Origin of the sequence: Microbacterium sp. As-52 (assembly GCF_049949185.1) — a bacterium.
In the GTDB taxonomy this organism is placed as follows: Bacteria; Actinomycetota; Actinomycetes; order Actinomycetales; family Microbacteriaceae; genus Microbacterium; species Microbacterium maritypicum_A.
On the sequence record NZ_CP188171.1, the window covers coordinates 225741 to 456426 of the forward strand.

215 protein-coding genes, 4 tRNA genes and 2 rRNA genes (2 of these 221 only partly in view) are annotated in these 230686 nt (G+C 67.5%); 63 read left to right on the forward strand and 158 right to left on the reverse strand.

Annotated elements, in window-relative coordinates:
• From ACLFA2_RS01110 to ACLFA2_RS01130, 5 genes are all read left to right on the forward strand, one after another.
• Positions 1-1631, forward strand: the 3' end of a protein-coding gene (locus ACLFA2_RS01110) for a helicase-related protein (RefSeq protein WP_366236798.1). 1951 nt of this gene lie to the left of the window's left edge; 1631 of the gene's 3582 nt are visible here — the last part of the coding sequence; its start codon lies beyond the left edge, outside the window; the stop codon is at positions 1629-1631.
• Positions 1632-1677: 46 nt separating this feature from the next.
• A complete protein-coding gene (locus ACLFA2_RS01115; RefSeq protein ID WP_366236799.1) occupies positions 1678-4473 on the forward strand; it encodes a DUF1156 domain-containing protein in 2796 nt (931 codons plus the stop codon).
• A 3-nt stretch (positions 4474-4476) separates the two neighbouring features.
• Positions 4477-7902 (forward strand): DUF499 domain-containing protein, encoded by a 3426-nt coding sequence (locus ACLFA2_RS01120; RefSeq protein ID WP_366236800.1) that lies wholly within the window; start codon positions 4477-4479, stop codon positions 7900-7902.
• 12 nt (positions 7903-7914) lie between these two features.
• Complete coding sequence (locus ACLFA2_RS01125) at positions 7915-9186, forward strand: HEPN domain-containing protein (protein WP_366236801.1); 1272 nt, start codon at positions 7915-7917, stop codon at positions 9184-9186.
• A gap of 73 nt (positions 9187-9259) precedes the next feature.
• The gene (locus tag ACLFA2_RS01130; RefSeq protein ID WP_426621897.1) at positions 9260-9748 is read left to right on the forward strand and encodes a hypothetical protein; all 489 of its coding nucleotides are present in this window, start codon (positions 9260-9262) and stop codon (positions 9746-9748) included.
• Positions 9749-9807: 59 nt separating this feature from the next.
• Here ACLFA2_RS01130 and ACLFA2_RS01135 read toward each other — a convergent pair whose 3' ends face one another.
• The gene (locus tag ACLFA2_RS01135) at positions 9808-10899 is read right to left on the reverse strand and encodes a hypothetical protein (RefSeq protein WP_366236803.1); all 1092 of its coding nucleotides are present in this window, start codon (positions 10897-10899) and stop codon (positions 9808-9810) included.
• Positions 10900-11132: 233 nt separating this feature from the next.
• Between ACLFA2_RS01135 and ACLFA2_RS01140 the strand changes: the two genes are divergently transcribed.
• The gene (locus tag ACLFA2_RS01140) at positions 11133-11993 is read left to right on the forward strand and encodes a GIY-YIG nuclease family protein (RefSeq protein WP_366236927.1); all 861 of its coding nucleotides are present in this window, start codon (positions 11133-11135) and stop codon (positions 11991-11993) included.
• A gap of 255 nt (positions 11994-12248) precedes the next feature.
• Positions 12249-13049 carry a hypothetical protein gene (locus ACLFA2_RS01145; RefSeq protein WP_366236804.1) on the forward strand — a complete coding sequence of 267 codons (801 nt, stop codon included), beginning with the start codon at positions 12249-12251 and terminating at the stop codon, positions 13047-13049.
• Here ACLFA2_RS01145 and ACLFA2_RS01150 read toward each other — a convergent pair.
• From ACLFA2_RS01150 to ACLFA2_RS01165, 4 genes are all read right to left on the reverse strand, one after another.
• Positions 12964-13836 carry a hypothetical protein gene (locus ACLFA2_RS01150; protein ID WP_426621898.1) on the reverse strand — a complete coding sequence of 291 codons (873 nt, stop codon included), beginning with the start codon at positions 13834-13836 and terminating at the stop codon, positions 12964-12966. The two genes, ACLFA2_RS01145 and ACLFA2_RS01150, sit on opposite strands and share 86 nt — an antisense overlap.
• Positions 13833-14447, reverse strand: a complete 615-nt coding sequence (locus tag ACLFA2_RS01155) for a ComEA family DNA-binding protein (RefSeq protein ID WP_347125678.1) — start codon at positions 14445-14447, stop codon at positions 13833-13835. Before ACLFA2_RS01155 ends, ACLFA2_RS01150 begins: the two co-directional genes overlap by 4 nt.
• Before the next feature lie 112 nt (positions 14448-14559).
• Positions 14560-17136, reverse strand: a complete 2577-nt coding sequence (leuS, locus tag ACLFA2_RS01160; RefSeq protein WP_426622455.1) for a leucine--tRNA ligase — start codon at positions 17134-17136, stop codon at positions 14560-14562.
• Positions 17137-17170: 34 nt separating this feature from the next.
• Positions 17171-18496, reverse strand: a complete 1326-nt coding sequence (locus ACLFA2_RS01165; protein WP_426621899.1) for an anthranilate synthase component I family protein — start codon at positions 18494-18496, stop codon at positions 17171-17173.
• 41 nt (positions 18497-18537) lie between these two features.
• On the opposite strand from ACLFA2_RS01165, the gene ACLFA2_RS01170 reads away from it, so the two are divergent.
• From ACLFA2_RS01170 to ACLFA2_RS01180, 3 genes are read left to right on the forward strand one after another with little or no spacing between them, the layout of a single operon-like run.
• Positions 18538-19209: a DedA family protein gene (locus ACLFA2_RS01170; RefSeq protein ID WP_029260200.1), complete on the forward strand. Its 672-nt coding sequence runs from the start codon at positions 18538-18540 to the stop codon at positions 19207-19209.
• A gap of 4 nt (positions 19210-19213) precedes the next feature.
• A complete protein-coding gene (locus ACLFA2_RS01175) occupies positions 19214-20239 on the forward strand; it encodes an App1 family protein (RefSeq protein WP_029260199.1) in 1026 nt (341 codons plus the stop codon).
• A gap of 1 nt (position 20240) precedes the next feature.
• The gene (locus ACLFA2_RS01180) at positions 20241-21104 is read left to right on the forward strand and encodes a 3-methyladenine DNA glycosylase (protein WP_426621900.1); all 864 of its coding nucleotides are present in this window, start codon (positions 20241-20243) and stop codon (positions 21102-21104) included.
• A 3-nt stretch (positions 21105-21107) separates the two neighbouring features.
• On the opposite strand, the gene ACLFA2_RS01185 is transcribed toward ACLFA2_RS01180, so the two are convergent.
• Genes ACLFA2_RS01185 through ACLFA2_RS01200 form a run of 4 tightly spaced genes read right to left on the reverse strand, consistent with a single transcriptional unit; the run spans position 21108 to position 24337 of the window.
• Positions 21108-22316 carry a glycoside hydrolase family 3 N-terminal domain-containing protein gene (locus tag ACLFA2_RS01185; protein ID WP_426621901.1) on the reverse strand — a complete coding sequence of 403 codons (1209 nt, stop codon included), beginning with the start codon at positions 22314-22316 and terminating at the stop codon, positions 21108-21110.
• A 20-nt stretch (positions 22317-22336) separates the two neighbouring features.
• Positions 22337-22993: an NAD(P)H-binding protein gene (locus ACLFA2_RS01190; RefSeq protein ID WP_021198545.1), complete on the reverse strand. Its 657-nt coding sequence runs from the start codon at positions 22991-22993 to the stop codon at positions 22337-22339.
• A gap of 28 nt (positions 22994-23021) precedes the next feature.
• Positions 23022-23549, reverse strand: coding sequence for a hypothetical protein (locus ACLFA2_RS01195; protein WP_021198544.1), 528 nt, complete (start codon positions 23547-23549; stop codon positions 23022-23024).
• The gene (locus ACLFA2_RS01200) at positions 23546-24337 is read right to left on the reverse strand and encodes a hypothetical protein (protein WP_167253939.1); all 792 of its coding nucleotides are present in this window, start codon (positions 24335-24337) and stop codon (positions 23546-23548) included. Before ACLFA2_RS01200 ends, ACLFA2_RS01195 begins: the two co-directional genes overlap by 4 nt.
• Positions 24338-24475: 138 nt before the next feature.
• Between ACLFA2_RS01200 and ACLFA2_RS01205 the strand changes: the two genes are divergently transcribed.
• Positions 24476-25498, forward strand: coding sequence for a DUF2804 domain-containing protein (locus tag ACLFA2_RS01205; RefSeq protein ID WP_426621902.1), 1023 nt, complete (start codon positions 24476-24478; stop codon positions 25496-25498).
• Here ACLFA2_RS01205 and ACLFA2_RS01210 read toward each other — a convergent pair.
• Complete coding sequence (locus ACLFA2_RS01210; RefSeq protein WP_426621903.1) at positions 25485-26555, reverse strand: NAD(P)-binding domain-containing protein; 1071 nt, start codon at positions 26553-26555, stop codon at positions 25485-25487. The two genes, ACLFA2_RS01205 and ACLFA2_RS01210, sit on opposite strands and share 14 nt — an antisense overlap.
• Positions 26556-26701: 146 nt before the next feature.
• Here ACLFA2_RS01210 and ACLFA2_RS01215 point away from each other — a divergent pair.
• The 6 genes from ACLFA2_RS01215 to ACLFA2_RS01240 all read left to right on the forward strand — a co-directional run bounded on the left by ACLFA2_RS01215 (position 26702) and on the right by ACLFA2_RS01240 (position 29735).
• Positions 26702-26774 (forward strand) — tRNA-Ala (locus ACLFA2_RS01215).
• Between the two features lie 64 nt (positions 26775-26838).
• Entirely contained in the window at positions 26839-27459 is a 621-nt protein-coding gene (locus ACLFA2_RS01220) for a hypothetical protein (RefSeq protein WP_426621904.1), read from the forward strand.
• A gap of 106 nt (positions 27460-27565) precedes the next feature.
• Positions 27566-27763 (forward strand): hypothetical protein, encoded by a 198-nt coding sequence (locus tag ACLFA2_RS01225; RefSeq protein ID WP_029264977.1) that lies wholly within the window; start codon positions 27566-27568, stop codon positions 27761-27763.
• Positions 27764-27828: 65 nt separating this feature from the next.
• On the forward strand, positions 27829-28302 hold the full coding sequence (locus tag ACLFA2_RS01230) for a DUF6153 family protein (protein ID WP_167253933.1): 474 nt from the start codon (positions 27829-27831) through the stop codon (positions 28300-28302).
• 106 nt (positions 28303-28408) lie between these two features.
• Entirely contained in the window at positions 28409-29014 is a 606-nt protein-coding gene (locus ACLFA2_RS01235; protein ID WP_029260183.1) for a DUF305 domain-containing protein, read from the forward strand.
• A gap of 70 nt (positions 29015-29084) precedes the next feature.
• Positions 29085-29735, forward strand: coding sequence for a CueP family metal-binding protein (locus ACLFA2_RS01240; RefSeq protein WP_167253929.1), 651 nt, complete (start codon positions 29085-29087; stop codon positions 29733-29735).
• 106 nt (positions 29736-29841) lie between these two features.
• Here the strand turns inward: ACLFA2_RS01240 and ACLFA2_RS01245 are convergent, their stop codons facing one another.
• From ACLFA2_RS01245 to ACLFA2_RS01280, 8 genes are all read right to left on the reverse strand, one after another.
• A complete protein-coding gene (locus ACLFA2_RS01245) occupies positions 29842-30126 on the reverse strand; it encodes a hypothetical protein (RefSeq protein WP_021198535.1) in 285 nt (94 codons plus the stop codon).
• A 105-nt stretch (positions 30127-30231) separates the two neighbouring features.
• The gene (locus ACLFA2_RS01250) at positions 30232-31239 is read right to left on the reverse strand and encodes an Lrp/AsnC family transcriptional regulator (protein ID WP_021198534.1); all 1008 of its coding nucleotides are present in this window, start codon (positions 31237-31239) and stop codon (positions 30232-30234) included.
• Positions 31240-31262: 23 nt separating this feature from the next.
• Positions 31263-32162 (reverse strand): alpha/beta fold hydrolase, encoded by a 900-nt coding sequence (locus ACLFA2_RS01255; protein ID WP_426621905.1) that lies wholly within the window; start codon positions 32160-32162, stop codon positions 31263-31265.
• A 30-nt stretch (positions 32163-32192) separates the two neighbouring features.
• Positions 32193-33371 (reverse strand): M24 family metallopeptidase, encoded by a 1179-nt coding sequence (locus ACLFA2_RS01260; RefSeq protein WP_021198532.1) that lies wholly within the window; start codon positions 33369-33371, stop codon positions 32193-32195.
• Positions 33372-33380: 9 nt separating this feature from the next.
• Positions 33381-34280, reverse strand: a complete 900-nt coding sequence (locus tag ACLFA2_RS01265) for an ABC transporter permease (protein WP_021198531.1) — start codon at positions 34278-34280, stop codon at positions 33381-33383.
• Positions 34277-35209 (reverse strand): ABC transporter permease, encoded by a 933-nt coding sequence (locus ACLFA2_RS01270; RefSeq protein WP_231479809.1) that lies wholly within the window; start codon positions 35207-35209, stop codon positions 34277-34279. Before ACLFA2_RS01270 ends, ACLFA2_RS01265 begins: the two co-directional genes overlap by 4 nt.
• 62 nt (positions 35210-35271) lie before the next feature.
• A complete protein-coding gene (locus ACLFA2_RS01275; RefSeq protein WP_021198529.1) occupies positions 35272-36891 on the reverse strand; it encodes an ABC transporter substrate-binding protein in 1620 nt (539 codons plus the stop codon).
• A complete protein-coding gene (locus ACLFA2_RS01280; RefSeq protein WP_426621906.1) occupies positions 36891-38096 on the reverse strand; it encodes a dipeptidase in 1206 nt (401 codons plus the stop codon). The genes ACLFA2_RS01275 and ACLFA2_RS01280 overlap by 1 nt, the downstream gene beginning before the upstream one ends.
• Before the next feature lie 168 nt (positions 38097-38264).
• On the opposite strand from ACLFA2_RS01280, the gene ACLFA2_RS01285 reads away from it, so the two are divergent.
• Entirely contained in the window at positions 38265-39920 is a 1656-nt protein-coding gene (locus tag ACLFA2_RS01285) for a dipeptide ABC transporter ATP-binding protein (RefSeq protein ID WP_426621907.1), read from the forward strand.
• Positions 39921-39943: 23 nt separating this feature from the next.
• Here ACLFA2_RS01285 and ACLFA2_RS01290 read toward each other — a convergent pair whose 3' ends face one another.
• The 10 genes from ACLFA2_RS01290 to rplU form a co-directional block, all read right to left on the reverse strand.
• Entirely contained in the window at positions 39944-40633 is a 690-nt protein-coding gene (locus ACLFA2_RS01290) for an SDR family oxidoreductase (RefSeq protein WP_029260175.1), read from the reverse strand.
• Between the two features lies 1 nt (position 40634).
• Positions 40635-41018 carry a ribosome silencing factor gene (gene rsfS / locus ACLFA2_RS01295; RefSeq protein ID WP_029260174.1) on the reverse strand — a complete coding sequence of 128 codons (384 nt, stop codon included), beginning with the start codon at positions 41016-41018 and terminating at the stop codon, positions 40635-40637.
• Complete coding sequence (locus ACLFA2_RS01300; RefSeq protein WP_167253927.1) at positions 41018-42199, reverse strand: hypothetical protein; 1182 nt, start codon at positions 42197-42199, stop codon at positions 41018-41020. Before ACLFA2_RS01300 ends, rsfS begins: the two co-directional genes overlap by 1 nt.
• On the reverse strand, positions 42196-42801 hold the full coding sequence (gene nadD, locus ACLFA2_RS01305) for a nicotinate-nucleotide adenylyltransferase (protein WP_167253925.1): 606 nt from the start codon (positions 42799-42801) through the stop codon (positions 42196-42198). Before nadD ends, ACLFA2_RS01300 begins: the two co-directional genes overlap by 4 nt.
• A 6-nt stretch (positions 42802-42807) precedes the next feature.
• Positions 42808-43032: a hypothetical protein gene (locus ACLFA2_RS01310; protein WP_021198522.1), complete on the reverse strand. Its 225-nt coding sequence runs from the start codon at positions 43030-43032 to the stop codon at positions 42808-42810.
• Between the two features lie 65 nt (positions 43033-43097).
• Complete coding sequence (locus ACLFA2_RS01315; RefSeq protein WP_426621908.1) at positions 43098-44351, reverse strand: glutamate-5-semialdehyde dehydrogenase; 1254 nt, start codon at positions 44349-44351, stop codon at positions 43098-43100.
• Between the two features lie 9 nt (positions 44352-44360).
• A complete protein-coding gene (gene proB, locus ACLFA2_RS01320; protein WP_021198520.1) occupies positions 44361-45146 on the reverse strand; it encodes a glutamate 5-kinase in 786 nt (261 codons plus the stop codon).
• On the reverse strand, positions 45143-46642 hold the full coding sequence (gene obgE, locus ACLFA2_RS01325) for a GTPase ObgE (RefSeq protein WP_029260171.1): 1500 nt from the start codon (positions 46640-46642) through the stop codon (positions 45143-45145). The genes proB and obgE overlap by 4 nt, the downstream gene beginning before the upstream one ends.
• 100 nt (positions 46643-46742) lie before the next feature.
• On the reverse strand, positions 46743-47000 hold the full coding sequence (gene rpmA, locus ACLFA2_RS01330; protein ID WP_028501603.1) for a 50S ribosomal protein L27: 258 nt from the start codon (positions 46998-47000) through the stop codon (positions 46743-46745).
• 18 nt (positions 47001-47018) lie between these two features.
• Entirely contained in the window at positions 47019-47327 is a 309-nt protein-coding gene (gene rplU, locus ACLFA2_RS01335; protein ID WP_028501602.1) for a 50S ribosomal protein L21, read from the reverse strand.
• Between the two features lie 246 nt (positions 47328-47573).
• Between rplU and ACLFA2_RS01340 the strand changes: the two genes are divergently transcribed.
• Positions 47574-47840 carry a DUF4031 domain-containing protein gene (locus ACLFA2_RS01340; RefSeq protein WP_021198518.1) on the forward strand — a complete coding sequence of 89 codons (267 nt, stop codon included), beginning with the start codon at positions 47574-47576 and terminating at the stop codon, positions 47838-47840.
• Here the strand turns inward: ACLFA2_RS01340 and ACLFA2_RS01345 are convergent.
• Positions 47805-50354 carry an Rne/Rng family ribonuclease gene (locus ACLFA2_RS01345; protein WP_208323551.1) on the reverse strand — a complete coding sequence of 850 codons (2550 nt, stop codon included), beginning with the start codon at positions 50352-50354 and terminating at the stop codon, positions 47805-47807. The genes ACLFA2_RS01340 and ACLFA2_RS01345 overlap by 36 nt on opposite strands.
• Positions 50355-50637: 283 nt before the next feature.
• Here ACLFA2_RS01345 and ACLFA2_RS01350 point away from each other — a divergent pair, with 283 nt between their 5' ends.
• Positions 50638-51255, forward strand: a complete 618-nt coding sequence (locus tag ACLFA2_RS01350) for a vitamin K epoxide reductase family protein (RefSeq protein WP_021198516.1) — start codon at positions 50638-50640, stop codon at positions 51253-51255.
• 82 nt (positions 51256-51337) lie between these two features.
• On the opposite strand, the gene ndk is transcribed toward ACLFA2_RS01350, so the two are convergent.
• Genes ndk through ileS form a run of 4 tightly spaced genes read right to left on the reverse strand, consistent with a single transcriptional unit; the run spans position 51338 to position 56931 of the window.
• Entirely contained in the window at positions 51338-51754 is a 417-nt protein-coding gene (gene ndk / locus ACLFA2_RS01355) for a nucleoside-diphosphate kinase (protein WP_017830321.1), read from the reverse strand.
• Between the two features lies 1 nt (position 51755).
• Entirely contained in the window at positions 51756-52196 is a 441-nt protein-coding gene (locus ACLFA2_RS01360; RefSeq protein ID WP_208323550.1) for a DUF4233 domain-containing protein, read from the reverse strand.
• Positions 52193-53545, reverse strand: a complete 1353-nt coding sequence (locus ACLFA2_RS01365) for a bifunctional folylpolyglutamate synthase/dihydrofolate synthase (protein ID WP_167253923.1) — start codon at positions 53543-53545, stop codon at positions 52193-52195. Before ACLFA2_RS01365 ends, ACLFA2_RS01360 begins: the two co-directional genes overlap by 4 nt.
• Positions 53542-56931, reverse strand: coding sequence for an isoleucine--tRNA ligase (ileS, locus tag ACLFA2_RS01370; RefSeq protein ID WP_167253921.1), 3390 nt, complete (start codon positions 56929-56931; stop codon positions 53542-53544). The genes ACLFA2_RS01365 and ileS overlap by 4 nt, the downstream gene beginning before the upstream one ends.
• 312 nt (positions 56932-57243) lie before the next feature.
• Between ileS and ACLFA2_RS01375 the strand changes: the two genes are divergently transcribed.
• Positions 57244-57894 carry a pentapeptide repeat-containing protein gene (locus tag ACLFA2_RS01375; RefSeq protein ID WP_167253919.1) on the forward strand — a complete coding sequence of 217 codons (651 nt, stop codon included), beginning with the start codon at positions 57244-57246 and terminating at the stop codon, positions 57892-57894.
• 7 nt (positions 57895-57901) lie between these two features.
• Here ACLFA2_RS01375 and ACLFA2_RS01380 read toward each other — a convergent pair whose 3' ends face one another.
• From ACLFA2_RS01380 to ACLFA2_RS01395, 4 genes are read right to left on the reverse strand one after another with little or no spacing between them, the layout of a single operon-like run.
• Positions 57902-59410: an ATP-binding cassette domain-containing protein gene (locus ACLFA2_RS01380; protein ID WP_167253917.1), complete on the reverse strand. Its 1509-nt coding sequence runs from the start codon at positions 59408-59410 to the stop codon at positions 57902-57904.
• Complete coding sequence (locus ACLFA2_RS01385; protein WP_426621909.1) at positions 59407-60219, reverse strand: ABC transporter permease; 813 nt, start codon at positions 60217-60219, stop codon at positions 59407-59409. The genes ACLFA2_RS01380 and ACLFA2_RS01385 overlap by 4 nt, the downstream gene beginning before the upstream one ends.
• Positions 60216-61160, reverse strand: a complete 945-nt coding sequence (locus tag ACLFA2_RS01390; protein ID WP_347125627.1) for an ABC transporter permease — start codon at positions 61158-61160, stop codon at positions 60216-60218. The genes ACLFA2_RS01385 and ACLFA2_RS01390 overlap by 4 nt, the downstream gene beginning before the upstream one ends.
• 28 nt (positions 61161-61188) lie before the next feature.
• Complete coding sequence (locus tag ACLFA2_RS01395) at positions 61189-62799, reverse strand: ABC transporter substrate-binding protein (RefSeq protein WP_426621910.1); 1611 nt, start codon at positions 62797-62799, stop codon at positions 61189-61191.
• 169 nt (positions 62800-62968) lie between these two features.
• On the opposite strand from ACLFA2_RS01395, the gene valS reads away from it, so the two are divergent.
• Together valS and ACLFA2_RS01405 are read left to right on the forward strand one after the other, a co-directional pair.
• Positions 62969-65584: a valine--tRNA ligase gene (gene valS, locus ACLFA2_RS01400; protein ID WP_426621911.1), complete on the forward strand. Its 2616-nt coding sequence runs from the start codon at positions 62969-62971 to the stop codon at positions 65582-65584.
• Positions 65584-65799, forward strand: a complete 216-nt coding sequence (locus tag ACLFA2_RS01405; protein WP_021198594.1) for a hypothetical protein — start codon at positions 65584-65586, stop codon at positions 65797-65799. The genes valS and ACLFA2_RS01405 overlap by 1 nt, the downstream gene beginning before the upstream one ends.
• 25 nt (positions 65800-65824) lie before the next feature.
• Here the strand turns inward: ACLFA2_RS01405 and ACLFA2_RS01410 are convergent, their stop codons facing one another.
• From ACLFA2_RS01410 to tdh, 4 genes are all read right to left on the reverse strand, one after another.
• Entirely contained in the window at positions 65825-66043 is a 219-nt protein-coding gene (locus ACLFA2_RS01410; RefSeq protein ID WP_136025007.1) for a hypothetical protein, read from the reverse strand.
• Positions 66040-66663, reverse strand: coding sequence for an ArsR/SmtB family transcription factor (locus tag ACLFA2_RS01415; RefSeq protein WP_029258191.1), 624 nt, complete (start codon positions 66661-66663; stop codon positions 66040-66042). The genes ACLFA2_RS01410 and ACLFA2_RS01415 overlap by 4 nt, the downstream gene beginning before the upstream one ends.
• Before the next feature lie 109 nt (positions 66664-66772).
• Complete coding sequence (locus ACLFA2_RS01420; RefSeq protein ID WP_021201500.1) at positions 66773-67951, reverse strand: glycine C-acetyltransferase; 1179 nt, start codon at positions 67949-67951, stop codon at positions 66773-66775.
• Positions 67951-68994 (reverse strand): L-threonine 3-dehydrogenase, encoded by a 1044-nt coding sequence (tdh, locus tag ACLFA2_RS01425; RefSeq protein ID WP_031208257.1) that lies wholly within the window; start codon positions 68992-68994, stop codon positions 67951-67953. The genes ACLFA2_RS01420 and tdh overlap by 1 nt, the downstream gene beginning before the upstream one ends.
• A gap of 82 nt (positions 68995-69076) precedes the next feature.
• On the opposite strand from tdh, the gene ACLFA2_RS01430 reads away from it, so the two are divergent.
• From ACLFA2_RS01430 to ACLFA2_RS01440, 3 genes are read left to right on the forward strand one after another with little or no spacing between them, the layout of a single operon-like run.
• On the forward strand, positions 69077-69994 hold the full coding sequence (locus ACLFA2_RS01430) for a LysR family transcriptional regulator (RefSeq protein WP_029258194.1): 918 nt from the start codon (positions 69077-69079) through the stop codon (positions 69992-69994).
• A gap of 32 nt (positions 69995-70026) precedes the next feature.
• Positions 70027-72093 (forward strand): M3 family metallopeptidase, encoded by a 2067-nt coding sequence (locus tag ACLFA2_RS01435; protein ID WP_426621912.1) that lies wholly within the window; start codon positions 70027-70029, stop codon positions 72091-72093.
• Positions 72094-72097: 4 nt separating this feature from the next.
• On the forward strand, positions 72098-72595 hold the full coding sequence (locus ACLFA2_RS01440) for a GyrI-like domain-containing protein (protein ID WP_021201504.1): 498 nt from the start codon (positions 72098-72100) through the stop codon (positions 72593-72595).
• Between the two features lie 13 nt (positions 72596-72608).
• On the opposite strand, the gene ACLFA2_RS01445 is transcribed toward ACLFA2_RS01440, so the two are convergent.
• The 11 genes from ACLFA2_RS01445 to ACLFA2_RS01495 all read right to left on the reverse strand — a co-directional run bounded on the left by ACLFA2_RS01445 (position 72609) and on the right by ACLFA2_RS01495 (position 82543).
• Complete coding sequence (locus tag ACLFA2_RS01445; RefSeq protein WP_426621913.1) at positions 72609-73163, reverse strand: NUDIX hydrolase; 555 nt, start codon at positions 73161-73163, stop codon at positions 72609-72611.
• Positions 73160-74428, reverse strand: coding sequence for an ATP-dependent Clp protease ATP-binding subunit ClpX (gene clpX, locus ACLFA2_RS01450; RefSeq protein ID WP_021201506.1), 1269 nt, complete (start codon positions 74426-74428; stop codon positions 73160-73162). Before clpX ends, ACLFA2_RS01445 begins: the two co-directional genes overlap by 4 nt.
• 177 nt (positions 74429-74605) lie before the next feature.
• Positions 74606-75457 carry an aldehyde dehydrogenase family protein gene (locus ACLFA2_RS01455; protein WP_021201507.1) on the reverse strand — a complete coding sequence of 284 codons (852 nt, stop codon included), beginning with the start codon at positions 75455-75457 and terminating at the stop codon, positions 74606-74608.
• Complete coding sequence (locus ACLFA2_RS01460; RefSeq protein WP_426621914.1) at positions 75454-76896, reverse strand: aldehyde dehydrogenase family protein; 1443 nt, start codon at positions 76894-76896, stop codon at positions 75454-75456. Before ACLFA2_RS01460 ends, ACLFA2_RS01455 begins: the two co-directional genes overlap by 4 nt.
• Positions 76897-76909: 13 nt before the next feature.
• Positions 76910-77911 (reverse strand): deoxyribose-phosphate aldolase, encoded by a 1002-nt coding sequence (gene deoC / locus ACLFA2_RS01465; protein WP_021201509.1) that lies wholly within the window; start codon positions 77909-77911, stop codon positions 76910-76912.
• Positions 77908-78843, reverse strand: a complete 936-nt coding sequence (locus ACLFA2_RS01470) for a sugar-binding transcriptional regulator (protein ID WP_021201510.1) — start codon at positions 78841-78843, stop codon at positions 77908-77910. The genes deoC and ACLFA2_RS01470 overlap by 4 nt, the downstream gene beginning before the upstream one ends.
• A gap of 152 nt (positions 78844-78995) precedes the next feature.
• Positions 78996-79637 carry an ATP-dependent Clp protease proteolytic subunit gene (locus tag ACLFA2_RS01475; protein ID WP_021201511.1) on the reverse strand — a complete coding sequence of 214 codons (642 nt, stop codon included), beginning with the start codon at positions 79635-79637 and terminating at the stop codon, positions 78996-78998.
• Between the two features lie 20 nt (positions 79638-79657).
• Positions 79658-80254 (reverse strand): ATP-dependent Clp protease proteolytic subunit, encoded by a 597-nt coding sequence (locus ACLFA2_RS01480; RefSeq protein WP_017830295.1) that lies wholly within the window; start codon positions 80252-80254, stop codon positions 79658-79660.
• Between the two features lie 81 nt (positions 80255-80335).
• Entirely contained in the window at positions 80336-80830 is a 495-nt protein-coding gene (locus ACLFA2_RS01485) for a tetratricopeptide repeat protein (RefSeq protein ID WP_426621915.1), read from the reverse strand.
• Between the two features lie 70 nt (positions 80831-80900).
• Positions 80901-82406, reverse strand: coding sequence for a trigger factor (gene tig, locus ACLFA2_RS01490; RefSeq protein WP_426621916.1), 1506 nt, complete (start codon positions 82404-82406; stop codon positions 80901-80903).
• Positions 82407-82469: 63 nt separating this feature from the next.
• Positions 82470-82543, reverse strand: a tRNA-Pro gene (locus ACLFA2_RS01495).
• A 109-nt stretch (positions 82544-82652) separates the two neighbouring features.
• On the opposite strand from ACLFA2_RS01495, the gene ACLFA2_RS01500 reads away from it, so the two are divergent.
• Positions 82653-82723: transfer RNA gene (locus tag ACLFA2_RS01500), tRNA-Gly, on the forward strand.
• 142 nt (positions 82724-82865) lie between these two features.
• Positions 82866-84095 (forward strand): hypothetical protein, encoded by a 1230-nt coding sequence (locus tag ACLFA2_RS01505; protein ID WP_021201514.1) that lies wholly within the window; start codon positions 82866-82868, stop codon positions 84093-84095.
• A 70-nt stretch (positions 84096-84165) separates the two neighbouring features.
• On the opposite strand, the gene ACLFA2_RS01510 is transcribed toward ACLFA2_RS01505, so the two are convergent.
• From ACLFA2_RS01510 to ACLFA2_RS01585, 16 genes are all read right to left on the reverse strand, one after another.
• A complete protein-coding gene (locus ACLFA2_RS01510) occupies positions 84166-84519 on the reverse strand; it encodes an RNA polymerase-binding protein RbpA (RefSeq protein ID WP_017830291.1) in 354 nt (117 codons plus the stop codon).
• Positions 84519-84767, reverse strand: coding sequence for a preprotein translocase subunit SecG (gene secG, locus ACLFA2_RS01515; protein ID WP_017202783.1), 249 nt, complete (start codon positions 84765-84767; stop codon positions 84519-84521). Before secG ends, ACLFA2_RS01510 begins: the two co-directional genes overlap by 1 nt.
• Positions 84768-84848: 81 nt before the next feature.
• Positions 84849-85640 carry a triose-phosphate isomerase gene (gene tpiA / locus ACLFA2_RS01520; RefSeq protein WP_021201515.1) on the reverse strand — a complete coding sequence of 264 codons (792 nt, stop codon included), beginning with the start codon at positions 85638-85640 and terminating at the stop codon, positions 84849-84851.
• Positions 85631-86845, reverse strand: coding sequence for a phosphoglycerate kinase (locus ACLFA2_RS01525; protein WP_021201516.1), 1215 nt, complete (start codon positions 86843-86845; stop codon positions 85631-85633). The genes tpiA and ACLFA2_RS01525 overlap by 10 nt, the downstream gene beginning before the upstream one ends.
• A gap of 10 nt (positions 86846-86855) precedes the next feature.
• Positions 86856-87866, reverse strand: a complete 1011-nt coding sequence (gene gap / locus ACLFA2_RS01530) for a type I glyceraldehyde-3-phosphate dehydrogenase (protein ID WP_021201517.1) — start codon at positions 87864-87866, stop codon at positions 86856-86858.
• Between the two features lie 115 nt (positions 87867-87981).
• Entirely contained in the window at positions 87982-88608 is a 627-nt protein-coding gene (locus ACLFA2_RS01535; RefSeq protein ID WP_021201518.1) for a superoxide dismutase, read from the reverse strand.
• 185 nt (positions 88609-88793) lie between these two features.
• Positions 88794-89771: a DNA-binding protein WhiA gene (gene whiA / locus ACLFA2_RS01540; RefSeq protein WP_426621917.1), complete on the reverse strand. Its 978-nt coding sequence runs from the start codon at positions 89769-89771 to the stop codon at positions 88794-88796.
• Between the two features lie 67 nt (positions 89772-89838).
• Positions 89839-90711, reverse strand: a complete 873-nt coding sequence (rapZ, locus tag ACLFA2_RS01545) for an RNase adapter RapZ (RefSeq protein ID WP_426621918.1) — start codon at positions 90709-90711, stop codon at positions 89839-89841.
• Positions 90712-90745: 34 nt separating this feature from the next.
• On the reverse strand, positions 90746-92650 hold the full coding sequence (gene uvrC, locus ACLFA2_RS01550; protein ID WP_029258309.1) for an excinuclease ABC subunit UvrC: 1905 nt from the start codon (positions 92648-92650) through the stop codon (positions 90746-90748).
• Complete coding sequence (gene uvrA, locus ACLFA2_RS01555; RefSeq protein WP_021201521.1) at positions 92650-95538, reverse strand: excinuclease ABC subunit UvrA; 2889 nt, start codon at positions 95536-95538, stop codon at positions 92650-92652. Before uvrA ends, uvrC begins: the two co-directional genes overlap by 1 nt.
• Positions 95539-95547: 9 nt before the next feature.
• Complete coding sequence (locus ACLFA2_RS01560; RefSeq protein WP_167253904.1) at positions 95548-96141, reverse strand: hypothetical protein; 594 nt, start codon at positions 96139-96141, stop codon at positions 95548-95550.
• Entirely contained in the window at positions 96138-97451 is a 1314-nt protein-coding gene (locus ACLFA2_RS01565; RefSeq protein ID WP_426621919.1) for a DUF58 domain-containing protein, read from the reverse strand. Before ACLFA2_RS01565 ends, ACLFA2_RS01560 begins: the two co-directional genes overlap by 4 nt.
• Positions 97448-98419: an AAA family ATPase gene (locus ACLFA2_RS01570; protein WP_401064795.1), complete on the reverse strand. Its 972-nt coding sequence runs from the start codon at positions 98417-98419 to the stop codon at positions 97448-97450. The genes ACLFA2_RS01565 and ACLFA2_RS01570 overlap by 4 nt, the downstream gene beginning before the upstream one ends.
• Positions 98416-98889, reverse strand: coding sequence for a hypothetical protein (locus tag ACLFA2_RS01575; RefSeq protein ID WP_297558148.1), 474 nt, complete (start codon positions 98887-98889; stop codon positions 98416-98418). The genes ACLFA2_RS01570 and ACLFA2_RS01575 overlap by 4 nt, the downstream gene beginning before the upstream one ends.
• Complete coding sequence (locus tag ACLFA2_RS01580) at positions 98886-99641, reverse strand: DUF4129 domain-containing protein (RefSeq protein WP_426621920.1); 756 nt, start codon at positions 99639-99641, stop codon at positions 98886-98888. Before ACLFA2_RS01580 ends, ACLFA2_RS01575 begins: the two co-directional genes overlap by 4 nt.
• Before the next feature lie 71 nt (positions 99642-99712).
• Complete coding sequence (locus ACLFA2_RS01585; RefSeq protein WP_021201527.1) at positions 99713-100156, reverse strand: MarR family winged helix-turn-helix transcriptional regulator; 444 nt, start codon at positions 100154-100156, stop codon at positions 99713-99715.
• Positions 100157-100201: 45 nt separating this feature from the next.
• On the opposite strand from ACLFA2_RS01585, the gene ACLFA2_RS01590 reads away from it, so the two are divergent.
• Positions 100202-100444, forward strand: coding sequence for a hypothetical protein (locus tag ACLFA2_RS01590; RefSeq protein ID WP_172889137.1), 243 nt, complete (start codon positions 100202-100204; stop codon positions 100442-100444).
• A gap of 35 nt (positions 100445-100479) precedes the next feature.
• Here ACLFA2_RS01590 and ACLFA2_RS01595 read toward each other — a convergent pair whose 3' ends face one another.
• From ACLFA2_RS01595 to rpsA, 11 genes are all read right to left on the reverse strand, one after another.
• On the reverse strand, positions 100480-100830 hold the full coding sequence (locus ACLFA2_RS01595; RefSeq protein WP_021201529.1) for a TfoX/Sxy family protein: 351 nt from the start codon (positions 100828-100830) through the stop codon (positions 100480-100482).
• Positions 100831-100841: 11 nt separating this feature from the next.
• Entirely contained in the window at positions 100842-102914 is a 2073-nt protein-coding gene (gene uvrB / locus ACLFA2_RS01600; protein ID WP_021201530.1) for an excinuclease ABC subunit UvrB, read from the reverse strand.
• A 108-nt stretch (positions 102915-103022) separates the two neighbouring features.
• Positions 103023-104240 carry an MFS transporter gene (locus ACLFA2_RS01605; RefSeq protein ID WP_021201531.1) on the reverse strand — a complete coding sequence of 406 codons (1218 nt, stop codon included), beginning with the start codon at positions 104238-104240 and terminating at the stop codon, positions 103023-103025.
• Positions 104237-104836, reverse strand: coding sequence for a dephospho-CoA kinase (gene coaE, locus ACLFA2_RS01610; protein WP_021201532.1), 600 nt, complete (start codon positions 104834-104836; stop codon positions 104237-104239). The genes ACLFA2_RS01605 and coaE overlap by 4 nt, the downstream gene beginning before the upstream one ends.
• A gap of 32 nt (positions 104837-104868) precedes the next feature.
• Positions 104869-105447, reverse strand: a complete 579-nt coding sequence (locus ACLFA2_RS01615; RefSeq protein ID WP_021201533.1) for a CoA-binding protein — start codon at positions 105445-105447, stop codon at positions 104869-104871.
• Positions 105444-106748 carry an O-acetylhomoserine aminocarboxypropyltransferase/cysteine synthase family protein gene (locus ACLFA2_RS01620; protein WP_021201534.1) on the reverse strand — a complete coding sequence of 435 codons (1305 nt, stop codon included), beginning with the start codon at positions 106746-106748 and terminating at the stop codon, positions 105444-105446. Before ACLFA2_RS01620 ends, ACLFA2_RS01615 begins: the two co-directional genes overlap by 4 nt.
• A gap of 29 nt (positions 106749-106777) precedes the next feature.
• Positions 106778-108793 carry an acetate--CoA ligase gene (gene acs / locus ACLFA2_RS01625; RefSeq protein ID WP_426621921.1) on the reverse strand — a complete coding sequence of 672 codons (2016 nt, stop codon included), beginning with the start codon at positions 108791-108793 and terminating at the stop codon, positions 106778-106780.
• Positions 108794-108795: 2 nt separating this feature from the next.
• Positions 108796-109656, reverse strand: coding sequence for an ABC transporter permease (locus tag ACLFA2_RS01630; RefSeq protein WP_136025023.1), 861 nt, complete (start codon positions 109654-109656; stop codon positions 108796-108798).
• A complete protein-coding gene (locus tag ACLFA2_RS01635; protein WP_426621922.1) occupies positions 109653-110693 on the reverse strand; it encodes an aliphatic sulfonate ABC transporter substrate-binding protein in 1041 nt (346 codons plus the stop codon). Before ACLFA2_RS01635 ends, ACLFA2_RS01630 begins: the two co-directional genes overlap by 4 nt.
• The gene (locus ACLFA2_RS01640) at positions 110690-111538 is read right to left on the reverse strand and encodes an ABC transporter ATP-binding protein (RefSeq protein ID WP_426621923.1); all 849 of its coding nucleotides are present in this window, start codon (positions 111536-111538) and stop codon (positions 110690-110692) included. The genes ACLFA2_RS01635 and ACLFA2_RS01640 overlap by 4 nt, the downstream gene beginning before the upstream one ends.
• A gap of 142 nt (positions 111539-111680) precedes the next feature.
• Positions 111681-113135 (reverse strand): 30S ribosomal protein S1, encoded by a 1455-nt coding sequence (gene rpsA, locus ACLFA2_RS01645; protein ID WP_021201539.1) that lies wholly within the window; start codon positions 113133-113135, stop codon positions 111681-111683.
• A gap of 239 nt (positions 113136-113374) precedes the next feature.
• On the opposite strand from rpsA, the gene ACLFA2_RS01650 reads away from it, so the two are divergent.
• Positions 113375-113929, forward strand: a complete 555-nt coding sequence (locus ACLFA2_RS01650) for a hypothetical protein (protein WP_426621924.1) — start codon at positions 113375-113377, stop codon at positions 113927-113929.
• A gap of 197 nt (positions 113930-114126) precedes the next feature.
• The gene (locus tag ACLFA2_RS01655) at positions 114127-114732 is read left to right on the forward strand and encodes a hypothetical protein (RefSeq protein ID WP_243844745.1); all 606 of its coding nucleotides are present in this window, start codon (positions 114127-114129) and stop codon (positions 114730-114732) included.
• Between the two features lie 17 nt (positions 114733-114749).
• Here ACLFA2_RS01655 and ACLFA2_RS01660 read toward each other — a convergent pair whose 3' ends face one another.
• Complete coding sequence (locus ACLFA2_RS01660; protein ID WP_426621925.1) at positions 114750-115475, reverse strand: hypothetical protein; 726 nt, start codon at positions 115473-115475, stop codon at positions 114750-114752.
• Between the two features lie 88 nt (positions 115476-115563).
• Here ACLFA2_RS01660 and ACLFA2_RS01665 point away from each other — a divergent pair, with 88 nt between their 5' ends.
• Positions 115564-116502, forward strand: coding sequence for a 5'-3' exonuclease (locus ACLFA2_RS01665; RefSeq protein ID WP_426621926.1), 939 nt, complete (start codon positions 115564-115566; stop codon positions 116500-116502).
• A gap of 23 nt (positions 116503-116525) precedes the next feature.
• Here ACLFA2_RS01665 and ACLFA2_RS01670 read toward each other — a convergent pair whose 3' ends face one another.
• On the reverse strand, positions 116526-117512 hold the full coding sequence (locus ACLFA2_RS01670) for a PHP domain-containing protein (RefSeq protein WP_426621927.1): 987 nt from the start codon (positions 117510-117512) through the stop codon (positions 116526-116528).
• Between the two features lie 2 nt (positions 117513-117514).
• The gene (gene trpD / locus ACLFA2_RS01675; RefSeq protein WP_029258329.1) at positions 117515-118585 is read right to left on the reverse strand and encodes an anthranilate phosphoribosyltransferase; all 1071 of its coding nucleotides are present in this window, start codon (positions 118583-118585) and stop codon (positions 117515-117517) included.
• A 288-nt stretch (positions 118586-118873) separates the two neighbouring features.
• Between trpD and ACLFA2_RS01680 the strand changes: the two genes are divergently transcribed.
• From ACLFA2_RS01680 to ACLFA2_RS01710, 7 genes are all read left to right on the forward strand, one after another.
• A complete protein-coding gene (locus ACLFA2_RS01680; protein WP_208323613.1) occupies positions 118874-119431 on the forward strand; it encodes an aa3-type cytochrome oxidase subunit III in 558 nt (185 codons plus the stop codon).
• Between the two features lie 20 nt (positions 119432-119451).
• Positions 119452-120255, forward strand: a complete 804-nt coding sequence (locus tag ACLFA2_RS01685) for a cytochrome bc1 complex diheme cytochrome c subunit (protein WP_029258331.1) — start codon at positions 119452-119454, stop codon at positions 120253-120255.
• 36 nt (positions 120256-120291) lie between these two features.
• Positions 120292-121368: a cytochrome bc1 complex Rieske iron-sulfur subunit gene (locus ACLFA2_RS01690; protein WP_021201548.1), complete on the forward strand. Its 1077-nt coding sequence runs from the start codon at positions 120292-120294 to the stop codon at positions 121366-121368.
• Positions 121365-123176 (forward strand): cytochrome bc1 complex cytochrome b subunit, encoded by a 1812-nt coding sequence (locus tag ACLFA2_RS01695; protein WP_021201549.1) that lies wholly within the window; start codon positions 121365-121367, stop codon positions 123174-123176. Before ACLFA2_RS01690 ends, ACLFA2_RS01695 begins: the two co-directional genes overlap by 4 nt.
• 80 nt (positions 123177-123256) lie before the next feature.
• The gene (locus tag ACLFA2_RS01700; protein WP_021201550.1) at positions 123257-123661 is read left to right on the forward strand and encodes a RidA family protein; all 405 of its coding nucleotides are present in this window, start codon (positions 123257-123259) and stop codon (positions 123659-123661) included.
• Complete coding sequence (locus ACLFA2_RS01705; RefSeq protein WP_021201551.1) at positions 123658-124179, forward strand: GNAT family N-acetyltransferase; 522 nt, start codon at positions 123658-123660, stop codon at positions 124177-124179. The genes ACLFA2_RS01700 and ACLFA2_RS01705 overlap by 4 nt, the downstream gene beginning before the upstream one ends.
• A gap of 194 nt (positions 124180-124373) precedes the next feature.
• On the forward strand, positions 124374-124793 hold the full coding sequence (locus ACLFA2_RS01710; RefSeq protein ID WP_021201552.1) for a rhodanese-like domain-containing protein: 420 nt from the start codon (positions 124374-124376) through the stop codon (positions 124791-124793).
• A 65-nt stretch (positions 124794-124858) separates the two neighbouring features.
• Here the strand turns inward: ACLFA2_RS01710 and ACLFA2_RS01715 are convergent, their stop codons facing one another.
• The 5 genes from ACLFA2_RS01715 to ACLFA2_RS01735 form a co-directional block, all read right to left on the reverse strand.
• The gene (locus tag ACLFA2_RS01715) at positions 124859-125293 is read right to left on the reverse strand and encodes an aa3-type cytochrome oxidase subunit IV (protein WP_021201553.1); all 435 of its coding nucleotides are present in this window, start codon (positions 125291-125293) and stop codon (positions 124859-124861) included.
• Between the two features lie 3 nt (positions 125294-125296).
• Complete coding sequence (gene ctaD, locus ACLFA2_RS01720) at positions 125297-127030, reverse strand: aa3-type cytochrome oxidase subunit I (RefSeq protein ID WP_021201554.1); 1734 nt, start codon at positions 127028-127030, stop codon at positions 125297-125299.
• Between the two features lie 3 nt (positions 127031-127033).
• A complete protein-coding gene (gene coxB / locus ACLFA2_RS01725) occupies positions 127034-127936 on the reverse strand; it encodes an aa3-type cytochrome oxidase subunit II (RefSeq protein WP_029258335.1) in 903 nt (300 codons plus the stop codon).
• Positions 127937-128076: 140 nt separating this feature from the next.
• A complete protein-coding gene (gene erpA, locus ACLFA2_RS01730; RefSeq protein ID WP_017830247.1) occupies positions 128077-128439 on the reverse strand; it encodes an iron-sulfur cluster insertion protein ErpA in 363 nt (120 codons plus the stop codon).
• 70 nt (positions 128440-128509) lie between these two features.
• Positions 128510-129913 (reverse strand): dipeptidase, encoded by a 1404-nt coding sequence (locus ACLFA2_RS01735; protein ID WP_029258336.1) that lies wholly within the window; start codon positions 129911-129913, stop codon positions 128510-128512.
• 46 nt (positions 129914-129959) lie between these two features.
• Between ACLFA2_RS01735 and ACLFA2_RS01740 the strand changes: the two genes are divergently transcribed.
• Positions 129960-130532 (forward strand): DUF3043 domain-containing protein, encoded by a 573-nt coding sequence (locus tag ACLFA2_RS01740; protein WP_021201557.1) that lies wholly within the window; start codon positions 129960-129962, stop codon positions 130530-130532.
• Here the strand turns inward: ACLFA2_RS01740 and ACLFA2_RS01745 are convergent.
• From ACLFA2_RS01745 to ACLFA2_RS01875, 27 genes are all read right to left on the reverse strand, one after another.
• Positions 130507-131544, reverse strand: coding sequence for a quinone-dependent dihydroorotate dehydrogenase (locus tag ACLFA2_RS01745; protein ID WP_021201558.1), 1038 nt, complete (start codon positions 131542-131544; stop codon positions 130507-130509). The genes ACLFA2_RS01740 and ACLFA2_RS01745 overlap by 26 nt on opposite strands.
• 10 nt (positions 131545-131554) lie before the next feature.
• Entirely contained in the window at positions 131555-132025 is a 471-nt protein-coding gene (gene nrdR, locus ACLFA2_RS01750; protein ID WP_021201559.1) for a transcriptional regulator NrdR, read from the reverse strand.
• A 10-nt stretch (positions 132026-132035) separates the two neighbouring features.
• The gene (hisD, locus tag ACLFA2_RS01755) at positions 132036-133340 is read right to left on the reverse strand and encodes a histidinol dehydrogenase (RefSeq protein ID WP_021201560.1); all 1305 of its coding nucleotides are present in this window, start codon (positions 133338-133340) and stop codon (positions 132036-132038) included.
• A 1-nt stretch (position 133341) separates the two neighbouring features.
• Entirely contained in the window at positions 133342-134592 is a 1251-nt protein-coding gene (locus ACLFA2_RS01760; protein WP_021201561.1) for a hypothetical protein, read from the reverse strand.
• 71 nt (positions 134593-134663) lie between these two features.
• The gene (dnaE, locus tag ACLFA2_RS01765; RefSeq protein ID WP_426621928.1) at positions 134664-138182 is read right to left on the reverse strand and encodes a DNA polymerase III subunit alpha; all 3519 of its coding nucleotides are present in this window, start codon (positions 138180-138182) and stop codon (positions 134664-134666) included.
• Positions 138183-138885: 703 nt separating this feature from the next.
• Positions 138886-140016, reverse strand: a complete 1131-nt coding sequence (locus ACLFA2_RS01770) for a hypothetical protein (RefSeq protein ID WP_152525988.1) — start codon at positions 140014-140016, stop codon at positions 138886-138888.
• Entirely contained in the window at positions 140009-140599 is a 591-nt protein-coding gene (locus tag ACLFA2_RS01775; RefSeq protein WP_426621929.1) for an RNA polymerase sigma factor, read from the reverse strand. Before ACLFA2_RS01775 ends, ACLFA2_RS01770 begins: the two co-directional genes overlap by 8 nt.
• A gap of 31 nt (positions 140600-140630) precedes the next feature.
• The gene (locus tag ACLFA2_RS01780; RefSeq protein ID WP_426621930.1) at positions 140631-141230 is read right to left on the reverse strand and encodes a GNAT family N-acetyltransferase; all 600 of its coding nucleotides are present in this window, start codon (positions 141228-141230) and stop codon (positions 140631-140633) included.
• Between the two features lie 48 nt (positions 141231-141278).
• Entirely contained in the window at positions 141279-142199 is a 921-nt protein-coding gene (locus ACLFA2_RS01785; protein ID WP_315072087.1) for an RluA family pseudouridine synthase, read from the reverse strand.
• A 2-nt stretch (positions 142200-142201) separates the two neighbouring features.
• Positions 142202-142882 (reverse strand): signal peptidase II, encoded by a 681-nt coding sequence (lspA, locus tag ACLFA2_RS01790; RefSeq protein ID WP_046399048.1) that lies wholly within the window; start codon positions 142880-142882, stop codon positions 142202-142204.
• Positions 142883-142891: 9 nt separating this feature from the next.
• Positions 142892-143479 carry a DivIVA domain-containing protein gene (locus tag ACLFA2_RS01795; RefSeq protein ID WP_021201570.1) on the reverse strand — a complete coding sequence of 196 codons (588 nt, stop codon included), beginning with the start codon at positions 143477-143479 and terminating at the stop codon, positions 142892-142894.
• A 181-nt stretch (positions 143480-143660) separates the two neighbouring features.
• Entirely contained in the window at positions 143661-143960 is a 300-nt protein-coding gene (locus ACLFA2_RS01800) for a YggT family protein (RefSeq protein ID WP_029258344.1), read from the reverse strand.
• Between the two features lie 3 nt (positions 143961-143963).
• On the reverse strand, positions 143964-144443 hold the full coding sequence (locus ACLFA2_RS01805) for a cell division protein SepF (RefSeq protein WP_021199342.1): 480 nt from the start codon (positions 144441-144443) through the stop codon (positions 143964-143966).
• A gap of 43 nt (positions 144444-144486) precedes the next feature.
• Positions 144487-145194 (reverse strand): YggS family pyridoxal phosphate-dependent enzyme, encoded by a 708-nt coding sequence (locus tag ACLFA2_RS01810; RefSeq protein WP_021199341.1) that lies wholly within the window; start codon positions 145192-145194, stop codon positions 144487-144489.
• Complete coding sequence (ftsZ, locus tag ACLFA2_RS01815; RefSeq protein WP_167253883.1) at positions 145191-146333, reverse strand: cell division protein FtsZ; 1143 nt, start codon at positions 146331-146333, stop codon at positions 145191-145193. Before ftsZ ends, ACLFA2_RS01810 begins: the two co-directional genes overlap by 4 nt.
• Before the next feature lie 164 nt (positions 146334-146497).
• Positions 146498-147430: an FtsQ-type POTRA domain-containing protein gene (locus ACLFA2_RS01820; protein ID WP_426621931.1), complete on the reverse strand. Its 933-nt coding sequence runs from the start codon at positions 147428-147430 to the stop codon at positions 146498-146500.
• A 3-nt stretch (positions 147431-147433) separates the two neighbouring features.
• Positions 147434-148834 carry a UDP-N-acetylmuramate--L-alanine ligase gene (gene murC / locus ACLFA2_RS01825; protein ID WP_029258348.1) on the reverse strand — a complete coding sequence of 467 codons (1401 nt, stop codon included), beginning with the start codon at positions 148832-148834 and terminating at the stop codon, positions 147434-147436.
• A 40-nt stretch (positions 148835-148874) separates the two neighbouring features.
• The gene (locus ACLFA2_RS01830; RefSeq protein ID WP_297558059.1) at positions 148875-149951 is read right to left on the reverse strand and encodes a UDP-N-acetylglucosamine--N-acetylmuramyl-(pentapeptide) pyrophosphoryl-undecaprenol N-acetylglucosamine transferase; all 1077 of its coding nucleotides are present in this window, start codon (positions 149949-149951) and stop codon (positions 148875-148877) included.
• Positions 149948-151153: a putative lipid II flippase FtsW gene (gene ftsW / locus ACLFA2_RS01835; protein ID WP_029258350.1), complete on the reverse strand. Its 1206-nt coding sequence runs from the start codon at positions 151151-151153 to the stop codon at positions 149948-149950. Before ftsW ends, ACLFA2_RS01830 begins: the two co-directional genes overlap by 4 nt.
• Positions 151122-152657, reverse strand: coding sequence for a UDP-N-acetylmuramoyl-L-alanine--D-glutamate ligase (gene murD / locus ACLFA2_RS01840; protein WP_029258351.1), 1536 nt, complete (start codon positions 152655-152657; stop codon positions 151122-151124). Before murD ends, ftsW begins: the two co-directional genes overlap by 32 nt.
• Entirely contained in the window at positions 152647-153753 is a 1107-nt protein-coding gene (mraY, locus tag ACLFA2_RS01845; RefSeq protein ID WP_029258352.1) for a phospho-N-acetylmuramoyl-pentapeptide-transferase, read from the reverse strand. The genes murD and mraY overlap by 11 nt, the downstream gene beginning before the upstream one ends.
• Positions 153750-155162 (reverse strand): UDP-N-acetylmuramoyl-tripeptide--D-alanyl-D-alanine ligase, encoded by a 1413-nt coding sequence (locus tag ACLFA2_RS01850; protein ID WP_347125551.1) that lies wholly within the window; start codon positions 155160-155162, stop codon positions 153750-153752. Before ACLFA2_RS01850 ends, mraY begins: the two co-directional genes overlap by 4 nt.
• Positions 155163-155189: 27 nt before the next feature.
• Entirely contained in the window at positions 155190-156959 is a 1770-nt protein-coding gene (locus tag ACLFA2_RS01855; RefSeq protein WP_167253875.1) for a peptidoglycan D,D-transpeptidase FtsI family protein, read from the reverse strand.
• A gap of 25 nt (positions 156960-156984) precedes the next feature.
• Entirely contained in the window at positions 156985-157548 is a 564-nt protein-coding gene (locus tag ACLFA2_RS01860) for a hypothetical protein (RefSeq protein WP_347125550.1), read from the reverse strand.
• Complete coding sequence (gene rsmH / locus ACLFA2_RS01865) at positions 157545-158483, reverse strand: 16S rRNA (cytosine(1402)-N(4))-methyltransferase RsmH (protein WP_029258356.1); 939 nt, start codon at positions 158481-158483, stop codon at positions 157545-157547. Before rsmH ends, ACLFA2_RS01860 begins: the two co-directional genes overlap by 4 nt.
• 102 nt (positions 158484-158585) lie before the next feature.
• Entirely contained in the window at positions 158586-159017 is a 432-nt protein-coding gene (gene mraZ, locus ACLFA2_RS01870; RefSeq protein WP_017830220.1) for a division/cell wall cluster transcriptional repressor MraZ, read from the reverse strand.
• Between the two features lie 272 nt (positions 159018-159289).
• Positions 159290-159664, reverse strand: coding sequence for a DUF3040 domain-containing protein (locus tag ACLFA2_RS01875; protein WP_029258357.1), 375 nt, complete (start codon positions 159662-159664; stop codon positions 159290-159292).
• Between the two features lie 96 nt (positions 159665-159760).
• Between ACLFA2_RS01875 and ACLFA2_RS01880 the strand changes: the two genes are divergently transcribed.
• Positions 159761-160849 (forward strand): polyprenyl synthetase family protein, encoded by a 1089-nt coding sequence (locus ACLFA2_RS01880; protein ID WP_292776255.1) that lies wholly within the window; start codon positions 159761-159763, stop codon positions 160847-160849.
• Positions 160850-160858: 9 nt separating this feature from the next.
• Here the strand turns inward: ACLFA2_RS01880 and ACLFA2_RS01885 are convergent, their stop codons facing one another.
• Positions 160859-161164 (reverse strand): Rv2175c family DNA-binding protein, encoded by a 306-nt coding sequence (locus tag ACLFA2_RS01885; protein WP_029258359.1) that lies wholly within the window; start codon positions 161162-161164, stop codon positions 160859-160861.
• Between the two features lie 183 nt (positions 161165-161347).
• On the opposite strand from ACLFA2_RS01885, the gene ACLFA2_RS01890 reads away from it, so the two are divergent.
• Together ACLFA2_RS01890 and pknB are read left to right on the forward strand one after the other, a co-directional pair.
• Complete coding sequence (locus ACLFA2_RS01890) at positions 161348-162550, forward strand: muramidase family protein (protein WP_200861061.1); 1203 nt, start codon at positions 161348-161350, stop codon at positions 162548-162550.
• A 78-nt stretch (positions 162551-162628) separates the two neighbouring features.
• Positions 162629-164575, forward strand: a complete 1947-nt coding sequence (gene pknB, locus ACLFA2_RS01895) for a Stk1 family PASTA domain-containing Ser/Thr kinase (RefSeq protein ID WP_167253869.1) — start codon at positions 162629-162631, stop codon at positions 164573-164575.
• A gap of 106 nt (positions 164576-164681) precedes the next feature.
• On the opposite strand, the gene ACLFA2_RS01900 is transcribed toward pknB, so the two are convergent.
• Both ACLFA2_RS01900 and ACLFA2_RS01905 read right to left on the reverse strand, forming a co-directional pair.
• On the reverse strand, positions 164682-166022 hold the full coding sequence (locus tag ACLFA2_RS01900) for a class II 3-deoxy-7-phosphoheptulonate synthase (RefSeq protein ID WP_017830214.1): 1341 nt from the start codon (positions 166020-166022) through the stop codon (positions 164682-164684).
• Between the two features lie 47 nt (positions 166023-166069).
• The gene (locus ACLFA2_RS01905; protein WP_021199324.1) at positions 166070-166759 is read right to left on the reverse strand and encodes a lysophospholipid acyltransferase family protein; all 690 of its coding nucleotides are present in this window, start codon (positions 166757-166759) and stop codon (positions 166070-166072) included.
• A 151-nt stretch (positions 166760-166910) separates the two neighbouring features.
• Between ACLFA2_RS01905 and ACLFA2_RS01910 the strand changes: the two genes are divergently transcribed.
• Entirely contained in the window at positions 166911-168743 is a 1833-nt protein-coding gene (locus ACLFA2_RS01910; protein ID WP_021199323.1) for an AMP-dependent synthetase/ligase, read from the forward strand.
• Positions 168744-168803: 60 nt separating this feature from the next.
• On the opposite strand, the gene def is transcribed toward ACLFA2_RS01910, so the two are convergent.
• From def to ACLFA2_RS01925, 3 genes are all read right to left on the reverse strand, one after another.
• The gene (gene def, locus ACLFA2_RS01915) at positions 168804-169295 is read right to left on the reverse strand and encodes a peptide deformylase (protein WP_426621932.1); all 492 of its coding nucleotides are present in this window, start codon (positions 169293-169295) and stop codon (positions 168804-168806) included.
• Positions 169295-171109 carry an AAA family ATPase gene (locus ACLFA2_RS01920; RefSeq protein ID WP_426621933.1) on the reverse strand — a complete coding sequence of 605 codons (1815 nt, stop codon included), beginning with the start codon at positions 171107-171109 and terminating at the stop codon, positions 169295-169297. The genes def and ACLFA2_RS01920 overlap by 1 nt, the downstream gene beginning before the upstream one ends.
• 65 nt (positions 171110-171174) lie before the next feature.
• Positions 171175-174582, reverse strand: a complete 3408-nt coding sequence (locus ACLFA2_RS01925) for a pyruvate carboxylase (protein ID WP_029258365.1) — start codon at positions 174580-174582, stop codon at positions 171175-171177.
• Positions 174583-174675: 93 nt separating this feature from the next.
• On the opposite strand from ACLFA2_RS01925, the gene ACLFA2_RS01930 reads away from it, so the two are divergent.
• Entirely contained in the window at positions 174676-175488 is an 813-nt protein-coding gene (locus tag ACLFA2_RS01930; protein WP_029258366.1) for a ParA family protein, read from the forward strand.
• 69 nt (positions 175489-175557) lie between these two features.
• Here the strand turns inward: ACLFA2_RS01930 and ACLFA2_RS01935 are convergent, their stop codons facing one another.
• The 3 genes from ACLFA2_RS01935 to ACLFA2_RS01945 form a co-directional block, all read right to left on the reverse strand.
• Positions 175558-176103 carry a MerR family transcriptional regulator gene (locus ACLFA2_RS01935; RefSeq protein ID WP_021199318.1) on the reverse strand — a complete coding sequence of 182 codons (546 nt, stop codon included), beginning with the start codon at positions 176101-176103 and terminating at the stop codon, positions 175558-175560.
• 100 nt (positions 176104-176203) lie between these two features.
• Complete coding sequence (locus tag ACLFA2_RS01940) at positions 176204-176890, reverse strand: MerR family transcriptional regulator (protein WP_021199317.1); 687 nt, start codon at positions 176888-176890, stop codon at positions 176204-176206.
• Positions 176890-177375, reverse strand: a complete 486-nt coding sequence (locus tag ACLFA2_RS01945) for an FHA domain-containing protein (protein ID WP_029258367.1) — start codon at positions 177373-177375, stop codon at positions 176890-176892. Before ACLFA2_RS01945 ends, ACLFA2_RS01940 begins: the two co-directional genes overlap by 1 nt.
• 100 nt (positions 177376-177475) lie before the next feature.
• Here ACLFA2_RS01945 and ACLFA2_RS01950 point away from each other — a divergent pair, with 100 nt between their 5' ends.
• Positions 177476-178126, forward strand: coding sequence for a copper resistance CopC family protein (locus ACLFA2_RS01950; protein ID WP_167253863.1), 651 nt, complete (start codon positions 177476-177478; stop codon positions 178124-178126).
• A 9-nt stretch (positions 178127-178135) separates the two neighbouring features.
• Complete coding sequence (lpdA, locus tag ACLFA2_RS01955) at positions 178136-179533, forward strand: dihydrolipoyl dehydrogenase (RefSeq protein ID WP_021199314.1); 1398 nt, start codon at positions 178136-178138, stop codon at positions 179531-179533.
• A gap of 66 nt (positions 179534-179599) precedes the next feature.
• Here the strand turns inward: lpdA and ACLFA2_RS01960 are convergent, their stop codons facing one another.
• The 6 genes from ACLFA2_RS01960 to ACLFA2_RS01985 all read right to left on the reverse strand — a co-directional run bounded on the left by ACLFA2_RS01960 (position 179600) and on the right by ACLFA2_RS01985 (position 184005).
• On the reverse strand, positions 179600-180721 hold the full coding sequence (locus ACLFA2_RS01960; RefSeq protein ID WP_426621934.1) for an FAD-dependent oxidoreductase: 1122 nt from the start codon (positions 180719-180721) through the stop codon (positions 179600-179602).
• The gene (locus ACLFA2_RS01965; RefSeq protein ID WP_426621935.1) at positions 180708-181433 is read right to left on the reverse strand and encodes a methyltransferase domain-containing protein; all 726 of its coding nucleotides are present in this window, start codon (positions 181431-181433) and stop codon (positions 180708-180710) included. Before ACLFA2_RS01965 ends, ACLFA2_RS01960 begins: the two co-directional genes overlap by 14 nt.
• Positions 181430-182587 (reverse strand): type III polyketide synthase, encoded by a 1158-nt coding sequence (locus ACLFA2_RS01970; protein ID WP_426621936.1) that lies wholly within the window; start codon positions 182585-182587, stop codon positions 181430-181432. Before ACLFA2_RS01970 ends, ACLFA2_RS01965 begins: the two co-directional genes overlap by 4 nt.
• A 62-nt stretch (positions 182588-182649) precedes the next feature.
• The gene (locus ACLFA2_RS01975) at positions 182650-183264 is read right to left on the reverse strand and encodes a CYTH domain-containing protein (protein ID WP_021199310.1); all 615 of its coding nucleotides are present in this window, start codon (positions 183262-183264) and stop codon (positions 182650-182652) included.
• Entirely contained in the window at positions 183257-183469 is a 213-nt protein-coding gene (locus ACLFA2_RS01980; protein ID WP_021199309.1) for a hypothetical protein, read from the reverse strand. Before ACLFA2_RS01980 ends, ACLFA2_RS01975 begins: the two co-directional genes overlap by 8 nt.
• A gap of 65 nt (positions 183470-183534) precedes the next feature.
• On the reverse strand, positions 183535-184005 hold the full coding sequence (locus ACLFA2_RS01985; RefSeq protein WP_297557985.1) for a prepilin peptidase: 471 nt from the start codon (positions 184003-184005) through the stop codon (positions 183535-183537).
• A gap of 126 nt (positions 184006-184131) precedes the next feature.
• On the opposite strand from ACLFA2_RS01985, the gene ACLFA2_RS01990 reads away from it, so the two are divergent.
• Genes ACLFA2_RS01990 through ACLFA2_RS02000 form a run of 3 tightly spaced genes read left to right on the forward strand, consistent with a single transcriptional unit; the run spans position 184132 to position 189949 of the window.
• Positions 184132-184950: a hypothetical protein gene (locus ACLFA2_RS01990; protein WP_347125533.1), complete on the forward strand. Its 819-nt coding sequence runs from the start codon at positions 184132-184134 to the stop codon at positions 184948-184950.
• A complete protein-coding gene (locus ACLFA2_RS01995) occupies positions 184947-186485 on the forward strand; it encodes a DNA polymerase Y family protein (protein WP_426621937.1) in 1539 nt (512 codons plus the stop codon). The genes ACLFA2_RS01990 and ACLFA2_RS01995 overlap by 4 nt, the downstream gene beginning before the upstream one ends.
• Entirely contained in the window at positions 186485-189949 is a 3465-nt protein-coding gene (locus tag ACLFA2_RS02000) for an error-prone DNA polymerase (RefSeq protein ID WP_426621938.1), read from the forward strand. Before ACLFA2_RS01995 ends, ACLFA2_RS02000 begins: the two co-directional genes overlap by 1 nt.
• 16 nt (positions 189950-189965) lie before the next feature.
• Here ACLFA2_RS02000 and ACLFA2_RS02005 read toward each other — a convergent pair whose 3' ends face one another.
• The 3 genes from ACLFA2_RS02005 to ACLFA2_RS02015 form a co-directional block, all read right to left on the reverse strand.
• The gene (locus tag ACLFA2_RS02005; RefSeq protein WP_029258379.1) at positions 189966-190349 is read right to left on the reverse strand and encodes a hypothetical protein; all 384 of its coding nucleotides are present in this window, start codon (positions 190347-190349) and stop codon (positions 189966-189968) included.
• 288 nt (positions 190350-190637) lie between these two features.
• Entirely contained in the window at positions 190638-191012 is a 375-nt protein-coding gene (locus ACLFA2_RS02010) for a DUF2255 family protein (RefSeq protein WP_021199303.1), read from the reverse strand.
• A 44-nt stretch (positions 191013-191056) separates the two neighbouring features.
• A complete protein-coding gene (locus tag ACLFA2_RS02015) occupies positions 191057-191695 on the reverse strand; it encodes a TetR/AcrR family transcriptional regulator C-terminal domain-containing protein (protein ID WP_426621939.1) in 639 nt (212 codons plus the stop codon).
• A 186-nt stretch (positions 191696-191881) separates the two neighbouring features.
• Between ACLFA2_RS02015 and ACLFA2_RS02020 the strand changes: the two genes are divergently transcribed.
• The 3 genes from ACLFA2_RS02020 (at position 191882) to helR (ending at position 196951) form a co-directional block, all read left to right on the forward strand.
• Entirely contained in the window at positions 191882-193117 is a 1236-nt protein-coding gene (locus tag ACLFA2_RS02020) for an MFS transporter (protein WP_426621940.1), read from the forward strand.
• Complete coding sequence (locus ACLFA2_RS02025) at positions 193114-194703, forward strand: amidohydrolase (protein WP_426621941.1); 1590 nt, start codon at positions 193114-193116, stop codon at positions 194701-194703. Before ACLFA2_RS02020 ends, ACLFA2_RS02025 begins: the two co-directional genes overlap by 4 nt.
• A 115-nt stretch (positions 194704-194818) precedes the next feature.
• Positions 194819-196951, forward strand: coding sequence for an RNA polymerase recycling motor ATPase HelR (gene helR, locus ACLFA2_RS02030; protein ID WP_426621942.1), 2133 nt, complete (start codon positions 194819-194821; stop codon positions 196949-196951).
• 21 nt (positions 196952-196972) lie between these two features.
• Here the strand turns inward: helR and ACLFA2_RS02035 are convergent, their stop codons facing one another.
• Both ACLFA2_RS02035 and ACLFA2_RS02040 read right to left on the reverse strand, forming a co-directional pair.
• On the reverse strand, positions 196973-197797 hold the full coding sequence (locus ACLFA2_RS02035) for an ABC transporter ATP-binding protein (RefSeq protein ID WP_426621943.1): 825 nt from the start codon (positions 197795-197797) through the stop codon (positions 196973-196975).
• Entirely contained in the window at positions 197794-198462 is a 669-nt protein-coding gene (locus tag ACLFA2_RS02040) for a FadR/GntR family transcriptional regulator (protein WP_426621944.1), read from the reverse strand. Before ACLFA2_RS02040 ends, ACLFA2_RS02035 begins: the two co-directional genes overlap by 4 nt.
• A gap of 175 nt (positions 198463-198637) precedes the next feature.
• Between ACLFA2_RS02040 and ACLFA2_RS02045 the strand changes: the two genes are divergently transcribed.
• The gene (locus ACLFA2_RS02045; protein WP_426621945.1) at positions 198638-200440 is read left to right on the forward strand and encodes a 2-isopropylmalate synthase; all 1803 of its coding nucleotides are present in this window, start codon (positions 198638-198640) and stop codon (positions 200438-200440) included.
• On the opposite strand, the gene ACLFA2_RS02050 is transcribed toward ACLFA2_RS02045, so the two are convergent.
• The 3 genes from ACLFA2_RS02050 to ACLFA2_RS02060 form a co-directional block, all read right to left on the reverse strand.
• A complete protein-coding gene (locus ACLFA2_RS02050) occupies positions 200437-201021 on the reverse strand; it encodes an NADPH-dependent FMN reductase (RefSeq protein ID WP_426621946.1) in 585 nt (194 codons plus the stop codon). The genes ACLFA2_RS02045 and ACLFA2_RS02050 overlap by 4 nt on opposite strands.
• A 91-nt stretch (positions 201022-201112) precedes the next feature.
• Positions 201113-201655, reverse strand: coding sequence for a hypothetical protein (locus ACLFA2_RS02055; protein ID WP_021199293.1), 543 nt, complete (start codon positions 201653-201655; stop codon positions 201113-201115).
• A 50-nt stretch (positions 201656-201705) separates the two neighbouring features.
• Positions 201706-202797: an ATP-binding protein gene (locus ACLFA2_RS02060; protein WP_021199292.1), complete on the reverse strand. Its 1092-nt coding sequence runs from the start codon at positions 202795-202797 to the stop codon at positions 201706-201708.
• Positions 202798-203014: 217 nt separating this feature from the next.
• Here ACLFA2_RS02060 and ACLFA2_RS02065 point away from each other — a divergent pair, with 217 nt between their 5' ends.
• From ACLFA2_RS02065 to ACLFA2_RS02085, 5 genes are read left to right on the forward strand one after another with little or no spacing between them, the layout of a single operon-like run.
• On the forward strand, positions 203015-203656 hold the full coding sequence (locus ACLFA2_RS02065) for a response regulator (RefSeq protein WP_426621947.1): 642 nt from the start codon (positions 203015-203017) through the stop codon (positions 203654-203656).
• Positions 203653-205395 carry a hypothetical protein gene (locus tag ACLFA2_RS02070; protein WP_426621948.1) on the forward strand — a complete coding sequence of 581 codons (1743 nt, stop codon included), beginning with the start codon at positions 203653-203655 and terminating at the stop codon, positions 205393-205395. Before ACLFA2_RS02065 ends, ACLFA2_RS02070 begins: the two co-directional genes overlap by 4 nt.
• A 48-nt stretch (positions 205396-205443) precedes the next feature.
• Positions 205444-206118 (forward strand): GAP family protein, encoded by a 675-nt coding sequence (locus ACLFA2_RS02075; protein ID WP_021199289.1) that lies wholly within the window; start codon positions 205444-205446, stop codon positions 206116-206118.
• Between the two features lie 27 nt (positions 206119-206145).
• Positions 206146-207741, forward strand: a complete 1596-nt coding sequence (locus tag ACLFA2_RS02080; protein WP_167253839.1) for a carboxylesterase/lipase family protein — start codon at positions 206146-206148, stop codon at positions 207739-207741.
• A 49-nt stretch (positions 207742-207790) separates the two neighbouring features.
• Entirely contained in the window at positions 207791-208216 is a 426-nt protein-coding gene (locus ACLFA2_RS02085; RefSeq protein WP_046398908.1) for a DUF1003 domain-containing protein, read from the forward strand.
• A 276-nt stretch (positions 208217-208492) separates the two neighbouring features.
• Here the strand turns inward: ACLFA2_RS02085 and ACLFA2_RS02090 are convergent.
• Positions 208493-208566: transfer RNA gene (locus tag ACLFA2_RS02090), tRNA-Pro, on the reverse strand.
• Between the two features lie 106 nt (positions 208567-208672).
• Between ACLFA2_RS02090 and ACLFA2_RS02095 the strand changes: the two genes are divergently transcribed.
• From ACLFA2_RS02095 to ACLFA2_RS02110, 4 genes are all read left to right on the forward strand, one after another.
• The gene (locus tag ACLFA2_RS02095) at positions 208673-209257 is read left to right on the forward strand and encodes a GNAT family N-acetyltransferase (protein WP_401121027.1); all 585 of its coding nucleotides are present in this window, start codon (positions 208673-208675) and stop codon (positions 209255-209257) included.
• A 34-nt stretch (positions 209258-209291) separates the two neighbouring features.
• The gene (locus ACLFA2_RS02100) at positions 209292-210488 is read left to right on the forward strand and encodes a lysoplasmalogenase (protein ID WP_426621949.1); all 1197 of its coding nucleotides are present in this window, start codon (positions 209292-209294) and stop codon (positions 210486-210488) included.
• Positions 210488-210859 (forward strand): RNA-binding S4 domain-containing protein, encoded by a 372-nt coding sequence (locus ACLFA2_RS02105; RefSeq protein ID WP_021199283.1) that lies wholly within the window; start codon positions 210488-210490, stop codon positions 210857-210859. Before ACLFA2_RS02100 ends, ACLFA2_RS02105 begins: the two co-directional genes overlap by 1 nt.
• Before the next feature lie 62 nt (positions 210860-210921).
• The gene (locus tag ACLFA2_RS02110) at positions 210922-212337 is read left to right on the forward strand and encodes a DUF222 domain-containing protein (protein ID WP_426621950.1); all 1416 of its coding nucleotides are present in this window, start codon (positions 210922-210924) and stop codon (positions 212335-212337) included.
• 84 nt (positions 212338-212421) lie between these two features.
• Here the strand turns inward: ACLFA2_RS02110 and ACLFA2_RS02115 are convergent, their stop codons facing one another.
• The 20 genes from ACLFA2_RS02115 to ACLFA2_RS02210 all read right to left on the reverse strand — a co-directional run.
• The gene (locus tag ACLFA2_RS02115; RefSeq protein WP_029258968.1) at positions 212422-213327 is read right to left on the reverse strand and encodes an NUDIX hydrolase; all 906 of its coding nucleotides are present in this window, start codon (positions 213325-213327) and stop codon (positions 212422-212424) included.
• A gap of 61 nt (positions 213328-213388) precedes the next feature.
• Entirely contained in the window at positions 213389-214861 is a 1473-nt protein-coding gene (gene der, locus ACLFA2_RS02120) for a ribosome biogenesis GTPase Der (RefSeq protein ID WP_208323601.1), read from the reverse strand.
• A 40-nt stretch (positions 214862-214901) separates the two neighbouring features.
• Positions 214902-215621 carry a (d)CMP kinase gene (gene cmk, locus ACLFA2_RS02125; RefSeq protein ID WP_426621951.1) on the reverse strand — a complete coding sequence of 240 codons (720 nt, stop codon included), beginning with the start codon at positions 215619-215621 and terminating at the stop codon, positions 214902-214904.
• Complete coding sequence (locus ACLFA2_RS02130) at positions 215614-216747, reverse strand: prephenate dehydrogenase (RefSeq protein ID WP_426621952.1); 1134 nt, start codon at positions 216745-216747, stop codon at positions 215614-215616. The genes cmk and ACLFA2_RS02130 overlap by 8 nt, the downstream gene beginning before the upstream one ends.
• Entirely contained in the window at positions 216744-217550 is an 807-nt protein-coding gene (locus ACLFA2_RS02135) for a pseudouridine synthase (RefSeq protein WP_021199277.1), read from the reverse strand. The genes ACLFA2_RS02130 and ACLFA2_RS02135 overlap by 4 nt, the downstream gene beginning before the upstream one ends.
• Positions 217547-218215 (reverse strand): SMC-Scp complex subunit ScpB, encoded by a 669-nt coding sequence (gene scpB / locus ACLFA2_RS02140; protein ID WP_243844743.1) that lies wholly within the window; start codon positions 218213-218215, stop codon positions 217547-217549. Before scpB ends, ACLFA2_RS02135 begins: the two co-directional genes overlap by 4 nt.
• On the reverse strand, positions 218205-219062 hold the full coding sequence (locus tag ACLFA2_RS02145) for a segregation and condensation protein A (RefSeq protein ID WP_021199275.1): 858 nt from the start codon (positions 219060-219062) through the stop codon (positions 218205-218207). The genes scpB and ACLFA2_RS02145 overlap by 11 nt, the downstream gene beginning before the upstream one ends.
• Positions 219046-219879, reverse strand: a complete 834-nt coding sequence (locus tag ACLFA2_RS02150) for a ParA family protein (RefSeq protein WP_168441067.1) — start codon at positions 219877-219879, stop codon at positions 219046-219048. Before ACLFA2_RS02150 ends, ACLFA2_RS02145 begins: the two co-directional genes overlap by 17 nt.
• A gap of 153 nt (positions 219880-220032) precedes the next feature.
• Entirely contained in the window at positions 220033-220935 is a 903-nt protein-coding gene (gene xerD, locus ACLFA2_RS02155) for a site-specific tyrosine recombinase XerD (RefSeq protein WP_315073947.1), read from the reverse strand.
• A gap of 2 nt (positions 220936-220937) precedes the next feature.
• Positions 220938-221519, reverse strand: a complete 582-nt coding sequence (locus ACLFA2_RS02160) for an NUDIX domain-containing protein (RefSeq protein ID WP_426622456.1) — start codon at positions 221517-221519, stop codon at positions 220938-220940.
• A 19-nt stretch (positions 221520-221538) separates the two neighbouring features.
• Positions 221539-223233, reverse strand: a complete 1695-nt coding sequence (locus ACLFA2_RS02165) for a CTP synthase (protein ID WP_167253783.1) — start codon at positions 223231-223233, stop codon at positions 221539-221541.
• A gap of 17 nt (positions 223234-223250) precedes the next feature.
• Positions 223251-224942: a DNA repair protein RecN gene (gene recN / locus ACLFA2_RS02170; RefSeq protein WP_021201741.1), complete on the reverse strand. Its 1692-nt coding sequence runs from the start codon at positions 224940-224942 to the stop codon at positions 223251-223253.
• Positions 224943-224972: 30 nt separating this feature from the next.
• Positions 224973-225893, reverse strand: a complete 921-nt coding sequence (locus ACLFA2_RS02175; RefSeq protein ID WP_136023621.1) for an NAD kinase — start codon at positions 225891-225893, stop codon at positions 224973-224975.
• Positions 225890-226687, reverse strand: coding sequence for a TlyA family RNA methyltransferase (locus ACLFA2_RS02180; protein ID WP_136023622.1), 798 nt, complete (start codon positions 226685-226687; stop codon positions 225890-225892). The genes ACLFA2_RS02175 and ACLFA2_RS02180 overlap by 4 nt, the downstream gene beginning before the upstream one ends.
• A complete protein-coding gene (locus ACLFA2_RS02185; RefSeq protein ID WP_168436332.1) occupies positions 226684-226860 on the reverse strand; it encodes a hypothetical protein in 177 nt (58 codons plus the stop codon). Before ACLFA2_RS02185 ends, ACLFA2_RS02180 begins: the two co-directional genes overlap by 4 nt.
• Before the next feature lie 52 nt (positions 226861-226912).
• Complete coding sequence (locus ACLFA2_RS02190) at positions 226913-227950, reverse strand: HAD-IIA family hydrolase (protein WP_426621953.1); 1038 nt, start codon at positions 227948-227950, stop codon at positions 226913-226915.
• A complete protein-coding gene (locus ACLFA2_RS02195; protein ID WP_401064955.1) occupies positions 227950-228708 on the reverse strand; it encodes a hypothetical protein in 759 nt (252 codons plus the stop codon). The genes ACLFA2_RS02190 and ACLFA2_RS02195 overlap by 1 nt, the downstream gene beginning before the upstream one ends.
• Before the next feature lie 38 nt (positions 228709-228746).
• Complete coding sequence (locus tag ACLFA2_RS02200; protein ID WP_426621954.1) at positions 228747-229754, reverse strand: hypothetical protein; 1008 nt, start codon at positions 229752-229754, stop codon at positions 228747-228749.
• A 165-nt stretch (positions 229755-229919) separates the two neighbouring features.
• Positions 229920-230036 (reverse strand): 5S ribosomal RNA (rrf, locus tag ACLFA2_RS02205).
• Positions 230037-230144: 108 nt separating this feature from the next.
• Positions 230145-230686, reverse strand: a 23S ribosomal RNA gene (locus ACLFA2_RS02210) (it continues 2563 nt past the right edge of the window).

Consider the following 230686-nt stretch of genomic DNA (forward strand, 5'->3'; position numbering starts at 1 on the left):
CCCGCGAGGGGGACGTCTTCACCCGGCTGCTGGCGAAGATCGACCAGATGTCCAACGCCTACAATGGCAACCTGTTCAACGTGCTCGGCGAAGGTGACGCGTTCCAGGAACGCTCGTTACGCGACCTCTTGATCGAGGCCATCCGCTACGGTGATCAGCCCGAGACCAAAGCGAAGCTCGACGAAATCATCGACGCGGGCGTCGCGAGCGGGCTCGACGACATGCTCGAAGAGCGCGCCCTCCATCCCGAGATGTTCAGTGCGTTGAACCTCGAAGAAGTCAGAGCGCGCATGGAGAAGGCCCGCGAACGTCGGCTCCAGCCCGGCTACATCGCTGCATTTTTCCTGCCGGCGTTCGAGCGGCTCGGCGGGCGCATCCGCCGCCGCGAGCGGGGCAGGTACGAGATCACTCGCGTCCCCACCCGCGTGATGGATGCCGCGCGCCGCGCGAACCGGTGGGCACCGGTTGCAGAGCAGTACGAGCGCATCACGTTCGAACTCGACAAGAAGCACGCCGACGGCCAGATCGAGGCCGCACTGATCGCACCGGGGCACCCACTCCTACAGGCGGTCATCGAGGTCACGATCGACGATCTTGGAGAGGCACTGAAGCGCGGCACCATCCTCGTTGACCGGCGCGACAAGCAGGCAAGCGAGCCTGCACTGATGTACACGGTGGAACAGAAGATCCAGACTGCCGCGGCGGAGCCCGCGACGATCTCGCACCACTTCGACTACCCGCAGTTCACCAGTGATGGCACCGTGACCGTCTTCCCGACGCCGCCGTACCTCGACTACGACCGCCCGCGCGCGAACGAGGTAAGCCAGATCGGAGCCATTGTTGCGAGTGACTGGGCGAAGAAGAACCATGAGAAGCTGATCCGCGCCCAGGCGTTCCGCCGCGGACTCCAGCCACGCATCGACGAAGTCAAAGCACGCCTGCACATCGAAGCCGCCCGCACCCGCGCGCAGGTGAAGGAACGTCTGCTCGCCGAGATCAACCACTGGGACCGCGAACACAACCGGCTCGACGCCCTCGAACGTGCCGGGACAATCGGTCGGCTTCGGGCCGATACCGCGCTCGCGCGGTCCCACCAGCTCGAAGATCGCCTGAATCGTCGGATGAAGGAACTCGATGGTGCAGCGGAGGTGGCGGCGGCGCCGGCGGTAATTCGCGGTATGGCGCTCGTCGTGCCAAGTAGCCTAATCAGTCCCGTGGGTGCCGATCCTCAGACGTTCGCTCGCAACGTCGAAGAAGTGGAGCGCCGCGCTGTGGAGCTGACCATGGCAGCCGAGCGCGCACTGGGTCGCTCGCCGGAAGAGATGGCGCGCAACAACCCGGGCTACGACATTCGCTCGACGGATGCCGAAGGCCGCGTGTTCTACATCGAGGTCAAGGGCCGTATCGAAGGATCAGAGACGTTCACCATCACCACGAACGAAATCAACTTCGCCCAGACGCAGGGCGAACGGCACAGGCTGTCCCTCGTCGGCGTTTCGTCGCAAGGGCCGGAACACGACCAGCTGCGGTACGTGACCGACGCCTTCACCCACATGGAGCCATCGAACACTACGCGCTCCCTCAACGAAGAATGGCGCGACTATTGGGACCGCGGAGGCCTACCGCGATGACTCAGCGCACAAACGACACCCGCACAACGCCCGAAAGACGCGATACATGACTGCCCCGTTCAAGAAGAAGCTCATCGAGACATCCCTGCCACTTGAGGCCATCAACGCAGAAGCGTCTCGGGAAAAATCGATCCGGCACGGCCACCCATCGACGCTGCACCTGTACTGGGCGCGACGGCCTCTCGCCGCGGCACGCGCTGTTCTGTTCGCGCAGCTCGTCGACGACCCGGCATCGCGTCCCGAAGAGTTCCCGACTGTCGAAGCTCAGGATGCCGAACGCGCGCGTTTGCATGAGTTGCTGGAGAAGCTGGTCGTCTGGGAGAACAGTAACGACGAACAGCTCCTTGAACAGGCCCGTAACGAAATCCGGAAGTCGAACGATGGCGAGCTCCCCGCCGTGCTTGATCCCTTCGCAGGTGGTGGCGCGATCCCGCTCGAAGCTCAGCGCCTTGGACTGGAAGCCCACGCTAGTGATCTGAACCCGCTCGCGGTGCTGATCAACAAAGCGCTCATCGAAATCCCGCCAAAGTTCTCCGGTCAAGCACCGGTCTTCCCCGGTGCGGCAGGCACACGCACACAATGGCGACGTGCCGAGGGCCTTGCCGAGGACGTGCGTCTCTACGGCAAGTGGATGCGCGAGGAGGCCGAAAAGCGTATCGGCCATTTGTATCCGAAGGTCACGGCTGAGGGCGGAACGGAACATTCAGTCATCGCATGGATCTGGGCCCGCACCGTAAAGAGTCCCAACCCAGCGAATCCCATCGCAGTTCCTCTTGTGCGGTCCTGGTGGTTGAGCAAGAAGAAGGGCAAGGAAGCCTGGGTCCATGCGGAGGTGGTGGATGGCGGGATCAAGTACGAAGTCCGTCACAATGCTGACGGCCCGAAGGGCGACGACGATGGCACTGTCGGTCGCCAAGGCGCCATCGCAATCAGTGACGGAACGCCAATGTCTCTCAATTACATTCGAGAGGAGGGGCGCGCGGGCAGGATTGGCGTGCACCTCATCGCCATCGCAGGCGAAGCCAAACGAGGTCGTGTCTATGTGTCGCCAACTCCTTCGCACGTCAACGTAGCTAACGTTGAGCGCCCCGACGACGTGCCTGAGGGTGACCTCCCGAAGAATCCAAGGGACTTCAAGACTCCCAACTACGGGCTTACAACATGGGCGGATCTCTTCACACACCGCCAGCTAGCAATGTTGACCACGTTGAGTGACCTTGTCACCGAAGCTCGCGAAAAGGCGCTGGCAGATTCGATCACCGCCGGACGCGGGCAGAGTGAGCGACTCGAACACGGAGGCCTCGGCGCGGACGCGTATGCCGATGCCATAGCTACTTACCTCGCGCTGGCCATCGACCGCATCAACGACAGGCACACGTGCGTTACTACCTGGGATAACAGCATCACGAAGGAGCAGGTACGGGGTGTCTTTTCCCGGCAAGCTCTCGCCATGGCATGGGACTACGCCGAAGCCAACCCCTTCGCACGTTCCAGTGGGTCGCTCTTAGACACTTTCGATTTTGTGGCGAAGGTTCTGGACAAGCACCCGGGCGCTGATGCGGCCGGGGACGCGTCGCAGGCAGACGCAGCAACCCGCAGCTACGCGGACTTGGTCATTTCCACCGATCCCCCGTATTACGACAACATCGGATACTCCGAGCTGTCGGACTTCTTCTATGTTTGGCTTCGCCGATCGCTACGAGACGTTCAGACTAGGACCGTCGGAACAATGTTGACTCCGAAGGCAGAGGAACTCGTCGCGAATCCGTATCGACACGACGGCAAGGCTGGTGCGGAGAAGTTCTTCGTGGATGGTTTCAACTCGGTCTTTGGGCGGATCCGGGAGACCGCAAACCTCTCCGTCCCTCTGACCGTTTACTACGCCTATAAGCAGCAAGATACCCGTGACTCCGGAACCGCCTCCACCGGGTGGCACACGCTCCTCGACGGGCTGATCGAAGCAGGGTGGGAGATCACGGCAACATGGCCGATGCGTAGCGAATTGGGCAACCGCATGATCGCGAGTGGTACGAACGCCCTCGCCTCGTCGATCGTGCTCGCTTGCCGTCCACGGCCCGAAGACGCATCGACGACTACGCGACGCGCCTTCGTAGCAGCCCTGAAATCGGAACTTCCCGAAGCTCTCCGCAAGTTGATGCAAGGCGCCGTCGCACCTGTGGACCTAGCGCAGGCCGCGATCGGCCCCGGTATCGCTGTCTTCTCACGCTATTCGCGCGTTCGCGAGGCCGATGGGTCCGACATGAGCGTCAAAGACGCTCTGATGCTCGTCAACGCGACTCTCGATGAGGTCATCGGTGATCAGGAGTCGGACTTCGACGGCGACACGCGCTTTGCCATCAAGTGGTATCGCCAGTATGGCTGGGCCCAGGAGAACTCCGGCATCGCAGATCAGCTGGCCCGCTCGTCTGACACGTCAATCGGCGCGCTGGAGCGAGGCGGAATCTTCGAGGCCAAGGGTGGCAAGGCTCGACTGCTCGCACCGTCGGCGCTTGAGGGCACTTGGGACATCGCCAGGGATGATCATGTGAGCGTCTGGGAGGCGACCGTCCGGCTTGCAGCTGTCATGGCGAAGGATGGCGCGGACAAAGTTGCTGAGTTGATTCCAGCAGTGCAGTCGCGGATCAACCTCGACGCGATCAAGGAACTCGGTTTCTTGCTCTTCCACGAGGCGGAGAAGAAAAAGGACTCGAAGGATGCGGGGCTTTTCAATGGTCTCGTCAGCGCGTGGGGCGATCTGAACGAGCAGGCCCGCAAGCTCGAGACTATTGCACCGCAGCAGGACCGTCAGCTGACGTTTGACTTCGATGATGTGGAGGGCTGATCGATGGCGATGAACAACCAGGAACGACTCTTCAAGGCGTTCGGGCTCCTCGCCGAGGGGTTGTACGACACGGTCGACGAGGTCATGACCGCCACCTTCGGCACCGCCGACTGGAACACGAAGTGGTCTCTTGAAGATGCGACCAGGCGCAGTCGTCCGGCTCAGCAGATGGACAAGACCGACGTTCAGGTGCAGCTGCGAGCGATCACCGAGAAGGGCTACGACTTCAAAGAGGTTCTTTCCCGTGCTCAGCAGGGGTACGGGTCGGAGTTAAAGGACTTCCGCAACGACGTCATGCACGGCAAGCCGGTCAGCTCTGACGACACGGCGCGCGCCCTCGACACGATGGAGCGCCTGCTCCAGGCAGTTGGGGCTGTCGACTCCGCGAAGGATGTGCACGGGCTTCGGCAGGACCTGCAGCGGACCGTGTACGAAGACCAGACACGCAAGCAGGTCAAGCGGGTCGCGTCGGTCACCGCATCAGACCAGAGTCAGGGGCTGCGACCCTGGCGTGAAGTGATCCGTCCGCATGACGATGTCGCGCGCGGCGAGTTCACCGCATCCGAGTTCGCTGCCGACCTCCATTTCGTCCACACTGGCCAGGCCGTCGGCACCGAGTACAGCGACCCGATCGAGTTCTTCACCCGCACCTATTTGACCGAGGGCCTGCGTGACCTGCTGTCACGTGCGCTTCGACGGATGAACGGCTCGACCGACGCCAGCCCCGTCGTCAACCTGCAGACCAACTTCGGTGGCGGCAAGACCCACTCGATGCTCGCGCTGTACCACCTGTTCAGCGGAACGCCCGCGCACCGTTTCCCCGATGAGCTACAGAAGCTCATCGCGTCGACGGGGAGCGCGAACCTGGAATCGCTGCCGGTCAAGCGCATCGCACTCGTCGGCACATACCTGAAGGCGGGATCGCCCATCGTCAAGGACGACGGTACGGAGGTTCGCACCCTATGGGGTGAGTTGGCATGGCAGCTCGGCGGGCGCGACGCCTTCAATCAGATCGCGGCGGACGATGCCGCCGGCACTAACCCGGGTGACGCGCTTCGAGCTCTCTTCCAGACATACGGTCCTGCCCTGATCCTGATCGATGAGTGGGTGGCCTATGCTCGTCAGCTGGTCACCGACAGAGAACTTCCGGCTGGCTCCTTCGAGACGCAGTTCACGTTCGCCCAGTCGCTGACCGAGATTGTGAAGTCGGTACCTGGAATCATGCTGGTGGTGTCGATCCCGGCATCCGACACCGGCTCTGCTGACATCGAGATCGGTGGTGCAAACGGTCAACTCGCGCTGGAGCGGTTGCAGAACGTGATCCGGCGCGTTGCCGATCAGTGGCGTCCGTCGAGCAAGGACGAGTCTTTCGAGATCGTGCGTCGCCGCCTGTTCCAGGCGCCCGACGCTGCGGGCTTGACTGCGATCGCGACGACGGCGCGCAGCTTCGTCACGATGTACCGGAACAACCTGGATCTCTTCCCGCGCGATGCGACGGTTCCTGGGCTGGAGTATGAGGACAGGATCAAGTCGTCGTACCCCCTGCATCCGGAGCTGCTCGATCGGCTGTACGAGGATTGGTCGACGCTGGAGCGGTTCCAGCGCACGCGCGGCGTGCTGAAGCTGGTGTCGTCAATTGTGCACGAGCTCTGGGTCTCCGAAGATGCGGCACCGCTGATCATGCCCGGCAATGTGCCGCTCGATGCGAGCACGGTCAACACCGACTTGACCCAGTACCTCGAAGATCAGTGGAAGCCAATCATCGACTCTGACATCGACGGGGCTGGGTCCACGGCGGCCGCGATCGACAAGAGCCGTCCGACGCTGCAGGAACGCCACGTCACTCAGCGCATTGCGCGGACGATCTTCATGGGTGCGGCGCCTCGCAGCAAGTCAAGCCGGAAGGGTCTCGACAAGCAGTACGTGTGGCTTGGCACAGGCACACCCGGCGACACGCTCGGCAACTTCGGCAGCGCGATCGATCTACTTGGGCAGAAGTCGACCTACTTCTACGAGGAGCAGGGACACTACTGGTTCGACACTCAGCCCTCCGTCACGAAGACCGCCAGCGACTATGCGGAGCGGCTGCGCGAAGACGTCGAGACGGTATGGAACGAGATCGTGAAGCGCCTCGACGGCGAGCAGCGGGCCCGGGGCGAGTTCGACCGTGTGCATGTCGCACCTGAGTCGAGCGCTGACATCCCCGATCTAGAGAACACCAGGATGGTGATCGTGCACCCGCGTCACTCGCGACTGAAGAACAGCGGTGACGACGCGGCGGCGCACCAGTGGGTGCAGGCTGCGATTGAACAGAAGGGTGCAAGCCAGCGCATCCACCGCAATACGCTCGTGTTCCTCGTGGCCGACAAGAACGAACTGGAGCTGCTCGAAGGCGCCACGCGGACTTACCTCGGCTGGAGGAAGGTTCAGGCAACTGGCGAGTCGCTGAACCTCTCCGTGCAGCAACGCAAGCAGACCGATGATCAGGTGGCACGGTTCAACCAGACGGTGACCGACCGCATCCGCGACACCTACACCTGGGCCATGTACCCAGAGCAGTTCGACGCGACGAAGGCGTTCAGCCTCGGTGTCGACAAGGTGCCCGACAAGTCCGGCAGCTCGCTCGCTCAGAAGGTCAGTGCGAAACTCAGCCGCGACGACCTTATGATCACCGAACTCGGCGCAGCGATCCTTGGCGAGACGCTGCAGGACCAGCTGGGTGAGCTGTGGCGTGGCAAGGGTGAGGTCACCGTCGGCGAAGTGTGGGGCTACTTCACGCGGTACCCCTACATGTTGCGTCTGGTAAACCGTGAGGTGCTCGACCGTGCGATTGTCAGCGCGGTCGACACTGTCTTGGTCGATAGCGAACGATTTGCGATCGCCCGTGGCAAGGAGGAGTCAACGGGTCGGTATCTGGATCTCGTTCTGCCGCCCAAGTCGGGGCTGACTATCCAGGTTACTGATGCGACCCTGCTGGTGGAGTCGTCGAAAGCCGAGGCTCAGATTGCAGCCGATCGGGAGCAGCAGCGCCAGCGCGACGCGGCCACTGCTCAGGCCTCGACCGATAGTGCCGCCAGGTCGCAGTCGTCATCAGCATCTCCGAGCAGTGATGGCGCTGGTATCGGTCCGGTTGATTTCACGTTCCCCGACCGGGACCACCCTGCTGGTAGCTCGGGCGTCGAATCCGCGCTCGAAGCTCTGCTGGTTCGCTACTTCGGTTCGGTGACGGTGAGTGCTGACCGCTACTCGCGTGACATCGGCAACGTGACCCGTGAGGTCATCGACCGACTCGCAGGCACCGGCGCCGAGCTGGAGATCACGATCGATATTCAGGCCCGCAAGCCGGCAGGCTTCGACGAGTCCGAGCGTCGCGTCATCTCCGAGAATGCTTCGACGCTGAAGTTCAAAGACTCCACGTTCGAAAGCTGAGCCCCAGATCCGATGGCACTGTTCTCGACGACCTACGAGTGGCCTTCCTCGACCTTCGAGTTCCGCTCGACGAGCGAGGGTGCGCGTGACGGCACCGCTGAAGTTCTCGAACGAGGTGGCCGGTGGATATTGAAGTCACCGGGGAGCTTCTCGGGCGCGTCAGGTCAGCCCGGGCAGCGCACCCTATCTGCGAGTCTCGATGACTCGGCGGCGTTCATCCGAGGCCATGTCGTTGGAGTTGACCGCGATCTAGGCATGAGAGTCGATGAGATCTGGGTTGGGGAGACATCTGAGATCGACGCCCGGTATGTCAGGGTTACGGCAAAATATGAACACCTAGCCGACGCGTGTGCTTTCCGCTTCGAGGATGGCGAGGCCCGAGACCCCTCGGTCCCGCTCCGCTTCACAGCGGTAGGCGAGGCCCCTGCCGTGGATGCCGTACTCGATAGCCGCCACGGCATGATCACACTGGTGTCGTCGGCTCCGGCACCGCTGGAGCAGTTCGAGAAGCACCTCGAGATCTTTCAGGCGATGCTCACATTTGGCGCAGACAAGCCGTGTGGGCGATTGACGATGGTCGCGGAGGAGCACGGCGGAGCGAAAGTAACGATCTTCGGGCGGGACAAGTATGCACCGTTCGGCAAGGGGCGCCAACGCCCGGTGGAATTCACTATGCGGTTGGGCGCGGCGTGGACTCAGCGGGCCATCGATCGTTGGTGGCTTGCGTACGACAGTTGGCTCCCTGTGCTGCAGATCGTCTCGGGATTGCGGTATCAGCCGGGATATGTCGATGCGGACGTCATTCTCAGCTCAGCTGCAATCGAGGCGGTTTCGACGCAGATGCAGCAGTACGACGCGCCGCGTTTGTCGCCCGAAGAAGCGCTGCCAATCATCACGGCCTTGGACTCGTTGAGCGAGCTATCCCCGAAACAACGTGAAGCTGTGGGGCAACTCAAGGGAGACCTCGGAAGAACTACCTTCCGTTCCAAGGTCGAGCAGGTTCTGACTACGGTTCCAGATGACGTCTGGCTCGCAGGCAGGGTTTCAAGGGTGGAGTGGATTAGACAGTTCATGAACGCGCGTAACAAGATCGCGCATGCTGGCGCGAGCCCCATCTGGAAGAACAGTCCGCTACTGCGCAGCGTGCGCGACGCGAACTGGATTGTGCTCTCGCTCGTCCTGCTTGCGCACCTCCAAGTACCGACGTCAGTACTTGATCGTTCAGCTGAGCGGCTCGGCAACAGGTACGCGAACCAACACAGAGAAGGCGACGTGTTCTTGTGAACGAAGCCACTGCGCTCTTCCTGGCGACCGGTCGAAGTGCTCGCTCGTTCGTCGCCCTTCCAGAGGTGCATCAGTGGTGATTCCCCCACCCACAAGGCTCGTCGCGATTCTGCACAGCGCACCGCTCGGCGACGGCACGCGTACGTTGCGCCGCGTGGAGACTGCCCGCGACTTCCTCGGATGTGAGTCGACGACAGTGGCGAATCTGTATCCCGCAACTTTGCCGAACACGAACGCCTTCCCTGTACTCGACGACGAGTCAATCTGGGAGCAGGGCCGTGCAGGCATCCTGGATGCGCTCGACCTCGACGACGCGGCCGCCGTGCTCCTTGGGTACGGCGTCAGCCCACCTACGGGACGGCAGCGGAAGAACTACCTGCAGCAGGTCAAATGGGTCGAGGATGAGCTCGCCACCAGGGACATTCCTGTGTGGACATTTGGTGGGCGGCCTGCGCACCCCTCCCGGTGGCACCGCATCGTGCACCGTGAGTCACCTGGCGAAACTGTGGAGTCAGCGATCGCGAACCATCTTCGGCAGCCTGCATTCCAAGCCCGCAAATAGTTCAAAAGAAGTGCGGGCGCATCGACTCAGTGGACCGCAAAACGACGTGCGTCGGCAAGTCAAGCCGCCGTTGCCTGAACGTCTCGTGAGACACCCGACTTGCACATAAACGCGGGGTCCATCACCCGTTGATTCAGCGGGTCCGTGACTCGCTCGTCGACAATCGCCTTAGCGAGCCAGTCGGCCGTGTAGTACTCGCCGAGCCCCTTGCGCGTCTCGGGTGAGATGATCGCCTCGTACAGGTGCTTGAGTACGTCGTGCTCGACGTCCTTCCATGTGAACTGTCCGAGCTCACGCACCAGGTCGGCGATAATTGCGGGCCCGCCATCGACCTTCGCGGGCCAGTCGAAGAAGTCGGCTTCGACAACGCCGATGATGCCGGCAGATTTGAAAGCTGCTCCCGCGAGCACTGCATCAGATTCGAGCGTCGAGGGGTCGATACCGACGACGAGATGCGCGATGATCTCGGCTTCGATGACTAGGAGCGTGTGGTCGAGGAATAGTGCAGCGTCATCCTCGAAGTTCGTGCCGAGCGCCGTGCGGAGCAACCGGGCCCAGAGTTCACGCTTCAGCGTCGTCTCAGCATCGTTGCCGCGGTCGTTGTACAGCGCCTCAAGGCGTGCTCGGTCAAGACGGAACCGCGGCGAGTTCGCCCCAAGCCGCTCCTCAATGCGGTCAGGCGTCGGCCTGAGCTTCGGCCCCGTGAGCAGGATTCCGTCCAGCCAGTTGGTCAGTCGCTCGACGCTGTCAGCATCCGCGCGCTTCATCTTGAACGCCTGAACCTGTTTAAGCTCGTCGCCGGCGAGCGTGTAGAGCAACCACTCAACGCCGTCTGTGACGATGCCGGCGTACTCATCGCCGGTCGCGTCGCGCTTGACCTTCAGATAGCCCTGGAGTTGTGGTTCAGCCTTGGCCACCGCATTTGCGACCGTGAGGTCTTTCTTTACTTCGACGATGAGTCGGCCGTACTCGACGTCGATACGCCGCCGCGTGCCATCGCCCGTCGGGACCTCCACCTTCGACACTTGGTTGTCGGCCAAGCCAAGCGGAGCGAGCGTGAGGAACGCGCCGAGATTCTGCTGCACATCGGCCTCGGTGCGGGTTGCTGAACGAACAGCGAAGATCTGAGCGAGAGGAACCAGGCTGGGCATGAGCCAAACCTATAGTGAACGACAAGGAGTCACCCTACGCCACGCATCGAGTTGCTATTGAGCTTCCTAAAGCTCCCGTTGACATACTCGAGCGGATGCGAACCATCGATAGCGAGTAACCGTAGTGTAGTTCCCGCACGCCCTTCGGTTCGACCGCTCACCGTCCTGCAGAAGGTCGTCGACGAGGGGCCCTCCCCGTTGACAGCTACGACCCAATCATTTGAGGGGTGGAAATGATCCGATTCACGGACTTCATGCGAGTACCGGAGCCGAGTCTTACCAAGATCAAGCTCAACATCCGTGCGGGCGTCGGCGGTGCCGCCGCCTGGGACCTTCTGCTCGCGGAGGACCCCGAAGAGTGGCTCGATATGACCCGCCATCGAGAGGCGCACCAGAACAACAACATGGGCGATGCCGAGTACGTACTCGCTTTCGCCCAGTACTACCCTTATGGACCTCAGTACTTCATCTTTGGCGGCTTCTTCCGTGTGACGCCGAGCGTGCCGGAGGTCATTGGCGGCAAAGGCTATGACCTTGAGCTGCTCGATGAGTTCTCCGAGTACATCAAGCGCCTCATCATCAGGCTGGAGCAGCCGGTGGGGAGAGACCTCTACCTCCGCCGCTACGACCGCATACAGGACAGCAAGCTGAATCCGGAGGTTTACGAGCTCGCCCCCGACACAAAACTGGGCACCTTCCCTGGATACCAGAACGTCCGACTCAGGCATACGGAGATGCAGCGGATCATCTCGAACGATGAGCCGAGCTGGAAAGACGCTCTCTCCAGTGTCAAGGGCGTCTACGTCATCACCGACCTCAGCGATGGTCGCCAATATGTCGGCTCGGCCTCTGGGGAAGCGAACGGTCTGTGGCAACGCTGGTCGGGCTACGCCCATCTGAAGAACCTGACCGGTGGCAACAAGGAGCTCAACCGAATGCGCGACGAGCTCGGCGACACTCACATCGTCGAGAACTTCCAATACTCGATCCTGGAGATCTTTGACCCGAAGACAAAGGCTGAGACGATCCTGCAGCGGGAGTCGTTCTGGAAACTGGCGCTCGACAGCCGCCGGCATGGGATGAATCTCAACTGACGGAATCGGAGGCCAGTCGGAACACCGACTACGCCGACCGCTTTTTAGCGCCGTTCGACGCCAGCAACGTGTTCTGTGTTGCTCTCGTCTGTAGGTGCCGCGGCCCGCGCAGCCATGTCTCTCAGGCGTTCGGGCCGGCGGTGCGTGTCGTCACAGTTGCGCCAGTCAGCTGGTGAAGACGCAGCCAAGTGCTCTGCGGTGCACCACGATCTGTCGAATGTAGCGTCATGCGCTGACCACTGCCAGGATTCAAGCATGAGCGACGCTGCTAGCAAGTTGGTCGAAGCGGCTGACTACTGGATCCGTGCCCGCGACAGCTTTCGGGCGGTGATCGAGGCAGGGCTTCCTCCTGCGGGAGCCGATCTCGACGAGGACTTGAGTCGCGCTCATAACCGCGTCAGCACACTTCCACAAGCGGCCGCGATGCTCAACTATGCCTTCGACTCGGCTGATGTGCTCCACCGTCTCTGGCATGAGCAACTATTCCACGTACCCTCCGACTATGTCCTTCTTCGATCGATGCTAGACAACGCCATCCGAGTGATCTGGCTTCTGGAGCCAAGCGTTAGCGATGACCGTCTTGTACGAGCGTGGTTGCTCGCCAGAGACGCACCATCGCGAACGAAACGCCGTATCACCGCATCACTCAGAGAGGACTACGCGCGCCCCAGCGCGGACGAGATGAGAGCCGCGGCGTTGAACGCCAAGTCGTACCTGAAGGATCTGGATCAGTACTTCGCGGACGTTCTGCACCGCCTACCCTCACCACGGGTGCTGAGAGCCAGCGATTTCATCGCGGCGGCTGAACGTCACCCTCTTCATGACGGGGTTGAAGGTGGCATCACACGTCTGTGGAAGCAACTCAGTGAACTCGTTCATGGAACTATCGCTGCCACCGAGCATCGCATGATTGATGATCCCTCGATTGCTCATTCTCGTGTCACACGAGCGAACGTTGATGATCTCGCCCTCACGGCGGCCCTGGTGTCCAGGATCCTCGAAGGAGCTCTCGACCTCTTCTACGAACGTTTCGCTCCCCGCTCGGCACCGTCGTGAGGCGAGCATTCAGTCGGTCTGAACGCATGAATGACCCACCCCTTTTGTGTACAGTGTCCCCGCTGACCGCAGTGAGGTGACTGAGCCCGCTGGTGCGCATGTCGTCGTTCAGCTCGGCGGTGACGGCGCGCGTGTCGCCGACCGCGAGTCCGGGAAGCAGTCCGTTGCCCGGTTCCGGCAGGCGTAGAGACCGTTCGACGAACACGCTCTTGATCGTCGCCGCCGCACCGAAGACACCAGGCGCGGGCGAGATGACCTCGGCGTCGCTCGCGAAGACGACCAACGCTGAGCGCTCCACGGCATCCGTCGCCGATGACTCGCCCACGACCCGAACCGTCGCGCCGAGGTCGAAGCCCTCGGCCGGGACGACCCCCAGGCGCACCGGGGCGGCGGACGCCACCGCACGGCCCGGCGGCCCGAGCGTCGATGTCACCGCCTCGAACCACACCCGCCCATCGCGTCCGATCGATGCGGAGGACGTCACCTCGGCCGTGATATCGACCACGCGAGCGTCCCACCCCTTCGCCGCTTCCCGCTCGGGGACGGCGAACCCGACCGATACCGCTGCAGCCGCCATCGCGGCCAGCACGACGACGACGAGGCCCCCGCGTGCTCCGGACTTCCCCTGGCGGTTTCGACGGTGCACGACCGATGCCAGTACGCCTACCGCCCCGAGCCCGCACGCGGCGGCGCACCCCCACGCGACCGCAGGGAACAGCACACACAGCAGCGCGACGCACCACACCGCCAGCGCGAGCGGCACGAGCCGGAGGTCTCGTCCCCTCACACCCTGACCCCGTCGCGCAGGCCCGCGACCAGCTTCTCCCCGATGCCGGGAACCGCCAGGAGGTCATCCACCGAGGAGAACCGGCCGTTCTCCTCCCGCCAGGAGATGATCCGCTCCGCGAGTGCCGGACCGATACGCGGGAGCGTCTCCAACGCCGCCTGATCCGCGGTGTTGAGGTCGATCCGGTCATCGTCCGGTGGCGGTGCGACTTCGCCGGGCCCACCCGCCATGGCTCCGGCTATCGGCACGACGACCTGCTCTCCGTCTTCGAGCATTCGAGCGAGGTTGACCGCGGCCAGGTCGGCCTCGACGGTCGTTCCCCCTGCAGCCGCCAGCGCATCGACGAGCCGTGCGTCACGATCGAGCACATAGAGTCCGGGCTTCTCGACAGCGCCGAGAACGTGCACGTAAAGGTCATCGGTCGCTTCGGGGCCTGCGCCTGCTCCCGTACTCATGTCCTCGAGCGGCACCGATTCGACAGGCGCGGCCTGCCCCCGCATGATCCCGAGGCCCACGGCAGCCGACAGCACGACGAGAGCCAGCACCACTGCCGCTCCGATGCTCAGACGCAGTCGACGCCGAGGTGGGAGGGGTACCTGCGGAGATTCCATCCGGCCACGCTAGGCGCGGTCGATCCTCCGGCCGGGCGGCATTCGCCCCTGCCGGGGACAACCCCGTGAAAGGAGACTTCCGTGGAGGACAGGCGATCAGCCCGTACGTCGATCAGCCCTTGACGACGAAGCTCACGATCTTCGGAGCACGCACGACGACCTTCACGATCTCGCGGTCGCCGATCGACCGGATCACGCGCTCGTCGGCGCGGGCCAGAGCCTCGAGCTCCGACTCGCCGATACGCGCCGAGACCTCGAGCTGGGCGCGCACCTTGCCGCCCACCTGCACGACGGCGGTGATCGTGTCCTCGATCAGCAGTGCCGGGTCGGCGGACCGCCACGTCACCAGGCCGACGGAAGGCTCGTGTCCGAGGATCTCCCACATCTCCTCCGCCGTGTGCGGAGCGATGAGGTCGAGCATCACGGCGATCGTCTCCGCGGCTTCGCGGACGGCGGGGTCAGCCGCGCCGGCGGCACCGTCGATCGTCTTGCGGGTGACGTTCACGAGCTCCATCAGGCGCGCGACCAGCACGTTGAACTTCGTCTGCTCGACCAGAGCGGGCGCTTCGGCGAGCAGCTTGTGCGTCGCGCGTCGCAGCGCGGAGTCACCGCCGTCGAACACCACGTCGACCGGGCTCGACACCTCACCGGCGATGCGCATCGCGCGCGCCAGGAACTTCTGGGCGCCGGTCGTCGAGACGTCGGCCCAGTCCTTGTCGTCTTCCACGGGACCGGCGAACGCCAGCCCCACACGCAGGGCGTCGGCGCCGTGGGCGTCGAGCTCCTCCTGGAAGAGCACCAGGTTGCCCTTGCTCTTGGACATCTTCTGCCCGTCGAGCAGCACCATGCCCTGGTTGATGAGGTTCGAGAACGGCTCGGTGAAGTCGATCAGCCCCATGTCGAACAGGACCTTCGTGATGAAGCGCGCGTACAGCAGGTGCAGGATCGCGTGCTCGACACCACCGATGTACGAGTCCACCGGTGCCCAGCGCGCCGCCTGCGCCGGATCGAAAGCCACCGTGTCGCTGTTCGGCGAGAGGAAACGCAGGAAATACCACGAGCTGTCGACGAACGTGTCCATCGTGTCGGGGTCGCGCAGCACGGGGTCGCCCGTCTGCGGGTCGGTCGTGCGCACCCAGCTCTCGGCACCGCCCAGCGGCGAGGTGCCCTTGGGCTTGAGGTCGAGTCCTTCGACGCTCGGCAGCTTCACGGGGAGCTTGTCCTCGGGAACCGGGATGATGCTGCCGTCTTCGGCGTGCAGCATCGGGATCGGCGTGCCCCAGAAGCGCTGACGCGAGATCAGCCAGTCACGCAGACGGTAGTTCTTGGCGGCACGACCCGTGCCGGTCGCTTCCAACTGCTCGATCGCACGCGCGATGGCGTTGCGCTTGGAGAGCCCGTTGAGTGCACCGGAGTTGATCATGCGCCCTTCGCCGGTGAGTGCAACGCCCGTGGTGGCGGGGCTCTGCTCCTCGAGCGCGGCGCCCGTGTCGATCGGCACGCCCTCGTCGTCGACCTCGATCACCGGCATCGCGCCCGTGACGGGAGCCGTCGTGTCGACGACCACCTTGACGGGCAGGTCGAACGCACGGGCGAAGTCCAGGTCGCGCTGGTCGTGCGCAGGAACCGCCATGACCGCACCGTGACCGTAGTCGGCCAGCACATAGTCCGCCGCCCACACCGGCAGCTTCTGGCCGTTCACGGGGTTGATCGCATAGCGCTCGAGGAACACACCGGTCTTCGGGCGGTCCGTGGACTGCCGATCGATGTCGGTCTCCTTCTGCACCTGCTCCAGGTACGTCTGGAAGCGCTGACGCACGTCATCGGAAGCACCGGCAGCGAGTTCGGACGCCAGGTCGGAATCGGGTGCGACCACGAAGAACGTCGCGCCGTGCAGCGTGTCAGGGCGCGTCGAGAACACCGTGACCGGCTCCTCCCGCCCCTCGATCAGGAAGTCGACGTCGGCGCCCACGGAGCGTCCGATCCAGTTGCGCTGCATCTGCAGCACCTTGTGCGGCCAGAATCCCTCGAGCTGGTTCAGATCGTCGAGCAGACGGTCCGCGTAGTCGGTGATCCGGAAGTACCACTGCGTGAGCTTCTTCTTGATGACCTCCGCACCACAGCGATCGCAGCGTCCGTCGACGACCTGCTCGTTCGCCAGCACCGTCTGGTCGTTCGGGCACCAGTTCACCGGGCTCTTCTTGCGATACGCCAGGCCCCGCTCGTACAGCTTCAGGAACAGCCACTGGTTCCAGTGGTAGTACTCGGGGTCGGACGTGTGCAGGACCCGGCTCCAGTCGAACGAGACGCCGTACTGTTCGAAGCCGACCTTCTGCTGCGCGATGTTCTGATACGTCCAGTCCCGAGGGTCGGCACCCTGCCGGATCGCGGCGTTCTCGGCGGGCAGCCCGAAGGAGTCCCAGCCGATCGGGTTCAGGACGTTGTGTCCGCGGTGGCGCCAGAAACGGGCCACGATGTCGGAGTAGAGGTAGTTCTCGGCGTGCCCCATGTGCAGGTCGCCGGACGGGTACGGGAACATCGCGAGCACGTACCGGCGCGGGCGGGTGTCGTCGTCGCCGCCCGTGAGGAACGTGCCGTTGTCCGCCCAGTACTTCTGCCACTTGTTCTGGATGGCGTGCGCCGACGGGGTCTCGTCGTCGGCAGGAGCGGTGGACAGGTTCTCAGACAACGAACGCACGACCAATCTGGTGGAAAAAGCGGGATCAGTTCAGGATATCGGAACGCCAGGGCACGGGCATTCCGGCACCGAGGGCAGCAAGCGGCGCCCTCGCCTTGGTCGCGACCTCGGCGACCTCTGAGGTCGCGATCGACCCCCAGGTGATCCCTCCGCCGGCGCCGACCACAGCCCGCTCCCCCTCGATCACGATGCTGCGGATGACCATCGCCAGATCCAGGGTTCCGTCGTCACCGATGTACCCGAAGCATCCGGCGTACACGCCGCGAGGCCCGCCCTCCAGCTCGTGCAGCCGGGTCATCGCCGAGAGCTTCGGAGCCCCGGTCATGCTGCCGGCGGGAAAGGCCGCCTCGAGCAGGGCCTCGACCGTGGTCCCCTCGCCCGCCCGCCCACTCACGGTACTCACCAGCTGGTGCACCGCGGGATAGCTCTCGACCACCCAGAGACCCTCCACACGTATGCTCCCGGGCTCGCACACCCGCGAGAGGTCGTTGCGCATCAGGTCGACGATCATGACGTTCTCCGCGCGCTCCTTGCGGTCCGTCGCCAGTTCTGCGGCGAGCGCGGCATCTTCGACGGGATCGATGCTTCGGGGCCTGGTGCCTTTGATGGGACGGGTACGGATGACCCCGCCCGCGGCATGGAGGAACTGCTCGGGACTGGCACTCAACAGGGTGCGATCGCCGATGCGCAGGAATCCGCCGTGATGGGCGGGCGTGGCGGTGCGGAGCCGACGATAGACCTCGACAGGGTCGTGGGCGCCCGCCACGGTGAAGCGCGTGGTGAGGCACAGCTGGTAGGCGATGCCCGCACGGATGAGATCGCGGCAACGTTCGATGAGTGCGGCGTACTCGCCGGGGTCGTGTCGGGCGACGGCGATACGCGGCGGGCGATCGGGGTCGCTCATCGAGAAGGGCGCGGATTCCGGGACCCCCACCAGTGCCCGGACGTCTGCCGCCCAGTCCTCGACGTCGCTCTCCATCCCGAGCACCCAGACGCGCTGCTTGTCGTGGTCGAAGGCGACGACACGGGTGGCACGCAGCCAGGAACCGCCCGAGCCGTCTTCCAGGCCCGCGACCGGTGCACCGACGGCGGCGGCGCCGCTCTCATAGTCGAGCCACCCCACCCATCCCCCTGTGAACGGCGGCAGCTCAGGGTCGGCAGCGACGACGTCGACGCGCACCTCGCGCGGAAGCGTCGAGCGCTCCCCCGTCCCGACGAAGCTCCATCCGGTGATCGCGTCAGCCCCGGCGTCGAGCCAGAACACATCGGCGGTCCCGGCTTCCAGCACCCCGAACACCGACGACGGCTCCACCCAGTCGGGAAGCGGACGAGCACTCAGCTGTTCGGGCACCTTTCCAGCCTAGGACCGGGTGGCTCCCGTATCCTCATGGGGTGGACGACCTCCTGATCTGGCTCCTCGACACCGTGCAGTCGATCGATCCGGTCGCCCGCACGCTCATCGCCGGGCTCGCCGTGATGCTGGAGACGAGCATCCTGATCGGCCTCATCGTTCCCGGCGACACGATCGTGATCATCGCGTCCATGGGTGTCGCCACTCCCCTGGAGGGCATCGCGATGGGTGTCGCGGTCGTGATCGGGGCGCTGATCGGGGAGAGCATCGGGTTCTGGCTGGGACGCTGGCTGGGCCCGCACATCCGCGTCTCCTGGTTGGGGCGGCGGATCGGCGAGCACAACTGGGTGCGTGCCGAGAACTATCTCGAGCGCCGCGGGGGGATCGCGATCTTCCTCTCCCGCTTCCTCCCCGTGCTGCATTCTCTGGTTCCCCTCACCGTCGGGATGAGCGAGTACCCGTACCGCAAGTTCCTGGCATGGACGGCTCCCGCCTGTGTCCTCTGGGCCACCGCCTATGTGAGCGTCACGTCGCTTGCCGCCGGCAGCTTCCGCGAGCTGGTCGATCGCGTGCACTTCGCCGGGTACATCTTCGTCGGCGTGATCGCCCTGTTCCTGCTTCTGGCTTTCCTGGGCAAGAAGCTGCTGCAGCGCATCGAAGCCCGTCACCTGGAGTCCCCGGAGGCAGAGGCCGACGCCGACGTGAAAGACTGAGGCAATGGCATCGGCTCCCCCAGCCCCCCGGATCCACTGGTTCGCCCGACTCGAACACCGCTTCCATGTCTGGCGTGAAGGTCGTGCGCGCCGTCGTGGCCGTGTCGCGACGATCCTTCCCTTCCCCGGTTACGGTGGTCCGGGCTGGGTCCGCGTCGTCGGCCGGGTGCTGATCGTCCCGCCGCAGCGTCGCACCCGAGACGGTGAACCCGCCAGCGTCCGCGGATGGCGCAGCTTCGTCGGCATCCCGGTTGGATTCGCCGCTGTCAGCGTGCACTTCGGCGAGACCACCCACCAGGTCGCGGCCGACCGCGGCGGCGTGGTCGATGCCATGATCCGTGTCGATCTGGAACCCGGCTGGCAGACGTTCACGTTCTCCGTCGAGGGTCAGGCGCCGGTGGAGGCTCGCGCATTCATCGTGGCCGAGGGCACCTCGTTCGGCGTGGTGTCGGATGTCGACGACACCGTGATGGTGACGGCGCTGCCTCGTCCCTTCATCGCCTTCTGGAACTCCTTCGTGCTCGACGAGCACGCACGCCTTCCCGTCCCGGGGATGGCCGTCCTCCTCGACCAGCTGCTCCGCCAGCACCCGGGTGCACCCATGGTGTACCTCTCCACCGGTGCGTGGAATGTCGCCCCCACTCTGTGGCGCTTCCTCGGTCGCCACCTCTTCCCCGCCGGCTCCATGCTCCTGACCGACTGGGGTCCCACTCACGAACGGTGGTTCCGCAGCGGGCGTGAACACAAGCTCACGAACCTGCGTCGCCTCGCGACCGAGTTCCCCGATGTGAAATGGCTATTGATCGGAGACGACGGCCAGCACGACGAGTCGATCTACAGCCAGTTCATGGACGAGTACCCCGATTCCGTCGCCGGCGTCGCGATCCGTCGTCTGCTTCCCGCCGAGGCCGTGCTCGCCGGTGGACGCGCCGGTCACGAACCGCACTCCGAAGATGCCGCTCCGTGGGTGAGCGCCGAGGACGGCGCCGGTCTTCGCGATCTGCTCGGCGAAGCCGGCATCCTGCACTGACATGACCATCGCCCGCCCGGACTGGACCCTCCGCGAGGAGGCGCATCGTGAACGCGCCGACGCCCTCACCGCGGCGCACCGCGAACGGGCGACGCGGGCGGAGAAGCATCCGGTGTGGGACTTCCTCTTCACCTACTACTCGTACAAGCCCGCGCACCTGCGTCGATGGCATCCGGGGGCCGGTGTCGAACTCGCCGATGCGCCGGAACGCCGCGACTGGCGGTGGTACTCCCCCGGGCGATCGCCCGGCAGCGTTGTTCCGGATGCGGCGGCTTTCGGCGCAGAGAAGACGGAGTTGGCCGCGCTCATCGAGCGCATGCTCCGCCGCACCGCATCCCGCCCCGGACAGTTCGGCTGCTTCGGCCTGCACGAATGGGCGATGGTCTACCGCGCGGACGAGCATCGCCACGCGGTGCCGTTGCGACTCGGGCAGGCGGGCACGGATGCCGTCGTCGAGAATCATGAGCTGCGTTGCACCCATTTCGACGCATTCCGCTTCTTCACCCCCGAAGCGGTCCCCCGCAACCGCACGTCGTTGAGCCGCGACGACCAGCCCCTGTTCGAGCAGCCCGGTTGCCTGCACGCGGGGATGGACCTGTACAAGTGGGCGACGAAACTCGGGCCCCTCATCCCCGGCGAACTCCTCCTGGATTCGTTCGAGCTCGCCCGCGACATCCGCCTGCTCGACATGGAGGCCGCGCCGTACGACCTCTCGGCATGGGACGTGGCCCCGGTCCGCATCGAGACGAGCGAGGGCAAGGCCGAGTACGTCCGTCGGCAGCGAGGGTTCGCCGACCGGGGCACCGCTCTGCGCGCGGCGCTGCTGAACGCCTGGCTCGGCGACGGAGCTCGCGATGCGGCCTGAGCGTCAGCCCACCGGTTCGCAGTCATCGCAGATCGACCAGCGGGCGGTCGCCGCGGCGCTCTGCATCCGGAGCGCGACCACGCGTGTCGCCGCCTCCTCGAGCCGCTCGGGCGGAAGCGTCCCCGCTTCGACCGCCGCTGCGATGCCGGCGACCATCGACCCGGCTGTCTGCGCGTCGGACCCCGCGACCATCAACACGAGGTCGTTCCCCGCAGCGATCGCCGCCACCGCGTTCGTGACCGGGTCGGCATAGGCCGGATCTCCTGAAGACAGCAGCATGCCGAGGTCGTCGGTCACCGCCACCCCGGTGAAGCCGAGCTCGTCTCTCGCGATCTCATGCCACCGCGGCGAGAGGGATGCCGGCAGCGGATCGACCGCCGCGTAGGCGAGATGCCCGTACATCAGCAGCGAGGCCCCGGCGTCGATACCGGCGGCGAACGGCACGGCCGCGGTGGCGCGCCATTCCTCGATTCCCATCGTGGTGCTCGGGATCGCGTGATGAGAGTCACCCGGAGCCGCGCCGTGGCCGGGGAAGTGTTTGAGGGTCGAGGCGACGAACTGCTCCTGCGCGACGGTTGCCGCCGCCACGCGCTCCGCCGCCGCGGCAGGGTCTGTGCCGAGCGCGCGACCGTGGATGAACGAGCCGGGATCGTCCGTGTAGTCGGCGACCGTTCCGAAGTTCACGGTGATGCCCGCTCGCGCCACCAGAGAGCCCCGCGCGGTGAACGCCGCGGACGTCTCGGCGACCGGAAGCCCCTTCAGGGAGGGGGAGGCAGAGAAGCCGTCACCGTGCAGTCGGGAGACGAAGCCGCCCTCCTGGTCCACGGCGATGAGCGGTGGCAGACCGGGATCGACCGTCAGCGCGGCCGTGAGCGCCTGCAACTCCGCTTCGGTCGCGGGGATATTGGCCCCCATGAGGATGAATCCTCCCAGTCCGGACTCCATGTACGACCGAAGGGCGGACGGGTCCGTTCCTGCCACGTGCCCCATCACCACCGTCGCTGCCTGTTCCGCCACGGACATCTCCTGCACCCGCGCCTTCGCACGTGCGGTGAGCAGCTCAGATCCGCTGGTCGACACCGTGGACTCGGGGATGCCCGACGTCGAGGGTGCGCCCACCGCCGACGCTGAGGCGGCCGACGAGACGAAGAGCCCCATCACCGCGGCGAGCGCGAGTGCGCTCGCCGTCCGTCCCCGGCGCCGATTCTCCATGTCGCGCGAAGTGGCGTGTCTCAGCAGGACAGCGCCTCGGCGATCGGCACCGCCGAGTCGGCGTCGCCGTTCCCGAAGCGGATGGTCCGGCCGACCGTGCACGGTTCGTGCAGGGACGCAGCGATCACGGCAGCGACGTCGGCACGCGCGACAGCTCCACGACCGTCCGGATCGAGCTGGATCCGACCGGTGGGATCGTCGAAGGTGAGCGTGCCCGGCGCGAGGATCGTGCCCTCCAAACCGGTGCCACGCAGGTGCTCGTCGGCGGCCCACTTCGCGTCTGCATAGGGGAAGAAGGAGTCGCCTTCCGGCACACCGTGATCAGCGGTGGACCCGAGCCATGACACCATCACGTACCGTCGGACGCCCGCGCGTTCTGCCGCGTCCATGGAACGCTGCGCGGCGTCGCGGTCGACCGCGTAGGTGCGTTCGGCCGATCCGCCACCGGCGCCGGCCGACCAGACGACGGCGTCATGACCGCGGATGATCTCGGCGAGCGCCTCGACATCCATGTTCTCGATGTCGGCGACGAGCGCTTTCGCACCGCCGGCTTCGACATCGGAGGAATGGTCAGGGTTGCGGATCACCCCGGTCACCTCGTCTCCCCGTGCGACGAGGAGCGGCGCGAGCAGGAGGGCGATGCGGCCGTGGCCGCCGAAGACGATGATTCGCGACATGCCTTCACCCTACGCGCCCCCTCCGCACTCAGCGCGGGGTCTGGTCGCTGTCGATCACGAACGCCTGTGGATGGCTCGAAAGGTAGCGCACGACGATCAGCTGACCGCCGGGTATGTACGCGTCGCGGTCGGGGTACACAGCGGGGGTAAAGAAGTTGCTCTCCAGCGTGTATTCGACGCCTTCGGCCGTCGTGAACGTCACCCAGTCACCATCCAGAGTCGCCGCCGTCGGTCGACCGTTGTCGTAGATGTACGCACGGGTGAGGGGCACGCCGGCGAGGCTGAGGATGCCGATCACCAGGGAGGCGAGCATGAGGAAAGCGAGGATGCGCGCGCCGATGCGCACGATTCCTCCCCCGACGCGGCCTCGCGGACGCTGATCCGCACGCAGCAGCCCCTCCCGCTCGCGGATGGCCCGCAGCTCCCCGCCGGGCATCGCTCCCCGCGCCGACAGCGCGAACAGGCCGAGGATCGAGAAACCGGCGATGAACACCATCGCGTATCCGTGCGACGCCGGGAAGTTCACGAGCCATATGAGCGTGTCCATCGGGTTCATCGCCCCTCCTCCTTCTCGATCGTCACGGCGACGGTCTGCGGGTCCTCACGCCGATAGAACGCCCAGACCGGGGCTCCGACCTGCAGGTGCGGAATGGCCTGCGGGTACACGAAGACCGTGGTGTCCGCTTCCCAGGTCGCCGCTCCCTCCGGCGCCATCAGCACGCGCAGGGCGAGCTCGCTCTGCCCCTCACGACGCCGCCCCGTCGGTCGCACCTCGAGCACGGATGCCGTCACCGGGGTGCCGCTCGTGCGCGCCCGCACCTGCCGCGGATCGATCAGCCCCCGTTCGATCCGCCATTGCAGCATCGCGTCCCGCACCGCGGGGTCGTTCAGGTCGGCGAGCTCCACCGTGTCCTGGTCCGTGAGGCTGTACCGCACGGGTACCGGGAGCCCGATCTGCAGGCCGGCGAGATCGGAGGCGTCGACCAGCATGCGCAGCTGCGCGATGAACTCCTCTGCGGTGCTCGGTGTCACCCGGATGAACAGGTCGTACTGCGGCACGTCGTTGACGGTGAGACCGGTGCGCGCGACCTCGACGATCGTGCCCACTCCGATCTGCGTCTCTCCGCGCACCCGCTTACGGCGCCCGAGCCCCGACAGGATCCCGCCGAAGGTCAGCAGCAGACCCCACGCCACACCGATGATGATCGGAGCGCCCAGTGTGTCCTCTCCCGAGAACGGAAGGCTCGACTGTCTCTGATCGACGCCGAAAAGTCCCTCCCCGACCCAGACCACGAGCCAGGCGGACAGCAGCAGCCAGACGACGAAGAGCAGGATGCGGAGCATGCCCTCAGCGTAGCCAGGAGCCGATCTCGACCCGAACACGGTTTTCCCACAGGACCCCCGCCGTTCGTCGCCCGGTCCTCTACACTCAGGGCAACGACACCGACCCGAGACGGTGTCCCTCCGGACAGCAGGACGACGATGCCCACACCGCTGATCGAGCGCGAGATCACCGCGCATGTATCTCTCACCACGCCCACCGGGATGCTGAACCGGGAGGCTCTCGGCTGGTCGCGCACACCGGTTCACGACACCTCGGGTATCCCCGGCCGCGGCCACTGGGGGCGCAACAAGCGGTGGGAGTACTGGAACGTGATGACGCCGTCGCACATCGTCGCCGTCACGGTCTCGTGCGTCGACTACATGGCTCTGCACGAGTTGTGGGTGCTCGATCGCGCGACCGGTGACGACATCGACACGACGGTGATCTCGCCGGGAGGGCGCAGCGCGACGCTCCCGTCGTCTCTCGGCGCGGGGCCCGCCCGCGCGCGCACGCGTCGGATCACCGTCGACATCGACGAGACCTTCGACGGAACACGCCTGCGCGCCTCCACCCCCCGCGTCTCGATCGACCTGCTGGCTGGTCGCCTGGAGGCACACGAGTCGCTCGGTGTCGTCGTGCCGTGGCGCCTCGGCGACGAGATCCCCCATTTCCAGTACACGGTCAAAGATGTGGCACGCCCGGCCACCGGAACAGTGACCGTGGACGGAGTGGCGCACGAGGTGCCGACCGGAAGCTGGGCCGTACTGGACCACGGTCGCGGGCGCTGGCCGTATCGCGTGCGCTGGAACTGGGCTGCGGCCAGCGGTGTCGTCGACGGCCGCGTCATCGGGCTGCAGCTCGGTGCGAAGTGGACCGACGGCTCGGGTGCCACGGAGAACGCGCTGCTCGTCGACGGTCGGCTGTCGAAGATCAGTGAAGAGCTCGTGTGGGATTACGACTCCGAACATTTCATGCGTCCGTGGCACGTGCACGGGACGCGCGCCGACCTCGTGTTCACCCCGTTCTACGACAAGCACTCGCACACGAACGCGCTGGTGATCTCGAGCCGGACCGATCAACTGTTCGGTGTCTGGACCGGCTGGGTGCGCGACGAGAACGGAACGCGGGTGCGCGTCGACGGCATCGAGGGATTCGCGGAGGAGGTGCTCAACCGCTGGTGATGCGCACGCCTGCAGACTGCAGCGCGCGCTGCACTCCCTTCGCCGCCGAGCGACCAGCACGATTGGCGCCGATCGTGCTCGCCGACGGCCCGTAGCCGACCAACTGCACGCGGGGGTCTGCGACCGCCGTCGTACCTCGACCGTTCCGGTCGAGCTGGATGCCCCCGGCCGCACTGCGCAGGTGCAGAGGGGCGAGGTGACTGATCGCAGGGCGGAAGCCGGTGGCCCACAGGATGACGTCGACCTGCTCGAAGCTGCCGTCTGCCCAGCGCACGCCGTCGGGTTCGATCCGTTCGAACAGGGGGCGCCGGTCGGCGTAGGCACCCAGACGCTCGGCCTCCCGCTCCTGCGGGCGGAGCATGAGTCCGGTGACGCTGACCACGCTCTCCGGAGGGAGACCGGCCGCGACGCGCTGCTCCACGAGGGCGACGGCTGCGGCTCCCGCTTCCGGCGTGAAGTCGTCATGGCGCCACACCGGTTCGCGCCGGGTCACCCACAGGGTGTCGGTGATCGGCGCCAGCGCTCCGAGAAACTGCACGGCCGACGCTCCCCCGCCCACGACGAGCACCCGCTTGCCGATGAAGTGCTCGGGCCCCGGGTAGTCCACGGTGTGCAGCTGTTCACCGACGAACGTCTCCATGCCGGGGAAGTGCGGGAGGAACGGATGCGTCCAGGTGCCGGTCGCATTCACGAGGGTGCGGGTCGTCCACTCCCCCTCACGTGCCCGCACGACGAGAAGACCCTCGTGGTCCTCGACGCGCTCGACGTGCACGGGGCGGAGCACCGGGAGTTCGTGCGTCTTCTCGTATCGCGCGAAGTATGCGGGCACGGCCTCGTTGGCGCGTGCACCGTCGCGGGGCGGCGGTGTGTCGCCGGGCAGTTCGGCGACGCCGTGCACATCGCGCATCGTCAGCGCGTTCCACCGGTGCTGCCAGGCGCCGCCGGGCTGTCCGTCGGCGTCGAGAACCACATGCGAGATACCCAGCCTCGAGAGGTGGAAGGATGCCGAGAGGCCGGCCTGCCCTGCGCCGATCACCAGACTGTCGAGGATGCTCACGCCGGTTTCAACGCCCGGCGCCGCGCGCTTGTTCCTCCCCTCCGCACTCCACTGTGACGCGCCCGGGATGCCCGCCCCGATTGGTGTTCGCGTCGATTCGTGTAGTACTCTTTTCAAGTTGCTCCGGCTGGTCCGGAACAGCGTCTGGGCCTGTGGCGCAGCTGGTAGCGCACCTGCATGGCATGCAGGGGGTCAGGGGTTCGAGTCCCCTCAGGTCCACAAAAAAAGCCCCCGGTTCTCCGGGGGCTTTCTTCGTCTCACGCGGTAGTGACCAGGAGGCATCATGACGCACACGCCCCTGGGCTACGCGGATCGTGTGCGTGCGTCGCGGGGATATCGGACGGTGAGCCAGCTCATCGCGGACGACCTCAACGTCTTCCTCGATCCTTTCTCGGCCCTCCTCTCCGCGCACGCCGAGATCGGGACCGGCAATGTGTTCTGTCCGAACGTCCGCATCGACGCCGACCCCGGCGCTCTCCTCATCGGTGACGACAACCGCTTCTTCGAGGGCACCCGAATCGAGGCGACCGGCGGCGGACTCGTGAGCATCGGCACCGACAACGAGTTCGGCCCGCATGCGGTGGCTCTGCTCGCGAACCGTTCCGATTCCGTGATCACGATCGGCAGCCGGGTGCGTCTGATCGGGAGGATCGACCTCGCCGGCGCTTCCACTCTGGGCGATGGATCGCAGATCCTCGGCGATGTCACGGCGGTGAACGTCGCGCTCACGAGCGGCGGGAGCCACCGCGACCCCGATCCTGACCTGCGCGGCGCCGTGCTCAAAGGACGAGGCCGGGCCACCGGACTCGCGCTGGCTCGCGGCCACGTCATCAATGCAGACGGTGATTTCGGCACCGCTGCCGTAGAGGCCCAATCGGTCTATCACCCTCGATCCGCCGGATGACCGCGTCGCGTCGGCTCGCTAGCGCGCGTCTGCACGAGCGTCAACCCGATTCCGACCGCACGCCCCGCGTTCTACCGTGAACCCATCTCGACGAAAGGATGCGATCATGTCGAACCCGATCATTCCCCCGGTTCCCCCGCTCCCCCATGACGACGACCCGACCGACCCGACGGGTGTGCCGACGAGGGAGGTCGACGGCGAGCGTGTTCTCGATCCGGATGTCGATGACGCGCTCGTCGACAGCGCCGAGGCCGACCGCGTCGCTGCCGGCGCGGACGAGCACGACGACGGCCCCGACGTCTGACCGCACACCCTCGCCGGCCCGCAGCGCACCGGTCGCCGCCACCCGCGCCCCGTAGACTTGCTCTCATGGCACCGGTGGCGGCGACGTGGTCCGGAAGAGGCTCATCGAGCGTCTTCCGGGGTGTGCTGTCGGGCGTGCTCCTCGTCGCCGCGGTAATCCTGGGGCTGCTGGGGATGCACACCCTGAATCTGCACGGCACTGCGGCGGCCGACACTCCGGCGGCGGCGATTTCGGCGGCGATGACCGTGTCCGAGCCGGTATCCGCGCATCACGGCACCGCAGAGGCGCAGGCGCACCCGTCCGAAGACCCGTCCGGCACGACCGCGATGTCCTGCGCAGGCTGCGGCACCGATGATCACGCCGGCATGGCGATGATGTGCGTCCTCGCGCTCCTCCTCGCCCTCGTGCTCCTCATCGCGCCCGGAGTGCTTCGCGGCTGGACGGCGATGCTCCTCCGCTCGCCCCTTCTCGAGGTCCTGGCCGCGCGGGTCCTCCCCCGCGCCCCTTCTCTGCACGTTCTCTGCATCAGTCGCACCTGAGCAGCCGTCGAGCCCGCGCTCTCGCGCCACGGCTCCAGGCCTCTCACCCTCGCGCGCCGCCGTCCGGCGTGTGCGCAACGACTATGCGTATTTGGAGAACACACCCATGAAGATTCGTGCTGCGGCAACCGCCGCACTCACCCTGTCCGCCGTTCTGCTGCTGTCCGGCTGCGCGACCGGCACCGACGACGCTTCCATGCCCGGCATGGACCACAGCTCGTCGTCACCATCGGCCGGCATGAGCGATGCCGACGTCAACGATGCCGACGTCATGTTCGCCTCGATGATGATCGTGCACCACGAGCAGGCGATCGAGATGAGCGACATCGTGCTCGGAGTGGAGGGGATCGACCCCGAGGTGGCCGAACTCGCCCAGCGGATCAAGGCCGCGCAGGGCCCGGAGATCGAACAGCTCGAGGGCTGGTTGGACGATTGGGGCATCGGCTCCGACGACCGCGACGCGAACGGGATGGACCACGGCGACGGGATGATGAGCGACGACGACCTCGCCGCGCTCCGCTCCGCCGACGGTCCCGAAGCGTCGCGCCTGTTCCTCGACCAGATGATCGTGCACCACGAGGGAGCCGTCGAGATGGCGCGGGCGGAGGTCGACGGCGGGAGCGATCCGGAAGCGATCGAACTCGCCCAGACGATCATCGACGCGCAGACCGAGGAGATCCAGGAGATGAAGGACCTCCTCTCCACCCTCTGAACCCATTTCGGGGTCGGTGTCGGCGTATCCCCGCCCACACCGGCCCCACCTCGCACGAAGGACCGTCCCCATGAACCATCCCCTCCCCTCCACCACGTCTCCCGCCTCTCCGTCGGTCTCCGCATCACGTCGACGACGGAGGCTGTCCGCGGGGCTCGCCGCGTTGGCCGTCGCCGGAATCGCCCTGTCCGGGTGCGCGCCCGCCGTCTCCCCCGCCGACGTCGACTCGGTGGCGTCGGCGCGGGACCTGCTCGCCGCGCACGACCTCGCCGGGCTCGACGTCGGCGAGGTGATCGAACGACTCGACGCGATGCCCGTGGCGGACCGCCCGGACGATCTCCTCGCATCCGTCGAACCCGACGCGCTCCTGCTGCGTGACACCAGCGGCCGGGAGAGTCGGCTGCCGATGCCCGACGACGCGGTGTACATCTCGGTCGCACCATTCCGCGAACAGACCCATGAGTGCCACTTCCACAGCCTCACGACGTGCGTCGGCGAGCTCTCCGACACCGAGATGCGCATCGTCCTCACCGCCGCCGACGGGACGGTGCTCATCGACGAGATGCGCCGCACCCACGACAACGGGTTCACCGGCGTCTGGGTGCCTCGGGGAATCGAGGCGACGCTGACCGTCGAGAGCGCCGGCCTGACGGGCACCGTGCCGCTGTCGACCACGTCACCGGACGATCGCACGTGCGTAACCGATCTGCAGCTGCTGTGATCCCGCACGTGGCCGCCTGAGCTCCGCAACGCGGCATGGAGGAAGCGCACCCCCTCGGAGATCGAGGAGGTGCGCTTCTTCGTTCGCTGTCCGTGCCGCGGGACGACTAGGTCGCCAGCAGCGGCGGCCGATGGGGGATGGAGATCGGACGTGTGGCCCTGCTCGAACCACGCATCCTCTCGACATCCTCGAGCACCTCGAATGCGGTTCCATAACGCGTGGCGAGTGGCAGGTCACGCAGCCAGGTCACCTCGACCTCGGTCTCGGCGAGTTCGTACACGCACGCGACGACATGGCGCGGGTCGTTGGGCGAGTATCGAAGGTCGTTGATCACCCATTCCGACGCCGTGATGCGATTCAGCATGAAACGCGGATCCGGAAGTTCAGACATGTGGGGCCCTCCAGGACTCTCTCTCCACAGAGAGTGCGCCACAAACCGCGCCCGGGGAAGCCCCTTGACACCACGCGCGGAGGGTGCCGTCACGGAAACCCGGGGCTACGACCCGGCGTCCACAGCCCCTGCCGAGGCCACCTGGGCCCGCCACCACGGCGTCTCGATGAAGCCGCGCTTCATGAAGACGAGCTCCATCGCCGCATTCCATCCGCGAACTCCCTTGAGGTGCGCGATGGTCCCGGTGAGGAAGTCGTGCAGGGTCTCGGTGCTCGGAAGGATGATCTCGCAATAGAGCGAGTTCTCCTCCAACGCCGCGGCGAGGAATCGCACCGACACGTGATGGGCGAGCGTCTGGGCGACGGAGGCGATCCGCGACGGTTCTACCCGCAGGATCAACAGTGTCTCGGCACTCATCCCCAGTGCCGATGCCGGCACCATCGTCACGGTGGTCAGGCATCCGGCGTTGCGCATCCGCTCGTAGCGACGGCGCACGCTGCTCTCGTTCATGTCGAGCGTGTCGCCGATCGACTGGAACGACGCACGGCCGTTGTGACGCAGCTCTTCGACGATGGCCCGGTCGGCGTCATCGAAGTGCGTGGGATCGCAAGTGTTCGGCGCGGGCATGTACGACTGCGGGTCGCTTGCAGCCTCGGCATGGGCGTCGTAGAGCTGCCGCCCCCAGTCGAAGCTCACCTTGTACGTGTGCACGACCAGGTCGCTGCGCCACCGTTCGACGCCCGGGATCGCCTGCAGATCGGTGAGGACATGCGCATACGTCGCGGAGTCGCCCGGGATGACGACCTCGGCGAACACGTCGAACTTGCCGGTCACCAAGGTCACGAAGCGCACGTAGGGCGAGCCGATCAGCGCCTGCGCGACACTCAACTGCGACCCCGGTGTGCAGTTGATGCGCACGAAGAAGGTCTCCACGTGCCCTTCGCTGCCCAGGGTCGGCACGATCCCTACACGCACCAGCCCTTCCGCCAGCAGCTGCTGGCCGCGTCGCGTGACGGTCGAGACCGATGCTCCGGCGAACTCCGCGATCGATGTCCAGCTTGCGCGCCCGTCCTGCTGCAGCGCTACGACGATCCGTCGGTCGAGGTCGTTCACTTCTCTCGTCAGGTGAACACTGCTCATCGGGTCGGCGGGTACACCCGGTGCAGGAACGTGCGCACGGTCTTCGTCCACGCCTCTGCCTCCTCGATCTGCGGGGAGTGCCCCGATTTCTCGAACACCACCATCTCGGAGTCCGGGATGAGATCGGCGATCGTCTGGCTACACGATACTGGCGTGATCCAGTCCGTCCGGCCCACGGTGATGAGTGTCGGCACACCGATCTCGTGCAGCCGTGGCTTGAGGTCATAATTCGGGAGGTTCACCGAGAAGGCGTAGTTGTGCGCGCGGTAGCGGTACGGCGTGGCCTGCACCTTGCGCTCGGTCGCCTCCGGATCGTAGACGAAGTCGTACAGAGGCAGGATCTCGCGCCAGCAGTCCTTGAGGTCTTCGTCGTCGTGGACCTGTCCCACGTCGATGCGATCGAACTTCTCCATGTCGATCGTCACGCGGTCGGAGGCGAGCGCGTTCTCGCGAGCCAGATGGGCGTTGGAGTTGTCCGGCGAAGTGTCGCGCAGCACGATGGCCGCCACCCGCTCCGGGTATCGCAGCGCGTACTCCATGGCCATGAAGCCGCCGTACGAGCCCCCCGCCATCACGATCTTCTCGGCGCCGATCCATTCCCGCAGACCATCGATGTCCGCCGCCCACTGCTCGTGGCTGTAGACGCCTTCCCCGTCGCTCTGGCCGCTCCCGCGCGCATCGAACACCACGACGCGGTACTCGTCGGCCAGGCGCCCGAAGCTGGCACGCGGTTCCGCACGGGAACCGAGACCAGGAGCACCGTGGTGGGTGATGATGACGGGCGCCCCCTCAGGACCGAGCACCTCGACGGCCAGGTGGTTGCCGTAGATCTCGACCCACTCGTGGGTGCTGGTGGCTGCGGCGAACTCCGGCGATACCGGCGGTGTCGATGTCATGTTCTCTTCTCTCTCTCGGATTCCGGGGCGTCAGAGCGCGATGGTGCAGTCGTCGAGACTGCGGGGGTAGGTGGTCAGAGGTTCGGCGCCGGTGTCCGTCACGAGCATGCTGTCGCTGATGCGGTACCCCGCGTGCTGTGGGACGTAGATGCCCGGCTCGTTCGAGACGACCATGCCCGCCTCCAGCAGCGTCGCATCGCCGTCTTCCAGCCAGGGCGCCTCGTGCATGCCGAGACCGATTCCGTGTCCTTGACGATGCCGGATGAACGCGCCGAGTCCGGCACCGCGGATCACGTCGAGACAGAGGCGGTTGGCTTCGCGACACTCGAGCCCGGCGCGGATGGTCTCACGCCCGAGCTGCTGCGCCGCGTTGATCGTGTCGTGGTAGCGCCGCTGCTCCGCCGTGGGCTCGCCCAGCACGAAGGTGCGCTCGCCCTCGATGAAGCGACCGCCCACCGCGCAGCCCAACGACAGCATGAAGGTGTCGCCGGCTTTGAGGCGGTTCACCGACGGGAGCCCGTGTGGGAAGGCGGAGTTCGCGCCGGAGTAGACCAGCCCGCCGGCGAGCAGGGAGGCCACCACCACGTTGCGGTGCTCTGCGTACATGATGCCGGTACCCGTCGCCGTGACGTGACGCTCGAGCTCGGCCTCGGTGGGGAGCTCTCCCCCGGCTGCGACGGCCTCGACCACCAGCGAAACCCCGGCCTCGAGCATCCGATCCGTCACGCGGGCGGCCTCGCGGTGCAGGGTCACCTCCTCGGGGAACTTCACGAAACGGGCGCGGGTCAACAGATCCGAGGCGACGAGATCGGCTCCGGGCATCGCCTCCCTCGCCGCCGAGAGACGGGAGAACGGCATGGACGACGCGAACCCGACCCGCCCCCGCGGCGAGACCGCGCGAGCCAGAGCCTCGAACGGTGCAACGACTCCGGGGAACTCGAAGAACGCCACCAGTTCTGCCCTCGCGGACTGCGACTCTGCGTACTCGCGTTCCAGTTCGGGCAACAGCATCACCACCCTGCCGTTCGCCTCGATCCAGATCGCCACCGGACGCTCGGAAGGGTGGTGGAAGAAGCCGGTGAGGTACGCGATGTCCTCCGGATGGTCGGTGAGGAAGGCGTCGAAGCCCTGCGCCCCCATCCGGTCGCGGACACCGGTCTGCACGCGATCGAAGAACTCGGGCGCGAGCCGCTGGTCGAACTCGGTCATCTCCGGCTCCTATCGGGCGAGGTGGCGCGGGTTGCGCGCATCGTTGTAGGCGATCGACAACAGGGTCGCGGACAGCACCAGGATGAGGATCGCGATCGAGGGGAACAGCGTCAGCCACCAGGCACTGACCATCGCGCCGGCCTGCTGCGCCTCGTAGAGGATGCGACCCCAGGACCAGGTCGTCGGGTCGCCGAGGCCGAGGAAGGCGAGTCCGGCGGCCGAGAGCACGGCCCGCGAGGCGGTCACGACCACGGACACCACGACCACCGGCGTGACGGCGGGGAGGACGTGTTTCGTGATGATCCAGACCGGAGAGGTGGTCATCAGGCGCGAGGCATCGACATAGGGCAGCCCGACCACGGTCAGCGCCTGCGAGCGCACGAGACGGGTGACCTCCGGCCAGGAGAACGCGGCGACCACGAAGATGATCGTCGACGTGCTCGGCCCCACGAGCGCGGCGATCAGGATCATGAGCGGGAGCACCGGCAGCGAGAGCGTCATGTCGACGATCACGCTGATAAAGCTGTCGAGCTTGCGGAAGTAGGCGCCGAGAACAGCGATGATCGTGCCGAAGACGATCGCGATCAGCGAGGCGGCCACCGCGACGAGCACACTCTGCTGCGTTCCCCAGATCACCTCGGAGAAGACATCGCGGCCCAGTGCGTCGGTACCGAACCAGTGGTCGCCGCTCGGCGGACGCAGGACGTCCGGTCCGTAGCTGGCGGGATAGGGCGCGATCAGCGGCGCCGCGAGAGCCACGATCACCAGCAGGATCAGCAGCCCGAGCGAGATCATGCCGAGCGGGTCCCGGCGGAAAGCGCGCCAGGTGTGCGCGCTCGCCCGCTCGCTGCCGGCGGCGGTCGGCTCGCTCGGAGCGAGGGTCTCTGAGGCGGGCATCGGAGCGGTCATGAGGTCTTCACTCTCGGGTCCAGGTAGCCGTAGATGATGTCGGTGATCGTGTTGGCGACCACGACGGTGATGGCGAGCATGAGGAAGGCGCCCTGCAGCACGGGGAAGTCGAGCTGTGTGACGGCCTCGTAGATCCCGCGCCCGATGCCCGGATAGGCGAACACGGTCTCGGTGAGTACTGCACCGCCGACCAGGAATCCGAGTTGCAGGCCGATCAGGGTCGTGGTGGGGAGCAGGGCGTTGCGCAGGGCGTGCTTCCAGAGGATGCGGCTGCCACGGATGCCGTTCGCCTTCGCCAGGAGGATGTAGTCCTCGCCGAGCGTCTCGATCAGCGTCGAACGCATCGTGAGCACGTAGGAGCCGACCTGGATGAGCATGAGCGACACCGCCGGGAGGACGAGGTGCTGCGCGACGCTGAGGTACCACTCGAAGCCGTAGGTGTTGTTGGTGTAGGCACCTCCGATCGGGAACCATCCGAGGTTCAACCCGAACACGAAGAGCAGGAGGATGGCGACGCTCGGGACGAACAGGGACTGCCCCGTCACGCCGACCACCTGCACCGCCCTGTCGATGAAGCGCCCCTTGTGGGACGCAGCCGCGACGCCGAGTGGAACGCCGATGAGGATCGTGAGCACCAGTGCCGTGATCGTCAGGAGAAGGGTCCACGGCAGCCGCTGCATGAGGACATCGGTGACCGGGATCGACTGCGTGAACGAGATGCCGAGGTTGCCCTGCAGCAGCTGCCACATGTAGAGCCCGTATTGCACGATCAGGGGCTGGTCCAGCCCGTACTGCTCGAGGATGGTCGCCCGGATGTCGTCCGTCATGTTCGGACTCGCCAGCGCCAGGGCCGGGTCGCCGGGAAGCAGACGCAGGAGCAGGAACGTCACGGTCACGGCGAACCAGATCGTGAGCAGACCTCGACCCACGCGACGGAGAATGAACGATGCTCGGGACACCCGGGCGACCTTCCTCGAGATTTCAGTGGTTGTTACTCGACCGGGTGCGCGCTCGCGAGCGAGAGCGGGTTCACGATCGAGAGCAGCTCGCTCGGCTTCGAGATGAAGCCGGCCCATTCGTCGCTGGCCGCGAAGAACAGGTTCTGCGTGTACATGATGTTGTCGTAGACCTGCTCGTGCACGATCTTGTTCGCCTCGCGCATGATCGAGATCTTCTCGTCCTCGTCGAACGTCACCATGCCCTCCTCGATCAGCGCGTTCAGGTCGGCGTCGTCGACATGGGTGTAGTTGATCGCACCGCCGGGAAGGTACGACAGCGAGAAGTTCGTCACCGGATCGTCCATGATCGCGAAGTTGCCCGCGTAGATGTCGTAGTCGCCCTCGCTGGTCATCGAGAGGTATGTGTTGCGCTCGGTGCCCTGCAGCTCGATCGTGATGCCGGCCTCCGCCGCGCTGTCCTTCACCATCTGCGCCCATTGGCTGGTCACGCTGTCCTGCAGCGAGTAGATCAGCCGGAACGAGACGGGGAAATTCCCGTTCGCGTCTGCCGTGTAACCGGCCTTCTCCATGAGGGAGCGCGACTTCTCGGGATCGAACTCGTACTCCTTCACCGACTTGTCGTAGTACTTCGCGAGCACTGGCATCAGAGCGCTGGAACCTGTCGAGACGGCCTGCCCCTGCAGCACGACGGTGCGGATCGCGTCATAGTCGACCGCATGGGCCAGAGCCTGTCGCACCTCGGTCTTCGCGAGGTCGGGCTTGTCCATGTTGTAGACCAGGTGCGCGTAGCCGAGCCCGGGCGCCTCGACGACCTGGAGGCCGTCGGTGCTGCTGAGCTGCTCGACCTGTGCGGGTGGCAGCGCATTCGCGATCACGTCGATCTCGCCGCTCTGCAGCGCCAGGATCTCGGTGTTCACGTCCGGGTACACGCGGTACACGACCTCGGCGGGCCCGGGGACGCCGCCCTTGACGAGCGGGTAGTCCTCGACGCGCTTCAGCGTGTAGTGCTGACCGACCTGGAAGTCGCTCATGATGAACGGCCCCATGCCCACCCAGCCTCCGGCGCTGCCGTCGTTCGCGAACTCGGCGATCGACCCCTGCGGCTCGAACACGTGCTTCGGAACGACGACGCCCCAGAAGCCGATCTCTTCGACGATCGAGGAGTCGGGCTGGGTGAGGGCGAGCTCGACGCGGGTTTCCGACACCGCGGTCGCGGTGTCGAGGTTGCCCAGCTGCCCGTAGAACGTGCCGGGAGCCTGATCGCGCTTGACGGCGTTCAGCGTCCAGGCGACGTCCTCGGCGGTGAGGGGCTCACCATCGCTCCAGGTGAGATCGTCGCGGATCTCGTAGAAGCCGGTGGTGTCGTCCACGTAGCCCCAGTCGGTGGCCACGTGGGCTTCCTTGGTGCCGTCGTCGCTGATGCTCAGCAGATGCGGATACATCAGGTTCGTGATCCACGAGTCCGTGCGGCTGTTGCCGAGGACCGGATTGAAGTTCACGACATCTGTCGTCGTGCCGATGCTGATCGTCTCGTCGCTGGGGCCGGTGGAGCCGGATGACTCCCCCGGTTCCGGCGCGGACGGGGCGCACGCGGCGAGGCCGACGGCGAGAGCCGCGGCCGCACCGAGGGCGAGGAACTTGCTGTACTTCATCAGACCCAAACCTCCTCGAGTACGCGCATGGTGTTCCCTCCGACGACGGCGCGAATCTCGTCGTCGGAGTAGTCCTGCTTCACGAGCCAGCCGATGATGTTGTAGAAGGCCTCGGCCGGGTTCTCGATACCGTCGACGTACGGCTGCTTCTCGTAGTCGACGTTCGCATGTGCCTGCCCGAGCGACAGGTTCGACGAGAACGCGTCGTGCAGGCCGACGTGATCGCCGAACAGCGTGTCAGGACCGAAGCTGACGTGCTCGAGTCCCACCAGGTCCACGCAGTACTGGAAGTGGTCCATGACCGATTCCAGGGAGTGCTTCGGGTGCTGGGGGGAGATCGTCGTGTGAGGGGCGGCCTCGATTCCGATCACGCCGCCGCGCTTGGCGCATTCGATGATCGTCTCATCCGTCTTCATGCGGTTCGTCGGCCACAGGCCGCGCGCACCGGCGTGCGTGATGAATACCGGCTTGGTCGAGTGGGCGATCACATCGAGACAGGTCTGGTCACCGGAGTGGGAGATGTCGATCGCGATGCCGAGCTTGTTCATACGCTCGACCGCGCGCTCGCCGAAGTAGGTCAACCCGCCGTCTCCGCGCTCTTTGAGACCGCCGCCGAGCATGTTCGCCTCGGAGTATGCGATGCCCATCTGCCGCACGCCGAAGCCGTACAGGACGTCGAGGCGGTCGACCTCGTTCTCGATCATGGTCGAGGCTTCGAGCGCGAAGATGTGCGCGACCCGTCCGGTCTCGGCGGCGTGACGGATGTCCTTGATCGACTCGGCCTTGATCACGTAGTCCTGGTGTGCGAGGTCGGCCATGCGCACGCCGAGGTCGAACAGCACGTCCTGGTACTTCCAGCCGGCATCGCTCGAGATGCAGCAGGTGCCATCCATGCCGTTGTCGAACACGGCGGTCAACCCGGAGCGGGCGAGGCCCTGGTAGCCGGTGGGTTCGCGGCCCTGGCGGATGTGGTCGCGCAGCTCGCCCATGTCCTCGGGAAAGACCTGCACGTGCTCGTGCAGGGAGATCACGGTCTCTTCGCGAAGCAGACGTTCGGTGCGTTCCTGCTGCGCGGCACTGAGCCCGAGGTCGTAGGCCGGCACACGGCCGATCTGCTTGGCGTAGCGGAACTCGCGGTAGTCCTTGCCGGCTTCCAGGTAGTCGTACGCGGTGTAGCCGGTGTACCGGCCAGCTTGTTCGAGCACGGATGCGCTCCTTCGGTTCGATGATGCGGGTGCCCTCCCGGTCGACGAGCGGGAGATTCCTCGAATCTGGAGGATTTCGGCGCAGATGTCAACCATTGTGATTATCTTCGGCTGAAATGTTTCCTGTTCGAAACAATTCAGAACAAAGAAGCTGGCATGATGGCATCCATGGAGAACACATCCGCCCCCCGGAACGCCGTCGTCCTGGACGTCAAGGGACTCACCGTCACCCTCACCGGCGATGGACGCCGCAGCCGCGTGGTCGACGGCATCGATCTCGCCGTTCGCCGCGGCGAAGTCTTCGCGCTGCTCGGCGAATCAGGCTCGGGCAAGTCGATGACCGCCCGCGCGATCATGGGTCTGATCAACGAAGGAGACGTCGAGGCGGAGACGATGTCACTGAGCGGAACCGACCTCCTCGCCCTCTCCCCCGAGCAGCATCGACGCCTGCGAGGCGTGCGCGTCAGCCTGGTCATGCAAGATGCCCTTTCCGCGTTGAACCCGGTCCTCAGCATCGGCGACCAGATCATCGACCTCATCCGCGCTCATGGCAGCATCGGCCGCCGAGCCGCCGAAGCGCGCGCGGTCGAGCTGCTGACCCTCGTCGGTATCCCCACCCCCGACAAGCGCGTGCACGACTATCCGCACCAGTTCTCCGGCGGTCAGCGCCAGCGCATCCTGATCGCCATGGCGATCGCGCTGGATCCTGATCTCATCATCGCGGATGAGCCGACCACCGCGCTCGATGTGACGGTGCAGGCGCAGATCCTCGACCTGCTGCTGTCCCTGCGCGACCGGCTGGGCATGGGAATCCTGCTCATCACGCATGATCTGGGCGTGGTGATGGAGGTCGCCGATCAGGTCGCCGTCATGCGCTCTGGCCGCATCGTGGAGTCAGGGCCCGCCGACGAGGTGCTCACGAAGCCGCAGCACGCTTACACCATGCGTCTGCTGAACTCCATGCCGCGAGATGTGAGCGCCGCCGCGGAGAACGACGGGACGGTGCCCATCCTCGAAGGCCGCGGCCTGAAGCGCACGTTCCGTTCCGGGAGCGGGCGACGAGCGCACCGAGTCGCCGCCGTCGCGGGTGTCGATCTCGAGCTCCGCCAGGGCGAGATCCTGGCGATCGTCGGCGAATCGGGCAGCGGCAAATCGACGCTGGCGCGGATGCTGGTCGGACTCGACTCACCCGATGCCGGCACCCTGCGCTACCGCGATCAGGACGTGACGCGCGGTCGGCTCCGCGACCGGAAGATCCTGCGTCGTGGCGTGCAGATGGTCTTCCAGGACCCGTATATGTCGTTGAACCCGCGGATGACCGTGCAGCAGATCATCTCCGAACCGCTCGCCGCGACCCACTCCGGAACGCCGGCGACGCGACGGGAGCGCGTCGCCGAGCTGCTCGATCTCGTCGGCCTCACCCCCGAGATGGGCTCGCGCTTCCCGCACCAGTTCTCGGGCGGCCAGCGCCAGCGCATCGGCATCGCCAGGGCGCTCGCGCTCGATCCGGACGTTCTGGTGTGCGACGAGCCTGTCTCGGCGCTCGACGTGTCGATCCGCGCACAGATCATCGACCTGCTGTGCGACCTGCGCGAGCGGCTGGGCATGTCGATCGTCTTCATCGCGCACGACCTGTCCCTCGTGCGTCACATCGCCGATCGCGTGGCGGTCATGTACCTGGGGAACATGGTCGAGATCGGGGAGACGGAAGACGTTTACCGCCACCCCGAACATCCCTATACGCGGTCGCTGCTGTCCGCGATTCCGCCGCAGACGCGCGCGGAGCGCGGCATGCTCGCACGCCGAACGCGTGTGACCGCCTGACCGTCCGGTACGACGAGGCCGGATCAGCGACCCGGCCGCACCGTGAGGTCGGTGATCTCCGCGTCTCGCGGAAGATCGAGGGCGGTGAGGATGGTCGTGACGACGGCGTCGGGGGTGATGAAGCGACCGGCGTCGTAGTCCTGCCCCTCCTGCTGGTGCACACGCTCCTGCATCGGGGTGGCGGTGCGACCCGGGTAGATCGACGTCACGCGCACGCCGTGCGGCGCCTCCTCGGCCCGCAACGCATCGGCGAGGGCCCGGAGACCGTGCTTCGACGCCGCATATGCCGCCCACCCGGCGTTGGCACGCAGTCCCGCCCCCGAGTTCACGAATACGACCTGCCCTTGCGACACGCGCAGAACGGGCAGCAGAAGGCGCGTGAGCTCGGCAGGAGCCACGAGGTTCACGGCCAGCTGCTGTTCCCACAACGCGGGAGCGAGGTCGGCCACGTCACCGAGGTCGACGACCCCGGCGACGTGCACGAGCGAGTCGATCCGGTCGGGCAGGTGCTGCTTCGACAGCGCCCACGACAGACGACCCGGCTGAGCCAGATCAGCGACCAGGACGGATGCTCCCGGAAGGCTCTCTGCGATCTGCCTGGCGCGTCCGGCGTCGCGGGCAAGCACCACCACGTCATCGCCACGGTCCAGCAGACGGCGCGCGAGGACTGCACCGATGCCGGAACCCGCACCGGTGATCAGGTGCGTGGGCATGTCAGCTCGGGTCTGTGGTGGCGGGCTCTGCCACGTCGATCGGAACGACGGGGCAGTCCTTCCACAGTCGCTCGAGGCCGTAGTAAACGCGCTCCTCCTGATGGAAGACGTGCACGATCAGGTCGCCGAAGTCGAGGAGCACCCATCGGGCCTCCGCGCGCCCCTCGCGCCGTACGCGCTTGTGGCCCGACTCGATCAGCCGGTCCTCGATCTCATCGGCGATGGCGGCGACGTTGCGCTCGCTGTTTCCGGTGACGAGCAGGAAGATGTCGACGAGCGGAAGAGGCTCGGACACGTTCAGTGCGACGAGATCTTCACCGCCCTTGTCGATGGCGGCTTGTGCTGCGAGACGCAGCATCTCTTCGGCAGTTTCAGGTGATTGCATCAGAACACATTCGTGGTGATGGCGATGATGACGACGACACCGACAGCGAGGGCGAGGCCTCCGGCGACGATCGCCAGGGTGATCATCAGCCGGTTGCCCTTCTCGGGCGCCGGCGGACGGATCACCTCGCCGGCGGGCTTGATGGTGCTGACCGCCGAGCTGGCGGCGATCGGCGTAGGCGACGACGCGGGGGGAAGCTCGCCGTCGATGAGAACTGCGTCGACGTCCTTGCCGTCGGTGGTTCCCAGGGCGTGGCCCTGCGAGCCCATGCCCTGAGGCAGTTCATAAGACCCGGTGACGAGGATCTCACCGGTGGAGGCGACAGGGCCGGAGAGCGAGCCCTCTCCCGGGGACGGCGTGAAGATCAGGGCGTTCGGTGCGGAGTGCTGCGACCCGGTCGAGTCACCGACGGAGAGCAGCTCGTCGAACGACGGGCGGAAGGGGGTGTGCGGGTCGGGAGCATCGGCGAGGATCCCCTCACCGAACGCGGGGTTGACGGTGGGGCGGGCTGCGGCGTCGTCATCGTCATCATCGGCGTCACCGACATCTGCCAGCACGTCGTCACCGTCGGCCTCGGAGTCACCGGTGCTCTCGGCCGGAAGGCCCAGAGCCGAAGCCACGTCAACATCGTCCTCGTCGGACTCGTCACCGGCACCATCGACGGACTCCAGCGGAACATCTCCCACGGAATCCGCGACGACGGATGCACGCACGGGAGCGACGGCGACCTCGTCATCGACGTCATCATCGTCGGCGTCGCCCGGCTCTTCGTTCCGTGTGAAGTTCGGGACCCCCGACACGATCTCCGCGGGGTCGTGCGTCGCGGCGGACTCCTCGTCGGTCGGTTCCGCCGGCGCGTCGGGGGCTGGCTGCTCGACCTCCGCCTCTTCGGACTGCTCTCCGGCGATCACGGGCACCGAGGCCGTGCGCACCTTCTCGAGCTCGCGCGCCTGGCGGCGCGTCAACGGCGCATCGCCGCTGACGTCGTCAGGCACGGAAGTCGGCGCGGGCGGGATCTCCACGGGCTCGGCGGCACGGGGCAGCGGCGGTGCGGGCGGTGCCGCCTCAGCCGCCGCGGCAGCCTCCTCGCTGGAGATGACCGGGGTCGAACCCGTCAATCGAATCTCCCGCAGCTGCTTTCGCGTCAGCGGACCCTGCTCCTGCTGATCCGATGTACTCATGCCTTGCTCCGATACAGATGATGCTTCGCGATGTACTGAACGACCCCATCAGGGACCAGATACCAGACCGGCTGATCGTCGCGAACGCGTTCACGGCAGTCCGTCGACGAGATCGACAGCGCCGGCACTTCCAGTTGGCTGACGTTGTCGCTCGGGAGGCCGTCTGTGCTCAGGACATGTCCAGGGCGTGAGACCGCGACGAAGTGGGCCAACTCCCACAACTCATCATGGTCCCTCCAACTGAGAATTTGCGCTACGGCGTCGGCTCCGGTGATGAAGAAGAGGTCGGCATCCGGTCGATCACGCTTCAGGTCGCGCAGTGTGTCGATCGTGTAGGTGGGGCCCTCGCGGTCGATGTCGACCCGGCTCACCGTGAACTGCGGGTTCGAGGCGGTGGCGATGACCGTCATGAGGTAGCGGTGCTCGCTCGGCGAGACTCCCGACTTCTGCCACGGGTGGCCGGTCGGCACGAAGACGACCTCGTCGAGCCCGAAGGAGTTCGCGACCTCGCTGGCTGCGACGAGGTGGCCGTGATGGATGGGGTCGAACGTACCGCCCATCACGCCGATGCGCGGGGGGCGCGGGGTCGCAGCGTCATTCATGGGGGCCTAGTGGCCGTGTCCCGCCTCGTGGCCGTCCTTGCCGTGCTGCGCTGCCCATGCCTCGGCCTTCGCCGAGTGACGGTTGGCGACGTTCTTGTACGAGAAGGTCACCAGCCCGAGGAAGGCGAACACGACCGCAGCGATGGCTCCGAAGATCACCGTTTCGAGCGCGACGTTGCCGTGGTGCTCGGTTTCGGCAGCGGCCATCGCGATCTGTGCGACGAGGTTCATCCTGACTCCGTTTCGTGGCGTGCTGTTCGGGATCCTGTGAGGTACAGCGTCCCCCAGTCTAGCCCTCAGCCGCGGGTCTGCCCCGACCCACGCGCGAGCCATTTCGTGCTGGTCAACTCGGACAGCCCCATGGGCCCGCGAGCGTGCAGCTTCTGGGTCGAGATGCCGACCTCCGCGCCGAATCCGAATTCGCCGCCGTCGGTGAAGCGCGTCGACGTGTTCACCATCACGACGGCGGAATCCACCTCGGCGAGGAAGCGTTCCGCGTTGCGCGAGTCGGTCGTGATGATCGACTCCGTGTGTCCCGTGCTGTAGCGACGAATATGGTCGAGGGCCTCGTCGAGGGAGTCGACGACCTTGATCGCGATGTCGAGACTCAGATACTCGGTCTCCCAGTCCTCCTCGACCGCCGGGATCACGTTCGACACCATGCCGGCGACCATGTCGTCACCGTGGATCGCGACGCCCTCACTCTGCAGAGCGCTGGCCACGAGCGGGATCAGACGCGGAGCCGCCTGACGATGCACCAGCACCGTCTCCACCGCGTTGCACACGCTGGGGCGCTGCACCTTGGCGTTCACGACGATGTCGCTCGCCCAATCGTCCGGGGCCGTCTCGTCGAGGAAGATGTGGACGTTGCCCGCTCCGGTCTCGATGACGGGCACGGTCGACTCCGTGACGACGGCTTCGATGAGACCGGCACTCCCCCGTGGCACCAGCACATCGATGAAGCCGCGACCGTGCATGAGCGCCTTCGCGCCCGCGCGACCGAAGTCGTCGACGGTCTGGATCGCCTCGCTCGTGAGTCCAACGCTCTCCACCGCCCGCCGCATGACGTCGACGAGCACGGTGTTCGACTCGCGCGCGGCACTCCCCCCGCGCAGCACGACGGCATTGCCCGCACGCAGCGCGAGCGCGGCGATGTCGACCGTCACGTTCGGCCGGGCTTCGTAGATCGCGCCGACCACTCCGAACGGCACGCGCACCTGCTCGAGGGCGACACCGTTGGGCATCCTGTGCCCGCCGACGACGCGGCCGACCGGGTCGGCGAGGGCCGCGACTTCGCGCACAGCGGCGGCAAGGGCCGCCACGCGCTTCTCGTCGAGACGCAGCCGGTCGATGAGCGACTCCCCGATGCCCTCGTCACGCCCACGGACGATGTCGCGGGCGTTCGCCTCGATGATGCGCGGCGCGGCGTCGAGAAGGGCGACGGCGATCGCTTCGAGCACCCGCGCCTTGTCGTCGCTCGTGAGCGCGGCAGCGGCGCGGGAGGCCTCTTTGGCGCGCTCCAGGCGCACCTGTGGGGTCTGGTCGGTCATCCGCCCAGTTTATGAGGTGGCCGGCTCGAACCAGGTTCCTATTTCCGCACCGGCGAGGGCCTGTTCGACGAGGTCGGCGCTGGTGACCAGGACGCCGATGCCGGATGCCGCCGCGAGACGCGCGGCCGAGACCTTCGTGGCCGCTCCTCCCGTGCCGACGCTGTTGACGACGGTCGCCCCGAACTCGAGGCCGGTCAGGTCGGCATCGGGAGCCACGACATCGATCGGTTCGGCGCCGGGGTCCGTCGGAGGTCGCGTGTACAGCGATTCGATATCGCTGAGAAGGATGAGCGCGTCGGCTTCGATCAGCTGGGCGACGAGCGCGCCGAGCCGGTCGTTGTCGCCGAAGCGGATCTCCTGCGTCGCGACGGTGTCGTTCTCGTTCACGATCGGCAGGGTGCGAAGCCCGAGCAGCCGCTCCATCGCGCGACGGGCGTTGGAGCGCGATGTCGGGTTCTCGAGGTCGCCGGTGGTGAGGAGCACCTGCCCCGCGACGATATCGAAGGGACGAAGCGACTCCTGGTAGCGATACATCAGGATGTTCTGACCAACGGCCGCCGCGGCCTGCTGGGTCGCGAGGTCGGTCGGGCGGGCGTCGAGCCGCAGGAACGGGATTCCGGACGCGATCGCACCAGACGACACCAGGACCACCTCGGCTCCGCGTGCATGCGCCGCGGCCAGAGCTTCGACGATGACGGGGATCCGCCACGACGAGTCTCCGCTGATCGAGGAAGATCCGACTTTGACGACGATGCGGGACGCGGTGGCCAGATCCGCGCGTGTGCGTGCTGTCACTCGCCGTCCTCGCGGTACGCGGCGAGACGCTGCGTCTCCACCTCGGCGCGAGCCTCGGCCTTGGCATCCATGCGCTCGTAGTACTGCTCGCGTCGCTCCGACGTCGTCCGGCGCGAATTCGGTGCCAGACGGGGGTCGGTCCCCCGAGGCGCGCTCATCAACTCTGCCGCCGAGGTCATGGTGGGCTCCCAGTCGAAGACGATGCTGTCGCCCTCGCCGATCACGACGGTCGATCCCTGCACCGCACCGAGGCGGAAGAGCTCGTCCTCGACGCCGAGCTTCTCGAGACGATCGGCGAGATACCCGACGGCTTCTTCGTTCTGGAAGTCGGTCTGCTGCACCCAGCGCACCGGCTTCTCGCCCATGATGCGATAGACGTTGCCGTAGGTGCCGCCCTCGACCCGGATGGTGAAGTCCTTCTTGGAGCCTCGCGGGCGGATGACGACGCGCTCCGGCGGCGTCTCGAGCGCGGCCTCGGCACGGGCCTTCTCGACCAGCTCGCCCAGCGCGAAGGTGAGGGGACGCAGACCCTCGTGCGAGACCGTGGAGATCTCGAACACCCGGAAGCCGCGAGCCTCGAGATCGGGACGCACGAGCTCAGCGAGGTCGCGTGCCTCGGGGACGTCGATCTTGTTCAGAGCGATGAACTGCGGGCGCTCGAGGAGCGGCGTCTGTCCCTCGGGCACCTCGTAGGCGCCGAGTTCCGCGAGGATGACGTCGAGGTCGGAGATCGGGTCGCGACCGGGCTCCAGAGTCGCGCAGTCAAGAACGTGCAACAGCGCCGAGCAGCGCTCGACATGACGGAGGAACTCGAGACCGAGTCCTCGGCCCTCGCTCGCACCCTCGATGAGACCGGGTACGTCGGCGACCGTGTAGCGGAAGTCGCCGACCTGCACCACGCCGAGGTTCGGATGGAGGGTCGTGAACGGGTAGTCGGCGATCTTGGGGCGGGCGGCGGAGATCGCGCCGATCAGGCTCGACTTGCCGGCCGACGGGTACCCCACGAGGGCGATGTCGGCCACGGTCTTCAGCTCGAGGACGATGTCGCCCTCGTGGCCGGGAGTGCCGAGCAACGCGAAGCCGGGAGCCTTGCGCTTCGGAGTGGCGAGGGCGGCATTGCCGAGCCCACCCATACCGCCCTTGGCCACGACGAACCGCTCGCCGGGGATGATCATGTCGATGAGGACGTCGCCCGCGGTGTTCTTCACCACCGTGCCGACCGGGACGGGCAGCTCGAGCGTCTCGCCGAGGAACCCGGAGCGGTGGTCGCCCATGCCCGGCCCGCCGTTGCCGGAGGAACGGTGCGGCGAGTGGTGGTACGAGAGCAGCGTGCCGGTCTGCGGGTCGGCGACGAGCACGACATCGCCGCCGTCACCACCGTTGCCGCCGTCGGGGCCACCGAGCGGCTTGAACTTCTCGCGGTGCACGGAGACGCAGCCGTTGCCGCCCTTACCCGCACGCAGGTGCAGTGTGACGGTGTCGACGAACGTGACCATTTGCTAGTCCTCAGGGTTGCTGTGCGTTTTCGGAGGGTAGATACACGGACGGGGCGAGCCGAAGCCCGCCCCGAACCGGATATCTAGTGTCGCGCTGTGATCACTCAGCTGCGGCGACGATGTTGACGACCTTGCGGCCGCCCTTCGCGCCGAACTGGACCGCACCGGCGGCCAGAGCGAACAGCGTGTCGTCGCCACCACGACCGACGTTGACGCCGGGGTGGAAGTGCGTGCCGCGCTGGCGAACGATGATCTCGCCGGCGAGGACCTGCTGACCGCCGAAGCGCTTCACGCCGAGGCGCTGAGCGTTGGAGTCACGACCGTTACGGGTTGAGCTTGCGCCCTTTTTGTGTGCCATGTCCTAGTCCCCTCGGGCTTACTTGATGCCGGTGATCTTGACGCGCGTGAGCTCCTGGCGGTGGCCCTGACGCTTCTTGTAGCCGGTCTTGTTCTTGTACTTCTGGATGATGATCTTCGGGCCGCGGAGGTTGCCGATGACCTCTGCCGTGACCTTGACCTTCGCCAGCGAGTCAGCGTCGGTGGTCACCGTGGCGCCGTCGACGAGCAGCACGGCGGCCAGCTCGATCTTCTCGCCCTGGGCAGCCTTGACACGGTCGAGCTGAACGATCGTGCCGACCTCGACCTTCTCCTGCCGCCCACCGGCGCGCACTACTGCGTAAACCACTTCATACCTGTTTCGTTGGGGAGCTCGCGGCTCCGAGATCTCACGGGAAGACTGTTGCTTGCATGCGCCGCAGAACGGCGGGCGCGAACGCAAGACTCTCCGCTTCGACCGACGAGGACGACGCGGCATACGCACCAAGGGACTACTTTACCGGATGCGGGTCGGTGTCGCAAAGCGGCGCGGCTCCGAGGCGTCTCACATTCCGCTTCCGGCCCTGCCCTGTCGAGGCGGTCGTAGGCTGACCGGGTGACCGTACTCGTCGACGAACCCCTCTGGCCCGCCCACGGACGCCTCTGGGCGCACCTGGTCAGCGATGAGAGCCTCGACGAGCTGCACGTGTTCGCGCGCGCGAACGACGTCCCCGCACGTGCGTTCGACCTCGACCACTACGACGTGCCGGAGGAGATCATCCCCCGGCTCGTCGCCGCCGGCGCTCACCACGTGCAGGGCAAGGAACTGGTGCGCCGGCTGATCGCCTCAGGACTCCGAATCCGCAGCCGCGACCGGCGCTGACGGCTCGTTGTTCACCGAGACGGGAGTGCCGGTGAGCGCAGCAGTGCTCACCCGACGGCGTCCTCGCCCCTGACCGGGAGCTTTCGGCTCCGGAAGAGCGTCGAGGACCGAGTCGAGGAGCTGCTCGGCGGGAGACTTCGGCCCCTTGCGGTCGCCGCGCTTCTTGCGGGCCTTCTTCGGACGTTCGGCGGCCGCGGGCGCCTCAGCCGCGACATCGGCCGACTCGACTGCGGGCGCGCCATCCGCCGCCGGGGCGATGGTGGAGGCGGCGATCTGCGCGAGGGCCGATTTCGCGCCCTCGGTGATGCTGTGGGTGACCGGAGGAGCGGAGGGAGCACTCTGGCTCTGTCCGCTCCCGCTGCCGCCGTTGCCGCGCTGACGACGACCGCTCTGTCCGTTGCCGCCGTTGCTGCCGCCGCCGTTGCTGCTGGAGCGGTGCTTCACCACGGGGTCGTGGTGCACGATGACACCGCGACCGGCGCAGACCTCGCACGCCTCGCTGAAGGTCTCGAGCAGGCCGAGACCGAGCTTCTTGCGCGTCATCTGCACCAGACCGAGCGAGGTGACCTCTGCCACCTGGTGCTTCGTGCGGTCGCGGCTCAGGCACTCGATCAGTCGACGCAGCACGAGGTCGCGGTTCGACTCGAGCACCATGTCGATGAAGTCGACGACGATGATGCCGCCGATGTCGCGCAGACGCAGCTGGCGGACGATCTCCTCCGCCGCCTCGAGGTTGTTCTTGGTGACGGTCTCCTCGAGGTTTCCGCCGGAGCCGACGAACTTGCCGGTGTTGACGTCGACGACCGTCATGGCCTCGGTGCGGTCGATCACGAGCGAGCCGCCGGAGGGCAGCCATACCTTGCGGTCGAGAGCCTTCTCGATCTGCTCCGTGATACGGAATGCATCGAACGGATCGGTCTCGTCCTCGTAGGCCTCGACGCGCTCGAGGAGGTCGGGGGCGACGCTCTCCAGGTAGGCCCGGATGGTCTGCTGCGCGTCCTCGCCCTGGATGAGCATCTTCGTGAAGTCTTCGTTGAAGACGTCCCGGACGATCTTGACGAGCAGGTCGGGTTCGGCGTGCAGGAGCGCGGGCGCCTGCTGGTTCTCGACCTGCTTCTGGATGTGCTCCCACTGCGACGTCAGGCGCTGCACGTCACGCGTGAGCTGGTCCTCGGTCGCACCCTCTGCCGCGGTGCGGACGATCACGCCGGAGGACTCCGGCAGCACCTCTTTGAGGATGCGCTTGAGGCGCGCCCGCTCGTTGTCGGGGAGCTTGCGGCTGATGCCGTTCATCGACCCGCCAGGCACGTAGACCAGGTAGCGGCCGGGAAGCGAGATCTGGCTCGTGAGTCGGGCACCCTTGTGTCCGACGGGGTCCTTCGTGACCTGCACGAGAACACGGTCGCCGGGCTTGAGGGCCAGCTCGATGCGACGCGGCTGGTTGCCGGTCTCGACGCCGTCCCAGTCGACCTCACCGGAGTAGAGCACGGCGTTGCGCCCGCGCCCGATGTCGACGAAAGCGGCCTCCATGCTGGGGAGGACGTTCTGCACGCGCCCCAGGTAGACGTTTCCGATGAGCGACGCGTCCTGGTTGCGGGCGACGTAGTGCTCGACGAGCACGCCGTCCTCGAGGACGCCGATCTGGGTGCGGCCGTTCTTGGACCGGACGACCATCTTGCGGTCGACGGACTCACGGCGAGCGAGGAACTCGGCCTCGGTGACGACAGGGCGACGACGGCCGGCATCACGACCGTCGCGGCGACGCTGCTTCTTCGCCTCGAGACGGGTCGATCCCTTGATCGCCTTCGGCTCGGTGATGTACTCGACGACGCGCTGACGCTGACGCGGCTCTTCGCGCTGGTCGTCACCCTCGGAACCGCCCCGGCGACGACGACCGCGGCCTCGGCCGGCTGCATCGTCCTGCGGCTGGTCGCGCTCGGCGATGCGGTCGAAGATGCGCTCGCGACCCGGACGTGCGGGCAGCGGCACGATCTCCGGCGCATAGAAGTGCAGTTGCGTGGAGACCTGGGAGACGAACACCTCAGGGAGCAGACCGAGCGACACGGCGGTCACCGGTGCCGGAGCCTCGGGAGCAGAAGGAGCCTCTTCGACCGCGGGGGCATCGTCCGCAGCGGGAGCTTCGTCCGCGACGGGAGCTTCGTCCGTAGCCGGCTCTTCGTCAGCGGCCTCGTTCTCCGCCTCCGATTTCGCCTCGGCGACGGCCTCTGCGATCGACTCGGCCGCAGCAGCGGCGTCGTCGGCAGCCGCAGCAGCGTCATCCGCCGCCGCGTAACCGGCTGCGACGTCATCGGCGGCCGCGTCCTCGGCCACCTCAGCAGCCTCAGCCACTTCAGCAGCCTCGGCGGCTTCCGCAGCAGTGGACGGCTCTTCGCCCTCGCCCGAAGACCCCGCGCGGTCGTCCGCGCCGGGAGCCGTGGGCTCCGTCAGCTCTCCCGCGGCGTCAGCCGGGAAGTCGAGGGTAGGGGCGTTGTTGTCATTGTTCTCATCGGCCATCTCTGGCTTACTCCCTGCACGGGACACTCGGTGTTCCGTGAAATCTCATGCGGTACCCGCAGGTGCCGCGAACTCACTCGGTCTGCGACCGGCTCATAGCTCTGATCGCGTGGGGCATTGGACCCCGAAGTCTGCTCGACGCGTGTCGCGGCAACGCCGTTCATCGCATCACAGGCCATTATCGCACCAAGTGGCTCCGTTCGCGGCATCCCGTCATCCGGGCCGGACATTTCTCCGGCCTGTTCTCGCCGCATCCATAGCAGTCGCTGGGATAATCCCCAGTATGAGCGAGCAGCGCACCCGCCCCGTCATCTACGCCGTCTGGCTGATCATCGCGAGTGTGGTGGGCTGGTTCGCCGCCTTCCAGCTCACTGTCGAGAAGTTCGTCCTGGCGGCCAACCCTGACGCCGTCCTCAGCTGCAACGTGAGCGTGATGATCCAGTGCGGGAAGAACCTCGAATCCTGGCAGGGCGAGGTCTTCGGCTTCCCCAACCCGATTCTCGGTATCGCCGGCTGGATGGCGCCGCTGTTCGTCGGCGTCGCCCTGCTCGCGGGATCCCGCTTCCCGCGGTGGTTCTGGCTGACCTTCGGTGCCGGGGTCACCTTCGCCTTCGGTCTCGTGTGCTGGCTGATCTGGCAGAGCATCTACGCCCCCAACCTCGGCGTTCTCTGCCCCTGGTGCATGCTCACCTGGTCGGTCACCATCCCCACATTCTTCGCGACGATGCTGCACCTCACCCGCAACGGCACCTTCACCAGCAACGAGAAGACGAAGGCCCGCGCCGAGAGGCTGATGGCCTGGGTCCCGCTCGCGACGATCCTCGCGTACGCCGTCGTCGTCCTGCTCGCTCAGCTGCGTGGCCTCGATCTCCTCGGCGAGGTCATCGGCATGATCTTCTGATCCCCGCTCCGCCGACGGCGGAGACGACGAAAGCCCGCCCGCCGAGACTCGGCGGGCGGGCTTTTCACGTGCGGACGGGTTCTCAGTCGAACCAGATGCCGAGCTCGCGCGCGGCGGACTCGGGGCTGTCCGAGCCGTGCACGAGGTTCTGCTGCACCTTGAGGCCCCAGTCGCGACCGAAGTCGCCACGGATCGTGCCGGGCGCAGCGGTCGTCGGGTCGGTGGTGCCGGCGAGCGAGCGGAAGCCCTCGATCACGCGGTTGCCCGCGAGACGGATGGCGACCGAGGGGCCGGAGAGCATGAACTCGAGCAGCGGCTCGTAGAACGGCTTGCCCTCGTGCTCGGCGTAGTGCTCGGCCAGCAGGTCGCGGTCGGGCTCCACCAGACGGATATCGACGAGGGCGTAGCCCTTCGCCTCGATGCGGGCGAGGATCGCGCCGGTGAGGCCGCGAGCGACGCCATCGGGCTTGACGAGGACGAGGGTTTCTTCGGTGGCCATGTCATTCACTCTCTGTGTCTGAGATCTGCGTGGTCTGAGTCTCGGTCGTGGGTCCGGCCGGGCGTCGTGCGTCCAATCGGGCCCCTCCGATGGTCGCATACGCCCACATGCCGCCGAAAATCAGGACGACGAGCAGGATGGAGGGAACGAAGAACGCCGATAGGGCGACGAGTGCCTGCACGACCCACCCGGCGGTGATCGCCCAGGGCTTCGTGATCATCCCGGCGATCGCGATGCAGGCGAGCGCGACCACCGCCCCGGCGACGATCGCCCACCACTGCTCGATACCGTCGGGAAGCTGCCGCAGCCCGAAGATCGTCAGGCCCACGAGGAAGACCACGATGGCCTCGAAACCCAGCACGACAGGTGCGAGCTTCTGCACGAGCGTGCGCGGCGGGCGCGGCCGGCGGGTACGGCGAGCCGGTGTCGCGTCGGCGCTCATGCGCGCCACCCCGCCTTCCAGTCCTCGTCCTGCGCCAGGGCGATCGCCTCTCCGGCGAGCACCACGGAGCCCGCGATGATGACCGCGCGTCGATCGGAGGATGCGGCCCACTCGCGCGCGGCGTCGGCGGCGTCTGCCAGCGAGTGGTGCACGGTCGCCCGCTGTCCGGCCTGCTCGACGAGGTCGGCGATCGCATCCGCATCGCTCGCGCGATCCGAATCCGGAGCGGTGGCGAACACGTGCGCCGCTCCCGGTGCCAGTTCGGCGACGATGCCGGCGGCGTCCTTGTCGGCGAGCACACCGAGCACCAGGCCCCATTCGTCGAAGTCGAAGCTGTCGTCCAGAGCCTGCGCGAGTGCCTTGGCGCCGTGCGGGTTGTGAGCCGCGTCGACGATCACGGTCGGGGCGATGCCGAGCAACTGCAGCCGGCCCGGTGACGTGCTCTCCTGCAGACCCGCCGTCACGATGTCCGCGGCGATGCGCTGGGTGGCACCGCCGATCAGCGACTCGACGGCGGCCACTGCGAGAGCGGCGTTATGCCCCTGGTGAGCGCCGTACAGCGGCAGGTACTCCTCGGTGTACTCCCCCGCCAGGCCACGGATCGTGAGCAACTGGCCGCCGACGGCGAGCTTCTGCTCGGTGAGACCGAACTCCTCGCCCTCGAACGCGATGGTCGCGTTGCGCTCCGCCGCCACGCGACGCAGCACCTCGGCCGCCTCCGCGGGCTGCTGGGCGGACACCACGGCCGCGCCCTCCTTGATGATGCCGGCCTTGACCTCGGCGATCTCGGCGATCGTGCTGCCGAGACGGTCGGCGTGGTCGATGTCGATCGGCGCGAACACCGCGACGTCGCCGTCGGCGGTGTTCGTGGAGTCCCACTCCCCACCCATGCCCACCTCGAGCACGAGCACGTCGATCGGCGCATCGGCCACGGCGACGAACGCCAGCACGGTCAGCAGTTCGAAGAACGTCAGCGGAGCATCACCCGCGGCTTCGAGCTCGGCATCGACGATGTCGACGAACGGCTCGATCTCGTCCCACGCATCCGCGACGGCCTCATCGGCGATGGGCTCGCCGTCGATCATGATCCGCTCGGTGAAGCGCTCCAGATGTGGGCTCGTGAACAGTCCCGTGCGCAGATCGTGCGCCCGCAAGAGGCTCTCGATCATCCGCGCGGTCGACGTCTTGCCGTTCGTACCCGTGATGTGCACGACGCGGTACGTGCGCTGCGGGTCATCGAGGAACGCGAGGATGCGGGCGGTGCGCTCCTTGCGCGGCTGCACCCAGCGCTCTCCGGCGCGGCTCAGCAGGGCCTCGTAGACGGCATCCGCCCTGTCCTTGTCACTCATGCTCCCGCTCCCATCCTGGTGACGGCGATCGTGAAGTCGCCGGCATTGGCATATGTCCCGGCGGGGATGACCGCGGAGAACTCGGGCGTCACTCCCGCAGCCGCGGCCAGGACCGCTCCGTGTCCGAAGATCGAGTCTCCCTGCGCGTCGATCACGTAGTACTCCTCGGCGAGAGTCTCTGCCGCGATGCCGGCCAGGTCGAACGCCGACACGACAGCCTGGGTGTCCACGTCGTCCTGGAACCGGAGGACCAGCTGGATGCGGTCGCTGACGTCGAAGTCGGCGTTCTTGCGCGTCTCCTGCACGGCGCGGATGACATCGCGTGCGAGTCCCTCGGCCTCGAGCTCCGGGGTCGTCCTGGTGTCGAGCAGCACGAAGCCACCGGTCGGGACGATGGCCAGGGCCTCCCCCTCCGGGCGGCCGGTCGTCTCGAGCACGAGCTCGTACTCCGACGGCTCGAGGACGATGCCACCTGCCGTCACGACACCGGAGACCTCACTCCAGTCACCGGAGCGCGCCGCCTGGATCGCCTTCTGCACGTCCTTGCCGAGGCGCGGACCCGCCGCACGGGCGTTGACGCTCAAGCGGTGCGCGATGCCGTACTCCGCCGCCGTGTCATCGGCGAGCGTGACGAGCTCCACCGACTTCACGTTGAGCTCCTCACGGAGGATGTCCTCGAACTGTCCGAGCGACGCCGCGAGCGGTGAGACCACCGTGAAGCGTGCGAGGGGCAGGCGCACGCGCAGCTTCTCCTTCTTGCGCAGCGCGTTGCCGACGCTCGACAGCTCGCGCACCGCGTCCATCGCGTCACGGATCTCGTCCGCTGCCGGGAACTGCGTGTCGTCCGGCCAGTCGGTCAGGTGCACGCTGCGACCGCCGGTCAGGCCCTGCCACACGCGCTCGCTGACGAGCGGCACGAGAGGCGCCGCCACACGGGTGAGCGTCTCGAGCACGGTGTAGAGGGTGTCGAAGGCCTCGCGGCTCTTCGGGTCTTCCGTCACGCCGGTCCAGAAGCGGTCTCGCGAGCGGCGGATGTACCAGTTGGTCAGCACCTCGGCGAAGTCGCGCAGCCGCGCGGACGCGGTGGTGGAGTCCAGCCCCTCCAGATCCACGCGCACCTCGCGGACGAGGTCGCCCAGACGGGCCAGGATGTAGCGGTCGAGCACATCCGTGGAGTCGGTGCGCCACTCGGCCTGGTAGCCCTCGGCCCCCGAGGCGTTGGCGTACGTGGCGAAGAAGTACCACGAGTTCCACAGCGGCAGCAGGAACTCGCGGACCCCCGAGCGGATGCCCTCTTCCGTGACCGCGAGGTTCCCACCGCGCAGCACCGAGCTCGACATCAGGAACCAGCGCATCGCGTCGGAGCCGTCGCGGTCGAGCACCTCGGACACGTCCGGGTAGTTGCGCAGCGACTTCGACATCTTGTAGCCGTCGCTGCCCAGCACGATGCCGTGGCAGCTGACGCCGGTGAAGGCCGGACGATCGAACAACGCGGTCGACAGCACGTGCATGACGTAGAACCAGCCGCGGGTCTGGCCGATGTACTCGACGATGAAGTCCGCCGGCGCGTGCGAGTCGAACCACTCCTGGTTCTCGAACGGGTAGTGCACTTGCGCGTAGGGCATCGAGCCCGAGTCGAACCACACGTCGAAGACGTCCTCGATGCGGCGCATCGTGCTCTTCCCCGTGGGGTCGTCCGGATTCGGACGCGTGAGGTCGTCGATGTACGGCCGGTGCAGGTCGACCTCGCCCTCGGGGTTGCGCGGCAACGTGCCGAAGTCGCGCTCCAGATCCTCCAAGGACCCGTACGCGTCCACGCGCGGGTACTCGGGGTCGTCGCTCTTCCAGATCGGGATGGGCGAGCCCCAGTAGCGGTTGCGGCTGATCGACCAGTCGCGCGCGCCCTCGAGCCACTTGCCGAACTGTCCGTGCTTGACGTTCTCCGGCACCCACGTGATCTGCTCGTTGTTCGCGAGCATGTCGTCCTTGATGTCCGTGACGCGGATGAACCAGCTCGACACGGCCTTGTAGATCAGGGGGTTGCGGCAGCGCCAGCAGTGCGGATACGAGTGCTCGTAGCTCTGCAGACGGATCAGCCGGCCGTTCTCACGGATCAGGCGCACGAGCGGCGTGTTCGCGTCCATCCAGAGCTGGCCCGCGACGTCGGTGACGTTCGGGAGGAACTTGCCGCCGTCGTCGAGCGACAGGATCGTCGGGATTCCGGCGGCACCGGCGACCCGCTGGTCGTCCTCACCGTAGGCCGGAGCCTGGTGGACGATGCCGGTGCCGTCGCTGACCGTGACGTAGTCGTCGACCAGGATGCGCCAGGCGTTCTCGGTGCCGTAGGTCTCGGTGTCGGCGTAGTAGTCGAACAGCCGGTCGTAGGTGACGTCCTGCAGCTCGGCACCGCGCACGGTCGCATCGACGGCGGCGAGCGCGTCGTCGACGCTCTCGTAGCCGAGGTCCTTGGCGTATCCCCCGAGGAGCTCACGCGCCAGCAGGTAACGGTGCGCGGAGGCTTCGATCGCCGCATCCGTGGTTCCCGCCGCCTGGTGCACGTCCGCGGCGCCGTTCGGGCCGGCGGGCAGCACGACGTACTCGATTTCCGGGCCCACGGCGAGCGCGAGGTTCGTCGGGAGGGTCCAGGGCGTGGTCGTCCAGGCGAGGGCACGCACGCCGGTGAGGCCGAGGGCTTCTGCCTTGGCGCCTGTGAGCGGGAAGGTCACCGTCACGGAGGGGTCCTGGCGCATCTGGTAGACGTCGTCGTCCATGCGCAGCTCGTGCGCCGAGAGCGGGGTCTCGTCGCGCCAGCAGTACGGGAGGACGCGGTATCCCTCGTAGGCGAGGCCTTTGTCGTACAGGGTCTTGAACGCCCAGAGGACGCTCTCCATGTAGCCGAGGTCGAGCGTCTTGTAGCCGCGGTCGAAGTCGACCCAGCGCGCCTGACGGGTGACGTAGTCCTGCCACTCGTGCGTGTAGGCGAGCACCGAGCTCTTCGCCTTCGCGTTGAAGACGTCGATGCCCATCTCCTCGATCTCGGCCTTCTCGGTGATGCCGAGCTGCTTCATCGCCTCGAGCTCTGCGGGCAGGCCGTGCGTGTCCCAGCCGAAGACACGGTCGACCTTATGACCCGTCATGGTCTGGAAGCGCGGGAACACGTCTTTCGCGTATCCGGTGAGCAGGTGGCCGTAGTGCGGCAGGCCGTTCGCGAAGGGAGGGCCGTCGTAGAACACCCACTCGGGCGCGCCCTCACGCTGCGCGATCGAGGCGCGGAAGGTGTCGTCCGTCTTCCAGAACGCGAGCACCTCCTCCTCGATCTGCGGGAAGCGGGGGCTGGGCGCGACGGAGTCGGCGGCGGGGCCGAAGGAGGAACGGGGGTAGGTCATCGTGTCTCGCAGTGGTCGTCGTGGCGGATGCTCCTGCGAGGACGACCCTCACGGACCGCGGTACCACCTCGCGTGCCGCGCCTTGCGACGCGACCACTCTCACTGCGGCTGTGACGGGCCTGCCCCGCTCGGTTCTACTGAGCACCGCCCGAGGGCCGCGCCGTTCTTCCGAGAGCTCCCCGGTGATGGCCGGATCGATGCTCTTCCCTCCAGTGTACGCGTGCGCATCCCCTCAGGACGCCGCTCTCCTCTCCGGCGCCCGGCACCCCGCTCCCGGTTCGCGATGTCGTCGGCGCGCCCTACGCTCGGACCATGGCCCGCACCCCCGAGTCCCCCGCTCCTCCCCGCATCGCCGACCCCGACCTCCCGCCCGTGCTCGAGCCCGCTGTTCCCCGACGCAGCGCCGACCTGATCGCCGCCCGGCTCGACCTGAGCGGCACCGTCGATCTCGCCTACTCGACGCTCGAGCAGTGCGTGGTGAGCGCTGACGCCGACACGGTCGATCTCACCGGAGCGACGGTCGTCGACGTCGACATGCCGGGTGTGCGCATCGCCTCGCTCCGCATGCGCGATGCCGGCGTGCGGCGGGTGCGGATCAGCGGTGGCCGTATCGGCACGCTCGACCTGAGCGAGTCGCGCATCTCGGAGCTCGAGCTGCGCGACGTGCGCATCGACTACCTGAACCTCGGTGCGGCGAAGGTCACCGATCTTGAGATCTCCGGCTGCGCCATCCGCACGATCGACATGCCGCAGGCCGAGCTGACGCGCGCGAGATTCACCGCCACGTCGACCGACGAGGTCGATTCGCGGGGCATGCGGGCGAAGGACCTCGACCTGCGTGGCCTCGACGCTGTCGCCTTCCTCGATGCCAACAGCCTCCGCGGAGCGACTCTCACGTCATTCCAGGTGCAGCAGCTCGCGCCGGTCATCGCGGCGGGCATCGGCATCCAGATCAAGGACTGACGTCTGATCAGAGCTCGGCAGGGCCGCTCGCGGCGAGCAGCTCACGGGTGAACGCATGCTGCGGCGCCCCGAACACCTCTGCAGTGGTGCCCTGCTCGACGATCCGTCCGTCCTGCATCACGAGCACCTCGTCGGCGACCGCTCCGACCACATCGAGGTCGTGGGAGACGAGGATCATCGTCAACTGCCGCTCCTGCTGCACCCGCGCGAGCAGCCGCAGCACCCGCTCCCGCACCGAGGGGTCGAGGGCCGAGACAGGTTCGTCGAGGACCAACACCTCCGGGTCGGCGGCGAGCGCGCGGGCGATGGCCGCCCGCTGCCGCTGTCCGCCGGAGAGCGCGCTCGGACGCCGGTCGGCGAGCTCCGGGGCGAGGTCGACCTCGGCGAGGAGTCGGGCGACGCCCGCAGCCCGCTGAGCGCGAGGCACCCCGCCCGCTTCCAGCCCCTCTCGCAACGAACGGCCGATCGTCCATCGCGGGTCGAACGCTCCGAGCGGATTCTGGTGCACGAGCTGCACCCGGCGCTGCGATGTCCACCGCAGGGAACCGGCGTCCGGAGCGTCGACTCCGACGATCATGCGCGCCAGCGTCGTCTTACCGGACCCCGACTCCCCGACGATGCCGAGCGTCCGTCCGTCTTTCAGGGCGAAGGAGGCATCGACGACCGCGGGCACGGCATCGAAGCTCCGGGAGACCTCGTCGGCGATCAGCAGCGTCGAGGAATCCGCGGGGGCCGTAGCGCGTGGTTCATGGACCGTCGCCGCGATGAGCTGCTTCGTGTACTCATGCCGGGGGTTCTCGAGAACCTCGGTCACCGGGCCGGACTCCACGACGACCCCACCCCTCATCACCAGGACGCGATCGGCGATCCGTCGGACGGCCGCGAAGTCGTGGCTGATGAACACGAGTGCCGTTCCCGCCTCGACGATCTCGCGCAGCAGACCGAGGATCCGTGCCTGCACGGTCGCGTCGAGAGCGGTCGTCGGCTCGTCCGCCACCAGCACGGCGGGATCCGCGGCGAGCGCGGAGGCGATGAGTGCTCGCTGTCGGAGTCCGCCGGAGAGCTCGTGCGGGTGCTGTCGGGAGCGGCGTTCGGGGTCGGGCATCCATACCCGTGCCAGGAGCTCCCGCACCCGCTCCGCCCTCGCCGCCCGTCGCCGGACGATCTGGTGCAAGAGCAGCGGCTCGGCGATCTCTGCCCCGATCCGTCGCAGGGGATCGAGCGAGACCAGGGCGTCCTGGGAGACGAGCGCGATCCCGGCCCCGCGCAGCTCGCGCCACGCGCGCTCGGACAGCCCGGCCGCATCCGTCCCGTCCACGACCAGCCGGTCCAGCGAGACGTCGGCGTCCGTGGGAGTCAGTCCCAGCAGCGCACGAGCCGTGAGCGACTTGCCGGCGCCGGACTCCCCCACGATCGCGATGCACTCGCCGCGGTCGACGGCGAAGGACACGTCATCGACGACCGGGTTCCCGTCGAATGCGATCCGCAGCCCGCGCACTTCCAGGGCGACGCTCATGCGATCCTCCCGTCTCCGCGAGCGCGCAGGATGCGCCCCACGACGGTCGCCGCCACCACGGTGAGCGTGATCGCGATGCCGGGGAACAGCGAGATCCACCAGGCCTGCCCGAGGACGTTGCGCCCACCGGCGAGCATCAGTCCCCACTCGGGAGTCGGCTCCGACGGGCCGAGCCCCAGGAAGCTGAGCCCGGCCGCTGCCAGGATGCTGGAGCCGATGCCGATGGTGGCGAGCACGCTCAGCGCGCCGAGGACTCCCGGAACCACGTGCCGGGTGAATGCGCGCATCCGTGGCACCCCGAGGATGCGCGCCGCCTCGACGTGCTCGGCGACGCGGAGAGTCTGCGTCTGCACTCGGGCCAGCCGGACGTAGACGGGCACGGCGGCCAGCGTCACCGCGATCGCGATGTTCACCGGTCCCGGGCCCAGCACGGCGACGACGACGAGTGCGACGAGAAACTCGGGGAAAGCCATCAGCACGTCGTTCACCCGCATCACCGTGATGTCGACGCCCCTCGGCGCGACCCCGGCGAGCGCGCCGATGACGAGTCCGCCGACGAGCGCCACCCCGGTGGCGAAGAGCCCGATGCCCAGCGAGCGCGCCGCACCGTAGACGACCCGCGAGTACACGTCGCGTCCGCTCTGGTCGGTGCCGAACAGATGCTCGGCACTCGGCGGAAGCAGGGCGGCGCGTACATCCGTCTGCAGCGGATCGTGTGTGGCGAGGACACCGGGCCAGAGCGCCGCGAACGCGATCACCGCGAGGACCAGGATCGCGACCCACAGCAGCATCCGCTGCGCGCGCCTCATCGGACACCTCCCGATCGCGAAGCCCTGATGCGCGGGTCGATCAGCGGATGGACGAGTTCGACGACGAGGTTCACCGCCACGAAGACCAGGGCGCTCAAGAGGATGATCCCCGTGATCACCGGAAGGTCGCGGTCGCTGATCGCGGCGAGTGTGACCCGGCCGAGGCCAGGACGGGCGAACACCGTCTCCACGAGCACCGCCCCACCGAGGACGGATCCGGTCAGGTAGGCGGCGAGCGTGACAGCAGAGGCGGCGCCGTGGCGCAGCCCATGCCGCAGCGTGAACCACGAGGGACTGGCCCCACGAGCCCGCACCGTCTCGGCGAAGGGCATCCGCTCCGCCTGCATCAGCCCGTCGCGCAGCACTTGGCTGAGCAGCGCCGCCACCGGAAGCGCGAGAGTGATCGCCGGCAGCACGATCGTGGCGGGGTTGCGAGCACCCGACACTGGGAACCAGCCCAGACCGAACGCGAAGACGCTCAGCAGGACGAGCCCGATCCAGAAGACCGGGGAGGAGAGCACCACCAGTTCGACCGCCGCCGCGACCGTCCGACCCGCCTTGCCGCGAACGAGCACCGCCACGGACAGCGCGAGCACCAGGGCGATCACGAGCGCGAGCACCGAAAGCTGGACCGTCGCACCGAGTTGACGCCCGATCACCTCGGTCACGGGCATCCGCAGCTGGTACGACTCTCCCAGGTCTCCCCGAGCGAGCTGACCGATGAAGCCGAGGTACTGCTCGAACGGCGGGCGATCGAGCCCGAGATCGGCTCTGATGCCTTCTTTGACCGCCTCGCTCACCTGCGCCTGGGGCCCCAGCATCACCGATACCGGATCCCCCGGGATCACCCGGAAGGCGAGGAAGGCGACGGTCGCCGCGCCCCAGAGGACGATCACGACGGACGCGGCGAGGCCGGCGATACGGACGAGAGCAGCCCTCACCACCCGTGCCCTCCGCTCAGCCGGCGGCTCAGCCGACGGTCACATCGTAGAACAGCGGTCGACCGTACAGGTCGTACTGCAGCCCCTCGACGCGATCGCCGACGGCGGTGATCGCAGACGGGCTGTAGAGCGGCACGATCGCCGTATACGTCGCGTTCCACTGCTGCAGCTGGGTGTAGAGCTCGTTGCGCTCGTCCTGGTCGCTGGTCGCGACGGCCTTCTCCAGCAATGCATCGATCTCGGGATCGCTCACCTGCGACGCGTTCTGGAACCCGTCGGTGTGCAGGTGGCTGCGCAGCAGATCGGGGTCGACGCCGGAGAAGCCCCAGTCCGTCAGATCGAACGTCTTCGGCTCGTACTGCTCGTTGTAGGCCCCGGGTTCGAGCACCTCGCGCTGGACCTCGAACCCGATCTCCTTGAGGTCGGACTGGATCGCGTTCGCGAGAGCGGCGCGGTCATCCGGAACGGGAGTCCAGGCGATCCATCGCACCGAGAGCCGCTTACCGTCCTTCATACGGATGCCGTCGGTGTCGCGTGCGGTCCATCCCGCCTCGTCGAGGAGCGCGTTCGCGGCGTCCTGGTCGAACGGCCAGCTGCCCTCGAGCGACGCGTCGTAGCCCGGGGTCGTCGAGCCGAGGATGCTCCATGCGCGCGGGAACTGGCCGAAGTAGATCTCCTCCACCGCCGCGTCGATGTCGACGCCGCGCGCGAAGGCCTGACGCACCTTCTCGTCCGCGAACACCCTGTACTTCTCGTTCAGGTACAGCGAGTAAGGCAGACCCGGGTACTCGATCGAATCGACCGTGATGCCGTCGCCGAGATCCTTCGCGAGGTTCGGCGGGATGTTGCTGGCCAGGTCGGCCTCCCCGCTCGTCACCACGCCCGTGCGGACCGAGGCTTCCGGCTGGATCTCCACACGCAGCGTCTCGAACTTCGGGGCCTTCGCATCATGCGGACCCCACGCATAGTCGTCGTTGCGGGTGTACACGATCTCCTGGTCCGGCGTGTACTCGGTGAGCTCGAACGGACCGGTACCGACGGTGACGTCGGGTCCCCCCGCCTTGAGCTTGTCCGCGGACTTCGCGAGGACGGCCGGCGAGTAGAAGCCGAGCTGCGGCGTGCTCGCCGCCTGCAGGAACGGTGCGTACGGCTGCGTGAAGGTCACCGTGACCGTGTAGTCGTCGACGACTTCGGTGCCCTCATAGAAGTCGGCGCCGAGCATGCTGGCCGCCTGCGCGGATGCCGTCTCCGGATCGACGATGCGGTCGAAGTTCGCCTTGACCGCGGCGGCGTCGAACTTCTCGCCGTCGGTGAAGGTCACGTCGTCACGGAGCACGAACGTGTACTCCGTGCTGTCCGGCGAGACCTCCCAGCTCTTCGCGAGCCACGGGCTGAACGTTCCATCCGCCTCCTGGAACACCAGCGAGTCGAGCACCGCCCGCTGCACCATGCCGGAGACGTCGAGCTGGCTCACCTGCGGGTCCATGTGCCCAGCCGAGAGGTTCGCGCCCTCGATGGACCACACGAGCTCTCCGCCCTCGCCGTCCGAGCCGGGAGCCGCGCATGCGCTGAGCACCAGCGCAGTGGCAGCGGCGAGCGCCGCGAAGGGCAGGAGACGACGCACAGGTCTTGCGGGCATGACGGTTCCTCTGGACGAACGGGTCGGGACACCCCATCCTACGGCCGATTGTTGGACGGGGTCGATCTGCGACGGGCTGCCGATGCCCCGATGCTCGGTAGACTGTTCGGCACAACCCACACTCAGGCACGCTCACACAGTGCCGCATACATCGCTCGAGGAGACCTTCATGCCTGCTTCCGAACCGTCGCAGAACCAGATTCCCGACAAGCCCGCACTCGAAGGCCTCGAAGCGAAGTGGGACGCCGCCTGGGCCGAGCAGGGCACGTACCTGTTCGACCGTCTTCGCGCGGCGCAGTCCGGCCGCGAGGGCGTGTACTCGATCGACACCCCGCCTCCGACGGCATCGGGCAGCCTGCACATCGGACACGTGTTCTCCTACACGCACACCGATGTGAAGGCTCGGTTCGAGCGCATGCGCGGAAAGACCGTCTTCTACCCGATGGGTTGGGACGACAACGGCCTGCCGACCGAGCGACGGGTGCAGAACTACTACGGCGTGCGGTGCGACCCCTCGCTCCCGTACACCCCCGATTTCACTCCTCCCTTCGAGGGCGGCGACAACAAGTCGAGCCGCGCGGCCGACCAGCAGCCCATCAGCCGCCGCAACTTCATCGAGCTCTGCGAGCGCCTCACCATCGAGGACGAGAAGCAGTTCGAGGCGCTGTTCCGCCAGCTCGGACTGAGCGTGGACTGGACGCAGACCTACCGCACCATCTCCGACGACACCATCCGACAGAGCCAGCTCGCTTTCCTGCGCAACATCGAGCGCGGCGAGGCCTACCAGGCGCTGGCTCCGACCCTGTGGGACATCGACTTCCGCTCCGCCATCGCGCAGGCCGAGCTCGAGGACCGCGACCAGCAGGCGGCGTATCACACGATCGAGTTCCCGTTCGCGGACGGCTCGGGATCGATCGCGATCGACACCACCCGCCCGGAGCTGCTCCCCGCGTGCATCGCGATCGTGACGCATCCGGAGGGGCCGCACAAGCACCTCATCGGCACCAAGGTGAAGACCCCCTTCTTCGGCGCTGAGATCGAGATCCACGGCCACCACCTCGCCCAGCCCGACAAGGGCACCGGAGCGGCGATGGTCTGCACCTTCGGTGATGTGACCGACATCATCTGGTGGCGCGAGCTGCGCACCACCGAGAACGAGTCCCTGCCGAACATGACCACGATCGGTCTGGACGGGCGATTCCTGCCCGAGGCTCCGGCGTCCGTCGAGAATCCCGAGGCCGCGACCTGGTACGCCGAGGAGATCGCGGGCAAGACCGTCTTCAGTGCGCGCAAGGCCATCGTCGAGAAGCTGCAGGCGACCGGCGACATGACCGCGGTCGGCAAGCCCTTCAACCACGCCGTGAAGTTCTTCGAGAAGGGAGACCGTCCGCTCGAGATCGTCTCCACGCGCCAGTGGTACATCCGCAACGGTGCCCGCGACGGCGAACTGCGCGACAAGCTCATCGCCCACGGCGAGGAACTCTCCTGGCACCCCGAATTCATGCGCGTGCGCTACGAGAACTGGGTGGGCGGTCTCACGGGCGACTGGCTCGTGTCGCGTCAGCGCTTCTTCGGTGTGCCGATCCCCCTCTGGTACGCCCTCGACGAGAACGGCGAGCGCGATTATGACCGCGTGCTCACCCCGGATGCGGCGTCGCTCCCGATCGATCCGACCACCGACGTGCCCGCCGGGTACACCGTGGACCAGCGCGGCGTGCCGGGTGGCTTCGACGCGGAGGCCGACATCCTCGACACCTGGGCGACCTCGTCCCTCACACCGCAGCTCGCGGGCGGCTGGCAACGTGATGAGGAGCTGTGGCAGCTCACCGCTCCGTTCGACCTGCGCCCGCAGGGCCAGGACATCATCCGCACCTGGCTGTTCTCCACCATGCTGCGTTCGACGCTCGAAGACGACAGGACGCCGTGGCGCAACGCCGCGATCTCGGGCTTCATCGTCGACCCCGACCGCAAGAAGATGTCGAAGTCGAAGGGCAACGTGGTCACCCCGGCCGACGTGCTCGACGCCCACGGCTCGGACGCGGTGCGTTACTGGGCCGCATCGAGCCGCCTCGGTATGGACGCGGCATTCGACCTGCAGAACCCCACGCAGGTCAAGATCGGCCGTCGTCTGGCCATCAAGGTGCTCAACGCCGCCAAGTTCGTGCTGTCGTTCCCCGTGCCCGACGGCGCACAGGTCACGCACGCCCTCGATGCGTCGATGCTGACAGCCCTCGACGGCGTCGTGGTCGAGGCGACCAAGGCATTCGAGCGGTATGACGCCGCTCGTGCTCTGGAGCTCACCGAGGCCTTCTTCTGGACGTTCTGCGACGACTACCTCGAGCTCGTGAAGGAACGCGCCTACAACCAGGCCGATGTGGGGCAGGCATCCGCGGCGCTCTCGCTGCGTCTGGCCCTGTCGACGCTGCTGCGCCTGCTGGCTCCCGTGCTGTCCTTCGCGGCAGAGGAGTCGTGGTCCTGGTTCGAGGAAGGGTCCGTGCACACCGCCGCGTGGCCGACGCCTCTCGGTATCGACGGTGACCCGGCCGTGCTCGCCGCGGCCAGCGAGGCGCTGATCGGCATCCGTCGCGCGAAGACCGAGGCGAAGGCCTCGCAGAAGACTCCGGTCTCACGTGCGGCGATCGCCGCCCCCGCAGCGAAGCTCGATGCCCTCCGTGCCGCAGCCGATGACCTCCGCGCCGTCGGCCGCATCGCCGAGCTCGAGTTCACCGAGGCCGAGGCGTTCGCGGTCACCGCGATCGAGCTCGCCCCGGTCGAGGCCTCCTGATGCAGCTGGGCACGCGCTGGGCGGCCGGGTCCGAGGCTCCGGCCTCCGTCCCGGCATCCCTCCGGCCGGCGATCGCCGAGGTCGAGTCCCGGGGCCTCACGGGCCACTGGACGCTCACGTGGCTGGAGGGGCGCGCGATCGCGGAGCTCGACGCGGGCTGGGAGGTCTTCCAGACCGCGACCGGCGAGATCGTCGTCCGTCCCTTCCAGGACTGAGTCCCGGCCGGGACCGCGCTACGCCTCAGCGCCGCGTCAGGCCGAGCTGTGCGAGTGCGTGATCGACTGCGCGCGGATCCTGCCTGCGGGTCTGCTGCTCGCGCAGCAGGTCGAGGGCGATCTCACGTCGCTCGGCACGTCGGGAGATGCGGTGCTCGACGTACGCGGTGAGATGGTCGGCGAGTCGCAGCAGCCCGCGTTCGGTCTGCGTCGGAGCCACCAGGTGAAGCGTCGCGCTGGTCATGATTCCTCCAGGATGTCGTCGCCGGATCCGTGCGTCGCGTGCTGCGGCGTCGGCAGGTCGAAGAGTTCGGTGCGGAGCGAGACGCGTCGCACATCGGGTCCGGTCTGGCCCCGGTAGCGCTCGATGGCCCTCTCGACGATGGTCTCGAGCTCCTCGCGGAGCGACATGGCCTGCTCCGGCGTCATATCGAGGTGCGTGGTGATGGTGATCCCCACATCGCGCCACGCCTCCGGGACCTCGGACTGGGGTCGGTTGAGGTACGACATCAGGGTCTCGTGCCGCAGACGGAAGAACTCCGACGTCACGATCTGGGCAGCCGCCCGATTCGACGGCGAAGTCATCTCGTCAGGACCGGGCACGTCGATGCGCCCCTTGGGCCGTTCCCACCACCGCTCGCGCGCCGTGCCTCGCCCCTCGACTTCGCGGATGAGATCGTGAGCAGCCAACGCGCGGAGGTGATAGCTGGTCGACCCCGATGTCTCCCCTACGAGTGCAGCGAGCGAACTGGCGGTCTGCGGACCGCGCGCGGCGAGGATGTCGAAGATCTTCACCCGGAGCGGGTGCGCCAGCGCCTTCAGGGCGCTGGCATCGAGAGTCCTGACCTGCGTCTCGTTCGTCATGCATGCAAAGATACCCTTGCAAATATTTCTTTGCAAGGGTTTCTTTGCAACTAGCCCCGGTTCTGTCGCAGGGTCAGGTGCAGGGCCCGTCGCAGGGTCAGTTGCAGGGTCAGTCGACGACAGCGCGTGCGGCGACGAAGGCCTCCACGCAGCGCTCGACCTGCTCGGGTGTGTGAGCCGCCGACAGCTGCACGCGGATCCGCGCCAGCCCGCGCGGCACGACGGGGAAGCTGAATGCGGTCACGTACACGCCGCGCTCCTGCATCTCCCTGGCGATCCTCGCCGTCTTCGCCGCATCGCCGAACATGACGGGCACGATGGGGTGCTCCCCGGGGAGCAGGTCGAATCCCTCGGCGGTCATGCGCTCGCGGAACAGGGAGGCATTGCGGCGCAGACGCGCACGAAGGTCGGCGGACCCCTCGACGAGATCGAGGGCGGTCAGGGTTCCGGCCACGATCGCGGGAGCGAGTGTGTTCGAGAACAGATAGGGACGAGAGCGCTGACGCAGCAGGGCCACGATCTCGGCGTGCGAGGCGACGTACCCGCCCGATGCACCGCCCAGCGCCTTGCCGAACGTCCCGGTGTAGATGTCGACGCGATCGGCGACCCCGCACAGCTCCGGCGTCCCCCGACCGTTCTCCCCCACGAAGCCGACGGCATGCGAGTCGTCGACGAAGACCAGTGCGTCATAGCGCTCGGCCAAGTCGCAGATCTCGGCGAGCGGCGCGATGTACCCATCCATCGAGAACACGCCGTCCGTCACGATCACCCGGAACCGGGCCTTTTCCGCCGCCTTCAGCTGCTCTTCGAGATCGCTCATGTCGCGGTTTCGATAGCGAAGCCTCTGCGCCTTCGAGAGCCGGATCCCGTCGATGATCGACGCATGGTTCAGCTCGTCCGAGATGATGGCGTCCTCGGCGGAGAAGAGCGTCTCGAACACGCCGCCATTCGCGTCGAAGCATGACGAGTACAGGATGGCTTCGTCCGTGCCGAGGAAGTCGGCGAGCCGACGCTCCAGCTCGAGGTGCTGCTCCTGGGTGCCGCAGATGAAGCGCACGCTCGCAAGCCCATAGCCCCATTCCTGCAAGGCCGTCGTCGCCGCGTCGAGGATGCGCGGGTCGTCGGCGAGCCCGAGGTAGTTGTTGGCGCAGAAGTTCAGCACCTCTGCGCCGTCGGCGGTGATCTCCGCGTTCTGGGGGCCGCGGATGCCGCGCTCATGCTTGGTGAGCCCGGCCTCCTCGATGCCCGCCAGCTCATCCGACACATGCTTCTGAAAAGTCCCGTACATCACAGCTCCGTCCAGTCGAGGATGATCTTGCCTGTTCCCGCTGACTCGGCCGCGGCGAATCCGTGTTCCCAGTCGCGAGCGGGGACCACCTCCGCGATCACGCGGCCGATGGCGTCCCGCAGGGAGGCGCTGGTCTGCAGCATCGCTCCCATCGCGTTCCACGTCTCGAACATCTCGCGCCCGTAGATGCCCTTGATCGTGAGCATGTGGGTGACGAGCTTGCCCCAGTCGATGCCGAATCCCGCGCTCGGCAGACCCAGCATCGCGATGCGACCGCCGTGGTTCATGTTGTCGATCATGGCGGGGAGGGCCGACGGCGCACCGCTCATCTCGAATCCGATGTCGAAGCCCTCCCGCATGCCGAGCGCCTGTTGCGCTTCGCGGATGTCGCGGACCGAGACGTCGACGACCTCGTCGGCGCCCATCCGGCGGGCCATCTCCAGACGCGGCGCGCTGACGTCCGTCGCCGTGATGAACCGTGCTCCCGCATGCCGGGCGACGGCGATCGCCATCAGCCCGATGGGTCCGCAGCCGGTGACGAGCACGTCCTCTCCGACGAGTGGGTAGGTGAGCGCTGTGTGCACGGCATTGCCCAGGGGATCGAAGATGGCCCCCAGCTCGGGGGTCACTTCCGAGTGATGGACCCAGACGTTCGCCGCGGGCAGCACGAGGTACTCCGCGAAGGCGCCGTCGCGTTGCAGACCGAGACCGATCGTGCGGATGCACATCTGGCGGCGACCCGCTCGACAGTTGCGACAGGTGCCGCAGACGATGTGTCCTTCGCCGGAGACCCGATCGCCGACGGCGATGTCGCGCACGCCAGGGCCGACCTCCACGACCTCCCCGTAGAACTCGTGACCGGGGATCAGCGGTGCGGCGATCGCGGACGCCGCCCATTCGTCCCAGCGGAGGATGTGCAGATCGGTGCCGCAGATCCCCGTGCGCAGCACGCGGATGACGACGTCGTCAGTTCCGGCGGTCGGGTCGGGGCGCTCGACGAGCTCGAGTCCCGCACCGGCTGCGGCTTTGAACAGTGCCTTCATGATCTCGATCACACCGCACCTGACGTTGTAGAACAATCGGCATCGTCTGCACCGTCGATGTAGCGAGAGCTACACTGTGGTCGTGGAACTCCATCAACTGCAGATCCTGAGGGAGCTCGGCGCCCTCGGCAGCGTGACCGCCGTGGCCGACGCGCTCAGAGTCACTCCGTCTGCGGTGTCCCAGCAACTCGCAGCCCTGCAGAGGGGTGTTCCGACACCGCTGACACGCCGGATCGGCCGGACCCTCGCCCTTACGCCCGCCGGTGAAGTGCTGGCGACGGCCGGCGCCGAGGCGATCGACGCGATGGCCGCAGCACGGCATGCCCTCGACGAGTTCGAGGGAGCCGCGACGGGAGTCGTGAGCATCAGCGGATTCCACAGCGTCGGGCAGGCCCTGTTCGGCGCGCTGGTGCGGGTACTGGCGTCCGCAGAGGATGCGCCGACGGTCCAGCTCACCGACGAGGATGTCGCGCAGAGCGAGTTCCCCGCGCTCACCGCCCGCTACGACCTCGTGCTCGCGCACCGCATGGAGCACTCCGACCCCTGGCCCACGCAAGGCGTGCGCAGTCTCACCCTCATACGTGAGCCCCTCGATGTCGCCGTCTCGATCTCCCACCCTCTCGCCGGCCGCGCCAGCCTCACTCCGGCCGACGTCGCAGGACAGAGATGGGTCACCAGTCGCATCGGCTACTCCCCCGACGATGTCCTTCGTGCGGTGTCGGCCGTCGCCCACCACCCTGTCGACATCCAGCACCGCATCAACGACTACGGCGCGGTGTCGGCGGTCGTGGCGGCAGGTGGGGTGATCGGAATGCTGCCGCGCTTCACCTCACGGAGCGTCGATGATCGCGAGATCGTGCGGATCCCGCTCGAGGGGGTGAGCACGCACCGGATGATCGATCTGCTCGCCCGCCCGGAGACCCTGCGTCGTCGATCGGTCCGCGTGGTGGTGGAAGCGCTGCGCGGAGTGATGACGCGCCTGAGCGAGGACGGTTCCTGAGCCTGGACAGCCGGGGTGGATAGGCTCGGAAGATGACCGACGCCACGAATCCGCTGCTGCAGCCGTCGACGCTCCCCTACGGCCTCCCGGACTACGGCGCGATCCGGCCCGAACACTACCTCCCCGCGTTCCAGGCGGGTTTCGAGGAGCAGCGTCGCGAGATCGCGCGCATCACCATGGTGCGCTCGATGCCGACGTTCGAGAACACGCTTGAGGCGCTGGAACGATCCGGCGAGCTCCTCGACCGCGTGGCGCACACCTTCTATACCGTGAGTTCGGCCGATGCGACGCCCGAGATCCAGGCGATCGATGAGCAGCTGGCACCGCTCATGGCCGCGCATCAGGACGCGATCACGCTCGACGGCCAGCTCTACTGGCGGGTGCAGCACGTGTACGACCAGCGTGACTCCCTGGATCTCGACCCTGAGCAGCGCTACCTGGTGGAGCGCCACCACCGCGAGATGACCCACGCGGGTGCGGGTCTCGACGACGAGGCCAAGGCGCAGCTGACCGCACTGAACCAGAAGCTCTCGACGCTGACGAACACGTTCGAACGCAACCTCCTGAACGACACCAACGACCTCGCCGTGGTCTTCGACACCGCCGACGAGCTCGACGGGCTGAGCGCGGGAGAGCTGTCAGCCGCCGCGCGCGCGGCAGCGGACAGGGGCCTCGACGGCAGGTACCTGATCACCCTGCCGCTCTTCACCGGGCATCCTGCACTGGCACAGCTGCGCGTACGGGAGTCGAGGCGGCGCATCATGGCCGCCTCGCACGCGCGCGGATCCCGGGACAATGCCAACGACAACCGAGGGGTGCTCCTCGAGATCGTGCGGTTGCGGGCGAAACGCGCCACACTGCTCGGCTACGACTCGCACGCCGCCTACATCACCGCCGACGAGACCGCTGGAACTCCGGATGCCGTCGAAGAGATGCTCCGTCGCCTCGCAGCCCCGTCCGCGCGCAACGCCCGTGCCGAGCACGCGGCCCTCCAGGCGATCGTCGACGAGACCGAGGCAGCACCCTTCCCGGTCGAGGCGCATGACTGGGCTTTCTACACCGAACGAGTGCGTACAGCCAGGTACGACATTGACTCCAGTGCGCTGCGCCCCTGGTTCGAGGCAGAGCGCGTCCTGCAGGAAGGTGTCTTCTTCGCGGCGACCCGACTCTACGGCGTCACCTTCTCCGAGCGAGACGACCTCGCCGCGTACCATCCCGGCGCACGCGTCTTCGAGGTGCGCGATGAGGACGGCACCGCGGTCGGCCTGTACGTGCTCGATCTGTACACCCGGGACTCGAAGCGTGGCGGCGCGTGGATGAACGCGATCGTGAGCCAATCGCGCCTGCGCGGCACGGCTCCCGTCGTCGTCAACAACCTGAACGTGCCGCTTCCGGGAGATGGCGAGCCGACGTTGCTGACTCTCGATGAGGTGACCACGCTGTTCCACGAGTTCGGGCATGCGCTGCACGGACTCTTCGCGACCGTGACCTACCCACACTTCGCCGGGACGAATGTGTTCCGCGACTTCGTGGAGTTCCCGAGCCAGGTCAACGAGATGTGGATCCTGTGGCCTGAGGTGCTCGACAACTACGCACGCCACCACGAGACCGGTGCGCCGCTCGACCCCGCGATCGTGGAGCGCCTGCGAGCGACCGAGACGTTCGACCAGGGGCATGCCACCAGCGAGTATCTGGCGGCGGCCTGGTTGGATCAGGCCTGGCATCGCCTCGGCACCGACGTGCAGGTCACCGACGTCGCCGCGTTCGAGGCTGCCGCATTGGCGGACATCGGCCTGGACGACCCTGCCGTCCCGACACGGTACTCGTCGACGTACTTCGCCCACGTCTTCTCCGGCGGGTACAGCGCGGGCTACTACTCGTACATCTGGAGCGAGGTGCTCGACGCCGACACGGTCGAGTGGTTCCGCACGAACGGCGGCCTCACCCGGGGCAACGGCGACCGGTTCCGTCGGCGTCTGCTCGGGGTGGGCGGCTCGAAGGATCCGCTCGACGCCTACCGCGACTTCCGTGGCCGCGATGCCGAGATCCAACCGCTCCTGAAGCGCCGTGGACTGGGCGACGGAGTCGTGAGACTCTGAGCGCATGAACGCATTCCCTGAGTCCCCATTCGGTCCCGCGGACCGCCTCGACCTCGACGCCGTCCCCCTCGCGGTGATCCGCCACAACGGCATCCGTCTGGCCGACATCCAGGAGGCATTCGACGCCGGCTACTCGGCGATCGCGCTCACCTTCGCCGGAGACGTGCTGGTCCCGACCGGCCCCGCGCTCGCGATCTATCACGGAGATCCGATGGACGTCTTCGACCTCGAACTCGGCTTCCCCGTGCAGACTCCCCCGGAGAACCCGATCCCCACGGCCAGCGGGCGCGTCATCGTCGCCTCAAGGCTGCCCGCGGGCCCTGCGGTCGCGACGACCCTGTTCGGCTCGTACGAGGAGCTCGGCGGCGCCTGGGGTGGTCTCGTCGAGCGTGCAGGCGCCCAGGGGCTCCGTCCCGGCGGCGTCTGGATCGAGATCTACGTGTCCGACCCGAGCACCACCCCGTCAGAGCTGCGCACCGATCTCGTCATGCCGACCGCCTGAGGTCATCAGACGTCTACGGGATCGGCGGGACGCATCGTCCGAGCTGCTCCATCGCTTTGTACCAGGTGAGCTGGTGGTAGCTCTGCGAGAGGCGGTCGCCGAGTCCGTCCAGTGACAGCACGTGCACGGCGATCGACTCGCTGTCGTCGAGCGACTGCTCCGCGATGCGCGTGCATCCGCGAGCGAGGAAGTGATGCACGCGGTTGGTGTGGTTGCCGAAGTTCGCCCACGTCGCACCGAGGTCGATGAGCTCATCTGCCACGAAGCCCGTCTCCTCCAGGAGTTCGCGGGCGGCCGCATCCTCCGGAGCCTCGCCAGGCTCTACTCCCCCGCCGATCGTGCCGAGCGCCACGACGCGGGCGCCGTGCCGATATTCCTCCACCAGGATGGCATCGTCGTTCCGGTCGAGGGCGAGGACCGAGATCCAGTCGCCGTACTCCAGCACGTAGTACGGGGCTATCGAGCGCCCGCTCACGTCTTCGCAGCTGTCCTCATGCAGTCGGATCCATCGGTCGGCGACGAGAGTGTTCCTCGCCACCGTCTTCCAGGGAACCGGGTCCGCGCTCATGCGCTCTTGCGCTTGCGCTCCATCACGATCGTCGGCGGTGCGCCTTCATCGACGGCTGCACGGGTGACGATGACCTTGGCGACGTCCTCCGCCGAGGGGATCTCGAACATGATGGGTCCGAGCACGTCCTCCAGGATCGCCCGGAGTCCACGGGCACCGGTCTTGCGTTCGACGGCCAGGTCGGCGATGGATCGCAGCGCATCTTCTTCGAACTCGAGCTGCACGCCGTCGATCTCGAACATGCGCTGGTACTGCTTCACCAGCGCATTGCGCGGCCCGGTAAGGATGTCGATCAGTGCATCCTGGTCGAGCGGCGACACATTGGTGACGACCGGCAGACGCCCGATGAACTCGGGGATCAGCCCGAACTTGTGCAGGTCTTCCGGGAGCACCTCGCTGAACAGGTCGAGGTCCTTGCCCTTGTCGTGCAGCGGGGCACCGAAGCCGATGCCGTGCTTGCCGACGCGCGCCGAGACGATGTCTTCGAGACCGGCGAAGGCCCCGGCGACGATGAACAGCACGTTCGACGTATCGATCTGCAGGAACTCCTGATGCGGGTGCTTGCGACCGCCCTGCGGAGGGACCGACGCGACCGTGCCCTCGATGATCTTCAGGAGGGCCTGCTGCACGCCCTCGCCCGAGACGTCGCGGGTGATCGACGGGTTCTCGGCCTTGCGGGCGATCTTGTCGACCTCGTCGATGTAGATGATGCCCTGCTCGGCGCGCTTGACGTCGTAGTCCGCGGCCTGGATGAGCTTGAGGAGGATGTTCTCGACGTCTTCTCCGACGTAGCCGGCCTCGGTCAGCGCCGTGGCGTCGGCGACGGCGAAGGGGACGTTGAGGCGCTTCGCGAGCGTCTGCGCGAGGTAGGTCTTGCCGCAGCCGGTCGGCCCGATGAGCAGGATGTTGCTCTTGGCGATCTCGACCTCTTCGGCCTTCTGCTCGGCCGTCTGCAGGGTGCCGTGTGCCCGCACCCGCTTGTAGTGGTTGTAGACGGCGACGGCGAGAGCGCGCTTGGCGGGCTCCTGCCCGACCACGTACTCCTCGAGGAAGGCGAAGATCTCACGCGGCTTCGGGAGCTCGAACTCGGCGACCCCGTCTGCGGACGACTCGGCCATCCGCTCTTCGATGATCTCGTTGCACAGCTCGACGCACTCGTCGCAGATGTACACGCCGGGGCCGGCGATGAGCTGCTGGACCTGCTTCTGACTCTTTCCGCAGAAAGAGCATTTGAACAGGTCAGCGCTTTCACCGATGCGGGCCATGCGCGTCCTCCTAGGGGGGATCAGAGATCGTTCTTCGAGCCTAACCTCTGCATACGACACCGGGCCGCATTGAGGGCATTCGACATCGGATCGCGAAACGATGAAGGGGCCGGGAGCCTTCAGCTGCCCGGTCGTGGGCGAAGGCTCCCGACCCCCTTCATGAGGTCGTCAGAACGGTCAGACCATGCTCTTGGTGTGCCAGACGGTCTTCACCTCGGTGAAGGCACCGATCCGCTCCGGCGAGGCGACGACGTCTCCCGGGGCGAGCACCCGCTTGAGCGTCTCCGCCGCGGCGATCTGCATGTCGACCCAGTCGAGAGCGCCGGCTCCGGCCAGGTCGAGAGCGTTCACGTCCTGGTGCGAAGCCAGCCACGGAGCGATCTCCGCGGGCGAACCCGTCAGCACGTTCACGACTCCGCCCGGGACGTCGCTGGTGGCGAGGACCTCGGCGAGGCTGATGGCCGAGAGCGGGTGCTGCTCGCTCGCGACGACCACAACCGTGTTCCCGGCGACCAGAGCCGGAGCCACGACCGACACCAGACCGAGCAGCGCCGAGTCCTGCGGGGCGACGATCGCCACGACACCGGTCGGCTCTGGCACGGAGATGTTGAAGTACGGCCCCGACACGGGGTTCGCGTTGCCCGCCACCTGTGCGTACTTGTCGCACCATCCGGCGTACCAGACCCAGAGGTCGATAGCTTCATCGACCTGCGAGGCCGCGGCCGCGGACGACACGCCCTCCTGAGCCGCGATCTCGTCGATGAACTGCGCGCGACGCCCCTCCAGCACCTCCGCGACGCGGTACAGGACCTGGCCGCGGTTGTAGGCGGTCGCACCGGACCAGCCCTTGACGGCGGATCGGGCGGCGACCACGGCGTCGCGGGCGTCCTTGCGGGAGCCCTTCGCGGCGTTCGCGAGGAAGGCCCCCTTCGGCGTGAGCACCTCGTACGTGCGGCCGGACTCGCTCCGCGGGAAGGCCCCGCCGATCGCCAGCTTGTACGTCTTCGGAACAGTCAGTCGCTTGCTCATGCTGCGGCTCCCTTGAGGTAGGCGGTGAGACCCTGGCGACCGCCCTCGCGGCCGAATCCGGACTCCTTGTACCCGCCGAACGGGCTCGACGGGTCGAAGCGGTTGAAGGTGTTGGCCCAGATCACGCCGGCACGCAGGCGGTCAGCCACAGCGAGGATGCGCGATCCCTTGTCGGACCAGATCCCGGCGGAGAGACCGTAGGGCGTGTTGTTCGCCTTCGCGATCGCCTCGGCGGGCGTGCGGAAGGTGAGCACCGAGAGCACCGGGCCGAAGACCTCGTCGCGGGCGATGCGATGCGATGCCTCGACACCGGTGAAGATGGTGGGTGCGAACCAGAAACCCTGCTCCGGAATGGCGCAGTCCGCGGTCCAGCGCTCGGCGCCCTCGGCCTCGCCGATGTCGCTGAGCTCGCGGATACGGGCCAGCTGCGCAGCGGAGTTGATCGCACCGATGTCGGTGTTCTTGTCGAGGGGGTCGCCCAGACGCAGGGTCGACAGACGCGTCTTGAGCCTGTCGACGACCTCGTCGTGGATCGACTCCTGCACGAGTAGACGACTGCCGGCGCAGCACACGTGACCCTGGTTGAAGAAGATCCCGTTCACGATGCCTTCGACCGCCTGGTCGATGGGGGCGTCGTCGAAGACGATGTTCGCAGCTTTCCCGCCGAGCTCCAGCGTCAGCTTCTTGTGGGTGCCTGCCACGGCCCGTGCGATGTCACGGCCGACACTGGTTGAACCGGTGAAGGCGACCTTGTCGACGTCGGGGTGGCGCACGAGGGTGGAACCGGTGGCTCCGGCACCCGTCACGATGTTCACGACACCCGCCGGCAGGTCGGCCTGCTGCAGGATCTCCGCGAAGATCAGCGCCGTGAGGGGCGTGGTCTCTGCGGGCTTGAGCACGACCGTGTTGCCCGCGGCGAGGGCGGGAGCGATCTTCCACGCCAGCATCAGCAGAGGGAAGTTCCAGGGGATGATCTGACCGGCGACGCCCAGCGCGCGGGGGTCGGCGCCGAGACCCGCATGGTCGAGCTTGTCCGCCCAGCCCGCGTAGTAGAAGAACCAGGAGGCGACGAGCGGCACGTCGACGTCACGGCTCTCCTTGATCGGCTTGCCGTTGTCGAGGCTCTCGGCGACGGCGAGCTCGCGAGCGCGCTCCTGCACGAGGCGGGCGATGCGGAAGAGGTACTTCCCACGGTCGCGACCGCTCATCTTCGACCAGGTCTTCTCGTAGGCACGACGGGCGGCGGCGACCGCGCGGTCGACATCCTCGTCGCTGGCCGAGGCGATCTCGGCGATGTGCTTCTCCGTCGCCGGCGAGATCGTGTGGAACGGGGTGCCGGAACCGTCGACGAACTCGCCGTCGATGAACAGGCCGTAGCTGTCCTTGAGGTTCAGGATCGCGGTGGACTCCGGTGCGGGAGCGTATTCCAGAAATGACATGTTCGTCTTCCCGTCAGTCGATCGTGACGTAGTCGGGGCCCGAGTAGTGGCCGGAGCTGAGCTTCTGACGCTGCAGGAGCACATCGTTGAGGAGGCTGGATGCGCCGAACCGGAAGAGGTGCGGCTGCAACCACTCCTCGCCCACCGTCTCGGCGACAGTCACCAGGTACTTCACCGCGTCCTTCGAGGAGCGGATGCCACCGGCCGGCTTCACGCCGATCTTCTCGCCGGTGCCGCGGTGCCAGTCACGCACGGTCTCCAGCATGAGAAGAGTCGTCGGAAGCGTCGCGGCGGGCTGCACCTTTCCGGTCGAGGTCTTGATGAAGTCCCCTCCCGCCAGGATGCCCAGCCACGAGGCGCGCTTGATGTTGTCGTAGGTGTTCAGCTCGCCGGTCTCCAGGATCACCTTGAGCGAGGCGTATGAACCGTCCTCGCGACGGCATGCTTCCTTGACCTGGGCGATCTGGTCGAACACGAGGCCGTAGCGGCCGGAGAGGAAAGCCCCACGGTCGATGACCATGTCGATCTCGTCGGCTCCGGCGGCGACCGCCTCAGCGGTGTCGGCGAGCTTGATCGCGAGAGACGAGCGCCCGCTCGGGAACGCCGTGGCCACCGCGGCGACGGAGATCATTCCGTCGTCGGGGTCGCCGTGCAGGCCGCCGAGCGCGACGACGGCGTCGCCGACCATGTCGCCATAGACGCAGACCGCGGCGACCCGTGGAGTCGAGGGGTCTGCGGCGTCGGGGGTCTTCGCCTTGGCGACTAGCGAGCGCACCTTGCCAGGGGTGTCCGCACCCTCGAGCGTCGTGAGGTCGATCAGCTTGATGATCGTGTCGAGGGCCCACGCCTTCGAGGTGGTCTTGATGGAGCGGGTGCCGAGCCCGGCAGCGCGCTGCTCGAGACCGACGGCATCCACACCGGGGAGTCCGTGCAGGAAACGTCGGAGGGTGGCGTCGTCGGGCTCTCCGCCCAGAACGTCCACCGCCGTCCTGCGGCTGAGTTCTTTGGTCGTCACTGTTCCTCCAACAATGCTCGTGCTGTGGTCTCATCGGTCACCAGAACGCCGCACAGGCCGCTGGTGACCACGGTTCGTGCGATGTCGTGCTTGGCGGGGCCCGCCGTGACGAAGATCGCGCGGGCGGCTCCGCGCAGACGATCGAGCGAGACGCCGACCGTTCGCGCATCGAGCTGCGAGTCGACGATGTTCCCCTCGGCGTCGACGTAGCGGCCGAGAACGTCTCCGACGGCGCCGCGACGCGCGAGCTCTTCCACGTCCTCAGCGCTGAGGTAGCCGTTCTCGACGTGCGCGGATGAAGCGTCGCACGGCCCTGCGGTGAACAGGAATGCCTGCGCCTCCGCTGCTTCTTCGAGCACGGCAGCGACGGTGCGGTCGGACTCGATCGCCTGCTTCGTCTCCACACGCTCGAGGATGGCCGGGCTCGGCAACAGCGAGACCTGGCCAGACGCGCGCTGAGCGATCGTGACAGCGAGGCCTGCCGCCCCGCCGGAGCGCCGATTCAGGCTCACTCCCCCGTTGAGCTGCACGACCGTCACGCCGTTCGCCCATCCATCCGGGAGCGCCTCGGCGACGGCGCGGAGCGTGCGCCCCCAGCTCACCCCGAGTGTGCGGGGCACCGGCCGCAGTGCGGTCAGGAAGTCGGCGGCGGCCTGCGCCACCCGCTCGAGCGTGCCGTCATCGCCTTCCGGGGCCGGCACGACGACGGCGTCCGTCAGTCCGAATCGGTCGACCAGAAGCCGCTCGAGGCCGAGCCTGCGGGCGCGGGGATGCACGATCTCGATGCGCACGATGCCGCGTTCGCGAGCCTGCGTCAGCAGGCGGCCGACCTTCCAGCGGGAGATCTTGAGGAGTCCGCCGATCTCGTCCTGGGTCTTGTCCTCGTCGTAGTACAGCTCGGCGACGCGAACCATGAGCAGATCTTCTTCCACGGCATCCTCCTTCCTCTCCCAGAGTAGGCCCTCATCAGCGTTCGCGCATCATGATGCTCATATGCGCAATCGCGCGTGGGGGCTCTGCACATCCGCCGGGCACGACGAAGGGCGCCCGTCGTGATGACGGACGCCCTTCGGGATCGATCGGGTCAGACGCGCTTGCGCGTCGTGAGGACCTGGTCGACGATGCCGTACTCCAGTGCCTGTGCGGCGGAGAGGATGTTGTCGCGATCGATGTCGCGGTTCACCTGCTCCGGCGTGCGCTTCGTGTGGCCGGCGAGGGTCTCCTCGAGCCAGGTCCGCATGCGGAGGATCTCCGCGGCCTGGATCTCGATGTCGGAGGCCTGGCCGTGGCCCGCCTCGCCCATCGCGGGCTGGTGGATCAGCACGCGGGCGTTCGGGAGCGCGAGGCGCTTGCCCGGCGCGCCGGCTGCGAGCAGCACGGCCGCAGCGGAGGCCGCCTGGCCGAGCACGACCGTCTGGATCTGCGGTGCGACGTACTGCATCGTGTCGTAGATCGCCGTCATCGCGGTGAACGAACCACCGGGCGAGTTGATGTACATGGTGATGTCGCGCTCGGCATCCTGGCTCTCCAGGACGAGGAGCTGCGCCATGACATCGTCGGCCGACGCGTCATCGACCTGCACGCCGAGGAAGATCACGCGGTCTTCGAACAGCTTGTTGTACGGGTCCTGGCGCTTGAATCCGTAGGCGGTGCGCTCCTCGAACTGCGGGAGCACGTAGCGGCTGGAAGGCAGGTCACCGGCTGAGCGGAAGGTGGGTGTGTACATGAGCGTCCTTTCGCTTTCCGTTACTCGGTGTCCTGGTCGGTTCCGCCGCCGCCGATGACGTCGGAGGCCGATTCGCGGATGTGGTCGACGAAGCCGTACTCGAGCGCTTCCTCGGCGGTGAACCAGCGGTCGCGGTCACCATCGGCGTTGATCTGCTCGACCGACTTGCCGGTCTGCGCCGCCGTGATCTCCGCGAGGCGGTTCTTCATCGACATGATGAGCTGCGCCTGGGTCTGGATGTCGCTCGACGTGCCGCCGAAGCCGCCGTGCGGCTGGTGCAGCAGCACCCGGGCGTTGGGCGTGATGTAGCGCTTGCCCTTGGTGCCGGCGGTCAGCAGCAGCTGACCCATCGATGCGGCCATTCCGATGCCGACCGTGACGATGTCGTTCGGCACGAACTGCATCGTGTCGTAGATCGCCATGCCCGCGGTGATCGAACCGCCGGGCGAGTTCACGTAGAGGTAGATGTCTCGCTCGGAGTCTTCTGCGGCGAGAAGAAGGATCTTCGCGCAGATCTCGTTCGCGTTCTCGTCGCGCACCTCCGACCCCAGCCAGATGATGCGGTCCTTCAGCAACCTGTCGAAGACGCTCGTTGCGAGGAGGGGTTCTGCAGCCATGTCAGCTCCTGATTCCGTGTTTCAGTGATTCGAATCTACCGGCGACAACGCGGCACCCAGGCCGTGTTCGCCGTCGGCATATCAGGTGTCGGCGTCCGCGATCTCGCGGGCATACGCCGTCATCGACCGGTGGTAGCGCGGCAGATGCGGGACCAGGGCGAGCAGCGCGACCGAGAGACCCTGCGCCGGTCGCCCCGCACTCGCGAGGATGAGGGCATGCACGCACGCGATGGCGTCACGGTAGGGACCGTCTGCCGACAGCTGCTCCTCGGCGCGGATCACGGCGAGGGCCTCGTCGTACTCGCCCAGATTCCGCAGCGAGCTCGCCATCTGGATCACGCATTGCGGGCGATGCTCAGCATCCAAACCCAATGCCAGCGCGCGCCGATACAGAACGATGGCCTCCCCGGGCCTTCCCGCGGAATCCCGTGCGCCTGCGCGTTCGAACTCGGCGCGGGCGTCGTCTGCTCCGCGCTCGGCGGCGAGGGCGTCGATGCGGGCGATGGTGTCGTCACCGACCTCTTCACCCGTCGCGTCGTCCCACACCTCGTCGATGCGCTCATCCCACGTCTTCATGATTGCCCTCCCTGGATGGAAAAGAGGGCGGATGCCGCAGCACCCGCCCTCTTCACTGGATCGTGTCCGATCACTCGGCCTTGTCGGCCGCCTTCTTCGCCGGAGCCTTCTTGGCCGGAGCCTTCTCAGCCGGGGCCTTCTTGGCGGCGGGCTTCTTGGCAGCCGGCTTCTCGGCCTCGTCAGCGTCATCGGCCTTCTTGGCCGGAGCCTTCTTGGCGGCGGGCTTCTTGGCCGGAGCCTTCTTGGCCGACTTCTCCTCGGCGTCGGTGGACTCGGCGTCGGTGGACTCCGCCTCGTCGTCGGTGACGATGAAGTCGGACAGATCGACGGCCTTGCCGTTGCTGTCGACGACCTTCACCTTGCCGAGCGCGATCGCAAGGGCCTTGTTGCGCGCGACCTCTCCGACGAGCGCCGGGAGCTGGTTCGAGGACTGCAGCGCCTCGACGAACTCCTGCGGAGCCATGCCGTACTGCGCAGCCGACTGGATGAGGTACTGGCTGAGCTCTTCCTGCGAGACCTGCACATCGGCCTGCTCGGCGATCGTGTCGAGGAGCACCTGCGTGCGGAACTGCTTCTCGCTCGCCTCGGTGACCTCGGCGCGGTGCACCTCGTCCTCGAGACGGCCTTCGCCCTCGAGGTGGTTGTGCACCTCGTCCTCGATGAGCTGCGGCGGAACGGGGATCTCGATCTGCTCGAGCAGCACCTCGACGAGCTTGTCGCGCGCGGCGGAACCCTGCGTGAAGACGCCCTGCTGAGCGACGCGCTCGGCCAGGCTCTCGCGGAGCTCGGCGATCGTGTCGAACTCGCTCGCGATCTGCGCGAAGTCGTCGTCGGCCTCGGGGAGCTCGCGCTCCTTGACGGCCTTGACGGTCACGGAGACCTCGGCCTCGGAGCCGGCGTGGTCGCCACCGACGAGAGCGGAGCGGAAGGTGGTGTCCTCACCGGCGGTGAGCGACTCGATCGCGTCGTCGATGCCCTCGAGCAGCTCGCCGGAGCCGATCTCGTAGGAGACGCCCTCGGCGCGGTCGATCTCGGCACCGTCGATCGTGGCGACGAGGTCGAGCTCGACGAAGTCGCCCTTGGCGGCCGGACGGTCGACCGGGACCAGCGTGCCGAAGCGCGCGCGCATGTTGTCGAGCTCGGCGTCGAGCGCGGCGTCATCGGCCTCGACGGCGTCGACCGTCACGGTGATGCCGTCGTAGGAGGGCAGCTCGATCTCGGGGCGGACATCCACCTCGATGTCGACGAGCAGGTCACCCGAGAAATCCTTCTCGTTCGGCCACTGCGTGATGTCGGCAGCCGGACGGCCGACGACGCGCAGCTTGTGCTCGACCGTCGCCTCGCGGAAGAACTTGTCCAGGCCCTCGTTGACGGCGTGCTCGATGACGGCGCCACGACCGATGCGCTGGTCGATGATCGGAGCCGGGACCTTGCCCTTGCGGAAGCCGGGGATCTGCACGTCCTGAGCGATGTGCTCGTACGCGTGAGCGATGCTGGGCTTGAGGTCTTCCGGGGTGACCGTGATGGTGAGCTTGACCCGGGTCGGGGTCAGCTTCTCGACGGTGCTGTTCGCCATGCTGGTGTGTTCTCCTTGTGATTTCCGCTTCGATTCGCGGCTGTAAGGTCCGTGGGGGCTGTGTCGGGGCGACAGGAGTTGAACCTGCGACCTCCCGCTCCCAAAGCGGGCGCTCTACCAAACTGAGCTACGCCCCGGGGAATCCGCACGCGGATTCAGCCCCACCGAGTCTAACGGACCAGAGCATGCGCCAGAGTCCGGTATAGTCGATGAGTCGGTACCGAACCTTTCCGAAGGTCCGGATCCGGGGCTGTAGCTTAGTGGTAAAGCCTTAGTCTTCCAAACTAATGATGCGGGTTCGATTCCCGTCAGCCCCTCCGCTCGAGAAGGCCCCCACCATCGGTGGGGGCCTTCTCTCATTCCCCGTGACCTTCTCCGGCTCGCGTCCGCCCGTCGAATACGCTGTCAGCATCGCTGCACGCAGTCTCCGACCGGAAGGCATCATCGAATGGGCACGACGTGACCGACCGGCCCCCTTTCCAGACCGCGACGGGCACGGCGCCGCTCCCGGGCGGGCACGTGCTGCCCGTCCTGCTCTCCGCCGGTCCCCCCACTGCTGCTTCATCGCCGCGACGGAAGAAGCACACGGGCGTGGTCCTCGGACTGCTCGGCGGAGCGGCCGTGATCGCAGGGCTGGCACTCGCTCAGGTGACGGCGAACCTCGGGTACGACAACGCGCTGTCGCGATACGGGAGCACCGCCGAGGCCACGTCGACCACGAAGACGCAGGTCCGTGAAGAGATCGCGGGCCTCCGTGCGGTCACCGGGGCGGCGGAACAGATCCTCGCCCGAGGAAACCAGCCGATCGCGGTGCCCGAGGAGGTCCAGGCGGGGCTCGCCTCAGCGCTCGCCGACGGCACCACCGCCGCCTCCGAGGCCGACGCAGTGGTCGCGACCGAGATCGCAGGGGTGGGCACGAAACCGGGCTGGTTCTGGGAACTGTTCGGCGCAACGTCGGAGCTGGAACAGCGACGGCACGATCTCGACGTGCTGTCCGATGAGCTCGCTGTCGCCTCCGCGGAGACGGCAGACACGCAGGAGGCTGTGGTGGAGAGTGGGTTGGCCGTGATCAACGCCGCCGGTGCGGCCGCTCCGGCGTTCGAGGCCGCGCACCTCTCCGCCCGCAACGAGGCCGTGATCGCCCTGCGCGACGCGGCCGCCGAAGCAATCGCCGCGACGATGGTGGATGAGGATGCGGCGACCGCCTACGTCTCCCTGCAGGACGCGGCCGCGCGGGTCGTCGCCACCGAGGGCGAGGAACTGGCGGAGAAGTCGGGCCCGCTGTTGAACGCGCGGCTCGAGATCGAGGCCTTCGCGCGGTCCCTCGCTCCCGGCGTGCTCCTCGACTTCGACTGGTCGCCGGTCGTGAGCGGGGCCGGCTACAACGGCAGCATGGGCGGGTACACCACCTGGTGGTGGGGAGAATCCGGGCGCGCGACGATCGAGCTCTCGAACTCGGTCGCGGAGCAGTGGCCCTCGACACGGAGCAAGGCGCTCGTCGCCCATGAGGTGGGGCACGCGATCAGCGTGAAGTGCCAGAGCATGTACGACTCGTCCACCCAGGACAGCATCGAGAAGTGGGCGACCGCGTGGGCCATCAGCATGGGCTACACCGACGACGCCAACGGGGTGTGGGCGTACGGCTATCCCCCGCAGAACTACATCGACGCCGCAGCGGGCTGCCGCTGAAGACGGTGTCAGGGTACGGAAGAAGCCGCCGCGATGACTCGCGGCGGCTTCTTCGATGGTCAGACCGAGGTCACTGGCCCCGGCGCTCGCGCAGCTGCGTGAGCGCGTCGTCCAGAAGCTGGACGGCTTCCTCGTCGGTACGACGCTCCTTCACGTAGGCGAGGTGCGTCTTGTACGGCTCCGCCTTCGCGAGCGCAGGAGGATTCTCCTTGTCGCGGCCGGCAGGAAGACCCGATTGCGGGTGATCGATCGTTTCCGGGATCTCCTCTTCGGGGAGACCGGCGGCGAAGTAGCGCACGGTCTCGTTGCCGAGACCGTCCCAGTACGAGACCGCGATGCGGTCTGCGTGATAGCCGTGGTCCTGCTCGCCCATGGGGCCCGAGCCGACACGGGTGCCGCGGATCGCGTTTCCTCCGGTAGCCATCAGATGACCTCGAATTTCGTGATGAGGCCCAGCGCGACGATGGAGACGAACCACGTCAGAGCCAGGACGACGGTGAAGCGGTTCAGGTTCCGCTCCGCGAGCCCGGAAGAGCCGACCGCTGAGGTCATGCCTCCACCGAACATGTCGGACAGGCCACCGCCGCGGCCTTTGTGCAAGAGGATGAGGAGGGTCAGCAGAACGCTGGTGATGCCCAGCACGACCTGCAGGACGAACTCGAGAATTGCCACGAGAAAGAGCCTTTCGCTGGGGCCGGAGCGCCCCCGTAACGGTCAAGTATACGGTGCAGCGGGGCCGAAGCCCCGCTGCACTCACACGCCGACGTGCTTCTCGAAGCGGATGATCGCGGCGAACTCGTCCACGACGAGGCTCGCCCCGCCGACCAGAGCGCCGTCCACATCGGGTTCGCGCATGAAGCTGGCGATGTTGCCCGACTTCACCGAGCCGCCGTAGAGGATGCGCGTGCGCGCAGCCGCTTCGTCGCCCAGGACCTTCGCGATGACGGCTCGCAGCGCGGCGCAGACATCCTGCGCCTGCTGCGGGGTCGCTGCCTGGCCGGAGCCGATCGCCCACACGGGCTCGTATGCCACGACGATGTCCGCCTTCGGCGAGACGCCCTCGAGCGCGGCCTCGAGCTGGGACACCGGGACCGCACTGGCGCCGAACTTCTCGAGGTCTCCCGCTGTCTCGCCGACGCAGATCACCGGGACGAGTCCGTGCTTGAGCGAGGCCTTCACCTTGGCAGCCACGATGTCGTCGCCCTCGGAGTGGTACTCACGGCGTTCGGAGTGACCGATGATGACGTACTTCGCGTCGAGCTTCGCCAGGAATGCCCCCGACACCTCACCGGTGTACGCACCGGAGTCGTGTGCCGAGACGTCCTGCGCTCCGAGCGCGAACGGGATCTTGTCCGCGTCGATGAGCGTCTGCACGCTGCGGATGTCCGTGAACGGCGGGAAGACCGCCACCTCGACCGATCCGTCTTCGTGCTTCGCGTCCTTCAACGTCCAGTGCAGCTTCTGCACGAACGCGACCGCCTGCAGGTGGTCGAGATTCATCTTCCAGTTTCCCGCGATCAGCGGGGTACGGGAGTTCACGCCCATCCGAGGACCTCCAGCCCAGGTAGTTTCTTGCCCTCGAGGAATTCGAGGCTCGCGCCGCCGCCGGTCGAGATGTGACCGAACTGGTCGTCGGAGAAGCCCAGCTGCCGCACGGCTGCCGCGGAGTCGCCACCGCCGACGACGCTGAGGCCGTCGACCTCGGTGAGCGCCTGCGCCACGGTCTTGGTACCCGCCGCGAACGCCGGGAACTCGAACACGCCCATCGGGCCGTTCCAGAACACGGTCTTCGACTCGCGGATGACCTCGGCGAAACGTGCCGCCGTCTCCGGGCCGATGTCGAGGCCGATGCCGGAGGCACCGAACGGCGTGGACTCGATCGCATCGGCTGCAGCGACTTCGTGCGCGGCATCGGCGCCGAAGGATGCGGCGACGACGACGTCGGTGGGGAGCACGAGCTCCACGCCACGCTCCGCCGCCTCCGCGATGTAGCCGCGAACGGTCTCGAGCTGGTCCTCTTCCAGCAGGCTCGACGCCACGGCGTGACCCTGTGCCTTGAGGAAGGTGAACAGCATGCCGCCGCCGACGAGGATCTTGTCGACGCGCGGCAGCAGGTGCGAGATGACGCCGAGCTTGTCGCTGACCTTGGAGCCGCCGAGCACGACCGCGTACGGACGCTCGGGATTCTCGGTCAGACGGTCGAGCACGTCGAGTTCGGTCGCGATCAGCAGACCGGCCGCGGACGGGAGCAGCTCGGCGAGCTCGTAGACGCTCGCCTGCTTGCGGTGCACGACCCCGAACCCATCGGAGACCAGCACATCGCCGAGCTCCGCGAGTTCGGCCGCGAAAGCCGCACGGGTGGCGTCGTCCTTCGAGGTCTCCCCCGGGTTGAACCGCAGGTTCTCGATGACGACGACTCCGCCGTCCTCGAGGGACTCCACGGCGTCCTTCGCCGACTCGCCGACCGTGTCGCGTGCGAACGCGACCGGGGCACCGAGCAGCTCGGACAGGCGCTGGGCCACCGGCTCCAGGCTGTACTTCGGGTCGGGCGCGCCGTCCGGCCGCCCGAGGTGAGAGCACACGACGACGCGGGCGCCCGCATTGATGAGTGCGTTGAGGGTCGGCAACGAGGCGCGGACACGGCCATCGTCCGTGATGATCCCGTCCCGCAGGGGGACATTGAGATCACAACGGACGATGACGCGCTTGCCCTCGAGCGACCCCAGAGTGTCCAGGGTGCGCAGAGTCATGTGTCTGAGCTTAGAGGCGCTCGGCCACGTACTCGGTCAGGTCGACGAGACGGTTGGAGTAGCCCCACTCGTTGTCGTACCAGCTGGAGACCTTGATCAGGTTGCCGCTCACGTTGGTGAGCGTCGAGTCGAAGATCGACGAGTGCGGGTTGTGCACGATGTCGCTAGAGACGATCGGGTCCTCGTTGTACTGGAGGTAGCCGGCGAGGCGACCCTCGGCAGCGGCCTTCTTGTACGCCTCGTTGACCTCGTCGACCGTCAGGTTCTCACGGTCGGTGATGAGGGTGAGGTCGACGATCGAGCCGGTCGGAACCGGAACGCGGTACGACGAGCCGCTGAGCTTGCCCTGGAGCTCCGGGAGCACCTCGCCGATGGCCTTGGCAGCACCGGTCGACGCCGGCGTGATGTTGATCGCGGCAGCACGTGCACGACGCAGGTCGCTGTGCGGGCCGTCCTGCAGGTTCTGGTCCGCGGTGTACGCGTGAGCCGTCATCATGAAGCCGCGGTCGATGCCGAAAGCGTCGTTGAAGACCTGGGCGAGCGGCGCGAGGCAGTTCGTCGTGCAGGAGGCGTTGGAGATGATGTGATCGGTCTCCGGGTTGTACGTGTCCTCGTTCACGCCCATGACGAACGTGCCGTCGACACCGGTGCCCGGGGCCGAGATGAGGACCTTCTTCGCGCCGGCCTCGATGTGCTTCTTGGCGAGTTCAGCCTTGGTGAAGAAGCCGGTGGACTCGATGACGATGTCGACGCCCAGCTCACCCCAGGGGAGGTTGGCGGGGTCGCGCTCGGCGAACGCCTTGATCGTCTTGCCGTTGACGGTGATGCTCTCATCGTCGTAGCTGATCTCGGCGTCGAGGACGCCGCCCACCGAGTCGTACTTCAGCAGGTGCGCCAGGGTCTTGTTGTCGGTGAGGTCGTTGACGGCGACGATCTCAAGGTCCGCTCCCTGCGCGAGAGCCGCGCGGAAGTAGTTGCGTCCGATGCGGCCGAAGCCGTTGATACCGATCTTGACAGACACTCAGGTCTCCCTGTTTCTCGTGCACTGCACGCTGCTTTCCAGCACGCGTGGAGCGCGGGGTTTTTTGGCTGAGAGGGCGTCCCGACGAGCCGTGGCCCGTCGGGACGCGACCCGATTACGACAGTACCAGCAGGCCGTTCGTCTGCTTGCGGGCGACCTCGAGGCGCTGGGCGACGTTCTCCCAGTTCGCGATGTTCCACGCGGCCTTGACGTAGTCGGCCTTCACGTTGAGGTAGTCGAGGTAGAAGGCGTGCTCCCACATGTCGAGCTGGAACAGCGGGATCGTGCCCTGCGCGGTGTTCGACTGCTGGTCGAACAGCTGCTGGATGATCAGACGCGAGCCGATCGAATCCCAGCTGAGGACCGCCCACCCGGAGCCCTGGATGCCGGTCGCCGCTGCCGTGAAGTGCGCCTGGAACTTCTCGAACGAGCCGAAGTACTCGTCGATCGCCGCCTTCAGCTCACCCTCGGGCTGACCGCCGCCGTTCGGCGACAGGTTCGTCCAGAAGATCGAGTGGTTGACGTGACCGCCGAGGTTGAAGGCGAGGTCCTTCTCGAGCTTGTTGACGTTCGCGAGGTTTCCGCTCTCGCGCGCCTCGGCGAGCTGGTCGAGTGCGGTGTTCGCACCCGTCACGTAGGCCTGGTGGTGCTTGTCGTGGTGCAGCTCCATGATCTTGCCGCTGATGTGCGGCTCCAGGGCTGCGAAGTCGTAGGGAAGGTCGGGGAGCGTGTAGGTCGCCATATCGCTTTCATCCAATCCGCGCCGCGCCGCGGCGCTTGCCGATCCTCCGCGCCGCCGATGTGCGGCGTAGAGCGGACGTGATTCATCCTACTGACGACAACGCGGCGGCGCCCCCGATCCTTCCGTCGTATGACGAAAGACCCGCCGTCCGGGTGCCGGTCGGCGGGTCTTGGTCGAGAGGCGGATCAGACGTCGAGTCCGACGGGGACCGCGGCTTCCGTTCCGGGGATGCCCTCCTGCTGCGCGCGCTTGTCGGCCATCGCGAGCAGACGGCGGATGCGGCCGGCGACGGCGTCCTTCGTCAGGGGCGGGTCGGCGTGGTGGCCGAGCTCGTCGAGGCTGGCGTCGCGGTGCGCCAGACGGAGTTCGCCGGCCACCTTGAGATGATCGGGGACTTCGTCGGCCAGGATCTCCAGTGCGCGCTCGACACGTGCGCACGCCGCGACAGCGGCCTGTGCGGAACGGCGGAGGTTCGCGTCGTCGAAGTTCACGAGACGGTTGACGCCGGCACGCACCTCACGGCGCTGGCGGAGCTCCTCCCACGCGATGGCGGTCTTCCGTGCACCCATCTCGTTGAGGATGGTGCGGATCGCCTCGCCCTCGCGCACGACCACGCGGGGCATCCCGCGCACCTCGCGCGCCTTGGCGGCGACTCCAAGGCGGTGCGCCGCACCGACGAGGGCCATCGCGGCCTCCGACGAGGGGCAGACGACCTCGAGCATGGCCGAGCGTCCGGGCTCGCTCAGGGATCCTGCGGCGAGGAAGGCACCGCGCCACAGTCCCGCGACCTCGGCCCGCGAGCCGGTGGTGAGCCTGTTGGGCAATCCGCGCACGGGGCGCCGACGCTGGTCGAGCAGCCCGGTCTGACGGGCGAGGGTCTCCCCCTGCGCGATCACGCGCACCGCCCAGCGTGCGCCATCGTTCGCGGTGCTCGACTGGACCTGGGCGATCTCGGGTCGCACACCGTAGATCTCGGCGAGGTCACGAGCGACGCGGCGTGCAAGGGTCTCCGCGTCGACCTCGGCCTCCACGGCCACGCGACCGGCGATCGAATGCAGACCACCGGCGAACCGGAGGATGGCGGTCACTTCCGCGACTCGCACCGTCGGGGGTGCATTGCGGATGCTGACCAGCTCGGCCTTGACGTCGGTGGTTAGTGCCACGACACTCCTTCACGTTCACGCGCCGGATCGCGACGCAAACGTCCAGCTTACTCGGCCGGACGGCCCGCTACTCTCGGCCCAGGTCCCGGTGACGGACGTTCACGGCGACGCCCGGGATCGCGGCGAGGCGGCGCGACAGTTCCTCCGACATGGCGACGGAGCGGTGCTTTCCCCCCGTGCAGCCGATCGCGATCGTCGAGTGACTCTTGTTCTCGCGCTGATATCCCTCGAGCACCGGCACCAGCGCCGCGGAGTAGGCGTCCAGGAATTCCATCGCGCCATCCCGGGAGAGCACGTACTCGCGAACAGTCTCGTCCTGCCCCGTCAGGCCCCGCAGCTCCTCGTTCCAGAACGGGTTCGGCAGGAATCGCATGTCCGCGACGATGTCGACATCCGTCGGCAGCCCGTACTTGAACCCGAAGCTGAGCAACGTGACCCGGTGTCGCGCCTCCCCCTCCTCGGAGAAGATGTCGGAGACCTGGGTGGCGAGCTGGTGGACGTTGAGCGTCGACGTGTCGATCACCAGGTCGGCTGCTTCCCGGATCGGCGCGAGCCGGGCTCGCTCGATGCGGATGCCGTCGAGCAGGGTACCTTCGCCCTGCAGCGGGTGCGGTCTCCGCACGGACTCGAACCGACGTACCAGGACGTCGTCGGACGCGTCGAGGAAGAGCACGCGAACGGAACCGCGGGAGCGCAGTGCGCGCGCCACGCCGGGAAAGTCGTCGAAGAGGTTGCGTCCGCGCACATCGACGACCGCCGCGACCTTCGGCAGAGCAGTGCCGCCCATATCGGTCAGATCGAGCAGCGGACGCAGGATCTGCGGAGGCAGGTTGTCGACGACGTACCAGCCGAGATCCTCGAGTGCGTTCGCCACCGTCGTCCGACCTGCGCCGGACATTCCCGTGACGATGAGGAACTCGCCCTTCTCCCCGTCAGTCATTGCTCAGTGCTCCCTCTCCCCCTCGGCCTCCAGCCTAGCGAGTGGACAGGTGCGTGTGGATGTTCTGAGCGAGCACGGGACCGATTCCCTGGACTTCTTCGATCTGTTCCGGCTCGGCGGCGCGGAGAGCGGTCACCGAACCGAAGTGCTTGAGCAGCACCTTGATGCGGGAGGCCCCGAGTCCCGGTACCTCGGCGAGCACCGAGCCGATGTCGTTGCGCCGCCTCTTGCGCTGATGCGTGATCGCGAACCGGTGCGCCTCGTCGCGCAGGCGCTGCAGAAGGTACAGGGCTTCGCTCGTGCGGGGCAGGATCACGGGGAAGTCCTCGCCGGGGAGCCAGACCTCCTCGAGACGCTTGGCGATGCCGCAGACCGCGATCTCGGTGTGTCCGGCGTCGCGGAGCGCTCGGGCCGCGGCCTCCACCTGCGGCTGTCCCCCATCGACGAGGAGCAGCTGCGGCGGATAGGCGAATCGGGGCTTGCGTCGCACCGTCGCCTCCCCGACGTCTTCCGCCACGACCTCGTCGGTCGTCGGGTCGATGGCCTCGGGCTCTTCGGGACGATCGAGGTAGGCCAGACGGCGACGGAGCACCTGGTACATGGAATCGGTGTCGTCGGTCGTCTCGGCGATGTTGAACGACCGGTACTGGTCTTTACGGGGAAGCCCGTCTTCGAACACCACCATCGACGCGACGACATTCGTGCCACCGAGGTGGGAGATGTCGAAGCACTCGATGCGCAGCGGTGCTTCGTCCATGCCGAGCGCCTCCTGCAGGTCGGTCAGCGCCTGGGTTCGAGCGACGTAGTCGGTGGTGCGTCGCGTCTTGTGCCGGATCAGTGCCTGCTGCGCGTTGAGCGTGGCGGTGCGCATGAGGTCGGCACGCTGGCCGCGCTGCGCGACCGCGATCTCGACCTTCTTGCCGCGGCGCTCACGCAGCCACACCTCGAGCTCCGCGGCGTCATCGGGCAGTGTCGGAACCAGGATCCGACGCGGAACGTCCTGCGCCTCTCCGTAGGCCTGCTGCAGCACCTGCTCGACGAGCTCGCCGCTGGAGATGTCGATCTCCTTCTCGATGGTCAGGGCGCGCACACCACGCACCCTGCCGCCACGGATCACGAAGTGCTGGACTGCGGCGGCGAGTTCGTCTTCCGCGATCCCGAACAGATCGGCGTCCTCGTCGCTGGGGAGGACCAGTGCGCTCTTGCCCAGCACGGCTTCGATCGCCGAGAGCTTGTCACGGTACTTGGCCGCTGCTTCATAGTCCATCGCCGCGGATGCCGCCAGCATCCGTTTCGTGAGCTCGCGGGTGAAACGCTCATCGCCACCTGCCATGAAGGCGACGAAGTCGTCGACCATGGCACGGTGCTCCTCGATGCTCACTGTCATCGAGCAGGGGCCCCCGCACTTGCCGATCTGCCCGGGAAAGCACGGACGGCCTGTCTGCATGGCACGCCGGTAGCTGGAGTCGCTGCACGTGCGGATCGGGAATGCCTTGATCATCAGGTCGATGGTCTCGTGCACCGCCCAGACCTTCGGGAACGGACCGAAGTACCGTGCGCCGGGGATCTTGCGGTTGCGGGTGACGATCACTCGGGGTGCTTCGTCCGCGAGGGTCACGGCCATGAACGGGTAGGACTTGTCGTCCTTGTAACGCACGTTGAAGGGCGGATCGAACTCCTTGATCCACATGTATTCGAGCTGCAGCGAATCGACATCGGTGGGGACCACCGTCCACTCGACGGACGAGGCGGTGGTGACCATACGACGGGTGCGCTCATGCAGCGTGCGCAAAGGTGCGAAGTAGTTCGACAGACGCTGACGCAGGTTCTTCGCCTTGCCCACATAGAGCACACGGCCGGCAGAGTCGCGGAAGCGGTACACGCCGGGGTCGGTGGGAATCTCCCCCGGCCTCGGCTTGTACGACAGCACATCGGCCATCAGCTGGCCTTCCGCGCGGAGCGCCCCTCACCCAGGATCTCGCCGAGGAACAGCCCGGTGTGGCTCGCCTCGACGCGGGCGATCTGCTCCGGGGTACCCGTGGCGACGATCTGGCCACCGCCGGAACCGCCTTCAGGTCCGAGGTCGATCACCCAGTCCGCCGACTTGATCACGTCGAGGTTGTGCTCGATGACGATCACCGTGTTGCCCTTGTCGACCAGGCCGTTGAGCACCTCGAGGAGCTTGCGGACGTCTTCGAAGTGCAGACCCGTGGTCGGCTCATCGAGCACGTAGATGCTGCGCCCGTTGCTGCGACGCTGGAGCTCGGTCGCCAGCTTGACGCGCTGCGCCTCGCCGCCGGAGAGCGTCGTCGCCGACTGGCCCAGCCGCACGTACCCGAGCCCGACGTCGACGAGCGTCTTCATGTAGCGGTGGATCGCCTGGATGGGCTCGAAGAAATCGGCTGCCTCCTCGATCGGCATCTCGAGCACTTCGGCGATGTTCTTGCCCTTGTAGTGCACGGCGAGCGTGTCGCGGTTGTAACGCTTGCCGTGGCAGACCTCGCAGTCGACGTACACGTCGGGCAGGAAGTTCATCTCGATCTTGATCGTGCCGTCACCGGAACATGCCTCGCATCGGCCGCCCTTGACGTTGAAACTGAATCGGCCGGGCTGGTATCCACGGACCTTCGCTTCCGGTGTCTCACTGAAAAGCGTGCGGATGCGGTCGAACACCCCCGTGTAGGTGGCCGGGTTCGATCGCGGGGTGCGGCCGATCGGTGCCTGATCGACGTGCACGACCTTGTCGAGGTTGTCGAGCCCGGTCACCCGCGTGTGCTTGCCGGGAACGGTGCGTGCACCGTTCAAGCGCGACGCCAGCACCTGGTAGAGGATGTCGTTGACGAGCGACGACTTGCCGGAGCCGCTGACCCCCGTGACCGCGGTCAGGACGCCGAGCGGGAAGTCGGCGGTGACGTTGCGGAGGTTGTTCGCACGGGCCCCGACCACACTGAGCATCCGCTTCTTGTCGATCTTCCGCCGCTTCGTCGGCATCGGGATCTCGCGGCGACCGGAGAGGTACTCCCCCGTCATCGATGCGCTGTCATTGAGCAGCGCCGAATACGGGCCCGAATGCACGACCTCGCCACCGTTGACTCCGGCACCGGGACCGATGTCGACGACCCAGTCCGCTGCCTCGATGGTCTCTTCATCGTGCTCCACCACGATCAGGGTGTTGCCGAGGTCGCGCAGGGTGAGCAGCGTCTCGATCAGGCGGCGGTTGTCGCGCTGGTGCAGTCCGATCGACGGTTCATCGAGCACGTAGAGCACGCCGGTCAGCCCCGAGCCGATCTGCGTCGCCAGCCGGATGCGCTGCGCCTCTCCACCGGAGAGGGAGCCCGCCGAACGACTGAGGTTCAGGTACGAGAGACCGACCTGCAGAAGGAAGTCGAGGCGGAGGCGGATCTCGCGCAGCACCTGGGCCGCGATCTTCGCTTCACGGTCGGTGAGGGTGAGGGTCTCCATGAAAGCGCGCGCGTCGGCGAGGCTGAGATGCGAGACCTCGGCGATGGAATGACCGTGCACCTGCACGGCCAGGACCTCGGGCTTGAGCCGGTTGCCATCGCACACGGGGCAGGGCACCTCGCGGAGGTACTCACCCCAGCGGTTGCGCTGGTTGTCGGACTCGGCTTGCAGGTACTGCCGCTCGATGTACGGAACCACACCCTCGAAACCGGAGGTGTATCGCATCTCGCGGCCGTAGCGGTTCTTCCACTTGACGGAGACCTTGTAGTTCTCGCCGCGCAGCACGGCGTTCTGCACGTCGGAGTGGAGTTCGCGCCAGGGGGTGTCCAAGGAGAAGTCGAGATCATTGGAAAGACCTTCGAGCAGACGCTCGTAGTACTGGAACAGGCCCTTTCCCTGAGTCGTCCACGGGATGATGACGCCCTCGCGGATCGAGAGGTCTTCGTCGCCGAGCATCAGATCGACGTCGACGGACATGCGCGTGCCGAGCCCCGAGCATGCAGGGCAGGCGCCGAACGGCGCATTGAACGAGAACGTGCGCGGTTCGATCTCGGTGAGAGTGAGGGCGTGCCCGTTCGGGCAGGCCAGCTTCTCGGAGAACGTCTGCCACGCGTCGTCGCCCTCGCCGTCGACGTAGTTGATCTGCACCACGCCGCCCGCGAGCCCGAGCGCGGTCTCGACTGAGTCGGTGACGCGCCCGAGGATGTCGTCGGACGCGACCAGACGGTCGACCACCACCGCGATGTCGTGCTTGTAGCTCTTCTTCAGCGTGGGCGGCTCGGCGAGCTGGATGAGGTCGCCGTCGACGATGGCCCTCGAGTATCCCTTGGCACCGAGCTCGCGGAACAGGTCGACGAACTCGCCCTTCTTCTGCGAGACGATCGGCGCGACGACCTGATAGCGCGTGCGCTCGGGGAGCTCCATCAACTGATCGGCGATCTGCTGCACCGTCTGACGCTGGATGCGTTCGCCGCATTCAGGACAGTGCGGAATACCGATACGCGCCCAGAGCAGGCGCATGTAGTCGTAGATCTCGGTGATCGTGCCGACGGTCGATCGCGGGTTCCGGTTGGTCGACTTCTGGTCGATCGAGACGGCAGGGCTGAGGCCCTCGATGAAATCGACGTCCGGTCGGTCGACCTGGCCGAGGAACTGGCGCGCGTACGCGCTCAGCGATTCGACGTAGCGACGCTGCCCCTCGGCGAAGATCGTGTCGAACGCGAGGCTGGACTTCCCCGATCCGGACAGGCCGGTGAAAACGACGAGGGAGTCGCGGGGAATGTCGATGTCGACGTTCTTGAGGTTGTGGACGCGGGCACCGCGGACACTGAGTTTTCCGGAGGAGGCAACGGGGACGATGGGCACCGAACAAGTCTACGAGGGGCCACGGACATTGGCTCCGCGAGGACGCTCGGCGACCGATTCCTCTCCCGCCGATCGTGCCGGCCGCGGCACATCCGAGCTCCGGACGGCTCTCAGCGCCAGCCCGACACCGAGCACGAGCATCACTGCGGCGAGCGGGGCGAGCGCCGTGATCCCCTGCTCGACGTTCGACGGCGCCAGCAACCAGGCCGCGAGGACGACGGGCTGCGCCAGCAGCTGGATGATGCAGAAGCGCGACAGGCTCGGCCCCAAGACGGCGAGGGCGACACGCGAGGAGATCGGGATCACGAGGCTCAACGATGCGAGCACGTGGATCGCGTGGACGAGCAGGACGGCGAGGGCTGTGCGTCCCGGATCGGGTGGGGTCAGGAGGACTCCGAACACCAGGCACGCCGCCGCGAACCACGCCGCCAGGGACCGCGGGAGCACGACAGCGAGGACCGCGGCGATCACCGCCACGCCCTGCCACAACGGGAATGGAACGAGCACGACCGCCCCTGCCCATACCATCGCGACGAGCAGGAGCCGCACCGTGACGCCGGGCACAGCCGCCCGCACCCGGAACGAACGGAGACCGCGTTTCACCGCCGCACCGTCCGCATCCGCTGCTGACGGAGCGCCGCGAGCCGCATCGCGACGTCGACGTCCTGATCCGTCCACGCGACGACCTCTACGCCGGCATGCCGGAGCTCGACGAGGATGTCCGCGCGTTCCGCGAGCAGGGTCCGGAGCGCGATGCGCTGCTCACGGCTGAGCCGGCTCTCGTCCGGAGCCGGGAGCACGTCGACGGCGACCACGGCGTGCCCCGCCGCCCGCCAACGGATGGCGAGCTGGGCGGCGACACCGTCGAAGAACGTGGAGAGCACGAAGACGATGGATCCCGCAGGCACGACCGGCGACCGGCGGTACCGGGAGTCTTCCTCACTCTGACCCGTCGCCGCGATCACGTCCCGCACCCGCGCGAGATGACGAGCACCTCCACCGGAGGGAAGGCTGAGACCTCCGGGCGACAGCGCGTGGTACGCCACCCGATCGCCGACGCCGACCGCCGCGGTGGCGATGGACAGCGCGGCCTCCCGCGCGAGGTCCAGCGAGGTGACGCCTGCCCGGTCGGCATCGTCCGCTCCCCAGGCGGCGACGACGGTCCCGAGATCCTCCGCGGTGTCGACCGCGATCACCACCGAGGAATCGCTGAGGGTGGCAGTGCGTCGCACGAGCAGTTCACCCGGTCGGCGAGCGGCGCGCGCGGTCGCCCGCCAGTCGACGCGGCGCAGTTCGTCGCCGGGGGCGAACGGATGGATGTCGCGGAAGTCTCCGCCATGGCCGGGCCGCGATCCCTCATGGGCACCGTGCAGACCTCTCAATCGCGGCGCGACCGGGAGACGCCCGATCCGGACATGCCGCGGCGGTGTATTCCACTCCAGTGCGACGCGAGGAGCAGCCTCGGTGACCCACGCGCCGTCGAGAGCGACCCCGCGCACGGTCACTCCGAGCAGCTCCAGAGGACCGGAGTGCTGCAGGCGGTTGCGCGACGTGAGGACGGAGCTCCCGACCTTCACGTCGGCGACACCCGACCGCTGCTCCTCCTGATCGACCGCGATCTGGAGCCAGTCGCCGTCGAGGACCGCATCTGCCGCGGCGATGACCTCCGATGAGCCGTCCGAGCGCTCCGGGCGTGCACGCAGCTCGATCGACAGCACATCGTCACCGGGCCGACGCAGCAGCATCCATGCCGTCGCGAGCGCGAGCGGAAGCCCGATGCCGATCACGTCGGGTCGCGAGAAGACGAGCCCTACGGCAGCGAGGATCGTCGAGCCGGCGAGTCCGATCGCGATCACGGGCGTCCGACTCCAGTGCACGGGGGCACGTGCCGTGACACGGACCTGCTCGGTCATCGCACCGCGGCCACGGTCGGCGGCACCGGCGTGGCCTCGACCACCGTCGCCACGACGGACCGGGGATCCACTCCTTGCGCCCAGGCCTGCGGCGTCAGGGTCAGCCGGTGCGCGAGCACGGGTTCCGCGATGCGCTTGATGTCGTCCGGCCGCACGTAATCGCGACCGTCCAGGGCCGCGAGTGCGCGGCCGAGCAGGACGAGAGCCTGCGATCCGCGCGGCGAGGCGCCGACCGCGACATGCGTCGCATCCCGCGTCGACCTCGTGAGCTCCACGCAGTACCGGACGACATCGGCATCGACGTGGATCCTCTCGACGGCTTCCTGGATCGCGAGGAGCCCCCGTTCGTCGATGACCGGATCGACAGACGCATCGGGGCTCTGTCGGCGTACGCGGTCGAGGATGATGCGCGTCTCATCGTCCGGCCCGGGGTAGCCGACGGCGAGCCGCACCATGAACCGGTCGAGCTGCGCCTCGGGAAGCGCGTACGTGCCCTCGTACTCGATCGGATTCGAGGTCGCGATCACGTGGAACGGACGCGGTAGGGCGAAGCTGTTGCCCTCGACGGTGACCTGATGCTCGGCCATCGCCTCCAACATCGCCGACTGGGTCTTGGGAGTGGTGCGGTTCACCTCATCGGCCAGGAGCAGGCCGGTGAAGATGGGGCCGGGTCGGAACACGAACTCACCGGAGGCCGGTGCATACACGTAGGAGCCGGTGACGTCGCCCGGGAGCATGTCCGGCGTGCACTGCAGGCGACGGAAACCGAGGCCGAGCGCGGACGCCAGGCTCCTCGCCGCGAGAGTCTTCCCCAACCCCGGAACGTCTTCGAAGAGCACGTGGCCACCCGCGAGGATCGCAGCGAGGGCGATCGTGAGGGGCTCGTCCATCCCGACGACGGCGCCGCGTACGCTGTCGAGCACTCGACGCCCCGTGGCGGCGATCTGCGTGGTCTCCTGGCTGCTCATCCGGTCTCCTCCGTGTCATTCGGGATTCGTTCGATCGCGTCGAGCACGATCTCGATGTCGGTGCTCCGCACTTCACGACCGTGCAGGGCGTCGCGCACTCCCCCGCCGAGCAGCGCGTCGATGCGCGCGTGATGCGTGGGATCGTCGAGGTCGAGTCCACGCAGGGCGAGTCGTCTTCTCAACACGCTCTGCACCCGGCGCACGACGACGTGCCCGGCGACTCCCGTGCGCGTGTTGATCGCCCAGGCCATGCGGGCTACCTCCGAGCCGCGCGTCTTGCGGCTCGGCTTCTCGGGGGGCCAGACAGGCCCGACCTCGATGAACTCCTGTCGGCAGGCGCACACCACCGCGATGGCGAGGATCATCCAGGCGAAGACGAACGGAACCGGAAAGCCCACCTGACCGAGCAGGAGCAGGACGATCACAGCGACGGCGGCACCGACGCCCAGGACCAGGATCCGTCTCTTCATCGCCAGCCCTTCTGGATGCCGCGGAGGCACTCGGCGGCTCGGGCCCGATCGCGCTCGTCGGCGTCGTGCCCGCCGAAGCGCACCTGTTCGTAGAGGCCCAGCAGGGCGACGACATCGTCGGCGATCCCCGCACGTCGGCCGATGATGCGAACGGTGAACTCCGACGGCGTCTCGTTGACGCCGCGGCCGGCGCCGGCATCCGCCGCCGATTCCTCCAGGCCCACCCACGCCGCCACGATGCTGTCGCCGGGCAGAGGCCGACCGTCGATCGTCCTCAGCGCCTCCGCGATTCCACGCTGGATCGTCGCCTCGTCCGGTTCGGCGTGGGCCGCGGGTGCGATGACGACCCGGGCATCGACCCGCGCCGCCTCGCGACGCGCGAGCGGACGGTCACGCCAGAGACCCACGAGGTAGCGGATCAGGAGTCGAAGACCGAGGTACACCATCGCGAGCACGACGGCGACGACGACCGCCGCGAGGACGTAGCCGATGATCGCGAGCAACGGCGAATCCTCAGGGGGATCGAACGGCGGTGGCGCGGTCTCCGTCGGCGCCGTCGGCAGGACGTCGTCACCTGCCCGTTCCTCGGTAGCGGTGAACCATCCTCCGAACTGCGGAAGGCCCTGTGCCGAGGCAGCGAACATGATCGTCGCGAAGAAGCCGGCTATCGCGATCAGCGGGAGCAGAAGCCCCCGCGGCCGGTCTGTCCCGGCACGCTCCCGCCCCGGGATCGAGGGCTCGGGGCGCGACATGCCTCCACCCTAGGGGGCTGCTCCCCCACCTCGTGGTCGTCGATTCCCGCGAGCCGTGAGCGCACGACGCGTCAGCCGAGGTCAGGACGACGCCCCGCGAAAGGTCCGAGACCGTCCCGAAGCGCCGCGATCTCGTCGACGCCCATGCCGACCGCCGCCATGACCTGGTGCGGAACGTCGACCGCCCGGTCACGCAACGCCGTTCCCGCCGGCGTGAGCGTGATCTCCAGGCGCCGCTCGTCCTCGCTGCTGCGCTGACGCACGACCAGCCCCTCCGTCTCCAGCCTCTTCACGAGCGGCGAAGCCGTCGCCGGCTCCATGGCGAGATCGATCGCCAGGTCGTTGAGAGTCCGCGGCGACCGCTCCCACAGTGCCAGCATGACGAGGTATTGGGGATGAGTCAGCCCCAGCGGCTCGAGGATGGGACGGTACAGGGCGACGACATTGCGCGCCGCGGTCACCAGGGCGAAGCAGAGCTGGTTCTCGAGCCGGAGCAGGTCATCGGATGCTGTCACAAGGGAGACTATACATCTGCACTAATAGTTAGTACACTAATGAACATGGCACAGGATTCCGATCGCCCGCCCCTCCGCACTCGCATCCGCGACGCCGGAGGGCTGTATTCCTGGGTGAACACGAACCTCATCCGGTTCGCGGGACCCGCATCCGTCGGCCCCTACGAGAAGACTCCGCCCCCGAGCGCCGCAGAGCGCGCCGAGCGCGCCTGCCCTCTCTGCGGCGCACCGATGACGGAGCACGAGATCGACCGCACCGGGCCGAAGACCCTGGTGCACTGCCCGTAGCGGCCTCGACCTTGGCGACGGTCCCGCCCGTCGCGTCAGTTCTCCTCTGGAGCCTCGTTCGCCGAACCCGTCGACTCCCGAGCGACGTCGAGCCAGAACATGAGCGCGGTGTCGTCCTCGATGGCCCCGGCCGCCACGTCGAGCCAGCCGGAGCTCATCGTGCGCGCACCCATGACGGCCCGCGCTGCTCCGGGCTCCGTGAGCAGCGCGGCCCCGTTCTCGTCATCGACGCGCACCAGAAGGACGCCACCCGGACGCGCACCGACGAGGATGCGGCCGTCGTCGAGGAACGCCCTGGTACCGAACATCCGACGCTCTTCGATCTCGGTGTCCACGCCCAGCAACGCACGCACCCGATCGGCGAGTTCGTTCCCCGCAGCATCCATCAGCCCGCCTCCTACGCGTGCCCGGCGCGCTCCATGGCACGGAGCTCTTTCTTGAGGTCCTGCACTTCGTCACGCAGGCGCCCGGCGAGCTCGAACTTCAACTCGGCCGCTGCCGCGAGCATCTGATCGGACAGATCCTGGATCGTGGCTTCGAGCTGCTGCGCCCCCTCGGCCGCGATACCCGTGCGGCGCAGGTTCGGCGTGGGCGACTTGCCCTTGCCGGTGGCGCGACCGCGACCGGACAACATCTCTGCCGTGTCGGCGCCCTCACGCGCCAGCACCTCGGTGATGTCGGCGATGCGCTTGCGGAGCGGCTGCGGATCGATGCCGTGCTCTTTGTTGTACGCGACCTGCTTCTCGCGACGCCGGTCGGTCTCCTCGATCGCCTTCGTCATCGAGTCGGTCATCTTGTCGGCGTACATGTGCACCTCGCCGGACACGTTTCGGGCCGCACGACCGATGGTCTGGATCAGCGAGGTCCCCGAACGCAGGAACCCCTCCTTGTCGGCGTCGAGGATCGCGACGAGGGAGACCTCGGGAAGGTCGAGTCCCTCACGCAGGAGGTTGATGCCCACGAGGACGTCGTACACGCCGGCGCGCAGCTCGCTGAGCAGCTCGACGCGACGCAGGGTGTCGACGTCGGAGTGCAGATAGCGCACCCGCACCCCGTGCTCACCGAGGAAGTCGGTGAGCTCCTCAGCCATCTTCTTGGTGAGAGTCGTGACGAGGACGCGCTCGTCGCGCTCGACCCGTACCCTGATCTCCTCGAGCAGGTCGTCGATCTGCCCCTTCGACGGCTTCACCACGATCTCCGGGTCGACGAGACCGGTCGGGCGGATGATCTGCTCGACGATGCCATCGGCGATGCCCATCTCGTACTTGCCGGGAGTGGCGGACAGGTAGACGGTCTGACCGATGCGGTTCTTGAATTCGTCCCAGCGCAGCGGGCGGTTGTCCATGGCGCTCGGCAGCCGGAACCCGTGATCGACGAGTGTGCGCTTGCGCGATGCATCGCCCTCGTACATCGCACCGATCTGCGGGACGGTCACGTGCGACTCGTCGATCACCAGCAGGAAGTCGTCGGGGAAGAAGTCGAGCAGGGTGTGCGGCGGCTCGCCGGGCGCGCGTCCATCCATATGGCGCGAGTAGTTCTCGATGCCGGAGCAGAAGCCCAACTGCTGCAGCATCTCGAGGTCGAAAGTGGTGCGCATGCGCAGACGCTGCGCCTCGAGGAGCTTGCCCTGCCGCTCGAACTCGGCCAGGCGCTCTTCCAGCTCGGTCTCGATGGTGCCGATCGAACGCTGGATGACATCGGTGCCGGCCACGTAGTGCGAGGCGGGGAAGATCGGCACGGCGTCGAGCTTCTCGATGACCTCTCCTGTGAGCGGGTGGAGCGAATACAGAGCCTCGATCTCGTCGCCGAACAGCTCGATGCGGATCGCATGCTCTTCGTAGACGGGGATGATCTCGATGGTGTCGCCGCGCACCCGGAAGTTGCCTCGCGAGAAGTCGACGTCATTGCGGTTGTACTGCATCGCGATGAACTGGCGGATGAGGGCGTCACGGTCGTAGCGCTCCCCCACCTGAAGGGCGACCATGGCGCGCAGGTACTCTTCGGGAGCCCCGAGTCCGTAGATGCAGGACACGGTCGAGACGACGATGACGTCGCGGCGGCTCAGCAGCGAGTTCGTCGTGGAGTGGCGCAGTCGCTCGACCTCGGAGTTGATCGAGGAGTCCTTCTCGATGAAGGTGTCGGTCTGGGGCACGTAGGCCTCGGGCTGGTAGTAGTCGTAGTACGACACGAAGTACTCGACGGCGTTGTTCGGCATGAGCTCGCGGAACTCGTTCGCGAGCTGTGCGGCGAGCGTCTTGTTGTGTGCGAGAACGAGCGTCGGGCGCTGCACCTGCTCGACCAACCACGCCGTCGTCGCGGACTTTCCGGTACCGGTCGCGCCGAGCAGCACGACGTCGGTCTCTCCCGCGTTGATGCGCGCCGCCAGGTCGGCGATGGCCTTCGGCTGATCGCCCGCGGGCTCATACTCGCTGATGACCTCGAAAGGACGGACACTGCGCGTGGGTTGCATACCTCCAGCGTATGCCGCCCCTCCGACATCGAGGCCGTCAAGAGGGATCCACCCCGGTCTCATCCATGCGCACGGCGTCGCCCGCCGCGACAGCATGAGGAGTTTCTTTCAGGAAGACGACTGCCCTGTGGGTGCGCCGCGCAGAGCCGAGACGGCCGCGAGAGCAGCCACGCCGCACATCGCGACGATGACGGCGACGAACCAGCCCCAGTTCGCGGCGCCGAACACGAGGCCGAGCATCCACCCGAACAGGCTCGACCCGGCGTAGTAGGCGAAGTAGTACAGCGACGACGCCTGGGCCCGACTGGCGGGGCCTGCCGCGACCGGCGTCCATCCGGAGGCGACGGCATGGGCTCCGAAGAACCCGGCCGTGAAGAGCACGAGACCGCCCAGCACGATCGTCGCCACCGGCACGAGCAGCAGGCCGGCGCCCGCGGCCATCACAGCGATCGAGGCGAGCAGCACGGGGAAGCGCCCGACCCGCGAGGCGAGCGCCCCGGCCCAGGGAGACGAGACCGTGCCGGCCAGGTAGGCGAGGAAGAGCAGCGTGACCACCCAGGCGGGCAGCACGAACGGTTCGGCCGACAGATGGAAGCCGAGGTAGTTGTAGACCGCCACGAAAGCGCCCATCAGCAGGAATCCCTGCGCGTACAGCGCCCACTGCAAGGGCGAGCGCAACGGCGCACGCAGCTTCTCCAGGATGCCGGGCCCGCGATCGGCGCGCAGACGACCGGGGACGAACCCCCTGGCGCGCGGAGTGAGCCAGAGGAACAGCGCGGCGGCGACCGCGCACATCACGGCGACCGACAGGATGCCGGCGCGCCATCCGCCGACCTCCCCGACGATCCCCGACGCGATGCGGCCGAGCAGACCACCGACCGTGGTCCCGGCGATGTAGCTTCCCGCCGCAGCGGCGGCGTGGCGGGCCTCCACCTCCTCGCTGAGATAGGCGAGCGCCACAGCCGGCACCGCTCCCAGCGCCACCCCTTCCGCGAAACGCAGGACGAGAAGCATCCCGATCTCGCCGCTCAGCGGGGCGGTGAGACCGAACACCGTGGCTGTGAGCACGCCCGTGGCCATGGCGGGCACACGACCGATGCGATCAGCGACCACCGACCAGGGGATGACCGCGAGCGCGAGGCCGAGCGTCGCGGCAGACACGCTCAGGGCTGCCGTCGCCGGGGCGACCGCGAGATCGGAGGAGATCTGCGGCAGCACGGCCTGGGCCGAGTAGAGCTGTGCGAACGTCGCGATCCCCGCGAAGAACAGACCGACGATGAGACGCCGATACTCGCGGGAGCCCGGGGCGTGACCGGAGAAGGTCACCGTGCGCTGATCCGCTCCCAGAGGGAATCCGTCTGCGCGCGTGTGCGCTCGAGAGAGTCGGACGTGTCGATCACCACATCGGCGATCGCGAGACGTCTTTCGTCGGAGACCTGGGCGTCTATCCGGTCCTGCGCCGCGCGCTCGTCCATCCCGCGCAGCTCGACGAGTCGCTGCCGACGCACAGCGGCCGGGGCGTGCGCGACCACGATGAGGTCCCAGGGGTCGTCCACCCGTGCTTCGACAAGAAGGGGCACGTCGTAGACGACGACCGCGTCGGCATCGTCGGCGAAGGCCGCGTCGAAGCGGCGCTGCGACTCTTCGCGCACCGCCGGATGCACGATCGCGTTCAGCTGCGCGAGGAGGTCGGCGTCGCCGAAGACCTTCGCGCCGAGCGCCGCCCTGTCGAGAGAGCCGTCGGGCGCGATGACATCGGCACCGAAGGTCTCGGCGATCCGCACGAGCACAGGCGACCCGGGCGACTGCACGTCACGCACGATCTGATCGGCATCGACGACGATGGCGCCGTGCTCCGCCAGACGCCGGGCGATGGTCGACTTCCCGGAGGCGATGCCGCCGGTGAGCGCGATGAGGGGCATGCCGCCAGTCTAAGGTTCGCTGCGGCCGCTCCTCACCTCGCGAGCAGCTGACGGCGCGAGCTGATCACGCCCGTGTCGAAGCCCGCCAGATGCAGGCCGCCGTGGAACCGCGCGTGCTCGATCTTGATGCACCGGTCCATGACCACCGAGAGACCTGCACGTTCCGCGATGGCCGCCGCGTCCTCGTTCCAGGACCCCAGCTGCAGCCACAGCGTCTGGGCACCCACCTCGATCGCCTCCTGAGCGATGCCGGGAAGGTCATCATGCCGACGGAACACGTCCACGATGTCGGGTACCACGGGGAGGTCGCTCAGCGTCGCGTACACGGGCTGCCCCAGGATCCGGGTCTCTCGGGGGTTCACGAGGTAGACGTCATAGGCCGTGCTGGAGAGCAGGTATGTCGCCACGAAGTACGACGCACGCGCAGGATTGTTCGAGGCGCCGACGATCGCGATGGATGTCGCGCGTCGCAGCAGACCGAAGCGCTCTTGCTGGCTCGGCCCGATCCAGGTGCGCCCGGGGATGGTCGCCGTCGCGCCGGGCAGCGCGCAGGCCGCAGCATCCGTCACGGTGGGGAGCGCGCACGCATCGCCCGATGTCGTCGCGTTCATCGGTTCGTTCCTGTCGCCGTGGTGAGAGCCTGGTCGAGGTCCCAGATGATGTCGTCGGCGTCTTCCAGTCCGACCGATATGCGGATCAGATCTGCACGCACGCCTGCGGCGACGAGCTGCTCCTCGGTGAGTTGGCGATGTGTCGTCGACGCCGGGTGGATGACCAGGGTGCGGGCATCTCCGATGTTCGCGAGGTGGGAGGCCAGCTGGAGGTTCTCGATCAGCGTCTCCCCCGCCGCCCTCCCGTCTTCGGCCGCGACCCCGAAGGCGAACACCGAACCGGGCCCGAGGGGCAGGTACTTGGCCGCACGCTCATGATGCGGGTGTCCTTCGAGCCCTGCCCAGGTCACGTAGGCGACCCGCGGGTCGGAGGCGAGCCAGTCGGCGACGACTCGGGCGTTCGCGAGGTGCGCGTCGATGCGCTGCGGAAGGGTCTCGATGCCCTGGAGCAGATTGAACGCCGACTGCGGACTGAGCGCGGGGCCGATGTCGCGCAGCTGTTCGGATCGGAGCTTGGTGAGGAAGCCGTACTCCCCGAAGTTGTCCCACCACTTGATGCCGCCGTACGAGTCGACGGGTTCGGTCATCTGCGGGAACTTGCCGTTGCCCCAGTCGAACGTGCCCTTCTCGATGACGACGCCGCCGAGCGTGGTGCCGTGTCCGCCGAGGAACTTCGTCACGGAGTGGATGACGATGTCGGCGCCGTGCTCGAGGGGACGCGCGAGGTACGGGGTCGCCAGCGTCGCATCGACCACGAGCGGCACACCGGCCGCATGGGCGACGGCCGCCAGTCCTTCGACGTCGGCGATCTCTCCCGAGGGGTTGCCGATCATCTCGACGTAGACGACCTTCGTCTCAGGACGGATAGCGGCGGCGAAGTCGGCAGGATCGGTCGAGGCGACGAATGTGGTCTCCACACCGAAGCGGCGCAGCGTCACGTCCAGCTGAGTCACGGTGCCGCCGTACAACTGCGCAGCGGCGACGACGTGGTCACCCACGCCGACGAGGGCTGCGAACGTGATGAACTCCGCGCTCATCCCGGATGCGGTGGCGACGGCGCCGATCCCGCCTTCGAGTGACGCCAGACGCTCCTCGAGGGCCGCGACCGTGGGGTTGCCTATCCGGGAGTAGATGTTGCCGTACTTCTGCAGCGCGAAGAGGTTGCCGGCGTCCGCCGCGTCGTCGAACACGAACGATGTCGTCTGATAGATCGGCACCGCCCGCGCGCCGGTCGAGGCGTCAGGGGTTCCGCCGGCGTGCAGGGCCCGGGTACGGAACCCGAAGCGATGTTCTTCCGTCATGATGTCCTCAGTTCAGCGGTATCGAGAGTTCAGCGGTGTCGAGAGTTCAGCGGTGTCGAGAGTTCAGCGCTACCGAGCACGTTGGCGATGTCGTCGACGGCCCAGGGGTTCTGCAGCGAGGTCGTGTCTCCGAGCGGCTGGGCATCGCGACCTGCTCGGCGGTCCTGCTCGGCCTCCCACAGCTGCGCCAGGAGTCGCCGCATGATCTTGCCCGAGCGTGTCTTGGGGAGGTCCGGTACCACCACGATGTGCTTTGGCTTGGCGACAGGGCCGATCGACTGCGCGACCTGCGCACGCAGGTCGGCCGGCGTCACTTCTGCGCGGCCCGACGGTGTCACGAACGCGACGACGGCCTGCCCGGTGATCGGGTCGGACACGCCGGCGGAGCCGGCTTCACCGACGGTGGCATGCGCGACGAGAGCCGATTCGATCTCGATGGTGGAGAGCCGGTGTCCGGAGACGTTGACGACGTCGTCGAGTCGGCCGAGGATCCAGATGTACCCGTCGGCGTCTCGCGTCGCACCGTCTCCGGCGACGTAGAAGCCACCGAACTCGCCGTGACCGGCATACGCCGACCAGTAGGCGTCGCGGTAGCGCTTCGGGTCACCCCACACCGTGCGAGCCATCCCGGGCCACGGGCGGCGGACCACGAGCGTTCCGGAGCGGCCGGGTTCGACCTCGCGTCCGTCCTCGTCGACCACCGCGACGTCGATCCCCGGCAGGGGCACCGACGCCGAGCCCGGCTTGAGTCGTGTGACCCCGGGCAGCGGCGCGATCATCGCGGCGCCCGTCTCGGACTGCCACCACGTATCGATCACCGGAAGCTCGTCACGGCCGAAGTTGCGGCGGAACCACACCCAGGCTTCGGGGTTGATCGCCTCGCCGACCGTGCCGAGCAGGCGAAGGGTCGAGAGATCGTGCCTGGTGGGGAGCTGCGTGCCGAACCAGGTCATGAAGGTGCGGATGAGGGTGGGGGCCGTGTAGTACACAGTCACCCCGTATCGCTCGATGATCTCGAGATGGCGCTCCCGGTGCGGAGAATCCGGGGTCCCCTCGTAGATGACCTGGGTGAGGCCGTTCGAGAGCGGTCCGTAGATCTCGTAGGTGTGCGCGGTGACCCAGGCGAGGTCTGCGGTGCACCAGTGCACGTCGTCGGGCTTCGCATCGAAGTGCGCCCAGTGCGCCCAGCTCGCCTGCGTGAGATAGCCGCCCGACGTGTGAACGAGGCCCTTCGGCTTCCCGGTGGTGCCGGAGGTGTAGATGATGAAGAGCGGATGCTCGGCCTCGAACGGCTGCGCGTCGTGCACAGCCGAAGCGGTGTCGACGATGTCATGCCACCAGACATCGCGCCCTTCTGTCCACGGCACGTCCTGTCCGGTGCGCCGGAGCACCAGCACGTGCTCGAGTGAGGGAAGACCGGACGCGGCGACATCGGCCGTGGACTTGATCTCGGTGGCAGCGCCGCGTCGGTACTGCCCGTCGCTCGTGACCAGCAGCTTCGCACCGGTGTCTTCGAGGCGGAAGCGCACGGCTTCGGCGGAGAAGCCCCCGAAGACCAGCGAGTGCACGGCGCCGATCCGCGCGCAGGCCAGCGTGATCACGATCGTCTCGACGAGCACGGGAAGGTAGATCACGACACGGTCGCCCGCCTCGACGCCGAGCGCCACGAGGGCGTTGGCGGCGCGGCACACGCGCTGCCGCAGGTCGGAGTACGTCACCGCGACACGGTCGCCCGGCTCCCCCTCGAAGTGCAGGGCGATCTTGTCGCCTCGGCCGGACTCCACGTGCCGGTCGACGCAGTTGACGGCCACGTTGAGCGTGCCTCCGGTGAACCAGCGCGCCGCAGGCATCGCATCTCCGCTCGGCGGCTCCCACTCATGGGGTGTGTGCCAGGGCTCCGCCCAGTCGAGCCGTCGAGCCGCATCCTCCCAGAAGGCGATGGGGTCCGCCGCGGCGCGGGCGTACGCCTCCGCCGTCACGTTCGCGTGTGGGAAGTGGTCCGACGGCTCGTAGACGCGAGCCTCCTGCAATCGAACCTCGGTCATGCTCACACCCACCGACGGAGCAGGTACTTCTCCACCAGCACGAGAACGCCGTTGGTGATGGTGCCGAGCAGAGCCAACAGCACGATCGAGAGAAGGATGCGGTCCACTCGACCGCTGTTCTGAGAATCCGTGAGCAGGAAGCCGAGCCCCATGGACGAAGCGATGAGCTCAGCGGCGACCAGGAACAACCACGCCTGGGCCAGCGCGAGACGGAGGCCGGAGACGACGGACGGCACGACCGCGGGCAGCTGCACGATGCGGAACAACGACCATCCGCGCAGGCTGAACGAGCGTCCGGCCTCGACGAGCTGCGGGTCGACATGCCGGAGTGCGGAGGCGACCGTGGTGTAGACGGGGAAGAACGCCCCGATCGCGATGAGCGTGACCTTGGACTCCTCCCCGATCTGCATCCAGAGGATCAGCAGCGGCACCCAGGCCAGCGACGGCACGGCGCGGATGGCGGCGAGCGTCGGGCTCAGCAGCACGTCGCCGAGCCGGGACAGCCCCACCACTCCCGCCGCGGCGAGACCGATCAGGGAGCCGATCGCGAATCCGAGCAGCACGCGCTGGACGGAGATGGCGATGTGGGTCCAGAGCTGGCCGCTCTCCGCGAGCTCGACACCGGCCTGGAAGACCGAGGCGGGCGTGGGCAGGCGGTAGGGCGGGATGAGCCCGTTCGTCGTGACGACCTGCCAGACGATCAGGATGATCGCCGGGAGGAGGAGGCCGGCGACGATGCGAACGACCGGACGGTCCCAGGTGCGCCGGGCAGCGGCATCGGGCCGCCTGAGGTCGCCTTTCGCGAAGTCGAGCGCGTCCCGCGAGTCGGCGGGCACGATCACGCGCTGGTCGAGTTCACTCACTCGCCGTCGACCGCCTTTTCGGCGAAGGTCGCGTTCACGATCGAGGAGAGCGCCTTGTCGACGGAGTCCTTGCCGCCCTGCACGTCGCCGGACTCCACGAGCACGGGGGCGATCTTCTCGAGCACGGCGATCTGGTCGTCGCCGGGGACGCCGCTCACGTCGAGGTTCGAGCGCTCCTCGATCACGGTGGTGGCGACGCCGAGGTCGATGCCGGCGACCTCGGCCAGGAGCGCCGCAGTCTTGTCGGGGTTCTCCAGCGCCCACTCGCGTGCCTGCTCGTAGGCGTCGACGACCGCCTGCGCGAGGTCGGGGTGGTTCGTGGTGAAGTCCTCGGTGGCGTTGAGGAAGCCGTACGTGTTGAAGTCGACGTTGCGGTAGATGAGCTTGTCACCCGACTCTGCCTCGGCCGCGGCCATGATCGGGTCGAGACCCGACCACGCGTCGACCGAACCGCCGTCGAGAGCCGCCCGGCCGTCGGCGTGCTGCAGGTTCTGCACCTCGACGTCCGAGAGCGACAGGCCGCCCTCTTCGAGCGCCTGCAGCAGGAAGAAGTAGGGATCGGTGCCCTTGGTGGCAGCCACGGAGGCGCCCTTCAGATCTTCGATCGACGTGATATCGCTGTCCGGTCCGACGACGATGGCCGCCCACTCCGGCTGCGAGAAGATGTCGATGACCTGGATGGGCGAGCCGTTGGCACGGGCAAGGAGCGCCGCGGATCCCGCGGTCGAGCCGACGTCGACCGAGCCGGAGCGCAGCAGTTCGTTGGCCTTGTTGGAGCCGGCGGACTGCACCCACTCGACGGCGACGTCATCGCCGAGGATATCTTCGAGGATGCCCTGGTCACGGATCACGAGGCTCAGCGGGTTGTATGTCGCGAAGTCGATCGACAACGTGTCGGACGACCACTCGGTGGTCCCGGAGGTGGGCTTCGTGTCGGTGGCCGCGGCGTTCTCTCCCGCGACGCAGCCGGTCGCGACGAGCATCATCGTCCCGGCGATCGCGATCGCGGGGATGATTCGGCGGGTGGTGATGCTCATCGGGTCTCCTCGGCGGTGCGGTGGTGGGTGTCGACGCCGAGGCCTTCGAGAAGGTCGGCGCGCAGGTCGGCGAGACCGCGATCGGCGCGGTCTCTGGGGCGGATGCCCGGAACGGTGATCGTGCGGGCGATGGAGGACCCGTCGCCGTCGGCCGCGCCCAGCGTGCGCAGCAGGAGGACACGGTCGGCGAGATAGAGGGCTTCTTCCACATCGTGCGTGACGAGGAGGATCGTGGTGGGCTCCGCGGAGTGGATCTTCAGCAGCAGATCGTGCATGCGCAGGCGCGTCAGCGCGTCGAGCGCTCCGAAAGGCTCGTCGAGCAGGAGCACGCCGGGGTTCCGGGCGAGAGCCCTGGCCAGGGATGCGCGCTGGGCCATGCCGCCGGACACCTCGCGCGGATGCTGATCCGTCGCATGATCGAGGCCGACCAGCTGCAGCAGCTCACGGACGCGTTCGCGGCCGAGGCGGCGTGCGGTGCCCCGCGGGAGGCCGAGTTCGACGTTCTGTGCGATCGTGCGCCACGGGAGCAGCCTCGGCTCCTGGAACGCCACGGCCGTGCGCTCATCCACGTCGGCGACGGGCGTGTCGTCGAGTCGGATGCCGCCTCGTGTCGGCGCGTCCAGACCTCCGACGAGGCGCAGCAGGGTCGACTTGCCGCAGCCGGAGGGCCCGACGACGGCGACGATCTCACCGGCGGCTATGTCGACGTCGACGCCCCGCAGCACGTCGCGGTGGCCGTGCGGCAGAGGAAACGATCGTTCGATGCCTTCGAGCCGAACGGCCTGTGCCGTACCCACCGCCGTCGGAGCGGCGGCGGTGCGCGGTGCGGGCAGCAGGGTGGTCATACGCCCATGCTGGCCGAGCGGATCGGTTGTCACGAATGCCGTCGTAATGTTGCGTCACGCGCGGGATTCCGTGGTGGAGATATGCGAAACGGGCCGCCACACCCGCCCGAAGGCGAGGTGACGACCCGTTCCCGAATGCTGCTTAAGCGTTGCCGCCCGAGAGCTTCTCGCGCAGAGCGGCGAGAGCCTCGTCGTCCGCGAGGGTGCCGGCGCCGGCAGCCTCGCTGGTGAAGGTCTGACCACCGAAGTCGTCTCCGGCCGCAGCCTCGGCCTCGGCCGCCTTGACGACCTGAGCCTTGTGCGCCTCCCAGCGAGCCTGGGCTGCAGCGTACTCCTGCTCCCATGCCTCGCGCTGGGCGTCGAAGCCTTCCTTCCACGCACCGGTCTCGGCGTCGAAGCCCTCCGGGTACTTGTACTCGCCGTTCTCGTCGTACTCGGCGAGCATGCCGTACAGGGCCGGGTCGAACTCGGTGCCGTTGGGGTCGACCGACTCGTTGGCCTGCTTCAGCGACAGCGAGATGCGACGACGCTCGAGGTCGATGTCGATGACCTTGACGAAGACCTCTTCGCCGACCGACACGACCTGCTCAGCCAGCTCCACGTGCTTGCTGGAGAGCTCGGAGATGTGGACGAGGCCCTCGATGCCGTCTGCGACGCGAACGAATGCACCGAACGGGACGAGCTTGGTGACCTTACCCGGCGTGACCTGTCCGATCGCGTGGGTACGGGCGAAGACCTGCCACGGGTCCTCCTGCGTCGCCTTCAGCGACAGGGAGACGCGCTCGCGGTCGAGGTCGACCTCGAGGATCTCGACGGTGACCTCCTGGCCCACCTCGACGACCTCGGAGGCGTGCTCGATGTGCTTCCAGGACAGCTCGGAGACGTGCACGAGGCCGTCCACGCCGCCCAGGTCGACGAACGCACCGAAGTTGACGATCGACGAGACGACACCCTTGCGGACCTGACCCTTGTGCAGGTTGTTCAGGAACGTGGTGCGCGACTCCGACTGCGTCTGCTCGAGCAGCGCACGGCGGCTCAGGACGACGTTGTTGCGGTTCTTGTCGAGCTCGAGGATCTTGGCCTCGATCTCCTGGCCGAGGTACGGCGTGAGGTCGCGGACGCGGCGCAGCTCGATGAGCGAAGCCGGCAGGAAGCCACGGAGGCCGATGTCGACGATGAGTCCACCCTTGACGACCTCGATGACCGTACCGGTGACGACGCCGTCGTTCTCCTTGATCTTCTCGACGTCTCCCCAGGCACGCTCGTACTGTGCGCGCTTCTTGGAGAGGATCAGACGGCCTTCCTTGTCCTCCTTCTGGAGAACGAGGGCCTCGACCAGATCGCCGACAGCGACGACCTCGTTGGGGTCGACGTCGTGCTTGATCGAGAGCTCGCGCGAGGGGATGACACCCTCGGTCTTGTAGCCGACATCGAGGAGGACCTCATCGCGGTCGATCTTGACGATCGTGCCTTCGATGATGTCGCCGTCGTTGAAGAACTTCAGGGTCTTCTCGACCGCGGCCAGGAAGTCCTCAGCAGATCCGATGTCGTTGATGGCGACCTGCTTGGTGGCCGGGGCGGTCGTTGCGGTAGTCATGTAGTGGGTTGTCCTTGTTGAATGGAGACTCGGGCTGGGAGGCAACGACCGCGCACGGCCGACTGCATGCTTCACAGCAGTTGGATTTTGGTTTTCTCGTCACGAGGGCACGCGCATGCACGCCACGAGTGACGGTTAAGGCTATCAGAAGTTCGGATACTGCAGGAGTCGGATTCCGACGGGCACCGACCTGTGGATAACTCCCCCGGGCCCGACGCGCTCCGGGCTACCGTGACGGGGTGATCTCGCCGACTCCTCCGCTCGCCATGTCCCGTCGCCTCGGCGCTCTCACGACGGTCGCCGTTGCCGTGACACTCGCGGGCTGCGCGCCGACTCCGGCTCCGACGCCGACGCCGACCGCAGCCTTCGCCTCGGAAGAAGAAGCCTTCGCCGCCGCGGAGGCGACGTACCGGGCCTACACGGACGCATTGAACGCTGTGGAACCCGCAAACCCTGACACGTTTGACAGCACGTACGCCTTTTCAAGTGGCGGAGTCCAAAGAGCTGACCGAGAGAACTTCTCGACGATGCACGCCGAAGGTTATTCGATCAGCGGCGACGCGGTGGTGACCCGTTTCGTTGGACAAGCCGCCAGGGAGGCGCTTGAGGTCGTAGATGCAATCATTTGTGTCGATGTCAGCGGCGTCACGGTACTCGACGCATCCGGCACCTCCGTAGTCAATTCCGACCGCCCTGACATGTACGAGATCGAGACGACCTTCAAATGGGATGGTGACCACCTTCGGGTCGACGAAGTCGAGAGTGTCGAGGGCACTACATGCTCCGGGCTTTAGCAGCGGTGTCCGTGGGCCTTTCCTTGTTTACCTCGGCGAGCTCTGGCAGCAGCGATGGCGGAAGTGATCTACTAACAGGCACGGACGGGAAGACGGTTGTAATCTCCGGCACCCAGACCCAGCCCTCTTCCGGCAGCCCACACAACAACGCCCCGGGCGGAGGGTCCCCGTCCACCCCGACCTCTCCGGCTTTCCCGGTGCACGAGTTCGACTTCGATTCGTGTCTCGACGACTGGAACAGCTCCCGCAGCTGCTTTCGCGCCGCGGTCGACGAGGAACCGACGTCACCCCCGCCACCGGCGACGGATGAGCCCGCCGCCCCGGCGATCACGATCGACGACCTCGCACAATTCGCTCCCGATCCGGTCGCGAACGTCGGCGAGCCCGACAACGTCGGTGTGGCCGGGATGCCGACGAACTTCGTCGCGGCGGCGTCCGCGCACACGCGCTCGGGCACCCTTTTCGGCGCCCCTCTCTCGGTGCGGTTCACACCTGTCGACTATGAGTTCGTGCACGGCGACGGCACCTCTGCGACATCGAGCACCGGCGGACAGACCTGGTCGGCGCTCGGTCAGGCGCCGTTCACCCCGACCGCGACGAGCCACGTCTATCGCGAGCGCGGCACCTACCAGGCGCATGTCACCGTCCGCTACGCCGCGGAGGTCGACCTCGGCGGCGGCTGGTTCCCGGTCGCCGGTCGACTCACGATCCCGGGCCCCGCACGGGAAATACGCATCTTCGAGGCCCACACCGCACTCGTGGCCTTCACCTGCGAACAGCGCCCATCGGCCCCAGGCTGCTGAGCGACATCGAAGAAGAGCTAGCGCGCGATGGTCACGACGACCGGGGCGCCGTCCGCATCGACGTATCCGTCGAGCGTCAGTTTCGCGTCCTGGTCGATGCCCACCGCCGTCACGAACGTGATCTGCGGAACCAGATCCATCGTGCAGACCTCGTTCGCGCTCTCCTCCAGCCGAACGATCGCCTCGTTCTCGCTGACGGCCTCGACGGCCCCGGAGGCAGGCATGCAGGTCGACGATCCCCAGGTGAGGACCGCGAGTTCATGCGCGTCGATCCATGCCGCTGCGGGTGTCTGCTCGGGCATCCGACCGGCCGGGATGATCTCTCCTGACACGAGTCCGGGAAGCGTCAGTTCCGTGGTCTCTCCCCCGGGATCCGTCACTGTCAGCTCGACAGGTCGCGAGGAGTCGAACGCCGCCGGCAGCCCGACGTACATCCCGTGAGCGGTCTGCACTGCCGCGCACACCTCATCCGTGCCGTCGACGAGAACGAGCTCGAGCGATTGGTCCCCCGCGACGATGTCCCCGATCTGCGGAGCGCACGCATCGCCCCATGTCTTCACGACGAACGACGTCGCATCCAGCCATGCCGCCTGCGGTGCGTGTGACGTGTCGGAGGTGTCCGGAGCGGACGTCGATTCCGGGACAGGAGAGGTGCCCGCCGACATGGCGCATCCACTCAGTGCCGCGGCGAGCACCACCCCGCCCAGGACGAGGGACGAGAACGTGCGAAGAGAAGCTGTCATACCCGTGAGTGTCGCAACCGCGCGGATCGTCTCACTCTCCGGCCCGCGACCACCGGCCCGTGTCGCACGCCCGTGCCAGACTGTGCTGGTGACCGATCGCCTCATGCTGCTCGACACCGCCAGCCTCTACTTCCGCGCCTTCTACGGCGTCCCCGACAAGGTGACGGCGCCCGACGGCGCTCCGATCAACGCGGCGCGCGGTCTGCTCGACATCATCGCGAAGCTCGTCACGCTCTACGAGCCCACCCATGTCATCGCCTGCTGGGATGACGACTGGCGCCCGCAATGGCGCGTCGATCTGATCCCCAGCTACAAGACGCACCGTGTCGTCGAGGTCGTCGAGGTCGGACCTGACATCGAAGAGGTCCCCGACCCCCTCGAAGCGCAGATCCCCCTCATCCGGGAGACGCTCGCCGCGATCGGGATCCCGATCATCGGGGTGGCGGAGCACGAGGCCGACGACGTCATCGGCACGCTCGCGACCGGAGCGACGATGCCGGTCGACATCGTCACCGGAGACCGCGATCTGTTCCAGCTCGTCGACGACTCCCGCGATGTGCGGGTCATCTACACCGCGCGCGGCATGAGCAATCTCGAGGTCGTGACCGATGCGACCGTGGTCGCGAAGTACGGGGTGCTCCCCTCGCAGTATGCCGACTTCGCCACCATGCGCGGCGACGCCTCAGACGGTCTTCCCGGTGTGGCCGGGATCGGTGAGAAGACCGCCGCGACGCTGCTGCAGACCCACGCCGACCTCGAGGGCATCCGCGCCGCCGCCGAGGCCGGAGAGGGCATGAGCGCCGGGGTGCGGGCGAAGGTGCTCGCCGCATCCGCCTACCTCGATGTGGCCCCCACCGTGGTCGCGGTCGCCACGTCGCTTCCCATCACGACGCCCGATATCCCGTTGCGGGTGCTCGATCCCGCGGAGGTCGATGCGGCGACGGCTCTCGCCGAGAAGTGGAACCTCGGCGGCTCGATGACGCGCGCGGTGGCAGCGATGTCGAAGGCCGCCCTCGCGTCCGGCTGACCCCCGGTCAACCGCAGCTGCACCTATTCCGCCCAGGCGAGAAGCCGGGAGAGTCCCCAGGTCGTCACGATCCGGGAGGCGGGAATCCCCGCGCGCTCGGCTCGCTCCGCGCCGTGGTCCAGCAACGAGAGCTGACCGGGAGCATGCGCATCCGAGTCGATGGAGAAAAGGCATCCTGCTTCGAGCGCGATCGCGATCAGTTCATCCGGCGGATCCTGACGCTCGGGGCGCGAGTTGATCTCGACCGCCACTCCGTTGTCCGCGCATGCGGCGAAGACCGCCGCCGCGTCGAACGCCGACTGCGCGCGGGTCCCTCGTTCCCCCTGCACCAGGCGCCCGGTGCAGTGCCCGAGCACGTTTACCCTGGGGTGCGACACCGCGGCGATCATGCGTGCGGTCATCGGACGCGAGTCCATCCGCAACTTCGAATGCACCGATGCCACGACGATGTCCAGTTCGCGGAGCAGGGAGTCCTCCTGGTCGAGAGCGCCGTCCTCGAGGATGTCGACCTCGATGCCGGCGAGCAGGGTGAAACCGTCACCGGACTCCGCACGCACCAAGGGCATCTGCTCCCGAAGCCGCTCGGCCGAGAGCCCTCTGGCCACCCGAAGACGCGGCGAGTGATCCGTTATCGCCTGATACTCATGGCCCAACGCGCGAGCTGCCGCTGCCATGACAGAGATGGGAGTAGTGCCGTCGGACCAGTCGGTGTGAGCGTGCAGGTCGCCGCGCAGCTTCGTGCGCAGCAGCGAGACACGCTCAGGTTCGACGTCGCCACGCAGCTCGACGAGGTAGTCCGGAACCTGCCCGGCCTGCGCCTGACGGATCACCGCGAAGGTGGATTCTCCGATGCCCTTCGCCGCTCTCAGGCGGGTGGGATCGGCCCGGACGTCGTCCGGGAGATCCTGCAGGGTCGCCGCAGCCTGACGAAAAGCCTTCGCTCGGTACCGTGAGGCCCGCTCGCGCTCCAGAAGAGAGGCGATCTCCAGCAGGGCGTCGACGGGATCCACGGTCACTCCTTCGGGGCCGCCAGCTCGCGACTGACGGAGATCCACTGGTCGAGCTTGGCCAGGGCACGGCCGTCGTCGACCGCCGCCGATGCCTTGTCGTACCCCTCGCGCAGTCTTTCGAGGATCGGGCGCTGCACCTGCATGGCGTCCTGGGAGAGTTCGAACGCGACGATGCCCGCCGCCGCATTGAGCAGCACGATGTCGCGCACCGCCCCGGTCTCCCCCGCCAGCGTCCGTCGAAGCACCTCCGCGTTGTGCTGCGGAGATCCGCCGATCAGGTCGGCCAGGTCGGCGATCGGGATGTCGAGGTCACGGGGGTCGAGGTCGTGCTCGTGGATGTCCCCGCGGGTGACCTCCCAGATGCGGCTGTGGCCGGTCGTGGTGAGCTCGTCGAGTCCGTCGTCGCCTCGGAACACCAGCGCGGTCGCGCCGCGGGTCCGGAAGACGCCGGTGATCAGCGGTACGCGCTCGATCTGCGCGACACCCACGGCGTTGGCTTCGGCGCGCGCAGGGTTGCACAGCGGCCCGAGCATGTTGAAGACGGTGGGAACCCCGAGCTCCGCGCGGACGGATCCTGCGTGCTTGAAGCCGGGGTGGAACGCGCCCGCCCACGCGAAGGTGATCCCGGTGCGGTCGAGGATGGAAGCGACGGCGGCGGGGTCGAGTGACAGCTCGAGGCCGAGAGCACCGAGCACGTCTGAGGAGCCGGAAGCCGAACTCGCCGCACGGTTGCCGTGCTTGACGACGGGCACGCCGGTGGCGCCGATGATGATCGCCGCCGTGGTCGAGACGTTCACCGTGCCGACGCGGTCGCCGCCCGTCCCGACGATGTCGAGCACATCAGGAGAGACGGGAAGAGGGACCGCGGCCTCGAGGATCGCGTCGCGGAAGCCGACGATCTCGTCGATCGTCTCCCCCTTGGCACGAAGAGCGACGAGGAATCCTGCCAGCTGGGCCTCCGTGACGCTGCCCTGCATGATCTGCCGCATGGCCCACGTCGACTCCCACACGCTGAGATCGCGACGCTCCAGAAGAGAGGTGAGCACGTCGGACCAGGTCAGGGAATCAGCCATGTGTGCGATCCTATCGGCGCAGAGAAAACATGCAGATGCTTCCGAACACACGTGCACCCCACCCCCACCCCTTGTTTCCCGCGGATTCACCGGGTATTCGCAGTGTTTTCTTAGGGTCTCCTAAGTCGTCGACCGGCAACTCGAAGGTCGCCGGTGCAAGAATCACGCCCGCGGATCGGCCATAATGGAGGGGTGACGACCTCAGCGACGTATGCCCCGGCGGCGAGAACGATTAAGCGGCCCAACCCGGTAGCTGTCGGCACCATTGTGTGGCTCGGCAGTGAGGTGATGTTCTTCGCGGGACTCTTCGCGATCTACTTCACCCTCCGCAGCACCTCCCCGGAGCTGTGGGCGGCCCGGACCGAGCTGCTGAACGTCCCGTTCGCCGCAGTGAACACTGCGATCCTCGTACTCTCCTCGTTCACGTGCCAGATGGGCGTGTTCGCGGCAGAGGACCTGCAGCCCTACAAGATCGGCAAGGGACAGAAGAACGGCGCCGGACGCCGTCGCCTGTTCGGATGGGGAATGGTCGAGTGGTTCTTCCTCACCTTCGCCCTCGGCGCGATCTTCGTCTCCGGCCAGGTCTGGGAGTATGCCCAGCTCGTTGCTGAGGGCATGCCCATCAGCGCTGACTCGTACGCTTCCGCGTTCTACCTGACGACGGGCTTCCACGCCCTGCACGTCACCGGCGGACTGGTCGCGTTCCTGCTCGTCATCGGACGCGCATACGCCGTCAAGAACTTCCGGCACAAGGAGGCGACCTCCTCGATCGTGGTGTCCTACTACTGGCACTTCGTCGACGTCGTCTGGATCGTGCTGTTCCTCGTTATCTACTTCCTGAAATAAGAGCGGAGCTGATCCCCGAGATGGCACGAGAGAAGAAGCGCCGTTCCAGCGGTCGTCGCAGCCCTTTGGCGGCGGCCGCGCTCATCGGCGCAGGCCTCATGATCACCGGCGCCGTGTACGCCGGCGCGACCGCTGCGTTCGCCGCGACCGACACCCAGTCGGCGGCGACCTCGCAGTTGACCGTCGAGGACGGCAAGAAGCTGTTCACGGCCAACTGCGCCACCTGCCACGGTCTCGACCTGCAGGGAACCGCCAATGGCCCCAGCCTCTACGGCGTGGGTGAGCTGGCGACCGAGTTCCAACTGTCGACCGGCCGCATGCCTCTGCAGATGCAGGGCCCCCAGGCGCCGCAGAAGGCCCCGCAGTTCACCGAGGACCAGATCCTCGCGATCTCGTCCTTCGTCCAGTCCGAGGCTCCCGGCCCGACGTTCCCGTCGGACCACATCCTCGACGGCAAGGGCGATGTCTCCAACGGCGCCGAGCTGTTCCGCGTCAACTGCGCGATGTGCCACAACGTGGCCGCCGCGGGTGGAGCGCTCACCGAGGGCAAGTACGCCCCCGGACTCAGCGAGACCAGCGCGCTGCACATGTATGCCGCCATGGTCACCGGCCCCCAGAACATGCCGGTCTTCGGCGACATGAACCTGTCCGACGAGGACAAGCGAGACATCATCTCGGCGCTGCTCTTCCAGCAGCAGTCCGTGCAGATCGGTGGCTTCTCGCTGGGCTCGCTCGGTCCGGTCTCCGAAGGCCTGTTCGTGTGGATCTTCGGTATCGGCGCGCTCGTCGCCGTCACCGTGTGGATCACGGCGAAGTCCAACTGACGCTTAATCATCGAAGAGGAACGTACGAGGAGCACCATGGCACACGACGACGACTCGCAGGCTCTTGACAGGGCCTACCAGCCCTCTCCGGGGCTGGGTGTCGCAGTCAGCGATCCCGTGCAGAACCCCGGGCTTCCGCCGCACCGCGAGCGGATGACCGATAAGGACCCGCGCGCCGAGAAGGCCGCTGTCCGCACTGTCTACACGCTGTTCTATCTCTCGCTCGCCGGCAGCATCTGGGCGGTCGCCGCCTACATGCTGTTCCCGATCGAGAGCGGCGCGCTCATCGACATCCGGCAGAACAACCTCTTCATCGGTCTCGGCATCGCGCTCGCGCTGCTGGCCCTCGGCATCGGTGCCATCCACTGGTCCAAGGCCCTCATGTCCGACAAGGAGTTCATCGAGCACCGCCACCCCACCCGTGGCAAGGACTCCACGCGCGAAGCGGCCATCAAGGCCTTCTCCGACGCGAATGAAGAGTCGGGCTTCGGCCGTCGCTCGATGATCCGCAACTCGCTTTTCGCCGCGATCGTCGCCTCGATCATCCCCGGCGTGACGCTGTTCCGTGGCCTGGCGCCGCACTCCACTCCGGAAGACCCCACCGCGGGCGACCCGGTCGTGCTGCTCAAGCACACCATGTGGGAAGAGGGCGCGCGCCTGGTGCGCGATCCCGACGGCACCCCGATCCGCGCGGCTGACGTCACCCTGGGTTCGGCGTTCCACGTGATCCCGGAGGAACTCGCCACCCTCAGCCACAGCGACGGCTACCTCGAAGAGAAGGCCAAGGCCATCGTGCTGATGATGCGCCTGCGCCCCGAGCAGCTGATCGAGGCCGAGGACCGCAAGGACTGGTCCTACGACGGCATCGTCGCGTACTCCAAGGTCTGCACGCACGTCGGATGCCCTGTGGCTCTGTACGAGCAGCAGACCCACCACCTGCTGTGCCCGTGCCACCAGTCGCAGTTCGACGTCACGGACCATGCAAAGGTCATCTTCGGCCCGGCGGCTCGTCCGCTGCCGCAGCTGCCCATCACCGTCGATGACGAGGGCTACCTGGTCGCACGCAGCGACTTCAAGGAACCCGTCGGCCCGAGCTTCTGGGAGCGCCATTGAGCACCGCAACGCTGTCCAAAGAGGACAAGGACACCAAAGCGCCCCTCGGCGGTCGCTTCGTCGGTGCCGCGTCGAACTACATCGATGAGCGCACCAGCCTCTCCGGCTTCGTCAAGGAGCTCGGACGCAAGATCTTCCCCGACCACTGGTCGTTCATGCTCGGCGAGATCGCGCTCTGGAGCTTCGTCGTGGTGTTCCTCTCCGGAACCTTCCTGACGTTCTTCTTCCAGGCGTCCATGGTCGAGACCCACTACACCGGCGCCTACGCTCCGATGCGGGGTATCGAGATGTCCGCGGCGCTCGAGTCGTCGCTGCACATCTCCTTCGATCTGCGCGGTGGACTCCTGGTCCGGCAGATCCACCACTGGGCCGCCCTCGTGTTCATCGCCGGCATCGGCGTGCACATGCTCCGCGTGTTCTTCACCGGTGCCTTCCGCAAGCCGCGTGAGCTCAACTGGGTGATCGGCTTCATCCTCTTCATCCTCGCGATGGCCGAGGGCTTCACCGGATACTCCCTTCCCGACGACCTGCTCTCGGGCAACGGTCTCCGCATCATCGACGGCATGATCAAGGGTCTCCCCCTGATCGGCACCTGGACCTCGTTCCTCCTCTTCGGTGGCGAGTTCCCGGGTACCGACATCGTCGGACGCCTGTACACGCTGCACATCCTGCTGCTGCCGATGCTCGTCATCGCGCTGATCGTGGTGCACCTGATGCTCATGATCATCAACAAGCACACGCAGTTCGCCGGCCCGGGCCGCACGAACGACAACGTCGTGGGCTACCCGATGATGCCGGTGTACATGTCCAAGATGGGCGGATACCTGTTCATCGTCTTCGGCACCATCGTGTTGATCGCGACGTTCTTCCAGATCAACCCGATCTGGAACTACGGTCCGTATGACCCGTCCCCTGTCTCTGCCGGCACCCAGCCCGACTGGTACATCGGCTTCGCCGACGGCGCCCTGCGTCTGGCACCGTCGAACTGGGACATCGTCTTCCTCGACCACACCTGGTCGTTCGGCATCATCGCCCCGGTTCTGGTCCTCGGCCTGTTCATCGTGGCGGTGGCGATCTACCCCTTCATCGAGGCGTGGGTCACCGGAGACAAGCGCGAGCACCACATCGCACAGCGCCCGCGCAACGCCGCGACGCGCACGGCGATCGGTGTGGCCGGCGTCATCTTCTACGCCGTCCTCTGGGCCGCGGCATCGTCCGACCTCATCGCGACGCACTTCATGCTCACGATGGAGGGCGTGATCCACACGCTGCAGGCCCTGCTCTTCCTCGGGCCGATCCTGGGTTACTTCGTCACGAAGCGCATCTGCATCGCGCTGCAGAAGAAGGACCGCGAGATCGTGCTGCACGGTTTCGAGTCCGGCCGCATCGTCCGCCTCCCCGGTGGCGAGTTCATCGAGGTGCACCAGCCGGTCGACAAGTACGACCGCTGGAAGCTGATCGACGTCGACACTTACGAGCCCCTCGTGGTGCGCCCCAATGACAAGGGCCGCATCCCGTGGACCGAGAACCTCCGTTCCTCGATCTCCCGTTGGTTCTTCGAGGACCGTCTCGCCCCGCTCACGCAGGCCGAGGTCGAGGCGGCGGATGCTCACCAGCACCACGTCACGGCCCACAACGACGAGACCGAGGCTGCAGAGATCCAGGGCGCCCACGAGCGCGCAGGATTCCCTGACGCCCCGCTCACGGTCGATGAGACCCACGTCGACGAGACGCCGAACACGCCGAGCACGGTCATCGCGACCGAGCCGGTGAAGAAGCCTCGCAAGAAGTCGGAGGATGGCGAGTAGTCGCCACTCCCCCACTGATGAAGGCCTCGTCCCTGCGGACGGGGCCTTCATCGTTAATCCCCTAATGAGAGGATCGATCCATGTCGTCCGTCGTCCAGCTGATCCGCGGCACCGCCCTCGCCGAAGTCCCCTACGCCTACGCCGCGACCGCACCGGCCGGCTCACGCCTGATCTTCCTCGCCGGCGCGTGCCCGCTGAACGACGATGGCACGACTGCTGCACCCGGTGACTACGCCGCTCAGGCGGCCAAGTGCGTAGAGACCCTCCAGGGGGCGCTCGAGATCGCCGGCGCGACCATCACCGACGTCATCAGCACGCGGGTACTCGTGGCCTCCTCATCGCAGGCCGACCTCGTCGCGGCCTGGGATGTCATCCATGCGGCTTTCGGCGCGCACGACGTGCCCAGCACGCTCCTGGGCGTGACGGTGCTCGGCTACGACGACCAGCTGGTCGAGATCGAAGCGATCGCGGCTGTCTCCGAATGAGCATCAACGTCGTCGTCCGCCCGGCCGCGCCCGACGATGACGCGGCAACGGAACAGATCGAAGTGGCCGCCGATGCCCTCCTCATCGAACGGTTCGGAGCCGTCGACTGGCCTCCCCCGACGCCCCCGCAGGAACGCGCGTCGATGCCGGGCTTCGTCCTCGTCGCCGAACACCACGACGGGACCACCACGACGCCGGTCGTTGTCGGCTTCGTGCACGTGCTGGAGCTCGACGGCCACGCGCATCTCGAGCAGCTCTCGGTACTTCCCTCTTACGGACGCCAGGGTATCGGTCGTGAGCTCGTCACGGCCGCGCTCACGGAATCGCGCCACCGGGGTCATACCGAGATCACCCTTCGGACCTACATCGACGTGCCCTGGAACGCCCCCTTCTACACGTCCTGCGGCTTCGTCGTGAGCGAGCCGGACACCTCACTGCTCCGAGATCTGGTCCAGGTCGAATCCGCGCTGGGCCTCTTCGAGCACGGACCGCGCACGCAGATGACGGCTGTGCTCTGATTCACGGCTGTGCTCTGATCGGTAGCAGTACGTCGATCGTCGAACGCGCCACGACCGACGACGGCACCTCTGCCGCTGACCTCGCCGGGCCGCCCTGGCTGGCGTATACCCCCGGCTCCGGCATTGACCGCAATCCGTCGCTGAGCGACTGGATTCCGCCGGATGGTTCCCGCGTGTCTCCGTAGGCTGGAATCATGATCGATCGTGCCGAGTTCTACGCAGCCAAGTTGACCTATGAGACAGACCCCAGCGATGTGCACGCGGCGCTCAAGGCCGGCGAGAACATCGTCGTCGTCGACGTCCGCTCCGACGAGGCGTGGGCCCAGGGGCGGATCGCCGGTGCCGTGCACATGCACTACAGCGAGATCGCCTCGCGTGCTGCCACCGAGATCCCCGAGGGTGCGGACGTGGTCGTCTACTGCTGGAGCCCCGGCTGCAACGCCGGCGCCAAGGGCGCGCTCGAGTTCGCCCGCCTCGGATACGCCGTACGCGAGATGATCGGCGGTTTCGAGTACTGGGTCCGCGAGGGTTACGCGGTCGAAGACAGCGATGGCGTCCACCACCGCCCCGTGGATCCGTTGACCGGCATCGCACGCATTCGCGCCCACGCCTGATCACGGCCCCGGCGCACGAAGAAGGCCCCCGGATTCCTCCGGGGGCCTTCTTCCGTGCAGCTGGGTCAGCGGGCGAAGTTGCCGCGGTAGTACTCGTACACCCAGCCGACGATCGCGACGACGAAGATCGCGAGGCCGATCGGCAGGAGGAAGTGCCCGACCGCGAGCCCCACGACGAAGACTCCCGCCGAGGCAGCGAGGACGATGGGCCACCAGGACCACGGGCTGAACTCGCCGAGCTCCGGGTCACCGTCGTCGATGTCGGAGGTCAGGATGTCTTCGGGCAGCTCACCACGCTGCGCCTTGTGAGTGCGATCGAGATAGAACGCGATCATCGCTGCCATGAAGGCGGCGAAGAACAGGGCTACCGTACCGACCCACTCGATTCGCATCGCGAAGTTGTCGTTCGGTGTGGCCAGGATGTGCCAACCGGTGTAGACGACTCCGACGAGAGCGAAGAACGCCGTCAGGATCCACCAGAGAATGACGTTGTCGCGCATGACTTAGTGGGCCTCTCGCTCGCCGGGAGCCGTCGTGGCGAACTCCGCAGCCTCCGGGTGATTCAGGTCGAACGCAGGCCGCTCGCTGCGGATGCGCGGGATCGACGTGAAGTTGTGGCGCGGGGGCGGGCAGGACGTCGCCCACTCGAGCGATCCGCCGTAGCCCCACGGGTCGTTGACCGTGACCTTCGGCGCCTTGCGGGCGGTGATCCAGACGTTCAGGAAGAACGGCAGCATCGAAGCGCCCAGGATGATGGCACCGATCGTCGAGACCTGGTTCTGCCAGGTCCATCCGTCGGCCTCCGAGTAGTCGGCGTAACGACGCACCATGCCGTCGACGCCCAGCCAGTGCTGGATGAGGAAGGTCATGTGGAAACCGATGAACAGAAGCCAGAAGTGCACGTAGCCGAGACGCTCGTTCAGCATGCGTCCGGTCCACTTCGGCCACCAGAAGTAGAAGCCGGCGAACATGGCGAACACCACGGTTCCGAACACCACGTAGTGGAAGTGGGCGACCACGAAGTACGAGTCGGAGAGGGCGAAGTCCAGCGGCGGAGCCGCGAGGATGACACCGGTCAGACCACCGAAGACGAACGACACGAGGAACCCGAGAGCGAAGACCATCGGAGTCTCGAAGGTGACCGACCCCCGCCAGAGGGTACCGATCCAGTTGAAGATCTTCACACCCGTCGGCACGGCGATCAGCATCGTCATGAGCGCGAAGAACGGCAGCAGGACCGAGCCCGTCACATACATGTGGTGAGCCCACACCGCGACCGAGAGAGCGGCGATGGCGATCGTCGCGTAGACGAGGGTCTTGTATCCGAAGATCGGCTTGCGGCTGAAGACCGGGAAGATCTCGGAGACGATACCGAAGAACGGCAGCGCGATGATGTACACCTCGGGGTGACCGAAGAACCAGAACAGGTGCTGCCAGAGCAGAACGCCGCCGTTGGCCGGGTCGTAGATGTGAGCACCGAGGATGCGGTCGGCCGCCGCGGCGAAGATGGCTGCGGCAAGCACCGGGAACGCCATCAGGATCAGGAGGCTCGTGATGAGCGTGTTCCACGAGAAGATCGGCATGCGCCACATCGTCATACCGGGGGCACGCATCGTGATGATCGTGGTGATGAAGTTGACGGCACCGAGGATCGTTCCGAATCCGGAGATGCCGAGACCCACCATCCAGAGGTTTCCACCCGCACCCGGCGAGAACGATGCCCCTGCCAACGGCTGATAGGCGAACCACCCGAAGGATGCCGCGCCCTGCGGGGTGAGGAAGCCGGCCACCGCGATCGTGGAACCGAACAGGAAGAGCCAGAAGGCGAAGGCGTTCAGACGCGGGAAGGCGACGTCAGGGGCACCGATCTGCAGGGGCAGGATCGCGTTGGCGAAGCCGGCGAACAGCGGCGTCGCGAACATCAGCAGCATGATCGTGCCGTGCATCGTGAACAGCTGGTTGTACTGCTCCTTGGTCGGGATGATCTGCATACCCGGCGCGAACAGCTCGGCACGGATGACCAGTGCCATCACACCACCGAGGAGGAAGAACATCACCGACGCGATCAGGTACATGTACCCGATGGTCTTGTGGTCGGTGGAGGTGATCCACTTGACGACGATGTTGCCCTTCTGCTCGACGCGCGAGGAGCTCATGAGAGCGGCCTGGCGTGCGGGCAGAGTCTGGGGACGCGAGCGGGGAGACTCGTCGGTACGGGGAGCTTCTGTGGTCGACATGGCTTACTCCCCTCCTTCCTCGGTGTCGGTCTTCGGGGTGGTCCCCGGAAGGTTCGAGAGACGGTCGTAGGCGCCGGTGATGTCACCGGTGTTGCCCTGCTCCTCGAGCGACGCGAGGTAGGAGTCGTACTCGCTCTGCGAGACGACCTTCACGTTGAAGAGCATCATCGAGTGGTACTCACCGCAGAGCTCGGCGCACTTGCCGGCGTACTCGCCCTCACGGGTGGGGATGAACGACCAGGAGTTGTCCTTCCCGATGAACATGTCCTTCTTGTACAGGAAGTCGATGATCCAGAAGGAGTGGATGACGTCGCGCGACTGAAGGTTGATCGTGACCTTCTTGTCGACCGGCAGCACCAGTGTCGGCAGCTGCGCCTGATCGATGTTGCCGTCCTTGTCGGGCTGGGCCTGGATGCCCATGGTCCACACGGCGTCGGAGTTGTCCTTCTCGTCACCGTCGTACTGGAAGTCCCACGCCCACTGCTTCGCGATGGCGGTGATCTCGACGTCAGGCTCGTCCCACTTGGCCTCGATCTCCGTCTGATCGCGGGCGGTGAAGAAGAACATGCCCAGAACCAGGATGAGCGGCACGATCGTGTAGAAGATCTCGATCGGCATGTTGTAGCGCATCTGCACCGGGAGACCGGTCTGGCCCTTGCGACGGCGGTAGGCGATCGCCGCCCAAGCCATCAGGCCCCAGGTGATGATGCCGACGGCGAGAAGCACGATCCACGAGTTGACCCAGAGCGACGAGACACGCTCGGTCTGGTTGGTGGCCGCGGGTCCACCCTCCACGAAGCCCGGAAGAAAGCCGTTCAGCTCGGTGGGAGAGCATCCCGCCAGGGCCAAGGCTGCCGCAACTCCCACAGGGAGGGCGGCCCAACGAAGGCTGCGTTTCGAGGGCACGATGCACCTTTCAGATCGCGAACAGAGCACACCCAAGTCTAGGGCAACCTCACACCTGATTCATGCCATCCACGCAGGTTGTGGAACCAGAACGGCCGCCGTCACCGATGGTGACGGCGGCCGAGTCGGCAGAGCGAGGATCAGTGGAAGCTGTCGCCGCAGGCGCAGCTGCCCGCTGCATTGGGGTTGTCGATCGTGAACCCCTGCTCGGAGATCGTGTCCTTGAAGTCGATCGCCGCACCGTCGAGGTACGGGACGCTCATGTTGTCGATGATCACCTCGACGCCGTCGAAGTCGACCGTCTCGTCGCCCTCCAGATAGCGCTCGTCGAAGTACAGCTGGTAGATCAGGCCCGAGCATCCGCCCGGCTGCACGGCGACACGCAGACGCAGGTCGTCGCGGCCTTCCTGCTCGAGGAGGTTCTTCACCTTCGTGGCAGCAGCGTCGGTCAGGGTGACGCCGTGTGCGCGGGTGGTCTCTGGGGAGAGTGTGGTGTCGCTCATGTCGCTCCTTGTGACGGGCCGCAGATGCACGGCTTCTCGGATGATTCTACCGCCGCAGATGCTGTGAGGCTCAGAGTTCCGCCTCATTCATGCGGGCCAGCAGCAGCGCCTCGGTCGCGACCGCATGACGGAACGTGTCGAGGTGCAGCGACTCGTTCGGGCTGTGTGCCCGCGAATGGGGATCTTCGACACCGGTGACCAGGATCTGTGCGGCCGGGAACTCTCGCACCAGATCGGCGATGAAGGGGATCGATCCCCCCACGCCCAGATCGACCGGAGCGACTCCGTAGCCGTCACGCATGGCGTCGCGGGTCAGAGCGACCGCCCAGCCGCTCGTGTCCACCAGGAAGCCGTCGCCGAGATCGACATCCGAGAACGTGAGCTCTGCTCCGAACGGCGCATGCGCGCGAAGATGACCCTCGAGTGCGTCGTAGGCTTCCTGACCGGTCTGCCCGGGGGCGACGCGAGCGCTGATCACGACGGTCACCTCGGGGAGCAACGTGTTGGACGCCGCCGCGACGCTCGTGGCATCGATACCGATCACCGTGACCGACGGCTTGTTCCAGATGCGGCTGAGGATCGTCCCGTCACCGATCGGAGTGGTGCCGGGCAGAAGTCCGGCCTCATCGCGCAGAGTCGCCTCGGTGTAGTCCGGCGTCGGCGCATCGCGCTCCGTCATCCCCTCGACCGCCACCGAGCCGTCGGCGTTCCACAGCGTGGACAGCAGCGTGACGGTCGCCATCATCGCGTCGGGCACCGCGCCACCGAACATCCCGGAGTGCGAGGCGTGGTCCAGGGTGCGCACGCGCATCGTGAAGCGCGCGTTGCCGCGGAGGGAGACGGTGAGACCAGGAGTCACGGAATCCCAGTTGCCGGAATCGGCGACCACGATGGCATCAGCGCGGAGCGCATCCTTGTTGTCGGAGAGGAACTGGGCGAATGAACGGGATCCATACTCCTCTTCGCCCTCGATGAACATCGCGATACCGAGCTCGAGGTCATCGCCGAGCACCTCGCTCACCGCACGGATCGAGGCGATGTGCGACATGATCCCGGCCTTGTCGTCTGCCGCTCCACGCCCGTAGAGACGCCCGTCGCGTACGGTCGGCTCGAACGGCGGCGTCTCCCACAGGGCGTCATCCCCAGGAGGCTGCACGTCGTGGTGCGCATAGAGCAGGATGGTGGGCTTGCCGTTGCGTGCCGCGCGGGTGGCGAGGACGGCCGGCTGTCCCTGCTCCTCGGTGCCCGGGATCGCTGCGCGGAGCACGCGCACCTCGTCGAAGACCCCCGTGTCCGATGCCAGGGCCGCCACGGCATCCGCACTGCGTTGCAGCTGGGTCTGATCGAACGCGGGCCAGGCCATACCCGGAATGCGAACGAGGTGACCGAGATCCGACAGCGCTGCGGGGATTCCGGTCGCCACCGCCTCGAGGACGGCGGCATCGGACTCACGGGGAGGAACAGGAGAGGTCATGCGAGTAATCTTAAGGTGATCCCCCGCCGGCGAACCGAGGAACTCCGTGTCCACTACCCCTACCTCCCCTTCCACGAACGACGACGCCCCCGAGACGACTGCCGTCGGCAAGGGGCGCGCGACGCCGACCCGTGCGGAGCAAGAGGCAGCACGTCGCCGCCCCCTGGTCGCCAACACCAAGGAAGCGAAGGCGGCCGCGAAGGCGGACCTCAACGAACGTCGTGCCCGCGCCCAGGCCGGCATGGCCGCCGGCGAGGAGAAGTACCTCCCCGTCCGCGACAAGGGCCCGCAGCGCCGTTGGGCGCGCGACTACGTGGACGCCGGCTGGCACCCGGCCGAGTTCGTGATGGGAGTGATGGTGCTGGTCATCCTCGCCTCGCTCGTTCCGGCCAACACGGTCATCTCGTTCTACGCCTACATCGTCATGATGGGCTACCTCGTCATCGCCATCGGCGGCATGGTCCTGCTCGGCATGCGGGTCAAGCGCAAGGCCGCGGCGAAGTTCGGCAAGGATCGCCTCGAGCGCGGCCTCGGATGGTACGCCGCGATGCGCGCGCTCCAGATGCGCTTCATGCGTCTGCCGAAGCCGCAGGTCAAGCGCGGCCAGTACCCCGACTGAGCAGTCCCCTGTTGATCTCGCGGCCCCAGAACGGACCGCGGTACAGGAAAGCGGTGTAGCCCTGCACGAGGGTCGCCCCCGCATCGAGGCGCTCCTGCACGTCGGACGGCGTCTCCACTCCCCCGACGGCGATCACGCAGAAGTCGGAAGGAACCGCTTCGCGCACCACGCGGAGCACTTCGAGCGAGCGCTTCTTCAACGGCGCTCCGGACAGACCTCCCGCTCCGGCAGCCTCGACTGTGGCGGCATCCGTGAGCAGCCCGTCTCGGCTGATCGTGGTGTTGTGAGCGATGATTCCTGCGAGCCCCTCGGCTACCGCCATCTGCGCGATCGCCGTGATCTCCTCGTCAGAGAGGTCCGGTGCGATCTTGACGAGCAGCGGAGTGGCCCCGGCTGCCTCGCGCACGGCACGCAACAGCGGCGCGAGCGTTTCGACGGCCTGCAGTCCCCGAAGGCCCGGGGTGTTCGGAGACGACACGTTCACGGCCAGATAGTCGGCGAGCGGAGCCAGCCGCGCCGCCGAGGCCACGTAGTCGGCCGTCGCATCCTCGACCTCGACGACTCGGCTCTTGCCGATGTTGACGCCGATGATCGTGTCGGGGGCCCCGCGACGCAGGCGTGCGAGACGACGTGCCGCTGCATCCGCACCCGCGTTGTTGAAGCCCATCCGATTGATCACGGCACGGTCCGCGATGAGACGGAAGAGCCGCGGCTTCGGGTTGCCATCCTGCGGTATCGCGGTCACGGTGCCGACTTCCACGTGCCCGAAGCCGAGAGCCGCGAGTCCCCGCACACCCACCGCGTTCTTGTCGAAACCTGCGGCGACGCCGAACGGTGACGGGAACGTGAGACCGAGCGCTTCGACGCGCAGCGACGGGTCGGGACGGGTGATCGCACGCGTGGCCCACGAGAACGGGGGCACGCCGAGAACGCGGATCACCGCCATGCCGGCGTGGTGGGCGAACTCGGGATCGAAGCGCGAGAGGACAGCGCGGAAGAGCAGCGGATACATCCCTGCCAGATTACCGCTCCTCGGACTCCCTCTTCGTGTGGTCGGCACGCAGATCGGTGATCGCGGCCTCGAAGTCCTCGAGGGAGTCGAACGCCTGGTAGACGCTGGCGAAGCGCAGGAACGCGACCTCATCGAGTTCACGCAGCGGGCCGAGGATCGCGAGACCGATCTCGTTGGTGTCGAGCTGCGAGACACCGGTCTGGCGCACGGCCTCTTCCACGCGCTGTGCGAGCACGGCGAGGTCGCCCTCCGTGACCGGACGGCCCTGGCATGCCTTCCGCACGCCCGTGATGACCTTCTCGCGACTGAACGGCTCCATCACGCCGGAACGCTTGATCACGTTGAGGCTCGCGGTCTCGGTCGTCGTGAAACGGCCACCGCACTCCGGGCACTGTCGACGGCGCCTGATCGAGAGCCCGTCGTCGCTGGTGCGTGAATCGATGACGCGGGAGTCGGGGTGTCGACAGAAGGGGCAGTGCATCTGACCGATCCTACGCGGTGAAACGGGCCTCGATCGCTTCACCGTGTGCGGGGAGCACCTCGGTGTCGGCGAGGGCGACAACTCCGGCACGCACGGCAGCCAGCGCAGCCCTGTCGTAAGAGATGACCTGCTGCGGACGGAGGAACGTGTACGACCCGAGACCCGGGGCGTAACGCGCCTGTCCCCCGGTCGGCAGCACGTGGTTGCTGCCCGCCATGTAGTCTCCGAGGCTGACCGGCGTCTGGTCGCCGACGAACACGGCACCGGCACTGGTGAAGTCGGCGGCGGCATCCTCGGCGTCGACGAGGTGCAGCTCGAGGTGCTCCGGCGCGTAGGCGTTGCTGAACGCCGTGGCCATGGCCCTGTCATCCACGAGGACGATCGCGGACTGCGGTCCCGAGAGAGCGGCGGCGACACGCTCACTGTGGCGGGTTCTCGCAGCCATGCGCTCCACCTCGACGGCGACCTGTTCGGCGAGCTCGGCCGCATCGGTGACCAGCACCGCGGACGCCTGCTCGTCGTGCTCAGCCTGGCTCACGAGATCGGCGGCGATGAGTCGCGGATCCGCGTGGGAATCCGCGACGACGAGGATCTCGGTCGCCCCGGCCTCCGAGTCCGTGCCGACCACACCGGCGACCGCGCGCTTCGCGGACGCGACGTAGTTGTTGCCGGGACCGGAGACGACATCGACGGGATCGAGATCCAGTGACGGCACACCGTAGGCCAGGGCGCCGATCGCTCCGGCACCGCCCATCGCGTATACCTCCGTCACTCCCAGCAGAGCCGCCGCCGCGAGGATGGTCGGGTGAATCCGCCCGCCCTGATCCGACTGCGGCGGCGATGCCAACGCGATCTGCTCGACCCCGGCGATCTGCGCGGGCACGACGTTCATGATCACGCTGGACGGGTAGACGGCCTTGCCGCCGGGGATGTAGACCCCCACGCGGTGCACCGGCTGCCACCGCTGCGTGATGACGGCCCCGTCCCCGATCCGGGTGACCTGTGTTGCCGGAACCTGCGCGGCGGAGGCCAGACGCACTCGGCGGATCGCCTCCTCGAGCGCGCCTCTGACCTCGGGGGCGAGTTCAGCCAGCGCTGCGGTGATGTGTTCGGCGGGCACTCGTACGGCGTGATCCGTGACGGCGTCGAATCGTTCGGCCTGCTCGCGAAGAGCGTCCTCGCCACGGTCGCGCACGTCCTCGACGATCCGCGCAGCGGTATCGAGCGCTTCGGCACGCGCCTGGGTGGCCCGGGGTACCGCGGCGAGCATGCCTGCGGGCGAGAGCTCGCGCCCTCGCAGGTCTATGGTGCGCATTTCAGCCCTTCGTGATGTCGGAGATGTCGTGGAGGTAGCCGATCCGTCCGTCGTCATGTCGCACGACGAACGCACCCCCACGATCTTCGATCACCAGTGCCCACGCGCTCGGGCCGATGCGGAACAGCGGTTCACCACGCTCGTCGTGGACATCGCGCTCCGAGGGAGCGAGGATCCAGAACGGTTGAGCGGCGGGGGCCGCCTCGCGAGGGTTGGTCGCTTCGAGGTCGGCGTCGGAGACGCCCTCCAACACCAGCGGCGCCGGCTCTTCCGCAACGACGTCGGTCTCATACGTCGCCGCCGTCTCCAGAAGCGACTCGATGCTCCCGGTGTCCGAGACGATCTCGGGTTCCTGACCGCGCGAACGACGCGAGTAGGCGGGCACATACTCCTCATCCGAGGACTCCTGCTCGGTACCGATGCCGCCGCCCGAGGCGTGGGCAGTGAGGGGCACCTGCTCGGCGAGGTCGAATCGGGCGATCTCGTCGGTCGCCTGCCTCCCGGAGGGCTCGACATCGAGCGGGACCACGAGCGCTGGCGTCGCACCATCGACGATGACATCTGTCCGGCCGTCGGCCTGCGCCTCTGCCCCCTCGAGGGATGCGGACGAGTCGGACCCCGCAGGCGATGCCTCGGCCGACTCGCCGGACGGTTCTTCCGCTGCCGGCGCAGGCTCAGGACGCGGCCGCGCGATGACCGGACGCACCGGATTCGCGTTGCGGTGCGCGAGAGTCACCAGGCGACCGTGGAAGTCTTCCTTCAGCCCCGGGATGATCGGAGCGAACACGGTGAGGACGACGAGGGCCAGAGAGGTGATCACCAGGGCCACCCCGTTCCACGGAAGGCTCCACGTGCCTCCGGAGACGAGTGCAGAGATCGCGAGCCACAGGCTGCCGGCCCAGACCACCGCTGACACGGAGAACGCGACCGAGGCGAACTGATCGATGCCCAGCGAACCGACCCTGCGGATGCCGTCGGGCGAGAAGCGGCGCAGCACGAGAAGGAAGACGGCGACAGTCGGGAGCGCGATCGGGAGTATCCATTGGATGCCGACGCCCCACAGCGAGAGGTCGCCGATCAGCGGGAAGAAGGAGAAGACGAAGGACAGCAACCAGACGCCCACGATCAGCAACTCACGCAGTGTGAAGCCGAGGATACCGAACTCCGGCGTGACCTCTTCGTCGTAGAGGACGCCGTCATCGTCGCCGAAGACGATGTCCTCGGTGTCCGATTCGGGGAGATCCGTGCTCATGCGTGGTCCTTTCGTCACAGGGCTCGACGGGTGGATTCGTCGTGCTGCCGACGGCTCACGATCCTACCCGCTCACCCCAGACAGGTGGGTCCGAGCAGTGACTTGAGGTCACCGAACAGGTCTGCGGACACCTTGACCGGCATGGGCACCTCGAACACCTTCGCGGTGCCCCCGCGATGCACCCGAAGCAGCACTTCGGTGTCGCCGTTGTGCCGTCGCAGCACCTCTGCGAGCTCCATCATCACCCGCTCGGTCGCGCGCTGCTCGGCGAGGACGAGGGCCAAGGGACCCGCCGCGTCGAAGGACCCCACATCCGGGGCGAACGCCGACTGCGCGTGCAGGTTGAGTCCGTCATCGCGCCGGGACACGCGCCCGCGGACTGCGAGAATCGCATCCTGCTGCAGCGTGTGCTGGAACTCGGTGTAGGTCTTTCCCATGAACATCACGGTGACCTCACCGTTGAAATCCTCGACGGTGATCATGCCGTAGGGATTTCCGCTCGCCTTGGCGACGCGGTGCTGCACGCTGGTGACGAGCCCGGCCACCGTCACCTGGTCACCGTCCTGCAGGTCTTCGGAGTTATTGAGGTCGTGGATCGAGATCGATGCATGCTTCGCGAGAGGCACCTCGAGCCCGGCCAAGGGGTGGTCGGACACGTAGAGACCGAGCATCTCGCGTTCGAAAGCGAGCTTGTCCTTCTTGATCCACTCGGGGCGGGCGGGGACCTTGGCGGGAGCGACCTCGTCCATGCCGTCGTAGAGGCTGTCGAAGTCGAACCCGATGGCGCCCTGTGCCTCGTTGCGCTTGCGATCGACGGCGGCCTCCACCGCGTCTTCATGCACCTCCATGAGCGCTCGACGGGAGTCGCCCATCGAGTCGAAGGCGCCGGCCTTGATCAGCGACTCGACCGTGCGCTTGTTCGAGACGTGCAGCGGAACCTTCTCGAGGAAATGGTGGAACGAGGTGAAGCGCTCGTCCTTGCGGGCCTGCACGATCCCCTCGACGACGTTGCTGCCGACGTTGCGGACGGCGCCGAGGCCGAAGCGGATGTCGTCGCCGACGGCCGCGAAGAAGTTGATCGAGTCGGAGACATCGGGCGGAAGGACCTTGATGCCCATGCGGCGGCACTCGTTCAGGTAGAGCGCCATCTTGTCCTTGGAGTCGCCGACGCTGGTGAGCAGCGCCGCCATGTACTCGGCGGGGTAGTGCGCCTTGAGGTATGCGGTCCAATACGAGACGAGACCGTATGCGGCGGAGTGGGCTTTGTTGAAGGCGTAGTCCGAGAAGGGCAGCAGGATGTCCCACAGCGCCTTGATGGCCGCCTCGCCGAATCCGCGCTCGGTCATACCGCCCGCGAAGCCTTCGTACTGCTTGTCGAGCTCGGACTTCTTCTTCTTGCCCATCGCTCGACGCAGGATGTCTGCCTGTCCGAGGCTGAACCCCGCGACCGCCTGGGCGATGGCCATGACCTGCTCCTGGTAGATGATGAGCCCGTAGGACTCCTCCAGGATCTCGGCGAGCGGCGCCTCCAGCTCGGGGTGGATCGGCGTGATCTCCTGCACCCCGTTCTTGCGCAGCGCATAGTTCGTGTGCGAGTTGGCTCCCATGGGACCCGGCCGATACAGGGCGATGAGGGCCGAGATGTCACCGAAGTTGTCGGGCTTCATCAGACGCATGAGCGAACGCAGTGGCGGGCTGTCGAGCTGGAAGACGCCCAGGGTGTCGCCGCGCGCGAGCAGCTGGTACACGCCGGGGTCGTCGAGACCGAGATGTTCGAGGTCGAGCTCTTCGCCACGGTTCGTGCGGATGTTGTCGAGCGCATCCGAGATGATCGTGAGGTTCCGGAGCCCCAGGAAGTCCATCTTGATCAGACCGAGGGACTCGCACGACGGGTAGTCGAACTGCGTGACGATCTGCCCGTCCTGCTCGCGGCGCATGATCGGAATGATGTCGAGGAGCGGATCGGACGACATGATCACGCCGGCGGCGTGCACGCCCCACTGGCGCTTCAGCCCTTCGAGACCCAGCGCGCGGTCGAAGACCGTCTTCGCCTCGGGATCCGTCTCGATCAGGGTCCTGAACTCGCTCGCCTCCTTGAACCTCGGGTGAGCAGAGTCGAACATGCCGTCAAGGGGCATGTCCTTGCCCATCACGGGCGGCGGCATCGCCTTGGTGAGGCGCTCCCCCATGCTGAACGGGAAGCCGAGCACTCGACCGGCGTCCTTCAGCGCCTGCTTGGACTTGATCGTTCCGTACGTGACGATCTGCGCGACGCGCTCGGATCCGTACTTCTCCGTGACGTAGTCGATGACCTCGCCGCGGCGCCGGTCATCGAAGTCGACGTCGAAGTCGGGCATGGAGACACGGTCGGGGTTGAGGAAGCGCTCGAAGATGAGTCCGTGCTCGAGCGGGTCGAGGTCGGTGATCTTCATCGCGTACGCGACCATCGAGCCGGCACCCGAGCCACGGCCAGGGCCCACGCGGATGCCGTTGTCCTTGGCCCAGTTGATGAAGTCGGCGACGACGAGGAAGTATCCCGGGAAGCCCATCTGCAGGATGATGCCGGTCTCGTACTCGGCCTGCTTGCGCACCTTGTCGGGGATGCCGCCGGGATATCGGTAGTGCAGGCCGGCCTCCACCTCCTTGATGAGCCAGCTGTCCTCGGTCTCGCCGTCGGGCACAGGGAAGCGCGGCATGTAGTTGGCCGAGGTGTTGAACTCGACCTCGCAGCGCTCGGCGATCAGCAGGGTGTTGTCACAGGCTTCGGGGTGGTCGCGGAACAGTTGGCGCATCTCGGCCGCGGTCTTGATGTAGTACCCGTCGCCGTCGAACTTGAACCGGTTCGGGTCGTCCATCGTCGATCCCGACTGCACGCACAGGAGCGCCTCGTGCGCGTCGGCCTCGTGCTGATGCGTGTAGTGCGAGTCGTTGGTGGCGACCAGCGGGATGTTCAGGTCCTTCGAGAGACGGAGGAGATCGGTCATCACGCGCCGCTCGATCGACAGACCGTGGTCCATGATCTCGGCGAAGTAGTTCTCCTTGCCGAACAGGTCCTGGAACTCGGCTGCGGCCGCGCGCGCAGCGTCGTACTGTCCGAGACGCAGGCGCGTCTGGATCTCGCCTGACGGGCATCCGGTGGTCGCGATCAGTCCTTTGGAATAGGTCTGCAGCAGCTCGCGGTCCATGCGCGGCTTGAAGTAGTAGCCCTCCATGCTCGACCGGGAGCTGAGCCGGAACAGGTTGTGCATGCCCTCGGTGCTCTGACTCCACATGGTCATGTGGGTGTACGCACCGGAACCCGAGACGTCGTCGCTCTTCTGATCGGGCGAGCCCCACTGCACGCGCGTCTTGTCACTGCGGTGCGTGCCGGGAGTGACATAGGCCTCGAGCCCGATGATCGGCTTGACACCCGCGGCATTGGCCGCCTTGTAGAACTCGAAAGCCGCGAAAGTGTTGCCGTGATCGGTCACCGCGATGGCCGGCATCTTGTAGTCGGCGGCCGCCTGGGTCATCGCGTTGATCTTCGCCGCTCCGTCGAGCATCGAGTACTCGCTGTGCACGTGCAGGTGGACGAAGGAGTCGGATGCCATGCCTCCGATTCTACGGCGGGGCCCCGACACCGGAGGCCGGTGTCGGGGCCCGGAGGGCACTATCCGAAACCGCTACGGGGCAGAGTCGACGATCGACACGGAGTACGTCATGCGTATGTCGGGCACGGTCTGAGGGACCACATCCCCCGGACCGGCATCGACGCGATCCGAACGCAGCGTGCACTCGGTGGCCCACCCCGCCTCGGCATCGATCGAGACCGTGTCGGTGCGGCGATCTGTGTTCCCGTACCTGATTCGGTAGGTCGTTCTCGTACCTGATTCGGTAGGTCTCGACGCCGTTCGCCGTCGATGCAGGGACACCGGCGAGGTCAAGCGCGTGCTGAACGGAGTGCCGGAGATCTGCAGGCGCGACGTTGCTGCCACGGAGTCCGGACCCGGATTCGCCGCTGCCCCGACTGCGGGGTCGTACCCGGGAACGGCTCTGTGACCGTCGTCCCCGACGTCGTGCTGGGCCTCGGGGCCGGTGTCTATCGCGGCGTCGGAAGCGCGGTTTCCTGCGGCACTGCCTCGACCTGCGGGCTCGGCGCGTCCATCTGGCTGATCAGCACGAAACCCGCGGTCGCCGCGCCCACTCCGGCCATGGCGCCCGGCGATCACGAACATCGGGCGACGGGTTGTCCGCCTCCGCTCCACGCTCGTGTCTGCATCGATACCGGTGAGAAGCAGCGCTCTTCGAAAGTGGTCACGGCAGAGTATCGACCACGCTCATCTCGAAGGTCATCCGGGAGTCGGGGACGTCGCCCGGGATCACCCCCTCGCCTACAGACGTGGTGTCCGTGGTCTCCACCACGATTCCCGTCGCCATGTCGATCGTCAACGTGAACCGCCGAAGCGATGTCTCCGTGCTCTCAGAGGAGCCGAGATGCGAGTCGAAGGTGACCGTGCGTCGTCCGTTCTGTTCGGCTCCCACCGTCGAGCCCGGGAGCAGACTGAGCGCCCGATACATCGCAGCACGCATCTCCGGGTCGCCGACGTTGTGCGACAGCAGTCCGATGATGAGCCACCCGACCTTCCCATCGGCCCATCCCTGCTCGTCGGCGCCCAAGTACTCGTGAATCCACGCGATCATCGTGGCCGGGTCACGCGGCAACGATTCAAAGAACCAGAGCACATCCTCGGCACCGCCCTCGGGGAGCCGTGGCGCATCTGACGGGAACAGGCCGACCGCTGGCCCGTAGGACTGCAACGCCTCATCCTGCTGTGCAAGACCTTGCACCTGGTCGCCGTAGACCCCACCTGCGACGGGAGCTCCCCACTCCTGATACCACTGCGAGCGAAGGTTCGCCGGCGCGTAGTCGGCACCGCTGCGGCTGATGACCCATCCACTCGATGCTTCCGCGCGCGATGCACCGTAGCCGGGCTGCCCTGCGTCGCCGAGGTCGGCGTCGAACACGCCCAGGGTCTGCGACGTCCACGCCCGCCGCAGATACTGGCCGGGCGCGAGCACCGGTGGCGTGAAGCCCGCTGTCGCGTTCGCTGCCCCCAGGAGCGCCTCCGGGCCCGTCATCGGTGAGACCGCGGGTGACGGCATCGGAGTAGGCACGAGCACCGGCCCCGGCACGCGGGTCGGCACCGCCTCAACAGTCGGCACGGGCGTCGGGGCCGTGATGTTGCTCACCACGAGCACTCCGGCGGTGACGGCAGCTGCCGCGCCGACGGCGCCCGCGGCGATCAACCATGGCCGCCGCGCCGCCCGTGAACGCGCAGGAGAGCGTTCATTCTGGATCTCCATCAGAAGGAGGGCACGCGCCGCAGTGAGATTGTCATCCGCCCCCTCGATCTCGGGCCTGGTCTGCTGAACCTTCTCAAACACGTCCAAGGGTCTCTCCCTTCTTCTGCTGCTGCTCGAATGCCTGGATCCTCCGGGTGGAGTCCAACCGTGTGCGGACGCGATTCAGCCGCGATCGCACGGTACCGACGGGAACGCCGAGTGCCGCCGCGACCTCGTCGTAGCTCATCCCCTGCCAGGCATAGAGCAGGAGTGCCTCGCGATCTCTCGGCGCGAGCGCCGCGATGCGCGTCTTCAGCGTCTCGACCTCGCGCTCGGCATCGAGGCGGGACATCGCATCGTCCAGATCTCCGAGCGTCGAGTGCTCTTGCCGGGAGATGGATGCCGCGAACGACTTCCACTGCTTCGCCTCCAGCGCGCGATGGCGACGGATCAGGCGCGAGGCGATCCCGAGAAGCCAGGGCACCGCCGATTCGATGTCCGTGTCGAAATCGGCGCGTCGGCGGAAGGCGACGAGGAATGTCTCGCTCAGGACGTCCTCGGCAGCATGCCGGCCGAGGCGATACGTCGCGAACGCGTTGACCGCGCGCGCATGTCTGTCGAAGAGCTCGGCGAACGCCGCCGGCTGCTGGAGAGATCGCTGGATGATCTCGCTGTCTGTGGTCACGCTATGTATTGGCCGTGCGCCGTCGAGCGGTTCACGCTTTCTTTGACGACTTCTGCGATGCACCCAGATCGAGCCGCATCAGCACCCGAGGGAATCCATCCAGGACAGAACCGGTGTCTGCCGCCTTCACGAACCCCGCGCTCTCGAATAACGACCGCGTGCCGACGTACGCCATGGTGAGATTGACCTTCTCGCCGCCGTTGTCGACCGGATACCCCTCGATGGCGGGCGCGCCGCGCTCCATCGCGTAGGCCACTGCTCCCTCGATCAGCGCATGGGAGATGCCCTGCTTCCGGTAGCCGGGGCGCACGCGGAAGCACCACAACGACCACACGTCGAGATCGTCGACGTGTGGGATCAGCCGATTCCGCGCGAAACTGGTGCCGCGACGCGGATGCAGCGCCGCCCATCCCACCGGTTCGTCATCGAGGTACGCGATCACGCCAGGAGGTGGATCCTGGTGGCACAGTTCCCGGACCCGATCGGAACGCTCCTGCCCTTTCAGCGCCACGTTCTCTTTGCTGCCGATGCGGTAACTCAGGCAGAAGCAGACGTTCGACGTCGGTTTCCTCGGCCCGACGAGTATCGAGACGTCGTCGAACTCCGTCGCGGGGCGAACATCGATGGTCATGGGCCCAGTGTCGCGCACATCACCGACATCGTCGTGGCGTGGCGCGGACTACTCTCCGCGCAGCACGTCCAGTGCGTGCCGGAAGTCCTCGGGATACGGGGACTCGAACTGCACCCAGTCCCCCGTCGTCGGATGCGCGAAGGCGAGCTGATGCGCGTGCAGCCACTGGCGGGTGAGCCCCAGCCGCGCGGACATCGTCGGGTCTGCTCCGTAGAGCGGGTCGCCGACACAGGGGTGGCGGTGCGCAGCCATGTGCACACGGATCTGATGCGTGCGGCCCGTCTCGAGGTGGATCTCGAGCAGCGACGCGCCAGGAAACGCCTCGAGCGTCTCATAGTGCGTGACAGACGGCTTCCCGTCGGGCACGACGGCGAACTTCCAGGAGTGGTTGGGGTGACGCCCGATCGGCGCATCGATGGTCCCGGCAAGCGGATCGGGGTGACCTTGGACGACGGCGTGATAGATCTTCTCGACGGTACGGTCCTTGAAGGCCTGCTTCAGGACCGTGTAGGCGTGCTCGGACTTCGCCACGACCATCAGGCCGCTGGTGCCGACGTCGAGTCGGTGCACGACGCCCTGACGTTCCGGAGCGCCGCTGGTCGCCACGCGGAAGCCTGCAGCGGCGAGAGCGCCGACGACCGTCGGGCCCTCCCAGCCGACCGACGGATGGGCGGCGACCCCCGTCGGCTTGTCCACCACGATGATGTCATCGTCGTCGTAGACGATGCCGAGCTCCGGCACGGCGAGGGGAACGATCTTCGGCGCCTCTTTCGGCTGCCATTCGACATCGAGCCAGCCGCCCGCGCGCAGACGGTCGGACTTGTCGAGTGTCACGCCGTCGAGTCGCACTCCCCCTGCGGCGGCGACGTCAGCAGCGAAGGTGCGGGAGAACCCCATCAGCTTCGCCAAGGCTGCGTCGACGCGGGTACCGTCCAAACCGTCCGGAACCGGCAGGGACCGCGATTCCACGGTCAACGTCCTTCCGATGCGGGAGCCGCATCCTCCGAGGGAGAATCGTCATCGGTCGAACGCACCGGCACGGGAGCATCGGCGTCGAGCATGTCGTCATCCGTGTCGGTCGCCAGGACAGCCGCCGTCGCGGCGGCTTCGGCTTCTTCCTCGGTCTCGACGATCTCGTGATCGCGTTCGCGCGTACCGTCGAAGCGCAGGCCGAAGACCACGAGCAACGCGACCGAGATCATCCCGGTCACGATGAAGATGTCGGCGACGTTGAAGATCGCCGGCATCATCCACGGCATCGAGATCATGTCGACGACGTGCCCCACCGGAAAACCGGGCTCACGAAACAGACGATCACTGAGGTTGCCGAGGACTCCGCCGAGGAGACAGCCGAGCACGACCGCCCACAGGCGGGACTTGAGCCCGAACGCCTTCCAGACGATCACGCACGCCACGACCGCGAGGGCGATCGTGAAGATCCAGGTGACCTCGGATCCCAGGGAGAACGCCGCCCCGGGGTTGCGAACGTAGTACAGCTGAAGGAACTCCCCCAGGACCGGAACCGGCTCCTGGTAGGGGAGGTTCTCGATCGTGAGGTACTTCACAAACTGATCGGCGGCCAGTACGAGCGCTGCGAGAATCGCAACGACCGCACCGGCCGCCGACCGACGAAGGGGACGGCGTCCTGACAAGAGGGCGCCTTACAGACCGATCGCGGAAACGGGTGTCGAGTCCGTGGAGGTCGACTTCTCGTCGAGCTCGCGGAGCTGACCCTCGATGTAGCCGCGCAGCTGCGAGCGGTAGTCGCGCTCGAAGTTGCGGAGTTCGGTGATACGAGCCTCGAGAGTGTTGCGCTCGCGCTCGAGTCGTGCGGACTCCTCGCGCTGCTTGGCCTCGGCCTCGGTGCGGATGCGGGCGACCTCGGTCTCGGCCTCCGCGATGAGCGCGTTCCGCTTCGCCTCGCCCTCGGCGACATGCTCGTCGTGCAGACGCTGTGCGAGTTCGATGATGCCAGCGGTCGCGGTCGCGGAACCGGTCGGAGCGGGCTCCGCCGGGACCTCGGCCACGGGGGCGGGAGCCTCGACAGCGGCGGGCGCGGCGGCTTCAGGAGCAGCACCGGACTCGTACGCGGCCAGCTTGGCCTTCAGCTCCACGTTCTCCTCGAGAGCCTTGCGCCACTCGATGACGATCTCGTCGAGGAAGTCGTCCACCTCGTCCGGGTCGAAGCCGTCCTTGAAGCGGACGTGCTGGAACTGCTTGGTGACGACGTCATCCGGGGTAAGTGCCATGGGTGGCTCCTCTTTCGATGAGTTCGATTGCCAGTATCGATGTATGGCGTGGTCGTGATGTGGCGCGAACCCGGGGCGCGCACCTGGGTGCCAGCATAGCCCCCGAGCATTGGCGCCGCGATGTCACGACACCCAGAGTGGGAGAAGTCGCAGCCACCGGATCAGGGGACACGCCGGGATTTCAGCGGATGAACAGCCCGACGACGTTCATCAGAATCAGGACGATCAGCAGAGTCAGCGCGAAGCCGAAGTCGAGCGAGAGCGAGCCGATCCGCAGTGGCGGGATGATCCGCCGGAAGAACCGGATGGGCGGATCGGTGAGGGTGTAGACGGCCTCGGCGAGCACGAGCCCGAATCCCTTCGGACGCCATTCGCGATTGAACATCGGAATGTAGTCCAGGATCAGGCGCGCGAACAGCACGAAGACGTACAGCAGGAGCACCAGATGGACGATGCTCGCGAGGACGGAGACCAGCTGCACGGGCTACGACTGGTCGAAGCCCGCAGACTCGGCGTCTGCGTGTGCGATGCCCCCGTGACCCGATACGGCGATGTTCTCCGGCGACAGCAGGAACACCTTCGAGGTCACGCGCTCGATCCGGCCGTAGAGGCCGAGGGAGAGCCCACTCGCGAAGTCGATGAGGCGGCGCGCGTCGGCATCGCTCATCTGCGAGAGGTTGATGATGACCGGGACGCCCTCGCGGAAGCTCTCCGCGATCAGCTGGGCGTCGCGGTACTGCTTCGGGTGGACGGTGAGAATCTCGTTCACGGCTCCTGCAGACGGCTGGCGGACGGCGACGGGGCGGCGCAACGGCGTGACGGGGGCCGGTGCCGGCTCCTCGCGGTCACGGTCGCGGTCACGCTCGCGGTGAGCGCGGGCGGGCGCCTGCGTCTCTTCCTCGTAGACCTCTTCTTCATCGGCGAGGCCGAGATACACCATGGTCTTCTTCAGTGGGTTACCCATCGTGTCCTCCGGTTCGAACGTGTCGGGCTGGTCTTTTCACAGGTTAACCCCGGTCGGGCCGGGGGCCGGTGATTGCGGAACCGATCCGCAGGTGTGTCGCGCCGGCGGCGATCGCCTCGGCGAAGTCTCCGGTCATCCCGGCTGAGATCCACGACGCGGTTGAGTCGATCGCACGCACGCTGTCGGCGATGTCGTGCAGACGAGCGAAAGCGGAAGCGGGTTCCTCATCGAGGGGCGCCACGGCCATGACGCCGCGCAGCCGCAACGACGGCAGGGCCAGGACATGCTCCGCGAGGGCGACCGCCTGAGCCGGCACGACTCCCCCACGACCGGGGTCGTCGGTGAGATTGACCTGGACGAGAACGTCGAGCCGACCATCATCGTCCGCAGCGCGGTGCAGAGCATCCGCGAACCGGTCTCGATCGACCGAGTGCACGACGTCCGCACTCCGGCGGATCGCCGCCGCCTTGTTCGTCTGCCCCTGGCCGATGAAGTGCCAGCGCAGATCTGGTGCTGCGACTTCTGCTTCCTTGGCCGACAACTCCTGCTGGCGGTTCTCGCCGACGTCCTTCACGCCCAGCCCGTGCAGGGCACGGACCAGCGACGCCGGGTGGAACTTCGTCACCACGATCCGGGTGATCTCCTCGGAGCTCCGTCCGGCCGCCTGCGCGGCGGCGGCGATCTTCTCGTCGATCGCCGACAGCCGCGCAGCCAGGCCGGAAGGCTCGGCCGCGTCGACCGAGGACGTCACTTCAGGAATTCGGGGATGTCGATGTCGTCATCGGCGAATGCCGGCTCGATGCTGGTGGCCGGCACGCGCTGCTGCACGGGCTCAGGCTGAACCGTCTCGCTCTTGCTCTCGGGCTCGTCCGTGAGCGCGACCTCGGGAAGCGACGTCGTGGACGGCCGCGAAACGACCATCGGGTCCAGCCGGAGGGAGGGCTCGCCGCCGTCGAAGCCGGCCGCGATCACCGTCACCCGCACCTCATCGCCGAGCGTGTCGTCGATGACCGTACCGAAGATGATGTTGGCTTCGGGGTGGGCGGCTTCCTTGACGAGGTCGGCCGCATCGTGGATCTCGAAGATCCCGAGGTTCGAGCCGCCCTGGATCGAGAGCAGCACGCCGTGCGCACCTTCGATGCTCGCTTCCAGGAGCGGAGACTCCACGGCCAGCTCCGCAGCTTTGATGGCACGGTCGGCCCCGCGAGCGGAGCCGATGCCCATGAGCGCGGATCCCGCACCCTGCATGACCGACTTCACGTCGGCGAAGTCGAGGTTGATGAGACCCGGAGTCGTGATCAGGTCGGTGATCCCCTGCACACCGGCGAGGAGCACCTGGTCGGCCGTGGCGAAGGCCTCGATCATCGAGATGCCGCGGTCGCTGATCTCGAGGAGGCGGTCATTCGGCACCACGATGAGGGTGTCGACCTCTTCCTTGAGCTTGGAGACACCGGCTTCGGCCTGGCTCTGGCGGCGGCGACCCTCGAACGAGAACGGCTTCGTCACGACACCGATGGTGAGGGCGCCGATGGACTTCGCGATGCGTGCCACGACGGGCGCGCCACCGGTTCCGGTGCCACCGCCCTCGCCGGCCGTCACGAAGACCATGTCCGCACCGGTCAGAGCCTGCTCGATCTCCTCGGCATGATCCTCTGCGGCGCGTCGGCCCACCTCGGGGTCGGCACCGGCACCGAGACCGCGGGTGAGTTCGCGACCCACGTCGAGCTTGACGTCGGCGTCGCTCATGAGCAGCGCCTGCGCGTCGGTGTTCACGGCGATGAACTCGACTCCGCGGAGGCCGAGATCGATCATGCGGTTCACGGCGTTGACGCCGCCACCGCCGACGCCGACGACCTTGATCACGGCGAGGTAGTTCTGGTTCTGGCTCATGGCCGGCCTCCGATTATTCGAGCCTGGAAGTGGGTGAACCTTAAACCTCAAGTAGAGGTGTAAAGTATTTCCCGGTATTGCGTTCTCTTTGATCGAAGGTAAGCGCCGCCCGGCCGCGTTCGCGCGAAGACACGGGCGTGTCGCCCCATTCCCCGAGAAAGGGATCAGCCGACGACGGCGACTTCGGGGGAAGTGACGTCGATCGACGCGGCTTCGGGGTTCGAGGCCATCGCCTTCGAGAGGACGACGGCCTTCAGCGCGGACTCCTCCGCGCTCCCCCAGACCACACTCAACCCGCTGTTGAGCGTGAGAGTCACGTCGTCGGCGGTGCGCGCGCTGATCTCCGTCAGCGCCGCACGGATTTCGGCGGGGAGCGAGCGCACCACGAGACCTGCGCTGCGGAACGCCGCCGAGTCGACGCCGCCCGGGACGTCGATCACCGGCTGCCCCGCAGGCTGATCCGAGGTGGTGGAGAGGGCGACACCGGCGGCATCGACCAGCGTGTACCCGGCGTCCGAACGGATGACGCCGACCGGAGTGCGTTCCACGATGCGCACGGTCAGGTCATGTGGTGGACGTGCTTCGAGGGAATAGGTCTCGATGAGGGGGAAGGCCAGCAACGCGGCCTTCACCTTGCTGGAGTCGACGAGCGCGAGCGGGGTTCCGAGCTGGTCGCCGAGCGCGGCCTCGATGGCTGCGGGGTCGAGAGTCGTGGCCCCGGCGACGCTGATCTTCTGAACGGCGAAGAGCGGACTGTAGGCCGCGGCGACACTGCCCCCGACGAGCAGGAGTGCGGCGCCGATGCTGCTCAGCCACACGATCCTGCGCCGTCTGGAGCGCTGCGTGAAACGACGGATCTCGGCGCGAAGCGCCTTGCGTCGTGCGCGGGCTGCGCGCCAGACGTCCCTCGTCGACGTCGGCTGCGGATCGTCCGTCGACGTGTCATCCCTGTGCTCCTCGGACATCACGTCATCGGCGGCCGAGAACTCCTCCTCCGCTTCAGCATCGCGTCGCCGCCTGCGGGACTTCGCCCCCGGCGCGGCGTCCTTCTCCCCCGGACTCTCCGGGGTGGTCGGAAGCGGTGCAGGCCGACGCATCGGCTATGCCCCGTCGGTCCGACGCAGCGAATCCAGGACCTGCGGGATGATCTGGTAGACGTTTCCGCAGCCGAGCGTGACGATGAAGTCACCTTCCCGTGCAACGGCGGCGGTGTAGTCGGCGGCCTGCTGCCAATCCGCGACGTAGTGCACGTGCGACGGGTCCTGGAACGCGCCGCTCACCAACTCGCCGGTGACACCGGGCACGGGGTCCTCCCGGGCGCCGTACACGTCGAGCATCACGGTGTGATCGGCGAACTCCTCGAGGACGTCGGCGAACTCCTGGTACATGTGCTGAGTGCGCGAGTAGGTGTGGGGCTGCTGAATCGCGATGATCCGTCCCGCTCCTGCGATGCTGCGCATCGCCTCGAGTGCAGCCCGCACCTCCGTGGGGTGGTGCGAATAGTCGTCGTACACGGTCACGCCGCGCTCGACACCGTGCTGCTCCAGTCGACGCACGGTTCCCGCGAAGCCTTCGACGGCGCGAACGGCCTCCGCGAGCGAGTAGCCGAGCGCACGCAACACCGTCACGGCCCCCGCCGCATTGATCGCGTTGTGCACACCGGGAACGGCGAGCTGCATACGCGCCTGTTCCTCACCGTGCGTCAGCGTGGCGGCGACCGGACCCGCGGCGACGATGTCGGTGACGCGTACATCCGCTCCTTCGGCCTGACCGAACGTCAGCACGTTCGGGTGAGAGAGACCGGCACCGACCCGCAGCGCACCCGCGTCGTCGCTGGAGATCACGACCGCCTCCGTCGCGGCGTCCGCGAACTGCACGAATGCCTGGTGGAAGGCCTCATCCGAGCCGTAGTGATCGAGGTGGTCGGGATCGACGTTGGTGATCAACGCGACAGCGGTGTCGTACAGCAGGAACGTGCCATCGGACTCGTCGGCTTCGATGACGAACAGCTCTCCCGATCCAGTCGCGCTGGATGTGCCGAGCTGCTCGATCACGCCGCCGTTGACGAAGTGCGGATCCGCGCCGAGCTCACGCAGGGCGGTGACGATCATGCCCGTCGACGTCGTCTTTCCGTGGGCGCCGGCGACGGAGACGAGACGACGTGTGCCGATAAGCCAGTGCAGGGCCTGCGACCGGTGGATCACGTGGAGTCCACGGGCCTTCGCGGTCACGAACTCGGGATTCTCCGGCCAGATCGCTCCGGTGTGCACGACGGTGTCGGCGTCACCGAGGTGAGCGGCGTCGTGACCCACGTGCACCGTCGCGCCAGCGGCCGCCAGCGCGCGCAGATTGTCGCTGTCCGCGCGGTCGCTACCAGAGACGCGGATGCCGGCGTCGAGGAACATCTTCGCGAGACCGCTCATACCGGAACCGCCGATGCCGATGAAGTGCGCGGAGGTGATCGTCTCGGGAATGGGGAGGGAGAGGTCGGGTCTGATCATTTCCGCTTCAGTCTACTTTTCTTCGGTCTCGTCGACCGCGTCAGACGGCGACGAGTGCGCGGTCGATGAGGGTGATGACGTTCTCGGTTCCGGCGCGGGTTCCGGCGGTCTCTGCAGCGGCGGCCATCCGTGCGATGCGCTCTCCGTCTCCGAGCAGAGGGACGACGATGCGCCGCACCGCGTCACCGTCGAAGGACGCATCGTCGAGCAGCTCTGCGGCCCCTGCAGCAACGGCCGAGGCGGCGTTCAGACGCTGCTCGCCGTTGCCCACGGAATACGGGACATATAGCGCGGGGATCCCCAGAGCACTGATCTCGCTCACGGTCGCTGCCCCGGAACGGGAGACGATCAGATCGGCCAGAGCGAACGCGAGATCCATGCGGTCGACGTAGCGGTGCAGCGCGTAGCCGTCGACGCCCGGATCGGCGAGGTCGCTGCGCTCACCCGTCACGTGCAGCAGCTGCCAACCGGTGCCCAGGATGTCGCGCCACGAGTCCGCGAGCGCCTCGTTGAGCCGCTGCGCTCCCAGCGAGCCGCCGAACACGAGAAGGACGGGGCGGTCGGCGTCGAGGCCGAAGTACTCCGCCGCCTCCGCGCGCGAAGCCGCGCGGTCGAGGGCGATCACCTCCCGCCGCAGGGGCATTCCGACGACCTCGCCACCACGGAGCGGAGTGCCCTCGAAGGCAACCCCCACCGCGGCCGCACGGCGTGCCCCGAGCACGTTCGCCAGCCCTGGCTTCGCGTTGGCCTCGTGCACCACGAACGGCACGCCCTCACGGCGCGCGGCAACGTATGCCGGCGCAGACGCGTATCCGCCGAAGCCCACCACCACGTCGATGCCGTGCCGACGGATGTGGTCGCGCACCTGGGCGATGGCCCGACGGAACCGCCCCGGGAACGACAGGGCCTGCCTGTTCGGCCGCCGCGGGAAGGGCACCTTGTCGACGATCAGCAGTTCGTAGCCGCGCGCGGGGACGAGACGGGACTCCAGTCCCTCGGCCGTGCCGAGCACGAGCACGGAGGCTTCGGCATCACGTGCGCGGAGACCGTCCGCGACGGCGAGCAGGGGGTTGACATGACCTGCGGTGCCACCGCCGGCGAGGAGATACGAAGTCACCTGGTGACCCTACCCCGCTCGGCTGACTGCTTCTCGGTCACAGGGATCGTCCGTGCGAACGCCAGCAGCACGCCACAGGCGATGAGCACCGCGAGCAGGGCCGTGCCGCCCTGGGACATGAACGGAAGGGGGACGCCCATCACCGGGAAGACGCCGATCACGACGCCGACGTTCATGACGGCCTGGCCGACGATCCACACGGTGATGCCGCCGGCTGCCACGCGGATGAACGGATCCGGTGTCTTGCGGATGATGTGGAAGGCACCGATCGTGAAGAACGTGAACAGGGCGAGCACGACGATGCAGCCGATCAGGCCGAGCTCCTCGCCGACGATCGCGAAGATGAAGTCATTGCCCGCGGCGGGAAGCCACCCGTACTTCTCCTGGGAGTTGCCGAGGCCGAGGCCGAAGATGCCTCCGGTGGCCATACCCCAGATCCCGTGGATCGACTGGTAGCAGTCCGTGTAGTAGAGCGCCATGTTGTCGCAGGTCGCGGTGATGCGCCGCATGCGGTCCTCGCTCGACAGCGCGTAGGCGAGCACCGCGATGACGCCGAGGATCAGCGGGATGATGAACAGCCGGAGCTTGACGCCCGAGAAGAAGAGGCACCCGAGGAGGATGAGCACCAGCACCATCGCGGTACCGAGGTCCTTGCCCGCGAGCACGGTGCCGATCGCGAGTGCACCGACCGGGATCACGGGGATGAACACATGATGCCAGGTGCCGAGCATCGTGCGCTTGCGCAGCAGCACCGCAGCGATCCAGAGCGCGAGGGCCAGTTTGAGGAACTCGGAAGGCTGCAGGGTGAAGCCCGCGATCTTGACCCAGTTCCGGTTACCGCCGTCCTCGATACCCAGCGGAGTGAACACGAGCATCTGCAGCGCCACGGCCCCGAACAGTGCGGGCCACGCCATCCTCTTCAGGAAGTCCACCGGCAGACGGCTGATCAGGAACATCAGCGGGATGCCGAGCAGCGCGAACACGCCCTGGCGCAGCACGCCATCCATCGGGTTGACCCCCTTGGAGACGGCTGTCGCGCTGGTCGCAGACAGCACCATGACGAGACCGAAGAGGGTGAGGAGCAGCGCGGTCGAGGCGATGAGCAGGAACTCGGTCGACACCGGGGTGAACCGGCGACCGAGCGAGACCCTGGCCGCGAGACCGCCGGACTCAGAGCGCGGAGGGCGGGATACCTGTGTCATCGGCGCTCCCCCGGTCGATCCAGTCCCGCACCGCCTCGGCGAAGCGATGGCCTCGTTCCGCGTAGCCGGAGAACTGATCGAAGGATGCCGCCGCCGGGGCCAGCAGGACTGTGCCCTCGTCGTCGACGATTCCCGCGGCGATCTCCACGACACGGTTCATGACCTGTCCAGTCTCGCCAGCATCCACCTCGAACACCGGCACCCCGGGCGCGTGTCGTCGGAATGCCGCGACCACCACGGAGCGTTCGACCCCGATCACGACGGCTGCACGCGCCGTCGTGCCGACCTCGGCGACCAGGTCGGAGATGTCGACCCCCTTCAGATCCCCGCCGAGCACCCACACGGCACCGGGGTACGCGCGCAGCGACGACGCCGCGGCGTGCGGGTTCGTCGCCTTGGAGTCGTCTACCCAGGTGATGCCGCGATGCCGGGCGATCACCTGGATGCGGTGCGGATCGAGGCGGAAGGACTGCAGGGCCGTGTGGATGGCCTCCGGCTCGACGCCCAGCGAGCGTGCCAGAGCACTCGCGGCGAGGATGTTCTGCACGATGTGAGGAGCAGCGAGACCCGCCGCATCGAGATCGGCGACCGTCGTCAACTCGAGGGCGCTGCGCGAGCGATCGTCGAGGAAGGCCCTGTCGACGAGCAGTCCCTCGACCACGCCGAGATCGCTCGGGCCGGGGATGCCGAGATCGAAGCCGATCGCACGGGCTCCCTCGACCACCTCCGCCTCTTCCACCATGCGACGCGTGGCCTCGTCCGCCTTGTTGTAGACGCACGCGATCCGAGTGTTCCGATATACGACGGCCTTCGCGTCCCGGTAGGCGTCCGCGCTCCCATGCCAGACGAGGTGATCGTCGGCGAGGTTCAGGCACACGGAGGCGTAGGGGAACAGCTCCCCTTCGGGCCTCGACTGTCCCAGATACCAGAGCTGATGGCTGGAGAGCTCGACCACGAGGACATCGAACCCCGCGGGGTCGCGTACGGCGTCGAGCACCGGCACGCCGATGTTCCCGCAGGGGGCCGCCCGCAGTCCGCCTTCCACGAGCAGCGTGGCCGTCAACTGGGTGGTCGTCGTCTTGCCGTTCGTCCCGGTGATGAGCACCCAGTCCGCCGGCGTGCCGTCGGCACGGACGACCTTGTCGCGCACGCGCCAGGCGAGCTCGACGTCACCCCAGATCGTGACAGCGGATTCCTGCGCCCACCGGATGAGTGGATGCGACGGCGAGAATCCCGGCGATGCGATGACCACCTCGGGGTCGAACTCGACGAGCACGGGCGGAACCTCGGCGAGCGGGCCCAATTCGAGTCGGGCGCCGATCACCGGGAGCAGTCGCTCGTACTCATCCTCAGCCGACTCGCTCAGTACGAGAACGTCGGCGCCCAGTTCGGCGAGCGTGTCCGCCACCGAGAATCCTGTCATCGAGAGGCCGAGCACGGCGACCCGTAGACCGCTCCAGTCGGCGTTCCAGCTCGTCAGTCCGGCGAGACGATCAGTCGACACGAGTGAGCCATTCGACGTAGAAGAGTCCGACCGCCGAGACGGCGAGCAGCCCGGCGATGATCCACATGCGCACCACGATCGTGACCTCGGACCACCCGCGCATCTCGAGATGGTGGTGGAACGGGCTCATGAGGAACAGCCGCTTGCCACGAGTGATCTTGAAGTACGCGCGCTGCAGGATGACCGAGCCCGACGAAAGCACGAAGACGCCGGCGATCACGAGCAGGAGGAGCTCGGTGCGGGTCAGGATCGCCATCGCGGTGATGACGCCGCCGATCGCCATCGACCCGACGTCCCCCATGAAGACCTTCGCCTTGGGCGCGTTCCACCAGAGGAATCCGATGAGGCTCGCCGCGAACGACGCCGCGATGATGGCGAGGTTGAACGGGTCGCGCACTTCGTAGCAGCCGCCGAGGGCATCGGGATCGCCGCCGATGCACGGCTGCTTGAACTGCCAGAACGCGATCACGCTGTAGGCGCCGACGACGATGACGCCGGCTCCGGCAGCGAGCCCGTCGAGTCCGTCCGTGAGGTTCACACTGTTCGAGGTCGCGACCCCGATGATCGAGATCCAGACGAGATAGAGGATCCATCCGAGCACCACGCCGAAGGCGAACAGGTTGAGCCAGGTGATGTCGCGGAACAGCGAGATCGCGGAGCTCGCCGGTGTCTGGCCCCACTTGTTCGGGAAGTTCAGCGCGACGATGCCGAAGGGGATGATGACCAGCAGCTGGCCGATCACCTTCCGCCAGCCCGAGAGCCCGAGGCTGCGCTGGCTGCGCACCTTCATGTAGTCGTCGATGAATCCGACGGCGCCGAATCCGACCATCAGCCAGATCACGAGCAGCGCGGAGAGTGCGGGGACTTCACCGCTCACCAGCACACCGGTGAAGTAACCGACCATCGAGCCGACGATGAAGATGACGCCGCCCATCGTGGGGGTGCCGCGCTTGGCCTCGTGACTCGGGTTGTGGACGGACTCCGGGGTACGGATGACCTGCCCCCAGCCCCACTTCCGGAAGAGCCGGAGGAAGACGGGGGTCAGGAACAGGGTGAAGGCGAGCGAGATCGCCGCCGACATGATGAGAGACCTCACGAGAACAATTCTCCCAGACGATCGCCGAGATGCCGGAGGCCCACGGAATTGGATGACTTCACGAGCACGCGGTCGCCGTCGCGGAGCTCGGTGCGGAGATACTCGAACGCGGCGTCCTGGTCGGGCAGATGGACTGCCTCGCTGTCCCAGGAGCCCTCCCCGACCGCGGCGAGGTAGAGGCGCCTCGCCTCGGGACCGACGACGACGATCCGCTGGATGTTCAGACGCACGGCGAGCAGCCCGATCCTGTCGTGCTCCTCCCCCGCGCTCTCACCGAGTTCGCTCATGGCTCCGAGGACCGCGACGGTGCGCTCGTCGGGACCGGTGATCTGCGCGAGCGTGCGCAGGGCCGCCGCCATGGAATCCGGGCTGGCGTTGTAGGCGTCGTTGATGATCCGCACCCGATCGCTGCCCAGGGGCTGCATGCGCCAGCGTTCGGCGATCTCGACCGTCTCCAACCGGGCCACGGCGTCGGCCGCCGAGACCCCGAGCACGCGTGCTGCGGCGATGGCCGCCAGAGCGTTGGAGATGTGGTGCGCCCCGAGCACGCGCAGCCGCAGGGGAATCCGTTCGGCGTCGACCTCGATGACGCAGGACGTGCCGGAAGCGGATACCTCGATCTCATGCGCGCGCACGTCCGCTGTGGGCCCCTGACCGAAGCCGACGGTGCGGAGTCCGCGAGCGTCCGCGAGTTCGCGCATGGCCGCGACACGCGGGTCGTCGACGTTGAGCACGGCGGTCCCGGGCACGCGGGCGGCGGCGACGAGCTCGGCCTTCGCCTTCGCCGTCTCCTCGATGCCGCCGAATCCGCCGGCGTGCGCCATGCCGACCATCAGCACGACGGCGACGTCCGGCTCGACGAGTCCTGCGAGGTGAGCGATGCTCCCCGGAGCCGCGGCACCGAACTCGCTCACGAGGAAGCGGGTGCTCTCCGTCACCCGGAGCATGGTGACGGGGGCGCCGACCTCGTTGTTGAACGACTTCACGGGAGCGACGGTCTCGCCTTCCCCCGCGAGGATGCGTGCGAGGAAGTTCTTGGTGGTGGTCTTGCCGTTCGACCCGGTGATGCCGACGATCCGGAGCGCGCCGTCGGCACGGACACGCGCGACGACCTCCCTCGCGAGTGCACCGAGGGCGGCGACAGCGTCCGGAACCACGATCTGGCTCACGGCGACGTCCACCGGGTGCTCGACGATCGCCAGGGCCGCTCCCGCGGCGACAGCGGACCCGACGAAGCGGTGTCCATCGGTCTCGGCTCCGGGCTTGGCCACGAAGATCGATCCAGGCCCCATCGTGCGTGAATCGGTGTCGACGATTCCGTCGACCACGGTCTCGGCCGTGTCCTCACCGGCCACGCGCAGATCACCGCCGACTGCGGCGGCGATCTCAGCGAGCGTCAGGGCGATCATGTCATCTCCATGCGCGGCTCTCGCCGACTATCCGAACTTGGGGAGGAGCTCGTCCATCGGGACAGAGGACGGCATCACGCGATACGTTTTCATCACCTGCGTCATCGCCTTCTGGAAGGCGGATGCGGTGGCCGCGGACGATACAACCTTAGTCGGCTCGTCGAGGGTGACCACGACGACGTACTGCGGATCGTCGACCGGCGCGAAGCCCACCATGCTGGTGTAGTAGACCCCGGCCTTGTAGCCGCCGTTGCCGTCCGACACCTGCGCCGTACCCGTCTTGCTGGTCACGCGGTAGCCGGGGACCTGGATGCGCTCGGCGTTGCCGCCCTGTACTGCGACGTTCTCCAGCATGCGTGTCAGCTCCGCTGCGGTCTGCTCCTTGACGATCTGCTCGCGCTTCGGGTCGGCTGGCGCGGTCACGGTGCCGTCCGCGGCGGTGCACGACTCGACGAGCGAGAGGTCGATCTTCTCGCCGCCGTTCGCGATCGCCTGGTAGGCGCCGGCGAGCTGGGCGGCCGTCACGGTGAAGTACTGCCCGAACGTCGTCGTGTAGAGCGACTGGTTGTCCCAGTCGCTGACCGGGTGCAGGATCCCTCCGACCTCCGAGGGGAAGTCGAGCGTCTTGTCCCCCACCCCGAAGCGCTGGAGGTAGTCGTAGCGCACATCGGGGCTCACCATGGTGCCGAACTTCGACAGGGCGACGTTCGACGAGTCGATGAGGCCCCCGGCGAGCGTGTAGTTGTACGCCGGGTGGGTGAACGCGTCGTTCACGACGGCGCCGTTCGGGAACTTCTCCCGAGAGGCCGCGCTCACCGTGCTGAGCGGGGTCAGGCCCGCTCCTTCGATGGCGGCAGCCGCGGTGACGGCCTTGAACGTCGATCCGGGCTCGAAGTCGTGGTGGAAGATCTGACTGGCCCTGGTCGCCGGTGTCGACGCATCGAGATCGTTCGGGTCCAGCGCGGGCCACTCGGCCGCGGCGCGGATCTTGCCCGTCTTGACCTCGACGACCGTGACTGTCCCGCCCTTGGCGCCCTGCGCCTGTGCCTCTTCGGCGATCATCTGCTGCAGGTACCAGTTGAGGTCGCTGTTGATGGTCAGCTGCACGGATCCGCCGTTCACGGCATCGACGGTGCGCTCGCTGCCGGGGATCACGACGCCGTCCTTGCCCTTGCGGTAGGTCTCCTCGCCGTCGATGGGCGCCAGGCAGGAGTCGTCGAGCTTCTCCACACCGGCCTGCGCCTCACCAGAGTTGTCGAGGAAGCCGAGGATGTTTCCGGCGACCGCGCCGTTCGGGTATACGCGTGTCTCTCGCGCCTTCAGCGACAGGTACGAACCGACTCCGAGATCCCGCAGCGCCATGTACTGCTCCGTATTCAAGCCCTTCTTGAGAGGCGCGTACTGGCTGTCGGGGTTCTCGGCGAGGGCGTTCGAGACCAGAGCCCGCACCTCGTCGCCGGTCTGGCCGGTGATGGCGGCGATCTTGTCGGAGGCCTCGGCCCACGGCAGCTTCGGCTTCTTCTCCTCGACGAGCATGATGACCTGCGGGCTGAGCTGCGCGTCGTAGACCATCACACTGGAAGCGAGCACCGTGCCGCCGGAGTCGACGATCGACCCGCGCTGGCCCGGGATCGCCGAACTCGCACCGAGGTGCTCGAGGGACTCGGAGACGTGCTCATCAGCGCTGACCACCTGGATGTCGACCAGGCGTACCACGAACGCGACCAGCACCGAGAGGATGACAGCGAGAGCGACGACGGTGCGTCGCCGCGGACCGCGGGTGGCTCGTGTCGTCATGGGATCTCTCCGTCGCTCGTGGGTGTCAGTGCGTCGTGGGGCTGGGGAGGCCGTCGGTGATCGACGGCGGAAGGTCCTGGGTGGGCTGGTCCGTCGCCGTCCCCTCGTCGGTCTCCGCCGGAGGAGGCGGCGGTTCCACGATGAGGGAGTTGCTCACGGCCCCGACACCGGCGGGATTGACGGTCGATGTCCAGTCGGCCCCCGCACCGGTGCCGAAGACGGCACCGTCGCTGAGACGCAGATACGACGGCGATCCGGCGACGACCATCCCGAGTCCGGCTGCGCTGCTGGCGAGCACCTGGGGCGAGCTGACGCCGGTGAGTTCTTCCTGGAGGGCGTGCGTCTTCAGGTTGAGCTCGCGCTGCTGTGACGAGAGACTCGCGAGAGTGAACGAGTCCTGGGTGATGGCGAGCGACAGCCCGATCTGCGCGGCTCCGATCGCGAGTGCTCCGCCGAGCGCGATGAGGGCGTAGGCGAGCTTCGGCTTGCGGCGGACTGCAGGGCGGGTGACGGGCTGCAGCTTCCGTTGGGGCGTCCTCTCCGGGGCGACCGGCTGCACCGGCTTCCGGACGACGGCATTCAGGCTCATGCGCTCTCCCGCAGCTTCTCGGCGGCGCGCAGGCGCACCGGGATCGCCCGCGGGTTGCGCGCGCGTTCTTCGTCGTCGGCCAGCTCGGCGCCTTTGGTCAGGATGCGGAAACGTGGAGCGTGTTCGGGGAGCTCGACCGGGAGCCCGGCAGGAGCGGTCGAGGCGGAGGCCGCAGCGAACGCCTGCTTCACGAGACGATCTTCCAGCGACTGGTACGACATCACGACGATGCGCCCGCCGACTGCGAGCGCGTCCATCGCCGACGGGATCGCGTCGGCGAGCACGTTGAGCTCGGTGTTCACCTCGATGCGCAGCGCCTGGAACACGCGCTTGGCCGGGTGGCCCGCGCGCTGGGCAGCCGCGGGTGTGGCGGCGATCAGGATCTCGACGAGTTCACCCGACCGCGTGATCGGCTGCTTCTGCCGCGCGTCGATGATGAACCGTGCATACCGACCGGCGAGTTTCTCCTCGCCGTAGCGCTCGAAGATGCGGCGGAGATTGCCTTCGCTGTAGGTCGCGATGACCTCTGCGGCCGTGACGCCCTTGGTCTGATCCATCCGCATGTCCAGCGGGGCATCCTTCGAATAGGCGAAGCCGCGGTCGGCTTCGTCCAACTGCAGAGACGAGACGCCGAGATCGAAGAGGATGCCGGCTGCGCCCTGGGCGTGCAGTCCGATCTCGTCGTACACCGTGTGCACGAGCGTGACGCGGTCCGTGAAGCGGGCGAGCCGCTCCCCCGCGATGCGCAGCGCATCGGTGTCGCGGTCGAGTCCGACCAGACGGATGTTCGGGAAGCGTTCGAGCAGCGCCTCGGAGTGACCGCCCATGCCGAGGGTGGCATCGACGAGCACCGCTCCGTCCGCCTGGAGGGCGGGAGCGAGCAGCTCGACGCAGCGGTCGAGCAGTACGGGGGTGTGGATGTCTCGGAGGTTCATGATCTTTCTCGGGGCGACCTTCGGCTCTGATCCCCCTCCGCTTCTCGACCCGGCACCGGGGAAGTGTGTCGGGGCGGGAGCGGCGGGGCATCACAGCCGTGGTCAGAAGAGTCCCGGAATCACCTCCTGCTCGAGGTCGGAGTAGGTCTCCTCGCCGGCGGCGAGGTAGGCGTTCCAGCTCTCGGCATCCCAGATCTCGGCGTGGGCGCCGACTCCGGTGACGATGAGTTCCTTCTGCAGACCTGCGTACTGACGCAGGTGCGCCGGGATGGTGATGCGGTTCTGGCTGTCTGGCATCTCCGCGCTGGCTCCGGAGAGGAACAGTCGCATGAAGTCACGCGCCTGTTTGTTCGCGAGCGGCGCCTGACGGATCCGCTCGTGCATCGCCTCGAACTCGGCCGTGCTGAACACGTAGAGGCACCGTTCCTGGCCTCGGGTGACGACGATGCCGCCGCCGAGGTCTTCGCGGAACTTCGCAGGAAGGATGACCCGTCCTTTGTCGTCCAGCTTCGGTGAGTGCGTACCCAGCAACATCGGCCACCACCCCCTCTGCGTCCGGCCAACTCGAGGTGCGCCCCACTTTACTCCACTTTCCTCCACATACCTACGACCAATCCATCGGAAATCAGGGTCTATGCCGACAGGTACGCCGAACAACCCCGGAATTCCGGGGTGGAGGAAGGTGGAGGGTGAGTGGAGGGCGAGTGGGGGACGGACGCGGCGAGCCGGCCGGCGGCGAACGCGGTCAAACGACAGAAGCCCGGATGCTCAGCATCCGGGCTTCTGTCGTGAAGTGTGTGGGGAGGTCAGTGACCGTCCTGGCGGCGATCCCATCGATCGTTCATCCGATCCATGAAGGAGGCCGATTCCTGCCGCTTCGGGGCGGAACGCTCACGGGGCGTGGTCGCGGTGGTGCGTCGCACTGGCGTGACGGCGACCATGACACCGGCGAGCATCGCGGCGAATCCGACGACACCGACGACGATGCCCCAGACGCCACCGAGAATGACTCCGGCGACCAGACCGCCGACACCGGCGAGCAGGAGGAGTGCTCCGTAGACGAGATTTCGGTAGCTCAATGCTCGATCGCCGGACGGCGCGGTCACGACGTCGGCATCGTTGTGGAGGAGATGGCGTTCCATCTCGTCGAGCAGACGCTGCTCCTGTTCGGAGAGTGGCATTCGTCCCCCTCGGGTATCGTGCCTCCCATTCTACGCGCGCCGAGGCGTCCGGGGCTAGCAGTTCGACGTCCCCTTGCTTTACGTATGCTGGGAGTCGTGCCGTCATCCTCCCCCGTCCCCGACGCCGTCGCCACGCACCTCGCACGCTTCCTCGCGCGGATGCGTGAGGAAGCCTCGGACTACGGCCCTGACGCGGCAGCATTCCTGGACGCCGCCGCCGGCACGCTCGACGGCGGCAAGCGCCTTCGAGCCCGCTTCTGCCATGCGGGGTGGCGTGCCGTCGCGAAATTCGGTGACCGCGACGCGGCGGAGACCGATGCGCTGTGGGACATGTGCACCGCGCTGGAGATCTTCCAGTCGGCCGCGCTCGTCCACGACGATCTGATCGACAACTCCGATACCCGCCGTGGTCGCCCCGCCGCGCATCGTGCGCTCGAGACGTCTCATCGCGCGGCCGGGTGGTCCGGAGATGCAGAGCAGTTCGGCAGGGCATCCGCGATCCTCCTCGGCGACCTGCTCGTCGCATGGAGCGATGACCTTCTGGAATACGCACTCGAGGGCCAGCCGCATGCGCGAGCCGTGCGCGCCGAGTACGCGCGGATGCGAAGGGATGTGACCACCGGCCAGTTCCTGGACATCGCAGAGGAATCGGCCTGGAGCGTGAACGACGGAAGTCTCCACGCCGAGAGGGCGCTGCGCGTGGCATCCCTCAAGTCCGCCAGATACAGCATCGAGCAGCCGCTCGTCCTGGGTGGCGCTTTCGGCGGAGCCCACGAGGACCAGGTCGCCGCACTGCGGCGCTTCGGCCATCCGATCGGCCTCGCATTCCAGCTCCGCGACGACGTGCTCGGCGTGTTCGGCGACGCATCCGTCACCGGCAAGCCGGCGGGCGACGACCTTCGGGAGGGCAAGCGCACGGTGTTGATCGCCCTCACCCGACAGGCTCTCGACGCCTCCGCACGGAATCTCCTGGACGAGATGCTCGGCGACCCCGCTCTGACATCGCCGCAGGTGTCGTCCCTACAAGCCACGATCACTGCTTCGGGCGCGCTGGACCAGGTCGAGGCGATGATCGCCGACTATGCCCTCGAGGCCGACCGTGCGCTCTCAGGCGCCCGGCTCGACAACGCCGCCGTCGGCGAGTTGCGTGATCTCGCACGCGCGGCCACCGTGCGCGCGTCCTGACGGGCTTCGTCAGGCGAGAGTGCGCGCGAGACGCCGGACCGAGCTCTTGTGCCCGGCCAGCAGGGCGGCGATCGGCGAGCGCCCCAGGCTTTCCTCTTCGGCGAGCAGCCAGTCGATCAGCTCGTCGTCGGTGAAACCGGCGTCCTGCAGGACGATCACTGTTCCGCGCAGAGAACTCAGCGGGTGGCCGTCGACGATGAACACCGAGGGCACGGCGAACGTCCCGTTGCGACGCGACCCCACGAGGTAGTGCTCATCGATCAGACGACGCACTCGGCCGAGGGGCTCGTCGAGCACCTCGACGAGGTCGGGCATCGTCAACCACTCGACATCGGCAGCGGCAGGGGTTCCAGCAACGTTCTCAGACACGTTGCCCACTATCTCACCTCCGTCTGGCCGCCGCATATCGACCATCAGTCACATCCGTCACTTGCGTCACTTCTGTTGACTTCTGTTTACATCCGTGTCAGCGTGAAAAACTCGAAAAGGGGGCAAGCCTTGACAGTCAAGACCGCCACGCGTCGAACGCGATACCTGCCTATCGGAGTGCCTGCGGCGGTGCTCGGAGCCCTGGCGACCACGCTCACGGCGGCACCGGCCCACGCGGCTTCTCCGTCGGATGCTGCCGCCGTCGAGCGTCCACGTCTTCTCCCCGCGCGCGGGGTGCCCACCGAGGCCGCTCCACCCAGCTACGTCGTCCGCCCCGGCGACACCGTCTCCGCCATCGCCACGCGCTTCGGTCTTCGAGCGGTCGATGTCCTGACCTGGAACGGCCTCTCCTGGCGTTCCGTGATCTACCCTGGTCAGACCCTGACGCTGCTGCCTGCGGCCCCGGCAGCGACACCCGCAGCCACGCCCGCCGCCGCGCCGGCGCCCCCGGCCTCGGCCACGCATCAGGTCGTCGCCGGCGACACCGTCTACGCCATCGCGCAGCGATACGGCACCACCGTCGACGCCGTCCTGTCGGCGAACGGCCTCACGCGCGCTTCGATCATCCTTCCGGGCCAGAGTCTCGTCGTCGCCGGCACTGCAGCACCGGCAGCCGCGCCGACACCGGCTGCTGTCCCCGCAGTCGCTCCCGCATCCGCCGCGACGCACACCGTCGTGGCCGGAGACACGCTGTTCGGCATCGCACAGAAGTACGGCACCACGACGCAGACGCTGTACGCCGCGAACGGCCTCGGCCCGTCGTCGATCATCTACCCCGGCCAGACGCTCTCTCTGCAGGCGACGCCGGTAGCGGCTCCCGCCCCCACCACCGCTTCCGCCTCGGCCGGCGGCCAGCAGACGGCGACGCTCACCGCGGAACAGGCTGCGAACGCTGCGCTGATCATCCGCGTCGGTCGCGAGCTCGGCGTCTCGGACCGGGCCATCGCCATCGCCCTCGCGACGGGGATGGTCGAGTCCGGGCTGCGCAACCTCGACTGGGGCGACCGTGACTCGCTCGGCATCTTCCAGCAGCGCCCCAGCACCGGGTGGGGAACGCCCGCGCAGATCATGGACGCCGAGCGGAGCACACGCGTGTTCTACGGAGGGCAGGCCGACCCCAACGGGCAGGTGACGCGCGGGCTCCTGGACATCCCGGGCTGGGAGGGCATGCCCTTCACCGAAGCGGCCCAGGCGGTGCAGATCTCCGCCTATCCGGACAAGTACGGCCAGTGGGAGACGCAAGCCTATGCCTGGCTCGCTCTGCACGGCTGACGACATCCGGGAAAACCCGAAGGCCCGAGGGGTGAGCCGCTCCCCTGTCTTTCAGGCAGTTCTCCATAGAATTCTGACGTGACGACCAATCAGCAGGCCGACCCCCTCATCGGGCGGCTTGTCGACGGCCGCTACCGGGTGCGTGCCCGCATCGCCCGCGGCGGGATGGCGACCGTGTACGTCGCGACCGACCTCCGCCTGGAGCGGCGCATCGCCCTCAAGGTGATGCACGCGCACCTCAGCGATGACTCAGCCTTCCAGAGCCGCTTCATCCAGGAGGCCAGAGCCGCTGCCCGGCTGGCGGACCCCCACGTCGTGAACGTGTTCGACCAGGGCCAGGACGGCGAGCTGGCCTACCTCGTGATGGAGTACCTGCCCGGCATCACGCTGCGCGAGCTCCTCCGCGAGCAGAAGCGCCTCACGATCCCGCAGACCATCACCATCATGGATGCGATCCTGGCCGGCCTCTCGGCCGCGCATCGTGCCGGGATCGTGCACCGCGACGTGAAGCCCGAGAACGTCCTCCTCGCCGAAGACGGTCGCATCAAGATCGGCGACTTCGGGCTCGCGCGAGCGACCACCGCGAACACCGCGACCGGACAGCAGCTGCTCGGGACGATCGCCTACCTCGCCCCCGAACTCGTCACGCGCGGAACCGCCGACGCCCGCAGCGACATCTACGCCCTCGGCATCATGCTGTACGAGATGCTCGTGGGTGAGCAGCCCTACAAGGGCGAGCAGCCCATGCAGATCGCTTTCCAGCACGCCACGGAATCGGTGCCCCGACCGAGCGTGCGCAACCCCGCCGTGCCGGAGCAGCTCGACGAGCTCGTGCTCTGGGCAACGGAGAAGTCGCCGGACGACCGACCCGACGACGCGCAGCAGATGCTCGAGCGCTTGCGGGAGATCGAACGAGACCTCGGCATCGCCCCGGCTGCGGCCAGAGCCACCGCGCCGCAGCACAGCCAAGGCGACTCCGGTGACCTCACCAAGGTGATGCCGGGAACGATGGTCATCGCCGACCCCACGGCTCCGGCACCCGCCGCCCTCGACAACGCGACCCTCCTGCGACGACGAGCGTCCAAACGCCGCGCGCGCGGGGCGTTCCTCCTCACTCTCGTGCTGCTGCTGGCGGTGCTCGCCGGCGGGGTCGGCTGGTGGTTCGGTTCCGGACCCGGCTCTCTCATCGCCGTGCCCGCGGTCGCCGGAGGCACGTACGACGCCGCAGCGGCGACGCTCACGGATGCCGGATTCGTGCCGTCGCAGAAGGACGAATTCTCGATCGACATCCCCGCGGGGACCGTCATCGAGACCGATCCGGCGGAGGGCGCGCGACTCGACAAGGGCGCCTCGGTCACGGTGATCGTCTCCGCGGGGCCGGCGACGCACACGCTCGACCCGTTGAACGGCCGCGCCGAGCAGGATGCGCGCGACTACCTCGCCAGCCTCAAGGTCAACGTCACGGACAAATCTCTCCTGCTCTTCTCCGATGCCGACGCCGGCATCGTCATCAACGCGTACGTCACACCGCGGGCCGGCGGGGACTCCTACATCTGCGGGGACGGTTGCGAGGTCTTCGAGGACGACACGGTGGAGCTCTACGTCTCCGCCGGCGACTTCCCCGACGTCGCGGGTATGTCGGTCGGCGAGGCCACCTCCACGCTCACGGACAAGGGCCTCACCGTGACCGCGGACCCGCAGTACACCTTCAGCGACAGCGTCGCCAAGGATGTGGTCATCGGAGTGGCCGATCGTGCGGAAGAAGGCAATTGGCGGCCGGGCGACAGCGTGCAGCTCATCGTCTCCAAAGGCCCGGAGCTGTTCCCCGTGCCGGATGTCTCGGGCAAGACCTTGAACGAGGCCAAGAAGATCCTCTCCGACAAGGGGTTCAAGTCGACCTATGCCGCCTGGGGCGATCTGCCGGGCTTCGCGGAGATGGCCAAGGTCACGGGGCAGGATCCCGGCCCGGACACGTCGCTCCCCCGTGGAGGCACCGTGAACCTCTCGATTCAGCTCAGCGGTTGAGCGCTCCGTCGGCGAACCTCCGCGAGACGTCATGAGCAAAGAGAAGGCCGCCCTCCCCGTGTTCCGGGAGGGCGGCCTTGTTCGTCTGTGTCTCAGCGCTTGTGTCTCAGCGCTTCTCGAGCTCCTCGGCCACCAGGAAGGCGAGCTCCAGCGACTGCATATGGTTCAGTCGCGGGTCGCACAGGCTCTCGTAGCGCGTGGCCAGCGCGGCCTCGTCGATCTGCTCCGACCCACCGAGGCACTCGGTGACGTCGTCACCGGTGAGCTCGACGTGGATGCCTCCGGGGAAGGTCCCGACCGCACGGTGCGCTTCGAAGAAGCCGCGCACCTCGTCGACGACGTCGTCGAAGCGACGGGTCTTGTATCCGGTCGGCGTGGTGATGCCGTTGCCGTGCATCGGGTCGGTGACCCACAGCGGCTGCGCGCCGGAATCACGGACGGCCTCGAGCAGCGGCGGCAGAGCGTCGCGGATCTTTCCGGCGCCCATGCGGGTGATGAAGGTGAGGCGTCCCGGCTCGCGTTCGGGATCGAGCTTGTCGATCAGCGCGAGCGCGGTGTCGGGCGACGTGGTCGGTCCGAGCTTCACGCCGATGGGGTTGCGGATCTTGGAGAAGTAGTCGACGTGCGCGCCATCGAGCTCACGCGTGCGCTCTCCGATCCACAGGAAGTGCGCAGAGGTGTTGTACGGCGTATCCGTGCGCGAGTCGATGCGCGTCATCGGGCGCTCGTAGTCCATCAGCAGACCCTCATGTCCCGTGAAGAACTCGACGCGCTTGAGCTCATCGAAGTCCGCTCCTGCAGCCTCCATGAACTTGATCGCGCGGTCGATCTCCGCAGCCATGCGCTCGTAGCGCTGGTTGGCGGGGTTCTGCGCGAAGCCCTTGTTCCACGAGTGCACCTCGCGGAGATCGGCGAAACCACCCTGGGTGAACGCGCGGATCAGGTTGAGGGTCGAGGCGGCCGTGTGGTAGCCCTGGAGCAAGCGGCCGGGGTCGGCGGTGCGGGAGCCCTCGGTGAAGTCGTAGCCGTTCACGATGTCACCGCGGTAGGCGGGCAGAGTGACGTCACCGCGGGTCTCGGAGTCGCTCGAGCGCGGTTTCGCGAACTGACCCGCCATGCGGCCCATCTTGACGATGGGCATCGAGGCGCCGTACGTGAGCACGACAGCCATCTGCAGCACCGTCTTGATGCGGTTGCGGATCTGTTCGGCGGTCGCCCCGGCGAAGGTCTCGGCGCAGTCACCACCCTGGAGGAGGAACGCCTGGCCGGACGCCGCACGGGCGAGCCTGTCACGCAGGTTGTCGACCTCGCCAGCGAAGACCAGCGGCGGAAGGGTCGCGATCTGCTGGGAGACGTCGGCGACGCGGTCCGCGTCGGGCCACTGCGGCTGCTGCTTGATGGGAAGCGAGCGCCATGCATCAAGGGCTTCGATGTGGTGCGGGAGCATGCGTTCCAGCCTAGTGGTCGCGGGTACCACCCAGATCCGCGTGAGGCCTATGTGACGCGCGTGGGGAGCCGGTCCTTGACCGTCGACGCGTAGACGTCCTCGTACTTCTGCTCGCCGAGCCGCTGCAGGGCCACCATGATCTCGTCGGTGACCGAACGCAGGATGTAGCGATCGTTCTCCATGCCCGCGTAGCGCGAGAAGTCGAGGGGCTCCCCGATCACGATTCCGACGCGCACGATGCGGGGCAGCCTCCTGCCGATCGGCATCGCCGTATCGGTGTCGACCATGATCACCGGCACCACCGGGACCTTCGCCTCGAGCGCCATCCTGGCGATGCCGGTCCGACCCCGATACAGCTTTCCGTCGGGGCTTCTGGTGCCCTCGGGATAGATGCCGAGCAGGTCGCCTCCGCCGAGCACCTGGAGTCCGGTGTTCAGCGAGGCCTCGGAAGCCTTGCCACCCGATCGATCGATGGGGATCTGTCCCGTCGCCTTCATGAAGAACTTCGTGGCCCAGCCTTTGAGGCCGCGGCCCGTGAAATAGTCGCTCTTCGCGAGGAAGGACATCGACCGGTCGATCACCAGAGGAAGGAAGATGGAGTCGGCGAAGGAGAGGTGATTGCTCGCGAGGATCGCCGCACCGTTCGCGGGCACGTTGTTGCGCCCGACGATCCAGGGGCGGAACACCGCCTTGACCACGGGGCCGATCACCACGTACTTCATCAGCCAGTAGAACATCGTGGTGAAGTCTAGCGCCGCGCCCGGCGTCCGTGGAGTCGACTCCTTGCTCCGACCATCCACGCGACCCAGTTCCACCTGAGGCGCGACTGGGTTCCATGCCCTAGACTCGGAAGCAAGTCCGTGCCCGACCGGTACCGAAGGAGCTGCCGTGGTCCAGTTTGAAGTCCCCGCGATCGTCCCCGCCGATCCCGACGCGAACGTCGCCGACCTGCTGGTGAAGCGCGTCGAAGCCACTCCGGATCGTGCGCTGTTCTCGGTTCCGGAGGGAGAGGGGTGGCGAGACATCTCGGCCGCCGACTTCCAGACGGCCGTGACCGCCCTCGCGAAGGGCTTCGTCGCCGCCGGCATCCAGCCCGGCGAGAAGGTCGGATTCCTGGCGCGCACGACGTACGAATGGACGCTCGTCGACTTCGCGCTGTTCTACGCCGGCGCCGTGATGGTGCCGATCTACGAGACCAGCTCGCCCTCTCAGATCCAGTGGATCCTCGAGGACTCCGGTGCCATCGCGCTCATCGTGGAGTCGCCTGAGCACTTCGCCCGCGTCGACGAGGTCCGTGGCGACCTCCCGCTGATCCGCGAGGTGTGGCAGCTGCACCTGGGCGCCATCGACACCCTGACCGCCCAGGGCGCCTCCGTGGCCGATGCCGAGATCGAACGCCGGCGCTCCCTTGCGGTCGGATCCGACATCGCCACGCTCATCTACACCTCCGGCTCCACGGGGCGCCCGAAGGGGTGCGTGCTCACGCACAGCAATTTCGTCGAGCTCTCCCGGAACTCCGCCAAGGCTCTGGACGAGGTCGTCCAGACACCGGGAGCCTCCACCCTCCTCTTCATCACGACTGCCCATGTGTTCGCACGGTTCATCTCGATCCTCGACGTCCATGCGGGAGTGCGCACGGGTCACCAGCCCGATACGCGCCAGCTTCTTCCGGCGCTCGGCTCGTTCAAACCGACGTTCCTCCTCGCTGTCCCCCGCGTGTTCGAGAAGGTGTACAACTCGGCGGAGCAGAAGGCCGAAGCCGGCGGCAAGGGCAAGATCTTCCGTGCCGCCGCCGACGTCGCCATCGAGCACTCCAAGCTGCTCGAAGCGGGCAAGCCGATCCCGTTCGGGATGAAGCTCAAGTTCGCCCTGTTCAACAAGCTCGTCTACAGCAAGCTCCGCGAGGCCATGGGCGGCAATGTCGTCTACGCCGTCTCGGGCTCCGCTCCCCTCGGCTCGCGGCTCGGCCATTTCTTCCACAGCCTCGGTGTGGTGATCCTCGAGGGCTACGGCCTGACGGAGACGACCGCGCCCGCCACGGTGAATCTGGCGGACAAGTCGAAGATCGGGACGGTCGGCCCCGCCCTCCCCGGCGTCGGCGTCCGCCTCGCCGACGACGGCGAGATCGAGGTGCGCGGCATCAACGTGTTCAAGGAGTACTGGAACAACCCCGAGGCGACGGCCGAGGCCTTCAGCGAGGGCGGCTGGTTCCACACCGGCGACATCGGCAGCTTCGACTCCGAGGGCTTCCTGACGATCACCGGGCGCAAGAAGGAGATCATCGTCACGGCCGGCGGCAAGAACGTCGCTCCGGCCGCGCTCGAGGACCCGATCCGCGCGAATCCGATCATCGGTCAGGTCGTGGTCGTCGGTGACCAGCGTCCGTTCATCTCGGCGCTCGTCACGCTCGATCCCGAGATGCTTCCGACCTGGCTCGCCAACAACGGTCTCGAGGCCACCATGTCGCTCGTGGACGCGTCCAAGAACGCGGCCGTCCGGGCCGAAGTGCAGCGCGCGGTCGATGCCGCCAATGCGCGCGTCTCGCGAGCCGAGTCGATCCGGAAGTTCACGATCCTCGACTCCGAGTGGACGGAGGCCTCGGGGCACCTGACCCCGAAGCTCTCGATCAAGCGGAACATCATCATGAACGACTTCGCCGACGAGATCGCCGCGATCTACGACGAGCCCGTCGCGACCACGAATGTCCCGATCGGCGGCTGACCCGATCCCCCGATGAAGAAGGGCCCCGCACGCGCGGGGCCCTTCTTCATCTGTCCGGCGTCAGAACCAGGAGCTCTCCCGCACTTCGCGCATGGCGACCTTGCGGACCTCCGGATCGAGCCGGGTCAGGAAGAGCTTGCCGTCGAGGTGATCGGTCTCGTGCTGCAGCGCCTGAGCGAGCAGGCCGTCCCCCTCGAGCACTACGGGGTCGCCGTCGAGATCGATCCCCTCGACGCGCGCCCAGGGATGGCGCTGCGCGTCGTGCCAGAGTCCCGGGACTGAGAGACAGCCCTCCCCCGTCGGCACCGGCTCACCGCGCACCTCGGTGAGCACCGGGTTGAGCACATAGCCGATGTCGCCGTCGATGTTGTAGCTGAAGGCACGCAGAGCGACGCCGATCTGCGGCGCCGCGACTCCCGCGCGCCCCGGCAGCTCGACGGTGTCGACGAGGTCGGCCACGAGTGCCCGGACCCCGTCGTCGATCACCTCGATCGGGGCGCAGATCGTACGCAGGACGGGGTCGCCGAAGATGCGGATCTCACGGACGGCCATCAGGCGGCCCTGGCCCGCAGGCCCTCGACCAGCAATGCCGCGAGTTCTCGGGCGGCGATGCGGGTCTCGGGCAGAAGGTTGGCGAACACGATCGTGCCACCGCCGGCGATCTGCGGGTCGTAGGGGACCCGCACGACACTCCGTGCACGTGTGGCGAAGTGCGCCTGCAACTCGTTCAGCCGCACGAGGGGTGTCCCGGGCGTGGACTGGTTGAGGACCACGATCGCCTCGCGCGCCTGCTCGGCATACCCGTTGGTCTCGAGCCACGTGAGGGTCTCGGATGCGAGGCGCGCCTCGTCGACACTCAGCCCCGAGACGATGACGACCTGGTCGGCGAGATCGAGAGTTGCCGACATCACCGAGTGGACGATCCCTGTTCCCGTATCGGTGAGGACGAGCGAGTAGTAGTGCGCCGCCACGCCGGCCACGTCACGGTAGTCGCTGTCGCTGAAGGCCTCGGCGATGCGCGGGTCGGCATCGGAGGCGAGGACGTCGAGGCGTGTCGCGTCGCGCGCCACGATGGCGGAGATGTCGTGGTATCCCTTGACGTCATCGTGGATGCGGACGAGGTCGCGCACGGACTTGCGGTGATGCGGACGCACGATGCGCTCGGCGAGTGTTCCGCGATCCGGGTTGGCGTCGACGGCGATCACGCGATCTTCCCGAGCGTCGGCCAACGCCATGCCCAGCAGCGCCGTGATCGTGGTCTTGCCCACCCCGCCCTTGCGGGAGAGCACGGGCACGAAGCGCGCTCCCCCCGCGAGCGGTGCGGCGATCCGCGCGGAGAGGGCCTTGCGCTCCCGCGCACGACGGCCGTCGCCGATGTTGATGCGCCGACCGGATACGGCATAGAGGAAGTGACTCCACGCCCCCTCGGGCTCCGGCTTCGCGATCCGGTGCGGGTCGAGCAACCGGTCGGCGGTGAGCAGATCGGCGGACTCGCGCGAGGACTCGCCCAGATCGTCCAGGCGCTTCGAGGTGAGCGTCACGTCCGTGCGGGCCGCCGGGCGAGCCGGTTTCGCCACGACGGGCCTCTCTTCTGGGGTGGACACGGTGGTGGTCTCCTTCTCGGCGGACGCCCGCACGGCGGATGCCGGTGCAGGAGGAGTCGTCTCGATCTCGGATCGAGCCTGGGAGAGGAACCGGGCGGCCGCGGCTTCCTCTGCAGCCCGCCCCTCGGCGGAATCCAGATCGTCGGCGACCGGCTCAGAGTCCGGCTCATCGATGACGACCGCATCGACGACGACCGCATCGACGACGACATCGTCGACGGGGATCACCGGATCGAGTGCGGTCACCTCGATCACGATCCGTTCCGTGCCGGGTGCCTCATCGATGACGGGTGCCTCATCGATGACGGGCGCCTCGTCGATGACGGGCGTCTCGTCGATCACGCCCGTGACGACGGGAGGTTCCACGGTCGACCCGACTGTGGGCTCGACGTTCGAGGAGGCCGCCGGCTCCTCCGCCGGTTCGACGACGGGGGCCGATCCGGAGACCGGCGCGGATGCGGCGGCGTTCGCCGATGGGGTCACAGGACGGGTCTGCGATTTCGGCAGCGTCTTCGTCTTCCCCTTCGTCCCGGACTTCGGGACCTGCTCCACGGCAGGCACCTGATCGATCACGAGGTCGCCGATGACCTCGCCGTCGACGACGCCGTCGTCGGCGAGGTCATCCTCCTCGTTTCGGGGAAGGGTCACGCTGACCTGAGCGGTCCCGCCGAGGATGCCGATGCCGGCCGTGTCGAGAGACGCGGCTTCGTCGAGCACCCCCAGCGAGTTCTCCTCGGGGTCGGTGGTGTTCTTCGGTGTCACGATGTCGCTCCAAGCCTGCGCGAGCCTCGGGTGCGCACGCATGCGCGGCCCTCGCCCGCACAAGATTAGTGCGCCGGACGGATCACGACCAAAAGATCTCCGGCGTCCACCTGCTGCGTCTCGGCGATCGCGTGGCGCTCGACCACGCCGTCGACGGGGGCGGTGATGGCCGCCTCCATCTTCATCGCCTCGATGGAGGCGACGGGTTCGCCGGCCCGGACGACGGCTCCGACCTCTGCCTTCAGAGTGACGACGCCGGAGAACGGAGCCGCCACCTGACCGGGAACGGAGGTATCGGCCTTCTCGACCTCGATCGCATCGACCTTGATGGAGCGATCCCGGACGAACACCGGGCGGAGCTGTCCGTTCAGCGTCGTCATCACGGTACGCATCCCCTTGTCGTCCGCGTCGCCGATGGCTTCGAGCCCTACGTACAACCGCACCCCGCGATCGATCTCGATCTGGTGCTCCTGGCCGGCGACGAGGCCGTACAGGTAGTCGCTCGTGTCGAGCACCGACAGGTCGCCGAACAGCTCGCGACGCTCCGCGAACTCCGCACTGGGCGCAGGGAACAGCAGCGTGTTGAGTCGCGTCCGCCGTTCGGCGCTGGTCCCGCCGAGAGCCGCCTCGTCGTCTGCAGTGATCGCGGTGAGACCCGTACGCACGGAGCGCCCGGCGAGGACCTTGGTGCGGAACGGCTCCGGCCATCCTCCGGGAAGATCGCCGAGCTCGCCGGCCATGAAGCCCACGACCGAATCGGGGACGTCGTACTTCTCGGGATGGGCTTCGAAATCGGCAGGGTCCGCCTTCACCGCCGCGAGGTGGAGGGCGAGATCGCCGACGACCTTCGACGACGGCGTCACCTTGGGCACACGGCCGAGGATACGGTCGGCCGCGGCGTACATGTCCTCGATGAGCTCGAAGTCGTCGGCGAGGCCGAGCGCCTTGGCCTGCTGCCGGAGGTTCGACAGCTGTCCGCCCGGGATCTCGTGGTGGTACACACGGCCTGTGGGACCGGGAAGCCCGGACTCGAAGGGCGCATACTGGCGACGCACCGCCTCCCAGTACGGCTCAAGGTCGGAGACGGCGTCGAGCGAGATGCCGCTGTCGCGTTCGGTATGGGCGAGGGCCGCGACCAGCGACGACAAGGACGGCTGACTCGTGGTTCCGGACAGCGGCGCCGACGCGGCATCCACCGCATCCACGCCGGCGGCGCTGGCGGCGAGGAGCGTCGCGAGCTGACCGCCCGGGGTGTCATGCGTGTGCAGATGGACCGGCAGATCGAAGCGCTCGCGGAGCGCCGTGACGAGTGCGGCAGCGGCGGCGGGACGCAGCAGACCCGCCATGTCCTTGATCGCGATGATGTGCGCGCCGGCCTCGACGATCTGGTCCGCAAGGCCCAGGTAGTAGTCGAGGGTGTAGAGGTCCTCCGCGGGGTCGAGCAGGTCGCCGGTGTAGCAGAGCGCGACCTCGGCAATCGCGGTCCCGGTGTTGCGGACGGCCTCGATCGCCGGACGCATCTGCTCCACGTCGTTGAGTGCGTCGAAGATGCGGAAGATGTCGACGCCGCTGGCGGCGGCCTCCGCGACGAATGCCTCGGTCACCGCCGTCGGGTACGGCGTGTAGCCGACGGTGTTCCTCCCACGAAGGAGCATCTGGATCGCCACGTTGGGCAGAGCGGCACGGAGCTTGTCGAGGCGCTCCCACGGGTCTTCGCCCAGGAAGCGCAGCGCGACGTCGTAGGTCGCACCGCCCCATGCCTCGACCGAGAGGAGTCCAGGAGTGAGCCGCGCGAGATACGGTGCGGCAGCGACGAGATCCTTCGTGCGCACACGCGTCGCCAGAAGCGACTGGTGCGCGTCGCGGAACGTCGTATCGGTGATCGCCAGCGCCGTCTGCGCACGAAGGCTGCGGGCGAAGCCCTCCGGCCCCAGCTCGAGGAGCTTCTGACGCGAACCCGGCACCGGCTCCGAGGTCAGATCGATCGACGGAAGCTTGGTGACGGCGTCGACCACACCGGGGTGCACGCCGTGGGGCTTGTTCACCGTGACGTCGACCAGCCAGTTGAGGAGCTTCGTGCCGCGGTCCTTGGAGACGCGACCGCGAAGCAGCTCGGGCCGCTCGTCGATGAACGACGTGCTGACGTCGCCGGCGATGAACGCGTCGTCCTCCAGGAGCGCCTGGAGGAAGGGGATGTTGGTCGAGACACCGCGGATGCGGAACTCGGCGAGGGCACGACGGGCGCGGGCGACGGCTGCCGGGAAATCACGCCCGCGGCACGTGAGCTTCGCCAGCATGGAGTCGAAGTGGGGGCTGATCTGTGCGCCCTGATGGACCGTGCCGCCGTCGAGACGGATCCCGGCGCCCCCGGGAGAGCGGTAGGTCGTGATCTTGCCGGTATCGGGGCGGAAGCCCTGCGTCGGGTCCTCCGTCGTGATCCGGCACTGCAGTGCGGCACCGCGCAGATGCAGGTTCTCCTGCTGCAGTCCCAGTTCGGCGAGGGTCTGGCCCGAGGCGATGCGCATCTGGCTCTGCACGAGGTCGACGTCGGTCACCTCTTCGGTGACCGTGTGCTCGACCTGGATGCGCGGATTCATCTCGATGAAGACGACCTCGCCGGTGCGCTCCCCCGCGGTCTCGAGCAGGAACTCGACCGTCCCGGCGTTCTCGTACCCGATGGAGCGGGCGAAGGCGACGGCGTACCCGTGCAGAGCGGTGCGCACGCTGTCGTCGAGGTTCGGCGCCGGTGCGATCTCGACGACCTTCTGATGGCGCCGCTGCACCGAGCAGTCACGTTCGAACAGGTGCACGGTCTCGCCGGTCTTGTCGGCGAGGATCTGCACCTCGATGTGGCGCGGGCGCACGACCGCCTGCTCGAGGAACATCCTGGCGTCGCCGAAGGCGCTCTCGGCCTCTCGCATCGCTTCGGCCAGAGCGGGAGCGAGGTCCCCGGCCGTCTCGACACGACGCATCCCGCGGCCTCCGCCACCGGCCACGGCCTTGGCGAACAACGGGAATCCGATCTCCTCCGCCTGGGCGACCAGCGCCTCGACGTCATCGGATGCCTCGGTGGAGCGGAGGACCGGGACACCGGCTTCGATCGCATGGCGTTTCGCCTCGACCTTGTTTCCGGCCATCTCGAGCACGTTCGATGGCGGGCCGATGAACACGATGCCGTTCGCCGCCGCCTTCTCGGCGAGCTCCGGGTTCTCGGAGAGGAAGCCGTATCCGGGGTAGATCGCGTCCGCCCCCGACTCGAGTGCGACGCGGATGATCTCGTCGACATTCAGGTACGCGCGCACCGGATGCCCGCGCTCACCGATCTCGTAGGCTTCATCGGCCTTGAGCCGATGGACGGAGCCGCGGTCCTCATGCGGGAACACCGCGACGGTGCGCGCTCCCACTTCGACAGCCGCACGGAAGGCACGGATCGCGATCTCGCCGCGGTTCGCCACAAGGATCTTCTGGAACATGCACACCTCTGGGAGCTCGATGCGCAGCGTTTTCGATGCGCATGGGGCGGGGCTGAGTGTTCCCCCAGCCTAGGGGAAGGTAACGTGGTCTCCGTGCACGTACTCAGCGTCAGCTCTCTCAAGGGAGGCGTCGGCAAGACGACCGTGACACTCGGGCTGGCCTCAGCGGCTTTCGCCCGAGGCGTCCGGACTCTCGTCGTCGACCTCGACCCGCAGTCCGACGTCTCCACCGGGATGGACATCCAGGTGGCCGGACGACTCAACATCGCCGACGTCCTGGCGAACCCGAAGGAGAAGGTCGTCCGTCAGGCGATCACCTCCAGCGGCTGGGCGAAGGTGCACCCGGGCACGATCGACGTGCTCATCGGCAGCCCCTCCGCGATCAACTTCGACGGCCCGCACCCGAGTGTGCGCGACGTGTGGAAGCTCGAAGAGGCCCTCGCCTCCGTCGAAGCCGACTACGACCTCGTGCTCGTCGACTGCGCGCCGTCCCTGAACGCGCTGACCCGCACGGCGTGGGCTGCGAGCGACCGTGTCATGGTCGTCACCGAACCCGGCCTCTTCTCCGTCGCCGCAGCCGACCGCGCCCTCCGCGCGATCGAGGAGATCCGACGCGGACTCTCGCCCCGGCTCCAGCCGCTCGGCATCGTGGTGAACCGCGTGCGCCCCCAGTCCATCGAGCACCAGTTCCGCATCAAGGAGCTGCGCGACATGTTCGGGCCGCTCGTGCTCTCCCCTCAGCTGCCCGAGCGCACGTCTCTGCAGCAGGCTCAGGGTGCCGCCAAGCCGCTGCACATCTGGCCCGGAGACTCCGCCCAGGAGCTCGCCGCCGACTTCGACCAGTTGCTCGACCGCATCATCCGCACCGGTCGCATCCCCGTCCCCGAGAGCGGTCAGCAGAGCTGACCCTCCTGACGCGCACAGCGAAACGGCCGCCCTCTTCGAGGACGGCCGTTTTCTGTATGACGTGAGACGTCAGGCGGAACGCTTGGTGCGACGCGCGGACAGCTCGTCAACAGGGTCCGGAGCGGTGGCATCGAAGGCGACGAGCGTCGACTCCACCTCGCGGAGCACCTTGCCGACGGCGATTCCGAAGACACCCTGACCGCGGCTGACGAGGTCGATGACCTCGTCGTTCGACGTGCAGAGGTAGACCGAGGCGCCGTCGCTCATGAGCGTGGTGCCTGCGAGATCGCGGATGCCGGCGCGACGGAGTTCCTCGACGGCGGTGCGGATCTGCTGCAGCGAGATGCCGGTGTCGAGAAGGCTCTTCACGAGCTTGAGGACGAGGATGTCGCGGAAGCCGTAGAGACGCTGCGAACCCGAGCCGCTCGCGCCTCGGACGGTGGGCTCCACCAGCTCGGTGCGAGCCCAGTAGTCCAACTGACGATAGGTGATGCCGGCGGCACGAGCAGCGACCGCACCACGGTAGCCGACCTCGTCATCCATGGCCGGAAGGCCGTCGGTGAAGAGGAGTTCGGGTACGAACCGCGGGTCGCCTGTGAGCTCATCCGCATTCATCTGAAATCCTCCCTGGAACGGTTATCTTCCACGGTAGAGCAGTGCCTGGGCACCGGCAATCACATCCGTGCCGCGGCGAAGGTGTGTCGCAATCAGTTCGTTACGAAAGCACGCGCGAGAGCGCATCCTTGACGAAGAGCGAGCGCACTTCGTCGATGCGCGTGGCGAGCTCGGGAGCGAGCTCGCTGGCTTTCGCTCGGGAGGCCGCATCGGTCCGGCGGAGCAGCGCGGACATGGCGGATTCGATGAGGGCGACCTCGCGCTCGGCGCCCTGACGCAGCGAACGAAGGTGCCGCGGCTCGATGCCGTGGCGGTCCAGGCCGACGAGACCGCGAAGCAGCGTCACCGTCGCCTCGGGGTAGCTCTCCTGAGCGGTGATGACGCCGGTGCTGATGGCGTCGTTGAGGAGCTGCGGGCCTGCTCCGGCCGCGGCGAGGAGCTCGTCGCGGCGGTACCGGCGGGGCGCCGGGGTGATCGACGGCGGGGGCACGAGAGCAGTCGCGTCTCCCCCGGCGTCGACGTCGTCGAGCTGTTCGCGGATGACGCTCAAAGGAAGGTAGTGATCACGCTGCAGCGTGAGTCCGAGCCGGAGGCGCTCGATGTCGGACGCCGAGAACTTGCGATAGCCGGAGTCGGTGCGCGAGGGGGTGACGATGCCCTGCACCTCGAGGAAGCGCAGCTTGCTGGAGGTCAGGTCGGGGAACTCCGGGGTGAGCCTTGCGAGCACCTGACCGATACTCAACAGACCCGCGGACGCAGAGCGTTCGCGGGCAGGAGAGGCCGCCATCAGGCGTTCGCCGCCGGGCGGTCGTGCGGAGAGGCGAAGAAGTTCAGACGGAACTTGCCGACGCGGAGTTCGGAACCGTCCACCAGGGTGCTGCGATCGACACGCTCGCCATTGACGTAGGTCCCGTTGAGCGAACGCTGGTCGATGATCTCGAACGTGGACCCCGTGCGCGTGATCTCCGCATGCCGGCGCGAGACCGTCACGTCGTCGAAGAAGATGTCGGCCTCGGGGTGACGGCCGACGGTCGTCACGTCGGTGTCGAGGAGGTACCGGGCTCCGGCGAGAGCGCCGGAGCGGACCAGCAGAAGCGCCGATCCCGCAGGCAGCGCGGCGATCGCCGACTGCTCGACGTCGGTGAGTTCCACTCCGAACGGCACGAACGACAGATCGGAATCGTGCCCGAACGTCTGCGTAACGTCGTGTCTCTGCTCACCGGAACGGTGGATCGCGGCTTCTCCGGCCGGTCGGCTGTCGCTGTCAGTCACTGTGCCCTCCTGGTTGTCCAGACTAACGGATGCCGAGCCGGTCGCGGGAGGCCGCTTCCACACTCAGCCGCCCCATACCGAGGATTCATAGGCTGTACTCGTGAAGACCAAAGCTCTGAGCCGCTCGGCCGCCCCGATCGCCCTCGCCGCGACCCTGCTCGCCGCCTTTCTCGTGCTCCTCTCCCCTCTCTCCGCCTCTGCGCACGACGCACTCGTGTCGTCGTCGCCGGCGGCAGACGAGTCGGTCGAGGTCGTTCCCGCCGCGTTGACGCTCACCTTCAACGCGAAGCTGATCGGCGGCGAAGGCGCCACCGAGGTCGTCGTGACCGATCCGTCCGGCGCCTCCATCACCGATGGTCCGGCGACCGTCGACGGCGCGATCGTCACGCAGCCCTTGACGGGCTCGGGGCCGGCCGGCGCCTACCACGTGATCTGGAAGGTCGTCTCCAGCGACGGGCACCCCACGTCGGGCGAGTACTCCTTCACCGTCACCGTCGGCGACGAAAGCGCCGCGACGACCGAACCCAGCGCCGCGCCGACCACGACGCCGCCGACGGCCGAGCAGACGGCAACTCCCGCCCCCACGGCCACGACCGTGACGGAATCCGGCGATTCTGCCGACGGGTCCGCCTGGATCTGGGTGGTCGTGATCGTCGCCGTGCTCGTCGTCGCCGGCGTGGTCGTCTGGATCGTCATGAGCCGCCGCGGCGGAGGCCCCCGGACCGATTCCGACCCCTCGTCCGAGCGATAGGCTTAAGGCATGCCACACTACGACGTCGTCATCCTTGGTGCAGGTCCTGGCGGATACGTCGCTGCGGTTCGCAGCGCGCAGCTCGGTCTCTCCACCGCGATCATCGAGGAGAAGTACTGGGGCGGTGTCTGCCTCAACGTCGGCTGCATCCCCTCCAAGGCGCTCCTGAAGAACGCGGAACTCGCCCACACCCTGAATCACAAGGCTGATTTCTTCGGAATCTCCGGTGAGTTCACGATCGACTTCGGCAAGGCCTTCGATCGCAGCCGCGAGGTGGCCGAAGGCCGCGTCAAGGGCATCCACTTCCTCATGAAGAAGAACAAGGTGACCGAGTACAACGGTCGCGGCACCTTCACCGGCCCCAAGGCGATCTCGGTCGCCAAGGCCGACGGCACGACCGAAGAGGTCACCTTCGACAACGTCATCATCGCCACCGGCTCCAAGGTCCGCCTGCTCCCGGGCGTCACGCTCAGCGAGAACGTGGTGACCTACGAAGAGCAGATCATGACCCGTGAGCTGCCCGAGTCGATCGTCATCGTCGGCGCCGGCGCCATCGGCATGGAGTTCGCGTACGTCCTGACGAACTACGGCGTCAAGGTCACGATCATCGAGTTCCTCGACCGTGCGCTCCCCAACGAGGACGCCGACGTGTCGAAGGAGATCACGAAGCAGTACAAGAACTACGGCGTCGACATCCTCACCTCGACCAAGGTCGAGTCGGTCGTCGACAACGGCTCCTCGGTCACCGTCACCTACACCGGCAAGGACGGCCAGCAGAGCTCGATCGAAGCCGGCAAGGTCCTCATGTCGGTAGGGTTCGCCCCGAACATCGAGGGCTTCGGACTCGAGAACACCGGCGTGAAGCTGACCGAGCGCGGCGCGATCGACATCGATGACCACATGCGCACCAACGTCGACGGCATCTACGCGATCGGCGATGTGACGGCCAAGCTGCAGCTCGCCCACGTGGCGGAGGCGCAGGGCGTCGTCGCCGCCGAGACCATCGGCGGAGCCGAGACCCAGACGCTCGGCGACTACCGCATGATGCCGCGCGCGACGTTCTGCTCCCCGCAGGTCGCGTCGTTCGGTCTCACGGAGCAGCAGGCCAAGGACGAGGGGCGCGAGATCAAGGTCGCGACCTTCCCGTTCATGGCGAACGGCAAGGCACACGGCCTGGGCGAGCCGGTCGGCTTCGTCAAGCTGATCGCCGATGCCGAGCACCTCGAGCTCATCGGCGCCCACATGATCGGCCCCGACGTCTCCGAGCTCCTCCCCGAGCTGACGCTGGCCCAGAAGTGGGACCTGACGGCTCTCGAGCTGGCCCGCAACGTGCACACCCACCCGACGCTGTCGGAGGCGCTGCAGGAGGGCTTCCACGGCCTCGCCGGTCACATGATCAACTTCTGATCGAGACTCCTCACGAAGGCCCGGTCCGCGGACAGCGGATCGGGCCTTCGTGCGTCTCCGAGGCCGTCAGAGGCCGCGCATGGTGAGGAGGCCGGTCGTCCATCCGCGCAGCGGTGCCGATCCGAGCCCCTGCATCAGCATCTCCCGTCCACGCACGACCGTCCGGGGAGCGGGAGCGCCCATCGACATGTAGAACGCCGAGCGGCGCTGCGCCCGGGAGGCCGATCTGCGCGCATGCCGTTCATATCCCGACAGGTCGGGCGCCCGACTCGGCAGCGTCCTGGCGAGGGCGGTGGCGAGACGAACGGCATCCATCCACCCGAGGTTCATCCCCTGCCCGCCGATCGGACTGATCTCGTGCGCGGCATCGCCGAGGAGCACCAGCCGCCCGCGCTGCAGTCGCTTCGCCGCGTGCTGCGCGGCGACGAATGACGTCGGCATCGCGTCCGCCGCGGGGGCGACGGCGATTCCCGTGCGCGTCTCGATGGTCGCGCAGAATTCCTCGATGCCGCGCAGACCTCCGCCCTCCGCTTCCCGCACCACCCACCGGCGCTGTCCACCGGGAAGTGGGAACGACTCGACGAGTCCCTCCGTTTCGCAGTGCAGCACGGCGCGCGCGTCGGGTGTCGCATCGGCGAGGTCGACCATCGCATAGGAGGCCCGTCCGAGGCGGCGGCGCCACCCGGCGTCGATCCGGTCACGGAGTCGGCTGCGCACGCCGTCCGCGACGACCACCACGGAAGCCGACAGCTCGTGCGGTCCGTCGGGGGAAGCGCATGCGATCTGCACGGCATCCGCGTTCTGCCGTACGCCCCGCACGTCGTGTCCGAGAAGCAGCGACTCGGGGGAGAGCGACTGCAGGCGTGCGCGCAACAGCGCGCCGGTCCGCGGCTGCGGGAGGATGAGGATCGGGTGATCCTGCCCGAACGTCAGAGTCGCCAGGGTCCGGCGGCGACTGCGCACCTCGCCGCCGTCGAGGCGCAGCGCCTCCGCCCGCACCGCGTCACCGATGCCCGCGGTATCCAGAGCCTCCAGCCCCGGACGGTGGATCCCGATCGCCCTGTTCCGCCCATCCGCATCCGTACGGCGCTCGCACACCGCGACATGCCTCCCCTCCTGCACCAGCAGACACGCCAGCAGCAGCCCGACGGGCCCCGCTCCCACGATCAGGACGTCATGGTCGGGCACGGTCTCCCTCCCACCGCAGTTCCAGACGAGCGGGCACACCCCCGCTGACGGTCCAGCCGCTCGGGGCGATCGCTGCGAGCTCGGAGACCGTGTACGAACGGCGGATGCTGATGAGGCCGTCCTCACGGATGAACGAGTCTGCGAGCAGAGTTCCGGAGACCGGCCACGTCGCCGCGGCGAACAGCGCATGAGCCGTGCGGCTGCGGGCGATGTCGTGATGGGATACCAAGCCGTCTGGAGCCGCGAGCTGCACGGAGTCACTGAGCACGGTCCGGAGTTCGGCGTCGTCGAGATGGTGCAGCACGTGGTTCGACAGCACCACGTCGTAGGTCTCGCCCGCCGCCACCAGCTCGGTCGTGAGGGCGCGGCGATACCGGATGCCGGCGCCGCGATCGTGCGCCGATGCCCAGCGGATCGCCCGCTCGTCGACATCGAGAGCGGTGATCTCGGCGTCGAGCCCCTCATGACGCAATCGCCGGGCGAGCAGACGGCAGAGGTCGCCCCCGCCCGCCCCCACGTCGAGGATCCGCAACGACCGGGAGCGCAGAGCCCGAGGCCGGATGTCACGACGGTAGAAGGCTCCAGGGCGGGAGACCAGAGCGTTCACGAACCCGAACCGCCCGTAGGTCCGGGCCAGCTTGCGCGCATCGGCGTGCGGATCGTCCATCAGCTCGCGGGCGCCGACGTCCCGCGTGGCGAGGGACCGCCTCATGACTCGGTCGAGGCGACGACGGTCATCAGCGCGCTCTCGGCGGTGAGCCCCGGGCCGAACGCCATCGCAGAGACCCGGTCTCCTGCCCTCGCCTCCTCCTCCAGGATGTGTTTGAGGACGAACAGCACGGTCGCGCTGGACATGTTTCCGTTCTGCCGCAGCACCTCCCTGGCCGGGTGCAGCTGCGCGTCGCTGAGGTGCAACCGCTCCTGCACCTTGTCGAGGATGCTGCGCCCACCGGGGTGGATCGCCCAGTGCTCGACCACCTCCCCCACGCTGCCGGCCTCGAAGGCCTCGCCGAGACTCTCTTCCGCGGCATAGAGCGGACGGAGGGCGCCGATGATCGTCTCGCCGATGATCTGCGGAACCGCGGTGGAGAGGATCATCTCGAATCCGGTGTCGCCGATCGTCCAGGCCATGTCCTTCTCGCCCTCCGGCGCTATCGCGGTGTGGAAGCAGTCAAGGCGCAGCCCGGTCGAAGGAGAGGGAAGGCCGCGGGCCGTGACGATTCCGGCAGCCGCACCATCGCCGAACAGGGACGAGGCGACGATCGTGTCGGGGTCCTCCGAGGAGCGCAGATGCAGCGTGCACAGCTCCACGCTCACGACCAGGACGACCGCGTTCTCGTCCGCCGCGCAGAACTGACTCGCTGCGCGGAGCGCCGGCATGGACGCATAGCAGCCCATGAAGCCGAGGTGGAAACGCTGCACCGCATCGGACAGCCCGAGGGCGCGGACGATCTCGTACTCCGGGCCGGGGGCATGGAATCCGGTGCAGGAGACCGTGATGACATGCGTCACATCGGCGGGCCCGAGATCGGGGTCGGCCCCGATCGCTCGCCTCGCAGCCTCGACGAACAGCCGCGTGGCCTCACGCGTGTAGAGGTCGTTGCGTACTTTGGTGCCGGGGGCGAGCAGCCTCCCGGTTCGCCGGTCGAAGAAGACGGGATCGGTCGTGTCGGATGCGAGCGACAGCTCATCGATCACCGTGTGCCTGGCGTCGATCCCTGAGACGTTGAAGGACGTCGTGACGATGCGCTGCGCCAGCCTCCCGAGGTCGGGCTGCTGCGCGAAGACATCACGCACCTGCTCCTGGACGAGAACGGTGTCGGGGACGATCGTCTGCAGCGATCGAAGCACAGGCGGTCGGCTCATGGTGTCACTCAAGCACTGCGCACCGTCCCGGGGGAAGGGGTTGCGCGCGACCGCGGCCTGCCCTAGAAGCCGAGCGCCCGCGCGAGCTTGGAGCCGGATGCCGATTCGCGGCCTCCGGCTGCGCGGACGGCCTGCTCCACGGCGTCGAAGAACAGGGCACGCCCCGCGTCATCGGACGGCGCCGCGGGCCCGAGCTCCATCTCCCATTCCCGCCATTCGCGCTGCACGTTCTGACGCAGGTCGGTGGCGCGCACCCGATCGTCGACGAACTCGGCGACGATCCCGCCGGGGCCCGTGAGCAGATAGGCGGTGCGGTCGTTCTCGATGCGTGCGAGCGGGGTGAGGGGTGCGCTCGTCCACTCCGAGACGGTCTCTGCGACGGCGGGCGGGAGCTCATCGCCCTCGCCCAGCGGCCAGCCGATCTCGAGTCGCCCGTCACCCTGCCGCGGACCCTTCACATGCCAGCCCTCATCGGGCCCGCCGGTGCGACGACGCAGCGCCACGCCGCTCTGCGAGAGAGCACCGTCAGCGGTATCGAAGTACCGGGCATCCAGGATGCGCTCCTCGCCGGAGGTGACGGTGTCGACTCCGGGGATCGCGTCCCAGTGCGGCAGCGGCGTCTCGAGATCGACGTCGTACTTGCGCTCGACCTCGACCGTACGGGACGGTTCAGTCATCGTCGAGCGTGAGGTCCTCGAGAGACTCGTCGAACCAGTAGTCGACCTCGGTGGGCCCATCGTTCGGGCCGGTGTTCTGCGGTCCGCCTCGGCGGTTGTACACCACCTGCGTCTCGCTGTAGGGGACGATCAGCTTGTCGTCCGCGTCGCCGAGAGGGATGATCTGCCCGTCGAGCGGGCCGCCGTGAAGCCGTGCGAGTGCCATGTGCTCAGGGTAGCGCCGTCGGTGCGGTATCCGGGCGAGGCATGCGGATTCCTCCGAGGGCGGCGTCATCCGAGGACGACGCCGAGAAGGGCGCCGGCGATCATCCACGGCCCGAAGGCGATGCGGGTGGAACCGTCCGCTCTTCGCAGCAGGATGAGCACGAGCGCGTAGAGCGCCCCCAGCACGAAGGCCGCTGCCGCGCCGACCGCCAGTGCCTGCCAGCCGTGCCACCCCAGCACCAGGCCGATGACGGCGGCGAGCTTCACGTCTCCCCCACCCATCCCCGCACGGCTGATGACCCGCAGCACCGCGTAGAAGCCGCCGAGCAGCAGCATGCCGAGGAGGGCACGGAGGAACGGCCCGCTCTCCCCCGTGCACAGGGCATCGATCGCGCCGAGTCCGATCAGGGAGGCGAGCGTCGGCAGCACGATGCGGTTCGGGAGCCGGTGTGTGCGGACGTCGATCACGATGAGCCAGGTCCCGACGCCCAGCAGGAGACCGTGCACGAGGACGACGAGGGCGAGTCGGATATCCATCCCCGCAGAGTAGGAGATCGCCGACCGCTGCCCCGACCCCCTGTGGACAACCCCTGGCCAATGTCCGATGTACGAACTATTGTCAGTCGGACCCCTTGGTATATTAGAATATATCTTCGAGAAAGGATGCAGGTGATCGGGCTCGATGCCATCGCCCCGCTCTCCCCGGCGGGCGATTCCCGCGCGGGAGAAGTGCTGCGACTGCGCCGCGAGATCAGCCGGATGCAGCGGCGACGCAGCGAGCACGCGCTGCTCCCCCTCGACCCCGCCCTCGCCGCCCTCCTTCCGGAGGAAGGGTTGCAGACCGGCACCTCCTACACCGTCTCCCCGTCGCCGAGCCTCGTGCTCGCGCTCCTCAGCGCGGCGTCGCAGAAGGGACTCTGGTGCGCCGTTGTCGGCATGCCGACCCTCGGCGTCGAAGCGGCCGCCGCATTCGGCATCGACCTCACCCGGCTGATCCTGGTGCCCGCACCCGGCGATCGTTGGCTGGCGGCGACCTCCGCCCTGGCCGAAGTCGTTCCCCTGATCGTCGTGACTCCCGGCTCACGGGCTCGAGACGCCGACGTCTCCCGGCTGAGCGCGCGCCTGCGCGATCGCGGATGCACACTCCTGGTCACCGAATCTCCCGGCGTCGAACGCTGGCCGCAGACCGAGGGGACGATTAGCCTGCACGACCCGCACTGGCACGGCCTCGGTGCCGGCTGGGGACTGCTCTCCGACTGCACGGTCACGGTGACGGCTCGGACACGGCACAGCCCTCGCCCGTCGAGCGTGCGCGTGCAACTGCCGGGCGGACACGGCGCCGTCGAGCCCACCGCCGTCGAGCCCATCGCCATCGCACCCGCTGCCGTCGACCTCACCCCGCTCTCCGCCCCTTCCCACGAGTCTCCCGTGCCCGTCGAGCCCGTATCGCTGGAGCTCCTGCACTGGGCGGAGGCCGGATGAACAGCCCGCTTCGCGTCCTCGTGCTGTGGTTCCCCGATTGGCCGATGCGGGCCGTCCTCAGCAGCGCGCCCCCGCATCCGCCCGCAGCCCTGGTGCAGGCGAACACGATCGTCGCGTGCACCGCCTCCGCCCGGGAACACGGCGTGCGCACCGGCCAGCGTCGCCGGGTCGCGCAGGGGCATCTCTCGTCACTGCGGGTGCTCCCCCATGACCCCGAGAGGGACGAGCGCGCCTTCCTGCCTGTGCTGCATCTGATCGAGAGACACGCCCCTGGGGTCACGCTGCTGCGACCGGGGCTCGCGATCCTCCGCGCCCGGGGCATCTCCCGCTACCACGGAGGAGAGGCGGAGGCCGCAGAGGCACTCACCGCCGTCCTGACGGAGGCCGGTTTCCCCGAGGCACGTGCGGGGGTCGCCGATGGTCCCTTCACAGCGGAGATCGCCGCGCGCGGTTCCGCCGCGTGCACGGTGGTGCCACCGGGGGGCTCCCGGGAGTTCTTGGCGCCCTACCCCGTGCAGGTGCTGCGCGACGAACAGATCACCGGTCTGCTCGTCCGCCTCGGAGTGCGCACCCTCGGCGAGTTCACCGCCCTCGCCCCTCTCGACGTGCGCGATCGCTTCGGCGAGCACGGCGCGCGCCTGCACGCGCTCGCGGCCGGTGCCGACTCCCGGCCGCTGACGCCGCGCCCACCCGACCCGGAGCTGGCGCGGCGGATCGAGTTCGACTCCCCGCTGGGCGGAACGGATCAGGTGGCCTTCGCGGTGCGCCAGACGGCTGATGCGGTGATGCTCGCTCTCGGCGACGTCTCACTCGTCTGCACCGAGGTGCGAATCGAGCTGACCGACGACAACGGGGCCGTCTACTCCCGCTCCTGGCTGCATCCGACCTGCTTCGACGCCTCCGACCTGGTCGACCGGGTGCGGTGGCAGCTGGAGGCTCTGGCCGCGCAGTCCGCCAAGGAACCGGTCGACGAGGCGCGGGCTTTCGGCGGCATCATGGCGGTGCGCATCATCCCCGCCGCCGTCGATGACGCCGCGCATCACCAGCCCGGTCTCTTCGGCTCCGGCACCGATGAGCGCCTGCACCACGCGGTCTCGCGCGTGCAGACCATGCTGGGCCATCAGGGCGTGGTCACCGCCGCCGTCGCGGGCGGGCGCTGGCTCGCCGACCGGCAGGTGCTCACGCCCTGGGGAGAGCGCACGGTCCCTCCGCGCGACCCCGGCTCCCCCTGGCCGGGAAGCCTTCCCGATCCGCTACCCGCCGAGGTCTTCCTCCCCCCGCGCCCCATCGCGGTGCTCGCCGCGGATGAGAGCACCATCGGCGTCGACGAACGCGGGGCGCTCTCGAACGACCCCGCCCGCATCGAGGGAGCGACCGTGCAGGCATGGGCCGGCCCCTGGCCGGTGCACGAACGACGCTGGACCTCGGGCGGAGGGAAGCGAGGGCACCGGCTCCAGATCGTCGACGACCACGACCGCGCGTGGCTGGTCTTCCACGCCGGCGAGCGCTGGTGGGTCGAGGGGAGGTATCGCTGATGGGGTGGCACAATCCCCCCTTGTCCTGGAACGAGCTGGAGCGCACCCTCAGCGGCGAGGAGTCACCCCCGCCTCCTCCCGGCTCCGAGCCTCGAGGGCAGCGGACGGACCCCGGACCGGTGAGCCGTCGCCGCACGCGCACGCCCCCCGTCGCCGCGCCCCGACCCGAAGACCCGATCCCCTATGCCGAACTGCACGCCCATTCGTCGTACTCGTTCCTCGACGGCGCCTCCTCCCCGGAAGAACTCCTCGCCGAGGCCGACCGCCTCGGGCTGACCGCTCTGGCCCTCACCGACCACGACGGCTTCTACGGCGCCGCACGCTTCGCCGAGGTGGCCGGCCTCATGGAGAGCCCCCTGCAGACGGTGTTCGGAGCGGAGCTCTCCTTGGACCTGCCCGCACCACAACGGGGTCACGCCGATCCCGCCGGCGAGCATCTGCTGGTCCTCGCCCGGGGCACGGAGGGCTATCACCGGCTCTCGGGGGCGATCACCGCGGCGCAGCTGCGCGGCGGTGAGAAGGGGCGCCCGGTCTACGACCTCGACGATCTCGCCGCACGTGCGGGCGGGCACTGGACGATCTTGACCGGATGCCGCAAAGGCGCCGTGCGCCGCGGTCTCGAGGCCGGAGACGCCGCCCATCCGCTGCGGTCGCTCGTCGACCTGTTCGGGAGCGAGCACGTCGCCGTCGAGCTCTTCGACCACGGAGACCCCCTCGACACCCGTCGCAACGACACCCTCGCCGAGCTGGCCCGTCGGATGCGCCTGCCGGTGGTCGCGACCAACAACGTGCACTACGCCACGCCGGCGCAGGCGCCCCTCGCCGAGGCCGTGGCTGCGGTGCGCGCGGTGCGCAGCATGGACGAGCTCGACGGGTGGCTGCCCTCCCACGGCGGTGCACACCTGCGCAGCGGGGCCGAGATGTCGGCGCGCTTCCGGCGCCACCCCGGAGCGATCTCGTACGGGCTCGAACTGGCCGCGGCATCCGCCTTCCCCCTGCGCCTCGCACGACCGGCGCTGCCGCAGCAGAAGGTGCCGGAGGGGCACACGCCCATGAGCTGGCTGCGCCATCTGGTCTGGGAGGCGGTGCCTACGAAGTACCCGCGACTGGACGACGACGGCCGGCACCGGATCGCGCGCGAGCTCGACGTGATCGAGGAGAAGGACTTCCCCGGGTACTTCCTGATCGTGCACGGGATCGTCACGGAGGCACGACGGCTCGGCATCCTCTGCCAGGGTCGGGGGTCGGCCGCGGCGAGCGCGGTCTGCTACCTGCTGGGGATCACCGCCGTCGATCCGATCCTCTACCGTCTCCCCTTCGAGAGGTTCCTCGCGACGACCCGCACGGAAGAGCCCGACATCGATGTGGACTTCGACTCCGACCGCCGCGAGGAGATCATCCAGTGGGTGTATCGGGAGTACGGCAGGGAGCGGGCGGCCCAGGTGGCGAACGTCATCCAGTACCGCCCGAAGAACGCGGTGCGGGATATGGCCAGAGCGCTCGGCCATTCCCCCGGCCAACAGGACGCATGGTCCCGCCAGGTCGACGGCTGGGGCGTGGGTCTGGAGCCCGTCGAAGGACACGACATCCCCGAGAACGTGCTCGCCTACGCGGGAGAGCTGCTGAAGGCTCCTCGGCATCTCGGCATCCATTCCGGTGGCATGGTGCTCACTGCACGCCCGGTCGGCGAGGTCGTTCCCGTGGAGCACGCCCGCATGGAGAACCGCACGGTCATCCAGTGGGACAAGGACGACTCCGCCTTCATGGGACTGGTGAAGTTCGATCTGCTGGGTCTCGGGATGCTCGCCGCCCTCCAGCACTGCTTCGATCTGATCCGGGAGACCACAGGCGAAGAGTGGACGCTCGAGAGCATCCCCAAGGAGGAGGCGGGGGTCTACGACATGCTCTGCCGTGCGGATTCGATCGGAGTCTTCCAGGTGGAATCCCGCGCGCAGATCGGGCTGCTCCCCCGTCTGCAGCCGCGGAGCTTCTACGATCTCGCCATCCAGATCGCGCTCATCCGCCCCGGACCCATCCAGGGTGGCGCTGTGCATCCTTTCGTGCGGCGCAAGATGGCGAAGGACCGCATCGATGAGGAGAACCGGGAGCGCGCCCTGCGCGGCGAAGAGCCGGTGGAGTTCCTGATCCCGTATCCGCACAGCGATCTGGAGGACATCCTGAAACGCACGCTGGGCATCCCGATCTTCCAGGAACAGCTCATCCAGATGGCGACGGCGATCGGCGACTGCACGGCCGATGAGGCGGACCTGCTGCGCCGGGCCATGGGCTCCAAGCGCGGCCTGGAGAAGATCGAGAAGGTCAGGGACAAACTGTACGCGGGGATGGCGCGGCGCGGACTCGTCGATGAGGCGGCCGATCGCATCTACGCGCAGATCCAGGCGTTCTCCAACTTCGGCTTCGCCGAGTCGCACTCCCTGTCATTCGCCCTTCTCGTCTACGCCAGCTCCTGGCTGAAGCTGCACTACCCCGCCGCGTTCCTCGCCGGCCTCCTGCGCTCGCAGCCCATGGGCTTCTACTCCGCAGCGACCCTCACTGCCGATGCGCGACGGCACGGGGTCGAGGTCCACCGCCCCGATCTGCATGTCTCCGGTGCGACAGAGACCCTGGAGCCACTCGCCGGCGCCTCGGGGAACGGGCCCACCGGCCGGGACGAGTGCCTCACCGACCCTCAACCACCTGTCCTCCGCTTCGACCGCGCGGCACCGGATGAGTCGGCCGCGCACCGCAGGGACGGGGAGTTCGCGGTGCGACTGGGGCTCGGCGGCATCCGTGGGATCGGTGTGCCGATGGCGGAGAGGATCGTCACCGAACGCGACGCGAACGGCCGGTACCGTGACTTGAACGACCTGGTGCGACGAACGGATGCCACCGCCGCGCAGCTGGAGGCCCTCGCCACCGCCGGCGCCTTCGACTGTCTGGGCCTGGAGCGTCGAGAGGCCATCTGGATGGCCGGCGCCGCGGCGGACGACCGTTCCCGGTTCCTCCCGGGGACGACGGTCGCGGTGCAACCGCCCCTGTTCGCCGATCAGACCAGCTACGAGCGTCTCTCCGCCGACCTGTGGGCGACCGGCGTGTCGACCGACGATCATCCGATGGCGCACTTCCGCGACGAGTTGCGCGCGCGCGGGGTTCTGACGGCGATCGACCTGCAGGGACACGAGGTCGGTCGACGCATCGAGGTCGCCGGTCTGGTCACCCACCGTCAGCGACCCGCGACGGCCGCCGGGATCACCTTCGTGAACCTCGAGGACGAAAGCGGCCTGGTGAACGTCGTCTGCTCAGCCGGGGTCTGGAACCGCTACCGCCGGGTCGCCCGCGATTCACCGGCACTCATCATCCGCGGCATCCTGGAGCGATCTGCGGAGGGCGTGGTCAACGTGCTCGCCGATGGGTTCGAGGATCTTCGCACCGGTCTCACGCATCGGTCCAGGGACTTCCGCTGAGGACGGCCGCCCCGACTCACCAGAATCGCTCGGGCTCCTCCACGGGAGGACGGTCGGCTCCACCCCAGCGGTCCGCCTCGGCCTTCGCGGCGTCGGCGGCTGCGTCGGCTTCACGGAGAGCGACCTTGGCGCCGGTCGGACCGGGCCCGATGGGGTCGACGAGCAGCGAGGTGTGCGCGCCGGCGCCACCCATCGTCACGGTGCAGCGCAGGACGCGCCCGATCCAGCGGGAGAAGTCGCCACTCGGGTCTTCTGCGCGTCGATAGCGGATGCCCGTGTCGAGGTCGACGATGGCGAGGACGACCGGTTCGTCGGTGAGCGGATCGGTCTGCTCCGTCACCTCGATGCGATGGCCGTGGGCGATGGCGACCTGAGCGGTGAGCACGAGCAGTCTGTCCATGAGTCCACCCTAGAGAAGGCCGTCAGGAAGACAACAGGGAGTCCCTCACGAGCAACATTCGTAAATTTCTTTGTCCCCCAAATGGCGGACAAGCGGATTAAGCGATATTCTGCTCTTCGTAGCGGGGGCTACGAGGCTGAGGACTGGGGAATCAGCCGTGAGCGCAGCGATATCTTCGCCGCCTCCCCTACCGTCCGGGAAGGGCGGTGAGCCCTCTCGACGACACCGTCTGGGGCGGGTCATCGAGAGGGCCAATCTCCCCGGTCGACGCGACGCATCGCGACACGGTCAGTCGAGCGGGATGACCTCGAGCGTGTTCGAACGCACCGGCTCCTGACCCATCTCGGGAGCGTATGGGCTCGGCGTGTACTTGCGGAGGTATTCGGCATCGATCGCGGCGTTGATCGCCTCATCGCCGACCCTCTCGAAGCGGACATCCTTCGTGACGCCACCCGCGGAGACACGTCCGCGCAGGCTGGCCAGGGCCGGGGCGTACCACTTGCCCGCAAGTCCCGTGTAGGAGCGGACGAACAGACGACCGTCGACCGCGACCGCCCAGATCCCCACGGTCTTCGGCATGGTGCCGTCCTCGAGCTGCGCGGAGAGATCGAACATCTCCGGCTCGGCGATGCGGCTGAGCTCGTCAGGGTTCCAGGTCGTCATGGGTCCTCCTCGGTATCGACGGATGCGGCAGAGTGCATGCTACGTCAGAACCGGGAAGACGCCTGACCGGTCACGGGCGGAGTGCCGACGAGGCGCGCGCGCAGCGAGTCGAGGAGCAGGCCGACCCCGAGCTCGAATGTACGATCCGACCGCGCACTCCCGCGCTCCGCACCGTCGATGAGACGCCCCAGAGTGCGCGTGCCGCCTTCGGGCTGCCAGACCTCGTCGGGAGAGGCGAGATCGAGACCGAAGCCGATCGCGAAGGCGTCGATGACGGCGATCACCGAGAGCACCTCATCGTCGGGGAAGCCTCCGTCGACGAGCACGGATGCGAGATCGTCGTATGCGGCGATCACCGCCGGGTGCGTGATCGTCTTCCCCACGAGCAACGGAACGAGCTGCGGGTGGTCTGCGTACATCCCGCGTTGCGTGCGCAGCACAGCGAGCACGAACTCGTCCCAGGGCTCGCCGTGCCACTCGACGCGGTATCCCTCCACGAGTTCTCCGCGCATGAGCTCGAGGATGCCGTCCATGCCGTCGACGTGGTTGTAGAGCGATGACGGGCGCACGCCGAGCTCGCGGGCGATGGCGTTCACTCCGAACGGTTCGCCGGCTCTCGCGAGCGCGAGACCCGCCGAGCCGATGATCTCCGGGGACAGGAGCGGGGAGGAAGGCCTCGGCATCGGGGACTCGCTTTCTCCGGCGGACCGGGTATGAGATCTGGGGGTTCCGCGAGAACCCTCATCTGTGCATAATAATGAACACCATTCGTTTACGAACACCATTCGTTTACGCCTCGTGCCCCACCCGCCGCACGTCCGCTGTCTTCCCTCTCTCCGCACAATGCCGTGCCGACTCCCTGGAGCCCCATGACCACTCTCGATCTCCGCACCCGAATCCCCCTCCGCTTCCCGACGGCGACGGCGACGTTCGCCATCGGGATCGCGGGGTACCTGGGCGTCAATCTGTCGCCCTACATGATCACCGCCGCGCAGACAGGCCTCGGCCTCGACGTCCTCACCGCCAGCTGGCTCGTCACCGCGACCCTCCTGCTCACCGCGGTGACCGGCTTGGCCATCGCCCCGCTGTGCGCCGGGGTGCATCGCCGCACTGTCGCGCGCGCCGGGCTCGGCCTCGCCGTCGTGGGCTTCGCAACCGCAGCCCTTGCGCCGGCGGCCATGCTTCCCGGGCTGCTCCTCGGCGGCGCCGGAGCAGGTGGCGCGGTCGCCGCATCGGGCGCGGCGCTCGCCGCTTTCCGCAACCCCGACAGGGTCGCCGGCTTCAACGGGCTCGCGAACCGCGGAGTCATCACGGTGGTCCTCGCCGTGATCCCGCTGATCGGCCTCGCCCCTCTCGACGTCTTCGGTGCGCTGGCGCTGTTCAGCCTGATCGGGCTGATCGCCTCGGCATGGCTTCCCGCCGCTCCGGTCCTCGCCCCGCAGGCGGGGGCGGCCGTCGCCGAGGCGATGCCGATCGAGATCCCTCCGACAGGCACCGTGCGCACCTCCCCCGCCCGCTCGCGGACCGTGACGATCGCCGGTCTCGGACTCCTCATCGTGTTCGCCCTGTGGGCGGCGAGCGAAGACTCCCTCTGGGCGATGGCGGGCATCATGGGCGCGGAACAGGCCGGCCTGACTCCCGAAGGGCTCGGCATCGCACTCAGTGGCGCAACGGCCGGCGGACTCCTCGGCTCGCTGCTGCTCATGATCGTCGGAGCCCGATTCGGGCGCGCGGTTCCCCTGGTCGCCCTGCTGGTCGCCGGGGGCGCACTCAAGATCGTGGAGGGGTTCGTCACCGATCCCACCGCCTTCATCGTGGTGTTCATCGCCTGGAACTCGATCTACGCCATCGCGTTCATGTACTTCGTGTCGACGTCCGCGGCACTGGATGCCGACGGGCGCTGGTCGGGGCCGCTGCTCGCCGTCTACCTGGTCGGGTCGGCGCTCACCCCGGTCATCGGCGCGGCCCTCGTCGGCGCCCTGGGATATCAGGGATTCGCTGTGGCGCTCGGAATCGCGAGCTTCATCCTGGCCGTCCCCACCGGGGCGATCGCCCTCATCTCGACCCGTCTGGAACGCATGACCGCACAGGAGATCGACGCATGACCCGCACCCTCTACCGCAACGGCCGCATCTTCACCGGGGACGAATCCCGATGGAGCTCAGCGCTCGTGGTCGATGACGACGCGTTCGTGCATGTCGGCACCGAGGAGTCGGCACCGCACGCCGATGCGGTCGTCGATCTCCACGGCCGCGTCGTGCTCCCCGGATTCACCGACGCGCACACCCACCTGCTCATGATGGGCGAAGCGCTCGGACAGGTGGGGCTCACGGACGCCTCCTCTCTCGAGGAGATCCAGCGCCGGCTCCGCACCGCGCGCGAGGCCGCGCCCGGTGTGCTCCGCGGACGCGGATGGCTGTTCGATGCGATCCCCGGCGGTGAGCCGACAGCGGCCATGATCGATGCGGTCGTCTCCGACGTCCCGGTCTACCTCGACGCGAACGACTATCACTCGTGCTGGGTGAACGCGGCCGCGCTCGCCGAGCTCGGGATCACCCGCGACACCCCCGACCCCATCGGCGGCCGCATCGCCCGCGATGCGGCGGGCGATGCGACCGGAATGCTCTACGAGACCGCCGCGCAGTTGCACGCCTGGGCTCATCGCGACGTCACGACCACCGATGCGCAGCGCGATGCGGCGGTCGAGCGGGTCGTCTCCGCGTACCTTGCCGCCGGCGTGACCGGAGCCGTCGACATGGCGTTCGACGAGCTCGGGCTGGCCGCCCTCGGTCGTGCGGCCGCTCACGGCAGCCTGCCACTGCGCATCGCCGCGCACTGGTTCATCGTCAACACCGGCGACGATGCCGCGAACCTCGCGCAGGTCGCGCAAGCAGCCGCCCATGCGTCCGCGACGACGGCGGGGGTACGGGTGCTCGGGATCAAGCTCGTGCTCGACGGGACGATCGACGCGTGCACGGCCGCCATGCGGGCACCCTACGCCGACGGGACGAACGCCGCGCCGATCTGGCCCGCCGAACGCCTGCTGCCGGTCGTCGCCGCGGCGGATGCCGCGGGACTGCAGATCGCGATGCACGCGATCGGCGATGCGGCGAGCACCCTCGCCCTCGATGCGATCGAGCATGCCGTCGCGGTGAACGGCGACCGCCAACGACGGCACCGCATCGAGCACCTCGAGTACGCGGCGCCGGGAACCGCGGAGCGGATGGCGCGGCTCGGAGTGACGGCGTCCATGCAGCCCGTGCACGCTGATCCCGCGATCTTCTCCAACTGGGCGGCACAGGTCGGAGACGAACGGGCCGACCGCGCGTTCGCCTGGTCGGAGTACGACGAGGCGGGCGCGCTCCTCGCCTTCTCCACCGATGCTCCGACGGCGCCGCATGAGGCCATGGCGAACATGTACGTCGCGGCCACCCGTGCTTCAGCTCTGGCTCCGGGCGTGCCGGCGATCCATCCCGAGCAGGCGCTCCCCCTGGAGCGTGCGATCGCGCATGCCACTCGGGATGCCGCGGCCTCGATCGGCGACGGGGACTGGCGCGGACGTATCGCTGTCGGATATGCGGCCGACTTCGTCGTTCTCGATGTCGACCCGTTCGAGGGGGATCCCGCTGCCCTGCTGACGACCCGTGTGGTGCGGACCGTGATCGCCGGCCGCACGGTGCACGAGGTGTAGCTCTCCGTCTGCATCTCCAGGATATCGCCGAGGTGGGGGCTTGCCGCAAGGCCCCCACCGTGGGGCAGAATCGACCCTCGCTCGTGCGAACTGCGCGCGGGCGTGAAGGAGATCCATGCCTTTCGACCCCTTCCATCTCCCCGACGATCTGCGCGCGAAGTCGACGGCAGAGCTCATCGACGCCGACCGCGATCACCTCCGCAGGATCGACGACGCCCTCGAGGCGCATCGGGCCGACGTGACGTCACGTCTGGCCGAGGTGCGTCAGCGTTCCGCCCGGTTCGGAGACGCGGCCGTGGAACGCGACCTCGAGATACGTCGCCTGAGCGGACGACTGCGCGTGCTCGAGCGCTACGGCATCGACATCTGCCTCGGTCGGATGACCCCGGAACACGGCGACCCCGTGTACATCGGCCGCACAGGCCTGGCCGCCGCCGACGGCACCCGGCTGCTGATCGATTGGCGGACCCCGGCGGCAGAACCGTACTTCGCGGCGACCATGGAGGATCCGCGCGGGCTCCTGTCCCGACGTCGATACCGGTGGGTCGACGGACGGATCAGCGACTACTGGGATGAGGCATTGACCGACACCGCATTCGACGGTTCGGCCTCGCTCGACGACCAATCCGCCTTCATCGCCGGCCTGGGCGCCCAACGCACGTCGCGCATGCGGGACGTGCTGGCGACGATCCAAGCCGACCAGGACGCGATCATCCGCGCGTCCTCGCCCGGCGCACTGGTCGTCGACGGTGGACCCGGCACGGGAAAGACCGTCGTGGCGCTGCACCGCGCCGCGCACCTGCTGTACGCCGAGCCGCGACTCACGCAGAGCGCGGGCGGCATGTTGCTCGTGGGGCCTCACCCGCACTATCTCGCGTACGTCGAAGATGTTCTGCCCAGCCTCGGCGAGGACTCCGTCCGGCTCTCGACCCTGCGCGATCTGGTCCCGGAAGGAGCAGCGGCCGTGGACGAGCAGGATGCGCGGGTGGCGCTGCTCAAGGCAGCCCTCGATCCCGTCGCGATACTCGATGCGGCGGCGATGTGGTTCGAGCGCCCTCCCTCGCACGCGATGCGCATCGAGTCGCCGTGGGCCGACCTCTGGATCAGCCGCGAGGAATGGACGGCACTGTTCTCCGGCGCCGACCCGGCGGTCTCGCACAACGTGGCGCGTGACGAGGTGTGGGAGGAGATCCTCGAGTTGTTGACAGACCAGGTGCACGACGATGACGTGCCTCCCCACATCGTGCGACGGTGGCTGCGACAGGACGAGGAGCTCACCGGGACGTTCGTGCGCGCCTGGCCGATGCTGTCGCCGGCCTCGATGGTCGCTCGGCTGTGGAGCTCCCCCGACTTCCTGCAGCGCTGCGCTGCGAGCCTCTCGCCCGGAGAGGTCGCGGCTCTGCAGCGCGAGGACCCCGAGAAGTGGACCGTCGCCGATCTCCCGTTCCTGGACGCCGCGCGCCGGCGGATCGGCGATCCCGACGCCGTCCGCGACGAGCACCGCCGCCAAGCCGTCGTCGCCTCGGCGCAGGAGCAGATCTCCCACGTCGTCGACCACCTGATCGAAGACGATGACAGCGAGATGAAAGTGATGTCCATCCTTCGCGGACAGGATGCGAGGAACGTGCTGCTCGGCGTCGACGCCCCGCCCGCGCTCCCGCCGGACGAGCTGGCGGGGCCGTTCGGGCACATCGTCGTCGATGAAGCGCAGGAGCTCAGCGATGCGGAATGGCGGATGCTCCTCGCCCGCTGCCCCTCACGCAGCTTCACGATCGTCGGAGACCGCGCACAGGCGCGGCACGGCTTCACCGAGAGCTGGGAAGCGCGGCTCACCCGCATCGGCCTCCGTGATGTCCGGATCGCCCACCTGGGCGTGAACTACCGGACTCCGGCCGAGGTGATGGCGGCGGCGGGACCGGCGATCCTCGCGGCGATCCCGGACGCCAATGTGCCGACGTCGGTGCGCGAGAGCGGAACGCCCGTGCGATACGACGTCGTCGCCTCGCTCCCCCGCCTGCTGGATGCCTGGCTCGATGAGCACCCGGACGGGATCGCGTGCGTCATCGGCGCCCCGGACCTCGCCCCGACAGCGCGCGTGCGATCGCTGACTCCCGAGGGGGCGAAGGGCCTGGAGTTCGATCTGGTCGTCCTGGTGCTCCCGGAGCAGTTCGGTGACGATGTCACCGGCGCCGTGGACCGGTACGTGGCGATGACCCGGTCGACACGGGAGCTGATCGTGCTCCGGTGAGCATGCCCGGGCCTCTCACGTTCAGCCAACGAGCACCCGACCGGCACGGGCCTGCCATCGCTCATCGCGATGCTCGATCCGGATGGGGTACTCGAACGCCGCGGTCACGAGGGCGGTCGTGAGAACATCGCTCGCCGCCCCCTGCGACACGACCTCCCCCTTCGAGACCAGGGCTGCGTGAGTGGTCGACCCCGGCAGCTCCTCGAGGTGGTGCGTCACGAGCACCGTCGCGAGATCGGGTTGCGCGTCGTGCAGCAGGTCGAGGGTCTCGAGGAACTGCTCCCTGGCGGCGACATCGAGACCGGTGGAGGGCTCGTCGAGCAGCAGCAACGCGGGGTCGGGCAGAAGGGCTCGCGCGATCAGTGCCCGGCCGCGCTCCCCCTGCGACATGGTCGGCCAGGTGGCGTCCTGCCGCCCGCCGAGGCCCAGCATCCCGATGAGGTGGTCCGCCCTCGCGATGAGCGACGGCGACGGCTCCCAGCGGTTCATCATCTCCGTCGTCCCCGTCGCACCGGTCAGGACGACCTGCTGCACCGTCAGCGGCGAGCGCAACGGATGACGAGGGTTCACATGTCCGATCGATTCGCGCAGCCGGCGGATCTCGACCCGTCCCAGCTGCTGACCGAGCACATGCACGGACCCTCGGGTCGGGTGCGCCTCCGCACCGCACATGCTCAGGATCGTGCTCTTACCCGCACCGTTGGGGCCGATGAGGGCCCAGTGCTCCCCTGCACGGACGGTGAGGTCGACGCCGGTCAGGATCTGGCGCGAGCCGCGGACGACGTCGACGCCCCTCAGCACCAGCACGTCGGACGCACGGTTCTCACGAGGCTTCTCCTCGGTCATACCAGCGCGTCCCGCAGTGTGAGGAGGTGTGCACGGCTCCGCGCGGCGGCAGCGCCCTCGTCGCGGTCGACGATCGCGTCGACCTGGGCGGCGTGGGCGTCGTGGTCGGCGTCGTCGCCGAACGCCCGTCGGATGCGGAGCATCTCGATCATGGCCGCGCGCAGCCGGGGGGTGAAGCTGTCGAACAGGTCGAGGAGGACGGCGTTGTGCGACGCGGCGACGACCGCGCGGTGGAACGCGGTGTCGGCATCGACGTGACTGTCGATGTCAGACCTATGCACATCGCGATCGGCCAGGGCGCGACGGATGCTGCGCAGGTCTGAGGGCGTGCGTCGCGCGGCGGCGAGCGCGGCGGCTTCGGTCTCGATCGCGATGCGCGCTTCGATCACCGCGACGATGCCAGCCTTTCGCAGCACCGCGTCCCAGTCCTCGGGCGCATCGAGCGCGATGACGAAGACGCCGGCGCCCTGTCGTGAGGCCAGCACCCCGCGCCCGGCGAGCCGGCGGATCGCCTCGCGCACGGTGGAGCGGCCCACTCCGAGCTGCGGCGCGAGCGTCGTCTCCCCGGGGAGCTTCTCCCCCAGTGCCCATTCTCCGGCGCGGATCCGTTCCAGCAGGAGTGCCGCAGCCTGATCCGCCAAGGGTTCTCGCCTCACCTGTGCCATGCGCAATGCCAGCCTCTCGTCTACTTGTCTGAGGAGTTGTGTTACAGTCTAGCCATGTTCTCGTCAGAGCACCTTCTTCTTCGCCGCCACGGCGGGACGTAGCCGGACCGGCTCCCCGTCGTGGAGTCGAACGTGTGCCGGTCGCAGACCCTCGAAGAAGGACACCGCACCCGCCATGACCACGACATCGTTCCCCCACCCCTCCCCGGCCGCCGACCTCGATACCGACACCGGCTCCGACCGGACGCCGACCTGGAACAGGCAGCGACGTTCCCCGATGCCGTCGCACCGCTACCGCGACGTCTACTCCCGCGTCGACGTGCCCCTCACCGAGCGGGACTGGCCGACACGGCGTCTCACCGCGGCCCCGCTCTGGGTGCCCGTCGATCTGCGGGACGGCAACCAGGCGCTCGCCGAGCCGATGGACCCCGCGCGCAAGCGCCGCTTCTTCGCGCTGATGGTGAGGATGGGCTACAAGGAGATCGAGGTCGGATACCCGTCGGCGTCGCAGACCGACTACGACTTCGTGCGGCTCATCGCCGAGAGCGACATCGCCCCGGATGACGTGACGATCGTGGTGTTCACGCCCGCGCGTCGCGACCTCATCGAACGCACGGTCGCCTCCATCCGGGGCATCGCCAATCCGGTCGTGATCCACATGTACACCGCGACCGCCCCGACCTGGCGCAGCCTGGTGCTCGGGCACGAACGCGAAGCGCTGACGCAGCTCATCCTCTCCGGCGGCCGTGACGTGTGGGAGTTCGCCGGAGACCTGCCGAACGTGCGGTTCGAGTTCTCTCCCGAGGTGTTCAATCTGACCGAACCCGACTACGTGATCGATATCTGCGATGCGATGACCGACCTGTGGCAGGCGACCCCCGAGCGCCCGGTGATCCTCAACCTCCCGGCCACGGTCGAGGTCGCCACCCCGAACGTGTACGCCGACCAGATCGAATACATGCACAAGAACCTCGCCCGTCGCGATGCCGTGATCCTGTCGGTGCACCCCCACAACGACCGCGGGACCGGCATCGCCTGCGCCGAGCTCGCGGTGCTCGCCGGCGCGCAGCGGGTCGAAGGCTGCATCTTCGGCAACGGCGAGCGCACGGGCAACGTCGACATCGCGACGCTCGCCCTGAATCTGCACGCGCAGGGCGTGGACCCGATGATCGACTTCTCCGACATCGACGAGATCCGCCGCACGGTCGAGTACTGCAACCGGATCGAGGTGCACGCCCGCCACCCCTATGTCGGCGACCTGGTGCACACGGCATTCAGCGGGACCCACCAGGACGCGATCAAGAAGGGCTTCTCCGAGCATCGCGCTCGGGCTGCGGCCGAGGGCCGCGACGAACGGGAGATCGAATGGCGGGTCCCCTATCTGCCGATCGACCCCGCCGACATCGGCCGCGACTACGACGCGGTGATCCGCGTGAACTCGCAGTCGGGGAAAGGCGGGATCGCCTACCTGCTCGAAACGGCGTACGGGATCGAACTGCCCCGCCGCCTGCAGATCGACTTCGCGCGACACGTGCAGCGGCACACGGACACGATCGGCACCGAGGTCACGGCATCGGAGCTGTGGAGGGTCTTCGGGGACGTGTATCTCGGCTCCGGTGCTCCCACCGATATCGCGCTCGTCGCGTACGACACCACCGGATCCGACGGCGAGTCCCGCATACGGATCACGCTGCGCATCGAGGGGCGCGAGCACACGAGCACCCATGCGGCAGGTGGTCCGGTCGAGGCCCTCACTGCGGCACTCGATACCCGGGGAATCCGTGTCGACGTCGTGAGCCTGCACCAGACCAGCGTCGGATCCGGCGCCGACGGTGAGGCGCTCATCCTCCTCGAGCACCGCACGGAAGAAGGGGTCGCCTGGTCGGCAGGCCGCGGGCGCTCCGTCCTCTCCGCGAGCCTGTCCGCCGTGATCACGGCGGCGAGCCGCGCCGCATTCCCCGACGCGACGCCCGACTAGTCCTGGTCGCCGACGTGGCCGGGAGCTGTGAGAGAGAGCACACGCTCCACGAAGGCGGCGTACTCCTCCATGTAGTGCTCCAGGAACTTCTTCGTGCCGTCGTCCTCGACCTCGCCGTCCGGGCCGAACATCTCGGGGCGATACGTCAGATACGCCTCGGGCGCGTTGAGCTGTGGGGCGTTGAGGAAGCTCAGCACGCTGCGCATCGACGACTGCATGACGGCGGTGCCGATGGCCCCGGTGGAGGCGCCGATGATGCCGGTGGGCTTGCGCGCGAACGAGTTGTGACCCCAGGGGCGGGAGCCCCAGTCGATCGCGTTCTTCAACGCACCCGGTATCGAACGGTTGTACTCGGGTGAGACGATCAGCAGTCCCTCCGCCTGGTCCACCGCCCGCTTGAACGTGGTCACGGCGGCGACCGGATCGAGCTCGTCGTCGCGGTTGTACAGCGGCAGATCGCGGATCGGGATCTCGACCATCTCGAGGCTGGGAGGTGCCAGCTTCACGAGGGCGGTCGCGACGACGCGGTTGATCGAGTCATGGGCGAGGCTCCCGATGAGGTAGCCGATCCGGTGAGTCATGCGCATTCTCCCTCGTTCGTTCCGCCGTGGTCGTTGGCGTTCAGGCTAGCCCCGTATGCCGAAACCGCAAGCCCGACGCGGCTCACCGGTCTCAGTGCACGAGAGCCTTGAGAACCACGAAGACGAGACCGAACGACGCCGTCCCCAGGGCGCCGAGCACGCGCGTGAGCAGGGGGCTCCCCCGACGGAGGAAGGCCACATAGCCGAGGAACGCGAGGATCACGACACCAGACCAGAGCGCGAGATCGTTCGCGAGCCCGTCGGGCATGACGCGGGTCGTGCCGGCCAACAGGAAGACCGCCGGCACGGTCGCCGAGCTGAGCATGCCGAAGGAGTGCTTCACCGACGCGGCGAACGCCGCCCGAACCCCGACGGATTCACCGTGCTCGCGTTCATCGTGATCGCTGACCCTGGCCACGGTGCCGGCATACACATGAGCACCCCAGAACACCAGCACCGTGACGGCGACCGTCACCAGCACCGCCAGTGATGTCTCCCCGTGCGCCGAGGACACGGCCACCAGGCCGCTGACGAGAATCGTGCCGTAGACCGCGGCCTCGGTGCCGAATCCCGATCGCAGGGCCTGATGCACGCGAAGGATCCCGTCATCCGCAGTCGTTCTCCGCCTGTCCATACCCGGTGCTGCTCCTGATCCGTCGTGCCATCGCTACCATCGAGCTCCCATCATCCCTCGACGCGCAGGGGGACCTTCACATCGCCGCCCGCCTCCTCGGTGATCCGCTCCCCCATCTGCACGAAGGTCGGCGCCGAGATGAAGCCGCCGGCGAACAGCGCCTGCCCCTGGACGAAATCAGCGGAACGGCGGATGGCGTCCTCGGAGGCGAAGCCGAAGACGTCGGCGAGCTCGGCGAGGTCGCGGGGCGCGTTGACCCGCATCAGCGCGAGGTTGTCGCACTGCGAGAGCACGTTGGGGTGGATCTTCGTCGGACGCTGGGTGGAGAGCAGCAACCAGAGCCCGAATTTGCGCCCCTCGGCCGCGATCTGCACGAGCTGCTCGGTGAGGGCTCGTTCGACGGCGGTCTCGGGATTCGGCGAGCAGAGGTTGTGTGCTTCGTCGATGACGATCAGGACGGGCCGTCGTTCCTCACGGTGTGCCCAGAGATGTTCGAGCACGGCGAGGGCCGCGACCTTCGGCTCGGCGGGGTGCTCGAAGCCGCCCAGGTCGAGGACCGTGGCTCGTGGGCGTTCTTCGATCACGTCGATGACCGATCCGGCGCCGCGTGACCAGAGCGCCCACTCCAGCACCTGCAGGTTCTCCATGCGGTTCGCGAGCCGCACCCGGGCGGGGTCGCCCGAGGCTCGCAGACCGGGGAGCATATCGCGACCGTCGAAGACGTGCGCATCTCGTTCCTCATGGAGCAGAGCGTTGTACTCTTCCGCATCCGCGATCGGGTCCATCTGCAGAACGGCTGCCTTCGATGCCGGCACCAGATCGACGTAACGCACGTGCAGGCGCTCGCCCTCACCCGCGCCGGAGCGGAACACGCGGATGTCGAGTTCTGCCATGCGGTCGGTCTCGGATGCTCCTGCGGAGGCCCGCGTCTCCCGCAAGCGCGTGAAGTCGCTGTTCGGATCGAGGACGATCATCGGCAGCTCGGTGTGCAGGAGCAGCTGTTCCAGCACGACACCGAGCGCATACGTCTTCCCGCTGCCGCTCTGCCCGACCCAGAAGGTATGCCTGTTGAAGCGCCGGGCGTCGAGGTCGACCGGAGCCCCCGGGTCCTCGAGCGTCGTTCCGATGGTGAGGTTCGTCATCACTCCGGTGCACCTTTCCTTCATCCCGTCATTCCTCGCGGCGGGGCGAGCCCATCCTCCGAGACCGATGCACGACATCATCCTCGCCCGGCTCGCCTTCGCACCAGTGCCGACATCCGTGGCCGCGGATTCCCGTGCGCAGTCCCGACACCCGAGAAGGCCGATTCCCCTCCTGCCCCGACGTTCCGACACCGCTGCGCTCCACTAATGTGACAACGTGGGCGCGGAGTGGAGACGACGGGTGCTCGTCGTCGAGGATCAGGGTGCCCTCCGCATGCTGGTGTGCGATCTGCTCGAGCGCCACGGCTTCCAGACCGCGGCAGCCGCCGATGCCGCCGAGGCGACACGCCTCTTCACCGAATTCGACCCGGACGCGCTGCTGACCGACATCGATCTGGGCTCCCGCCCCTCCGGGGCGGAGCTCGCCGCGATGCTGGTCGAACTCGCACCGCACATCGCGGTCGTGTTCCTCAGCAGCTACCCCCGTGCCGCCGCCGGTGCCACGGCGATGGGGATCGAGCAGGCCGTGTTCGTCGCGAAACAGGACCTCGATTCCCCTGCGGCTCTGCTCTCCGCGCTGGAACGTGCTCTGTCGACGCATCCGACACCTCTGCCGCCCTCGGCCGGAACAGGCGACCCCCTCGGCTCACTCACCAGGCATCAACTGGAGATCCTCGCGATGATCGCACGCGGATGGTCGAACGAGCGCATCGCCGTCGAGACCGGTGGCACGGTGCGCGCAGTCGAACGATCCATCAGCCGGTTGTTCGGAAGACTCGAGGTGACACGCGACCCGACCGTCAACGCTCGTGTCGCTGCGGCGGGACTCTACCTCGCCGCGTTCGGTCCCGCCCGATGAGGAAACTCCGCCGTGCGGCTGTCCGCGCCTTCGGCGGCGGCCGATTCCTCACCGTCTGGTCAATCGCCGCATCCCTCCCCCTGTCCCTCACCGTCATGGCGCCCGCGGGTGTCGGCATCGACACTCTGACCGCGCTTCCCGCCATGGTCGCGACCTGGCTCTGCTTCGCCGCGGCGCTCACGGGCATCGCCGCATGGGAACGTCGCGGCCAATCCCGGCGACAGCGAGCAGCCGTCGTGACCGCCGGGATCGTCGTCTGCGCGGCGATGCGTCCGGTGATGCAAGACGGCTGGCTCCACCTCGCCGGCCTTCCCGCACCACCTTCAGGTCAGCTTCCGTACCGGATCGCGACGAACATCGTCGTCTGGATGATCGTGCTGAGCACCATCGCCGTGCTGGATTCCTCGCTCCGGTCACTGCGATGGACGAACGCCCTGCTGCGGTCCGTGGCCCAGGAGCTCGCCCGGACACAGGACGATGCGCACGCGCTGGCGACCGATGCGCGGAACCTTCTCGACCAAGCGCAGTCGACCCTCGATGCGGCGATCATCGAGATGGAACCGACACCCGCCGGCGTCCGAAGGCTCGGTGACGAATGGATCCGCGAGTGGAGTCACCGTCTCGCCGAGCTCGCCGAGAAGAGGGAGGTCGGGAATCCGCATCGAGCCCGCGACGGCTTCAGTGATCGCGCGGACCCGAGGTCTTCCCCGTCGCCTCGGTACGTCCCGTTCCGCCTCCCGCCGCCGGGTCTGGTCACCCTCATGTACGCGGTGTGCCTCCTCCCCTATGCGACCCGCACGCAGACGCCACTCGAACTGCTCATCGGGATCGCCGCCCTCGCCGCGGGAGGTGCGGTCGTCGACTTCCTGCCGCGACGCCGCGCGATCGCTCGGGTGCCCTACCACGCGTCCTTGCTCTTCATGATCCTCTCCTGCGTCGTCGGCATCGCGCTCGCAGCGCTCGCGGCCGCGCAGGGGGTGGCTCCGTTGCTCGCCGCCGTCTCCGCCATCGCGTACATCGGGTTCGCGTTCGCCGCCGGAACGTGCGCCGGCGCGCTGCACCGTCGCCGCAGCGAACAGCACCGACTTTCGAGCGCCGTCGCCGACGCCCAGCAGCTCGCACGTGCCGGCACCCGCCCCACTCGCGACGGCCTCAGAGCCGCCGCCGACCTCCTGCACGCGGATGCGCAGGGAGCCTGCATTATGTTCGCGCTCGCACACCCCACACCCGATCCGGACGATATCCGGCGGCTGCGGGCAGAACTCGCGACTGTCGTGAGCCGACTTCCCGAGGCTTTCGCCACGGCCGACGATCCCCGTGCCCATACTTCCCTCACCGCACTCTTCGAGACGTGGGCGCACGTCATCGAGCTCCGTGTCGACGTCGACGACGAGGCACGCGATGTTCTGTCCTCGATCCCCTCGGTGGTGCGAGACTGCTACGACATCGTCGCCGAGGGGCTCCTGAACGCCGCGAAACATGCGAGTGAGCGACGAGCGGAGGTGTCGATCCGTCGAGTGACGACCGGCGCCGGACCTCGGCTTCACGTCCGTGTCTCGTCGCCCGGGATAGCCGCACGCGGCACACGTCTGCGCGCATCCTCACGGATGCAGGAGCTCGGCGCCCATCTTGTCCGCATCCCCGGCGGTGTCGCCCTGGAAGCCGCGTTCGCGCTTCCGCTGCGCGCGGCTGTCGTGTCAACCGAACATCGCGACGGAGAGCACCCGACCCCGCCGTAGCGTCGTCTGCGCCCCACCGAAGGGCACACGAAGACGATCGGACGAGACGTGAACCAACTGCATGACCTCCTCCCGCTGGCTGTGGGCATGCTCATCTCGCCGCTGCCCCTCGTGGCGATCATCGCGATCATCCTCGCTCCCCGCGGCCGGACGGCGGCGCCCGTCTACGCCGCAGTGTTCATCGCGATCTCCCTCGCGTTCGTCATGGTCGGCGCGCTCACCTCCGCCGGTTCCGCCTCGGGGTCTCCCTCCGCCACCGCGAAGACCGTCTCGTTCTTCCTCGCCATCGTGCTCGCACTCGGCTTCGCCGCGCTCGCCGTCGCGAGTTGGTCGTCTCGCCCCCGCCATGGCCAGCCACCCCAGACGCCGGCCTGGCTCGCGGCCCTCGATGCCGTCACCCCGGCGAAGGCGGCCGCGCTCGGCTCGATCATGGCGGTCACCAACACGAAGAACATCCCGCTCGCGCTGAAGGGCGGTGCACTGATCGGCGAGGCGCATCTCCCTCTGCTCGCAGCGGGAGGGCTCTGCATCGGGCTGGTCGTCGCCGGCACTCTGCCGCTGCTCGTCACGGCCGCCGTCGCCACGAGCAGATCGGCGGTCGTCACGAAAGCACTCGAACGGGTCAAGTCCGAGATGATCGCGCACAACGCGATGATCATGACGGTGCTGTTCGCGGTTCTCGCCGCGAACGAGGCCGCCCAGGTCATCCGTCACCTGTCCTGAAACACGACCATGTCAGGAGCCGCACGCATGTCAGACAACTCTCCCCCCGACGACGAGACGCGCGTCGTCACCGTCACGGCACCGGCCGGGACGTTCCGCGGCACGGATGCCGACGGTGCGCGCTCATGGCGCGGAATCCGCTATGCCCAGGCGCCGGTCGGTCTGCTGCGTTGGCGTGATCCCGTCGCGGCGCCGAGCGTCGAGGAGGAGATCGACGCCACCGTCTACGGCAACGTGTGCCCGCAGCAGATCAACCCCGCCGTACCGCTGGGCGACGACGCGGTGATGGACGAGGACTGCCTCGTGCTGAACGTGTGGGCACCGTCGGAGCGACCCGAGAGCGCCTTCCCCGTCATGGTATGGCTGCACGGTGGCGCCTACACGTTCGGCTCATCGAGCCAACCGCTGTTCGATGCGACATCGCTCGTCACGCGCGGCGAGGTCGTGGTCGTGACGGTCAACTACCGACTCGGCGCATTCGGTTTTCTGGATCTCGCCGGACTCCTGCCCGATGAGGGTTTCGATCGCAACCTGGCCCTGAAGGACGCGCTGCTCGCGTTGCGCTGGGTGCAGGAGAACATCTCGGCGTTCGGGGGCGACGCGGGCAGGGTCACGGTGTTCGGGGAGTCCGCGGGAGGAGGGCTGGTGACGACTCTGCTGGCGACGCCTTCGGCCGAAGGTCTGTTCGCCCGCGCGATCGCGCAGTCCTCCCCCGCCTCGAGCATGTACGGGACCGAACGGGCGCGTGACGTCGCCGCGCGGTTCGTGCATGAGCTGGGCATCGATTCGACGGATGCTGCGGCGGTCGCGGGGGCTCTGCGCGCGGCATCCGTCGATGACATCGTGGCGGCGAGCATGGAGGTGTACGCGGCCGTGCCGGACGACGCACCGGGGACCCTCGCATTCGCGCCCGTCATCGACGGCGATGTTCTTCCGGAGGCGCCGGTGACCGCGCTGCGCGAAGGACGCGGGCTCCGGGTTCCACTCCTGATCGGGACGAACAAGGACGAGGCGTCGCTCTTCAAGTTCATGAAGTCGCCTCTCATCCCGATCACCGACGACCGCATCCGACAGATGTTCACCGACATGGCCGAAGACAATCCGACGATCTCCCTTCCCTCCGCCGCTCAGGTCCGGACCGCCTACGAGAACGTGCGGCATGGCGCCGTGGGGCTCGGGATCGCCCGCGACATCGGATTCCGTCTGCCGACGCTGTGGATAGCGGAGGGTCACAGCACCGTGGCGGATGTGTGGCTGTATCGCTTCGACCATGCGGCGCCCTTTCTCCGTCTGATCGGTCTCGGTGCGACGCACGCGACCGAGCTGCCGTACCTGTGGGGCAACCTGTCGAGCGGCCCCAAGGACCCGACGTTCCGGCTCGGCGGCCGCCGAGCCGCGCAGGAGATCTCGGTGCGGATGCAGGAACGCTGGGCGGCGTTCGCGCACGGACGCACACCGGATGCGGCGACCGCGAAGGATGCGCCGACCTGGGCGCCGTATTCTGCATCGGATGCGGCCGGCCGCCGTCAGACCCTCGTGATCGAGCGGCAGGACACTCTCGTCGCCGACCTCGATGCTCCTCTACGCGCGGCATGGGGCGACGACGTGCTCGATTTCCGGTGAGCGCTCGTGCATCCGAAGGGCCGACCGTGCGGCGACGTACCATTGGCCGATGACGCGACCTCTCATCAACTGGCACACTGCTCAGGCCGAACATCTCACGGCAGGTCAGCGCGCGGCTGATCGGCTTCGGAACGGGATGGGATCATGGCCGTTCATCGGGGTGTTCGTGCTCTTCATGATCGCCTGGGCGATCGTCAACAGCACGGCCCTCATGTGGGATCCCTACCCGTTCATCCTGCTCAACCTCTTTCTGAGCATGCTCGCCGGGCTCCAGGGAGCGATCCTTCTGATCGCCGCGAAGAGGCAGGATGCCATCGCGGCCGCCCTCGCACAGCACGACTACGACACGAACCTCGCCGCGAAGAAGGAGATCGAGGACCTCATGTCGATCAACCGGATGCAGCTCGAACTCCTGACGGAGCTGCGCGCCGCGGTCACGAACGACGGAGACGGGGCAGCGACGTCCGCGCGCTGACCTGCTCGACGAGCAATGTCGGGAACGGTGAGGGAACCCTCGTCGACGAAGCATCTGCTCGTCCAGAGAGGGTGAGACCACGTTCTTCTGCACGTTCTTCTGCACGCTCTTCTGCGCAGTCTTCTGCGCACCGGCCCGTGACCTCTCGTGCTCGGCAAGAGCATCAGCTCGTCGCACAGCGAAGCGGACCGGTGGACCGGGGACAGTCGGCGTGCGCGGCGGCGCCAGACATGCAGAAGGCCCGGAGACTCTTGCGAGTTTCCGGGCCTTTCTCGGTCGGGCTGACAGGATTTGAACCTGCGACCCCTTGACCCCCAGTCAAGTGCGCTACCAAGCTGCGCCACAGCCCGTTGTTCTGCGCTCTCGCGCAGGCAACTCCCCTATCTTAGCCGTATCTCCATCCCCTCCGCGAACCGAGGCGTTGCGAGTGTCGGATGCCCGGCGTAGCGTCACGGCATGGTGACGATCACGACCGAGGCGGCAACGACCGCTCGTTGGGATGACGTGCAGCACGCGCTCACCGGAGGCGGGGATGGAGCAAGCTGTCAGTGCATCTGGCCGGTGCTCAGCAACAAGGACTGGAACACGACAACGACTCCGCAACGCATCGAGATGTTCCGCGCCGAGATCGACGACGGCCCGCCGCCGGGAATCATCGCCTACGTCGACGGCGAGGCCGCAGGTTGGATCCGCATCGGTCCCCGCACCCGCCAGGCGCGTGTTCCCCGCACCCGCATCATCGCGGCGGCCAGCACCGAGCCGTTCGACGACGAATCAGTGTGGGCCGTGACGTGCTTCGTGGTGCGCCGAGAACACCGCGGTGCCGGGCTCAACCTCGAACTCCTGCTCGCGGCGGTGGATTACGCCCGCGGCTCCGGGGCCCGCCTGATCGAGGGGTATCCCGTGGACACCGGGGGCGAGAGGAAGCGCACCAACGACCTGTTCCACGGCACCCTGGGCACGTTCCTCTCCGCCGGCTTCACGGAGAAGACCGAGCTCAAACCTGGTCGCGCGCTGGTCACCCTCGATCTGACCCCATGATGACGATCGCCCAGAAGCCACTAGCGTGAAAGGCATGACCGACGAGAACGCGACCATCGACGATCCCGAGCTCGGCAGGTTTGCCCGTGCCCGTTCGGTACTCACCGACGGCACGGTACTGACGCACGATTGGTTCGTCGGCACCACCTCCGTCGAGGGCACCGAGGTCGAGCTCATGCTGGAGGGCACGAGCTCCGACGAGGTCGCACCGCTCCTTCCCCGCATGCGTGACGCGGTGAAGCGACTGGACATCGTGCACCGGATCGCCACCGACGCGGTCGTCGCGAATTTCAGCACGGGTGCCCCTGAACCTCAGGAACTCGACGAAGCCGCCTCCGACCTCACGATCGAGGCGATCGAGGCGGCTTCCGACGGCACCGTCATCCTGCACCTCACCGACAACTGCGGAGAGCACTTCCCCGAAGGCTACTGGCCGGCCGTGCACCTCAGTGTCGACGACAGCGTCACGCAGGTCGCCGTGAACAGCGGGATGACGCCGGGGCCGACGCGGGGGACGGCGATGCCCGTCGCCCCCAGTCAGGGCGAACCCTACGATGGCGGGATGCAACGTCGCTCCCCGCGCCACGCTCTTATGTGGGCCTTTCTCCCGTTCGCGGTGATGTCCCTCCTGCACGTCATCCTCCTGACCATCGACAACCCGCTCGCTGCGCCCACGAAGCTGCTGCTGATGCCGTTGCTGGCCGTTCCGGTGCTGGTCTCCGCGCGACGCCTCTCCCCGCGGATCACGCTCGTCCTCCTCGTCGCGGCATTGTCGTTCTCCTGGCTCGGCGACGGTGCCGGCACCTTCTTCCCCCAGGGCCCGGAGCTGCCTCTGATGCTGACCTTCTTCGGCATCGCCCACGTGGCATACATCGTGCTGTTCGCGCGCCACCTGTCCGTCCGGCGCATGCCCTGGTGGGCGCTGGTGTACGCCGCCTGGTGGGTGGGCATGATCACGACCCTGGGTTCGCACACGGGCGATCTGCTCATCGCCGTCGCCGCCTACGGGCTCGTGCTCGGCGGAACCGCGGCATTCTCAGCGCGCTGTCACCCCCTCATCGCGGTCGGCGGGGCCTTCTTCCTCGCCAGCGACACCATCCTCGCCTTCCGCCTGTTCCTCCCCGATTCGCTGCCGTCCTGGAGCAGCCCTGCAGTCATGCTCACCTATACGATCGGCCAAGGCCTGATCGTTGCCGGCGCCCTCGTGACGCTGCGGAAGAGGAGCACTTGATGGATGCCGCCCGTGTCGACAGCTGGCTCTGGGCCATCCGCGTCTACAAGACGCGGTCGGCCGCGACGACCGCATGCCGAGCGGGGCATGTACGGGTGAACGGAGACAAGGTGAAGGCCGCGCAGCAGGTTCGCATCGGAGATGAGCTGCGCATACGCATCGCGGGATTCGATCGGATCCTCATCGTCCGTCAGCTCCTGGTCAAGCGCGTGGGGGCTCCGGTGGCCGCGCTCGCCTACGAGGATCGCACTCCCGAGCGCGAGCCCCAGGCAGCGCTGGGACTCCGCGACCGCGGGGCCGGACGCCCCACCAAGCGAGAACGTCGCGACATCGACAAACTGCGCGGGCGGAACGACGAGAGCTTTCACTGATATCTCGGCATGCACCGCCATCACACCTTACGATATTCGAAGCTTTGTTCTAATCTGGAGGTATGCCACTCACGACTGATCTCAACCTCGATCTCGAGGAACGACGGCGCGTCTTGGACGCGTGGGTCGACACGAGACGTCGGATCGCCGCACTCGAAGCCGAGGCCGCAGACCTGCTGACGGAGCAGATCGCCATCCACGACGCCGATGTCTCCGCGAGCCCTTTTCATCGCGAGGCGATCCATCGCTCGATGATCGCGGAGTTCTCCGCTGCCGGACACGTGTCGAAAGGCTCGATGGAGTTCGCCTTCGCCGATGCCCATACCCTTCACACCCATCTCCCGGCCGTCCGTGCCGCATTCGCCGACGGCATGATCAGCGTCGGACATGTGCGAGAGATCGCCAGGGCCTGCGCGCTCGTCGCCGAAGCGATCCGCAACAGGAAGGCCGATCCCGCGGTCATGGAACTCTTCGAAACCGCGGCGCTCGTCGTCGCCGAACGCGACACGGCCGCACGCACACGCGCCCATGCACGCCAAGTCGCGGCTGCCCTCGTCGGCGAGACGCTCGTGGAGAGGCACCGCCGCGCTGCAGAAGAACGATGTGTGACGGTGAGAGCACTCGACGACGGCCTGGCACTTCTCACCGCGGTGCTCCCCGAGTGGATAGCCACCGCGATCTCCGACCGGCTCAACCGGATGACGCGCGAAGTCGTGCGGGCCCGAGACACCCGCGAGATCCTGCCCCAGCCCTGGTGGTTCGACGAGGAGGTAGACCACCCCGATGAGCCTCCCCTCGACGACCCATCGGTCGACTTCGTCGATGGTGGCGTGATCCACGGTGCTGATGGTGACACGTTCGCGACAGATCCCGAACTGACGCACTTCCCGGCCGACACCCGAACGTGGAAGCAGACCGAGACGGACCTGTTCTCGGATCTGCTCCTGACCGCAGATCCGAGCACCGCACACGGCGACGCCCTCGACGGCATCCAGGCCCGCATTCAGGTGACCGTCGCGGCGACCACACTCGCCGGCGTCGACGACCGCGCTGCCGAGCTCGACGGACTCGGCCCCCTGAGCCCCGACATCGTCCGGGAGCTGGCGGGGCGCAACACCGGCTGGACCCGTCTGTTCCTCGACCCAACAGGCATGGTGGTCGAGACAGACACCTATACGCCGACCGAGGGGATGCGACGGTTCCTGCGCGCGCGTGACCGACACTGCCGCTTCCCGGGGTGCCGCATGCCGGCGCACCGCAGCGAGATCGACCACAACCACGATCATGCGAAGGGAGGGAAGACCAGGCTCGACAACCTCGGCCACTTCTGCCGGGGCCACCACACGCTCAAGCATCCGGACATTCCCGATCCGTATCGTTGGACCGCTCAGCAGGAGAAGGACGGCAGCATCACGTGGCACAGCCCGCTGGGCCGCGACTATGCCGACCCGCCGCCCCGACGCGTGATGTTCGTCTGAATCACGACGTCGGGACCCCAGCGCCCAGGACCAGCGCTAGGACCACGGCGCGCTAGGAACAGCGCGCGGGGCTTGGGGCGAAAGTCAGCCGTTGGCCGCGAAGAGATCGAGCAACCACCCGGCCGAACGGATGTGCGCGGCTCCGGCGCTCTCGGCGCGATCACGGAGGCCCCTATCGCTCGTGACGGTCACGACCAGCTGCTGCATCGCGACACGGCGCTCGACTTCGGCGACGATCGCGTCATCACCCGCGGCTTCCGCGCGGATCACCGAGACCGTGCCGGCTTGGTCTTCGATACCTCGCGCCTGCCCCTCGACCACCATCGACACGTCGGGGAACCACTCATCGCCTGCGAGTTCCAGCGCGTGCGCGGGGACCGCCAGTCCCTCCAGACGCGCACGAAGACGAGCTGCGGCGCCCGCACGGTCTTTCCACCACCCATCAGGGACCGAGCCGACGACATTCGCGGCATCCACCACGATCGCCGGCCGCACGTCGAGCAATTCGAGCAGCGCCGGCCACGACGAACCGAAACCGGGGTGCAACGGTCGTGACGACACCTGATCGACCGGCACCCACTCGAGCGCGACGCTCTCGGGGTCGCTGATCACCGGCTCGAAAGGCTCCCCGACATCGGCGACGACGGTCGTGTACGACCAGATGCCCAGATCGAGAACGCTCGTGAACCGGGCGCGCACGGCACCGTCCGGCACGCCCGCCTCTTCCTGGGCCTCACGGATCGCTCCCGCGATCGCGCTCTCCCCCTCGTGGAGTGCGCCGCCCGGCAAGCCCCAGGTTCCACCGAAGTGACTCCACGCGACACGATGCTGCAGCAGGATGCCACGTGCGGGGTCATAGGCGAGAAGCCCGGCAGCACCGAAGCGCCCCCAGTACTTCTCCCCCGACTCCGCGATCACCCAGGCATCGCCGGGGTTCCGCGGCCCCTCGGGGCGACGCGGTTCACCGAAAGCAGGAGGTACGACAGTCACCCCTTCAGCCTTTCACAGCATCGGGGTCACAGCACCACGGCGCGACATGCGCCGGAACAGATCAGCGCTGACGCTTCTCGCGCACGCGCATGTTGATCACGATCGGCGTGCCCTCGAACGAGTAGAGCTCGCGCAGACGCCGCTGGATGAACCGGCGGTACCCGGGGTCGAGGAAACCGGTCGTGAACAGCACGAACGTCGGCGGGCGCGTCGACGCCTGGGTGCCGAACAGGATGCGCGGCTGCTTGCCACCGCGCAGCGGGTGCGGGTGCTCCGCCACGAGTTCTGCGAGGAACGCGTTGAACTTGCCCGTCGGAATACGACGGTCCCAGTTCTCCAGGGCCGTCTCCAGCGCGGGCACGAGCTTGTCGAGGTGACGCCCGGTCTTCGCCGAGATGTTCACCCGCGGGGCCCAGGCGACGTGCGCCAGATCCTGCTCGATCTCACGCTCGAGGTAGCGACGGCGGTCGGCGTTCTCGAGATCGTCGTCGTTCAGACGGTCCCACTTGTTGAAGGCGAGCACGAGCGCGCGGCCCGACTCCAGCACGAGATCGATGATGCGTACGTCCTGCTCACTGATCGACTCCGAGACGTCGAGAACGACGACGGCGACCTCGGCCTTCTCCAGCGCGGCCGAAGTGCGCAGCGAGGCGTAGAAGTCGGCCCCCTGCGCCATGTGCACGCGACGACGAATACCGGCGGTGTCGACCAGACGCCACATCTTCCCGCCGAGTTCCACGACCTCGTCCACCGGGTCACGGGTGGTGCCGGCCAGATCGTTGACGACCACGCGCTCCTCGCCTGCCGCCTTGTTCAGCAGTGACGACTTGCCCACGTTCGGACGACCGAGGATGGCCACGCGGCGCGGTCCGCCGATCTCCTGCTTCGCGACGGCCGAGACCTCGGGAAGCTTCTTGAGCACAGCATCCAGCAGGTCGGCGACGCCGCGTCCGTGGATCGCCGACACGGGCCAGGGCTCGCCGAGGCCCAGGCTCCACAGCGCTGCGGTCTCCGGCTCCTGGCGGGCGTCATCGATCTTGTTGGCGACGAGGAACACCGGCTTGCCGCTCTTGCGCAGCAGCTTCACGACGTGCTCGTCGGTCGACGTCGCTCCCACCATCGCGTCGACGACGAACAGCACCATATCGGCGAGGTCGATCGCGACCTCGGCCTGCATCGCGACCGAACGGTCAATGCCGCGCGCGTCGGGCTCCCACCCGCCGGTGTCGACGAGCGAGAAGCGACGGTCGGCCCACTCCGCCTTGTACGTCACGCGGTCACGGGTGACACCGGGGGTGTCCTCGACCACGGCTTCGCGGCGGCCGAGGATGCGGTTGACCAACGCGGACTTGCCCACGTTCGGTCGTCCGACGATCGCCACCACGGGAAGAGCCGGGCTGTAGTGGATGCCGTCTTCGCCGAGCGTGATGCCCGCGAGGAGTTCCGCGTCCTCATCGTCCAGCTCGTAGTCGGAGAGGCCGGCGCGCAGCGTCTCCGCGCGCTGCTCGGCGAGATGCTCGTCGAGCTGGTCCATCTTCTCGGCGAGCTGGTCGGGGCCGCCTTCGTATTCGTCGTCAGCCACGGTGTGCTCCTTGGATTCGTTCGATCACCGTGAGGACGGCGTCGATGGTCTGGGGGAAATCGAGTTCCGTCGAATCGACGACCTCGACGCCTTCTGCGGCGTTCAGGAAGTCGACGACGGCGCTGTCTGAGGCGTCACGCTTGTGCAGCGCCGCGGCGACAGCAGCCGCGTTCTCGCCGGCGAGTTCACCGGCACGTCGTGCAGCCCGTACCTCGGGAGCTGCGGTGAGAAGGATCCGCACCGGAGCGTCGGGGGCGACCACGGTCGTGATGTCACGGCCCTCCACCACGACGGCGGGGTACGACGAATCCGACACCAGACGGCGGAACAGCTCGTTGACCTGCGCGCGAACCTCGGGCACGCGCGCCACGCCGCTCACCGCGCCGGAGACCCTCGGGTCTCGGATGGCCTCGGTGACCTCGACGTCGCCGACGAGCACCGTCCGCTCGTCGGGGTCGAGCCCCAGCGTCAGAGGGAAGTCTGCCGCCGCAGCGCGCACGGCCTCAGGGTCTTCGGTGTCGGCGCCCCGATCGAGCACATGCCAGGCGAGTGCGCGGTAGGCGGAGCCGGTGTCGAGGTAGCCGAAACCGAGTGCGCGGGCGACGGCCTTCGAAACGCTGGACTTGCCCGATCCGGCCGGCCCGTCGATCGCGATGAACTTGTGCGCGTCGGTCACCGAAGCGTCCGCAGCAGAGGTCGAGATATCAGTCATTCGTGCTCCCAGCGATGCGCCATCCACGTTCCTGCAGCCCGGTGATCGCGCCATGCAGCGCCGCGGGATCGACGCTGATCTCGGCGAGGCCGAACTGCGCGCCGGGCGAATGCTCGAGGCGGAGGTCCTCGACGTTCACACCGAGCTCGCCGAGCTCTCCGAACAGCCGGCCGAGCTGACCCGCGGTGTCGTCGACCATCACGACGAGGGTTTCGAAACGCTGATTCTGTCCGTGCTTGCCGGGGAGCCGTTCGACGCCGTCGTTTCCTTGCCGGATTGTCTCGGCGACGATGCGGCGGGCGCCCGGAGCGCTCGGCTCACGCAGGGCATCGGAGATCTCGCCGAGGTCGGAGGCCAGCGCATCGAGGATCTCGACCACGGGTGCCGCGTTCGCCCCGAGGATCTGCACCCAGAGCTCGGGGGCGGATGCCGCGATGCGTGTGGTGTCGCGGACGCCCTGGCCCGCAAGGCGGAGCGCCCCCTCTTCCGCTTCGGCGAGGCGACCGGCGAGCAGGCTCGCGACCACCTGGGGCACGTGCGAGGTCAGCGCGACCGAACGATCGTGCTCCTCCGGAGTCATCTCGAGGGGCGTCGCTCCGACGTCGAGCGCGAGGGCCTCGACGAGGGCGAGGTCGGAGGCTCGCGTCTCCTCATCACGGCACACCACCCAGGGGCGCCCGATGAAGAGGTCGGCACGCGCTGAGATCGCGCCCCCGCGCTCACGACCGGCGAGCGGGTGAGAGCCGATGTAGCGGGTGAGGTCGACACCGCGCGCCTGGAGTGCACGGAAAGGCTCGAGCTTCACGCTCGCGACGTCGGTGACGACGGCCTCTGGGAACCGTTCGAGTTCGGCCTGGATCACGTCGGCAGTGACATCCGGCGGCACCGCGACAACGACCAGGGACGGCTGATCGTCCTCGTTCGAGATCCTTCCGGCGCCGTAGTCGACGGCGAGACGCAGTTGGGCGGGCGAGGCATCGGTCAGGACGACATCTACCCCCTTCGCGCGGAGGGCGTGGCCGATGCTCGCGCCGAGGAGTCCGGCGCCGACGATGCGGACGGTACCGGAGAGGCGCGGCGCGACGCCCGCTCTCCGCCCCGTGGGCGCACTCGTCGTATCGGTCATTCGTTCTCCTGCTCGCCTGGCGCCTCGGCGACACCGGAATCACGGCGCGACAGGGTCAAAAGCGCGCCGAGTTCGATTTTACTCAGTTCCCGCGTCTTCCCGGCCGGGAGGGTTCCCAGGTGGAGCGGACCGAACTGCCGGCGGACCAGTTCGGTGACGGGGTGGCCCACCGCCGCGAGCATGCGTCGCACGATGCGGTTGCGACCGGAGTGCAGCGTCAGCTCGACCAGGCTCTCCTCGCGGGAGGTGTCCAACAGCCGTGCCTTGTCGGCGGCGATCGGTCCGTCCTCCAGCTCGATGCCCTTCGTCAGCTTCGAGATCGTCTGCGGCAGCACTGTGCCCTCGACCTTCGCGATGTACACCTTCGTCACGCCGAAAGACGGGTGGGCCAGCACGTGGGCGAGCGCGCCGTCGTTCGTGAGGATCAGCAGACCGCTCGTCTCGGCATCGAGGCGGCCGACGTTGTAGAGGCGCTCCTCGTACTTCTCGGTGAAGCGACGCAGGTCGGGGCGGCCGCTCTCGTCCTTCATGCTGCTCACCACGCCGGTCGGCTTGTTGAGCATGACGTAGCGCTTGGAGACGTCGAGCTGGATCGCGGTACCGTCCACGTCGACGAGGTCGCGCTCGGGGTCGATCCGTCGCCCCTGCTCGGACACGACGATGCCGTTGACGCGGATGCGGCCCTCGGCGATGTACTGCTCCACCACGCGGCGGGAGGCCACGCCTGCCGCGGCGAGCACCTTCTGCAAGCGCACGCCCTCGGGCGCGGCCTCGGAGTCTGTCGAGGCGTCGAAGCCTGTCATCGGATGGTCCCTTCGTCGAAGCCGTCTGCACCGTCATCGAGCAGCGGGGAGATCGGGGGCAGCTCGTCGAGCGAGTTGATGCCCAGGTGCTGCAGAAGCGCGTCGGACGTGCCGTAGTTGATCGCGCCGGTCTCGGAATCCGCGAACAGCTCCGTGATCAGCCCGCGGGCGAGCAGCGTGCGCACGACGGAATCGACGTTCACCGCGCGGATGGACGCGACCTGGCTGCGCGTCACCGGCTGCTTGTAGGCGATGACCGCCAATGTCTCGAGCGCGGCCTGCGACAGTCGCGCCGGGGCCTGCCCTCCGACGAACTCGGCCACCATGGCATCGAGATCTTCGCGGACGTACAGTCGCCACCCGCCCCCCACCTCGCGCAGCTCGAAGCCGCGCCGTGGTCCCGTGCCCCGCCCGTCGTAGTCCTCGACGAGCATCTCGAGCGTCTGACGTACCGCTGGCACCGGCGACCCGACGGCGGCAGCCAACGCGACGAGGCCGATCGGCTCATCCACGATGAAGAGGATCGCTTCGACCCGCTCGGCGAGGGGAATCTCGGGTGCCGTCCCGGCAGGGTCCGAGGTCTGATCCTCCGACCCCGTGGGGTCGGACCCCTCCGCGTCGTCGGTCTCCATCACAGCGTCGGTCTCCGTCACGTCATCGGTCATAATCGGCTCCCAGGGTCGCCAGCGTCTCGTCCGACCAGGAGTCGGCGGCCCAGCGGAGCGTCAGCTCGCCGAGCGGTTCCAATTGTTCGAAGGACAGCGCCGCGTGCCTATAGAGCTCCAGCACCGAGATGAAGCGCGCGACGACGATGCCCGGCTCCGTGACGCCCGCGACGAGCTCACGGAAGCTCACCGACTCGGTCCCACGCAGCAGTGTCACGACGATCGCCGCCTGCTCACGGATGCTGACCAGCGGTGCGTGCAGATGGTCGAGTCCGACGTGCGGGATCTCCTTGGGTGCGAACGCCAGCAGCGCGAGCGCGGCGAAGTCGTCGGCGCTCAGCGACCAGACGAGCTCCGGAGTCTGCCGCCGGTGCTTCTCCTCGAGGGGAACGGCACGGACGTGTCGACGATCCTCGCGCTGCAGACAGCGAGCGAACCACGTCGAGACCTCCTTGAAGGCCCGGTACTGCAGCAGGCGGGCGAACAGCAGGTCACGCGCCTCGAGAAGGGCCACCGCCTCGGCATCCACCAGCTCGCCCTGCGGCAGGAGTCCCGCCACCTTCATGTCGAGCAGGGTCGCGGCCACGACCAGGAACTCGGAGGCCTGGTCGAGGTCCTCATCGTCGTCGAGTTCCCCCAGATACGCGATGAATTCGTTCGTGACCGCGCTCAACGACACCTCGGTGATGTCCATCTCATGTTTCGAGATGAGATTCAGCAGCAGGTCGAAGGGGCCGTCGAAGTTCGACAGGGACACCCGGAAGCCTGCCGTGTCTGTGGCCGCGGCATCGCCCGCGCTCTCCTCGAGCGTTGCGTCGACAGGCCCCTCGCTAGGCGACGGCGCCACGGGCGACCAGCTCCCGCGCCAGCCGCAGGTACGCCTGAGCGGCGGCGTGCTCGGGGGCGAACTCGGTGATGGGCACGCCCGAGACCGACGCGTCGGGGAACTTCACGGTGCGGCCGATCACGGTCTCCAGCACATCGTCGCCGAATGCCTCGACGACCCGCTCCAGAACTTCGCGGGAGTGCAGCGTGCGCGGGTCGTACATCGTCGCCAACAGGCCGTCCATCGTGATCGACGGGTTCAGCCGGTCGCGGACCTTGTCGATCGTCTCGATCAGCAGCGCCACACCGCGCAGGGCGAAGAACTCGCACTCGAGGGGGATGATCACGCCGTGCGCCGCGGTCAGCGCGTTCACGGTGAGGATGCCGAGGGACGGCTGGCAGTCGATGAGAATGACGTCGTACTCCCCCGCCACCTGGCGCAGGACACGTGCGAGGATCGTCTCGCGCGCGACCTCGTTGACGAGGTGGACCTCTGCGGCAGAGAGGTCGATATTGGCCGGCATGACGTCGAGACCCTCGACGCTCGAGTGCACGATCGCATCGTGCGCGTCGCGCTTGGTGTCCAGCAGCAGGTCGTAGATCGTCGGCACATCGTGCGTCGGGATGCCGAGGCCGGCCGACAGGGCACCCTGCGGGTCGAAGTCGACGGCGAGGACCTTCCGGCCGTACTCCGCGAGGGAAGCGGCGAGGTTGATCGAGGTCGTCGTCTTGCCGACGCCGCCCTTCTGGTTGCACAGCGCGATGATGCGCGCCGGGCCGTGCGACTTCAGCGGCTCCGGGATCGGGAACCCGTGATAGGGGCGGCCGGTGGGTCCCATGGGGGTCTCGTCGGCCTTCTGCGCCTTCGCCCTGGACTTCGCCACTTTCTCAGCCACCCGTTCTCCTGCTCCGTCGTGCTTGGTCGATTGTACCGGCCGGGCCCCCGCTCAGCTGCCTCGGCACGCGGCAGACGCCAGGCCGGCGCTGCGAGGTCACCGGGCGCGCGGGTGCGACGTCGCGTAGATGTCGCGAAGGGCGTCGACCGAGACGTGCGTGTAGATCTGCGTCGTCGCGACCGAGGAGTGTCCGAGCAGTTCCTGCACGACACGCACGTCGGCACCCCCTTGCAGGAGATGCGTCGCGAACGAGTGCCGCAGCGTGTGCGGCGATACGTCCACGGTGATCTGGGCGCTCTCGGCTGCCGCGCGGATGACGAGCCACGCGCTCTGGCGGGAGAGCGGGGCGCCTCGCGCCCCGAGGAAGAGCCGGGCCGAGGCGCGACCCTTGGCGGCGAGGGCGGGGCGCACACGGGTCAGATACGTGTCCACGGCGGCGCGCGCGTAGGAACCCAGCGGCACGATGCGTTCCTTGGATCCCTTCCCCCGCAGCCGCAGCACATCGCCGTGCGCCAGGTCGTCCACATCGAGGTCGATCGCCTCGGACACGCGCGCACCGGTCGCATAGAGAAGCTCGAGCAGAGCGCGATCACGGATGCCGAGCGGCGCTTCGGGAGACGGCGCGGCGAGCAGACGCTCGACCTGTTCGATCGTGAGGGCTTTGGGCAGCCGTCGCGGCGCCTTCGGCGGGCGGAGCCGACCACTCGGGTCGTCGGCCTCTATGCCCTCTCGTGCGAGGAAGCGGTGCCATCCCCGCACCGACGACTGCAAGCGTGCGAGGCTCGTCGACGCGGGTGGCGGCTCCGCGGAGGCCCGTTGCGCGATGAATCGGTCGATCGTCGCCGGCGTCACCTCGCCGGTGTCGTCGATCCCCTCGGCGACCAACCACTCCCGGTATCCCTCGAGGTCGCGCCGGTAGGCCGCGATCGTGTGCGCGCTCAGACCACGCTCGATCGTGACATGACGCAGGTAGGCGTCGAGGGCGCGCTCGAGCTGCATCCTCAGCCCCGGTCGCGCAACCTCTGCGAGGCCGCCAGCACGCCGATCGCGAGGATCCCATTGCGCATCCGACCCTCCATGACCGCAGAGACCGCATCGGCCAGCGACACCCACTCCACCCGGATATCCGCTTCCTCGTCCTCGCGATCGTGCGGCGCACCGGACGGTCGGACGCCGGTCGCGAGGAACACGTGGATGATCTCGTCGTTCCCACCGGGCGTCGTCCACGAGGAGACCAGTGGCTCCCAGTGGACGGCGACCAGGTCGGCCTCCTCGGCGAGCTCACGCCGGGCGGCCTCGAGAGGCTCTTCGCCCTCCACATCGAGCAGTCCGGCCGGGAGCTCCCAATCACGATGGCGGATCGGGTGGCGGTACTGCTGGATCAGCAGCACCCGCCCCTGTTCGTCGAGGGCGACGATCGCCACCGCGCCGGTGTGGGCGACGTACTGCCGCACGATCTCGCCGTCGCCATAGCGCACGCGGTCAGAGCGCACGTCCCAGACCCTGCCGCGATAGACGAGGTTGCTCTCGAGAACCTCCGGCTCGAAGGTCTCGTCCCGGAGGCTCTCCGTCGACTCCGTCATCATCGCTCGATTGCTCGATTCAGTCGTCCGCGCTGACGTCGAACAGCTCGCTCGCGCGGTGCCGATCGATCGCCGCGCCCACCAGCCCGCGGAACAGCGGGTGCGGGGCGGTCGGACGCGAACGCAGTTCCGGGTGCGCCTGGGTGGCGATGTAGTACGGGTGCACGTCGCGGGGCAGCTCGACGTACTCGACGAGGTCGAGCTCCGGGTTGAGTCCGGAGAACACCAGCCCCGCCTCGGAAAGACGGTCACGGTAGGCGTTGTTCACCTCGTAGCGGTGGCGGTGACGCTCGGAGGCCTCGGGGGCGCCGTAGAGCTCACGGGCGAGCGAGCCTTCCGCCAGGGCCGCCTGGTACAGACCGAGGCGCATGGTGCCGCCGAGGTCGCCACCGTCGAGGATGTCGACCTGCTCGGCCATCGTCGCGATGACCGGTTCTGCGGTCTCCGGGTCGAACTCGCTGGACGAGGCCCCGACGATGCCGGCGACGTCACGCGCGTACTCGATGACCATGCACTGCAGACCGAGGCACAGGCCGAGCGTCGGGATGCCCTGCTCGCGCGCGAACTTCAGCGCGCCAAGCTTGCCCTCGATGCCACGGATGCCGAAGCCGCCGGGCACGCAGATACCGTCGAGCTGTGCCAGCTGCTCCTGCGCGCCTTCCGGCGTCTCGCAGAGATCGGAGGGGATCCAGCGGATGTTGACCTTGGTCTCCTGCGCGAAACCGCCGGCTTTGAGCGCCTCGGTCACCGAGAGGTACGCGTCGGGCAGGTCGATGTACTTGCCGACCAGACCGATCGTCACCTCGTGCTTGGGGTTGTGCACCGCGTGCAGCACCTTGTTCCAGCGGGTCCAGTCGACGTCGTCCGCCTTCTGGTCCAGGCCCAGCCGTCGCACGATGTACGAGTCGAGCCCCTGCTCGTTCAGCGTCGAGGGGATGTCGTAGATGCTCGGCAGGTCGACGGTGTTGATGACGCCTTCGACGTCGACGTCGCACATGAGAGCGATCTTGTTGCGGTTGCTCACGCTGACCGGACGGTCGCTGCGGAGCACCAGGGCATCGGGCTGGATGCCGACCTGGCGGAGCGCCGCGACGGAGTGCTGCGTCGGCTTGGTCTTCTGCTCCCCCGACGCGCCCATGAACGGGACGAGCGATACGTGCACGAAGAACACGCTGTCGCGTCCGAGCTCGTGACGAAGCTGGCGCGCGGACTCGAGGAACGGCTGCGACTCGATGTCGCCGACAGTGCCGCCCACCTCGGTGATGATCACGTCGGGGCGCGGGTCTTCCGAGGCCTGCAGGCGCATGCGGCGCTTGATCTCGTCGGTGATGTGCGGGATCACCTGGACCGTGTCTCCGAGGTACTCGCCGCGGCGCTCTCGCGCGATCACCTGCGAGTAGATCTGACCCGTGGTGACGTTGGCGGCCTCGGACAGGTTGATGTCGAGGAAGCGCTCGTAGTGTCCGATGTCGAGATCGGTCTCGGCGCCGTCGTCCGTCACGAACACCTCACCGTGCTGGAACGGGTTCATCGTTCCCGGATCGACGTTCAGGTACGGGTCGAGCTTCTGCATCACGACGCGCAGACCGCGGGCCGTGAGGAGGTTTCCGAGGCTGGCTGCCGTCAGCCCCTTGCCCAAAGACGAAACGACACCACCAGTCACGAAGATGTGCTTGGTCGTGTCGTTCTTGGGTCCCGCAGAAGAAGAGTTCATCACGGGCTTCGATCCTATCAGGAGGTGGGGACGCGGAGGCTGAGAAGTTCGCGGGCGTGGGTCAGGGCGGCGTCGGAATCGGCGAGTCCTGACAGCAGACGAGCCATCTCGGCTTCCCGTTCCTCCCCTTCCAGACGGCGCACGCTGGAGGCCGTGACCGCACCATCATTGGCCTTCACGACCGACAGATGGTTGTTCGCGAAGGCCGCGACCTGCGCGAGGTGCGTCACCGCGATCACCTGCGACTTCTCGGCGAGTCGGGCGAGTCGCCGACCGACCTCGATCGCCGCGGCTCCGCCGATGCCGGCGTCGACCTCGTCGAAGACGAACGTCGGAACCGGATCGGTCGCGGCGATCACCACTTCGATCGCCAGCATCACTCGCGACAGCTCTCCGCCGGAGGCTCCCTTCGAGACCGAGCGCGGCTCGGCTCCCGGATGGGGGGCGAGGAGGATCGCGACGTCGTCCCGGCCGTGGGCGCTCTCGGCGCCCTCGGAGACCGAGACCTCGAGGCGCGCGTCCGGCATCGCGAGCGCACGCAGTTCTTCCGTCACGGCAGCACCGAGACGAGAAGCCGCCTCAGCGCGCGCCGCCGTCAGCGCCTCGGCGTGGGCGTCGAGTTCGACCCGTGCCGCATCACGCTCGGCGATCAGTCGTTCGATCCGATCGCCGTCGTCATCGAGTTCGGCCAACCGAGCAGATCCGGTCTGCCAGACGGTCAGCGCCTCGTCGAGCGAGCCGTGTGCACGGATCAGGGTGCCCAGCGCAGCGCGGCGTTCCTCGACAGCGGCGAGCTCGTGCGGACCCGTCTCGTCGAGATCGGCGAGATAGGCGGAGAGAAGGCCTGCGGTGTCGGCGATCCGATAGCCGATGTCGGCGAGGCTCTCGCTGATCTCGGTCAACTTCACGTCGGCAGCGCGTTCGAGTACTCGACGCGCCTCCGCGACGAGAGCCGAGGCATCAGGTTCGCCCTCTTCGCTCGAGAGCGCGCCGTGCGCGAGCGAGGCCGCGAGACGCAGCTCCTCGGCGTTCGCGAGACGCTCGGCACGCGCGGTGAGCTCCTGGTCCTCCCCCGGCTCCGGAGCCGTCGCCTCGATCAGCGCGAGGGCTTCTCGCAGCCGCGACGCCTCTTCAGCGCGACGTTCACGGTTCTCGGTGATCTCGGATATCTCGGCGTCGAGTGTCCGCCAGCGTGCGAAGGCCCGGGCGTATTCGTCCACGGCCTCAGCGATCGGGGCCCCACCGAAACGATCGAGCGCATCACGCTGCGCGACGGCCGAACGCAGTCGCAGCTGCTCGGACTGGCCGTGCACGACCACGAGCTCGTCCGCGAGCGAGGAGAGCACACCCGCGGGGGCCGCGCGCCCACCGACACTGGCACGGCTGCGCCCTTCCGAACTGAGCGTGCGAGACACGTAGAGTTCCGCGCTGCCAGCACCGACAGGCTCCAGCTCGCCACCGGCCTCGGCGACGATCTCGGCGACGGTTCCGCTCTCGGGGACGATCCAGACGCCCGCGACCGATGCCTGCGCCGCGCCCGCACGCACGGCTCCGGAGTCGGCACGCTGGCCCAGCAGCAGTCCGAGCCCGGTGACGACCATGGTCTTTCCGGCGCCGGTCTCGCCGGTGATGGCGGTGAATCCGGGACCCAGCGGCAGCACGGCATCGGCGATGACGCCGAGCCCCTGCATCCGCATCTCCTCGATCATGACGTCTCCTCGATCATGACGTCTCCTCGATCATGACGTCGCCCCCGGCGCCTGTCCGCGCCACCCTTCGACGGGAAGCTGGAACTTGCGCACGAGTCGGTCGGTGAATGCCGTGGGGTGCAGGCGAGCCAGCCGCACGGGACGCGAAGAGCGGCGCACCACCACGCGTGCGCCCGGCGGCAGGTCGTGCGAGCGGCGGCCATCGCACCAGAGGATGCCCGAGCCGTCCGTGCGTTCGAGCATCTCGATCGCCACCGAGGCATCGGGGCTCACCACGAGCGGCTTGGCGAACAGGGCATGCGCCGACAGCGGCACCACCGCGATCGCCTCGACACTCGGCCAGATCACCGGTCCCCCGGCGGAGAAGTTGTAGGCCGTCGAGCCGGTCGGGGTGGAGATCACCATGCCGTCGCATCCGAAACTCGACAACGGCCGGCCGTCGATCTCGAGAACGATCTCGATCATCCGCTCACGACTGGCCTTCTCGACCGTGGCCTCGTTGAGGGCCCACGTCTCATAGACGACCGTGCCGTCGACATCCTTCACACGCACGGACAGGGCGAGCCGTTCCTCGACCTCGTAGTCGCGGTCGATCACGCGACGTACGGCTTTGTCCATGTCGTCTCGGTCGATCTCCGCGAGGAAGCCGACATGCCCCATGTTGATGCCGAGCACCGGAGCCCCGCTGTCGCGTACGAGTTCCGCTGCGCGCAGAATCGTCCCATCCCCACCCAGCACGATCGCCAGTTCGAGGTCGGCCGGATCGACGGAGATGCCGAGTACGGCGATGTCGGCGAAGAAAGGATCCACGGCCACGAGGGCCTCGTGATCGTCGGCGGCCAGGACCGGTCGCGCTCCGGCCTCCCGAAGCGCGTCGACCACCCGCCGAGCGGCGTCGACGGTGTCCACACGGCCCGCGTGAGCGACGACCAGGATGCTGCGCTCGTTCATCGTCCTCCTGCCAGTCGGTTGATGCTGTCCAGCCATTCTGTCGGATTGCTGCCTCGACCCGGTGCGAGGTGCACGAGATACTCGGCGTTGCCGTGGGTTCCGAGGATCGGGGAGGGAAGGATGCCGAGCATTCCGAACCCCACGTCCCACGCGCTCCACACGGTGCGCGCCACGGCGTCGGCGCGTGTTGCGGGGTCGGTGACCAGTCCCCCACGGACGGCGGTGCGTCCGACCTCGAACTGCGGCTTCACGAGAAGCAGGACGTCGGACTCCGATGCGACCACCGCGGCGACGGCCGGCAACACGAGTTCGAGAGAGATGAACGAGAGGTCACCCACGACCAGATCGGGGGCTGCGACCTCGCCCGTCGCCTCGGCGAGATTCTCCCGTGTCATGTATCGGACGTTGTAGCCCTCGACGGAGACGACTCCGGGATCGGCGGCGATCGACGCGGCGAGTTGTCCATGCCCGACGTCGACCGCGAGCACCTCACGTGCTCCCCGCTCACGGAGCACCTGGGTGAAGCCGCCGGTGGATGCGCCCATGTCGAGTGCCAGCCGCCCCTCGACCGGTATCGCGAAGCCGTCGAGGCCCGCGATGAGCTTGTGCGCGGCACGTCCGACGTAGTGGTCTGCACCGGCGATGGTGATCTCCGCCGCATCGTCGACCGCAGTGGAGGCCTTCACGACAGGTCGCCCGTCGACGCTGACGAGGCCCTCCGAGATGAGAGTGGCCGCGTGGGTGCGCGAACGGGCGAGTCCTCGGGCGGCGAGGGCAGCGTCGAGTCGCGTCATCGGGATCCCGAGGTCTCCCGCTGCTCGAGCTTCGCGCCGCTCTCGAGGCGGCGGGAGAGCTCGTCGTGGAGGGCCGAATACGCATCGGCCCTCGCCGGGAGCGGCTGCCCCTCGATCAGGCGCAGTCGACTCCACAGGCCATCGGTCGGCGCGCTCGTCGTCTCATCGCTCACGGTTCTACTGTACGCGGCCCGTCCGACGCGGAAGGGCGCCACGCGAGCACCGTCAGGGACGGTGGAACGGGTCGTCGTAGAGGCGCTCCGGAACCCTCAGCACGAACACGGGGGTGCCGGATGCCCAGATGGCGGCGGCTCCCGCGCGCAGCAGGTCGATCTGCTCACCGGAATCCGCCACGATCTCGACGTCGGCGCCCGAAACCCGCACCGCCGCGCCGTTCACGCGGAAGACGCCGTCGTGCTCGGTCACCTCGGGATACGGGGCATGCAGTTCGCGCAGGTCGCCGAGGATGTAGGTGGGACGCGAGCCCTCCGGGGCGGCCAGCACATGCTTCGGTCGGTCGATGCCGGTGAGCACCAGGGCAGAGTCGATGCCGACCCTGCTCGCCCCCATGATGTCGGTGTCGAGACGGTCCCCGATGAAGAGGGCCTTCTTCGCTCCGAAGCGTGCAAGGGCCTCCTGGAAGATCGGCTCCTCCGGCTTCCCCGCGACGGTGGCGAGCCTGCCGATCGCCGTGTGCACGGCGGACACGAGCGTCCCATTGCCGGGCGCCACTCCCCGCTCACGGGGGATCGTCCAGTCGGTGTTGGTGGCGATCCACGGGATGCCGCCTTCGTCCTCGGGAAGCTTGAGAGCGAAGGCCGCCTCAGCGAGATCCGTCCACGCGACCTCCGGAGCGAACCCCTGCACGACGGCGCTCGGCGCATCCTCCGCGCTCCGTGTGACTGTGTACCCGGCTTTCTGCACCTCGTCGACGAGGCCGTCACCGCCGATGACCAGGATCGTTGCCGGGGCGGGCACGATCTGAGCCATCAGCCTCATCGCCGCCTGCGGACTCGTGACCACGTCGGATGCCTGGACGCGCAGCCCGAGACTGCTCAGGTGCGCTGCGACCGAGGCATCCGTGCGTGCCGCGTTGTTCGTGATGTAGCCGAGTCGAGCCGACTTCGCCGCCTCGTTGAGGCTGTCCACCGCGTAGGGCAGGGCCCCGGGGCCGGCGTACACCACACCGTCGAGGTCGGCGAGAACCGTATCGACTCCGTCAAGCGGAGTGCGAGGCGATCGCTTCCGAGAGAACAGCGCCACTACGCCTCCGGTTCCGACTCGTCGTCCTCGCCGAGGAGCTCGCGCACCTCGTCTTCGACGGTCGGTTCCTCAGCGACGAGCGCGGCTTCGTCGACGTCGGCAGGCGCATCGGACGCTGGCTCTTCCCGATCCGCGTCATCTGCCTCCAGGGGCGTATCCGCCGCGGAATCATCGTCATCCTCGTCGGGGAACTCTCCCTCGATGAGGCTGTCTTCGATGAAGATCTCCTCGTCGCCGGCCTCATCGACCCCTAGCGCCTCAGCGGCGACTTCGGCGCGGTGCGCCCAGAACTCCGCCTCCTCGGTGCGCCCGAGGTCTTCGAGCACGGCAGCGCGGGCGGCGAACAGCGCCGGGCTCCATTCGAAGGCCCGATCGGGATCGAGCTCCGGGATCTCCAGCTCGCCGAGTGCGAGTTCGAGATCGCCCTGGTCGAGACGGGCACCGGACATCGCGATCGCAAGCGCGACCCGGACCGGAGTCTCGAGCGCAGAACGATCGACGGCGCGTCCGGTCTCGAGCGCACGATCGGAGCGACCGATTCCGCGCTCGCTGTCGACCATCAGAGCGATCTGATCGTCCTTGCCGGAGATACGACGGTAGGTCCGCAGTTCGCGGAGCGCCAGGGCGAAGTCTTCCGTGGCGTAGGCGGTGATGCCGAGGGTCTCACGGACGATCGCGATGCGTCCAGCGCGGCGCGATGCGGCCAGCGCGTGCTCGTGGGCGAGCGCCGGGTCCTCGTCGATGAGACGAGAGGCCATCGCCAGGTGACGGGCGACGTGTTCGGCGTTCTCCTTGCTCAGCGTCTTGAGCTCGTTGCGCGCTGCGCCGTTGAGGTCGCGAGCCGTGACGTCGTCGGGGATCTGCGGCTCATCGAACCGCGGACGCTCGTTCGTCGCCTGAGCCGGACGCTCTCGCCCCGCTCCCCCGCGCTGCGGGAATGAACGTGAACGATCGCGGTCGCCGCCTTCGCGAAGCGGGGCGCCACCGTCACGGTTGTAGCCGCCACCTTCACGACGGGGAGCTGCGCCGTCACGGCGCGGGGCACCCCCGTCACGGTTATACCCGCCACCCTCACGACGCGGAGCGCCACCATCACGGTTGTACCCGCCCTCGCGACGCGGGGCACCACCATCACGGTTGTACCCGCCCTCGCGACGCGGGGCACCACCATCACGGTTGTACCCGCCCTCGCGACGCGGGGGACCACCATCACGGTTGTACCCGCCCTCACGACGCGGGGCACCACCATCACGGTTGTACCCGCCCTCACGACGCGGGGCACCACCATCACGGTTGTACCCGCCCTCACGACGCGGGGCACCACCATCACGGTTGTACCCGCCCTCACGACGCGGGGCACCACCATCACGGTTGTACCCGCCCTCACGACGCGGGGCACCACCATCACGGTTGTACCCGCCCTCACGACGCGGGGCACCACCATCACGGTTATACCCGCCACCTTCACGACGGGGAGCTGCGCCGTCACGGCGCGGAGCGCCACCATCACGGTTGTAACCGCCCTCACGACGGGGAGCTGCGCCATCACGGTTGTACCCGCCCTCGCGACGCGGAGCGCCACCGTCACGGTTGTACCCGCCCTCACGACGCGGAGCACCACCATCACGGGTGTAGCCGCCACCTTCACGACGGGGAGCAGCACCGTCACGGCGCGGAGCGCCACCATCACGGTTGTAACCGCCCTCACGACGGGGAGATGCGCCATCACGGTTGTACCCGCCCTCGCGACGCGGGGCGCCACCGTCACGGTTGTACCCGCCCTCACGACGCGGGGCACCACCATCACGGCTGTTACTGGGGCGTCCGCCAGAAGCGCGGTGCCCGCGCGATCCACCGTCGTCGTTGCGACGCGGACGGCGCTCTTCCTCTTCTGGCATGATGCTCCCTGTTTTTTCGTGTAAACGCAAAATGGCCACCCAACGATGGGTGGCCATTTTGTCTAAAAGGAGTCCGGCGGTGTCCTACTCTCCCACAGGGTCCCCCCTGCAGTACCATCGGCGCTGTGAGGCTTAGCTTCCGGGTTCGGAATGTAACCGGGCGTTTCCCTCACGCTATGGCCGCCGAAACACTATTGATGTTTCAATCAAACACATAACAAAGTCATTGTTGTTATGCGGTTCTCGACCGTACATCGAGAACCACTCAGTGGACGCGTAGCACCAACAAACGGTGTGTTATCAAGTCATCGGCTTATTAGTACCAGTCAGCTGCATGCATTACTGCACTTCCACATCTGGCCTATCAACCCAGTAGTCTGGCTGGGAGCCTCTCACCCGAAGGTATGGAAATCTCATCTTGAGGCCGGCTTCCCGCTTAGATGCTTTCAGCGGTTATCCATCCCGAACGTAGCTAATCAGCGGTGCTCCTGGCGGAACAACTGACACACCAGAGGTTCGTCCAACCCGGTCCTCTCGTACTAGGGTCAGATCCTCTCAAATTTCCTACGCGCGCAGCGGATAGGGACCGAACTGTCTCACGACGTTCTAAACCCAGCTCGCGTACCGCTTTAATGGGCGAACAGCCCAACCCTTGGGACCTACTCCAGCCCCAGGATGCGACGAGCCGACATCGAGGTGCCAAACCATGCCGTCGATATGGACTCTTGGGCAAGATCAGCCTGTTATCCCCGAGGTACCTTTTATCCGTTGAGCGACAGCGCTTCCACAAGCCACTGCCGGATCACTAGTCCCGACTTTCGTCCCTGCTCGACCTGTC

Bases quoted from the DNA above. Each gene is read 5' to 3' on its own strand.
- ACLFA2_RS01115 (WP_366236799.1), top strand. From the start codon at position 1,678: ATGACTGCCCCGTTCAAGAAGAAGCTCATCGAGACATCCCTGCCACTT.
- ACLFA2_RS01120 (WP_366236800.1), top strand. From the start codon at position 4,477: ATGGCGATGAACAACCAGGAACGACTCTTCAAGGCGTTCGGGCTCCTC.
- ACLFA2_RS01125 (WP_366236801.1), top strand. From the start codon at position 7,915: ATGGCACTGTTCTCGACGACCTACGAGTGGCCTTCCTCGACCTTCGAG.
- ACLFA2_RS01135 (WP_366236803.1), bottom strand. From the start codon at position 10,899: ATGCCCAGCCTGGTTCCTCTCGCTCAGATCTTCGCTGTTCGTTCAGCA.
- ACLFA2_RS01140 (WP_366236927.1), top strand. From the start codon at position 11,133: ATGATCCGATTCACGGACTTCATGCGAGTACCGGAGCCGAGTCTTACC.
- ACLFA2_RS01145 (WP_366236804.1), top strand. From the start codon at position 12,249: ATGAGCGACGCTGCTAGCAAGTTGGTCGAAGCGGCTGACTACTGGATC.
- ACLFA2_RS01155 (WP_347125678.1), bottom strand. From the start codon at position 14,447: ATGGAATCTCCGCAGGTACCCCTCCCACCTCGGCGTCGACTGCGTCTG.
- ACLFA2_RS01175 (WP_029260199.1), top strand. From the start codon at position 19,214: ATGGCATCGGCTCCCCCAGCCCCCCGGATCCACTGGTTCGCCCGACTC.
- ACLFA2_RS01180 (WP_426621900.1), top strand. From the start codon at position 20,241: ATGACCATCGCCCGCCCGGACTGGACCCTCCGCGAGGAGGCGCATCGT.
- ACLFA2_RS01185 (WP_426621901.1), bottom strand. From the start codon at position 22,316: ATGGAGAATCGGCGCCGGGGACGGACGGCGAGCGCACTCGCGCTCGCC.
- ACLFA2_RS01190 (WP_021198545.1), bottom strand. From the start codon at position 22,993: ATGTCGCGAATCATCGTCTTCGGCGGCCACGGCCGCATCGCCCTCCTG.
- ACLFA2_RS01195 (WP_021198544.1), bottom strand. From the start codon at position 23,549: ATGAACCCGATGGACACGCTCATATGGCTCGTGAACTTCCCGGCGTCG.
- ACLFA2_RS01200 (WP_167253939.1), bottom strand. From the start codon at position 24,337: ATGCTCCGCATCCTGCTCTTCGTCGTCTGGCTGCTGCTGTCCGCCTGG.
- ACLFA2_RS01205 (WP_426621902.1), top strand. From the start codon at position 24,476: ATGCCCACACCGCTGATCGAGCGCGAGATCACCGCGCATGTATCTCTC.
- ACLFA2_RS01220 (WP_426621904.1), top strand. From the start codon at position 26,839: ATGACGCACACGCCCCTGGGCTACGCGGATCGTGTGCGTGCGTCGCGG.
- ACLFA2_RS01225 (WP_029264977.1), top strand. From the start codon at position 27,566: ATGTCGAACCCGATCATTCCCCCGGTTCCCCCGCTCCCCCATGACGAC.
- ACLFA2_RS01230 (WP_167253933.1), top strand. From the start codon at position 27,829: ATGGCACCGGTGGCGGCGACGTGGTCCGGAAGAGGCTCATCGAGCGTC.
- ACLFA2_RS01235 (WP_029260183.1), top strand. From the start codon at position 28,409: ATGAAGATTCGTGCTGCGGCAACCGCCGCACTCACCCTGTCCGCCGTT.
- ACLFA2_RS01240 (WP_167253929.1), top strand. From the start codon at position 29,085: ATGAACCATCCCCTCCCCTCCACCACGTCTCCCGCCTCTCCGTCGGTC.
- ACLFA2_RS01245 (WP_021198535.1), bottom strand. From the start codon at position 30,126: ATGTCTGAACTTCCGGATCCGCGTTTCATGCTGAATCGCATCACGGCG.
- ACLFA2_RS01255 (WP_426621905.1), bottom strand. From the start codon at position 32,162: ATGACATCGACACCGCCGGTATCGCCGGAGTTCGCCGCAGCCACCAGC.
- ACLFA2_RS01260 (WP_021198532.1), bottom strand. From the start codon at position 33,371: ATGACCGAGTTCGACCAGCGGCTCGCGCCCGAGTTCTTCGATCGCGTG.
- ACLFA2_RS01265 (WP_021198531.1), bottom strand. From the start codon at position 34,280: ATGACCGCTCCGATGCCCGCCTCAGAGACCCTCGCTCCGAGCGAGCCG.
- ACLFA2_RS01275 (WP_021198529.1), bottom strand. From the start codon at position 36,891: ATGAAGTACAGCAAGTTCCTCGCCCTCGGTGCGGCCGCGGCTCTCGCC.
- ACLFA2_RS01285 (WP_426621907.1), top strand. From the start codon at position 38,265: ATGGAGAACACATCCGCCCCCCGGAACGCCGTCGTCCTGGACGTCAAG.
- ACLFA2_RS01290 (WP_029260175.1), bottom strand. From the start codon at position 40,633: ATGCCCACGCACCTGATCACCGGTGCGGGTTCCGGCATCGGTGCAGTC.
- rsfS (WP_029260174.1), bottom strand. From the start codon at position 41,018: ATGCAATCACCTGAAACTGCCGAAGAGATGCTGCGTCTCGCAGCACAA.
- ACLFA2_RS01300 (WP_167253927.1), bottom strand. From the start codon at position 42,199: ATGAGTACATCGGATCAGCAGGAGCAGGGTCCGCTGACGCGAAAGCAG.
- nadD (WP_167253925.1), bottom strand. From the start codon at position 42,801: ATGAATGACGCTGCGACCCCGCGCCCCCCGCGCATCGGCGTGATGGGC.
- ACLFA2_RS01310 (WP_021198522.1), bottom strand. From the start codon at position 43,032: ATGAACCTCGTCGCACAGATCGCGATGGCCGCTGCCGAAACCGAGCAC.
- ACLFA2_RS01315 (WP_426621908.1), bottom strand. From the start codon at position 44,351: ATGACCGACCAGACCCCACAGGTGCGCCTGGAGCGCGCCAAAGAGGCC.
- obgE (WP_029260171.1), bottom strand. From the start codon at position 46,642: ATGGTCACGTTCGTCGACACCGTCACACTGCACCTGCGTGCGGGTAAG.
- rpmA (WP_028501603.1), bottom strand. From the start codon at position 47,000: ATGGCACACAAAAAGGGCGCAAGCTCAACCCGTAACGGTCGTGACTCC.
- ACLFA2_RS01345 (WP_208323551.1), bottom strand. From the start codon at position 50,354: ATGGCCGATGAGAACAATGACAACAACGCCCCTACCCTCGACTTCCCG.
- ACLFA2_RS01350 (WP_021198516.1), top strand. From the start codon at position 50,638: ATGAGCGAGCAGCGCACCCGCCCCGTCATCTACGCCGTCTGGCTGATC.
- ndk (WP_017830321.1), bottom strand. From the start codon at position 51,754: ATGGCCACCGAAGAAACCCTCGTCCTCGTCAAGCCCGATGGCGTCGCT.
- ACLFA2_RS01360 (WP_208323550.1), bottom strand. From the start codon at position 52,196: ATGAGCGCCGACGCGACACCGGCTCGCCGTACCCGCCGGCCGCGCCCG.
- ACLFA2_RS01365 (WP_167253923.1), bottom strand. From the start codon at position 53,545: ATGAGTGACAAGGACAGGGCGGATGCCGTCTACGAGGCCCTGCTGAGC.
- ileS (WP_167253921.1), bottom strand. From the start codon at position 56,931: ATGACCTACCCCCGTTCCTCCTTCGGCCCCGCCGCCGACTCCGTCGCG.
- ACLFA2_RS01375 (WP_167253919.1), top strand. From the start codon at position 57,244: ATGGCCCGCACCCCCGAGTCCCCCGCTCCTCCCCGCATCGCCGACCCC.
- ACLFA2_RS01380 (WP_167253917.1), bottom strand. From the start codon at position 59,410: ATGAGCGTCGCCCTGGAAGTGCGCGGGCTGCGGATCGCATTCGACGGG.
- ACLFA2_RS01385 (WP_426621909.1), bottom strand. From the start codon at position 60,219: ATGAGGCGCGCGCAGCGGATGCTGCTGTGGGTCGCGATCCTGGTCCTC.
- ACLFA2_RS01395 (WP_426621910.1), bottom strand. From the start codon at position 62,799: ATGCCCGCAAGACCTGTGCGTCGTCTCCTGCCCTTCGCGGCGCTCGCC.
- valS (WP_426621911.1), top strand. From the start codon at position 62,969: ATGCCTGCTTCCGAACCGTCGCAGAACCAGATTCCCGACAAGCCCGCA.
- ACLFA2_RS01405 (WP_021198594.1), top strand. From the start codon at position 65,584: ATGCAGCTGGGCACGCGCTGGGCGGCCGGGTCCGAGGCTCCGGCCTCC.
- ACLFA2_RS01410 (WP_136025007.1), bottom strand. From the start codon at position 66,043: ATGACCAGCGCGACGCTTCACCTGGTGGCTCCGACGCAGACCGAACGC.
- ACLFA2_RS01415 (WP_029258191.1), bottom strand. From the start codon at position 66,663: ATGACGAACGAGACGCAGGTCAGGACTCTCGATGCCAGCGCCCTGAAG.
- ACLFA2_RS01420 (WP_021201500.1), bottom strand. From the start codon at position 67,951: ATGTACGGGACTTTTCAGAAGCATGTGTCGGATGAGCTGGCGGGCATC.
- tdh (WP_031208257.1), bottom strand. From the start codon at position 68,994: ATGAAGGCACTGTTCAAAGCCGCAGCCGGTGCGGGACTCGAGCTCGTC.
- ACLFA2_RS01435 (WP_426621912.1), top strand. From the start codon at position 70,027: ATGACCGACGCCACGAATCCGCTGCTGCAGCCGTCGACGCTCCCCTAC.
- ACLFA2_RS01440 (WP_021201504.1), top strand. From the start codon at position 72,098: ATGAACGCATTCCCTGAGTCCCCATTCGGTCCCGCGGACCGCCTCGAC.
- ACLFA2_RS01445 (WP_426621913.1), bottom strand. From the start codon at position 73,163: ATGAGCGCGGACCCGGTTCCCTGGAAGACGGTGGCGAGGAACACTCTC.
- clpX (WP_021201506.1), bottom strand. From the start codon at position 74,428: ATGGCCCGCATCGGTGAAAGCGCTGACCTGTTCAAATGCTCTTTCTGC.
- ACLFA2_RS01455 (WP_021201507.1), bottom strand. From the start codon at position 75,457: ATGAGCAAGCGACTGACTGTTCCGAAGACGTACAAGCTGGCGATCGGC.
- ACLFA2_RS01460 (WP_426621914.1), bottom strand. From the start codon at position 76,896: ATGTCATTTCTGGAATACGCTCCCGCACCGGAGTCCACCGCGATCCTG.
- ACLFA2_RS01475 (WP_021201511.1), bottom strand. From the start codon at position 79,637: ATGTACACACCCACCTTCCGCTCAGCCGGTGACCTGCCTTCCAGCCGC.
- ACLFA2_RS01480 (WP_017830295.1), bottom strand. From the start codon at position 80,254: ATGGCTGCAGAACCCCTCCTCGCAACGAGCGTCTTCGACAGGTTGCTG.
- ACLFA2_RS01485 (WP_426621915.1), bottom strand. From the start codon at position 80,830: ATGAAGACGTGGGATGAGCGCATCGACGAGGTGTGGGACGACGCGACG.
- tig (WP_426621916.1), bottom strand. From the start codon at position 82,406: ATGGCGAACAGCACCGTCGAGAAGCTGACCCCGACCCGGGTCAAGCTC.
- ACLFA2_RS01510 (WP_017830291.1), bottom strand. From the start codon at position 84,519: ATGGCTACCGGAGGAAACGCGATCCGCGGCACCCGTGTCGGCTCGGGC.
- tpiA (WP_021201515.1), bottom strand. From the start codon at position 85,640: ATGGGCGTGAACTCCCGTACCCCGCTGATCGCGGGAAACTGGAAGATG.
- ACLFA2_RS01525 (WP_021201516.1), bottom strand. From the start codon at position 86,845: ATGACTCTGCGCACCCTGGACACTCTGGGGTCGCTCGAGGGCAAGCGC.
- ACLFA2_RS01535 (WP_021201518.1), bottom strand. From the start codon at position 88,608: ATGGCGACCTACACGCTCCCCGACCTTCCCTACGACTTCGCAGCCCTG.
- rapZ (WP_426621918.1), bottom strand. From the start codon at position 90,711: ATGACTGACGGGGAGAAGGGCGAGTTCCTCATCGTCACGGGAATGTCC.
- uvrC (WP_029258309.1), bottom strand. From the start codon at position 92,650: ATGGCCGATGTGCTGTCGTACAAGCCGAGGCCGGGGGAGATTCCCACC.
- ACLFA2_RS01565 (WP_426621919.1), bottom strand. From the start codon at position 97,451: ATGACCGAGCAGGTCCGTGTCACGGCACGTGCCCCCGTGCACTGGAGT.
- ACLFA2_RS01570 (WP_401064795.1), bottom strand. From the start codon at position 98,419: ATGAGCAGCCAGGAGACCACGCAGATCGCCGCCACGGGGCGTCGAGTG.
- ACLFA2_RS01575 (WP_297558148.1), bottom strand. From the start codon at position 98,889: ATGAAGAGACGGATCCTGGTCCTGGGCGTCGGTGCCGCCGTCGCTGTG.
- ACLFA2_RS01580 (WP_426621920.1), bottom strand. From the start codon at position 99,641: ATGTCGCGCCCCGAGCCCTCGATCCCGGGGCGGGAGCGTGCCGGGACA.
- ACLFA2_RS01590 (WP_172889137.1), top strand. From the start codon at position 100,202: ATGGCACAGGATTCCGATCGCCCGCCCCTCCGCACTCGCATCCGCGAC.
- ACLFA2_RS01595 (WP_021201529.1), bottom strand. From the start codon at position 100,830: ATGGATGCTGCGGGGAACGAACTCGCCGATCGGGTGCGTGCGTTGCTG.
- uvrB (WP_021201530.1), bottom strand. From the start codon at position 102,914: ATGCAACCCACGCGCAGTGTCCGTCCTTTCGAGGTCATCAGCGAGTAT.
- coaE (WP_021201532.1), bottom strand. From the start codon at position 104,836: ATGCCCCTCATCGCGCTCACCGGCGGCATCGCCTCCGGGAAGTCGACC.
- ACLFA2_RS01615 (WP_021201533.1), bottom strand. From the start codon at position 105,447: ATGAACGCGACGACATCGGGCGATGCGTGCGCGCTCCCCACCGTGACG.
- ACLFA2_RS01620 (WP_021201534.1), bottom strand. From the start codon at position 106,748: ATGACGGAAGAACATCGCTTCGGGTTCCGTACCCGGGCCCTGCACGCC.
- acs (WP_426621921.1), bottom strand. From the start codon at position 108,793: ATGACCGAGGTTCGATTGCAGGAGGCTCGCGTCTACGAGCCGTCGGAC.
- ACLFA2_RS01635 (WP_426621922.1), bottom strand. From the start codon at position 110,693: ATGAGCATCACCACCCGCCGAATCATCCCCGCGATCGCGATCGCCGGG.
- ACLFA2_RS01640 (WP_426621923.1), bottom strand. From the start codon at position 111,538: ATGACCACCCTGCTGCCCGCACCGCGCACCGCCGCCGCTCCGACGGCG.
- rpsA (WP_021201539.1), bottom strand. From the start codon at position 113,135: ATGACTACCGCAACGACCGCCCCGGCCACCAAGCAGGTCGCCATCAAC.
- ACLFA2_RS01660 (WP_426621925.1), bottom strand. From the start codon at position 115,475: ATGACAGCTTCTCTTCGCACGTTCTCGTCCCTCGTCCTGGGCGGGGTG.
- trpD (WP_029258329.1), bottom strand. From the start codon at position 118,585: ATGGCTGATTCCCTGACCTGGTCCGACGTGCTCACCTCTCTTCTGGAG.
- ACLFA2_RS01680 (WP_208323613.1), top strand. From the start codon at position 118,874: ATGTTCTTCGCGGGACTCTTCGCGATCTACTTCACCCTCCGCAGCACC.
- ACLFA2_RS01685 (WP_029258331.1), top strand. From the start codon at position 119,452: ATGGCACGAGAGAAGAAGCGCCGTTCCAGCGGTCGTCGCAGCCCTTTG.
- ACLFA2_RS01690 (WP_021201548.1), top strand. From the start codon at position 120,292: ATGGCACACGACGACGACTCGCAGGCTCTTGACAGGGCCTACCAGCCC.
- ACLFA2_RS01700 (WP_021201550.1), top strand. From the start codon at position 123,257: ATGTCGTCCGTCGTCCAGCTGATCCGCGGCACCGCCCTCGCCGAAGTC.
- ACLFA2_RS01705 (WP_021201551.1), top strand. From the start codon at position 123,658: ATGAGCATCAACGTCGTCGTCCGCCCGGCCGCGCCCGACGATGACGCG.
- ACLFA2_RS01710 (WP_021201552.1), top strand. From the start codon at position 124,374: ATGATCGATCGTGCCGAGTTCTACGCAGCCAAGTTGACCTATGAGACA.
- ACLFA2_RS01715 (WP_021201553.1), bottom strand. From the start codon at position 125,293: ATGCGCGACAACGTCATTCTCTGGTGGATCCTGACGGCGTTCTTCGCT.
- ctaD (WP_021201554.1), bottom strand. From the start codon at position 127,030: ATGTCGACCACAGAAGCTCCCCGTACCGACGAGTCTCCCCGCTCGCGT.
- erpA (WP_017830247.1), bottom strand. From the start codon at position 128,439: ATGAGCGACACCACACTCTCCCCAGAGACCACCCGCGCACACGGCGTC.
- ACLFA2_RS01735 (WP_029258336.1), bottom strand. From the start codon at position 129,913: ATGACCTCTCCTGTTCCTCCCCGTGAGTCCGATGCCGCCGTCCTCGAG.
- ACLFA2_RS01745 (WP_021201558.1), bottom strand. From the start codon at position 131,544: ATGTATCCGCTGCTCTTCCGCGCTGTCCTCTCGCGCTTCGATCCCGAG.
- nrdR (WP_021201559.1), bottom strand. From the start codon at position 132,025: ATGCACTGCCCCTTCTGTCGACACCCCGACTCCCGCGTCATCGATTCA.
- hisD (WP_021201560.1), bottom strand. From the start codon at position 133,340: ATGCGCACCATAGACCTGCGAGGGCGCGAGCTCTCGCCCGCAGGCATG.
- ACLFA2_RS01760 (WP_021201561.1), bottom strand. From the start codon at position 134,592: ATGAGCACGGATCTCCCCGAATCGGACACCGAGGACATCGTCTTCGGC.
- dnaE (WP_426621928.1), bottom strand. From the start codon at position 138,182: ATGGCATCCGACTCCTTCGTCCACCTGCACGTGCACAGCGAGTACTCG.
- ACLFA2_RS01780 (WP_426621930.1), bottom strand. From the start codon at position 141,230: ATGACCATCGATGTTCGCCCCGCGACGGAGTTCGACGACGTCTCGATA.
- ACLFA2_RS01795 (WP_021201570.1), bottom strand. From the start codon at position 143,479: ATGGCACTTACCCCGGATGACGTCGTCACCAAGCAGTTCCAGCACGTC.
- ACLFA2_RS01805 (WP_021199342.1), bottom strand. From the start codon at position 144,443: ATGGGTAACCCACTGAAGAAGACCATGGTGTATCTCGGCCTCGCCGAT.
- ftsZ (WP_167253883.1), bottom strand. From the start codon at position 146,333: ATGAGCCAGAACCAGAACTACCTCGCCGTGATCAAGGTCGTCGGCGTC.
- ACLFA2_RS01820 (WP_426621931.1), bottom strand. From the start codon at position 147,430: ATGCGTCGGCCTGCACCGCTTCCGACCACCCCGGAGAGTCCGGGGGAG.
- murC (WP_029258348.1), bottom strand. From the start codon at position 148,834: ATGATCAGACCCGACCTCTCCCTCCCCATTCCCGAGACGATCACCTCC.
- ftsW (WP_029258350.1), bottom strand. From the start codon at position 151,153: ATGACACAGGTATCCCGCCCTCCGCGCTCTGAGTCCGGCGGTCTCGCG.
- ACLFA2_RS01850 (WP_347125551.1), bottom strand. From the start codon at position 155,162: ATGATCGCCCTGACGCTCGCTGAGATCGCCGCCGCAGTCGGCGGTGAT.
- ACLFA2_RS01855 (WP_167253875.1), bottom strand. From the start codon at position 156,959: ATGACGACACGAGCCACCCGCGGTCCGCGGCGACGCACCGTCGTCGCT.
- ACLFA2_RS01860 (WP_347125550.1), bottom strand. From the start codon at position 157,548: ATGAGCCTGAATGCCGTCGTCCGGAAGCCGGTGCAGCCGGTCGCCCCG.
- rsmH (WP_029258356.1), bottom strand. From the start codon at position 158,483: ATGAACCTCCGAGACATCCACACCCCCGTACTGCTCGACCGCTGCGTC.
- mraZ (WP_017830220.1), bottom strand. From the start codon at position 159,017: ATGTTGCTGGGTACGCACTCACCGAAGCTGGACGACAAAGGACGGGTC.
- ACLFA2_RS01875 (WP_029258357.1), bottom strand. From the start codon at position 159,664: ATGCCACTCTCCGAACAGGAGCAGCGTCTGCTCGACGAGATGGAACGC.
- ACLFA2_RS01885 (WP_029258359.1), bottom strand. From the start codon at position 161,164: ATGCCCGACCTCGTCGAGGTGCTCGACGAGCCCCTCGGCCGAGTGCGT.
- ACLFA2_RS01900 (WP_017830214.1), bottom strand. From the start codon at position 166,022: ATGCTCCCGCACCACATCGAAGCCCTTGATGCATGGCGCTCGCTTCCC.
- ACLFA2_RS01905 (WP_021199324.1), bottom strand. From the start codon at position 166,759: ATGTTCTACTGGCTGATGAAGTACGTGGTGATCGGCCCCGTGGTCAAG.
- def (WP_426621932.1), bottom strand. From the start codon at position 169,295: ATGGCCGTCCGTGAGATCCGCATCTTCGGCGACCCCGTCCTGCGTACG.
- ACLFA2_RS01925 (WP_029258365.1), bottom strand. From the start codon at position 174,582: ATGTTCCAGAAGATCCTTGTGGCGAACCGCGGCGAGATCGCGATCCGT.
- ACLFA2_RS01935 (WP_021199318.1), bottom strand. From the start codon at position 176,103: ATGAATGCGGATGAGCTCACAGGCGACCCGCGGTTCGTACCCGAACTC.
- ACLFA2_RS01940 (WP_021199317.1), bottom strand. From the start codon at position 176,890: ATGGCGGCCTCTCCTGCCCGCGAACGCTCTGCGTCCGCGGGTCTGTTG.
- lpdA (WP_021199314.1), top strand. From the start codon at position 178,136: ATGCCACACTACGACGTCGTCATCCTTGGTGCAGGTCCTGGCGGATAC.
- ACLFA2_RS01965 (WP_426621935.1), bottom strand. From the start codon at position 181,433: ATGAGGCGGTCCCTCGCCACGCGGGACGTCGGCGCCCGCGAGCTGATG.
- ACLFA2_RS01970 (WP_426621936.1), bottom strand. From the start codon at position 182,587: ATGAGCCGACCGCCTGTGCTTCGATCGCTGCAGACGATCGTCCCCGAC.
- ACLFA2_RS01975 (WP_021199310.1), bottom strand. From the start codon at position 183,264: ATGACTGAACCGTCCCGTACGGTCGAGGTCGAGCGCAAGTACGACGTC.
- ACLFA2_RS01980 (WP_021199309.1), bottom strand. From the start codon at position 183,469: ATGGCACTCGCACGGCTTCACGGCGGCCCGCTCGACGGGCAGATCATC.
- ACLFA2_RS01985 (WP_297557985.1), bottom strand. From the start codon at position 184,005: ATGGATATCCGACTCGCCCTCGTCGTCCTCGTGCACGGTCTCCTGCTG.
- ACLFA2_RS01990 (WP_347125533.1), top strand. From the start codon at position 184,132: ATGCAGGTGATCGGGCTCGATGCCATCGCCCCGCTCTCCCCGGCGGGC.
- ACLFA2_RS01995 (WP_426621937.1), top strand. From the start codon at position 184,947: ATGAACAGCCCGCTTCGCGTCCTCGTGCTGTGGTTCCCCGATTGGCCG.
- ACLFA2_RS02000 (WP_426621938.1), top strand. From the start codon at position 186,485: ATGGGGTGGCACAATCCCCCCTTGTCCTGGAACGAGCTGGAGCGCACC.
- ACLFA2_RS02005 (WP_029258379.1), bottom strand. From the start codon at position 190,349: ATGGACAGACTGCTCGTGCTCACCGCTCAGGTCGCCATCGCCCACGGC.
- ACLFA2_RS02010 (WP_021199303.1), bottom strand. From the start codon at position 191,012: ATGACGACCTGGAACCCTGACGAGCTCAGCCGCATCGCCGAGCCGGAG.
- ACLFA2_RS02015 (WP_426621939.1), bottom strand. From the start codon at position 191,695: ATGCCGAGGCCTTCCTCCCCGCTCCTGTCCCCGGAGATCATCGGCTCG.
- ACLFA2_RS02020 (WP_426621940.1), top strand. From the start codon at position 191,882: ATGACCACTCTCGATCTCCGCACCCGAATCCCCCTCCGCTTCCCGACG.
- ACLFA2_RS02025 (WP_426621941.1), top strand. From the start codon at position 193,114: ATGACCCGCACCCTCTACCGCAACGGCCGCATCTTCACCGGGGACGAA.
- helR (WP_426621942.1), top strand. From the start codon at position 194,819: ATGCCTTTCGACCCCTTCCATCTCCCCGACGATCTGCGCGCGAAGTCG.
- ACLFA2_RS02035 (WP_426621943.1), bottom strand. From the start codon at position 197,797: ATGACCGAGGAGAAGCCTCGTGAGAACCGTGCGTCCGACGTGCTGGTG.
- ACLFA2_RS02040 (WP_426621944.1), bottom strand. From the start codon at position 198,462: ATGGCACAGGTGAGGCGAGAACCCTTGGCGGATCAGGCTGCGGCACTC.
- ACLFA2_RS02045 (WP_426621945.1), top strand. From the start codon at position 198,638: ATGACCACGACATCGTTCCCCCACCCCTCCCCGGCCGCCGACCTCGAT.
- ACLFA2_RS02050 (WP_426621946.1), bottom strand. From the start codon at position 201,021: ATGACTCACCGGATCGGCTACCTCATCGGGAGCCTCGCCCATGACTCG.
- ACLFA2_RS02055 (WP_021199293.1), bottom strand. From the start codon at position 201,655: ATGGACAGGCGGAGAACGACTGCGGATGACGGGATCCTTCGCGTGCAT.
- ACLFA2_RS02060 (WP_021199292.1), bottom strand. From the start codon at position 202,797: ATGACGAACCTCACCATCGGAACGACGCTCGAGGACCCGGGGGCTCCG.
- ACLFA2_RS02070 (WP_426621948.1), top strand. From the start codon at position 203,653: ATGAGGAAACTCCGCCGTGCGGCTGTCCGCGCCTTCGGCGGCGGCCGA.
- ACLFA2_RS02080 (WP_167253839.1), top strand. From the start codon at position 206,146: ATGTCAGACAACTCTCCCCCCGACGACGAGACGCGCGTCGTCACCGTC.
- ACLFA2_RS02085 (WP_046398908.1), top strand. From the start codon at position 207,791: ATGACGCGACCTCTCATCAACTGGCACACTGCTCAGGCCGAACATCTC.
- ACLFA2_RS02095 (WP_401121027.1), top strand. From the start codon at position 208,673: ATGGTGACGATCACGACCGAGGCGGCAACGACCGCTCGTTGGGATGAC.
- ACLFA2_RS02100 (WP_426621949.1), top strand. From the start codon at position 209,292: ATGACCGACGAGAACGCGACCATCGACGATCCCGAGCTCGGCAGGTTT.
- ACLFA2_RS02105 (WP_021199283.1), top strand. From the start codon at position 210,488: ATGGATGCCGCCCGTGTCGACAGCTGGCTCTGGGCCATCCGCGTCTAC.
- ACLFA2_RS02110 (WP_426621950.1), top strand. From the start codon at position 210,922: ATGCCACTCACGACTGATCTCAACCTCGATCTCGAGGAACGACGGCGC.
- der (WP_208323601.1), bottom strand. From the start codon at position 214,861: ATGGACCAGCTCGACGAGCATCTCGCCGAGCAGCGCGCGGAGACGCTG.
- cmk (WP_426621951.1), bottom strand. From the start codon at position 215,621: ATGACTGATATCTCGACCTCTGCTGCGGACGCTTCGGTGACCGACGCG.
- ACLFA2_RS02130 (WP_426621952.1), bottom strand. From the start codon at position 216,747: ATGACCGATACGACGAGTGCGCCCACGGGGCGGAGAGCGGGCGTCGCG.
- ACLFA2_RS02135 (WP_021199277.1), bottom strand. From the start codon at position 217,550: ATGACAGGCTTCGACGCCTCGACAGACTCCGAGGCCGCGCCCGAGGGC.
- scpB (WP_243844743.1), bottom strand. From the start codon at position 218,215: ATGACCGATGACGTGACGGAGACCGACGCTGTGATGGAGACCGACGAC.
- ACLFA2_RS02150 (WP_168441067.1), bottom strand. From the start codon at position 219,879: ATGGGACCCACCGGCCGCCCCTATCACGGGTTCCCGATCCCGGAGCCG.
- xerD (WP_315073947.1), bottom strand. From the start codon at position 220,935: ATGCAGCTCGAGCGCGCCCTCGACGCCTACCTGCGTCATGTCACGATC.
- ACLFA2_RS02160 (WP_426622456.1), bottom strand. From the start codon at position 221,519: ATGACGGAGTCGACGGAGAGCCTCCGGGACGAGACCTTCGAGCCGGAG.
- ACLFA2_RS02165 (WP_167253783.1), bottom strand. From the start codon at position 223,233: ATGAACTCTTCTTCTGCGGGACCCAAGAACGACACGACCAAGCACATC.
- recN (WP_021201741.1), bottom strand. From the start codon at position 224,942: ATGATCGAGGAGATGCGGATGCAGGGGCTCGGCGTCATCGCCGATGCC.
- ACLFA2_RS02175 (WP_136023621.1), bottom strand. From the start codon at position 225,893: ATGAACGAGCGCAGCATCCTGGTCGTCGCTCACGCGGGCCGTGTGGAC.
- ACLFA2_RS02180 (WP_136023622.1), bottom strand. From the start codon at position 226,687: ATGACGCGACTCGACGCTGCCCTCGCCGCCCGAGGACTCGCCCGTTCG.
- ACLFA2_RS02195 (WP_401064955.1), bottom strand. From the start codon at position 228,708: ATGGCCTCTCGTCTCATCGACGAGGACCCGGCGCTCGCCCACGAGCAC.
- ACLFA2_RS02200 (WP_426621954.1), bottom strand. From the start codon at position 229,754: ATGGTGGTGCCCCGCGTCGTGAGGGCGGGTACAACCGTGACGGTGGCG.